Genomic DNA, 178,260 nt, shown 5'->3' with positions numbered 1-178,260 from the left:
CTTCGAGCCACCTGTTGTCGACCCCGAGCCTTTTCGAACGTGTCGAAAAAAGGCCCGGACACTACAACCGAGACAGCGACGTAGACTTTAACGAAGAGGTAACGAACTATCTTGGACAGCAGTGCGCGAAGGCGGGAATCCAGGTTCTGCGTGCGTTACGTTAGCGCGTATAACTTGGATCCCCGCCTTCGCGGGGACGACGAGCTAACAAAAATGGACCCACCCGGGTCCATTTTTGCATTTGAATCAAAAATCAAATTACTTGGCCGCGTCCTTATGCGCCTCAGCCATGGCCTTGCCGGTCTTCTCGGCAGCCTTGTTCTGGGCCTTGGCCTTGTCGGCATTGGCGTCCACGATCTTCTTCTGGGCCTTCTCGTCGGCCTTGATCATGGTCTCGTGCGCGTCGGCGTTGGCTTCGGCGATTTTCTTCTCGGCCTTGGCCGATGCCTTGGCCTTGTCTTCCGGATCGGCCTTCATCACCTTCTCGTTGGCGTCAGCGATCTTCTTGTCGGCCTTTTGCTGGGCCTTGGCCTTTTTCTCATTGGCCTTTTGCGTAGCCTTCGAGATCTTTTCGTCCTGTTTGGCGATCTCTTTCGCTTCCTTCTGGTTGGCCTTGGCGATGTCCTTGTCGGCATCCGCGTTGCCGGTCGAGCCGGCAGTCTGGCCAGCCATGCCCGAGGTGCCGGTCGACTGGGTGCCGACCACGGTGGTGCCTGCGGCCGGGGTCACGGCGGTGCTGGTGGCCGGGGTCATGCCGGTGGCGGTGCTGGTGGCGGGGGCGCCGGTCGAGCTGGTGCTCTGGGCTTGGGTCTGGGCGTACACCGAGGTGGCGAACAGGCCGGCGATCAGGGTAGCGAGCAGTTTGTTCATGGTTTTCTCCTATTCCGTATATGGTGAGACAGCGCGGGTGCGCCATGACTTTTTATTAATTCGAGTTGCCAGAATAGGCTCTCAGGCTGTATTGACTCTGTTCGCCAGCGCACGCAGCCTGAGGAAGCGTTGTTAAAGTTGTGACAAAACTTTTCAGCGGTTTTCGGTGTCCCCGCCGGCTGCACGGTTGGCTGCCTTGCGCTTCGACTTTTCCTTGACCTCGGCGCGTTTCTCGATACCTTCCTTGGCCGAATGTGTGGTTTTCAAGCGTGCACCAACAGGTTCCGAGACCTTGCTCGTGTTCGACTTGCGCACTTCCTGTTCCGCCTTGGTGCCGGCCTTGCCGCGTCCGCCGGTCGCCTTGGCGTCCGCCGCGGTGCTGTTCGGCGCTGTCGTGTTGGTTGCCTGGGCGTTGACGTTGTCCGCTTTCTGCGGATCGACGCCGACCACCGCGGTGCTCTTGCCGGTGACCTGGCCGGCGCTGTTCACGCCTGCCGCCTGCTGGCCGGTGGCGCCGTGCGCGCTGCCGGTGGTGGCGCTGCCGTCGGTGTGCAGGCCGGTGCCGGAGACGCCGGCGGCGGTCGAGTTGTGGCCCGACACGGCCTGGCCGATCGGCGCCGTGTTGGCGCTGCTGCCGGCCTGCTCGCGCGGCTGGGGTTTGGCTTGCGCCTGGGAGTTGACCTGGGCCTGGGCGGAGACCGCCAGCAGGCCGCCGATGAGGATGGCGAGGAGTTTGTTCATGATGATTCCCGTTGCTTTAGGTAAGCAACGAGCATAGGAGCCGCCGTCCCCGCCATCTGTTCGCCTACGCACACTATTTGGCCGGGCGCGCGTACAAGTCGATGATCTCGCTGATCCCGTCCTGGCAGACCGGGCAGAACTGCTCGCTGCGGTCGAACATGATGCACTGCATGGCAGGACGGTAATAACCGCTGGCCTCGTAGTTCGCGCCTTCGAAGGCGCCGATCGCATTGCGGTACTGCGCCTTCGAGAACAGTTCCCTGGTGTGCACCAGGTCTTCGCGGAACAGCGCGCTCATCTCCGATTCCGGACGATTCGCCGCCCGCAGCGCCGCACGCCGCTTCTGGTATTCGCGCGACCAGGCCTCGTATTCTTCCTTCGGCCAGGGCGTCGGCAGCGGCGTGCCGGCCTGCACGTGCTTCTTCCATTTCAGCTTGCCTGGGTCGCGCAGCGCAGTCGCGTTCGGCTCCCACGGCTCCATGCGCGCGCCGCTGGACTGGTAGGCCACCGGCGAGGTGTAGTACTCGTCGGCCAGGCCGGCGAAATGGTGGCCGAACTCGTGCACGAACAGGTAATTCGCCCAGTCGTTACTGGCTGCGGCCGTACTGAACTGGCCGAAGATGCCGCCGCCGCCATAGGTATCGTTGTTGACCAGGATCTCGATGAATTCGTAGGGCGCGTACTGGGCGATGTCTCGCAGCGCACGGTTGTCCAGGGTCAGCACGTAACGCTCGCTGCCGAAGATGTCGTAGCGGGTTCCCAGTGCCGAGGCGTGGTGCACGCCCGTCGAGGGCCGCGTGATGCCCGATTCCTGGGTCGGCACCGCCATCGCCCAGACATTAAAATCGTTCGCCCGCTCCTTGAACGGCGACACTTCGAACAGGTGCTTCGAGAGCCGCTTCGCGTCCGCTTCGAACTTCGCCATGTCCTTCTGGGTGTAGCCATCGCCGAGGATCAGCAGGTCGACCTTCTGCGGCGACGGCCCGCTGACCTTGATCGGCATCGGCTTCGCGGGCGCCGGCGGCTGGCTGCGCACGACTTCCTGGGCATTGGTATCGACCTCGACGCTCCAGGCCACCGAGAATGCGTTGCGCTCATCGCGCTTCAGGATGCGCACGCGAACCGGGCGCTCCGGCTTCGGAAAGCGCACCGACTCATGGAATCCGCGGCTCAGCTTGTTCGCCTCCTCGGTCGTCTTCCATTCGCCGAACACGGTCGAGAAGTCGCGCGAGTACAGCAGGTCGCCGGTCTTCGCGTCCGCCACTTCCAGGCGGTTATTGCCGCGGTTGCTGTTGTCGAAGGGCTGGGACATATTCCCCGGCCAGGGCAGCGGTTCGATCAGCACGCGTTCGATGGCGTATTGCTCGGTGAGGGCGTTGCCGCTGTGGGTGTAGTCGAGGCGGACGGTGGCGGGTTGTTGGGCGTGGGCGGCGCCCGCGCCGGCACTGCAGGCGATGGCAAACAGTGCGGACAGCAGGCGTTTCGAAGCGAGAGGCATGATCTTCCTTGCGGCTGAGAATCATCGTATTGTAATCCTGGCCACCTTGTCCCTGTCATTTTCCGCAGGATGAGCCGCCATGATTTCCGTGCAAAAATGGCGGCCATCGTCCACCGGAGCACACCATGCCGCGCCACCTCCTTGCAGCCCTGCCCTTCCTGTTCATCCAGCTCCCGGCCCAGGCGCAAGCCCCGGCCTTTGGCCTGCTCCCCGACAGCGTCTGCACCACTGCCAACAATGCGGTCGACGAAAAAGGTTTCGTGCGCATCGGCGGCATGGAGCAATGGGTGCGCATCAAGGGCAGCAGCTGCGCCAACCCCGTGCTCGTGCTGGTTCATGGTGGACCGGGCAATCCGACCACGCCCTGGGCCGACAATGTCTACAAGGCCTGGGAAAAGGACTTCACCATCGTCCAGTGGGACCAGCGCGGCGCCGGCATGACGTATTCGCGCAATCCGCCGGCGGAGGACACCCCGCTGGTGCTCGAACAATTGCGCGACGATGGCGTCGAGGTGGCGCGCTATGCGGCCAGGCGCTTCGGCAAGCGCAAGGTGATCCTGATGGGCGGCTCCTGGTCCTCGGTGCTCGGCATGCACATGGCGAAGTCGAATCCGGCCATGTTTTGCGGCTACGTCAGCACCGCGCAAGTGGTGGGCAACGCGCTCTCGCAGCGCGCCAGTTACGACGCGACCCTGGCGCTGGCGCGCGCGGCCGGCGATGTCGATTCGATCGGCAAGCTGGAAGGGATCGGTCCGCCGCCCTGGACCAATCCGCGCAACCCCGGCATCATCCGCCGGATCATGCGCAAGTACGAGGCGATGAGCACGGCGCCGGCGCCGAAATCCTGGTGGACCATGTCGCCGGAGTACGCGACCGCCAAGTACGATGCCGACTATACGGCGGGCGAGGATTACTCCTGGCTGCAATTCGTCGGCCTGAAGGGCGACGGCATCGCGTCGAAGATCGACCTCTACAAGCTGGGGCCGAAGTTCGAGGTGCCCATCTACATGCTGCAGGGCGAGCAGGATCTGCTGACGATGCCGGCACCGAGCCGGCGCTACTTCGATTTCATTCAGGCGCCGCGCAAGGAATATGTGCTGGTGCCGCGCGCCGGGCACGATCCGAATCCGCCCATGGTCGATGCGCAGTACGCGATGCTGAAGAAGATCGGCGACTGCCGCTGAGATCAGGTCTTCGGCTGGGCGGCGTGGGCGCCGCCGTTTTCGTCCACCACGGTTTGCAGCTGCTTGTTCAGCGATTGCAGGTTACTGTCGAGGTTGTCGTAAGCACTTACCATCTGGGTTGCGAGCCGGTAGATTTCCTGCGGATTCGAAATGCCCATCTGCACATTGCTCATGACCCCCATCAGGTGCGGCATATCGAGCAGCGTCAGCGTGCCGTTATAGGTGAGCCCGCTGGTTTCGCGCATCATGCCGTACGCACCTGCATAACGCTCGAGCTGTTCGCGGGGCATCCAGGTCACAGCCTGGTTGGCAACCGCCGCTTCCCAGGCTTCGCGGCGCAGGCCAGGCGTATCCAGGTCCAGGCGCAAGACTTCCTGCCACTCGCGTTCGAAGCGCTGCATCAATTCGGCATCGCTGGTCTTGGCGCGTATCCCGGCCAGCAACTGTTTGCGCATCTCGTGTATCGCCAGCCGCTTCTTCTCGTTATGCGCGAGCGCCGCGCTGACGTCCTTGATAGTCACGCGTAATTCCGCATTCATCTTGTCCGCCGCTTCATGCGCCAGGTGGCGGTGATGCCAGCTCTGCACGGCGTGCTCGAGCGCCAGCGCGGTCAGGATACTGATGACGATCATCACGTATTCGCCGCCGAACTCCTTGAATTTCTTTGCCTTGGGAACTTCGAAATGCATGACAAGCCAATCTGAGAGATAACAGAACAACAATCTATCTCAGGATTTTCTTTTATGCAATTACTTGTATTGGTAGATCGGCCGCCGGATCAGGATCGGCCGGATGTCGAGCCGCAGGTTGTAGATCGAATAGGCGTCGGTCGAGGCCGACGAGTAGCCGACGCTGTCGGCCGCGCGGGTGAAGCGGAACTCGAAGCCGAGATCGGGCTGGACGCCGTTCGGGCTGCCGAGGGTGATGCCGATGGCTTCCGGCTGGTCGCTGTCGATCAGCTTGCTCATCAGGTCGACCACCGTACTGTTGCCGAGGATGTCGGCGGTGAACAGGGGCTCGCGGTAATACGGCCGTGACGAGTCGAGCTTGCCGTCGGCCTTGTCTTCGGAGGGCGTGAATTCGTGGGTGAGGATGTTGAAGCGGTCGCCATTGTCGAGGTAGCTGACGCGCACGTTGCTGACATTGAAGGCGCCTTCGCGCGCGCTGGCGCCGGCCAGGTCGAGCACCAGCGCGCCCTTGTAGCCGATCACTTCGACGTCGCGGTTGGGCAGCACGACCATGGCGGTGTCCTCGTCGATGCCCAGGCCCAGCTTGTAGCCCTTGGCCAGCATGGCCGGCAGCATGCGTGCGAAGCGGCCGCGCACCAGCAGGTGCTGGTCGATGAAGACGTCGTCGCCGATGAAGCCGAGGCCATCGGTGATTTCCTTGCCGTCCTCGACGCCCAGCTTGAGCGTGGCCAGCACGGTGCGCGGGCGGCCGAACATGGTGCTGCTCATGATGGCGGCGCCGGCGCTGGTGCCGGCGATCACGCCGCCGCGCCGGTACATGTCCCACAGGGCATCGAGCACGCGGGTATTGCTGCCGTCCTCGTGACGCAGGGCGGTGGTGATGCGGCTCTGGTCGCCGCCGGCGAAGAAGGCGCCGCTGGCGGAGCGCACCAGTTCGGCCAGCTTGGGATCGTCGGCCGCGGCGTGGTAATCGCTGCCGGCCAGCTTGACGGCCACCGGCACGAAGAAGGCCTTGGCGCCGTAGGCATTGAGGCGGTCGACCAGGAACTTGCCGGATTTTTCGGGATAGCCCGCGGCGGAGGCGAACACGGCGATACGCGCCTCCTTGCCGCCGGCCAGTTGCAATATGCGTTCCCAGACCGGGGCGTTACCCGGGCGCAGGTTGCCGCCGATGATGACCAGCGATCCTTTGGAAGGCGTCGCGTTGGAGGATGCCGCGCTTGGCGGCGCCGCCAGGGCAAACTGGAAGCTGGCGAGCGCCAGCCAGGCGAGGACGACACGGCGTGCAATCCGGAACATGGGTTCCCTTCCCAATCTTGACCGATGGAACAATCGTAAGCCTGATTGCGAAGGGCTGTCGCCGTGTTGAGCCGAGTCAGGTCAGATAAATGTTCGGGGAGTAACGCTCCATGACGGTTTCCGGACATTTTGGCGGGGTGAATCCGAAGCGCGCGTAGAGGCTATGCGAATCGGTCGTGTTGAGCGTGAAGCGGCGCAAGCCCTGCAGGCTCGGGTGCTCCATGACGACACGGATCAGCTGCTTGGCATAGCCACGCCCGCGGTACTCGGGAATGACGAAAACGTCGCACAGGTTGGCGAAGGTCGAATAGTCCGTGACCACGCGTGCGAAAGCAACCTGGCGGCCGTCGAGGTAACCGCCGAAGCACAGCGAATTTTCGATCGATCGCTCGACCACGGTACGCGAAATGCCCACGGCCCAGGTCGAGTTTTCGCTGAGGTAGCGATATATCATCGGCACGTCCAAGCGCGTGCGATCCGTACTTACCTGGAAATTTGAGTCGTTGGTAGTGTGCATCATGGGCGGCGTGGATCGGTAACTCTGGTAAAAAAACCAATTCTAGCGCCGTTCGCGGCGCCCGGGCCGATTCATCCAATCGTGCGCCGCTCCCTCGCCTCAATGACTGCGCAGGTAACGTTCGGGCAAAGGCAATCCTTGGTCTTCCGCACGCCACAGCACGTTCACGATCCACCAGCGCTTGCCGTCATGGTAGAGCTGGATGCTGTTGATGCCGCGCTGGAAAGGCTTGGCGTCGTTGGCGGCATGGCGCGATTCATAGGTGCTGAACACGTGCACGATCTGGCCGAAGGTCTCGGTGGTACGCGCCGCTTCCCTTTCGAAGAAGCCCATGGTGGCGAAGGCCTTGCTGTTGCGCGAGATATAGTCCTCGACGCTCATGCCGCGCAGCACGAAGTTATTGTCGGGACGGGCGCCCACCGCCATCAGCCGGCCTTCCGGCGCGAACAGCGAACGCATGCGGTCCCAGTCGCGCGGCTTGCCGGCGTCGCCGGAAATCACGTCGTACAGAGCGGCAACGATGCCGTCGACGCTCTGCACGTCGGCGGCGCGAGCCTGGTAATTCGATGCCGGTGCAGCAGGGGCCGCCGGGGCAGCAGCCGTCTGCGCCCGCGCGCTGTAAATGCCGCCGATGGCCACCACAATCGCCACTGCCGCGAGGGTGAAACGCTTCATGCCTGCCTCCTTGTAATTATTAGAACAGACATCATCCCGCATTTCCTCGCAGAAGTCATCGCCCCCGCTTTGGGGGAGCATAGTCAAGCTTAATGCGTGCACAGTTTATAATCAGGGATCCAAGGAACTCCCTCACTCCCTCCTCCATCATGACCGAACAATTCGCCAAAAAAGCGGAGGCCTGGTCGGCCCGCTTCTCCGAACCCGTCTCCGACCTCGTCAAGCGCTACACCGCCTCGGTGTTCTTCGACAAGCGCCTCGCCCTGTTCGACATCCAGGGCTCGCTGGCCCACGCCGAAATGCTGGCCGCGCAAGGCATCATCAGTCTTGAGGACCGCGCCGAGATCGAGCGCGGCATGGCCCAGATCCGCAGCGAAATCGAAGCCGGCCAGTTCGAGTGGCTGCTCGACCTGGAGGACGTGCACCTGAACATCGAAAAGCGCCTGACCGAACTGGTCGGCGACGCCGGCAAGCGCCTGCATACCGGGCGCTCCAGGAACGACCAGGTGGCGACCGATATCCGCCTGTACATGCGCGCCGCCATCGACGACATCCTCGCCCTGCTGAAGGGCCTGCGCGGCGCCCTGACCGACCTGGCCGAGCAGCACGCCGACACCATCATGCCGGGCTTCACCCACCTGCAGGTGGCGCAGCCGGTGACCTTCGGCCACCATTTGCTGGCCTATGTCGAGATGTTCGGCCGCGATGCCGAGCGCATGCAGGACACGCGCCGCCGCGTGAACCGCCTGCCGCTGGGTGCCGCCGCCCTGGCGGGCACCACCTTCCCGATCGACCGCCTGCGCGTGGCAAAGACCCTGGGCTTCGATGACGTCTGCCACAACTCGCTCGATGCTGTGTCTGATCGCGATTTCGCGATCGAGTTCACGGCGGCCGCATCGGTCTTGATGATGCACATCTCGCGCATGTCGGAAGAGCTGGTGACCTGGATGAGCCCGCGCATCGGCTTCATCGACATCGCCGACCGCTTCTGCACCGGCTCGTCGATCATGCCGCAGAAGAAGAACCCGGACGTGCCGGAACTGGCGCGCGGCAAGACCGGCCGCGTCTACGGCCACCTGATGGGCCTGCTGACCCTGATGAAAGGCCAGCCGCTGGCCTACAACAAGGACAACCAGGAAGACAAGGAGCCGCTGTTCGACACCGTCGACACCGTGCTGGACACCCTGCGCATCTTCACCGACATGGCCGCCGGCATCACCGTGAAGGCCGACAACATGCGCGCCGCCGCCCTGCAGGGCTACGCCACCGCCACCGACCTGGCCGACTATCTGGTCAAGAAGGGCCTGCCCTTCCGCGACGCCCACGAAGCCGTGGCGCATGCGGTGCGCGCCTGCGACGTGGCCGGCTGCGACCTGTCGGAAATGGCGCTGGAGCGCCTCAAGGAGTTCTCGCCGCTGATCGAGCAGGACGTGTTTGCCGTGCTGACGCTGGAAGGTTCGGTGGCGGCGCGCGATCACGTGGGCGGCACCGCGCCGAAGCAGGTGCGCAAGGCGATCGAACGCGTGCGCGGGCAGCTGAAGGGATAAGAAGGGATAGGCGCTACCGGCGCCGGACGAAGAAAAACGGCGCTCCAATCGAGCGCCGTTTCTTTTGCTGCGTTTGAACTACACGCTTATGCCTTGTTGCGGCGGCGCAGTCCGAACATGCCGAACAGGCCGAAGCCCAGCAGTGCGAAGGTGCCCGGCTCCGGGACCACGTTCCAGCCGATCGCGTCGTACATCTTCAGGTCCATCGCGCTGATGTACATGTGCTCGCCGTAGGCCGCGGTCGGGTCCAGGATGCCGATGCCCAGGTTGTCCTTCCAGTGGCTGGCCTGGCGGCCGTCACCGTAAGTGACACCGGTCGAGAAGGTCGCGAGGGTGGTATCGCAATTGTCGAACGAGAAGGACTTTTCGCGGCTGTCGGCCGAGAAGTCGATGTCCGCGCCGGCTGCCTTGCTGGCGGTCGAGCAGCGGAACAGGTCGGCCGGGGCGATATAGGTGAACTGCGAGTCCAGGAACTGCGGACCGCGGTTGCCGTCCAGGGTATCGACGCCGCTGACGAAACCGAGCGCATGGCCGATTTCGTGGGTTGCCACGCCGATGAAGTCGAAGGCATTGCTGTCGACGCCGTCGTCCGGGTTGAAGTCCCAATTGAAGGTGCTGCTGAACGAGACCGAGCCGTCGACCGTCGAGTCATGCGCGGCGGTCAGGCCGAGTGCGCGCGCATTCGCCCAGGTCATGCGGATGGTCTGGTTGTTGGCGTCGCAGTCGTTATCCAGGAAGGGGGTGGCGCTGCCGGCGCCGTTCGGATTGCCGGCGGTACCGTTCATGTACACGTTCAGGCATTTGTTGTTCGACAGGTGCGAGATGGCAGCCTGGTCGGTGGCGCCCCATGCGTCCGCCTTCAGGGCCTCGCGGTACTCTTCATAGCTGAGCGTGCCGCGGGTCGAACCGGTCGAGCCGAGGACGCCCGGAGAGAGGACCGAAAAACCGATGTTCAGATTGACGGTGACGTCGTCGTGCAGCACTGCGCTCCAGCGGTTGGCCGCTGCCTGGAAGCCAGCCAGCGCACGGGCGTCCATGTCTGCGGCGTGATTGAAATTGATGGTCAGCGCTTGAGCGGAACCGCCAAAAGCGAGGGCCAGCACGGGTGCAATCTTGAAGATGTTTTTCAGGTTTTTCATGTCTCGTAGGCTCTTAGGCTTGAGTTGTTGTATGTGATCGGTTCGTGTAGAACCGACAATGTTCAATAAGCAAATTTCAGGCCAGAAACTCTAAGTTATTGTTTCAAATAGGAAAATTATTTACGCGAGAAAATTCATCCTGCATTGTGTAAAGTTGTTCGACACGGCAACGCGCCGGCCAGGCGAACGCCCCGGGTGCCGGACCCTACGTAGAATCGTCCGCAGGAATTAATTTGCGGAGGTTTCGACATGCACCGCTACAAGAACCGCAGCGGCGAGTCGGGCGTGGTCGCCTACGACATCGACGCCGGCCAGATCGTCGTCCAGTTCAGGAACGGCGAGCGCTATCTCTACACCGAGGACAGCGCCGGCGCCGCCAACGTCGCGAAGATGCAGGAACTGGCCAGGGCCGGCAGCGGCCTGTCCAGCTTCATCAGCCAGCATGTGCACGACCGCTACGCGCGCAAGGTAAACTCCGGCAGGCTGTATTAACCATCTCAATAAAGAAAGCACCTGGTGACCCGGATTCCCCTGCCCGACCGCTCCTTCTCCGCCTTCCTGTTCGACATGGACGGCACCATCCTCACCTCGATCAAGGCCGCCGAGCGGGTCTGGGGCCAGTGGGCCCGGGGCCACGGCCTGGACGTCGAGGCCTTCCTGCCCACCATCCACGGCAAGCGCACCGAAGAGACCATCCGCGCTTTGGAACTGCCGGGCGTGGATCCGGTGCGCGAAGCCGCCTTCATCACACGCGCCGAGATCGATGACGTGGCCGGCATCGAAGCCATCGCCGGCGCCAGCGCCTTCCTGGCGAGCCTGCCGCGCGGACGCTGGGCCATCGTCACCTCGGCCCCGCGCCTGCTGGCCGAGGCGCGCATCGCCGCCGCCGGCCTGCCATTGCCGGAGGTGCTGGTAGCCGCCGAAGACGTCGAACGCGGCAAGCCTGCGCCCGATCCCTTCCTGCTGGGCGCGCGCAAGCTGGGCGTGGCGCCCGCCGATTGCCTGGTGTTCGAAGATACGCTGGCCGGCCTGCAATCCGCGGCATCCGCGGGCATGGCGAGCATCGTCGTGACCGTGACGCACGCGCATCCACTGGAGACGAATGTCACCGCGATGCTCGACTACGAAGCGCTGCGTGTTGTGCGCACGGCTACCGGACTGCGGGTGGTTTCGGCGCAGTAAGCGGGACGGGGCCCGCACCGGCTCCCGCCTCGAAGCGCCAAATAAGCATCACTAATTATGCAACTTATAGGTGACTTTTTGAGTCACTAAGGTTACATTAGAATTTCTGTGACTTATTAAGGAGCAAACAATGGCCGAGGAACTGAATTCGATCGAGACTGCCGTACGGATGTCGCACCGTCACCTGATGGCGGCTCTGGGACTGGACGCCGTCCGCAAGGACGAACTGCGCCAGGCCGGCCAGTCGCGCGCCTGGCGCAACGGCTTCTTTGCGGTGCTGGGCCTGCAGCCGGTGCTGGCACTCGCCCTGGACGGCAGCGCCAACGCCGCAGCGCTGATGGCCGCCGGCAGCGTCACCATCGGCGCCACCGCCATGCTGGCCAGCCTGCTCTGGTACGACCGCTGATCGCTGAAACGATGACTGCCACGATGACCGAGCACCTGATCACCACGATGAAAGTCCAGCGCGCCCGCCTCGACCTGACCCAGGCCGAGCTGGCCGAGCGCGCCGGCATCACCCGCAAGTCGGTGAATGCGATCGAGGCCGGCCACATGGTCCCCTCCACCATCCTCGCGCTGAAGCTGGCGAAGGTGCTGGGGGTCACGGTGGAAGAGCTGTTCGCTATCGAGGTTCGCCCGGACTGAGGCCGCCATGGCCACTGAGTCCGTCCTGCTCGCCGTGGTCGGCAATGTAGACGCGCGGCGCCAGGGTCTCGGCTTCGATCGGCAGGCTGCCCGCCGGCCGGTTCTTGTCGCGCTTCGGATAGGGCGTGCCGTCGCGGTGGGTGTAGCTGTCGGTGCTGCCGTCGTACATCAGGTCGATGTCCGGATAGGTGGCCTTGTCTTCCTGGAAGCGCGAACCGACCGCCAGGAACAGGGCCGTGCCCCAGCCGCGGTTGACCAGGTGGTGGCCGTTCGGGCGGCCGGCCGGGAAGGCGGCGCAATCGCCGGCGCGCATCAGGGTCTCGCCCTCGTCGGTGATCAGGGTCAGTTCGCCGGACACGACCATCACGAACTCGTCCTCGTGGGTGTGCCAGTGGCGCTGCGAGGATGCGGCGCCGGGCTGGAGTTCCGTCAGGTTGACGCCAAACTGGGTGAGACCGCCGGCGTCTCCCAGCGCCTGGCGGCTGCGCCCGTTGACGGCCTCGGCAAAGGGGTCGGGATAACCGGTGCCGGTCAGCACGGGAATACTGCTCAGGTCTAGCCTCGACATGGACATTCCTCATTGTTGGTTTGGACAAGTGACAGTGTATAGTAGCCAAAAAGCCGAAAGCACCACGCATGTCCACGCAAGCAAACAGCCAGCAGTCCGCCATCCTGCAGTCTCCCCACAAGGTCAAACTCATCGCCGCCGTCGCCGGCGCCGGCAAAACCACGACACTTGCGATGGAAGCGCGCCAGGCGCGCGACGACGGCCTGTCCGAGCGCGGCATCCTGGCCCTCTGCTTCTCGCGCGGCGCGCGCCTGCGCTTCCATGAAAAGCTGAAGGAGGAAGTGGGCGAGGACAGCACCGTGTTCGTGATGACGGTCGAGGATTTCGCGCGCCAGCTGATCGAGGACCTGGCCGAAAAAGGCCGCATCACCAGGCCGGTCGCCCACGCCGACGTCGAAGGCATCCGCGGCGAACTGGTCGCGGCCGCCGCGCGCGTCTGGCAGCGCTACCAGGAACAGGGCGTGCGCAGCGACTTCAATTTCGGCCTCGACGAAAACAACCAGCACCTCGACGACATCGCGCGCCGCCTGGCCCAGCTGAAGGCCGCCCTGGCCACGGCCGAATTTGCGCCGAAGGACAACGAGAACTTCGCCGACGAGAACGACGACGAGGCCGCCTACGACGAGAGCGGCGACGGCGAGCTGGCCGGCCAGGCCGACCCGGTCGCGGACATCATCCGCGAATATGAAACGGCGCGCCATCCCTACCCCGACGACTTCCGCTGGCAGGGCCCGAACGACGCCGTGGCCGATCTGGTCTACCTGCTGCAGCGCCAGCCCGCGCTGGCCCAGGAACTGCGCCGCTGGTCGCTCTACCTGGTCGACGAATGGCATGACGTGAACGCGGCCGAATTCGAGCTCCTGCTGCGCCTGCGCCGTGGCGCGCGCCTGGTGGTGGCCGGCGACAAGGACCAGACCATCAACCGCGACCGCGGCGCCGATCCGGTCTATTCCGGCCAGCGCTTCGAAGACGCCTACCGCACGGACGGCAAGCGCTTCCCGCTGGGGATGTCCTACCGCTTCGGCGCGGACGCCGCCGTGCTGGCGGATACGCTGACCGGCAACGGCTGCGAAGGCCGCCCGGACCGCGACACCCTCGTGCGCCGCGTGGCCTACGATCCCGCGCAGCCGGGCGCCTGCGCGCAGCTGGTGGCCGACACCATTCGCGAAGCCCTGCAAAAGCGCCGCCCAGGATCGGGCAACCGCGCCAGCAACCGCGACTTCGCCGTGGTGCTGCGCGACGTCGACCAGAGCATCGAGATCGAGACCGCGCTGATGGAAGCGAAGATCCCGTACAAGTGCGACGGCTTCGAGACCTTCCTGCTGCTGCCGGAGATCCTGCTTCTGCGCGGGATCCTGCACTACGTCAGCAACGATTATTCGGCCCTGAAAGGCCATCCGGAGACCTGCGTGCAGATGGTGCTGGCGCTGTCCCGCTATTTTTATCTCACGCGCGATCCCAAGCACTGGAACCTCGACTGGGCCGAGCGCCGCTCGGTGCTGGGCTATGCGCAGGACGAGGTCAAGCGCACGCCGGAAGTCCTGAAGAGCTTCTTCGACGGCGCCCTGCTGCGCGAGACGGAATTCGACAGCGCCCAGGCGCGGCAGTCCAAGAACCTGATCCGTCCCGTGATTGCCGAGATGGCGTCGTTGGCGGCAACGGCGAGCGCCCACGAGCTGCTGCTCATGCTGCGCGAGCGGGTCGACCTGCACGATGCCACCAGCCGCGCTTTCGTCAGCCGCGACCGGGTGGCTTCGGCGCGGCGGTCCATCGATGCCTTCCTGCGCTTCGCGTCGACGCACGGCCAAGTGCCGGCGGCGGAATTCCTGTCCCGGCTCACGCAAATGGAAAACGACGTTGCGCTGGTGCGCAAGTCGAAAAGCGCGAACAGCATCGGCACCCGGCGCAGCCTGGTGCGCGTGACCACCATCCAGGCGGCCAAGGGACGCGAGTGGCCCTACGTGCTGGTGCCCTTCCTGGAGCAGGACGAGTTCATCCGCGGCAGGGATGCGGGCAACGAGGTGCGGCACCTGTATGTGGGATTGACGCGGGTGATGAAGGAGCTCGTCTTGTTCGAGCCGGATGAGGGGTCGGCGGGGAAGCGGCTGGCTTATCTTCGTTAACGCGTGAACGTAAGCGCTAGCGTGTAAACGTCGTCCCCGCACAGGCGGGGACCCAAGTTCTGCTTGCGTTACGGTAGCGCCAGCAAACTTGGGTTCCCGCCTGCGCGGGAACGACGATGGTGGTTAGCCCCGCTTCTGCACCAGGGTCAAAATGTCATAACTAGCCACCAGCTCATCGTTCTGGTTGGTCACCTGCACATCCCAGGCCACCACACCCTGCCCGCGTCCCTGCTCGTCGGTACGATTCCGGTCCACCTTGCGCTTGCAGGTCAGGCGCGCGCGGATGGTGTCGCCGATTGCCACCGGCGCCACGAAGCGCAGGTTGTCCAGGCCGTAGTTGGCCAGCACCGGGCCCGGCGCCGGCGAGACGAACAGGCCCGCCGCCGCCGACAGCACGAAGTAGCCGTGGGCGATGCGCTTGCCGAACTGGGTGTCCTTGGCCGCGATCTCGTCGAAGTGCATGTAGAAGTAGTCGCCCGAGACGCCGCCGAAGTTGACGATGTCCGCCTCGCTCACGGTGCGGCGGTGGGTCAGCAGCGAGTGGCCGATTTCGAGGTCTTCGAACCAGCGGCGGAACGGGTGGATATCCGATTCCTTGACCTCGGCGCCGCGCACATATTCTCCGGTCACCGCCGCCAGCATGGTCGGCGAGCCCTGCACCGCGGCGCGCTGCAGGAAGTGCTTGACGGCGCGGATGCCGCCCAGCTCTTCGCCGCCGCCGGCGCGGCCCGGGCCGCCGTGCTTCAGCTGCGGCAGCGGCGAACCGTGGCCGGTCGAATCGACGGCTGAGACGCGGTCGAGGATGTGCACGCGGCCGTGCGAGGCTGCCGCCACCGGCACCGCGTGCGCGGCGATCGCCGGGTCTTTCGTCACCAGGGTCGTCACCAGGCTGCCCTTGCCGCGCGCGGCGAGAATCAGGGCTTCGTCGATGTCGCGGTAGGTCATCATGGTGCTGACCGGACCGAAGGCTTCGACGTCGTGCACGGCGTCGTTGCTCATCCCATTGCGGCACAGGATCAGGGTCGGCGAGAAGAAGGCGCCGTTGCCGCAGCCTTCGCCCACCGGATTGAAGCCGTCGCGCGCACTGAACAGGACCTCGTTGCCGCGTGCGAGCATCTCGACGCGCTCCGATACGTCGCGGTGCTGGTCCATCGAGGCCAGCGCGCCCATGCGCACGCCCTCGACCTTCGGATTGCCGACCACGACCTTGGCCAGGCGCGCGCGCAAGCGCTCGCCCAGCGCATCGACGTGCTGTTCCGGCACGATGATGCGGCGGATCGCCGTGCACTTCTGGCCGGCCTTGCCCGTCATCTCGCGCGCGACTTCCTTCACGAAAAGGTCGAATTCCTCGTCGTCCGGGCCCACGTCCGGCGCCAGGATGGCGCAATTGAGCGAGTCGGCTTCCGCCGTGAAGGGCACGGCTTCGCGGATCAGGTTCGGGTTCGCGCGCAGCCTGGCGGCGGTGTCGGCCGAGCCGGTGAAGGTGACGGCGTCGAAGCCCGTCATGCGGTCCAGCAGGTCGCCTGTGGAGCCGATCACCAGCTGCAGCGAGCCTTCCGGCACCAGGCCCGACTCCATCATCATCTTCACGGTGGCGTGGGTCAGGTAGCTGGTGGCGGTGGCCGGCTTGACGATGCAGGGCATGGCGGCCAGGAAGCTGGGCGCGAATTTTTCCAGCATGCCCCAGATCGGGAAGTTGAAGGCATTGATGTGCACCGCCACGCCGCCGCGCGGCACCAGGATGTGGGTGCCGGCAAAGCCGCCGCGCTTGCCCAGCGCCATGGCCGGACCTTCGTGCAGCACGTTCGACGAAGGCAGCTCGCGCCCGCCCATGCTGGCATACGCGAACAGGGTGCCGATGCCGCCTTCGACGTCGACCCAGCTGTCCGGGCGGGTGGCGCCGGTCAGGTGCGAGATCTCGTACAGCTCTTCCTTGCGCTCCATGAGATACAGGGCCAGGGCTTTCAGGCGCTGGGCGCGCTTCTGGAAGTCCATCTGCATCAGCGCGGGGACGCCCTGCTTGCGGGCGTAGGTCAGGGCTTCGTCGAAGTCGATTTTTTCGGCGTGCGTATGGTAGATCAGCTGGTTGTCCAGCGCGCTGTGCAGGGGCTGGTGGGCGGATTCGCCTTGCCAGCGGCCGGCGATGAAGCTTTGCAGGGTTGTTGGGGTCATTTGGATTGTCTCCTTCGGTCAGTTTGGTCTAACGTCAGTTTTTCGAATTCGGATGATTACCTTGGGTCCCCGCCTTCGCGGGGACGACGTATTTGCGCCGTCGTTCCCGCGCAGGCGGGAACCCAAGTTGCACGTATGTCACGCGGCTATTTTTTAGGACGATGGGGTTCGTCGAACACCATCCGTCCACGCCCAGCCTCCACCTCGGTCAGCGCCTCCACCTCACGCAGCGACTTCATCGACCGCAGCGCCAGATCGTGATACTGCCGCGTCCCGTAACTCTTCCACGCGATCTCGTCATCGCTTACAGGGCGGATCACCTTGGCCGGCGCTCCCAGCACCAGGCTGCGCGGCGGGATCGCCATCCCGGCTTTCACGAAGGCGGCGGCGCCGACGATGGATTCCGCGCCGACAACCGCCTTGTCCATTACCACCGCATTCATGCCGACCATGGCATTGCGCCCGACCCGGCAGCCGTGCAGCACGGCGCCGTGGCCGATGTGGCCGTCGACTTCGACCACGGTGTCATCTTCCGGAAAACCGTGCATCACGCAGGTGTCCTGGATATTCGCGCCCTCTTCCAGGATCAGGCGGCCGAAGTCGCCGCGCAGCGAGGCGAGCGGGCCGACGTAGCAGCGCGGACCGACGATGACGTCGCCGATCAGCACCGCGGTCGGGTGCACGTAGGCGGTCGGGTGCACCACCGGGCGGATGCCGTCGATTTCGTAGATGGGCATCTCAGACCCGCTCGACGATGAGGGCGATCCCTTGCCCAACGCCGATGCACATGGTGCACAGCGCATAGCGTCCGCCGGTGCGGTGCAGCTGGTTGACGGCTGCCGTCACCAGGCGCGCGCCCGAGGCGCCCAGCGGATGGCCCAGCGCGATCGCGCCGCCGTTCGGGTTCACGCGCGGGTCGTCGTCGCGCAGGCCGAGGTCGCGCAGCACCGCCAGGCCTTGCGAGGCGAAGGCTTCGTTCAGCTCGATCACGTCCATCTGCTCGATGGTCAGGCCGGTCATTTGGAGCAGCTTTTTCGTGGCCGGCGCCGGGCCGAAGCCCATGATGCGCGGCTCCAGGCCGACCGTGGTCATGCCGACCACGCGGGCGCGCGGGGTCAGCTTGTACTGGTCGACGGCGGCGGAAGACGCCAGCAGCAGCGCGCAGGCGCCGTCGTTCACGCCCGAGGCGTTACCGGCGGTGACCGAACCGTCCGGCGTGACCACGCCCTTCAGCCTGGCCAGGCCTTCCAGGCTCACGTCCGGACGCGGATGCTCGTCGGTGTCGAAGACGCGCGACTCGCCTTTCTTTCCGTGCAGCGTGACCGGGACGATTTCTTCTTTGAAGACACCCGCTGCATGCGAAGCGGCCCAGCGCTGCTGGCTGCGCAGCGCAAACGCATCCTGGTCCGCACGCGAGACATTGAAATCCTTCGCCACGTTCTCGGCCGTCTCCGGCATCGAGTCGATCCCATACTCCGCCTTCATCTTCGGGTTCACGAAGCGCCAGCCGATGGTGGTGTCCTCAATTTTCGCGCTGCGCGAGAAGGCGCTGTCCGCCTTGGCCATCACGAAGGGCGCGCGGGTCATGCTCTCGACGCCGCCGGCGATGATGAGATGAGCCTCGCCGGTTTTGATCGCGCGCGCGGCCAGTCCGACCGCGTCCAGGCTGGAGCCGCACAGGCGGTTGATGGTGCTGCCCGGGACACTGGGCGGCAGGCCGGCCAGCAGGGCCGCCATGCGCGCCACGTTGCGGTTGTCCTCGCCGGCCTGGTTGGCGCAGCCGTAGTAGACGTCGTCGACCTTGGCCCAGTCCACGCTGGGGTTACGGGCCATCAGCGCCGCGATCGGCAGCGCGCCCAGGTCGTCCGCGCGCACATTGGCGAGCGAGCCGCCGAAGCGGCCGAAGGGGGTGCGGATGGCGTCGACGATGAATGCGTCAGTCATGAAATGATCTCCTCAGTTTTGTTTGTTGCGCTGGTCGACCACGCGCCGGGCCTTGCCCGTCATCGAACGCTCGATGCCCTGGCTGGGCAGCAGGTTCACGCTGGTGGTCACGCCGATATAGGTCTTGATGCGATGCTTCAGCTCCTGCGACAGGGTCTGCACCTGATCTGCCGTGAACTCGCCTTCGCGCAGTTCGCAGCGCACTTCCAGCTTGTCCAGATGGCCGTCCTTGCTGACCACCAGCTGGTAGTGCGGGGCCAGGGCCGGCATCTGCAGCACTTGCTCCTCGACCTGGCTGGGGAAGACGTTCACGCCGCGGATGATCAGCATGTCGTCCGAGCGACCGGTAATGCGGCCCATGCGGCGCATCGAGCGCGAGGTCGGCGGCAAAAGCCTGGTGAGGTCGCGCGTGCGGTAGCGGATGATGGGCAGCGCCTCTTTCGACAGCGAGGTGAAGACCAGCTCGCCCTCTTCGCCGTCGGGCAGCACTTCGCCGGTATCCGGGTCGATGATTTCGGGGTAAAAATGGTCTTCCCAGATCACCGGGCCATCCTTGCTCTCGATGCACTCGCTGGCCACGCCCGGGCCCATCACTTCGGACAGGCCGTAGATGTCGACCGCGTCGATGCCGGCGCCCTCTTCGATCTCGCGGCGCATGGCGTCGGTCCAGGGCTCGGCGCCGAAGATGCCGACCTTCAGCGAGGACGTCGCCGGATCGATCCCCTGGCGCTTGAATTCCTCGACGATGTTCAGCATGTACGAAGGCGTCACCATGATGATCGAGGGCTGGAAATCCTGGATCAGCTGGACCTGCTTCTCGGTCTGCCCGCCGGACATCGGCACCACGGTGCAGCCCAGGCGCTCGGCGCCGTAGTGCGCGCCCAGGCCGCCGGTGAACAGGCCGTAGCCGTAGGCGATGTGGACCATGTCGCCGGGGCGTCCGCCCGCCGCGCGGATCGAGCGCGCCACCAGGTCGGCCCAGGTGTCGATGTCGCGCCTGGTGTAGCCGACCACGGTCGGCTTGCCGGTGGTGCCGCTCGAGGCGTGCACGCGCACCACCTGCTCCCTCGGCACCGCGAACAGCCCGAAGGGATAGTTGTCGCGCAAGGTCTTCTTGGTGGTGAAGGGGAACTTCGCCAGGTCGGCCAGCGATGTCAGGTCGTCCGGGTGCACGCCCGCCTCGTCGAAGCTGCGGCGGTAATGGGCCACGTTCTCGTAGGCGTGCCGCAGCGTCTGTTTCAGGCGCGCCAGCTGCAGGGCCTGCAGCTCGTCGCGGCTGGCGCGCTCGATGGGTTCGAGATCGCCGGGTTGAGGAATGCGTTGCACCATGCTCCTGCTCCTTGATTACTTGGTATTGCTGACTTCCGCCACCATGCCGTTCACACGGTGGGACTTGCCGCGGAAGAGCGCGAGCTTGCGCCCTTCCTGGTTGGTGACGACGATGTCGTAGACGCCGGTCTTGCCGGACAGCGCCTGCTCGACCGCTTCCGCGGTCAGGAGGTCGCCCTCGCGGCCCGGCGCCAGGTAATCGATGCTGCAGCCCGCGCCGACGGTGTTGAAGTTGTGCGAATTGCAGGCGAAGGCGAAGGCGCTGTCGGCCAGCATGAAGATATAGCCGCCGTGGCAGGTGCCGTGGCCGTTCAGCATGTCCTCGCGCACGCGCATGCGCATAAGCGCGTAGCCGGGGCGGATTGCATCGAGCGTCATGCCCTGCTTCTGGCTGGCCGGATCGCGTTCGTACATGGTCTTGCCGGCCAATTCGGCCAGCTGTTGCGCATCAAATTGCATGGAAGCGTGCTCCTGCCGCATTCGCGGCCAGCTTGCGCCGCAGCAGCGGCGACATGCGGTAGCGGTCCTCGCCATAGGCCTGGCCCAGGTTGTGCAGCACCGCGGCGATGTGGCGCAGGCCGACCTGGTCCGCCCAGGCCAGCGGGCCGCGCGGGTAGTTCACACCCTTCTGCATCGCGATGTCGACGGCGCGCGCATTGCAGACGCCCTGGTTGACGGCGTCCGCCGCCTCGTTGGCCAGCATGGCGACGGTGCGCATCACGGCCATGCCGGGCACGTCGTCCAGGCGCGTGACCGTGAAGCCGGCCGCCTGGAACAGGCCGACTGCGCCCTGCCAGGCTTCTTCGCTGCACTGGTCCGCGCGCGCCAGCGCGATGCGCGGCGACTTGGCCGGGTCCAGCATCAGGTCGAACAGCACCGTGTTCGGGTGGTTGTCGTCCGCCGCGCGCTGGGTCGCGCTGCGGCCGTCGGTCAGGTAGATGGCGGCGCCGTGGACGTGGAAGGCCGGTTCTTCCTTGGTATCGCTGCCGTCGAACAGGGAGGGGTGGCTCGGCGTGACGCCGTGTTCCGCCAGGCGCTCGGTGACGACCGCCAGCAGCGGATCGAATGCCGGGTCAGCCACGTCGCGCTTGCGCGTGATGCGCACGGTGGACGGGCGCTCCGCCAGCGGCTCGGCCTGGGCAGCAGGCGCCGTCACGCCTTCGCCGTAGCGATAGAAACCGCGGCCCGATTTGCGGCCCAGGAAGCCGGCATTCACCAGCTCCTGCTGGACGACCGACGGCGTGAAGCGCGGGTCGTTGAAATAGGCTTTGAAGACCGACTGCGTGACCGAGAAATTGACGTCGTGGCCGATCAGGTCCATCAGCTCGAAAGGCCCCATGCGAAAAGCCCCGCAGTCGCGCATCACGGCGTCTAGGGTCGCCGCGTCAGCCGCCTGTTCCTGCAGCAGGCGCAGGCCTTCCGCGTAATAGGGACGCGCGACACGGTTGACGATGAAGCCCGGCGTCGACTTCGCATGCACCGGATTCTTGCCCCAGGCTTCGGCGGTGGCGTAGACGGTGTCGGCAACGCCCTGATCGGTGGCGACGCCGCTGATCACTTCGACCAGCGCCATCAGCGGCACCGGGTTAAAGAAGTGCATGCCGACCAGGCGCTCCGGCCGCTGCAATTGGGCGGCGATGGCCGTGACGGAAATCGAGGAGGTGTTGGTGGCCAGGATGCAGTCCGGGCCGACGATGCCTTCCAGTTCCGCGAACAGCGCGCGCTTGACGTCCAGGTCTTCGACGATGGCTTCGACCACCAGCGCGGCATCCTTCAGTTCCGCCGTCGATGCAGCCGGGCGCAGGCGCTCGCGCGCGAGGTCCGCTTCCGCCGCGCCCATGCGGCCCTTTTCGACCAGCTTGTCGTAGGCCTTGCCGATACCGGCGATCGCCTTCGTCACCGCTTCGGGGCGGGTGTCGTAGACCAGCACCTGGTGCCCGGCGCTGGCCGCCACCTGGGCGATGCCGGCACCCATGGCGCCGCTGCCGACCACGGCGATGACGCTGCCCTTGTCCAATGCGTGTGCCATCGTCTTACTCTCCCTTGAAGTGCGGCTGGCGCTTTTCGATGAAGGCGGCCACGCCCTCGCGGTAGTCGTGGCTGTAGCCCAGCTCGCGCATCATGCCGGCTTCCAGCTGCAGCTGTTCTTCCAGGGTATTGGTCCAGCTGGCCAGCATCGCCTTCTTGGTGAAGGCCAGGCCCTTGGTCGGCGCGGCGGCAAAGTGCTCGGCCATCGCCATCGCCTCGTCCATCAGGGCTTCGTCCGGCACGCAGCGCCAGATCAGGCCCCACTGCTCGGCCTTCTCGGCCGGCAGCTTGTCGCCCAGCAGGGCCAGGCCCATCGCGCGCGCCGGCCCGACCAGGCGCGGCAGCGCCCAGGTGCCGCCGGTATCCGGGATCAGGCCCAGCTTGCAGAAGGCTTCGATGAAGCTGGCGGATTTCGCGGCCAGCACGATGTCGCAGGCCAGCGCCAGGTTGGCGCCGGCGCCGGCGGCCACGCCGTTCACCGCGCAGATCACCGGCATCGGCAGGCTGCGCAGGGTCGTGACCAGCGGCGCATAGAATTTTTCGACCGATTCACCCAGGTCCACGCCTTTTCCGCCCGGCTCGACGGCGCGGTCGTTCAGGTCCTGGCCGGCGCAAAAGCCGCGGCCGGCGCCGGTCAGGACCAGCACGCGGGCGGTTTTATCGGCCTGCAGCTTGTCCAGGGCATCGCGGACTTCGCCGTGCATGGCCTGGGTGAAGCTGTTCAGGCGGTCGGGGCGATTGAGGGTGAGGACGGCGATGCCGTGGGCGAGGGTGAATTTGATGGATTCGTAGGTCATTGGGTGTCTCCTTTCTTATTACGTCGTTCCCGCGAAGGCGGGAACCCAAGTTATACGCGGTTCGCTAGCAAACTTGGGTCCCCGCCTTCGCGGGGACGACGAGGTGGGGGTACTTATTCATGCACGTCGAAATCAACCACAATCCTGTCCGTCACCGGAAAACTCTGGCAGCTCAGCACGAACCCGCGCGCCACTTCGTAGTCTTCCAGCGCGTAGTTCACGTCCATCTCCACCTGCCCTTCCAGCACCTTGCAGCGGCAGGTCGAGCACACGCCGCCCTTGCAGGAGTAACGCATGTCGATGCCGGCGCGCAGGCCGGCGTCCAGCAGGGATTCCTTGTCCTTGTCCATCGTGAAGCTGGCGTGGACGCCATCCATCACCACGGTCACTTCGGTCTGGTGGCGCGCTTCCGCCGTCACGGGGCGCGGCTTGCGCTCGCTCTTGCCGGTGCTGGCCGCGAACAGCTCGATGCGGATGCGCTCCTTCGGCATGCCCGCTTCCTGCAGCGCATTCGAGACACCATGCATCATGTCTTCCGGACCGCAGATGAAGGCGTAGTCGACGTTCTCCACGCGCAGCCAGTGCTGGAACAGCTGGCGGCACTTGTCTTCGGTGATGCGGCCGTGGAACAGCTCGATGTCCTGCGGCTCGCGGCTCATGATGTAGACCAGGTTCAGGCGCTCCAGGTACTGGTCCTTCAGGTCGGTCAACTCGTCGCGGAAGATCACGCTTGATGAGGCGCGGTTCCCGTACAGGAGCGTAAAACGGCTGTTCGGCTCGGCCAGCAGCGTGGTCTTGATGATCGAGAGGATGGGCGTGATGCCGCTGCCGGCCGCGAAGGCCAGGTAGTGGCGGCTGCTCTCCGGTGCCAGCGGCAGGTTGAAACGGCCTTCCGGCGGCATCACGTCGATGGTGACGCCGGGACGGAGGCTTTCGTTGGCCCAGGTCGAGAACAGGCCGCCGTTGACGCGCTTGATGGCCACGCGCAGGCGATTGTCCTGCACCGCCGAGCAGATCGAATAGGAGCGGCGCACGTCCTCGCCGTCGATCATCGCGCGCAGGGTCAGGTGCTGGCCCTGCTGGTACTGGAAGGCGTCCTGCAGGTTGGCGGGCACGTCGAAGGTGACGGCGATCGCGTCGCGGGTTTCATGCTTCACCTGGGCGACAGTCAGGGGATGGAATTTGCTCATCGTCTTAATGACACTTGAAGTAGTCGAAAGGCTCGCGGCAGTCGAGGCACTGGTACAGGGCCTTGCATGGCGTCGAGCCGAACTGGCTGGTGAGGCGGGTGTGGTGCGAACCGCAGTGCGGGCAGGCGACGTCGGGCTGCTGGATCGCATGGCGTTTCACGCCGTGTTTCAGGCCGCTGATGTCGATCACCTGCTGCACCGGCGGGGCGATGCCGTAGCCTTTCAGCGCGGCCTTGCCGGCTTCGCTCATCCAGTCGGTGGTCCAGGCCGGCGACAGGCGCGTTTCGATGCGCAGCTTGTCGACGCCGCGCGCATGCAGGGCCGCTTCCACGTCCTCGGCGATCACCTGCATCGCCGGACAGCCGGAATAGGTCGGGGTGATGGTGACCACGCACTCGTCATCGATGAACTCGACGTCGCGCACGATGCCCAGGTCGACCACCGAGATCACCGGGATCTCGGGATCGGGCACCTCGCCCAGCCAGGCCCAGACTTGTGCGGTATCAGTCACCATCGCCTCGGCCATTACCACTCGACGCCGGGATAGGCGCGCTGCAGGAACTGCATCTCGGCGAGGATGTAGCCGAGGCGCTCGCTGTGCCGGCCCTGCTTGCCGCCGCGCTGCATGTAGGCGTCGGGCGAAGGCATGTTCAGGGTGGCTTCCTCGAACACCTCGGCCACGTGCTGCAGGAAGGCGGCGCGCAGGATCTCCGCGGCCGGGGCCACGCCCTGCTCCACCATGGCCAGGTCGAACTCGTCGTAGATGAAGGCTTCGCCGGTATAGGTCCACAGCTCGTCGACGGCGGCCTGCATCTTCGCGTGGCTGATGCCGGTGCCGTCGCCCAGGCGCACCACCAGGTCGCCGCTGCGGCGCAGGTGGTAGGTCACTTCCTTGATCGACTTTTCCGCGATCTCGGTGATGCGCTGGTCGGTCGACTTCAGCAGCTCGCGCATCAGGAAGAAGTGCCAGGTATCGAAGAAGAACTGGCGCACCATGACCATCGCGTAGTCGCCGTTCGGCTGCTCGGTCAACAGCACGTTGCGGAATTCGCGGTTGTCGCGCAGGTAGGCCAGGCGGTCTTCGTCGCGCCCCACGCCTTCGAGTTCGCCGGCATAGGTCAGCCACATGCGGGTCTGGCCCAGCAGGTCGAGCGCGACGTTGGTGAGCGCCATGTCCTCTTCCAGCGCCGGGCCCTTGCCGCACAACTGCGAAAGCTGCTGCGACAGGATCAGGGCGTTGTCGCCCTGGCGCAGGAGGTATTCGAACTTTGCCTTGTCCATGGAGTTGTCCACTGCGGACCTCACAGGTTTTTCACTTCTTCCGGCATCGGGAAGAAGGTCGGGTGGCGGTAGACCTTGCTGTTCGAAGGTTCGAACAGCGCGTCCTTGTCGCTCGGGCTGGAGGCGACGATGTCGGCCGCCTTCACGACCCAGATCGAGACGCCTTCGTTACGGCGTGTGTAGACGTCACGTGCGTTGTTGATCGCCATCTCGGCATCCGGTGCGTGCAGGCTGCCGACGTGCTTGTGGGCGAGTCCGTGCTGGCTGCGGATGAAGACTTCCCATAGGGGCCATTCTTTGCTCATTTATGTGTCTCCTTCAAATCCCGTCACCCCCGCGAAGGCGGGGGTCCAAGTTTGTTTGCAGGCTGCTCGCCGAACTTGGATTCCCGCCTTCGCGGGAATGACGATGTTGGTGTTCTTACGCCGCGTCTTTCTTCCCGGCCTGCTTGTCCGCATACGCCACCAGCGCATCGCGGAACCACTCGCCGTCTTCCCAGGCCTGGACGCGGGTGCGCAGGCGCTCCTTGTTGCAGGGGCCGTTGCCCTTCAGGACGTTCTGGAATTCGGTCCAGTCGATTTCGCCGAAGTCGTAGTGGCCAGTCTCCTCGTTCCACTTCAGGTCCGGATCGGGGACGGTGAGGCCGAGGAATTCGGCCTGCGGCACGGTCTGGTCGACCATGCGCTGGCGCAGCTCGTCGTTCGAGAACAGCTTGATCCGCCACTGGCTCGACTGCGCACTGTTGACCGACTCCGCATCGGAGGGGCCGAACATCATCAGCGAGGGCCACCACCAGCGGTTCAGCGCATCCTGGGCCATCGCCTTCTGCTCGGGCGAGCCCTGGGCCAGCTTCATCATGATGTCGTAGCCCTGGCGCGCGTGGAAGGACTCTTCCTTGCAGACGCGGATCATGGCGCGCGCATACGGGCCGTAGGAGCAGCGGCAGAGCGGGATCTGGTTGATGATCGCCGAGCCGTCGACCAGCCAGCCGATGGCGCCGATGTCGGCCCAGGTCAGGGTCGGGTAATTGAAGATGCTCGAGTACTTGGCTTTGCCGGAATGCAGGGCATCCAGCAGCTCGTCACGCGAGACGCCTAAGGTCTCGGCCGCGCTGTACAGGTACAGGCCGTGCCCGGCCTCGTCCTGAATTTTCGCTAACAGGATCGATTTGCGCTTCAGCGTCGGCGCGCGCGTGACCCAGTTCCCTTCCGGCAGCTGGCCGACGATCTCGGAGTGGGCGTGCTGGGAAATCTGACGGACCAGGGTCTTGCGGTAAGCCTCGGGCATCCAGTCCTTCGGCTCGATCTTGACGCCGGCGTCGATGCGGGCCTGGAAGGCTTGCTCTTCCGCGCTCATGTCGTCGCGGGTCTGCACCTTCTTGAGGCCGGTTTCTACCAGTTGGGCGTACATGGAAGTCTCCGTTTGTGTTCTGACTGAATCCATAATACGATACAAAAAACACGATGTACACCAAAATTTTGAATCATATCGAGAAGCAACAAGCCGCTTCTATGCCTATTCGTATGCATCGTGATTGCGGTAAAGTAATCATATGAAAATGCTCACCAGCAACGAGTGGATAAGCCGCTTCCTTACTACCGATCCGCCGCGCTCGAAGTCGCTGGTGATGACGATCTTCGGCGACGCCATCGCCCCACACGGCGCGCGCCTGTGGCTGGGCAGCCTGATCGAGCTGGTGGCGCCGATGGGGGCGACCGACCGCCTGGTGCGCACCAGCGTGTTCCGCCTGGTGCAGGAAGGCTGGCTGGTCGCCAGCCGTGAAGGCCGGCGCAGCAGTTATGCGCTGCTGCCGGAAGCGCGTCCGCGTTTCGAACGCGCCAACCGCCGCATCTACGCGCCCCCCGGACTGGACTGGGACGGCCGCTGGACCGTCGTCATGGCGCCCAACGGCAGCATCGCTGCGCCCCTGCGCGCGGCCGTGCGCAAGGAGCTCGAGTGGGAGGGCTATGCGATGCTGGCGCCGGGCCTGCTGGCCCATCCGGCGGCCGATGCCCCCACCCTGGCCGACATCCTCGAGCGCGTCAAAGGGACGGGAAAAATCTTCGTCTGCAGCGCGGCCGAGTTGCCGAATTCCGGTTCGCGTCCGCTGGGCGAGCTGGTGCGCGAGGGCTGGGATTTATCGGGCGTGGTGGCCGACTACCGCCGTTTCATCGCCGAATTCACGCCGCTGCTGGCGACCCTGGTCGAGGAGTCTGAACTCACGAACCAGGACGCCTTCGTGGTGCGCAGCCTGCTGATCCACGCCTACCGCCGCGTCCAGCTGCACGACCCGATGCTGCCGCTGGAGCTGCTGCCCCAGCCCTGGCCGGGCTCGGAAGCGTATGCGCTGGCGCAGGCGATCTACCGCCTGACCTGGGAAAAGGCCGAGCAGCACCTGATGGCCGTGCTGGGACGCGAGGATGCGGACGCGCCGGCGGCGGATGCCGGCTTCTACGACAGGTTCGGCGGATTGCGCTGAGGCCTGGCCATCGACAGGCGGATGTTGTCGATGCCCAGTTCCAGGTCCAGCCCCGGCCAGTACAGGCAGGTATCGCCGAAGCATTCGACCCGGCACAGCTGCGCCACGGTGGCGTGCTCGAACCAGGGGAACATGGCGAACGGCAGATACAGCTCTTCACGACGGCAACGCAGCCAGAAGCCTTGCCCGTCGATGCTGGTGATCTCGGCGCGCGCCACGCGGATTTCGTTTTTCATTGTTTGTATTCCTCCCAAACGAGCACCTTAGCAAAAGCCAGGCGTCCGTCATTTGAGCGGCAGCAGATGAGCGGATTTGCACGTCGAATCGGGGAATGGGTATCATGCATGCCTTACCACCCGAATAACAGGGCCCAGGTCCCATCTACAGGACGCACAATGTCTATCAAGATCAGTAGCCAGTTCGATGCTGGCGCCATCGATATCGTCAACGCCACGAGCGCCGGCGCCATCGACCTGAACATCCGCAAGGATTCGCACGCCGACATCACCCAGTGGTTCTACTTCCGCCTGCAGGGCGCGCAGGCCCAGCCCTGCACGATCCGCCTGCTCAACGCCGGCCAGTCGGCCTACCCGAAGGGCTGGGAAGACTACAACGCGATGGCGAGCTACGACCGCATCAACTGGTTCCGCGTGCCGACCAGCTTCGACGGCCAGGTGCTGACCATCGAGCACACCCCGGCCATGGACAGCGTCTACTACGCCTACTTCGAGCCGTATTCGTGGGAGCGCCACCTGGAGCTGCTGGACCGCGCCCAGCTGTCCGAGCAGGTGCGCATGGTCGACCTGGGTTCGACCGTCGACGGCCGCGACCTGAACATGCTCATCATCGGCGAACCGGCCGAGGGCAAGAAGAAGGTGTGGGTGATCGCACGCCAGCACCCGGGCGAGACCATGGCCGAATGGTTCGTCGAGGGCATGCTGGACGCCCTGCTCGACCCGGCCCATCCGTTCGGGCGTCAGCTGTTGAAAGAGACCGTGTTCTACGTGGTGCCGAACATGAACCCGGACGGCTCGGTGCGCGGCAACCTGCGCACGAATGCCGCCGGCGCCAACCTGAACCGCGAGTGGCTGAACCCGACCATGGAGCGCAGCCCGGAGGTCTTCCTGGTCAAGCAGAAGATGCATGAAACCGGCGTCGACATGTGCCTGGACGTGCACGGCGACGAAGGCCTGCCCTACGTGTTCGTGGCCGGCAGCGAATCCCTGCCGAACTTCACGGCGGAACAGGCCGCGGCCCAAAAGGCTTTCTCGGATGCCTTCATGATCGCCAGCCCGGACTTCCAGGACGTGCACGGCTACGGCGAAACGCCCTACAGCGAAGAAACGCTGACCATGGGCTCGCCGCACATCACCCACGCCTTCGGCTGCCTGTCGCTGACCCTCGAACTGCCGTTCAAGGACAACGCCAACGATCCGGATCCGCAGGTCGGCTGGGACGGCGCCCGCAGCGCCCGCCTTGGCGCCGCCGTGCTGCAGCCGGTGCTGCAAGCGGTCCGGGCGATCAAGTAAGCATCGGTATGCAATAAGCCCGTCCGGGAACAGTCTGCGCCGCCCCATGTCAAAAGCATGAGTGGCAGCCAGAAGCGGGGAACGGTATGGGCATTGTCTATCGGCCAGGTGAAAATCCGGAACGGGGAGCGCCTGCTCCCGCCGGACTGGCGCTGGGCGACTCCTGGTTCTGGCACGCCGAGCAGACCTTGCTGCAGGCGCTGGTCGAGCATCCGCGGGTAGCGCCCGAGCATGCGGCCATCCGCCTGCTCGGCTTCAACGGCGCGCGCCTGAACCAGTACATCGGCGATGGCCCGTATGCCGGCGTGATCCACATGGACCTGGCGCCGAACGCCCACTTCACCGAGTTCTATCTCGGCGGCTTCGCCAACGACGCGCTCGAGCACAGGCTGGCCCTGCGCGACGACTGCACCTCCGCGCCCGATCCGGCAGCTTGCTTTTCGCCCACCCGCCTCGACCTGATGCTGTACCACATCAGCGAAGGCCTGAACGGCATCATCCGCGCCATCCGCTGGGCCTATCGCAAGACGCACTGGCAGCAGCCGATCTTCCTGAACGGCTACGACTACCCGGTGCCCGACGGCCGCGGCTTCGTCGACAGCCATGGCGGCTGGATCACGACGGTGATGGACGACGCCAACGTCGACCCCGACCCGGCCTTCCGCACGCAAGTCATGAAGCACATGATCGACGCCGTCAACGACGAGGTGCTGGCGGAATTCCACTCGCCCCTCGAGCGTGTGTTCCACGTCGACAGCCGCGGCGTGCTGGCCACGGCCGCGCCGCAGTACATGGAGGATTGGGAAAACGAGGGCTATCCGACGCGCGAAGGTTTTGCCAAGATCCTCGAGCGGGCATGGTTTCCCATGCTTGCTCCGTTCGGCATCGTGAACCCGGCGTGCCTTACAGGAAGGTGAAGACCTGTTCCTCGGCCAGGCGCGACTTCGGCAGGCCGGCATTGAAATCGGTCTCGGCGTGGTAGCCGAAGCTCAGCATGACCAGGCTGGTCAGGCCGCGCTCGTGCAGGCCGAACTCGGCGTCCAGCACGGGCACGTCGATGCCTTCCATCGGCGTGGTGTCGACGCCCAGCCTGGCGGCGCCCAGCATGGCAGTGCCGAGGGCGATGTAGACCTGCTTTTCCAGCCACTGCGGCAGGTCTTTCTGGGTGTAGCGGTGCAGGTTGACGTAGCCCAGGCGGCCCTTGGCCTGGCCGGCTTTCGCGGCTTCGTCCTTGAAACGGCCGTCGCGCTGTTCCTGCTCGAGGATATTGTCCAGGTGCTGCTGGTCGGCGTCGGCGCGCACGCAGAACAGGATCACGTGCGAGGCATTGAGGATCTTCGGCTCGTTGTACGAGAAGCCGCCCTGCGCGCCCTTGGCCATGCGGGCCTTGGCTTCGGGCGTGCTGGCGACGATGAAGTGCCAGGGCTGCGAGTTGACCGAGGACGGGCTGTTGCGCAGCAGGCCGTAGATCTGCTGCATCAACTCGTCGGGGACGGTGCGGGTCGGGTCGTAGGCTTTGACGGTGTGGCGCTTGGTCGCGGCGGCAAGAATGTCCATGGATTCCTTTTATGTGCGATGCATAGATCGCACATTATTGCAGGAACCGGATTCAGCTGCCGGCGATGACCATCTTCTCGATCAGGATCGAACCGGTCGACTTGTTGCCACGCGTCAGCACATCACTACCGATCCCGACGATGGACTGGAACATGTCCTTCATGTTGCCGGCGATGGTGATCTCTTCGACCGGATACTGGATGACGCCGTTCTCGACCCAGTAGCCGGACGCGCCACGCGAATAGTCGCCGGTGACGTAGTTGGTGCCCTGCCCCATCAGTTCCGTCACCAAGAGGCCGGTGCCCATCTTGCGCAGCATGCCTTCGAAGTCGTCGGCGCGCCTGGTGTCCTTCGAGCTCATGGTCAGGTTGTGCGAACCGCCGGCGTTGCCGGTGGTCTGCATGCCCAGCTTGCGCGCCGTGTACGAGGACAGGAAATAGCCCTGCAGTACGCCATCGCTGACGACCTTGCGGGTCTGGGTGCGCACGCCTTCCTCGTCGAAGGGCGAGGAGCCGACCGCGCCGACGATGTGCGGGTCTTCCACGATATTGATGTGCGACGGGAAGATAGCCTGGCCGAGAGAATCCAGCAGGAAAGTCGACTTGCGGTAGAGCGCGCCGCCCGAGGTTGCCTGGACGAACGAACCGAGCAGGCCGGCGGCCAGCGGGGCTTCGAACAGCACCGGGCAGGTGCGGGTGTCGAGCTTGCGCGCGTTCAGGCGGGCCAGCGCGCGCTCGGCGGCATAGCGGCCGACTTTTTCGGGATCGGCCAGCTTGTTCGGGTCGCGCGCCGAGCTGTACCAGTCGTCGCGCTGCATCTTGTTGCCCTTGCCGGCGATCGGCGCCACCGACAGGGTGTGGCGCGAGAACGGGTAGCCGGCGCAGAAACCGAGGCTGTTGGCGGCCACGAAGTGCGACTGCTGCACGTAGACGCTGGCGCCTTCGCTGTTGGTGATGCGCTTGTCGACGCCGAAGGCGGCCGCTTCGCAGCGCTGGGCCAGCTGCACCGCGCCCGCGGCGTCGATGTCCCATGGGTAGCACAGGCGCAGGTCGCGCGGGTTCATTTCCAGCAGCTCGGCGTCCGGCAGGCCGGCGGCCGGGTCTTCGGCCGTGAAGCGGGCGATGTTGTAGGCCGCTTCCACGGTGGCGCGCAGCGAGGCGCTGGAGAAATCGGAGGTATTGGCATGGCCGCGGCGCTGGCCGCAGTAGACGGTCACGCCGATGCCCTTGTCCTTGTTCTGCTCGATGGTCTCGACCTGGCCCTTGCGCACCGTCACCGCCAGCCCGCTACCCTCGCTGATCTCGACCGCCGCATCGCTGGCGCCGGTTTCCTTGGCAATCGCCAGCACGTCCTGCGCGAGCTGCTTGAGCTGATCCTGGGAGTGGGTGAAGACGGTGTCGTTCATGTGCGTTTTTCGTAGCGAGCCCTAAAACAGTTATCATAGCAGCCGTTTACTGTTTTTACCGTCCAGACGTGCGTCTGACGAATCTAGATCATCATGCCAAATGCAAACCGCGGCGCTGTCGGCTTCCGCTCCGACGAGTTCGAACCCGAATACGATCGTCCCTCCAAGTCCGAACTGAAACGGCAGAGTAACGAGTTGCAGAAGCTCGGCGAAACGCTCATCGAAGCGCCGCGCGACCGCGTCAAGCGCGTGCCGATGCCGGACGAAGTCAAGGACGCGATCCTGATGGCCCAGACCATCAGCAACCACGAAGGCCGGCGCCGCCAGCTGCAATTCGTCGGCAAGCTGATGCGCACGCTGGACGAAGAGGAAGTCGCCGTCATCCAGCGCACCATCGAGAGCTGGAAGGGTACGTCGAAGGCCGAAGCCGCCGCCCTGCACGCGCTGGAGCGCCGCCGCGAGAAGCTGCTGGCCGACGACAAGGCCCTCACCCAGCTGCTGGAAGAACACCCGCAGCTGGACGTGCAGCACCTGCGCACCCTGATCCGCAACGCGCGCAAGGAGCAGGCCGAGAACAAGCCGCCCAAGGCTTACCGCGAGATCTTCCAGATCCTGAAGGACCTGGCCAAGCCGGTCAAAGCGGCGCCATCGGAAGACGAGGAAGGCGAGGACGCCGGCGATGAGTCTGGAGAATAAGGTGGATGAGCTGGTCGTCGGCCTGGTCTCGGTCTCGGACCGCGCCAGCGGCGGCGTCTATGAAGACAAAGGCATCCCGGCTTTACAGGAGTGGCTGCAAAAGACGCTGACCACCCCGTTCCGCGTCGAGACCCGCCTGATTCCCGATGACCGCGACGAGATCGAGAGCACGCTGATCGAGCTGGTCGACGATGTCCGCTGCCACCTGGTGCTGACCACCGGCGGCACCGGCCCGGCGCGGCGCGACGTCACGCCCGAGGCCACGCTGGCCATCGGCACGAAAGAGATGCCCGGCTTCGGCGAGCAGATGCGCCAGGTCAGCCTGCACTTCGTGCCGACCGCGATCCTGTCGCGCCAGGTCGCCGTGATCCGCGAAACGCCGGACCCCGCTTCTAATCATGCGGCCCTGGTCCTGAACCTGCCGGGCCAGCCGAAATCGATCAAGGAAACCCTCGAGGGCCTGAAGGATGCGGACGGCAAGACCGTCGTCGGCGGCATCTTCGCCGCGGTCCCCTACTGCATCGACCTGATCGGCGGCCCGTTCAGCGACACCAACCCGGACGTCTGCGTCGCCTGGCGTCCCAAAAAGAAGTAAGCCTCCAAGGATAAACGCATGAGCGAACTGCTCGACCACGTCACGATCGACACCGGCGACAACCCGGAAATCTCCGTCATCTGGCTGCACGGCCTGGGCGCCGACGGCAATGACTTCGTCCCCATCGTGCGCGAGCTGGACCTGGCCGGCCTGCCCGGCATCCGCTTCATCTTCCCGCATGCGCGCACCATCCCGGTCACCGTCAACGGCGGCTACGTGATGCGCGCCTGGTACGACATCACCGGCGCCGAACTCACGCGCCGCGAAGACGAGAACGGCCTGCGCGCCTCACAGAAGGAAGTCGAAGCCTTCATCGAACGCGAAAAGGCGCGCGGCATTCCGGCTTCGCGCATCGTGCTGGCCGGCTTCTCGCAGGGCTGCGCGATGACCATCCAGGCCGGCCTGCGCCACCCGGAACCGCTGGCCGGCATGCTCTGCCTGTCGGGCTACGTGCCGCTCTCAAGCAAGCTGGCGACGGAACGCACCCAGGAAAGCCTCAACACGCCGATCTTCATGGCCCACGGCCGCCACGACAACGTGGTGCCCTTCAACCGCGCGGAAGCATCGCGCGACCTGCTGATGTCGCTGGGCTACCAGGTCGAGTGGCACGAGTACACCATGCAGCACTCGGTGTGCCTGGAAGAGGTGCAGCACATGTCGGCATTCTTCAAACGTATTTTGGGGTAAGTTGCGATGGCAAAGAAGGAAGAACTCGACGAAGAGACGATGGCGCTGATTAACTGGTGCATCGAAGTCGAAAAACACCTGGTGGCCGGCGGCGCCACCCAGAAGCAGGCGCAGGAACACATCGAAGAGAACGTGGAGTGGTTCACCGACATGTTCTACGATGAGTTGACGCCGGAGCAGGCGGCCAAGGAAGCGCTGGCCTGATCCGGCTTGCAAGGCCTACCGGCTACGCGGCCGGCGGCGCCTTGGCCGCGCATTGCGGCGAATTGGCCGCCGCCCATTCTGCGGCCGTCTTCACCGCGTCCTCGACCGGCGCGTCCTGCGCTGCCGGATGCATCGCCGGGATACCTCCCTGATAGACCGGACCATCGCCCAGCGCATAGCGCGAGGTGGTCAGCACCAGCATCGACCCATCCGCCAACGGATAACTGCCGTTCGCCGTCGACTTGCCGAACGAGGTGCTGCCGAAGGTCTGCACCCGCTCCTCGCCCAGCAGCGCCACCAGCAGCATCTCGCCGGCGCTGGCCGCGCGTTTACCCACCACCACTGCCAGCGGGCCGCTGCCGAAGCGGGCCAGCGGATTGACGCGCTCCGGCGCATATTGCCGGTCCATTTCCTGCAGCCTGGCGGGGCTGACGAAGGACGTGCGCTTGCCGTCGCGGTCCACCCATTTCGCCGTGTTGGCGGCGCCGAACAGCGGATACATGGCCACGAAGGGCGGCCAGGCGTTGCCGCCCGTCTGTTCGCTCAGATCGACCACGAGGGCGCAGGCGCCGGCGATGTCGGGACGTGCGGCCGCCTCGTCGTAGAAGCGTTTCAGGTACGGCGCCATGACGCCCATGCCGCCGCCGACCATGGCCGGCGGCGTCCAGCGCAACACCGTGCCCTGCCTGGTCGTGAGCAGCTTGAAGGTGGGCGGCGGCAGGTCTGCCAGTGCGCCCGCCGAACGCGGCGCATGCAGGCTCTGGCCCGCAGGGATGATGAAGGAATGCCTGTTCGTGTCCAGGGTGCCGAGCAGCTTGCCGATGCGCCCGTACAGGTCCTTCCGGACGATCTCGGCGGGCTGGCCATCGAATGCCGCCAGCAGCTCGGCCTTGGCCTGCGCGTACTCGGACTGCTGGCGCGGGTACAGGCCGCGGCTCTCGACCAGTTCGACGGTCTTGTCCACGACCTGGTGCGCCAGTGCGGCAGGCATCGTATCGGCCGGCTTGTCGACTGCCTCCTTATCCTCGGCGTAGGCGACGGCGCCAGCGGTAAACGATGCGGCGCAACCGGCCGCGATCAAGACCTTGCGGATCATGCCTGACTCCTTGCTATGGCGACGCCACCCGGCGACACCAGCAAGTCTGACAAAAAACCTTTCAGGAAAATGCGCGCATTCTCACCGCAGGCGCCCTACGCCGGCAGCGGAACCGCGCTCGACGCCGGCGCCTCCGTCTGCGCCGTATTCATCACCATCGCCAGGAAGGTGTAGTAGCCGTTCACGCCCATCAAATCGACCACACCCTGCTCGCCGAACAGCGCCAGGGCGTCGTTGTAGACGCGGTCGGAGACGCGTTTGTCGCGGTGCAGCTCGAGGCAGAAATCGTAGACCACGGATTCGTCGACCAGCATCGCGGCCGGGCGCTGACGCCGCGCGATGGCGCCGATCACGTCGGCGGTGATGCCGACCTGCTGCGCAATCGGGACGTGGATCGCCCACTCGACCTGCTGGTCCCATTCGCGCGCGGTGACGAGAATGGCCAGCTCGGACAGCCGTACGCCGATGGCGCTGCGGTAGCGCAGATATTCGCCGAGGCGCTGCGCATAGCCCATCAGCTCGGGACTGCGCAGCAGCGGCACGAAGGGGCCATACAGGGCGCCGCGCGGCCCGTTGACGATCTCCTGGGCCGCTTCGCGCTGGGCGGCGGTCCATTCGGCTTCGGGAATCGGGCGTAGGCGGTCGGTCATGGCGGTTCAAATAATGTCCAGAAAGAAAATATTCGCACGGCTCCCGGCAAAAATCAAAAGAATCCTGGCGCTAAGCGTTTATTGTCAATCGTCAACTTTTCGAAGGAGATTCTCCATGAGCTGCATCCTTCACCGCAGCCTGCGCCAGACGCCGCCCGTGGCGGTTGGCGGCGACGGCATCTGCCTGCGCGACAGCCAGGGCAAGACTTATATCGACGCGAGCGGCGGCGCGGCCGTGTCTTCGCTCGGGCATGGCCACCCGGACGTGATCGCCGCCATGCACGCGCAGATCGACCGCTGCGCCTATGCGCACACGGCCTTCTTCACCACCGAGGTGGCGGAGCAGTTGGCCGACCGCCTGGTGGCGCGCGCACCGGCGGGCATCGGCGGGGTCTACCTGGTGTCGGGCGGCTCGGAAGCGATGGAGACCGCGCTCAAGCTGGCGCGCCAGTACTTCGTCGAAGGCGGCGAGGAGCAGCGCTCGCTGTTCATCGCGCGCCGCCAGAGCTACCACGGCAACACGCTGGGCGCGCTGGCGGTAGGCGGCAACGAATGGCGCCGCAAGCCCTTCGCGCCGCTGCTGATGGACGTGCCGCGCGTGGCGCCCTGCTACGAATACCGCGACCGCCTGGAAGGCCAGACCACGGCCAAGTACACCGCCATGCTACTGGACGAGCTGGAAGCGACGATCCTGCTGGCCGGACCGGAGCGCGTGATCGGCTTCTGCGCGGAGCCGGTGGTGGGCGCCACCGGCGGCGCGATCCCGCCGACGCCGGACTACTTCCGCGGCGTGCGCGCGCTGTGCGACAAATACGGCATCCTGTTCATCGCCGACGAAGTCATGTGCGGCATGGGACGCACCGGCACCATGTTCGCGATCGAGCAGGACGGCGTGGCGCCGGACCTGATTGCAGTGGCCAAGGGGCTGGGCGCGGGCTATGCGCCGATCGGCGCGGTGCTGGCCAACGGCGCCATCATCGAGCGCCTGCGCAGCGGCAGCGGGACCTTCCTGCATGGGCACACCTACATCGGCCATCCAGTGGCGGCGGCCGCCGCGCTGGCGGTGCAGGACGTGATCGAGCGCGACGATCTGCTGGTGCAGGTGCAGAAGCGCGGCGCCACCCTGCGGCGCATGCTGGGCGACGTCTTCGCCAGCCATCCGCATGTGGGCGACATCCGCGGCCGCGGTCTGTTCCTGGCGCTGGAACTGGTGCGCGACCGCGCCACCAAAGAGCCCTTCGCCCCGGAGCTGAAGCTGCACGCGGCGATCAAGGCGAAAGCGATGGAATGCGGTCTGATGGTGTACCCGATGGGCGGTACCATCGACGGCCGCAGTGGCGACCACGTGCTGCTGGCGCCGCCCTTCATCGTCAGCGCGGCGCAGTTGTCGGAGATCGTGACGCGGCTGGATGATGCTCTCAAGGCCGCGCTGAAGGGCCTCTGACGTCATTCCCGCGCAGGCGGGAATCCAAGTGCGCAGGTCATGCGTAAAACTTGGGTTCCCGCCTGCGCGGGAACGACGAGCCGTTACTTCGAAAACGCCACCACTTCCTGCTGCTGCTCACCCAAACCGGCAATCCCCAAACGCAGCTTGTCCCCCTTCTTCAGGAAACGCTGCGGCGTGCGCCCCAGGCCCACGCCCGGCGGGGTGCCGGTGCTGATGATGTCGCCCGGCTCGAGGGTCATAAAGCGCGACAGGTAGCTGACGATCTGCGCCACCGTGAAGATCATATTCGAGGTGTTCCCGGTCTGCATGCGCTTGCCGTTCAGTTCCAGGTAGAGGTCGAGGTCCTGCACGTCGAAGATCTCGTCCTTCGTCACCAGGAAGGGGCCGACCGGGCCGAAGGTGTCGCAGCCCTTGCCCTTGTCCCACTGCGAACCCATCTCGAACTGGAAGGCGCGCTCGGAGACGTCGTTGACCACGCAGTAGCCGGCCACGTACTTCATGGCATCCGCTTCGCTGACGTATTGCGCGCGTTCGCCGATGACGACGCCCAGCTCGACTTCCCAGTCGGTCTTCTTCGAGCCTTGCGGCAGGCGGATGCCGTCGTCCGGACCGGTCAGGCAACTGGTGGCCTTCATGAACATGATCGGCTCCTTCGGAATCGGCGCGCCCACCTCGGCCGCGTGGTCCGAGTAGTTCATGCCGATGCCGATGAATTTGCCGACGCCCTTGACCGGCACGCCGAAGCGCGGCTCGCCGCGCACGATGGGCAGGGTCTTCCAGTCGACCTTGGCCAGCTTGCGCAGCGCCTTTTCCGACAGCACCGAGGCGTCGATATCGTCGACGATGCCGGCCAGCGAGCGCAGGCGGCCTTCTTCGTCGAACAGGCCGGGCTTTTCCTTACCGGGGCGACCGTAACGTACCAATCTCATATTCTTCCTTCTGTGCGAGTAAAGCGATCCCGCATTTTACCGGACGCCGCCGGCGAAGGAAGTCGAGGTAGTAACGGATCAGGCCAGGCACCTGCAGCAGCACCAGCACGCCGAAGGCCACGCGGTAGGCCTGCGCCGGGTAGTGGCCGGCCAGGTCGGGACGCCAGAGCCCGACCACCTGGCCGAAGCCGGCCTGCACCAGGAAGGCGCCGATGAAGATCAGCAGGTTCAGGCAGGTCGCGGCGCGCCCGGTCAGCTCGCGCGGCAGGCTTTGCGCCACGATCGCGTATTCGATGCCGGTGATGGTGCCCACCAGCGTGAACAGCACCGACAGGGTCTGCAGGCTGGGCTTGTAGCCGATCACGAGGAGTGACTGCACGATCACGAACAGCGCCACGCCGACCGCCGCCACGTCCAGCGCCCGGATCCCGCGCCGCCCCGCCCACTCGGTGATCATGCCGACCGCGATCGCGCCGAAGATCACCGAGGCCATGCCCATGTAGAGCAGGTAGGCCACCGCGCTTTCGGGAAAGCGCGCGACGTCGGACAGCCAGCGGCCTATCCACAGGCCCTGGATGCCGAAGAAGACCGCATGCGGCAGCAGCACCAGCGAGATCGTGGTGCGGAAAGCCGGCGTGCGGTAGACGTCGAGCACCGAGCGCACGGTCGGCGTCTTGCCGCCCAACGGCTTCGAACGCGGACTCACCAGCCAGATCAACAGGCCCGAGCAGGCCGACAGGACGGCCAGCAGGATGAACAGGCCGCGCCAGTCGGTGTGCTGCAGCAGCGCGCGCACCGGCATGGTGCTCGATGCCGCGCCCAGCCCACCGACCGCGATCAGGTAACCCTGCACCGAGGGCAGCTTCTTCGGCGAGATCCAGGTCGAAATCGCCTTCACCGCGGACATGAAACAGCCGCCCAGGCCGAAGCCGATGATAGCGCGCGCCACCACCAGCTGGGTGAAGCTCTGGCCGTAGGCGAACAGCAGCGCGCCGCAGGCCGCCATCAGCATCAGGTAGAGCTGCACCTTGCGCGGGCCGTAGCGGTCGAGCGCGATCCCGACCGGCAGCTGGACCAGCGCGAACGCGAAGAAGAAGGCGCTGGTGAGCAATCCGAGCTGGCCGGGCGTGAGCGCCAGCGCGCCGACCAGCTGCGGGGCCAGCACGGCGTTCACGTTGCGCAGCAGGGAAGACAGGTAGTGTCCCAGCGCGAACGGCAGGAACACGTAGAAAAAAACCGCCACGCCGGAGAGGCGTGGCGCGCTTTGGTCAGCATCCATCGTCGGCGTCCATGATAGTGAGCGCTCAGCCAAAGCTCATGCGGCGTCGGGCTGCGAATCGCTGGCGCGGCGGTCGCGCGGCGCCTGGACGATCGGGATCACGCGCCCGGCCGGTACATGGAAATCGGCGTCCCCACTGTCGGCGTCGGCCTCGAAGAAGAATTTCTTGCGGCCGAAGGCGGGCTTCAGGTGATCCAGCCAGGTGGCGTCCGGGTCGTACTTTGCAAAGAAGGGACGGCGCACCCATTCCGGATTGCGGGCCTGCAGGAACTGCAGCGCGAACAGCTTTTCGCCGTTGATGGTGACCACGCCGTCGATCACGACCTTGCCCGGGAAGGCGCTCATCGACGGTCCGCGCACGGTGCGCGACAGACCGGACACCATGCTGTAGGCGGACTGGAAGATCTCGTGGGCGCGCGCCAGCGGCAGCGAGAAGTACTCGCGCGGCCCGGTGTCGCGCTCGACGAACATATAGTACGGGATCGCCCCCAGGCGCACGCCGGTGGTCCACAGCTCGGCCCAGCTGTGCGGGTCTTCGTTGATGTGGCGGATCAGCGGGCCCTGCATGCGCAGCGTGGCGCCGGTGCCGACGATGCGCTTGACGGCCTGCTGGGCGATGCCGCTGCGCAGTTCGACCGCATGGTTGTAGTGGCCCATGATGGCCAGGTTCTTGCCGGCCTTGACCACTCTCTCGAAGAGGCGCAGCAGGTCGTCGCTGTCCTTGTCCGACACGTAGCGCTGCGGCCAGTAGGCCACCGACTTGGTGCCGATGCGGATGTTCTGGATATGGGCCAGCTCCGGCGCCAGCAGAGGCTCGATGAATTCGGTCAGCGAGCGCGTATTCATGATCATCGGATCGCCGCCGGTGATCAGGACGTCGGTCACGTCCGGGTGGGTCGCCAGGTAGGACACCAGCTCGGTGCATTCGCGGGCGTCGAACTTCATGTCGTCCATGCCGACGAATTGCGGCCAGCGGAAGCAGAAGGTGCAATAGGCGTGGCAGGTCTGGCCCGCACTCGGGAAGAACAGCACCGTCTCCTTGTACTTGTGCTGCAGGCCCTTGAGCGGTGCGTCGTTCACGCGCGGCACGTTGTGGGTCATCTGGCCGGCCGGGTGCGGGTTCATGCGCATGCGGATCTCGTGCACCAGCTTCGCGATCGCGGCGTCGTCTTTCTTGTACAGCACCAGGTCGCGCAGCTGCTCGTACTCCTTGGCCGGCAGCATGTCGCGGTGCGGGAAGGTCAGGCGGTAGATCGGATCGTCCGGGATGCGGTTCCAGTCGATCAGTTGTTCCATCACGTATTCGTTGGTGCGGAAAGGCAGGACATGCGATACCACCTGGACCGCTTCCTGCAGGTCCGGGCTCATCCATTGCCACTGGCGCGCGGTGGCGATCGACTGACGGGTATATGGCTTGAATTTCGCTGGCAGGGCATCTGGCGTGGTCACAGGAGTTCTCCATGGAGAAGAAAGGTTGACGTAGGGAACCGAAATTGCCGGCAGGAACTGATGGTAGACAGTGCCCTGCGACCCTGAGTTGCCACGAATCAAGTCTAATCCGACACCCTGTCGGAATATGGCTAAGCACTGTGGAAAATCAGTCCTCGATTTGCGCCGCCACATCGGCCAGTGCTTGCGTTAAGACAATTCCACAGAGGTAGGCAGGGCGTAGAGTACTAAATGCAATTTGGCAACTTTCAGGCCATTCACTTCGAAAGGACATCCCATGAAGCTGCTCGCTACCGCAACCGCCCTGTGCCTGATCTCCGCCGCCGCACTGGCCAATGAACCGACCGAGAAAGACGCCATCGCCATGGCCGAGCGCGGCGCCGCCATGGTCAAGGCCAAGGGCAAGGAAGAGGTCATGAAACGCATCAGCGCCAAGGACCCGGATTTCGTCCAGGGCTCGCTCTACATCGACATGCGCGACGTCAAGACCGGCATAGTGCTGGCCCATCCCTACAACCCCTCGATCGTCGGCAAGGACCTGACCGACGTCCCCGATGCCAACGGCAAGAAGTACCGTCGCGAGATCATCGAGCTGGCCGCCGCCAAGGGCAAGGGCTGGGTCGACTACCAGTACAAGAACCCGACCAGCGGCAAGATCGAGCCGAAGACCACTTATATCCTCCTGGTCGACGGTGTCGTCCTCGAAGCAGGCCTGTACAAGAAATAACGCGTCCAGATAGCGCCCGACAAGGAGTAGACCATGCTGAAAAAACTGCGGATCGGTCCCAAGCTGCTGCTGGCCCCCGGACTGGTGCTGGTGCTGCTGCTGATGCTGTCGGGCGCTGCGTATTACGGGATGGTGCGCCAGAGCGCATCGCTGGAAAACATGGTGCAGGTGCGGGCGGCGCGCCTGCAGAACACGGCCGACGTGGCCGGCGACGCCAAGTACGTCCACGCCAACGCCTACCAGCTGCTGGCCTGGATCAACGGCAGCTTTGCCAGGAACCGGCTCGACGCCCTGATCGCCGACATCGGCCGCCGCCATGCTTCGCTCAAGACCCAGCTGGGCGAGCTGGCCAAGGTCAGCAGCGGCGCCGAACGCAAGCCGGTCGACGCCTCGCTGGCGGCGCTGGCGGCCTACGTCAAGGCAGTGCAGGAGACCATCGAGATGGCCCAGGTCGACCAGTCGATCGCGACCAACTCGATGCAGAAGGCGGAAAAGGAATTCGGCACCCTGAACCAGCAACTGGGCCAATTGGCCGCGCTGGAAAAGAGCCTCAGCGAAGAGGCTTATGCCGCCGCGCGCGAGGAATTCCACAGCCTGGGCAAGACCATGGCCTTCCTGGTGCTGCTGTCGATCGCCGTGTCGATCGTCGTGACCGTGCGGGTGCGGCGCGCCATGCTGGGCGATATCGGCGCGATCTCCACGGTGGTGGACGAACTGGCCGCCGGCCGCCTCTCGGCCAGCGTCAGGAACGAGGGCCGCGACGAGATCGCCGGCGTCTCGCGCGCGCTCGATCACACCATCGCCACGCTCAACCAGACCCTGCGCAGCGTGCTCGATTCGGTGCGCTCGATCGACACCGCCTCGAAGGAGATCGCCAGCGGCAACCTGGACCTGTCGACCCGCACCGAACTGCAGGCCGGCTCGCTGCAGCAGACCGCCAGCGCCATGGAGACGCTGACCACGGCCGTCAAGGACAACGCCAACAATGCGCGCCTGGCCACCGAGCTGGCGGCCGAGGCGGCGCGGCTGGCGTCCAGCGGCGGCGAATCGGTCGAGCGCGCGGTGGCAACCATGGAATCGATCCGCGCCAGCTCGCGCAAGATCGTCGACATCATCGGCGTCATCGACGGCATCTCCTTCCAGACCAACCTGCTGGCCCTGAACGCGGCGGTGGAAGCGGCGCGCGCCGGCGAACAGGGACGCGGCTTCGCGGTGGTCGCCAGCGAGGTACGCACCCTGGCCCAGCGCTCGGCCTCGGCGGCCAAGGAGATCAAGGCCCTGATTGCCGATTCGGTCGCCATCATCGACAGCGGCAATGCTTCGGTCCACGAGGCCGGCGCCAGCATGGGCAGCGTGGTGGCCTCGGTGCAGCAGGTGAACGACATCATCAACCGCATCAGCGCCGCCAGCACCGAGCAGGCGGACGGCATCGCCGACGTCAACCGCGCGGTCGGCCAGATGGACGACATGACCCAGCAGAACGCGGCCCTGGTCGAGGAAGCCGCGGCGGCGGCGGCCAGCCTGCACGAGCAGACCGTCAACCTGGCGCGCGCGGTATCGGTCTTCAAGATCGAAGGCGTCGAGCAGGCCTGCGACGTTGGCGGCGAAGAGCAGGACGACGAGGAATTCGCGCGGGTCGACCGGCGCGCGCCCGGCAGCGCGATGCGCGGCCAGCGCCCGGTGCTGGAGCATCGCACTCCTTCAAGGAAGCGCGCTTAAGGGAACTTCTTGCTGACGTAGCGGGAATGCTTCAAGCCAAAGCGCCACGGCACATCGATCGCCTTCGAGATGCCGATGCGCGGCCCGGTCACCACCTCGATTCCCTCCGGCGCAGCCACCAGCTCGAACGGCGGCTGCGCCAGCGAAGTGCCGTTCTGCGCCCGCGTCACGCCCAGCGCCTGGGTCAGCTTGCCCGGCCCGGAGCAGAGCAGCCACTCGTCAGTCGTGCCGCGTCGCTCGCGCATCTGCTCCAGCCCGGTGACCGGCTCCAGCGCGCGGAGCAGGACCCCGGCGCCATGCCCCTCTTCGCGGCAGACGAAGTTCAGGCACCAGTGGATGCCGTAGGAGCGGTAGACGTAGGCGTGAGCGGGCGGCCCGAACATCGCGAAGTTGCGGTCGGTGGGGCCGGAATAGCTGTGCGAGGCCGGATCCTCGCCGTCGTAAGCTTCGGTTTCGACGATCCGGCCGCCGACGCCGTTGAACAGCACGGTCACGCCGATCAGCTGGCGCGCCACCAGGTGCGACGGGGCGGAGAAATCGATACCGGCAAGAATGGTAGAAGACATGTAACAATCTTATAACGGCTGCGGCCGGCAAGTCGCACAGTCAGCGCATCGATTGTAAAAAGCACAACTGTCCGATTTGCTACACAAAGTGAATACTTTGGTGCAACTTGATCTGCACTGGTTTATAGTGACGAGCTTTGCACATATTTCCGTGCAGCATTGTTTCCCCTCCCTGCCATGAGTACTGCATCCGCCCTGGCGCGTCCGAGCACCGCCGAGGATCCCGTCGACGCCCTGATGAAGTCGATCCGCATCCCGCCGCGTCCGAGCCTGCTGGCGGACCTGCAGCGCGAACTGTCGTCGGACGATCCGAGCCTCGACGCCATCGGCCGCATCGTTGCCAGCGACGTCGGCATGTCGGGCGCCCTGCTGAAGCTGGCCAATTCGTCCATCTACGGCGGGCGGCGCAAGGCCAAGTCGATCGAGCAGGCCATCCTCTTCCTCGGCATTAACCAGGTCGCTTCGCTGATGACAGGCCTGCTGGCGCGCCAGGCGATCCCGGCCAACAGCGCGGCCCTGGCCAGCTTCTGGGACGTCTCGACGCGCCGCGCGCAAGCGATGGTATTCCTGTCGCGCCGCCTGCGCATCGGCGAGGCGGACGTGGCCCACACTTTCGGCCTGTTCTGCGATACCGGCGTGCCCCTGCTGATGGACCGCTTTGCCGACTACGACGCCACCTACGCCGCCGCCTCGCTCGAAGCGGAACGCCCGTTCACGGCGCTGGAGGAAGAACGCCATTCGACCTCGCACGCGGCGATCGGCTGCCTGCTGGCGCGCAACTGGGGCCTGTCGGACCACGTGGCCTGGGCCATCCTGCACCACCACGACTACACGGTGCTGGAAGACGCCAACACGGCCGGCGCGGTGCGCTCGCTGGTGGCGCTGTCGCTGCTGGCGGAAGCCGCGATCAGCAAGTACCAGGGCCATGGCGAATCGCTCGAATGGAACAAGGGCGGCGCGCGCGCCTGCACCTATCTGGGCCTGTCGGAGGAAGAAACCGCCGAGCTGCTCGACGAGCTGCACGAAGCCTTCCACGAAGAGGATTAAGAGCGTCTTTACATCTCCTCCGCACCGGCAGATACTGAAAGAAAAAGTTCACCGGACACGGAGGAAAAGATGAGACACCTCGTAGCGATCCTGCTGGTCTTGCTGGCCGGCTGCGCCGGCACGCCGAAGCTGCCCCCCACCCCCGACCTGTACAGCGACGCTTCCTTCAAGCCGCCCTCGAAGCCGGTCAGCACGGCCGAGCTGTTCACGCTCAGCCCGGAAATGCGCGATTACCTGCACAGCGCGGCGTTCAATACCTACCTGCGCAACCGGGGCCAGGAATACGGGCTGCTCGAGGCCCTCTACAACGGCGGCAAGACCGGCCTGAAACTCGACTACGACGCCACCTATACCCGCAACGCGGCCGAGACTTACCGCGACCGCGCCGGCAATTGCATGTCGCTGGTGATCATGACGGCCGCCTTCGCCAAGGAACTCGGCATGCGGGTGCAGTACCAGAGCGTCACCCTCGACGAGAGCTGGAGCCGCAACGGCGGCCTGTACCTGCTCAGCGGCCACGTGAACCTGGTGCTGGGCTTCCGCATCCCCAACCAGCCCTATGCCACTGATCCGGAGCGTGCGCTGGTGGTCGACTTCCTGCCCGACCCGCGCGCCGACAAGCGCTACACGCAGCAGCTGGAAGAGGAAGAGATCGTCATGATGTACCAGAACAACCGCGCCGCCGAAGCCCTGGTCGAAGGCAAGATCGACGATGCCTACTGGTGGGCGCGGGCAGCGACGGGCAGCAATCCGCGCACCGCGCTGGCCTACAATACCCTGGGTGTGATCTATGAACGCCATGGCGACCTGTCCATGGCCGAGCGCGCCTACCGCGCCGCCCTGATGCGCGAGCCGGAAAGCGTCATCGCGCTGCGCAACATCGAACCGGTGCTGATGGCGCTGGGTAAAACGGAAGAAGCGAAGACGATCGCGCAGCGCGTCGCCAAGATCGAGCCGGTCGCGCCCTTCCAATATTTCAACAAGGGCGTCACAGCCTACCAGCGGGGGGAGTTCAGCGAGGCGCGGGACTTGTTCGCGCGCGAGGTGAAACGCGCGCCCTACTACGACGAATTCCACTTCTGGCTGGCGGCGAGCCTGATCCAGCTCGGCGAGTTCAAGGAAGCCCGCGAAGAGCTGACCCTTGCCGCGGACACCAGCACAAAGAAAGACACCCGCAACATCTACAACGCCAAGCTGGCCCACCTGCGCCAGCTCGGCATGCGCTGAGCTACCGGGCTTTGTTACGCCCTCTTAGTGGCGGCGCGGCCGCGGCGCCGGTTTCGGCATGCCGTGTTTTTCCAAGTGGCGGAAGGTGATACGCCCCTTGTTCAAATCATACGGCGACATTTCCAGCGTGACGCGGTCGCCGGCGATGATGCGGATGTGATTCCGCTTCATCCGGCCGGAGGTGTACGCGACCAGCTGGTGGCCATTCTCGAGATCCACGCGGAAGCGCATTTCCGGCAGCACTTCAGTCACTTTGCCATGCATTTCAATCAGGTCTTCTTTCATCTCGTGTCCTTTTCATGAATCGTTAACGCCAATGCCCAATCCCAGGCATTGCTGACGCAGCGCCTGGGGCGGTTGACAGGGTCGAAGTCGGGAAAAACGGCTCCGGCTGCAGTGTCGAGCCGTAGGGAGATTGGGGGATGGAACCGATATGGGGACGTTGCGCGAAAAAAAAAGGGCAAATGCCCTTTTCTTCGCTTGCCGTGCTGCTTGCCGTGCGATCAGCGGCGGCCGCGGAAGTTCGAGCGGGGTGCGGGCGCGCCGCGCTTCTCGATGTGACGGAAGGTGATGCGGCCCTTGCTGAGGTCATACGGGGACAGCTCCAGGCTGACCTGGTCGCCGGCGAGGATGCGGATGTGATTCTTTTTCATCTTGCCCGCAGTGTAGGCGATCAGCTTGTGGCCATTTTCGCAGTCCACACGAAAACGCGAATCCGGCAGGACCTCGGAGACAACGCCATTCATTTCGATGAGTTCTTCTTTTGCCATCTGCATACTCCAGTTCGGTAGGATGGTTGAAAAAAAAAGCCCGCTCACTGCGGGCTTCGTTTCAATGTGACGCCAATGCCTTAATCGCCGCTCCAGCCCCTGCTATCTGCAGGGTGCGGAGCCCGGACGCCGAGGCTATCTGCCAGGTGCATCCATCGTGTAAACCGACCAACGTATGTGGAATGACATCCCCGCCCGGTTTGCTCGCTTGCGGCATTACACATGTCGCGCTGCGTACCTTACACAGGGAACGGCAGGACCATCGAGACCTGACCGCATACGCAGTGTAACACGCTTCCTTGTGCGGCGCACAAACAGCTTCAGAACAGTTGCCCGGTGATCACAGGCCTTAGGCTGTGGTCGACGAGCCGGCGCCACACTTCCAGCTTCTGCTCGAAGTTCATCGCCATGTGCGCAGGCGAGGACGAAGGCAGCACCACGCTGCGGTAGCCGGCCTGTTCGAATTGCGGCGCGAACTTGCCCGAGGCCTGGCCGTTGAAGCCGACCGTCTCCAGTTCAGGACACAGGTGGCGCAGGCGCTCGAAATCGTTGGCGGCCGGCTTGCGGATCGAGGAATCGAGGCTGCCTTCGCGCTCGCAGGCGGCCAGCACGTCCCACAGGCCGAAGCGATGTGTAAGTAAGCGCGGCAGGCGTTCGTTGTAGGGCAGGTTGTAGAGGTCTTCGCCAACCAGCTCTCCAACCAGTTTCCAGAACTGATTGCGCGGGTGGGCGTAGTACTGCTGGGCGGCCAGCGATTGGGCGCCGGGGAAGCTGCCGAGGATCAGGATGCGGGTATCGGGGGCGATGACCGGGGCCAGGCCGGTGAGGAGGGAGCTGGGTTCGAGGTCGGAGGTCGGCATGCGGCGATTGTAGCGGCCAGGCGAAAAAAACGGCGGCACGCTCGCACATGCCGCCGCAAAGGGCTTTCCCAAAACTACCCACTCACTTCATTCATTTGCTCGCCAGCGCCACCGCACTTGCGGGCGACGACGAAGGCGCCGCATCCCAGCCGCCGCCCAGCGCGCGGATCAGCGCCACCGTGGTGACCGCACGGTCGCCGCGCAGCTGCACCGCGGTGCGCTCCACGGAAGCCAGGTTGCGCTGCGCATCCAGCAGCTCCAGGTAGCTCGATCGGCCGGCGTCGTACAGCTTCTGCGCCAGGTCGGCCGAGCGCCGCGCCGAGACCACGGCCGCCTCGACTTCCGCACCCTGCTCCGCCAGCACGCGCAGTCCGGCCAGGTTGTCCTCGACTTCGGCAAAGGCCACCAGCACGCTCTGGCGGTAGCTGCCCACCGCTTCTTCCAGCGCGGCTTCGCTGCGCACCACGTTGCTGCGGTTGCGGCCGCCGTCGATCAGCGGCATGGCCAGGGTCGCGCCCAGTAGCCAGGAGCGGCTGCTCCACTTGAAGACGTCGCCGAAGGTGCCGGCCACGCCGCCGCCGTTGGCGCCGATGCTCAGCGCCGGGAACATGGCGGAGCGCGCCACGCCGATGCGGGCATTGGCTGCTTCCATCGTGCGCTGGGCGCCGGCGATGTCGGGGCGGCGCTCCAGCAGGCTCGATGGCAGGCCGGTCGGGATCAGCGGCAGGCTGGCGTTCGCTTCCAGCGGGTCGCTGGCGGCGCCGAAGTTCGAGGCCGGCTGGCCCAGCAGCACAGCCAGCGCGTGTTCCGCAGTGGCGCGCCGGCGCTGCAGGCCGATCGCTTCGGCGCGCGCGGTGGACAGCTCCGTCTTCGCCCGCGACAGGTCGAATTCGCCGATGTCGCCCAGCTCGAAACGGCGACCGGTGACGCGCACGCTCTCTTCGCGCAGGCGCACGGTCTGGTTCACCGTGGCGATTTCGGCATCCAGGGCGCGCAGCCGGAAGTAGGTCTGGGCGACGTCGGCCTGCAGCGACAGCAGCACCGAGCGGTAAGTCGCCTCGACGGCGCCGGCATCGCCGCGCGCCGCCGCCACATTGCTCGACACGCGGCCGAACAGATCGAGCTCGTAGCTGGCGCTGAGGCTGGCCTTGTAGCTCGTCACCGGCGACATGCGCGTCCCCGGTGCCACGCCCGCCTCCAGCGGCGACAACTGCCCGCGCTGGGCGCCGACGCCGGCCCCGATCTGCGGAATGCGGTCCGCTTCGGCGATGCCGGCGATGGCCCGCGCCTGTTTTACACGCGCGGCAGCCACCGTCAGGTTCTGGTTGCTGGCCGTGGCCTGGGCGATCAGGCCGTCCAGGCGGGTGTCGTTGAAGGCTTTCCACCATTCGCCGCGCGGCTGGCTTTCAGCCGGCTGGGCGGTCTTCCAGGTGGTGCCGTCGGCGGCGCTGCGCACGACTTCGGGCGATGCAGCCGGCGTCGCCACCATCGCCTCCTTGAAGGCCGCCGGCGTCGATACCGAAGGCTGGTGGAAGGCCGGCGCCGCGCAGGCGCTCAGCAGCAGGGCCGCCAGCACGGTGGCGAAGCGCGGTGCGAATTTCGCGACGGTCTTCACCACCGGCTGCGCCAGCGTGCGGCGCGACGGCTTCGCCAGGGCTTCATCGAGGGCCCGATCCCAAGCCTGTTCGGCTTGCGGCGTCGGGTGAACCGGATTGACGATCAAAACACTCATTTCAAAGCTCCTTCGAGTTCGGGGGCATGCGGTTCGACATGCGCAAGGCGATGCGAGGGCTTGCCGAAGCGCGCCGCCAGGGTGCGCAGCAGGACGTAGAACACCGGCGTCAGGAACAGGCCGAAGAAGGTCACGCCCAGCATGCCGGCAAACACCGCCACACCCATGGCGTGGCGCATCTCGGCGCCGGCGCCGTGCGAGAACACCAGCGGCAGCACGCCCATGATGAAAGCGATCGAGGTCATCAGGATCGGACGCAGGCGCAGGCGGCAAGCTTCCAGCGCGGCGGCGACGATGCTGCGGCCATGCTGCTCCAGCTCCACCGCGAACTCCACGATCAGGATCGCGTTCTTCGACGCCAGCCCGACCAGCACGAACAGGGCGATCTGCGTGAACACGTTGTTGTCGCCGCCGGTCAGCTTCACGCCGATCAGGGCGCACAGGATCGACATCGGCACGATCAGGATCACGGCCAGCGGCAGCGTCCAGCTTTCGTACTGCGCGGCCAGCACCAGGAAGACCAGCAGCACGCACAGCGGGAACACGTAGATCATGGTGTTACCGGCCAGGATGTCCTGGTAGGTCAGGTCGGTCCATTCGTAGGTAATCCCCTTCGGCAGCACTTCGCGGGCGATTTCCTCCATCGCGGCCTGGGCCTGGCCCGAGGACACGCCTGGGGCCGGGCCGCCGTTCATCTCGGCGGCGACGTAGCCGTTGTAGCGCTGGACGCGGTCCGGGCCATAGGTATCCTTGACCTTCATGATCGAGGACAGCGGGATCATCTCGCCGGTGCCGGAGCGGACCTTCAGCTGCGCGATCTGCTCGCGCTGCGAACGGAAGGGCGCGTCGGCCTGCACACGCACCTGGTAGGTACGGCCGAACTGGTTGAAGTCGTTCACGTACAGCGAGCCGAGGTTGATCTGCAAGGTCTGGTTGATCTCGGCCAGCGACACGCCCAACTGCTTTGCCTTCACGCGGTCGACGTCGGCGAACAGCTGCGGCACGTTGATCTGGTAGCCCGAGAACACGCCTTGCAGGCGCTTGTCGGCCGCGGCCTTGGCCATGAAGGCCTGCACCGCCTTGTTCAGCTCATCGTAGCCGAGGTTGCCGCGGTCTTCGATCATCATCTTGAAGCCGCCCGTGGTGCCCAGGCCGTTCACCGGCGGCGGCGGCAGGACCATCACGAAGGCGTCCTCGATGGCGCCCATGCGCTTGTTGATCTCGCCGGCGATGGCTTCGGCGCTCTGCTCCTTGCCCTTGCGCTGGTCGAAAGGCTTCAGCGTGGTGAACACGATGCCGGCGTTCGGCGCATTGGTGAAGCCGTTGATCGACAGGCCGGGAAGGCGACCGAGGATTCCACGCCCGGGATCTGCTTCGCTACATCCGACATCTTGCGGATCACGGCATCGGTGCGGTCCAGCGAGGCGGCGTCCGGCAGCTGGGCGAAGCCGATCAGGTAAGCCTTGTCCTGCGAGGGGACGAAGCCCGGCGGCACCGCCTTGAACATGAAGATGCCGGCGATCGCGAGCAGCACGTACACGCCCAGCGAGGCGCTCTTGCGCTTCAGGACGCCCTTCACGCCGCCTTCATAAGCGTGCGAGGAGCGGTGGAAGAAGCGGTTGAAGCCTTTGAAGAAGCGGCCGAACACAGCGTCCATGGCGCGGGTCAGCTTGTCCTTCTTGGCGCCATGCGGCTGCAGCAGCACCGCCGACAAAGCCGGGGCCAGGGTCAGCGAGCTGAATGCCGAGATCACGGTCGAAATCGCGATGGTCAGCGCGAACTGGCGGTAGAACTGGCCGGTCAGGCCGGACACGAAGGCGATCGGCACGAACACGGCGCACAGCACCAGGGCGATCGCGATGATCGGACCGGACACCTCTTTCATCGCCTGCACGGTGGCGTCATGCGGGCTCAATCCGTTCTCGATGTTGCGCTCGACGTTCTCCACCACCACGATGGCGTCGTCGACCACGATACCGATCGCCAGCACCAGCCCGAACAGGGACAGCGTGTTGATCGAGAAGCCGAAGCCCAGCATCACGGCAAAAGTACCGACCACCGACACCGGCACCGCCAGCAGCGGAATCACGGAGGCACGCCAGGTCTGCAGGAACACGATCACGACCAGCGCCACCAGCACCACCGCTTCGATCAGGGTGTGGACCACGGAGTCGATCGATTCGCGCACGAACTGGGTCGGGTCATACACGATGCTGTAGCTCATCCCCTGCGGGAAGTCCTTCGACAGCTCTTCCATCTTGTTGCGCACGTCGGTCGAGAGCTGCAGCGCATTCGCGGTCGGCGACTGGAAGATCGGGATCGCGACGGCCGACTTGTTGTCGAGCAGCGAGCGCAGGGCATAGGAGTTCGAGCCCATTTCGAGGCGCGCGACATCCTTCAGCAGGGTGGTCGCGCCATCCTGGCTGGTCTTGACGACGATGTTGCCGAATTCTTCTTCCGACTGCAGGCGGCCCTGGGTATTGACCGTTAGCTGGAACTCGGCGCCCTTCGACGGGCCCTGGCCGATCACGCCGGCCGCGACCTGCACGTTCTGCTCGCGGATCGCATTCACGACATCGCTGGCGGTCAGGTTACGGGCAGCGACCTTCTGCGGATCGAGCCAGACGCGCATCGCGTAGTCGCCCGAACCGAACAGCTGGACGTCGCCCATGCCGGTGATGCGCGCCAGCTGGTCCTTGACGTTCAGGGTCGCGTAGTTGCGCAGGTACAGGTCGTCATAGCGGCCGTCCGGCGAATTCAGGTGGACCACCATGGTGATATTCGGCGAGCTCTTGACCGTGGTGACGCCGATCTGGCGCACCTCTTCCGGCAGGCGCGGCAGCGCGCGCTGGACGCGGTTCTGCACGGCCGTCTCGGCCTGCTCGACATTGGTGCCGATCTTGAAGGTCACGGTCAGCTGCAGCGCGCCGTCCGAGGTGTTCTGCGAGGTCATGTAGAGCATGTCCTCGACGCCGTTGATCTCCTGTTCGATCGGGGTGGCGACGGTTTCAGCGATCACCTTCGGGTTCGCGCCAGGGTACTGGGCGCGCACCACCACGGAGGGCGGCACCACTTCCGGATACTCGGAAATCGGCAGCTGGAAGATCGAGATGAGGCCGGCCACGAAGACGATGACCGACAACACCGCCGCGAAGATCGGCTTGTCGACGAAAAAGCGTGAGATGTTCATGTTATTGATTCCTTATTTTGCATCTGCCATGGCCAGCTGCGCGGACTTGTCCTTCGCTGCGCCGGTGCTGGTGGCAGCGACCATGGGCACGGTCTGCGCAGTGATCGGCGAACCCGGACGCACGCGCTGCAGGCCATTGACGACGATTTTTTCGCCCGGCTTCAGGCCGGTTTTCACCACGCGCAGACCCTCGACCACTGGGCCCAGTTTCACTTCGCGGTACTCGGCCTTGCCATCCTTGTCGACCACGAACACGAACTTGTGGCTCTGGTCGGTGCCGACCGCGCGGTCAGTGATCAGGAGCGCCGGCTTTTCGCTGCCGCCGCCGATCTGCACACGGGCGAACAGGCCGGGCGCCATCACGTCATCCTTGTTGGCGAAGGTGGCGCGCAGGCGCACGCTGCCGGCACGGGTGTCGAGCTGGTTGTCGACAAATTCCAGCTTGCCCTCGTGCGGGAAGCCTTCCTCGTTCGCCAGGCCGACGCGCACCGTTACCGGCTTGCCACTGTGCGCCTGGGAGCGGACGCGCAAATAGGTGTCCTCGTCGCCGTCGAAGCTGGCGTAGATACGGTCCGTCGAGACCACGGAGGTCAGCAGGCTGGAGGCGTCGACCAGGTTGCCCAGGGTGATCTCGGCTTTCGAGACGCGGCCGTCGATCGGCGAGACCACGCGGGTATAAGCCAGGTTCAGCTTCGCGGTCTCGTACTGGGCCTGGGCGGCGCGCGCATTCGCTTCCAGTTCCTTGTGTGCGGAAGCGCTGGCGTCGTATTCGCGCTGGGCGATGGCCTTGTCGCCCAGCAGGCGCTCGGCGCGGCTCAGCTCCAACTTGGCCAGGTCGGCCTTGGCGCGCGCCGAGTTGGCGGCGGCGGCGGCGCGTTCGGCTTCGGCCTGGAAGGGGCGCGCGTCGATCACGAACAGGACCTCGCCCTTTTTCACGGTGGCGCCGGGCTTGAAGTTGACGGCGGTGATGAAGCCGGAGACGCGCGGACGGATCTCGACGTGTTCGACGGCTTCCAGGCGGCCCGAGAATTCCTGGGTGTCGGCGACCTGCTTTTCGACCACGACCGCGGCGGAGACCGGCGGACCTGCTTGCGCCTGGGGCTGGGCTTCGGCGGCCTTGCCGGTGGCATCCGAACAGCCCGCGATCAGTGCGGCGACGCCGGCGGCGCCGAGCGCGAGGACGACGGGACGTACAGCGCTGCGTAATTGATGAATGGATTTCATGGGTAAGCCCTCCGATTCTTGAAAACTTATTAATAAATAGGCGAAAGCGGTCCCTTCCGGTCTCGCGTCGGGGACGCAGACAGAAACGCAGGAAAAGACAGGTCTCCCGTGCTCGGAATGCGGGCACGTTGTTCTGGTTGTGGGTGAAGCTAAGCGTTACCGGCTAGACGTTCCAGCCGGACGATCCGTGACAGATCAGCTGCCGGGCGGGGCGTTGTCGGATTCGAGCCCGGCGATGAAGTTGGCGATTTCGTGTAGCGCATGGCCCGTACAGGCGCATTCGTTACGGGCGTTCGGTTCCTCGATGCGGGCAGGCGCCATGCGCCGCACCGTGGTCTTCACACCCGCGTTGATCAGCTTTGCGCCGTAGGCTTCGGCCTCGTCGCGCAGCGGGTCGTCGTCGGCCGACAGGATCAGTGCCGGCGGCAGGTTCTTCAATCGGCTCGACTGCAGCGGCGAGGCGTAGGGATGGCCGCGGTCGGCGGCGTGCGGCAGGTAGCCGCGGTAGGCGGCCGCGCATTCGTCGAACACCCGGGCCTTGTCCGGGCAGGTCGGCATCTCGCGCATCGAGCAGCTCGACAGGCCCGGATCGAGCATGGGCATGATCAGGATCTGGCCGGAAAGCAGCGGGCCGCCGCGGTCGCGCGACATCATCGCCGCCACCGCCGCCAGGTTGCCGCCGGCCTCGATGCCGGCCACAATCAGGCGCTTGCCGGTCCAGCCGAGCCTGGTCTTGTTCTTCTTGGCCCAGTTGACGACAGCATGCGCATCCTCGGCCGCCGCCGGAAAGGGTTTGACCGGCGCCAGCGTATAGGTCGAGGACAGCACCACCGGGTAGCCGCTCGCGTCGGCGAGACGGCGCAAGAAGCTGTCGGACTCGTCCAGGTCGCCGTCGTCGAAGCCGCCGCCGTGGAAGAACACGATCAGGATGTCGCGCTTGCCGTCCACGGCCGCGCGGTACAGGCGGCCCGCCAGCGGCCCCTCGAAACCGGCGACTTCGAGCTCCTTCACCACCAGTTCGTGCTGGTCCACTACCTGTTCATTGTTCAGAACTGCCGAATTCATTGCTGCACCCTGTTGGTTGCCACGACATGGAAAAGGGCCGAGTAACCGGCGGCTTCGCCAGCCGCGGCATTCGCGTAGACGCCCGTGCCGACCAGCGCGGCCATGAGCGTGACGCTCAGCGCCAGCGCAAGGCTTGCAAGAATTCCATCGCGATTTTTCATGTCCTGCTCCTGTTATGGGTGCCACTTTTATCAGTGACCGTGCCGATACTATAGACATGAACTAGAATCTGATAAATACCGCAATCGCGAATCCATTATTCAGATCCCTGAACAATCCAAATGAACAATAAGCTGCAAGCGATGGAAGTCTTCGTGCAGGTGGTCGACGCCGGCAGCTTCACGCGCGCGGCCGAAACCCTGCAGATGCCCAAGGCCACGGTCTCGACCCTCGTGCAGTCGCTGGAGACCTCGCTGTCGGCCAAGCTGCTGCACCGGACCACGCGCCTGGTAACCGTCACCACCGACGGCGCCGCCTATTACGAACGCTGCGTGCGCATCCTGTCCGACGTGCGCGACGCCGAGGAATCCTTGTCGCGCACCCGCCTTTCGCCGAGCGGGCGCCTGCGCGTGGACGTGCCGACCGGCCTGGCCAGCGAGATCCTGATCCCTGCCCTGCCCGCTTTCTTCGAGCGCTATCCGGACATCATGATGGAACTGGGCAGCACCGACCGTCCGGTCGACCTGATCGAGGAAGGCGTCGACTGCGCGATCCGCGGCGGCGAGCTGGGCGACGACAACCTGATTGCGCGCCGGGTCGGCATCATCAACTTCGTGACCGCCGCCTCCCCTGGCTACCTGGAACGCTACGGCGTGCCCCAGCACCCGCGCGACCTCGAGCGCCACCGCTGCGTGAATTATTTTTCGGCCAAGACCGGCAAGACCTACGACTGGGACTTCCGCCGCGGCGAGGAGCGCATCGACATCGGGATGCGCGGCGTGATCGCGCTGAACGATTCGAACGCCTATGTGCAGGCGGGCCTGTCCGGCCTGGGCGTGATCCAGATGACGGATTACCTGCTGACCCAGCACGTCGCCGCCGGGCGCATGGTGCAGCTGCTGGCCGACTGGACCAGCGAGCCGCTGCCGGTGCACGTCATCTATCCGCAGAACCGCCACCTGTCGGCCAAGGTACGGGTGTTCGTCGAATGGGTGTCGGAACTGTTCGCGAACCACCCCTTCATGCACCTGCGCGCGGTGCCGCGGGTGGGTAGCAATGCGCTGCCGCTGGCGGCGATGGAAACCGTGACCGCCGCCGCAGCGGCTGCTACCATGTCTTCATAATACGAAGGAGACCCCGATGCGCACCATCGACGCCCTGCTGGAACAGTACAGTGAAAGCCACCGCAACCCGACCAATGAGCTGATCCATTTCGTGTGCGTGCCGGTGATCGTGTTCACGCTGCTGGGCATCCTATGGAGCATCCACCCGGCCGTCGCCGTCGCGGCCTGCCTGGCTGCGCTGGTCTATTACTTCAGGCTGTCGCGCCCCTTCGCCTTCGGCATGCTCCTGATGAGCGCCCTGATGCTGGCGGTGCTGGCCCTGATGCCGCCGATGACGGTGCTGCCGCTGTCGATCGCCATCTTCGTGGTGGCCTGGATCGGCCAGTTCATCGGCCACAAGATCGAAGGCAAGAAGCCCTCCTTCTTCGACGATCTGCGCTTCCTGCTGATCGGACCGCTGTTCGTGCTGGGCTTCCTGTACCGCCGGCTGAACTTCGCGTACTGAATCGGGCCTGTTTAGTGCGGTCCTCCTGGCCTATAGTGGTCATAAGGAGGACATCATGAAACTCGTTCCCGCCCTCGCATTTCCCTTTGCCTTCGCCGGCATGCTTGCCGGCTGCGCCACCCCGCAGGAATCGGGCAGCGTCTACGGCAGCTACCAGACCATGACCGAACAGGTGGTGCGCATGGGCACCGTCGAGTCCGTGCGCAACGTGATCATCGCCAGTCCGGAATCCGGCGTCGGCACCGTAACCGGCGCCGCCCTGGGCGGGCTGGGCGGCTCCGAAATCGGCGGCGGCAAGGGCTCGATCGCCACCGGCATCATCGGCGCGGTGGCCGGCGGCCTGGTCGGCCAGCAGGTCGAGCGCGGCGCCGGCCGGCGCAACGGTTTCGAGATCACGGTAAAACTCGACAGCGGCGAACTGCGCGCCATCACCCAGCCGGCAGATGAGATGTTCAGACCCGGCGAACGGGTGCGTCTGCTTAGCAACGGCTACAACACCCGGGTTACGCACTGAGGACAGTTTCCACGTATACTTTCTGGATGCCATCCTATGTCCTCTTCACCATTGCCTCCCTGATCTGGGGTTCCACCTTCTGGGCCATCACCCTGCAGCTGGGGGAGATTCCGCCCGCCGTCTCGGTCGTCTACCGGTTCGCACTGGCGTCCGGCGCCCTGTTCGCCTGGTGCCTGGTGCGCGGCGACAAGCTCTGGCTGCCCTGGCGCACGCAGAAGTGGACTTTGATGCAAGGTTTCTTCACCTTCGGCCTGTCGTATGTGTGCACCTATAACTCGGAGCAGTACGTGGTGTCGGCCCTGGTGGCCGTGCTGTTCGCGCTGATGGTGTTCTGGACGCCGCTGTTGTCACGGATGACTTTCGGCACGGCGATCCCGCGCAAGACCTGGACCGCGGGCGTCGGCGCGATCGCCGGCGTGGTGCTGCTGTTCTGGCATTCGATCCAGGGCGCGCTGCACGACATCTCCCAAGGTGGCCAGGGCCACTTCCTGCTCGGCCTGGGACTCGGCATCGTCGCATCGATCGCCAGCGCAGCCGGCAGCATCGTGGTCGGCAAGGTGCGCGAGCAGTCGACCAACCTCATTTTGACCACTGGCTGGTCGATGTTCTGGGGCACTTGCATGGTCGCGCTGTGGTGCGCGCTCAGCGGCCAAGAATTCATCCTGCCGCACACGACCAGCTACGTGCTGGGCCTGCTGCACCTGGCCATCTTCGGCTCGGTGGTGGCCTTCATCTGCTACTTCACGCTGATCAACCGCATCGGCTCGGCCAAGGCCGTCTACATCGGCGTGATCACGCCGGTGCTGTCGGTGCTCATGTCGATCAAGCTAGAACACTACCGCCCCGGCCTCATCGAATGGCTGGGAATGGCAGTCTGCCTGGGCAGCGTCGCCTGGGCCATGTACACACCCAAGCGCAAGGCGCCTACCATCAACCTTACCGATGCGCTCGACGCACCTCTCGAAACACCATGACTGCTGACACCATGAACACCTTCGCCATCCGTCCCGCCACCCCGGCCGACGTCACCCACATCATGGGCATGATCCACGAGCTCGCCGTGTTCGAAAAACTCGAGCACATGGTGGTGGCGACCGATACCCTGCTGCACGAAGGCCTGTTCGGCGCCAGGCCGTCCTGCGAAGCGATCGTCGGCGAGGAAGACGGCAACGTGGTGTCCTACGCCCTCTTTTTCCACAACTTCTCGACCTTCCTGACCAAGAAGGGCCTGTACCTGGAAGATTTATATGTGCGCCAGGATCGCCGCGGCAAGGGCTATGGCAGCCTGATGCTCAAGCACCTCGCACGCATCGCCGTCGACCGCGACTGCGGCCGCTTCGAGTGGTCGGTGCTGGATTGGAATATGCCGGCGATTAATTTCTACAAGACCATGGGCGCTGAGGTGATGCCGGACTGGCGCATTTGCCGTGTGTCGGGCGAGCCGCTGAGCGCATTGGCTAAAGGCTGAGCTGGAAAAGAAAAACCCACGGGCTGATGAAAGCACCGTGGGTAAACCCATTTGATTGGGAGGGGAGACTTGAATCGAACGGTTTCAATATACGTCCCACCCGCCTGAGCGGGGATGTCCTTTACAAATGCTTACCTCGCCTTAACCAACGCTTAAATTCCACCATTCAACGGTTGACAGCGCACTGCCGCGCCCGATTGAGTGATCACAAATGCAATACGCAGGCGTGTCCGACAATGTGGCCTCAAGACGAGGACACAGACATGAAACTGCTCTTCCAACCGATCACGAGAATCATCTACCGGGCCTGGCTGCGGGCCCGGCTCGACAACTACACACGCAGCCTGCACATCATCGCGGCGCAGCGCGAGAACGATTTCCACGCCGAGCGCATCCTGCACCGCGCCATCTCCGCCACCCGTTCCAAACTGCAATCACTGTGAGCGCTCACTGCGCCTGGTTAAAAAGCGCTCGGCGAATTCAAAACCGGCCTGCGTCAGCAAGGCCAGCAAGGCGGCAGGGATCGCTCCCGCCAGCAGCATGTCGTTATCGTTCAGTGCCAGCCCGGTGGTGATGCGTTCGCCGAAGCCGCCGGCGCCGATGAAGGCGGCGATCGTCGCCGTTCCCACGCTCATCACCGCGGCGGTTTTGACGCCGGCGAGGATCACCGGCGCCGCTAGTGGCAGCTCGACCTTCAGCAGCGCCTGGCGGCGGCTCAGGCCCAGCGCCAGCGCGGCGTTGCGCAGGCCCGCCGGCACCTGCAGCAGCCCGGTGCAGGTATTGCGCACGATGGGGAGCAAGGCATAGGCGCACAAGGCTACCAGCGCGGGCACCATGCCGATGCGGCCCAGCAGCGGGATCAGGATCGCCAGCAGGGCCAGCGAAGGCACGGTCTGCAGCGTGCCCGCCACCGCCAGCACCGGCTGGCGCAGGCGCGGCGCCAGCGCGGCCAGCACGCCGAGCGGGATGCCGGCTACGCAGCCGAGCAGCACCGCGACCAGCACCAGCAGCACATGCTGCGCGGCCAGCTGTCTGAATCCATTGCCGAAGGTTTTGGTCAGCAGACCGTCGCGCGTTACCTTGCTCGTCTTTCGATCGGCGCTGCCGGCCAGCCACTCACGTGCAATCTCGGCAAACGGTCTACGATCCAATTCTGCCTGCGCATTCATCGCAATCATCGCATCCGCGCCGATGCGCCCCTCGAGCCCCTGCAGCGCGCGCCAGGCCGCCGGCATACGCTGCGGCAGGTCGAGCCGGTACAGCAGCACGGCGTCGTAGCGCGGGAAGTAGTGCTTGTCATCGTCAAGCACGCGCAGGCCGTACTGGCGAATCTTCGCATCGGTCGAATAGATGTCGATGACGTCCACCTGCTTCTGCTGCAGGGCTTCGTAGGCGATGCCATGGTCGATGCCGCGCGGCGTCTGCGGCAGGCCGTAGCGCGCGGCGAGACCCGGCCAGCCGTCGCCGCGGCCGATGAATTCGTGCGACAGGCCCAGCTTGAATGCGGGCTTTCGCGCCAGCTCGGACAGGGTCGTGATGCCGCTATCGCCGCGCGTGGCCAGCGCATAGCCGTTCGAGAAGCCCAGCGGCACGCCCACGCCCAGGCCCAGCGGACGCAGTTGTTCGCGCATCGCCTCCAGCGAGGTCGGATTCGGGTTCTTGAGGATCTCGAGATCGATGGTGCCCAGGTATTCCGGATACACGTCGATCGCGCCGGATTGCAGCGCGCTCAAGACGATGGCGGTGTTGCCCAGGCCCTGGCGGTGCTCGGCCTTCGCCACCGGCGCTGCCGTTTGGGTCAGGATCTCGCCGAGGATATAGGATTCGGTGAAGCGCTTGGAGCCGACCTTCAGCACATCCTCTGCCCGGCTCGCAGCCGGCAGCAGGCAAAGGATCCAGGCCAGCGCCAGCAGCGCTAGCCTGAGCATATCCGGGGTTCGCGCAGCACGCCGCCGTTCACCACGGCGCGGCAGGGATTCGCGCCGATCGCATACGCCAGGTCGGCCGGACGCGCGATGTCCCACAGCGCGAAGTCCGCCCGCCTGCCCGCTTCGATGACGCCGACGTCAACGCGGCCCAGCGCGCGCGCCGCGTTGACGGTGCAGCCGCGCAGGGCTTCCAGCGGCGTCATGCGCCACATCGTGCAGGCCATGTTCAGCGCCAGCAGCAGCGAGGTCATGGGCGAGGTGCCGGGATTGCAGTCGGTGGCCACCGCCAGCGGCACCCCGGCCTCGCGCAAGAGCGCCAGCGGCGGCATCATGGTCTCGCGCAGGAAGTAGTAGGCGCCGGGCAGCAGCACCGCCACCGTGCCGGCGCGCGCCATCGCCTCGGCGCCGCGCGGCGACAGGTATTCGAGGTGGTCGGCCGACAGCCCGCCGTATTCCGCCACCAGCGCCGCACCGTCCTGGTCGGACAGCTGCTCGGCGTGCAGCTTGACCGGCAGCCGATACTTTCGCGCCGCCTCGAACACCTGCGCCGTCTGCGCATGCGTAAAACCGATGCGCTCGCAGAAGGCGTCGACGGCGTCGGCCAGCCCCTCTTTCGCCAGCGCCGGCAGCATGCGCTCGCAGACCTCGACGATGTAGTCGCCGGCGCGGCCCGCGAATTCCGGCGGCAGCGCGTGCGCGCCGAGGAAGGTGGTCGTCACGTTCACCGGCAAGGTCGCGCCCACGCGGCGCGCCACGCGCAGCATCTTCGCTTCGGATTCAAGATCGAGGCCGTAGCCGGACTTGATCTCCAGGGTCGTCACGCCCTCGGCCAGCAGGGCCTGGATGCGCGGCGCGCTTTGCCGCAGCAGCTCGTCCTCGCTCGCGGCGCGGGTCGCGCGCACGGTCGACATGATGCCGCCGCCCTGGCGCGCGATGTCCTCGTAGCTGGCGCCGTTCAGGCGCGCCTCCCATTCGTCGCTGCGGTTGCCGGCATGGACGATGTGGGTATGGCAGTCGATCAGGCCAGGCGTGAGCCACAGGCCGCCGCAATCGTGTTCGCGCGCAGCCGCCGGCGCTTCGCTGCGCGGCCCAACCCAGCTGATAAGGCCATCCCGCACCGCCACCGCGCCATCCTCGACGACGCCGTAGCCGCCATCGGCCATCGTGGCCAGGCGCGCGTTGACGAACAGGAGGTCCACCGGTTCACTCATAGTGGCCGTCTTCATCCTCGAGTTCTTCCTCGCTGTCGTAGTAATGGATGTCGGCGATGAAGATCATCCCCTGCCCCGCCTGCAGGGTCCAGGTCGTGCCCTGGTCGAGCAGCACGGCGTCGTAGCGGACCATGTTGATGCGCTGGTCGTCGCTGCACAGCTCAAGGGCATCGCCCTCGGCCAGGAACAGCACGGTCACAGGCGCGCGCGCGACGAAGCGCGATTCGCCGCTCAGCATGCGCCGGCCGAACTGGTGGTAGCAGCGGTCGAGGCGGGTCATGACGTTGAAGTCCGTGCTGGCGCCGCGATTGAGCTTGGCCACCACCCGCGATTCGCCGTCGAAGATGGCCACCGGATCGGCCTTCGACAGCAGCATGGCTTCGCCGTCGATCTCGAGCGTCATGCCATGGCCGTCGACCAGAGCCAGGGTGCGTTCGATGCCCGGGAATTCGGAGAAGGCGCCATCCTCGGCGATGGTCGCGAGGCTGACGCGCCAGTCGAATTCCTCGAAACCGGCGTCGGGCGGGAACACGGCAATCTGCGTCGTGCTGCCTCCGCCGTTCTTCCAGGACACCGGACTCAGGCCGGCATAGGGGATAAGCATCGTCATGGGCTACTCCTCTCACATGCTGCGCAAGGCGCGCACCGCAGCAGTATAGCGCCGGGCAATCGCATCCTGCTCGACGTGGCGTCCGCCGCGCACCACCCAGCGGCCGCCGGCCAGCACGTCGCGCACCAGGTTGTCGTTACCGCAGAACAGGAAGCGGCCGAGCACCTCGTGCGAGTCTACGCCATCGAGATTCGGATGGGCGCTGTCCAGCACCAGCAGGTCCGCGCGCCTTCCCGCCGCCAGGCTGCCGACCGCGCGTCCGGACGCCTGGGCGCCGCCGCGCAGGGCCTGGCGCCACAAATAGGTGCCGACGTCGCGGCAGTCCTCATTTCCTCCGATAGCGACCGCGATGTTGCGCTGCTGCTGCGCCAGGCGCTGGCCGTATTCGAGCCAGCGCAGCTCTTCGACCGCGCTCTGCGACACGTGGCTGTCGCTGCCGATGCCGAACACGCCGCCGGCGGCGATATAGGGCGCCAGCGGGAACAGGCCGTCGCCCAGGTTGGCCTCGGTGGTCGGGCACAGGCCGGCACAAGCGCCGCTGGCCGCCAGCGCGGCGGTCTCGCTCTCCGACAGATGGGTCGCGTGCACTAGGCACCAGCGCCTGTCGACCTCGACCTCGCGCATCAGGTAATCGACCGGACGCATGCCAGTGGCGTCGAGGCACTGCTGCACTTCGAGCTGCTGCTCGGCGATGTGGATGTGCAGCGGGCGCCCCGCCGGCATGCCCGCCACCAGGTCGCGCAGCTGGCCGCCGGATGCCGCGCGCAGCGAATGCGGCGCCGCGCCCACTTCCAGCTGCGGCCCGCGCAGGGCTTCGAGCTTGTCGACGATGCGCAGCACCAGTTCGGGATCGGTGCGGAAGCGCTTCTGCGCAGGCTTCAGGGGTTGTTCGCCGAAGCCCGCATAGCTGTACATCACCGGCAGCAGGGTCAGGCCGATGCCGGACTGGCGCGCCGCCTCGGCAATCCGCAGCGCGGTTTCGGCCGGGTTGGCATACAGCTCGCCGTCCTGGTCGCGCTGCACGTAGTGAAATTCGCAAATGCCGGTGTAGCCGTGACGCAGGCATTCCACATGCAGCTGGCTGGCCACCGCTTCCATCTGCTCGGGCGTGATGCGCCCGGCGAAGCGGTACATCAGTTCGCGCCAGGTCCAGAAGCTGTCCTTCGTGTCGCCGGCCTGTTCGACCAGGCCGGCCATGGCGCGCTGGAAGGCGTGCGAGTGCAGGTTGGTCATGCCGGGGAGGACGTAATCGGCCTGTTCGACGCCGGCGGGCGCCTCCATGCCTGCGAGGGCGGCGCTCAGGTCGCCGCGCTCGTCCCATTCCAGCAGCACGTCCTCGCGCCAGCCTTCGGGTAGCAGCGCGTGGCGCGCAAACAGGGCGCGGTTCGCCAAACTCATGTGCGCACCCACTCCACCGCCGCACCCAGCAGCTCACGCAGCAGCGGCTGCACCTGGCCCGCCACGTCCGGGCGGTATTCGAAGGGCGCGGCTTCGTTCATGTACAGGCACTGCGCCATTTCGAGCTGGATCGCGTGCACGTTTGCGGCCGGGTTGCCGTAGAAGCGGGTGATGTGGCCACCCTTGAAGCGGCCGTTGAAGACGAAGGAGAACTGGTCCTGGCTATCCACCAGCTTGATCACGGCGCCTTCCAGTCCCTGCGAACAGGACTTGCCGTCGGCGGTGCCGAAGTTCAGGTCCGGCAGCCGGCCTTCGAAAAAGCGCGGCACCTGGGACGCGATCGAGTGCGCATCCCACAGCACCACCTTGCCGTGCAGGGCCAGCAGGCGGTCCAGCTCCGCGCGCAGCTGATTGTGGTACGGCCGCCAGTACAGTTCCAGGCGGCGCCGCACCTCAAGCTCGTCCGGCTCCATGCCTTCGCGGTACAGGCGCTCGCGCCCGAAGGTGTCGACGGGGCACAGGCCGGTGGTGTCCTGGCCCGGATACAGGTTGGTGTTCTCGGGAGGCCGGTTCAGGTCGATCAGGTAGCGCGACCAGCGCGCCGACAGCACCGAGGCCCCCATCTCCCTGGCGAAGCCATACAGCTCGGTGAGATGCCAGTCGGTATCGGCGCGCGCCGCCGCGCAGGGCATCAGGCTCGCGGCCACGTCGTCGGGAATGTCGGTGCCCACGTGGGGCATCGATACCAGCAGCGGCAGCTTGCCCGCCTCGAACCTGAAATCCATCATTTTTCCTATCCTGAGAAGATCAAGGATGCAGCGCGGCGAACAGCTCCCGGCATTCGGCGGACAGCTCGCCCTGCATCACCATCCGCTTGGCCGCTTCGATGTCCGGCGCGAAGAAGCGGTCTTCGTCGAAGGCCGCCACGCGCCCGCGCAGCTGGGCGTGTACGTGCTCCAGATGGCCCGAACTGGTGAGCGGACGGTGGAACTCGATCCCCTGCGCCGCCGCCAGCAGCTCGATGCCGACGATGACACCCGTATTGTGCGCCATCTGGTCGAGACGGCGCGCCGCGAAGGTGGCCATGCTGACATGGTCTTCCTGGTTGGCCGAGGTCGGCAGGCTGTCGACGCTGGCCGGATGCGCCAGCGACTTGTTTTCCGAGGCCAGCGCGGCCGCCGTCACGTGGGCGATCATGAAGCCGGAATTCACGCCCGGCTCCTTGACCAGGAAGGGCGGCAGGCCGGACAGGGTCGAATCGATCAGCAGCGCGATGCGGCGCTCCGCCAGCGCGCCGATCTCGGCGATGGCCAGGGCCAGGGTGTCGGCCGCGAAGGCGACAGGTTCCGCGTGGAAATTACCACCCGAGACGATCGTGGCGCCGCCGGCGGCGTCCGCGTCAGGGAAGATCAGCGGGTTGTCGGTGACGGCGTTCGATTCGATCAAGAGGGTGCGGCCGGCCTGGGCGATCAGGTCCATCACGGCGCCCATCACCTGCGGCTGGCAGCGCAGGCTGTAGGGATCCTGCACGCGCTCGTCGCCGACCAGGTGGGAAGCGCGGATCGCGCTGCCGGCCACCAGTTCGCGGTAGATCTTCGCCGCGGCGATCTGGCCCGGCTGGCCGCGCACCGCGTGCACGCGCGGGTCGAAGGGGGCGTCGCTGCCGCGCGCGGCGTCCAGCGACAGCGCGCCGGTCACCATCGCGCCTTCCAGCAGGCGCTCGGCCATGAACAGGCCGTGCAGGGCCAGCGCGGTCGAGACCTGGGTGCCGTTGATCAGGGCCAGGCCCTCCTTCGCCGCCAGGGTCACCGGCTCGATGCCGGCCGCTTCGAGCGCGGCGCCGGCGTCCATCAATTCTCCCTTCATGCGCACCTGGCCGACGCCCAGCATGGCCAGGGTCATGTGGGCCAGCGGCGCCAGGTCGCCGGATGCGCCGACCGAACCCTGCGACGGGATGGCGGGCATGATGCCGGCGTTGTACAGGGCGATGAGCGTGTCGACGATCAGCGGGCGCACGCCGGAATAGCCGCGCGCCAGGCTGCCGATCTTCGTCAGCAGGATGAGGCGCGCGACATGGTCCGGCAGCAGCTCGCCGGTGCCGACCGCATGCGACAGGATCAGGTTCTGCTGCAGCTGTTCGAGCTGGGCTTGCGGGATGTGGCGCTTGGCCAGGATGCCGAAACCGGTGTTAATGCCGTAGGCCGGATCGCCCTTGGCGACGATGGCTTGCACGGTGGCGGCCGAGGCTTCGATGTCGGCGTAGGCTTCCGCAGCGAGAGTCAGGCGTCCGGCGGATTGCCAGACGGTGCGCAGGTCATTCAGGGTAAGAGAGCCGGGTTCGAGAGTCAGGTGGTTCATGGTGCTTATTTAATCATCGGGAGTTTGAGGCCGAAGCGCTTGGCGGCTTCGATCGCGAGTTCGTAGCCGGCGTCGGCATGGCGCATCACGCCGGAGGCGCAGTCGTTCACCAGCACGCGGGCCAGGCGTTTGTCGGCGGCCTCGGTGCCGTCGGCCACGATCACCACGCCGGAGTGCTGCGAGTATCCCATGCCGACCCCGCCGCCGTGATGCAGCGAGACCCAGGTCGCGCCGCCGGCCGTGTTCAGCATGGCGTTCAGCAGCGGCCAGTCGGAGACAGCGTCGGTGCCGTCGCGCATGGCTTCCGTTTCGCGGTTCGGGCTGGCGACGGAGCCGGTGTCGAGGTGGTCGCGGCCGATCACGATCGGCGCTTTCAGTTCGCCCGTGCGGACCATCTCGTTGAAAGCGAGGCCGGCGAGGTGGCGTTCGCCGAGGCCCAGCCAGCAGATGCGCGCCGGCAGGCCCTGGAAGGCGATGCGCTCGCGCGCCATGTCCAGCCAGCGGTGCACCCGTGCGTGCTGCGGGAACAGCTCCTTGATCTTGGCGTCCGTCTTGTAGATGTCTTCCGGGTCGCCGGACAGCGCCACCCAGCGGAAGGGACCGCGGCCTTCGCAGAACTGCGGGCGGATATAGGCCGGCACGAAGCCCGGGAAGTCGAAGGCATTCTTGACGCCTTCGTCCAGCGCGACCTGGCGGATGTTGTTGCCGTAGTCGACGGCCTTGGCGCCCATCGCCTGGAAATCGAGGATGGCCTGGACGTGGACGGCGGCCGATTCGGCTGCTTCCTTCTTCAGGCGCGCATGCTGGGCCGGATCCTGCTGCGCGGCCTTCCACTGCTCGACGGTCCAGCCGCGCGGCAGGTAGCCGTTGATCAGGTCGTGGGCCGAGGTCTGGTCGGTGACCAGGTCCGGCACCAGGCCGGTTTCCTTTGCACGGCGCACCAGCTCCGGCAGGATGTCGGCGGCGTTGCCGAGCAGGCCGATCGAGATCGCGTCCTTGTTCTGCTTGTGCTGGCGGATCATCTCCAGCGCTTCATCGATGCTGTGCGCCTGCTTGTCCAGGTAGCGGGTGCGCAGGCGGAAGTCGATGCTGCTCTGCTGGCACTCGACGGTCAGCGAGACCGCGCCGGCGAAGGTCGCGGCCAGCGGCTGCGCGCCGCCCATGCCGCCCAGGCCCGCGGTCAGGACCCAGCGGCCAGCCAGGTCGCCGCCGAAGTGCTGGCGCCCTGCTTCGGCAAAGGTTTCGTAGGTGCCCTGCACGATGCCCTGGGTGCCGATGTAGATCCAGCTGCCGGCCGTCATCTGGCCGTACATGAACAGGCCCTTGCGATCGAGCTCGTTGAAGTGTTCCCAGTTGGCCCATTTGGGCACCAGGTTCGAGTTCGCCAGCAGCACGCGCGGCGCGTCCGGGTGGGTCTGGAACACGCCGACCGGCTTGCCGGACTGGATCAGCAGGGTCTGGTCGTCGTCGAGATCGCGCAGCGAGGCGAGGATCTGGTCGAAGCAGGCCCAGTCGCGCGCGGCGCGGCCGATGCCGCCGTAGACGACGAGGCTTTGCGGGTTCTCCGCCACCTCGGCGTCCAGGTTGTTCTGCAACATGCGGAAGGCCGCTTCGGTCAGCCAGCTCTTGCAGTGCAGCTGGCTGCCGCGCGGGGCGCGGATGTCGCGGGTCGGATCGAAGCGGGGGTCTTGCATCGGCGAAGCGTTGGTCATGGCTGGCTCCTGGGAATGTCAAGAAAGTCTAGGTTGTCTATACAACCTCGTCAACCCCCTCCTCTGTTATTTCTTCTGGTAGACCTGGCGGCCGCCGACCCAGGTTTCGAGCACGGTGGTCTTGTAGATGTCGTAGGGCGACATCTTGAACAGGTCGCGGTCGATGACGATGAAGTCGGCGTATTTACCGGCTTCGAGCGAGCCTAGCGTCTTTTCCTGGTGGCCGGCATACGCCGCATCAAGCGTGAAGCAGCGGAAGGCTTCCTTGAGCGACATCTCCTGCTCCGGATACCAGCCGGCGATCGGCGCGCCGTCCTTGTCCTGGCGCGTGACGGCGGCGTGCATGCCGAAGAAGGGATTCGGCGCCTCGACCGGGAAGTCGGAGCCGCAGGCGATGCGCGAGCCCTGCGCTAGGTAACTGCGCCAGGCGTAGGCGCCCTTCATGCGGTCCGCGCCGATGCGGGTCTCGGCCATGTTCTTGTCCGAGGTGGCGTGGGTCGGCTGCATCGACGGGATGATGCCGATGCTTTTGAAACGCGGGATGTCGCTCAGGGTCACTACCTGGGCGTGCTCGATGCGGTGGCGCTTGTCTGCGGCTTTATTTGCCGGGATCTCTTTCGCGAAGGTATCGAGGATCTGCTTGTTGCCGGCGTCGCCGATCGCGTGCACGTTGACCTGGTAGCCCTTCTTGATGGCCTTGGTGATCATCGCGTCGATCTCCCTGTTCGTGTGGAACAGCAGGCCGTGCGAGTGCGGATCGTCGCTGTAGGGCGCCAGCAGGGCCGCGCCGCGGCTGCCCAGGGCGCCATCGGCGTACAGTTTTACCGCGCGCAGTGCGTACATGTCGTGGCCGTAATTCAGGAGCGGGCCATTTTTTGCCAACTGGTCAAAATCCGGGCCGGTGCCGCCGATCATGGCGTAGATGCGGGCCGTCAGCTTGTCGTGGTCGGCGTAGTCGCGGTAGAGCTTGTCCTCGCCGACGGTGATGCCGGCATCGTGCACGCTGGTCAGGCCGACGCTGGCCATGTTTTCCAGGGCGCGGTCGAGCATCACGCGGCCTTCCTGCTCGGTCTCGTGCGGCAGCACCTTGGTGACCAGTTGCTGGGCAGCGTCGACCAGCACGCCGGTGGCGACGCCGTTCGCATCGCGCACGATCTTGCCGCCGACCGGGTCCGGGGTCTTGTCGGTGATGCCGGCCAGCGCCAGCACGCGGCTGTTGGCCCAGCCGGCATGGCCGTCGACGCGCTCGAGCCAGACCGGACGGTCGCTGACTGCGCCATCGAGCTCCTTGGCGGTCGGGAAGCGGCCCAGCTTCCAGATCTCCTGGTTCCAGCCGCGCCCGCGCACCCAGGCCTGCTGCGGATTGGCGCGCGCGTAATCGCCGATGGCCTTCAGGGCGCCGTCCAGCGAGGTCGAGGTCGACAGGTCGAGCTGGGTCAGCATCGCGCCCAGGCCGAACACGTGGCCGTGCGCATCGATCAGTCCCGGCAGCACGGTGCGGCCCTGCAGGTCGACATGCTTCGCATTCGGCGCCTTCGCCGCCACCTCCTTCGCACCGCCCACCGCGATGATCCTGCCCTTGTCATCGAAGGCCAGCGACGCGAACTGGACGATGTCGCCCCTGGCGTTGAGCGTGTAGCCGTTGGCGTTGTCGATCACGGTGTCGGCGTGGGCCGCAGCCATGGCGCCGGCGGCGATCAGGATGGACAGGGCAGACTGCAAGGGTTTGAGGCGCATCGCGAGGCTCTCCATATTCTTGTAAAGGAGGAGAGTGTATAGAAAATTGCGCAACGGTCAATCTGCATCAAACCGGGGTCAGAGCCCGATTTTTGGCAATTACCCAGCAGAAGTCCCTAGGCCTCAAAAAAGCATACGACCTCAACAGTCTTACGCAGGATTGATGTCGGTCGGAAGTTCAGCGGCAAACATATCTACGCTTATGCTTCCTTCAACTTTCGCCTTCCCCATGCCACGTCCTCGCCGCGTCGTCTCCCCTTCGATTCCGCTGCATGTCATCCAGCGGGGCAATAACCGATCCCCCTGCTTCCATCTGCAGAATGACTACCTGATTTACCTCGACGCACTGCGCGAGTGTGCTTTCGATGCAGGCTGCGCCGTGCATGCCTATGTCCTCATGAGCAACCATGTCCATCTTCTGCTCTCGCCAGACACGACCGATAGTGTGAGCACGATGATGCAGCGGCTGGGCCAACGCTACGTGCAATATTTCAATCGCCGTCATGCGCGCACAGGCACATTATGGGAGGGGCGGTTTCGCTCGAGTCCGGTGCAGGACGAGCGTTATTTCCTGATCTGCCAACGCTACATCGAACTCAATCCCGTGCGGGCAAATATGGTGGATGTGCCTGCTGACTATCCGTGGTCCAGCCATCGGACGAATGCTTTCGGTCGGGAGAGCGCCCTGATTACACCGCATTCCGTGTATTTAAGCTTGGGCAAGGTCGAGGCGGCACGCCATGCGGCATACCGCCATTTGTTCAACGACGCCTTGCCGGAAGAGTTGCTCGACGAGGTCAGAAAAGCTGGCAACAGCAATCGTCCGCTAGGCCCTACCCAAAACGCGATGGACACTGGCATGCTCTAACCGCAGAGATATTTCCAAAAATCGGGCTCTGACCCCGGTTTAACTTTGCTCAAGCTCGCGTTCAAGCAAGGTCTTCTTGCGCTCCACACCCCAGCGATAACCCGAAATCGACCCATCGTTGCGCACCACGCGATGACAGGGAACGGCGATCGCAATGGGATTGGCGGCACAAGCCCCGGCCACCGCACGCGCGCCCTGCGGCATGCCCAGTTGCGCGGCCAGCTCCGCATAGCCCACCGTGCGCCCGGCAGGAATCGCGCGCAGCGCCTGCCAGACCCGCTGCTGGAAAGCGGTGCCACGCAAATCCAGCGGCAACTCGAGCCCGATGCGCGGCGCCTCGACAAAGGCCACTACCTGCGCCACCGTGGCTTCGAACGACGGCTCGGCGCCGATCAGCTCCGCCCTCGGGAAGCGGTCCTGCAGGTCGCGCACCAGCGCGTCGGGATCGTCGCCCAGAAGGATCGAGCAGATGCCCTTGTCGGTAGCCGCCACCAGCAAGGCGCCGAGCGAACAGGCCGCCACCGCAAAGCGGATCGCTTCACCGCCGCCGCCGGAACGGTAGCGCACCGGCGTCATGCCCAGCACGCCGGACGACGCCGCGTAAAAGCGGCCGCTCGAATTGAAGCCGGCGTCATACGCGGCCGCGGTCACGCTCGGCGCCTGCACGAGTCCCTGCTGCAGGCGTTCCGCTCGCCGCGCAGCCGCATAGGCCTTGGGCGTGATCCCGGTATGCGCCTTGAACACGCGATGAAAATGGAAGCGGCTCATGCCGCAGGCTTCGGCCAGGCTGGCCAGGTCGGGCTCCTCGGGCGACGAATCGATCAGCCGGCAAGCCTGCGCCACGGCAGCAGCCTGGCGTTCGGCCAGCGGCGGCTGGTCCGGCTTGCAGCGCAGGCAGGGCCGGAAGCCGGCCGCTTCGGCGTCTTCGCGCGACGCATGAAAGGCGACGTTGACGCGCCGCGCGCCGCGCGAAGGACACGAAGGCTGGCAGTACACGCCGGTGGTGCGCACCGAGTAATAGAAGATGCCGTCGGCTTCGCGCGCACGCTGCTGCACCGCGGCCCAGCGCTCGTCGTCGGTATTGAAAGCGGGTTTGTCCATGATAGTCTCCATGCTCCACGAGTCGAATGCAGCCATCGTATCGGCGTGACGGCGGCAGCGTCATCCCGGGTCTTGCTTTCAAATCCACGATGCTAGAATGTTGCGTCACATAAGGCCATTCCTGACCCCGGAGAGTAGTTTGGACGAACAGTTCGCGCAAGACGCCACGCCCATTTTTCAGCGCATCAAGGATTACCTGCTGGGCGAGATCGCCTCCGGGCGCTGGAAGGAAGGCGACCTGGTCCCGTCCGAGCAGGCGCTGGTGCGCCAGTTCGGCGTCTCGCGCATGACCGTCAACCGCGCCGTGCGCGAGCTGACGGCGGAACAGGTGCTGACGCGGCGCCAGGGCGCGGGCACTTTCGTCGCGCCGCAAAAATACCAGGCCACGCTGGTCGAGATCCGCAATATCGCCGACGAGGTGCGCGCCCGCGGACACGCCCACAGCAGCCGCCCGCTGCTGCTGGAGCAGGCCCCTGCCGGCGAGGCGCTGGCCCTGCAGTTCGCGCTGGCGCCGGGCGCACCCCTGTTCCACTCGGTGATCGTGCACCACGAAAACGACCAGCCGATCCAGATCGAAGACCGCTGGGTCAACCCGGCCTGCGCCCCCGCCTACCTGGACCAGGACTACACCCGCGTCACCCCGAACGAGCACCTGATGGCGGCAGCGCCCCTGCAGGACGCCACCTATAGCATCGAAGCCCTGCCGGCGCCGCGCGAGGTGGCGGAGATGCTGGCCATCGCTCCAGGTGCCGCCTGCCTGGTGCTGCGCCGCCGCACCACCTCACAGGGCAAGGTGGCGACGGTGGCGACCATGTGGCATCCGGGACAGTTGTATAAATTCACCGGCAACGTTGCTTGAAAATCGCTTGCCGTAACAACCACGCAGCAAAATAAATCCGGCGATAAATGTGCACACGGCACTGTCGTCGGCAATAATGGAAGCAGGTCAAACCGGCACCGCAGCCCGGGCGCAATGCGAGTTGCGCTAACGTGTTAAGATTTTGTACAAAGCTTGCGAACACGTTTCAGGAAAATCGGTTATTATTTCAGCTAACCCCCGCCTGACACCTCCTTGCAGCTCTTCCACTATTGAATATTGCACACAGTGTCTCCACCATTGTGCGTTTCAGGCGTTAATTGACCTACCTCTCACTGAGGAAAACATGAGCGAAAACATCAAACACATTAGCGATGCATCCTTCGAAACCGACGTGCTGAAGTCCGAGCGCCCGGTCCTGGTCGACTTCTGGGCCGAGTGGTGCGGTCCCTGCAAGATGATCGCCCCGATCCTCGAAGAAGTCGCTAAGGAATATGACGGCAAGCTCCTGATCGCGAAGATGGACGTCGATGCGAACCAGGCCGTGCCGGCCAAGTTCGGCATCCGTGGCATCCCGACCCTGATCCTGTTCAAGAATGGCGTTGCAGCCGCGCAGAAAGTCGGCGCGATGGCAAAAGGCCAACTGACTGCTTTCATCGATAGCAACATCTGATACCATAGCCGGCGGCAGCGCGCCCGCGTTGCCGCCATTCCGGGAAGGCCATCGACTCCGATCCTTCCCCATAATTAACCCACGTAGTTCCCTCCCCTACCTTTACTTTCCCGTCACGGGACACCCGACACATGCACTTATCTGAACTGAAGGCAATGCACGTCTCCGCCCTTCTGGAGATGGCGATCAGCCTGGACATCGACAACGCAGCCCGCCTGCGCAAACAAGAACTGATGTTCGCGATCCTCAAGAAGCGCGCGAAACAAGGCGAGCAGATTTTCGGCGACGGCGCACTCGAAGTGCTGCCGGACGGCTTCGGCTTCCTGCGTTCGCCGGATGCCAGCTACATGGCCTCGACCGACGACATCTACATCTCGCCGTCGCAGATCCGCCGCTTCAACCTGCATACGGGTGACTCGATCGAAGGGGAAGTGCGTACGCCGAAGGATGGCGAGCGTTACTTCGCGCTGGTCAAGGTGGACAAGGTCAACGGCGAATCGCCGGAAGCCTCGAAGCACCGCATCCTGTTCGAGAACCTGACCCCGCTGCACCCGCAAGTGCCGCTGCGCCTCGAGCGCGACATGAACGGCGCCGAGAACATCACCGGCCGCATCGTCGACCTGATCTCGCCGATCGGCAAGGGCCAGCGCGGCCTGCTGGTGGCCTCGCCGAAGTCCGGCAAGTCGGTCATGCTGCAGCACATCGCCCACGCGATCACCGCGAACCACCCGGACGTCACCCTGATCGTCCTGCTGATCGACGAACGTCCCGAGGAAGTGACCGAGATGCAGCGTTCGGTGCGCGGCGAAGTGGTTGCCTCGACCTTCGACGAACCGGCCACCCGCCACGTGCAGGTCGCCGAGATGGTGCTGGAAAAGGCCAAGCGCCTGGTCGAAATGAAGAAGGACGTCGTGATCCTGCTGGACTCGATCACCCGCCTGGCACGCGCCTACAACACCGTGATCCCGGCCTCGGGCAAGGTGCTGACCGGCGGTGTCGACGCCAACGCGCTGCAGCGTCCGAAGCGTTTCTTCGGCGCCGCCCGTAACGTCGAAGAAGGCGGTTCGCTGACCATCGTCGCCACCGCGCTGATCGAAACCGGCTCGCGCATGGACGACGTGATCTACGAAGAATTCAAGGGTACCGGCAACATGGAGGTGCACCTGGAGCGCCGCCTGGCCGAGAAGCGCGTCTACCCGGCGATCAACCTGAACAAGTCGGGCACCCGCCGCGAAGAGCTGCTGATCAAGCCTGACCAGCTGCAGAAGATCTGGATCCTGCGCAAGCTGCTGTACTCGATGGACGAGATCGAAGCGATGGAGTTCATCCTCGACAAGATGCGCGCGACCAAGAACAACGTCGAGTTCTTCGACATGATGCGTCGCGGCGGTTAAGCGCCGTCGCTGCAATCGCACGCACAAGGCGGCCGTGAGGTCGCCTTTTTGCTTTCTGCGCCACGTTCCTGCGGCTGCAAAGTTGCCTTGCAGCCCTGCGTGGCATATAATCTCCGGTTCATTACCACCCCTGGCAAGTGATCGGCAATCGGGTCGAGAAGCAGCATGACCGACGAAGTGCCTTTTGGCTACCAACCTAACCGAGGCAAAACCATGAAAACCGATACCCATCCGGATTACCGCGAAGTCGTCTTCCACGACCTGTCCTGCGACTTCAAATTCATCACCCGTTCGACCATCAACACCCGCGAAACCATCGATTTCGAAGGCAAGCAGTACCCGCTGGTCAAGATCGAGGTGAGCGCTGAATCGCACCCGTTCTTCACCGGTAAGCACAAGATCGTCGACACCGCTGGCCGCGTTGAGAAATTCCGCCAGAAGTTCGGTTCGGTCGGCTCGAAGACCAGCGTCGCCAACGGCTAATTCCGAGCGAACGCACTGGGGGCCTTCGGGCCTTCAAGAAGGAAGCCTCGGGCTTCCTTTTTTTTTGTCGCTATACTACGCGACATTATTTTGAATCACGCAACAGGATCGATGAAACCAGTCCGCCTCCCCGCCGCCGCCACACTCGCGCTGCCACGATGGGCCTTGTACGCACTTGGCCTGTTGTACATCCTGCCGGGCCTGATCGGCCGCGACCCGTGGAAGGACGATGCCGCCAGCTTCGGCATCATGTGGACCATGGCCCACGGCGGGGTCAAGGACTGGCTGCTGCCGAACATCGCCGGCCTGCCCTCGCCCGAGGAAGGGCCGCTGGCCTTCTGGCTGGGCGCGCTGTGCATCAAGCTGTTCGGCTGGCTGCTGGGGGACGTGCTGGCGGCGCGCATATCGACCATCGCCATCTTCGTGCTGGGCACCGTGTCGCTGTGGCAGACCGCGTTCCGGCTGGGCCGGCGCGCGGAAGCCCAGCCCCTGCGCTTGGCCTTCGGCGGCCAGCCCGAACCCGACGACTACGGCCGTACCCTGGCCGACACCGCCGTCCTGATCTACCTGGGCTGCCTGGGCCTGCTGCTGCAAAGCCATGAGACCCTGGCCGTGACCCTGCAGGGCTCGCTGCTGGCCTGGTTCCTGTACCGCTCGGTGCGCTATCTCGAAGAAGCTTCCCGGCGCAACGCGGCGCTGCTCGGCCTGGTGCTGGGCGCGCTGGCGCTGACCCGCGGCGTCGCCTCCCCCATCGTGCTGCTGGGCGCGCTGTTCCTGTGCACCCGCTTCCTGAAGCTGCCTCCGCGCCCCGTGCTGCGCGACCTGGGCGTGGCGGCCGGCTCGGCTGTCCTGGTGATGCTGGTCTGGATCCTGCCCGCGCTGCTGGCCCATCCCTACAACCAGGCGCCGGTGGGCGAATGGCTGGCCTGGAACGCCAGCCAGCTGAGCATCCCGAGCTGGCATTCGATCGCGGCCTTCTTCCGTGTCGGCATCTGGTTCTGCTGGCCGGCCTGGCCCTTCGCCGCCTGGGCCGTCTGGGCTTGGCGCCGCCAGCACGGCATGCTGCACATCATCCTGCCGACCTGCTTCGTCGGCCTGCTGGTGCTGCTGGTGCTGTGCGATCCGGTGCCGGAAAACGGCGACCTGCTCAAGCTGCTGCCGCCGATGGCGCTGATGGCGGCCTTCGGCCTGCCGACCATGAAGCGCGGCACCATCAACGCGATCGACTGGTTCTCGGTGATGGTCCTGACCCTGCTGGGCGCATTGCTGTGGCTGTTCTGGATCGCCAAGCTGACCGGCTGGCCGGCGCAGCTGGCCAAGAACGCGCTCAAGCAGGTGCCCGGCTTCCACCCCGAATTCGGCATCGTCGCCTTCATCGTCGCCGCAGCCGCCACGGCCGGCTGGTTCGTGCTGGTGCACTGGCGCCTGTCGCGCCAGCCCTCGGTGCTGTGGCGCGCCGTGGTGCTGTCGTCCGGCGGCCTGATCCTGCTGTGGGTGCTGCTGATGACCCTGTTCCTGCCGGACCTGAACTATGCCCGCAGCTATGCCTCGGTGGCCCAGCAGATCGCGGCGCGCCTGCCGGCCGGCGCCGACTGCATCGAGACCAATGTCGGCCCGGCCCAGCGCGCCTCCTTCGCCTACTTCGGCCACCTGCCCTTCGCCGGTGTCGAAGGCGGCAAATGCAGCTTCCTGCTGCTGCAGGAAAGCCTCAAGAAGACCGCCGACGGCACGCACACCGACACCAGCCGCCAGAGCGTGATCCAGTCCGGCGACGGTCCGCGCGGCGGCCAGGTGGTGCTGGACGACTTCCGCCCGCGCGACTGGAACCTGCTGTGGGAAGGCCGCCGCCCCTCCGACCGCCTCGAGCGCTTCCGCCTGTACCAGCGACGCTGACCGACCGGCGCCGCAATGAAGAAGCCACCCATGCGGGTGGCTTTTTTACGTCCGGGATCCCTGCGCAGGGTCAGATCTTCTGCAACACCAGCTTGCGGCGCTTCATCATCCCGACCATGCCCAGGCCCAGGCCGGCCAGCAGCATGCTCCAGGTCTGCGGTTCCGGCACCGCCGACACGACCAGGTCGCCGCCAAAGGCGCCGCCGCCCGCCCCCAGCACCTGGCCGTCGACCTTCAGTGCGTAATAGCCGCTGACCAGGTCATAGGCCGACAGCGACCACGAATCGGTCGGATGCGAGCCGAAGCCGGTTTCGTTGATGCCGGCGATCGCCGTGCCGAGCATCGTCATCGTCGACGGGTCGTAGCGATACAGGCTGAAGCCGGTGATCAGGAGGTCCTTGGTCTGCGGTGTGTTGAGATAGGACGAGGTCACCGAGGCTGCGGCGTCGAAGGGCGAGCCGATGTTGAAGGTGAAGATGTCGCTGAAGGTCCTGACGACGGTCGAGGCCGCAAAGGTATCGCCGAAATGCGCGTTGAAGCCGCCCACGCCGTCGCCCGCTGTCACTAGCGGAACGGTGCGCTCGATCGCCTGGGCGGCGGCGCCCTGGGAGGCGACCGCCGCGCCCGCGATGAGGGCGCTTAAAACGAGAGATTTCAGTTTCATGATAGTTCCTGAGATAAGTTATCGGGACTTACACTCCGACGGAGCGGCGTATTGACACCGATCGGAAATAACAGCATAAGTTCGCGCCCACCCCTCAACTGTTAGATTGCGCACAAATCTCAGCCGTTTTTCCACGAAAAGTGGCATTTTTGAGCCATTAATTTCCAAAGCGAAAACACTTCATTCTCGGCAAGGGCTCGCTTGAGAAAGATCAATTCCTCGGGTTCCTGAATTATCAGAATGATGGATGTGCCCGCTATCCGGCGGCATCGCCAGCCAAGGAGCCCATCATGAAAAGCGTGACGTTTTCCGATATCGAGCGCGTCCCGGAACAGGCGCGCCGCCCCTCTCCTCTCGGTTCGCCGCAACGCCTGGCCATGCTGGCGCTGGCGCTGGCGCTGGGCCTGTCGGCACTGATGATCGCTTTCCGCCAGATGGATCCGGGCGCACCGCTGGCGTATATTGTGCTGCCGGTACTGGCCGGCGGCCTGCTGCCGATGATGACCATGATGCCGGGCCGCTTCCAGGTGACGACCCGCTTCGACGCCTGCCACCTGGTCGTCACGCTGGACGATGCGCTGGGCCGCCTGGGCTATGCGCCGGCAGAACGCGCGCCGGGCGCCGTGCGTTACCGCGCGCGCGGCGGCAAGGAGATCGCCGTGACCGTGCGCGCCCATGTGCTCGAGGTCAGGGGCCCGGTGCCGGCGCTGCGGGCCCTGCGCCGGCAGATGGCGGGCTGACTTTTATACTTTCATCGGAAGGATGACCATTTGTAGTCCTTCCAGGTGCAGGCGGCGCTGCACGGCGAGCGCCGCCTGGTTGTGCAGCAGCCGGGTGAACCAGTTATCCGATGCGAAGATCAGTTTACTGGTGAAGAAAATCGAATTCGGATACTCGCTGTTGATCTGCTCGCACATGCGGGTCACCTCCTCCACCGCATCGGTACCGAAGCCGATATAAGACGCCGACGCCATCCCGTGGCTCTGGCAGAAGTCGACGAAGAATTCCAGCGTCTCCGCCGCATTCTCCCGCATCTTTTCCAGCGCGCCCTCGCCGCCATAGGCATGCGCATCCACCGTGCGCGCGTTCACGAACAGGAAATTCTTGAAGTGGCCCGGGAACATGCGCAGCACCCACAGCAGCGCATGCAGGCCGCCGCCGCGCGAGGTGCCGACGATGAACACCGCTGTCTGCGCCTCCCGCTCCGGATCGACCGACTCCTTGACCGGGCCGAAGGGCTGGTCCTCGAACACCTGGTCGACCGACTGGATGGCGCGCTTGGTCTCGCGGTAGTGGTTGCGGATGAAGATGCACAGGCCGGCAATCGCCGCGATGATCAGCGCGGTGGCCCAGCCCCCCTGCGTGAAGCGTTCGACCAGCAGGATCGCCAGGATGCCGGCGCAGATCACGAAGCCGGTCAGCGACAGCAGGAAGCGCCGCACCCAGCGCTCGTCCTTGCGGTGGCGCCACCAGTACAGGCACAGGCCGAACAGGGAGATGGCGAAGGTCAGGAACACCGAGATCGAATACAGCACCACCAGCAGCGTGACCTGGCCGCCGGTCCAGAACAGGATCGCCAGCGCGGCGACGCCCATCACCAGGATGCCATTCTGGGTCACCAGGCGCGTCGACAGGTAGCGGAACTGGTGCGGCACCCAGGAATCGGACGCCATGTTCGACAGCACCGATGGACCGCCCAGGAAGCCGGTATTCGCGGCCACGAACAGCAGGCCGGCCTCGAAGGCCAGTACCACGGCCAGCACCACGTGGTTCAGCACCTCGCCGCCCAGCCCCATGCTGGCGATAATGCTGCGGAAGGTGGTGGCGTTCAGGGTTTCGCCGGCCACCGGCTGCGCATTCCACAGCAGGTAGAGCAGGATGATGCCGCCGGCGGTGATCGCCAGCGACAGCGCCATGTAGAACATCGTCATCTTCCCGGTCCGCACGCGCGGCTCGGCCAGCAGGTTGACGTTGTTCGATACCGCCTCCAGGCCCGTATAGGTGCCGCCGCCCTGCGAATACGCCAGCAGCAGCATCCCGGCCACACCGGCCCAGCCGATGTGCTGCGCCAGCTCTTTGGTTTCAGTGATGGTGCTGGGGACAAGCTGCGGCAAATTGGACGCGTGCGCGACGATGCCGTACACGATCAGCACCAGGTGGGTGGCGACGAAGCCGAGGAAGATCGGCAGCAGGATCTGGATCGCTTCCTTCAGGCCGCGCAGGTTCATCACGATCAGCAGCGCGATGAAGAAGGCCTCGGCCCATAATTTATAGGGCTGGAACCCAAGCGGCAGGAAGGACGCCAGCGCGTCGACCCCGGACGCGATCGAGATCGCGATGGTCAGCACGTAGTCGAGGATCAGGGCGCAGCCCGAGACCAGCCCCAGATAGGGTCCCACCAGTTTGGTGGCGACGCGGTAGCCCCCGCCCCCGGTCGGGAACAGCTCGATCACCTGGTTGTAGGCGAGCGCGATGATGAACACGGTGACCGCGGTGGCGAGCGCCATGTACAGGCCAAGGTGGGTATGCGCGCCCAGCGCACGGAAGGTCTCTTCGGGGCCGTAAGCCGACGAGGACAGGCCGTCCGCGCCCAGCCCGACCCAGGCCAGGAAGGCGACCAGCGCCATCGAGTGGCGGGTCTCGCTCTGCATCGGATCGAGCGCTTTGCCCAGGATGATTTCGCGTATTTTCTTGTTCTTCATCGTGCGCGCCGCCCTGCGGGCGGCTGATTCTCGAGGTAGGCGAGATCATACGCTGGAACGGGGCGCACACGCACTGGTCTTTTTGGCATCGCATGTGCTAAGATGCGCGCCTGCGCTTGCAGCCTCTGTGGCGGAATTGGTAGACGCACTTGACTCAAAATCAAGCGCCGAAAGGCGTGCCGGTTCGATTCCGGCCGGAGGCACCACTTGCAAGCATCCCCCGCGCTGACTTCAGCGCGTCTGCTCTTCCCGCTCCACCAACGCAATACACACCCCGCTCGGATCGATGATCGAGAACTCGCGCGTGCCCCAGGGCTTCGAACCGAGCACTCCATTCGGATGCACGCAGCCGACCTCGCCGCAGCGCGCGTAAAGAGCATCGATACCGTCGACCTCGATCCGCAAGCTGGTCCAGTCGGCCAGATGCTTGTCCTGGCTCGCGAACAGGTGCAGCTTGGCGCCTTCGCTGCCGACGATCGCGAACTGGGCCGGTTCGGCGTCGCGGTACAGCAGTTCGAAGCCGAAGGCGCGCTGGTAGAAGGCGATGCCTTCCTCGACGTCGCGGGCGGGGATCAGGGGAGAAACAGCCAGGAAACGGGGCGACATCGGATCCTTATGGGAAGCGCCGGACGGGATGCCGGCCGAGCGCCCACGATACCCTCGCGTTATCTGAAGGTCAACGCTTCGCCGGCACCCCATAATCGTCATACCGGTGCAGAATCCGCTGCAAGCTCCCATCGTGCTCCATGCTCTCGAGCGCCACGCTCATGCGCGCCGTCAGCTCGTCGGGCACGGCGTGGTTGCAGGCCAGGTAGACGCGGATATTGTTGAACACCAGGACCGGCACGATCTTGTCGGCGTAGCCCATGCGCGACAGGGTGGCGCTGCCGCGGCGGATGCTGGCGGCCCAGAGGTCGATGCGGTTCGCCATCAGCTTGCGCGGATTGAGCAGGTCGTTCGGCGCCGGATCGACGTCGAAGCCGCGCGCGCGCAGGTAGAGGTCGCGCGCGTCGCCGTTGTAGGTGCCGATGCGGTAGCGGCGCGCGTCGTCCAGGCTGTTCAGGCGCAGCTTGCGGTCGGCGCGCGCCATCAGGACCCAGTCGGCCTCGCCGATCGGGCCGACCCATTTGAACAGGGCTTCGCGTTCGGGCGTGCGGGTGGTGGAGAACACGCAAGTGTCATGGCGCTCGAGCGCCGCGGTGTAGGCGCGCTTCCATGGCAGCAGCTCGATCGTGTGGGCGATGTGGGCGCGGACCATGATCTCGCGCACGGTGTCGGCGCCAATGCCGACCACGCGCTTCCCTTCCAGCATGCTGTGCGGCGCCGCAGCCTCGGTGGTGAGGTACAGGCGCGGCTCGGGCTGTGCCTGTGCGGCGGCGCAGCCGAGGGCAAGCATTGCGGCAACAATCACGGTGTTCATTCGCATAGCGCACCCAGTGCCAAGGCTGCCAGACGGCAGCGACCTTGCGTCCAGCATACCAGCAACATATAACGCGCGGCAATCCGTAGCAACTCGACAATTTTCGTCAATTTGGTGGCGCTCACGCGACAGCATGTTGCATTCGGTCCAGCCAATCTGCCTGTGCGACAACATTTTCCTCTGAGAAAGTGACATACTTGCGTGCCAAGGGCTCAAAAATCCGTCATTTTCCTCAAATTTATGCTGTTTTCATTATTTAACGTGCCCGACGACCCATCCCTGCTCAGCTACGGGATGTATACGCCAGGCCTGGTGATCCTGTCGGTGCTGGTGGCGATCTTCGCCTCCTGGATGGCGCTGCTGATCGCCGGCCAGGCCGCCGTCAACCGCAGCCAGCGCTGGATCGTGCTCGGCAGCGGCAGCCTGGCGCTGGGCACGGGCGTGTGGTCCATGCACTTCATCGGCATGCTGGCCTTCGACCTCTGCACCGACGTCGACTACGACCCGGTCGCGACCATCATCTCGGGCGTGCCGAGCATTGCCGCCTCCTTCGTCGCGCTGTGGCTGATCGCGCGCGAGCGCCTGGGCGGCTGGAGCCTGCTGGCGGGCGGCGTGGTGGTCGGCGCCGGCATCGGCGTGATGCACTACGCCGGCATGGCGGGCATGCAGATGGGCCTCGAACTGCACTACGACCTTCGCATATTCCTGCTGTCGATCGTGGTCGCGGTGGTGCTGGCGACGCTGGCGCTGTGGGTGCGCTTCGGCCTCTCCAGCCTCTCGCACCGCCTGAGCGAAGGACGCCGCATCTTCCTGGCGGCCGTCGTCATGGGCTGCGCCATCGCCGGCATGCACTACACCGGCATGGAAGCCGCGCGCTTCGTCGGCCAGGCCACGCTGACCGCGCAAAAGGCGCGTTCGGATACTTTCCTGGCGCTGGCGATCACCCTGATCACGGTAGCCTTCGCCGTCTTCGTCCTCGGCGCCAACGGCCTGCTGCGCTACCGCCAGCTGTTCCAGGAGCTGTCGCGCAGCGAAGCCTGGATGCGCGCCCTGCTGACCACCACCGTGGACGGCGTCATCACCGTGGCTGCCGACGGCACTATCCTCGAATTCAACGCCTCGGCCGAGCGCATCTACGGCTGGAAGCGCGACGAGATCGTGGGCCAACACATCCGCACCATCATCGGCGACCAGGAAGGCTCGACGCGCGGCGGCCTGCTGCGCGCGCTGGAGACCGGCGAGATCACGGCCGCCGCCAGGAGCGCCGACGTCAGCGGCCGCCGCAAGGACGGCAGCATCGTGCCGGTCCGCCGCGCGGTCGGCCATGCGCGCCTGGACGGCCAGGACCTGTTCGTCTGCTTCATCACCGACATCAGCGAGCGCCGCGCGATGGAACAGGCGATGCGCGCCAGCGAGCAGCAGTTCCGTTCGCTGATCGGCAACATCCCCGGTATCTCCTACCGCAGCCTGCTCGAAGGCGACCGGCCGCTGGTGTTCATCAGCGACGCCGTCGAGCGCATCACCGGCTACCCGGGCAGCGACTTCGTGTCCCGCCAGCGCGGCGTCCCGGCGCGCCGCAGCTTCGACGGCCTGATCCACGCCGCCGACCGCGTGCAGGTGCTGGACACGATCTCCACGGCCCTGCGCGAAGACCGTCCCTACCTGATCGAGTACCGCCTGCTGAACGCCGACGGCAGCGTGCGCTGGCTGTGGGAAAACGGCACCGGCGTGCGCAACGACGACGGCCAGCTGCAGTGGCTGGACGGCGTCATCCTCGACATCACCGAACGCCGCGAGATGGAAGACGCGCTGCGCGAAGCGAAGGAAACCGCCGAGCAGGCCGCCGCCGCGCGCGCCAGCTTCGTGGCCAACATGAGCCACGAGATCCGCACGCCGATGAACTCGATCCTCGGCTTCACCGACGTGCTGCTGGACGGCGAACTGGCGCCCGAACAGCGGCGTCACCTCGATACGATTCGCAGCGCCGGCCGTGCGCTGCTGCGCCTGCTGAACGAAATCCTCGACACCGCCAAGCTGGAAAAGGGCGCGGTCGAACTCGAGCAGAACGACTACAACCTGCTGTCGTTGATCGACGAGCTGTCGTCGACCCTGGCGGCAAACGCGCGCGCCAAGGGCTTGCACGTCGACATCCACTACGACCCGGCGCTGCCGACCTGCCTGCGCGGCGACGAGCTGCGTGTGCGCCAGGTGCTGACCAACCTGCTCGACAACGCCATCAAGTTCACCGAAAAGGGCAGCGTCACCCTGCGCGCCGAGTTGCAGGGCGAGCAGTTGCACTTCGAGGTGAAGGACACCGGCATCGGCATCGCGCCGGAACGCCTGCAGGCGATCTTCGATCCCTTCACCCAGGCCGACGCCTCGATGACGCGCCGCTTCGGCGGCACCGGCCTGGGCACCACGATCAGCAAGCAGCTGGTCGAGCTGATGGGCGGCCGCATCTGGGCCGAGAGCGAACCTGGCCGGGGCACCACCTTCCACGTGGTGCTGCCGCTGATCCTGGCGCGCTTCGCGCCGCAGCAGCCGCGCGTGCGCACCCCGGCCGCCCTGCCGCCGCTGCGCGTGCTGGTGGCGGACGACGTGCCGCAGAACCAGGAACTGCTGCAGCTGCTGCTGGCGCGCCGCGGCCACACCATGACCGCGGCGGTCGACGGCGCCCAGGTGGTCGAGCTGGCCGGACGCGAAGACTTCGACGTGATCCTGATGGACTTCCACATGCCGGTGATCGACGGCCTATCCGCCTCGCGCCTGATCCGCCAGCAGGCGGAAAGCGCCGGCCGCAAGCGCGTGCCGATCATCGCAACCACCGCCAGCGTGCTGGCCGAGCACCGCCGCGCCAGCGTCGACGCCGGCATGGACGGCTTTGCCGGCAAGCCGGTCGACTGGTTCTCGCTGTCGCACGAGATCGCGCGCGTGCTGGGCCTGGGCAGCGCGCAACTTGACCCGGACCTGCCGGCCCAGGAACGCATGGCGCTGAACCGCCAGGCCGGCGTGCGCCGCTGGAGCGGCAAGGAAAACGCCTGGCTGGAGGCGCTGGTGCATTTCGAAGCCCAGCACGCTGGCGTGGCGCAGCTGCTTTCCGCCCAGGCCGCCCAGGCCGACTACCGCGCCATGCGCATGCTGGCGCATAAGGTGCGCGGCGTGGCCGCCAACCTCGGCCTGGAGCTGCTGGCCGATGCCCTCGGCAAGCTCGAAGGCCTGGTCGACGGCGACAGCGGCAAGCTGTATCCGGGCGCTGAAGAAGCGCTGCAGGATACGCTGGCCCAGCTGCGCGTGCTGGTGGACGGCGCGCTGGCGGAAATCCGCGCGGCCCAGCCGGCGCCTTCCGCCAAGGCCGTGCAGGCCGTGCGCCCGGGCGTCGACCTGGAGCGCGCCAAGCGCGCCGGCGGCGTCCTGCGCGAAGCGCTGCGTCGCGGTGGCCTGGACGATGCCGCCTCGGCCGGCCTGGCGGCCGCGCTGACCGGCCATCCGCTGGCGGCGCGTGCGGCGCAAGTCCACGCGGCGATCGCCGATTTCGATTTTGACTTGGCCCTGCAACAGCTCGACGCTGTGCTGGGCGCCATTGACGACGACATGGCACAGGAGATGACCGAATGAGTACCGTCAACCTTCCGCTGATCCTCGCGGTCGACGACGAAGCAAGCAACCTGCAGCTGCTGCGCCAGATCCTGCAGGACCACTACCGCCTGCGTTTCGCCAAGGACGGCCCGCGCGCGCTGGAACTGGTGCGCGAGGAAGCCCCCGACCTGATCCTGCTGGACGTCATGATGCCGGGCATGAGCGGCTACGAAGTCTGCGCCGCGCTCAAGGCCGATCCGCGCACCGCGGGCATCCCGGTGATCTTCGTGACCGCCCTGACCGACACCGAAGACGAGCTGGAAGGCTTCGAGGCCGGCGCGGTCGACTACATCACCAAGCCGGTCAGCCCGCCCATCGTGCGCGCGCGCGTGCGCACCCACCTGTCGCTGGTGCGCATGGAAGAACTGCGCGCGACGCGCCTGGAGATCGTCCAGCGCCTCGGCCTGGCGGCGGAATACAAGGACAACGAGACCGGCCTGCACGTGATCCGCATGAGCCATTTTTCGCGCATCCTCGGCCTGGCCGCCGGCATGACGGAAAACGAAGCGGACGACCTGCTGCACGCGGCGCCGATGCACGACGTCGGCAAGATCGGCATCCCCGACCGCATCCTGCAGAAACCCGGACCGCTCGATCCGGACGAATGGAAGATCATGCAGAGCCACGCCACCATCGGCGCCGAGATCATCGGCGACCACCCGGGCGGCATGCTGGCGCTGGCGCGCAACATCGCCCTCACCCACCACGAGAAGTGGGACGGCAGCGGCTATCCGAAAGGTTTGAAGGGCGAAGACATTCCGCTCGAAGGCCGGATCACCGCGATCGCGGACGTGTTCGACGCCCTGACCTCGGTGCGGCCATACAAGAAAGCGTGGACGGAAGAAGAAGCGCTGGAATTCCTGGTCAAGCAGAAGGGCCTGCATTTCGACCCGGCGCTGGTGGAGCTGTTCATTGCGCAGATGCCGGCGATCCGGGCGATCCGGCAGCGGTGGGCGGAGGATGCGCAAGAGTTAAAAGCAGCATAAGGTCGTTCCCGCACCTCACCAACGTCATCCCCGCGAAGGCGGGGATCCAAGTTTGCACGCGCTAACGTAACGCAAACAGAACTTGGATTCCCGCCTTCGCGGGAACGACGGTTATCCCATCCGCGTAGCCGGCGTCAACCCAACCTGCTCCCGCCGCGCCACCAGCTCCTGGTACAAACTCGCATACCCATCCGCCATCTGCTCGGCCGTGAACAGCTGCCAGTAGCGCGCCTCGGCGCGGCGGCCCATTTCCTGGGCCATGGCCGGGTCGTCCCACAGGGTGCGCATCGCCTCGCGCAGGGCTTCGTGGTCCGAAGGCGGCACCACCAGGCCGGTCTGGCGGTCGATGTTGATGTAGGTGGTGCCGGTGCCGATCTCGCTCGAGATCATCGGCTTGCCGAACATCGCGCCTTCCAGCAGCGAGATGCCGAAGGCTTCCGAGCGCAGATGCGAGGGGAAGGCCACCGCGTAGCACAGCTTGAGCAGCGCGACCTTGTCGAGCTCGTCCACCTTCCCGACGAACATCACGTTCTTCAGGCCGAGGCGCTCGGCGTGGGTCTTCAGCTCCTGCTCGATCGGGCCGGCGCCGACGATCACCACCGGGTAGTCCGTGCCCGCCACCGCATCCAGCAGGATGTGCAGGCCCTTGTAATAACGCAGCACGCCCACGAACAGGAAGAACTTCGGCCCGACCTTTTGCCGCCACTGGTCCAGGCGCGCCAGGTCCGGCTCCGGATAGCTGGTTTTATCCAGGCCGAAGGTGATCACGCGGGTCTTGTCGCGGTAGCGGTCCAGCACCGTCGACGAGCCCAGGTAGTTGGGCGAGGTGGCGACGATCGCGTCGACGCTCTGTAGGAAACGGTGCTGCAGCGGCTGGTAAAAGCGCAGCAGAGCCTTCTGGCGCACGATGTCCGAATGGTAGGTCACCACGCTGGGCTTGTTCACGCGCGCCATGAAGTGAGCCAGGTCCATGAAGGGCCAGGGGAAGTGGTAGTGCACGACGTCGGCATCGCGCGCCATGCGCGCCAGTTCCGAAATGGCCTGCACCGACACCGCGTTCGACGCCAGTTCGAAGTTCTGCGGCACCCGATGCACCATGTGCCCCTCGAATTCGAAAGGCTGCAGATCGGGCTTGCGCGACAGCGACAGGACCTGGTTGGTCACTCCCAGCCGCCCGGTCCCGACGCACATCTGGCGGATGACCTGTTCGATCCCGCCCACCGAGTCGGGATAATAGGTCTTGTAGAAGTGAAGGATACGCATGGCTTGATTAAATAAGTGAGCGGTAGACGGCAGCGGTCTGGCGCGCCGTCGCCTTCCAGGTCAGCTGGGCCGCACGCGCGCGTCCGGCGGCGATGCAGCGGGCCCGCAACGCCGGTTCGCGCACCAGCGCCAGCATGGCCGCTTGAATCGCCCCCACATCGAGCGGATCGACTTCCAGCGCAGCCCCGCCCGACACCTCGGGCAGCGAAGTCACATTCGAGGTCACCACCGGCACGCCGGAGGCGAAGGCCTCGAGCACGGGAATCCCGAAGCCTTCGTACAGCGAGGCGAACAGGAACACGCCGGCGCCGGCATACACGTGGCGCAGCTGGGCGCTGTCGGTCAGGCGGTTCAGCCACAGCACGCCGGCGCCGTCCTGGCTGGCGGCGGCGATGCGGCGCAGCAGCTCTTCCGAGCGCGCGCCGGCGTTGCCGACGATGACCAGCTGGCGTTCGTCGCGCACCGCCCGCGGCAGCCCCAGCCAGGCTTCCAGCAGGCGTTCGACGTTCTTGCGCGGCTGCAGCGTACCGACGAACAGGAAATAGCCCGGCCGCAGCCCGTACGTGTCCAGCGTCGCCGCGACCTCGCGCGGCGCCGGCGCTTCCAGCCATTCCTCGTCGACGCCGTTCGGCACCACCGAGATGCGGCGCTCGTCGACGCCGAAGCAGTCGACCAGTTCCTCGACCGCATACTGCGATACGGCGATCACGTGGTCGGCCTTCTGCGCCGCCTTGCGCTGCAGCCAGTTCTTCAGTCCGCGCAGGCGCGGGTTGCACCACTCGGGATGCTTGATCGGCAGCGCGTCGTGCAGGGTCGCCACCACCGGGCAGTCCATCCGCACCACGCGGTAATCGGTGGCGTGGAAGACGTCGACCGGCATGTGGATCCGATGCGCGCCCGGCGTCAGCAAATCGACCAGGGTCGCGCGCCCGAAGGATTGCGGCAGCGCCGCGCCCTCGCTGGGAGGCGTCTGCCCTTCTGGCCAGGACCAGGGCTGCACCTCGCAATCAGCACTCGGCAGGTGGCGCAGCAGGGCCCGGGTATAGACCCCGATGCCGTCCAGCCGTCCGCCAGTGAAGCCCGGTTCGATCATGGTCGTTCCCAGGCCGACTCGCACTCCACTCACGCCGAATACATCCAGCGCAGCGTGTCCAGCAGCGGGGTCGCCTCGATCTTGCCGATGACCCCAGCCAGTTTGGCGTTGCTGCCGGTGAGCGTGAGCACTTCATTGGCGCGCACGAACGCCGGATTGACGTGCACTTCGATACGGTAGCCGGCGATCTCGCTCATCATGTCGATCAGGCTTTCCAGCGAATGCGGCTGGCCCGAGCAGACATTGAAGGCCTGGCCGGCGGGCGCCGCAGCCAGCAGGTGGCGGTAGCATTTCGCCACCATGCGCACGTCGGAAAAATCGCGCGCGATCGCCAGGTTGCCCAGCTCGATGCGGCGCGCCTCCTTGCGGAAGTGCGACACGATCTTCGGCAGCAGGAAGTTCTCGGTCTGGCCGACGCCGGTGTAGTTGAACGGACGCGCGATGGTGATCGGCAGCTTGTCCATCCACAGGCGCGCCATGTATTCCATGGCCAGCTTGCTGACCGCATAGTCGTTGGCCGGATTCGGCGCCACGCTTTCGTCGATGACGGCGACGTCGGCATTGCCGTAGATATTGGCGGAAGAAGCCAGCAGCACGCTGGACGGCTTGTGCGAGCCGGCCGCCAGCGCTTCCAGCAGGTTGCGGGTGCCGACCACGTTGACCCGGTACATCTGGTCGGCATCGTTATGGGCCACGAAAGCGATGGCGGCCAGGTGCACGACCACGTCCGGCCGCACCTGTTCGATGGCCGCGGCCACCGAGGCGCGGTCGAGCAGGTCGACGGCGAAGATGTCGGGTCCGGTGGGCTCGCCCGGCAGGACGGTGCCGTGGACGTGATAGCCGGCCTCGCTCAGCTCGCGCGCCATGTAGTAGCCGGTGAAGCCGCGCAGCCCGGTGATCAGGGCGCGCTTTCCCTCGCCTTCGCGCGGCTCGGTCAGGCGAACGATCTCTTCCGTGACCATGCGGTTCATGTCAGAACGAGAATCCCAGTTCGTTGCGACGCAGGTCGGCGTCGACCATCATCTGGCACAACTGTTCGAGCGTGGTGGTGGCCTGCCAGCCCAGTTCGCGCTGGGCCTTGGTCGGGTCGCCGATCAGCAGGTCGACCTCGGCCGGACGGTAGAACTTCGGCGACACGCGCACCAGTTCCTTGCCGGTGCGGCCGCAGTGGCCGGTCTCGGCCTCGCCCTGGCCCTTCCATTCGATATCGACGTTGGCGCCCTTGAAGGCCATGGTCACGAAGTCGCGCACGGTCTCGGTGCGGTTGGTCGCCAGGACGAAGGTGTCCGGCTGATCGGCCTGCAGCATGCGCCACATGCCTTCGACGTATTCACGCGCATAGCCCCAGTCGCGCTTGGCGTCCAGGTTGCCCAGCTCGAGCACCTCGAGCTTGTTCAGCACGATCTTGGCCACCGAGTCGGTGATCTTGCGGGTCACGAATTCACGGCCGCGCAGCGGCGACTCGTGGTTGAACAGGATGCCGGAGCTGCCGAAGATGCCGTAGGACTCGCGGTAGTTGACGGTCATCCAGTGCGCGTACAACTTGGCCACGCCGTAAGGGCTGCGCGGATAGAACGGAGTGCTCTCGACTTGCGGCACTTCCTGCACCTTGCCGAACATTTCGGAAGTCGAGGCCTGGTAGAAGCGCGCCTTCGGATGCACGATGCGGATGGCTTCCAGCAGGTTGACGGCGCCCAGGCCGGTGATCGAGGCGGTGGTGACCGGCTGCTCGAAGGAGACGCCGACGAAGCTCTGCGCCGCCAGGTTGTAGACTTCGTCCGGACGCGTGGATTCCATCAGGCGGATGCTGGAGGACAGGTCGGTCAGGTCGTATTCCACCAGCGACAGGTTCGGGTGGTTTTCGATGCCCAGTTCCGCGATGCGCCAGAAGTTGACCGAACTCGACCGGCGGAAGGTGCCGGTCACGTGATACCCTTTTTCCAGGAGCAGCTGCGCAAGATAAGCGCCATCCTGGCCCGTAATGCCGGTAATCAGGGCTCGTTTTATTGTTTGCATGTTCTAGGTATTTCCAGGTGCTGGTCGAGGATGCCGCTGCGGCAGGCAGCAGGCGTTAGGGAGAGTCCGGACCAGATAATTCCGACAAACCCCGCATTGTAACAGAGCCAATGCCAGAAGCTTTGCACAGGAGAAACCGTGCAAAAGATACAACAGATGCTTGACTATTATCACCTGAAACAGATGAATAACGTCGCGTGATTACGCATTGTTACGTCTGCCTCAAGGATTATTACAAGTTCTTCAAATGTAGGGAACTTCTACATTTTTCCGACACCCATAGAGCGAAAACGCATGAAAAAAGAGACCGCAAGCGGCCTCTTTTAATGGGTCAATTGTTAAATATTAGCGCGCCGAAACCGCGTCCACCACGCACAGCGCCGTCATGTTGACGATCCGTCGCACCGTCGCCGACGGCGTCAGGATGTGCACCGGACGCGCGCAGCCCAGCAGCACCGGGCCGACGGCGATGCCGTTACCGGCCGCGGTCTTGAGCAGGTTATAGGCGATGTTGGCGGCATCGATGTTCGGCATGACCACCAGGTTGGCGTCGCCCTTCAGCGTCGACTGCGGCATGATCTTCGCGCGCAGCTTCGAATCCAGGGCGGCGTCGCCGTGCATCTCGCCGTCGACTTCCAGGTTCGGCGCCTTCTTCTGCACCAGGGCCAGCGCGGCGCGCATCTTCTGCGCCGATTCGCTGTTCGAGGTGCCGAAGTTCGAGTGCGACAGCAGCGCCGCGCGCGGGGTGATGCCGAAGCGCTCCAGCTCCTCGGCGGCCATGATCGTGATCTCGGCCAGTTCTTCCGCGGTCGGGTTCTCGTTGACGTGGGTGTCGACCATCGCCAGCTGGCGTTCCTCGGTGATCACGAAGTTCATCGCCGCGTACACGTTGGCGCCCGGACGCAGGCCCAGCACCTTGTCGATGAATTCCAGGTGGGCGTGGGTGGTGCCGTAGGTGCCGCAGATCATGCCGTCGGCGTCGCCCTTGTGGACCATCATCGCGCCGATGAGGGTATGGCGGCGGCGCATCGCTAGCTTGGCCATGTCCACGGTCACGCCCTTGCGCATCACCATCTGGTGGTAGGTCTGCCAGTAGTCGCGGTAGCGCTCGTCGAAGTCCGGGTTGATGACGTCGAAGTGCTGGCCGGCCTTCAGGCGCAGGCCGAACTTCTCGATGCGTTTTTCCAGCACCGCCGGGCGGCCGACCAGGATCGGGCGCGCCAGCTTTTCGTCGACCACCACCTGCACCGCGCGCAGCACGCGCTCGTCCTCGCCTTCCGCGTAGACGATGCGCTTGAGCTCCGGCGGGGTGCTCTTGGCGACCTGGAACAGCGGCTTCATGAAGGAACCGCTGCGGTACACGAACTGCTCCAGGCTCTCGGCGTAGGCGGCCAGGTCCGGGATCGGACGGGTGGCAACGCCGCCTTCCATCGCGGCCTTCGCCACCGCCGGCGCGATGTGGGTCAGCAGGCGCGGGTCGAAGGGCATCGGGATCAGGTATTCCGGCCCGAAGGACAGGTTCGCGATGCCATAGGCCGAAGCCACGATGTCCGACTGCTCGGCGTGCGCCAGGTCGGCGATCGCATGCACCACCGCGATTTCCATCTCGCGCGTGATGGTGCTCGCGCCGCAGTCCAGCGCGCCGCGGAACATGTAGGGGAAGCAGAGGACGTTGTTGACCTGGTTCGGGTAATCCGAACGGCCGGTGGCGATGATCACGTCGCTGCGCACGGCCTTGGCGTCTTCCGGCAGGATTTCCGGATTCGGGTTGGCCAGCGCCAGGATCAGCGGATTCGCGGCCATGGTCGCGACCATTTCCGGCTTCAGCACGCCGCCGGCGGACAGGCCCAGGAAGATGTCGGCGCCGGGGATGATGTCAGACAGGCTGCGGTGCGGCGTGTCCTGTGCGAAGCGCTCCTTGTCCGGGTCCATCAGCTCGGTGCGGCCCTTGTAGACCACGCCGGCCAGGTCGGTGACGTAAATATTCTCGATCGGGAAGCCGAGGTCGACGATCAGGTCGAGGCAGGCCAGCGCCGCGGCGCCCGCGCCCGACACCACCAGCTTGCACTGTTTGAGGTCCTTGCCGACCACCTTCAGGCCGTTCAGGATGGCGGCGCCGACGATGATCGCGGTGCCGTGCTGGTCGTCGTGGAAGACCGGGATCTTCATCCGCTCGCGGAGTTTACGCTCGATGTAGAAGCACTCCGGCGCCTTGATGTCCTCGAGGTTGACGCCGCCGAAGGTCGGTTCCAGCGCAGCGATCACGTCGATCAGCTTGTCGGGGTCGTTCTCGTTGATCTCGATGTCGAAGACGTCGATACCGGCGAACTTCTTGAACAGCACACCCTTGCCTTCCATGACCGGCTTCGAGGCCAGCGGGCCGATATTGCCCAGGCCGAGGACGGCGGTGCCGTTCGAGATGACGGCGACCAGGTTGCCGCGCGCCGTGTATTTATAGGAGTTGGCCGGATCCTTGACGATCTCTTCGCAGGGAGCCGCCACGCCCGGCGAATACGCCAGCGCCAGGTCGCGCTGGTTCAGCAGCTGCTTGGTGGCGGTGACGGAAATCTTGCCGGGGCGGGGAATCTGGTGGTATTCAAGCGCTGCAGCACGCAGTTGTTGGCGTAGTTCTTCTTTTTTGTCGATTGACGAATCCATGCTATGCAGGCCTTCCTGTACTGAACTGACTGGGGGCTTACGATTTTATCAGAGTGAATACTCTAATCGTGTACGTATTTTTACCAACAGCAGTACGGACAGGCCGGCGCCCGCTGCCGGGGCCGGCCTTTATCCCCTTCAGCGAGGGGCCGCCGGGAAGTCGACGGCGGTGTCGTGCACCCGATTGACTAGGTTGGTAAACGTGATGCTGGTGATCGCGAACAGGGTGTCGATCACCTGGGCGTCGCTGAAACCGGCGCCGCGGAAAGCATCCACCACTTCCTGCGCAACCGTGCCGCGGGTCGTGACCACCGAGTGCACGAAGCCGGCCAGGGCGTCCAGGCGCGCGTCAGGCGTGGCGCCGCCCTTGCGTGCCGCCAGCATCGCTTCCGGCGACAGGCCCGCCATTTTCCCTATCAGGGTATGCGCCGCCAGGCAGTAATCGCAGCCGGCGGCTTCGCTGACGGCCAGCTTGATTACCTCGATCTCCTTTTTCGCCAGGCTGCTCGCGGCCAGGGCAGCGTCGAAATTCAGGATCGCTTCCAGCGCCACCGGGCTGTTGCTGCCGATGGCGTCATAGGCGTTCGGGACCTTGCCCAGCTTGGCCTTGAGGCCGGCGAAGAGTTCGGCGCTGCGGCCGCTGGCATTGGCGCCCAGGGTGGTCAGACGGTTCATGCTGTGTTCCTTTCTTTCGTGGTTGGTATGGAACACAGTCTAGGCCGATAGCACCAGACAATGAATGCGCGAATGCTGCGATAATTTGCTCATTCGTCTCATTCACACAAGCCCCATGGATACGCTCAGCCGCCTGCTCTCGCTGTACACGGTACGCACCTCGCTCGATATCCGCTGCGAACTGGGCGCGCCCTGGATTCTCGAGGAACCGGCTGCCCTGCCCGGGGAAGCGTCCTTCCATTTGATTGCCGAAGGCAGCGCGCGGGTCGAAGCGTCCGGCATCGACGCCCTCGAACTCGGCGCCGGCGACGTGGTCGTCTTCCCCGGCGGCAGCGCGCACCGCCTGCTGGCCGGCGCGCCGGACGATGCCGTCCCGGTGATCGACCTGCCGTCCGCCGGCAGCTTGCGCCTGAAGGGCAATCCCGGCGCCGGCACTGCAGGCGCCGCCATCCTGTGCGGCCGCTTCCTGTTCGACGATGGCGCGCGGCGGGCCTTGTTGCCAGCCCTGCCGCCGGTGATGGTGGTGCGCGGCCGAAACGGCGATGCAGCCGGCCTGCCGGCGCTGGTCCGGATCCTGCAGCAGGAAACCGCGGCGGCGCGGCCCGGCGCCCAGGCCGTGGTGGCGCAGCTGTCCGGCGCCCTGTTCGCGCTGCTGATGCGGGCCTGGCTGGAACAGAACGCCACCACACCCGGGCTGTTCGCGGTGCTGGCCGACCGCCGCCTGGGCAAGGCCATGCAGCGCATGCTCGACACACCGGAGCAGCCGTGGCGGGTCGAAGACCTGGCGCGCGACTGCCATATGTCGCGCGCCACCTTCGCGCGCCTGTTCTCGCAGCTGTGCGGCATGGCGCCGCTGGAGGCCCTGACCCGGCTGCGCATGGCCGGCGCGGCGCGCGCCCTGGCGCGGGATGGACGCGCGGTCGGCGACATCGCCCTGGCTGCCGGCTATCAGTCCGAGGCCGCCTTCCACCGCGTCTTCAAGCGCCACTACGGCGTTGGCCCCGGCGCATGGCGGCGCGCGCAAGGCGAACGGCCGGATTAGAATCGCGGGATGCTCTCCGAATTCGACCTCATCAAACAATACTTCACCCGCCCCGGCCACAGCGATCCGTCCGGCCGCACCGTGCTCGGCGTCGGCGACGATTGCGCCCTGCTGGCGCCCACGCCCGGCCTGCAGCTGGCCGTCTCGTCGGACATGCTGGTCGAGGGCCGGCACTTCCTGGCCGGCGCCGACCCCTTCGCTCTCGGCCATAAATCCCTGGCCGTCAACCTGTCCGACCTGGCGGCCATGGGCGCCGCGCCGCTCGGCTTCACCCTGGCGCTGGCCCTGCCTGCCGCCGACGCGGCCTGGCTGGAGGGCTTTTCGCGCGGCCTGTTCGCGCTGGCCGATGCGCACGGCTGCGAACTGGTAGGCGGCGACACCACCAGGGGCCCGCTGAACATCTGCATCACCATCTTCGGCGAGCTGGCGCCCGGCAGCGCGCTGCGGCGCGATGCGGCGCAGGTTGGCGACGACATCTGGATTTCCGGGACGCTGGGCGATGCCCGTCTGGCGCTGGCCTCCTGCCTGAGCGAACTCAAGCTCGATCCGGAAGATGCAGCGCTTGCGGCGCCGCGCCTGCATGCGCCTTCGCCGCGCGTGGCCCTGGGCCGGCTGCTGGCCGAGGGACGGCTGGCGCACGCGGCGCTGGACATCTCGGACGGCCTGGTGGGTGACCTTGGGCACATCCTGGCGGCGTCGAAAGTGGGCGCGGTGCTTGACGTCGATGCGCTGCCGGCGGGGCCGGCGCTGGCGCGCCAGTCCCTCGAGCTGCGGCGGCGCTTCATGGCGGCGGGTGGGGATGATTATGAGTTGTGCTTTACGGCGCCGGCCACAAACCGGGAGGCGATCGTGGCGGCTGGGGAGCAGTCAGGGACAGCCGTGACGCGGGTGGGCCGGATCGAGGCGGAGCCGGGATTGCGCTTGGTCGATGGCGGTGGCGCTGCGCTTGCATTGCGCCTGCGGGGCTGGGACCACTTCGTCTAACCCGTCATTCCCGCGCAGGCGGGAATCCAAGCTTGCATGAGCTAACGCTACGCAAGCAGAACTTGGGGAAAAAAGCGCCAATGGCGCTTTTTTCGCCTGCGCGGGAACGACGGGGTTCGCGGGAACGACGTGGAAGTTACGCCGCCCTTTCATCCCGCGGCTTCTTCCGGTCATCGAACGGCCCATGCGTCAGCCAGTACTGCCGGAACGCCAGCCGCACATTGTCGCGCAACTCGTTGTCGTTCCAGGGCTTGGTATAGAAGCGGTAGATGGCGCCGCGGTTGATCGAGTCGAGCACCGTGTCCACGCCGGTATAGCCGGACAGGATGATGCGGATGGTGTCCGGGTACATCTCCTTCACCTTGCTCAGGAACTCGATGCCGCTCATGACCGGCATGCGCTGGTCGCACAGGATCACCTGCACGTGGTACAGCGCCAGCAGCTCGAAGCCCTCGGCCGGCGTGGCCGCCGTCAGCACCCGGTAGTTATCGCGCCGGAACAGGCGGTGCAGGGCCGCCAGCACGTCGACGTCGTCGTCCACCACCAGCATGGTCTGGACGTTGCGGTCGTCGGCCGCCGGGCGGGTCGGCTGCGAGCGGTTCTCCAGCACGAAGGCGCCCAGCTCCACGGGCGGCAGCGCGCGCGAGAAGTGGAAGCCCTGGATCTCGTCGCAGAAGTGGCGGCGCAGCAGGGCCATCTGGGCGCGCGACTCGACGCCCTCGGCAATCACCTGCATGTGCAGGCTGTGCGCCATGCTGATGATCGCCAGCGCGATCGCGGCATCGTCCGGGTTGGTCGTGATGTCGCGCACGAAGGCGATGTCGATCTTCAGCTTGTCGATCGGGAAGCGCTTCAGGTAAGCCAGGCTCGAATAGCCGGTGCCGAAGTCGTCGATCGCGATGCGGATGCCGAGCGCCTTCAGGCTTTCCAGCACCTGGATCGTGTGCTCGAAGTTCGACATCAGCGCGCTCTCGGTCAGCTCCAGCTCCAGCAGGCCCGGCTCGACATGGTGCCTGGCCAGCGCCCTGCGGATGTCGCCTTCCAGGTCGCCCTCGACGAACTGGCGGCTGGAGACATTCACCGCGATCCGCACGTCGCGCACGCCCTGCTTGTTCCAGGCGGCGATCTGGCGGCAGGCCTCGTCGATGATCCAGGCGCCGGCCCGCACCACCATGCCGTTTTCCTCCATGACCGGCACGAACTCGGCCGGGTAGACCAGGCCGAAGCCGGGACGGCGCCAGCGCAGCAGAGCCTCGACCCCGCTGACGCGCCCCGTGTTCAGGTCCAGCTTGGGCTGGTAGTGCAGCTCGAACTGGTTGCCGTCGATGGCGCCGCGCAGCGCCAGCTCGAGGTCCAGGCGCGCCAGCACCTGCACGTTCATGCCCTGGGTGAAGAAGCGGTAGCCGTCGCGCCCGGCCTCGCGGGCGCGCACCATCGCCACGTCGGCGTACTTGACCAGGGTGCCCGGATCGACGGCGTCGTCCGGGTACATGGCGATGCCGATGCTGGCCGTCAGCGCGGCCTGTTGTCCATTTAAGTCGAACGGTGGGCGCAGCGCCTCGCGGACTTCGTTGGCGACGCTCGCCGCCTCCTCTTCCTTGTCCTCGGGCTTGGTGGTGAGGATCAGCGCGAACTCGTCGCCGCCCAGGCGTCCAAGGCTGTCGCGGTGGTGCAGCGAGCGCACCAGGCGCGTGCTGAACTGGCGCAGCAGCTCGTCGCCCAGCGCCGGGCCGAGCGAATCGTTGATGACCTTGAAGCGGTCGAGGGTGATGAACAGCACAGCGATGCGCCAGTTCTTGTCCTGGGCCAGTTCGATGGTGTCGCGCAGGGTCTGGAAGAACAGGGTGCGGTTCGGCAGGCCGGTCAGGCTGTCGTAATTCGAGATGTGCTTCAGGCGCTGGGCCGCGTGAATGCGCTCGCTGATGTCGCGCGCCACGGCGATCAGCATGCGCATGTGGTCCAGCTGCTGCAGCTGCCAGCTGATCTCGACCGGCACCGCGCCCTGCCCGTCGGCGCGCAGCAGCTCGGTCTCGACGATGTCGTGCTCGCGCGGCAGGGACGCATCGTCGGTATAGCGCTCGAGCTGGGCCCGTTCGGCCAGGCCCAGCGCCACCGGGTCGATGCGCAGCAGCGCCTCGCGCGAAAATCCCAGCATGCGGCAGGCGCCGTCGCTGACGTCGAGCATCGCCATGTTGCGCGCGTCGACCAGGAAGATGGCGTCGGCGGTGGCGTCCATCGCGCCGCGGAAGCGCTGCAGCTCGGCGGTGCGCTCCCTCACCTTGCGCTCCATGCGCACGCCGTAGTCGCGCGACTCCTGGTGGAACAGGCGGACTTCCAGCAGGTTGCGGATGCGGGTCAGCACCTCGACCGTGTCGAAAGGCTTGCCGATGAAGTCGCGCGCCCCGGCCTCGAGGGCGGCCAGCTTCTTGTCCGGCTCGGCCGTCACCACCAGCACCGGCAGCCAGGATTCGAGTTCCATCGGCTTCAATGCCTCCATGACCTGGAAGCCGTCCATGTGCGGCATCTGCAGGTCGAGGATGATCAGGTCGTAGCGGTGCTGCAGGTGCAGCGATGCCACCTGGCGCGGGTCGGTGGTACTCGAGACGTTTTCGTAGCCGGTGGTCTTGAGCAGGAATTCAAGCAGTTGCACGTTCACCGGTTCGTCGTCGACGACGAGGATGCGCGCACGCCGGATATCCGAGGGCGAAATCATATGGCTGACCTCATGGGGCTGTCCTTTCTTCCGCGGCGCGCTGGGCCAGCACGCCGTCGATGGCCTCATTGAATTGTTCGATGTCGATGGGCTTGGTGAGATAGCGGTTGAAGCCTGCCGACAGGCCGCGCTCGATATCGCGCGGCATGGCGTTGGCGGTCAGGGCGAGCACCGGAATGTGCGCCGTGTCCGGGTCGCGCCGCAGCTGGGCCAGCACCTCGAAGCCGCTCATGCCGGGCAGGTTCAGGTCCAGCAGGATGATGGCCGGGCGCTCCATGTGCGCCAGCGCCAGCCCGGCATGGCCGTCCGGCGCGCTCAGGAGGCGCAGGTCGGTGCGGAAGGAAAGGATCTCCTGCACCAGCCGCAGGTTGGCCGGATTGTCCTCGATGTACAGGATGGTGCGCGGGGCGTCGCCGCTGGGCGCGGCCGCGGCCTGGCCGCCATCGCTTTCCGCCGGCGCCGCCAGCTGCACCAGCGGCGCGGCAGCCGACAGCTCGATCCAGAAGGTACTGCCCACGCCCGGGGTGCTGGTGACGCCGATCTCGCCCTTCATCATTTCGACCAGGCGCCGGGTGAAGACCAGGCCGATGCCGGTGCCCTCCTGCGTGCCGTTTTCCTGCCCGAGCCGGTTGAAAGGCTGGAACAGCGCTGCCACCTGGTCCGGGCGCAGGCCCATGCCGGAGTCAACCACCGCCAGGCGCAGCCGGTCCGGCCCGCACGCCGTGCATTCCACCACGACTTCCCCGCCCTCGCGGTTGTACTTGACCGCATTCGACAGGAGATTCAGCAGCACCTGCTTCAGGCGCGTGCGGTCGGCCTGCACCAGGGCCGCGGCGTTGTCGGGGAAGCGCACGCGGATGCCGCGCGCGGCCGCCTGCGGCGCGATCATGGTCTGGCATTCCGCCAGCACCTCGGCCAGGCCCACCGGCTCCATCGACAGGGTCAGCGCGCCCGCCTCGACCTTGGCCAGGTCGAGGATCTCGTTGATGAGCGTGAGCAGGTGGCGGCCCGATTTCAGGATGTGGCCGGAGAACTCCTTCTTCTGCTCCGGCGTGGTGGGCAGGTTGTCGGCGGCCAGGATCTGGGCGAAGCCGAGGATGGCGTTGAGCGGCGTGCGCAGCTCGTGACTCATCGAGGACAGGAAGGCCGACTTGGCCTGGTTGGCGTTGCGCGCCTCCTCGATCGCCAGCTCCAGCTCGGAGTTGGCCAGCTCGAGCTGCATGGTGCGCTCGTGCACGCGCTCCTCGAGTTCGGAATTCAGGCGCATCACTTCCTGCTGCGCGAGGGCGCGCTCGAGAGCCTCGCGCGCGATCTCGCGGTTCGAGCCTTCCAGCGCCAGGGTACGCTGCTCGATCTCGGTCAGCATCGCATTGAAGGAATCGACCAGGGCCGCCGCTTCGTCTTCGCTGATGCGCGGCGCGCGGCGCGAATAGTCGCGTTTCTCCACCACCTCGCGCGCGATGGTGGTGATGGCGTCGATCGGGGTCGTGATCGTGTGGCCCAGGCGGCGCACCAGCAGCCAGGCGACCAGCAATGCCAGCAGGGTGGTGCCGATGCAGATCAAGAGGTAGTCGCGCACCCGGCCCATGAGCTGGTTGGTGGAGCGCAGGTAGACGGTGCCCAGCTTGTCTTCGTTCTCGACGATGGGTTTATAGAGCACCAGTTCGTCGCCGTCCCTGATATAGCTTTTACCGGAATGGCCGATCTTGCCGGGATGCGCCGGGAAGGCGCTGTCCTCGCCCGGCGCCAGGTAGGACGCGAACAGGGCGCCGTTGGCGTCGTAGATGGCGGCCGCGCGCACGGTCGGTCGCGAGCGCAGCATGGCCAGGTTCTCGCGCGCCAGGCGCGGGTCGTCGAACGACAGCGCGGCCGAGGTCATGTGGCCAACCAGCTCGGCCTGGGTCGAGAGGTCGTTCAGCAATGCACGCTGGTAGCCGCGCAGGTCGTAGGCAACCACGGTGCCGACCGACACCGCCAGTGCCGCCAGCGTGGTCGACATCACGATCGTGACCAGCTTGGTGCGGATCGAGCGCTGGCCGATCATGCCGCCTCGGCCATGCGCGAACATTCGAACGGCATGTCATTCCTACATCGGTAAAAAGAGACTACCGGAGAGCTGCCCGGCAGGCGTGCAGAATAGCAGCAGGTTTTCGAATGATGTCGCACGGCACGACATCGGTAATTACATCATGTCCGTTGCGTGTTTTTTGGTTAAGGTTTTTAGCGCACACGGACCGAGGCGCGCTAGAATGGTCCGGCGCAGCATCAACATAAGGGAGTGGAGCGATGGAGAACGATATTCTTGAACTTGCGGCCAAAGTCGGCAAGCTGCTCGAAACGAAAAACCTGCTGCTGGCCACCGCCGAGTCCTGTACCGGCGGCGGCGTATCCCAGGCCATCACCGAGATCCCCGGCTCGACCGGCTGGTTCGAGTGCGGCTTCGTCACCTATTCGAACGCTTCCAAGACCGAGATGCTGGACGTGCCGGCCGCGCTGATCGCGCAGTTCGGCTCCGTCAGCGTGGAAGTGGCCGGCGCAATGGCCGAGGGCGCGGTCGCCAACAGCAATGCCGACGTCGCCGTGTCCACCACCGGCATCGCCGGCCCGACCGGCGCGGTGCCGGGCAAGCCGGTCGGCACCGTCTGCTTCGCCTGGTCGAAAGGCAGCACCACTTATACCGAGCGCCTGGTGTTCCAGGGCGACCGCCGCGCCGTGCGCGAGCAGACGGTGGCGCACGCGCTGAGCGGGCTGCTGCGCTTCCTCGAGTAAGGAGGATGCCGGCGCTTGCGACACGCCTGGCCGTGGCGGCCGGCGGCCTGCTGCTGGCCGCATCCGCCTTCGCCGGCGCCGGCAATGGCATCACCGTCTACGCGGCCGGCGACATCGCCCGCTGCGCCTACAAGGACCCGGCATATTCGGGCGCGGCCGACACCGCGCGCACCGTCGCCGCCGGCCTTGCCGCCGACCCGGCAGCGGTGGTCCTGATGCTGGGCGACGCGACCTACCCGCACGGCAGGACGAAGGAATTCACCGACTGCTACGACCCGACCTGGGGCAAATTCAAGGACCGCACCTGGCCGGCGCCCGGCAACCACGAGTACTACACGCCGCAAGCCGCGCCCTATTTCGCATACTTTGGCGAGCGCGCCGGGCGCGGTTACTACAGTCTCGACTTGAAAGGCTGGCACCTCGTTTCCCTCGACAGCAACCTGGCCCCGATCGAGCACGCCGCCCAGATCGAATGGCTGCGCGCCGACCTGGCGGCGCACCCGTCGCGCTGCACGCTGGCCTTCTGGCACCACCCGCTGTACAGCTCCGGCGGGCATGGCAGCATCCCCAAGATGCGTGAGGCATGGCGCCTGCTGCAGGAGGCCGGCGCGGAGCTGGTGCTGTCCGGCCACGACCACGACTACGAGCGCTTCGCGCCGCAGGACGCCGACAACCATCTCGACAAGGCGCGCGGCATGCGCCAGTTCGTGGTCGGCACCGGCGGCGCCTATCCGACGCCCTTCCTGCTCACGGTGCGCAACAGCGAGATGCGCGACAGCGGCCGCACCGGCGTGCTGAAATTGCGCCTGCTGGACGGCCGCTACGAATGGGAATTCCTGGAATCCGCCCGCCTCACGCCGCTCGGGCTGCCCGAGCCCGACCGCGGCGCCGATACCTGTCACTGAACGCTTCATACGGAGTCCACATGATTGTCCGTCTGCCCTTGTTGACTTCCCTGATGCTGGCGCTGGCCCTCGCCGCCGGTTCCGCGCCCGCCCAGAACCCGCTGCCGGCGCCCGCCCTGCCCCAGGTCGCGTTCGAAAAAACCACGCTGCCCAACGGCTTGGAACTGATCCTGATCGAGGACCACCGCCTGCCCATCGTCGCCGTGAACATCTGGTACCACGTGGGCCCGGCCAACGAGGCGCCGGGGCTGACCGGCTTCGCCCACCTGTTCGAGCACATGATGTTCGCCGGCACCCGGCACCTGCCGCGCGGCCTGGCCGACCGCCTGCTGGAAGGCGCCGGCGCCACCGACAGCAACGGCAGCACCGACTACGACCGCACCAATTACTACGACACCGTACCCACCAACCAGCTGGAGCTGGCGCTGTGGGTGCATGCCGACCGCATGGGCTACCTGCTCGACGTGCTCGACCAGACCTCGCTGTCGAACCAGCAGGACGTGGTGCGCAACGAGCGCCGCCAGAGCGTCGAGAACCGCCCCTACGGCATCGTCGAAGAGGCGATGAACCACGCGCTGTTCCCGAAGACCCACCCGTACTACGCCTCGGTGATCGGCTCGCACGCGGATATTCAGAACGCGAAACTGGCCGACGTGCGCGACTTTTTCACCCGCTACTACGGCCCGAACAACGCCAGCATCGTGATCGCCGGCGACATCGACAAGGCGAAAACACGCGCCCTGGTGGCGAAGTACTTCGGCACCTTCAAGCGCAGTGCGCCGGTGGCCAAACCGGCCGTGGAGACGCCGCCGATCACACGCGAGCGCCGCCTGACGGTGGCCGACCGCATCGAACTGCCGCGCGTCTACATGGCCTGGCTGACGCCGCCCGCCTACCAGCCGGGCGACGCCGAGCTGGCGGTGACGGCCCAGATCCTCGCCGGCGGCAAGGCCGGGCGTTTATATAAATCGCTGGTCTACGAGCGCCAGATCGCCCAGGACACGGCGGCGGCGCAGAACTCGAACGCCCTGACGTCCACCTTCGTGATCGACGTCACCGCGCGCCCCGGCCATGAAGCGGACGAACTGGCCGGCGCCGTCGACGCCGAGCTGAAGGCGCTGCGCGACAGCGGCCCGCTTGAGGCGGAAGTCGAACGCGCCCGCAACACCATCGAGACCGCGATGCTGACCTCGATCGAGAAGCTGGGCGGCGCGGGCCTGGCCAACCAGGTCAACCAGTACAACCAGTACACCGGCGACCCGGGCTTCCTCCCGAAGGACATTGCGCGCCTGCGCCGCGTGAGCGCCGCCGACGTGCAACGCGTGGCGCGCAGCTACCTGCAGCCGAATGCGCGCGTGGTGGTGGCGGCCGTGCCGGGCAAGCCGGAGCTGGGCCCGGACCCGAAGGCGTTGCCGGTGAAAGCCCTCAGGACGGCTGCAGCCGCCGGCATCAACCGCGATGAAGCCTGGCGCCGCCAGCCGCCGAAGCCCGGACCGGCGCCGAAGTTCACGCTGCCGCAAGGCGAAAGCTTCCAGCTGCCGAACGGCCTGCGCGTGATCCACCATTACAACCCTGCGCTGCCGCTGGTGGCCGCCGAGCTGGTGGTGAAAAGCGGCTCCGACGCCAACCCGGACGATGCGCCCGGCCTGTCCGGCTTCACCGCCCAGATGCTGCAGGAAGGGACGGCCACCCGCAGCGCGCCGCAAATCGCCGACGAGATCGCGCAGCTGGGCGCCTTCCTCGGCAGCGGCAGCAGCACGGATGCGTCGACGGTCTCGCTGCTGTCGCTGAAGTCGACCTTCGCGCAGGCGCTGGACGTGCTGGCCGACGTGGTCCAGCACCCGGCCTTCCCCACCGCCGAAGTCGAGCGCCAGCGCGCCGCGCGCATGGGCGCCCTGACCCAGCAGCGCGACAACCCGGAGCAGGTGGCGGCCGTCGCCAGTGCCGGCGCACTGTACGGCCCCAGGCACCCCTACGGCTATGGCCAGCTCGGCACCGAGCAGGCGATCCGCGCCGTCACCCGCGACGACCTCTATCAGTTCTGGCGCCGCCACTACGTGCCGGCCAACGCGGCGCTGATCGTCTCCGGCGACATCACCCTCGATGACTTGCGCGCGCTGGCGACGGCCCGCTTCGGCGGCTGGCCGCGGGTCCTGCCGTCGCCGGTGCTGGTGGGCGACGCCGAGGGCACGAAAGCGCGCCTGGTCACGGTCGACAAGCCGGGCGCCCCGCAAACCGCGCTGCGCGTGACCCAGCTGGCGGCCAACCGCAAGACCCCGGACTATCCGGCGCTGCAGGTGATGAACGCGGCGCTCGGCGGGCTGTTCTCCAGCCGCATCAACCTCAACCTGCGCGAGGACAAGGGCTACAGCTACGGCGTGTTCTCGGGCTTCCGCTACGACCGCACGCCGGGGCCTTTCGTCATCGCCGGCAGCGTGCGCACCGATGTCACTGGGGCGTCTATCTCCGAGATATTCAGGGAGCTGCGTGGCGTTCGCACGCAGCCGCTGCCGGCCGCCGAGCTGGCGGGCGCGCGCGATTCGCAGGTGTATTCGCTGCCGGGGCAGTTCGAGACCAACTCCACCATCGTCGCGAGCCTGGCCGAACCGTATCTGTTCGACCTGCCGGCCGACTACTGGCAGACCCTGCCCGAGCAGTTCCGGCGCGTGAGTGCGGCGCAGGTGCAGGCGGCGGCGAACAAATATCTGGCGCCGGAGCGGATGAAAGTGATTGCCGTCGGCGACAAGGCGAAGGTGCTGCCGCAGTTGAAGAATCTCGGGCTGGGGATGGCGGAGGTTCGGGATGCGGATGGTCAGCTGCCTTAAGGTGTACACATGGTTACGCTCCCAATGCTCGAGGAATTTTTTGCGGAAACCCGGCGCACCCATGCTTCCGGGCGCGCCAACTGGAACATCGGCGACGAGTGCCGATGGTCCTACTTTTTCATCGACCGCGATCGTGAGAAGCTGCTGCCGATTGCAGCGCATCTAGCGCCGTCGGGTTACGAATTTATCGGCACGCTCGATCCGGATGAAGCCGCCGACAATCCGGTTTTTTATTTGCGCATGGATCGTGTCGAAACCCATACGCCGGCCTCCCTGGACGAGCGCAATCAGCTGCTCTACGCTATTGCGGCGCGGTTTGGCGTCCTGAACTACGACGGTTTCGACGTCGGCGCGGTTGACGGACCTTGACGCTGAACGATGGGAGTGAACATGTCGAAAACGCTTGCCCGCGCCACCTTCAAAGTCATCCTGCCCGGCCTGGCCGCAGGCGGGCTTTGCGGCGCGGCCGCCGGCGCCGGTCTGGTCGATCGCGGCTGGGCAGTAGCCGCTGCGATCGGCGTCGCACTCTTCACGGGACTGTCCGTGCTGCGCATCCGACGCCGATTCAAGGCAGGCATGACTGCCGCGCCGGCACAGAGCGATATCTAAGCGCGCAGCCAGCCACAACACAAGAACTTGCACCGCCCGGCGCTTTGCGCTTAACATGTGAACAGTTCTTCACATGTTAAGCATGAGCACCCCACACGACTTCGACTACCTGGTCGACGAACTTGCCGACCTCTTTCACCTGCTGGGCGACCCGACCCGGCTGCGCATCGTGCTGGCCTGCCTGGCGCAGCCGATCGCGGTGGGCGACATCGCGGCCAGTTTGGAACTGTCCAGCTCCCTGGTGAGCCACCATCTGCGCCTGCTGCGTGCGGCGCGCATCGTCAAGGCCGAGCGCCAGGGCAAGCAGGTGTTCTACACCGCCGCCGACGCCCACATCAGCGGGCTGCTCGCCAACATGTTCGAACACCTCGCAGAACCTGACTCACCCAACGGAATAGACGCATGAGCCTTCACCACCATCACGACCACGGACATGGCCATGGCCACGGACATCACCACCCCGCCCCGGCCGACGCCGGCCGCGCCTTCGTGCTGGCCATCGTCCTGAATGCGGCCTTCGTCGCCATCGAATTCGTCTACGGCTTCATCGCCAATTCGACCGCGCTGATGGCCGACGCCGGCCACAACCTGTCCGACGTGCTGGGCCTGGTGCTGGCCTGGGGTGCCGCCCTGCTGGCGAAGACCGCGCCGACGCGCCGCTTCACCTATGGCTTGCGCGGGACCTCGATCCTGGCGGCGCTGTTCAACGCCCTGCTGCTGATGGTGGCTTGCGGCGCCATCGCCTGGGAGGCGGTGCTGCGCTTCGCCCATCCGCAGGAAGTGGCCGGCACCACGGTGTCGATCGTGGCCGGCATCGGCGTGCTGATCAACGGTTTCTCGGCCTGGCTGTTCATGGCCGGCAGCAAGGACGACATCAACGTGCGCGGCGCCTACCTGCACATGGCGGCCGACGCCGCGCTGTCGCTGGGTGTGGTGATCGCCGGCCTGGTGGTGATGTCGACCGGCTGGACCTGGCTCGACCCGGCGGTCAGCCTGGTGATCGTGGTGATCATCGTGGCCGGCACCTGGTCGCTCATGAAAGAGTCGCTGCAGATGGTGCTGGCGGGCGTGCCGGCCAGCGTCGATGCGACCCAGGTCACGGCCTTCCTGGCCGCGCAGACCGGCGTCACCGAGGTGCACGACGTCCACATCTGGGCGATGAGCACCACCGAGACCGCGCTCACCGCCCACCTGGTGATGCCGGGCGGGTATCCGGGCGATGCCGTCATCGACGACATCGTCGGACACCTGCGCGAGGATTTTGCGATCCACCATTGCACGCTGCAGGTGGAACAGGGGACGACGAAGCACAGCAGCTGTGCGCTGCATGGGGCGCATGAGCACGATCACGATCATGACCACGGCCATGATCATGGCCACAGCCAAGATCACGGCCACGCCCATCCGGGCCACGCACATTGAACGTTGATTCGTGGGCACGTTCGTGTTGAGGCCCCCGGCCTCAACACCCCACGCAAAGATCAGCCGGCCAAGTTGGCGTACAAGGCCGTACTGAGATACCGCTCCCCAAACGACGGAATGATCGTCACGATCATCTTCCCCGCATTCTCCGGCCGCTTCGCCACCTGCACCGCGGCCCACAACGCCGCTCCCGACGAAATCCCGACCAGCAGGCCCTCCTCCCGCGCGGCCGCGCGCGCGAACTCGAAGGCATCCTCGTTCTTCACGGTGATGACCTCGTCGTAGCTTTTCGTATTCAGCACTGCCGGGATGAAGCCGGCGCCGAGGCCCTGGATCGGGTGCGGGCCCTTGGTGCCCTTCGAAAGCATCGGCGAGGCTTCCGGCTCCACGGCGATCGCCTGGAAGCCGGGCTTGCGTTCCTTGATGACTTCGGCCACGCCGGTAATGGTGCCGCCGGTGCCGACGCCGGCCACGAGGATGTCGACCTTGCCGTCGGTGTCGCGCCAGATTTCCTCGGCCGTCGTGCGGCGGTGGACTTCCGGGTTGGCGGGATTGTTGAACTGCTGCGGCATGAAGCACTTCGGATCCGAGGCGACGATTTCCTCGGCGCGGCGGATCGCGCCCAGCATGCCTTCGGGGCCGGGCGTCAGGACCAGCTCGGCGCCGTAGGCGCGCAGCAGCATGCGGCGCTCGCTGCTCATGGTCTCGGGCATGATGAGGCGGCAGCGGTAGCCGCGCGCCGCGCAGACCATCGCCAGCGCGATGCCGGTGTTGCCGCTGGTGGGTTCGACGATGATGGTGTCGGGGCCGATCTTGCCGGCCTGCTCGGCGGCCTCGATCATGGCCCAGCCGATCCGGTCCTTGACGCTGTGGGCCGGGTTGTAGAACTCGAGCTTGGCGAGAATGTCCGCGCCGGCGCCCTGTGACAGGCGCCGGATGCGCACCAGTGGAGTATTACCGATCAGTTCAGTAACGTCGTTCGCGATGCGCATTGAGAACCCCCGCCTTGTTAAGTTGTCATTTGACCCGTAAGCGCCCAAAACCTGCTGCGCGTCGCATTTCGGGGCTGCGATGCTCGATGTACGATTGTACATCTGCGCTTCTCGCCCCGAACTGCTTCCGCTCGCGACGGTTTTGGACGCTTACTTTACTTTACGTCCAGCAGTTCCACGTCGAAGATGAGATCGGAATCCGGCGGAATGCCGCCCGGTCCGGGCGAGCCGCGCTTGCCATAGGCCAGGTCGCTCGGGATGATCAGGGTGCGCTTGCCACCCACCTTCATGCCGACCACGCCCTGCTCCCAGCCCTTGATGACGCGGCCGGCGCCGAGTTGGAAATCGAGCGGGCTGCGGCCGGCGTCCAGCGAGGAATCGAACTTGCGGCCGCGCTGCTTTTTGGCCATGGGTTTGTAGAACCAGCCCGTGTAGTTGACGAAGACGGTGCTGCCGACCGTGGCTTCCTTGCCCTTGCCGACGACGGTGTCGATGACCTGGATCTGTGGGGCGGTGGACTGGACGGCCGGCTGGGCCGCCTGCTCGGTGGTCTGCTGGGCGCTGTCCGGGGTGACGGCCGCGGTCTGGGCCGGGGTCTGGGTGGAGTCCTGGGCGCCGGCGGTGGTGGCCGCCAGCAGCAGGCTCAGAAAGGCGATGCGACGAATCATTGGGCCTCTTTCATGGATCAGTAAAAACTGAACCTATGATAACAAGGCCACCTCTGCTTGCCCAGCATCGTTGGCGGCAGGCGCCGCGATATGCACGGGTGCCACGACCGGCGCGACGACGGCATGCGCCGCCTCCGCCATCTTGCGCAGCATATGCCCCGCGGCGACCATGCCGAAAGTCGCGGTCACCACCATGCTCGAGCCGAAGCCCGCGCAATTCAGGCCGGTGATGCTGTTGGCATCGATCTCGCAGGCATCGCCCGCTTCCGGATAGCGCAGCGGCTCCATCGAGAACACGGCGTCGATGTGGTACTTGTGCTTTTCGCCCTTGGCAAAACCGTATTGGGCGCGCAGGATCTTGCGCACCTTCTTCAGCAGCGGCTCCTGCTCGGTGCGGGCGAGGTCGCGCACCTCGATTTTCGTGGGATCTAGCTGGCCGCCGGCGCCGCCGATCACGATCAGCGGAATCGCATGGTCGCGGCAGTGGGCGATCAGGGCCGCCTTGGCCTTGACGCTGTCGATGGCGTCGAACACGTAGTCGTATTTGCCGGGCGCGACCATCTGCGGGATGTTGTCCAGGTCGATGAACTCCTCGATCAGCTCGACTTCGCAGTACGGATTGATCAGCGCGATGCGCTGTTTCAGCGCCTCGATCTTGGGCATGCCGATGGTCGTCGACAGCGCCTGGATCTGACGGTTGATGTTGGATTCGGCCACGTTGTCGAGGTCGATCAGCGTGAGTTTGCCGATCGCGCTGCGGGCCAGGGCCTCGACGATCCAGGAGCCGACGCCGCCCACGCCGATGACGCAAACGTGCGCCTTGCGGAAGCGTTCCAGTGCACGCTCGCCGTAGAGACGGGCGATGCCGCCGAAGCGGCGTTCGAAGTCGACTTCGTCATCGAAGTCCGCGCCAGCCGGCGCAAGCAAGGAAGAAGGAAGTGTCGTCATGATCCCGCCATTTTACCGGACGGAATCCCCGTCCTTGCTCTAAAATAACTTTCAGTCAATCAAATTTTGCGGTCGATTCCCTCGTCCGCAACAGCCACCATGAACGAGCTTCTTCCCGACACCGCCCCCGATTTCGACCAGCCGGTCGCCGTGCTCAAGCATTGCCACGGCCGCATCCGCAAGCAGCTGGCGACCCTGGAAAAACTGCTGGCCCACCTGCCAGAACATGGCGCCGACCAGCAGGCGCGCCAGGCCGCCGCTGCCGTGCTGCGCTACTTCGAAAAGGCCGCCCACCTGCACCACGAGGACGAGGAGCAGGACCTGATCCCGATGCTGCGCGCCGTCGCCCGGGGCGAGGACGCCGCCACCCTGCAGGCGCTGGCGCCGGTGATCCTGCAGGACCACAAGGACATGGACGCGATGTGGCAAGACCTGCACGAGCAGCTGGCGGCCATCGCGGATGGTTCTGGCGCCCAGCTCTCCAGCAGCACGGTGCAGCGCTTCAGCCAGCGTTATCTCAACCATATGGAGCGCGAAGAAAGCACGATGGCCCCAATGGCGCTGCGCCTGTTTGATGCACAGCAGATGAAGCAGCTGGGCCGGGCCATGCAGCGCCGCCGCGGCATCGAGCCGGCGGCTTCGGCAGGCGTGCCGGATGTGGCGATGCCGGGCGGCAGTGTGGCCGCAACGCCGACCACTGTCTCGGTAGGCGAACGCGTGGCTGACCTGCGCAAGGACTATGGCCAGGCCAGCCTCGACGAAAAAGACGTCGCCGACGACCCGGTCCAGCAGTTCACCCGCTGGTTCGAGGAAGCCCTGAAGGCCGAGGTCAACGAGCCGAATGCGATGGGCGTGTCGACCGTCGACGAGCGCGGCCGGCCGAGCTCGCGCATCGTGCTGATCAAGCAGTTCGACGAGCGCGGTTTCACCTGGTACACGAACTATGATAGCCAGAAGGGAAAACAATTGAACGGCAATGCATTTGCATCTCTGCTATTCTTTTGGAGTGAACTTGAACGGCAAGTGCGAATCGAAGGAAAGGTCGAGCGTACCTCAGCCGAGGAAAGCGATAAATACTTCAACAGCCGGCCGCTGAAGAGCCGGCTGTCGGCGATTGCGTCCCAACAGAGCGCGCCGATCGCCAGCCGCGCAGATCTCGAACACAACTACGAGGACGTTGCGCGACAGGTTGGAGAAACGCCCCAGCGGCCAGACAACTGGGGCGGGTTTCGACTGGTGCCGGAACGGATCGAGTTCTGGCAGGGGCGGCGTTCACGCTTCCACGACCGTGTCGTGTACACGCGTCAGGATGACGGCAGCTGGACGCGGCAGCGTTTGCAACCGTAAGGGGCTTCACGGCCGCGAAGGTCGGCGATGCCCCGTCAGCCGGAGGGGTATCGCGTGTTCGACCAGATCAAGTTATCCGCCTGGACCGCAGGCATTCGTGACAAATACAAGCTGCCGCTGCGCGTGGAACTATGGAACGGCGAGCAGGTCGACCTCTCATCCGAGCAACCGCGCGTCACCATCCGCGTGCCGGGCCCCGGCAGCCTGCACTACCTGCTGTCGCCGACCCTCGGCAACCTGGGCGAAGCCTATGTCGAAGGCGCGCTCGAGATCGAGGGTAGCGCGGCCGACATGATCCAGATCGGCAATTCCCTGGCCGAATCGACCGGCAAGCCGGCCCGTCACAGCCGGATGGCCAGCGCCCTGCGCATGGTCTCGCCGCACACGCGCGAAAAGGACGCCGAGGCGATCCGCTACCACTACGACGTCTCCAACGCCTTCTACAAGGAATTCCTCGATCCGGGCATGGTGTATTCGTGCGCCTACTTCGAGACCGGCGACGAAGACCTTGCCACCGCGCAGACCAAAAAGATCGACCACATCCTCACCAAGATCGGCGTGCAGCCGGGCCATACCCTGCTCGACATCGGCTGCGGCTGGGGCGCGCTGGTGCTGCGGGCGGCGCAGAAATTCGGCGCCCGTTGCGTCGGCGTGACGCTGTCGCAGAACCAGTTCGAACTGGCGCGCGAACGGGTGGCGCGGGCCGGGCTGCAGGACCGCATCGAGATTCGCTTGCAGGATTACCGCGACGTCGCCGGCGAATTCGATCGCATCACCAGCGTCGGCATGTTCGAGCACGTGGGCGTGCAGCACCTGTCCGAGTACTTCGGCCGCATCAACCAACTGCTGGCGCCGGGCGGCGTGGCGATGAACCACGGCATCACGACCACCGACGTCGAACAGCGCGCCAGCCCCTGGGGCGGCGGCGAATTCATTGACCGCTACGTGTTCCCGCACGGCGAACTGGCCCACCTGTCCACCGTGATCCGCACCATGCAGGAAGGCGGGCTCGAAGTGCGCGACGTCGAAAACCTGCGCCGCCACTATGCGCGCACCTGCGCGATCTGGACCGACAATTTCGAGACCAACGCCGCGCGCATCCGCCAGCTGGCCGACCCCAAGACCTTCCGCATCTGGCACGTGTACCTGGCCGGCTGCGCCTATGCCTTCGCGCACGACTGGATCAGCCTGTACCAGATCGTGTGCGGGAAGGCGGGGCAGGATCCGGCGCAGATGCCGTGGTCGCGGCGGTACATGTATGACGGCAGCGGTGCGGTCGATTTGTTATCGACGCGACATTGAAATGATCATTTCATCCGGTCCGCAAACATCTTGCGAAACTTCGCCACCTTCGGCGCCACCACGAAAGCGCAGTAACCCTGCAGCGGATGCTGCGCAAAATAGTTCTGGTGGTAGTCCTCGGCCTTGTGCCAGGTTTCTTCCGGCAGCACCTGGGTGACGATGGGCGCGTCCCACACCGCCGCCATCTCCGCCATCACCTTGCGCGCCATCGCATCCTGTTCCGGCGACGTGGTGAAGATGACGGAGCGGTACTGGGTGCCGACGTCGTTGCCCTGTCGGTTCAGGGTGGTCGGGTCGTGGATGGTGAAGAAGATCTCGAGGATGTCGCGGTAGGAAATGACGCTCGGATCGAACTCCAGGCGCACGACTTCCGCGTGTCCGGTAGTGCCGGCGCACACTTGTTCATAGGTCGGGTTGGCGGCGGCGCCGCCCATGTAGCCGGATTCGACGCGGGTCACGCCGCGCGCTTCCAGGTACACCGCTTCCAGGCACCAGAAACAGCCGCCGCCCAGGATTGCCACGTCGCTTGCCGATTGCTGGCTCATACGATGTCCTTGGGAGGGTTGTTATCGATTCCTTCACTGTAACCGAAAGCGCACGCCCATGCATTTCCCAGGTGAAGCGGCTCCAGGCAGCCGGGCCGTTGGTGGCATAATGGCGTAGATGAACACCAGCTCTCCCCGCTCCATCGAGCGCGGTTTCGATTCCGCGCATTTCCGCCAGGCCCTGTCCCAGTTTGCGACGGGCGTCACCGTCATTACCACCCGCCTGGCCGACGGCAGTTTCCGCGGGTTGACCGCCAGTTCCTTCAACTCCGTCTCACTGGAACCGCCGCTGGTGCTGTGGAGCCTTTCCGACAAGGCCAACAGCCTGCCCATCTTCACCGGCAACTCGCATTACGTGATCAACGTGCTGTCCGCCGGCCAGGAAGAACTGGCGCGCCGCTTCTCCCGCCGCGGCGCCGATCCCTTCGCCAGCACCGACTACGAACTCTCGCGCACCGGCCAGCCCATCCTGAAGGGCGTGACCGCCTGGTTCGAATGCCACAACCGCAGCCGCTACCCGGAAGGCGACCATGTGATCTTCGTCGGCGAAGTCGAAGAATGCGCCGTGCATCCGCAGCCGGCCCTGATCTTCCACGGCGGCCAGTTCGGTATAACAGGGGTCAGACCCCGGTCTTGATTGCCTGGGGTCTGACCCCGGTGCTCAGTGGCGGCGCTAGGGGTCAGAGCCCGGTGTTGATTGCTTGGGCTCTGACCCCGGTTTTCAGCCCGCTGCCCAAACCGCAGTGACGAAAATGAAAATAACTGTCGCCATTTCAAAAGCCGCCAGCACCCGCGATTCCTATAATGCCTAGACTCGGGCGGCGCCAGACCGCCCCACGTCCAACAAGATTCTTCTGAGACAGGAGTCCCGTGCATGAGCCGTTCCGATTCGCCCCGCAAAGCCCAATTTCACTGGGATGACCCGCTGCTGCTGAACCAGCAGCTGACTGATGAAGAGCGCATGGTGCGCGACGCCGCCGCGGCGTATTGCCAGGACAAGCTCAGGCCCCGCGTCCTCGAAGCCTTCCGCCACGAGACCATGGACGTGTCCATCTTCCGCGAAATGGGCGAACTCGGCCTGCTGGGCCCGACCATTCCGGAACAGTACGGCGGCCCCGGCCTGAATTACGTCAGCTACGGCCTGATCGCGCGCGAAGTCGAGCGCGTCGATTCCGGCTACCGCTCGATGATGAGCGTGCAGTCCTCGCTGGTGATGGTGCCGATCCATGAATTCGGCAATGAAGAGACCAAGCAGAAATACCTGCCGAAACTGGCCACCGGCGAATGGATCGGCTGCTTCGGCCTGACCGAGCCGAACCACGGCTCCGACCCGGCGTCGATGGTCACCCGCGCGCGCAAGGTCGACGGCGGCTACTCGCTGAGCGGCTCGAAGATGTGGATCACCAACTCGCCGGTCGCCGACGTGTTCGTGGTCTGGGCCAAGGACGACGAAGGCGCGATCCGCGGCTTCGTGCTCGAGAAGGGCTGGAAAGGCCTGTCCGCTCCCGCCATCCACGGCAAGTTCGGCCTGCGCGCCTCGGTCACCGGCGAAATCGTCATGGACGAAGTGTTCTGCCCGGAAGAAAACGCCTTCCCGGAGGTGCGCGGCCTGAAGGGCCCGTTCACCTGCCTGAACTCGGCCCGCTACGGCATCGCCTGGGGTGCGCTGGGCGCGGCGGAAGACTGCTGGCACACCGCGCGCCAGTATGTGCTGGACCGCAAGCAGTTCGGCAAGCCGCTCGCCGCGAATCAGCTGGTGCAAAAGAAACTGGCCGACATGCAGACCGAGATCACGCTGGGCCTGCAGGGCTGCCTGCGCCTGGGCCGCATGAAAGACGAAGGCACGGCGGCGGTCGAGATCACCTCGATCATGAAGCGCAATTCCTGCGGCAAGTCGCTGGACATCGCCCGCACCGCGCGCGATATGCTCGGCGGTAACGGCATCTCGGACGAGTTCGGCATCATCCGTCACATGGTCAACCTCGAGGTGGTCAACACCTACGAAGGCACGCACGACATCCACGCCCTGATCCTGGGCCGTGCGCAAACCGGCATCGCGGCCTTCTAAGCCAGGCTGCCCCACGAAAACCCGCCGCCGTGCGGGTTTTTTTATGCCCGCATGTCGCGATCGTTCTATATTGCAGGGAATGACAATTCCACAATACTAGCCATGAACGCTCCGTCTTCCCTGCGATCGCCCAGCGCCCGCCTCTACCAGCCCTCGGTGGAAGTGGCGCCCTTCGTGCGCGCCTTCATGCTGCGCGACACGCGGCATTGCGCACTGCAGGGCGAACAGCTGCTGAACCGCTTTCCGGCCAGCGCGCATTGCGTGATGACCTGGTTCCTGGAGGGCGAGGCCGAGCTGCTGAGCGATGCCGGCGGCCAGCAAGGCCTGGTGCTGTCGGGCTGCATGGTCAGCGGTTGCCAGACCCAGCCCATCGTCTCGCGCAACCGCGGCGATACCCATGGCTTCATGGCGATGTTTTACCCGGATGCCTTCCAGTCCCTGTTCGATGTCGACCTGGCGCAACTGCAGAACAAATTCCTGCCCGCGAACGACGTGCTGCCGGCGCGCGGCCGCGAACTGGCCGAGGCCGTATTCGCGGCCGCGTCGCACAGCGTGCGCCAGGCCCTGGTCGAAGACTGCGTCACCGAACACGCCCGGCACCACAAGCTGCCGGCCTGGCTGCGCATCCGCCGCATGGGCAGCCGCATCACCCTGGGCATGGCCGCCGGCCTGCTCGGGATCGGCCCGCGCCAGCTGCAGCGCCTGGCCCTGCGCGAAGCAGGCGCCAATCTGCAGACCCTGAACCGCCTGCGCCGCGGCGAGCGCAGTTTCCTGGCCGCCCAGCGGCGCCACCTGGCCGGCCAGCAGATCGACTGGGCCGATCATGCGCTGGACTGCGACTACGCCGACCAGTCGCACATGGCGCGCGAGTGCAAGGCGCAGACCGGACGCACCCCTGCCCAACTGGCGCGCGACGCCATGCGCGAAGAAGCTGACTGGGTTTACCGGCTGACCTTTTCCGATGCCTTCACCAAAGACGATGACGACGATCCTCCGCCCGCCCGGTCCACGTGACCGCGCCTTCGGCCTGCGCCTGCTGGCCGACATGCAACGCGACTACCTCGGCTTCTGGCGCGAAGCCCAGCGCCAGTTTGGCGACACGGTCTACATGCGCCAGGGCTGGTTTCATCATTACGCCTTCATGCACCCGGACCAGGTGCGCGAAGCGCTGGTCGACAAGGCGCGCTCCTTCGTCCGCTACGAGCAGCACATCGCCGTCATGCGCCAGCTGCACGGGCAAAGCCTGATGATCACCGAAGGCGCCACCTGGCAGCGCCAGCGCCGCACCCTGCTGCCCGCCTTCAGCCCGAAGCGCTTCGAGGCCTACGCGGACCAGGTGACGGCTGCCGCCGAACATGCCTTCGCCAGCCTGCCGCCCGACGGCGCCACGACGGTCGACGCCGAGCACACGATGAACATGCTGGCCATGGACATCATCCTGCGCACCATGTTCGGCAGCCGGGTCGAAGAAGACACGGCGCGCATCGAGCAGGCGATCCGCAATCTGTCCGCGATCGGCTACGCCGAGATGTTCCTCCCCTTCGCGATTCCCGCCTGGGCGCCGCTGCCGCGCCAGGGCATGAAACGCCGCGAGCTGCGCCTGCTCGACGGCCTGGTGCGCTCGCATATCGGGAAGCGCCGCGCAGCGATGAAGGCCGGCGCCAGCGCGGGGGAGGACCTGCTCGGCATGCTGCTCACGGCGCGCGACGAGGAAGGCGATGGCGCCGCGCTGCCCGACGACGAAATCCGCGACCAGCTGATGACCATCTTCCTGGCCGGCCACGAGACCACCGCCACCGCGCTGGCCTGGGCCGCCTGGGCGCTGGCCGCCGATCCTGCCCTGGCCGCGCGCGTGGCCGCCGAAGCCGACGGCGTGCTCGGCGCGCGTGCGCCCACGATGGACGATGTGCCGCGCCTGCCCCTGCTGGCGGCCGTGGTCAAGGAAACCCTGCGCCGCTATCCGCCGGTGCCGGGGGTAATCATGCGGCGCGCGGTCGAGGACGTGCGCATCGGCGACTGGCTGGTGACCAAAGGCAGCTTGGTCACGATCCCCTTCTTCGTCCCGCAAGGCGATGCGCGCTGGTTCCCTCGGCCCGAAGGCTTCGACCCCGGGCGCTTCCTGGGCGATGCGGCGCGCGAGCTGCCGCGCGGCGCCTATGTTCCCTTCGGCGCCGGGCCGCGCGTCTGCATCGGCAACGGTTTTGCCATGATGGAGATGACGCTGGCGCTGGCCATGCTGGTGCAGCGCTTCACGCTGGCGCCGGCGCCCGGCCAGGGTGTGCCCGAAGCGAAGATGCAGGTGACCTTGCGGCCCGCGGGCGGCTTGCGGCTGCTGTTGACGGCGCGCGTGCCCGGGCCCGCGCGGGCCGCGCCGGCGCCCTCGCCTGCCGGCCTGCATGCCTGCCCCTTCCATGGATAGGCGCATCGATCTCGCGCGCCGCCTGCACCGCATCGCCGCCGCCCTTACCGGCCTCTACGTGCTGGTGCACCTCGTGAACCATCTGATGGCCTTGAAAGGCATCGCCGCGCACATCGCCTTCATGCAGGGCGTGCGGACGATGACGCGCGTGCCGGCGGTCGAGGCGCTGCTGCTGGCCGCCGTCGCGCTGCAGGCGGGGTCGGGGCTGCGGCTGCTGTGGCGCCGCCGCGGGCAGCGCCGCCTGCCGTTCGACCGGCTGCAGGCGCTGTCGGGTGCCTATCTCGCCTTCTTCCTGCTCGTGCACGTGGCCTCGGTGCTGCTTGGCCGCATGCTGCTGCGGCTGGACACGAACTTCTACTATGCCGCGGCCGGCCTGCAGGTCCGGCCCTGGCCGCTGTTCTTCGTGCCCTACTACGGCCTGGCGGTGGCGGCGCTGTTCGTTCATCTGGCCTGCGCGCTGCGGCGCCTGCCGGCGGCGCGCATGCCGCTGGCCGCGCGAGCGCGCCTGGCCTGGGGCGGCATCGCATTCGGCGCGGTCATGGCGGTGCTGATCGTGGCGGCCTTCAGCGACGTCTTCTACGACATCGCCCTGCCGCCCGCCTACCGCGCCACCTTTTCGTGAGCGGCCATGAAAAAACCCCGCCGAAGCGGGGTTTTCAAGGCGTGGAACCGGCTCAGAACTTGTAGCCGACCGACACGATGTACGAGTCCGGATCCAGCTTCATGTGCTGGTACTGGCCGGTCGAGAAGTGCACGTCGGTGCTCAGCTTGGTCTTGATGTAGGACACGTTGGCGAACCACTTCGGCGTGACGTTGACCTGCAGGCCCAGCTGGCCCGAGTAGGTCCACTTGTTGTCGATGCTGAAGGTGGTCGGGGTGCCGCCGCCCGGGTTGGTCAGGGCGGTCATCGCGAACGAACCGCGCTCCTTCTGGAACATCGCATAGGTCACGCCCAGGCCGATGAACGGACGGATCATCGCATCCGGCGAGAAGAAGCGGTACTGCACCAGGGCGATCGCCGGCAGGGCTTGCACGGTGCCCAGCTGGCCGGTGCCGGTAATCGCGCCGGCGCCGTAGATCTTGTGCTTGTACGGGGTGCCGATCGCCGACTCGACCGAGATGTTGTCGGTCAGGCCATAGGTGATGACGGCCACCGGCTGGGTGTCCTTCGAGACATCGCCCTGCGAGTTCGGCAGCGCCGGCGCCGAGATCACGCCGCTGGTCACGTTCGGCTTCAGCATGTTGGCGCCCACCGACACGGTGAACTGGCCCTGCGACTGCGCCATGGCGCCGTTCGCGGCTGCCAGGATGCCCGCCGCGGCCAGCATCTTCACGACATTTTTATTTACTTTCATATTTTCTCCTGATTCCTGTTCGCGAAAATTACAGCCAGCCCTTGACGGTCATCTGCTCCAGCACGTAGCGCGCGAGCAGCGCGTACTCGAACGGGGTCGGGTGCACGGCGTCGGCGAACATGTAGTGGCTGACATCGCCAGCGATCAGGTTGTTCTTGTTGCAGACCAGCGCGGAACCGAGCGGATTCTTGGCGGGGCTCAGGTCGCAAGCCGGGGTGGTGGTATTGGTCAGGCCGTAAGGTCCCGGGTTGACGGCCTGGTCGTGGCTGACGGCGGCAACGTCGACGTACAGCACTTTCGGCTCGGCGCCGACGGCTGCCTTCAGCTGCGAGTTGAAGGCGTCGACCATGGCGGCGATCAGCTTCTGTGTGTCGGCCGACTGCGCCTTGGCCGACGGCGAAATCGACACGTCCGGCAGGTTGTTCACGATCACATAACCTGCGCCATTGGCCAGGATCTGGGTCTTGACCAGTGCGCCCAGCTCGGCGCCGGCAGTGGCCATGTTCTTGACCACGTCCGCACCGTGGTCGGCCGAGTACTTCAGGCCGGCGGCTTGCGCGGCGGCGCCGGCGGTGGCGCCGATGGTGGCTGCCTTGGCGGGAGCGGTGGTGTTGCCGTTCATGGCGGCGGCGGTGATTGCTGCGCCGATGATGCTCTGCGCAGTCGCGGTCGGCTTGACGGCTTCGGCCTGAATCGCTGCACCGATGGCGGCGGCGCCGGTTGCCGGGTTGGCGGTGCCCGGTGCCAGCTGGGTCACCAGGCTTTGCGCCAGGGCCTGGCCGCCGGCAGCAGTGGCCGCGGTCGACAGGTCGTCGAGCTGTTGCAGCGCGTCGTTGCCGCCTGCCATGACGATGACCAGTTCATCGCCCTTGAACTTGCCGCCGACCTTTTTCAGGTGATTAGCGATCTGGGTCACGACCGGGACGGTCAGTGCGCCGAACGACACCGCGCCCGGCTTGTCGAGCGCCTTGTTGCGCGGGCCGATCGGATTCGTTACGCGGGCGCCGCCCATGGCGTAGCCGAAGCATTCCGGATGGTCGGTCACCGGGACCGAGAAGCCTGCGGCCGCACTGCCCAGCAAGCCGGTCTGGGCCGCGCACGGGGCCGGCAGGCCAAGCTGGGCTGCGATAAGCTGGGTAAAGTTCTTGCCGGTCAATTCAGGGGCGACCGCGGTATTGTTGCCATTGATGTTGAACTGGCCACCGCCAAGGGCTGCGACGGTGCCGACGGCGTAGCTGCCAACGTCGGCAAGGCTATCGCCAAAGGTGATCTGGTTGCTGAACTTGGTCTTGGGCGTCTGGTCGCCAGCACTTGGGCCGTTGCCACCGCAGGCGGTCAGAACGGCTGCGGTCAGCAGCGCGAGCGCGAAAGAGGTCTTACGCATTGTGTCTCCTAGATGAGGTTTTTCTTTGCTTTTGAAACGAACGCCCGTGCTATTCGTATCACAACTAATATGCCAGTGTTCAGCTTGGTTGTATAGGGAAAGCCTTCCGTATCGCGTTCAGGAAACTAAATTTGCAACACAGTACGGACGAAGCCCGGCAGCGCTGGGGATTATAGCAACGCCGCTGAGCTTGTCATACGGGAAAAATGTATTGGCGCTCAACCCTTCACGGCCAGGACGGACTCGAAATAATCCCGTGTGGCAGCCATGCAAAACGGCGCCACCAGGCCGGCGTGGTAGCTCGATGCGACGGCGCCGTCGCCGTTGGCCGCCCGCAGGATGGTGCGGGCGGCGACGAAGCCGGACTTGGCGCTGCGGAAGGGGTCGTTCAGGCTGGGCGTATCGTCGATGTCGAGCTCGGTGACCGCGGCGCCGCGGGCACGGAAATAGGCCGCTGCCGCCGTCGTATTGAAATAGGGCACGGTCGGATCGTCATGGCCGCCGCACAGCAGGGTCGGCGCCATCGGCAGATAGCTGCGCAGATCGTTGCGCAGCAGCCACTTGCGCAGGCTGTGCGCCGGCGCGCAGTTGAGCGGGGCGCCGGCGCTCTGCTCGCAGGGATGCGCCGCCAGGTCGGCCAGATAGGCGGCACGGTAATCGCTGCGGATCAGGTTGCCGGCGCCGAAATACTGGGTATAGCCCGGCGTTTGCGGCATCGAGTCGGCCGCGAACAGCGCCGTGGCCGGCAGCCTGCCCAGGCTGACCAGCTCGCTGCTGCCCAAGGAGCCCGGCACCAGGTCGGTAATGGTGGCGGCGTACTGCGCCTCGTACACGTCCGCCGGTTTGCCATAGATGGCTGCGCTGGCGTGCTGGGCCGCGTTGATGATGGTCGGCACGATCACGGTCGCGCCATCACGCGGCGCGCCGCCGAACAGCTCGTCGCCGAAGCGCGAGAGCGCATACGGCCCCGACATGCCGGCCGCGGCTGTCAGCGTGAACTCGGCGTTGTTCAGGTCCTGCATCGCGCGCTGGGCCGCCAGCGCCACATAGCCGCCCTGCGAATAACCCGTCACCAGCAGCTTGCCCGAATCGCGCACGCCGATGGCCGTGAAGCTGCTGCGCGCCGCACGCAGGGCGTCGATCATGTCCGCCCCTTCCTGCACACGGTCGAGGTAGGGGTGGTAGCCCAGCGACGAGCCGCCATAGCCGGCGTAATTCGGCGCGACGACGATGAAGCCCTGGGCCGCGAACACGGCGGCGGCCAGGCGCGCTTCCGTGTTGTTGGCGATGTCGGCCATGTCGTAGGACTTCTGCAGCGAGGTGCCGTGAGCGTACAGCAGCACAGGACGCGAATTGCCGCAGGAACTGCCGCTGCCGGTCGGCACGAAGATGGCCGCGCTGGCATCGGTCGGTTCGCCGGCGCCGCCGATGGTGTTGTAGTGCACGCGGTAGACCGAGACCGCGCACTGCGGCTGGCCGGCCACGGCCAGGGTGCCGGTCTGGGCCGATTCGAGGAAGCCGGCCAGCACGCTCGGCGACAGGGTGGTCAGGCTGGCGCCGGCGATATTCACGGCGACCGATGCGGCCTGGCCGACCAGGCTGCCGCGGATGGGCACGGGAAGCGGTGCGGGATTGGTGACGCCGGCCGGCGTGCCGCCGGTGGTGGTGCCGCCGCTGCAAGCGGCAAGCAGCATGCCCAGGCCGAGGCTGAGGGCCAGGGTTTGGAACGAACGCATGGATTGTCCTTCTGATAAAACGGGGCTATAAAACACGTCGTCCCCGCGAAAGCGGGGACCCAAGTTCTGTTCGCGTATCGTTAGCGCAAGCAAACTTGGGTCCCCGCCTGCGCGGGGACGACGGGACAACTAAATTTCCGACAAGCATGCCTTCTGCATGCGTTTTTGAGAAGCCCAGCTTTGTATCAGAAGGTAGGAGTGTTGTTTATCAGTCCGTGCACAATCCCGCTCGACCCATGCGCGGCCCTGCGCAGGCGGTCGTTGACGCCCAGCCAGGCGCCGTCCTGCGGTGGCGCTTCGACCAGGATCAGGTCGGCGCCCACGCCGTCCATCGCGCGCAGCGCGGCGTACAGCGCGTGGGCAAAGCCTTCCGGCGTGGCCGGCAGTGCGACTTCCGCGTGCACGGCGGGCAGCGGCGAGTAATGGATCAGCGCAACCTTGCGCCCTGCCCCATGCAGGCGCGCCAATGTGGAGGCCAGGGTGGCGGTGTCCTGCATCGCCACCGGCGTGTGCGGGGCGTAATGCGATTCCAGCGTGCCGGAAGCGCGCGGGGCCGAGGGGTCTGCCCCGAGGGCGTCCGGTCGTGCCGGCATCTGGTCGATCACGGCGGCAATGCTTTCTGCCGAAATATGGCCGGGACGCAGCAGCACCGGACCGTGGGTAGCCAAACGCGACAGGTCGACGATGGTCGATTCGATCCCGACCTCGCTCTGGCCGCCGTCCAGCACCGCGGCAATCCGCGGGTCTGCACCGAATTCATCGCGCACATGCTGGGCCGTGGTCGGGCTGACGTGGCCGAACTTGTTGGCGGAAGGCGCGGCAACGCCGCCCTGCCCGCCCTTGAAGGCTTGCAGCAGGCGGATCGCTACCGGGTGCGAGGGGCAACGGATGCCGACCGTGTCCTGGCCGCCGGAGACGGCGTCGGGAATATTCGGCGCGCGCTTCAGGATCATGGTCAGCGGGCCGGGCCAGAAAGCGTCGGCCAGCTGGCGCGCTTCGGAGGGAATGTCGGCGCACCAGTAATCGAGCGAAGCGCCCGGCGCCACGTGGACGATCACCGGATGATCCTGGGGACGGCCCTTGGCGGCATAGATGGCGGCGACGGCCGCCGGATTCTCGGCGTCGGCGCCGAGGCCGTACACGGTCTCGGTCGGAAAGGCGACCAGGCTGCCGGCTTCGAGCGCGCGTGCGCCCGCGTCGATGGCGGCCTGGCCGGCTTCCATTGTTTGCTGCTGCTGGGTCACGGCGCGGGTCACAGCTCGATGCCCAGCACGGCGCAGGCGGCTTCGAACTGGCGCTGCGCCTCCTCCAGGGTCGGCGCGACGAAGCTCACGTGGCCCATCTTGCGGCCGCGGCGCGGGTCGTCCTTGCCGTACAGGTGCAGGTTGGCGCCCGGCAGGGCCAGCACTTTATCCCAGGCCGGCTCGCGCGCCACATTGCTGTCGCCGTCGAACCAGACATCGCCCAGGATATTCAGCATCACGGCCGGCGAATGCTGACGACAATCGCCCAGCGGCAACCGCGCCATCGCCCGCACCTGCTGCGCGAACTGGCTGGTGACGCAGGCGTCGATGGTGTAGTGGCCGCTGTTGTGCGGGCGCGGCGCCATCTCGTTGACGACCAGCGAACCGTCGGCCAGCACGAAGAACTCGATGCACAGCACGCCCACGTAACCGAGTTCGGCGACGATCGCGCGCGCCGCATCCTGCGCCTTGTGCGCGCAATCCGCAGACACGTTCGGGCCCGGCACGGTGGTGGTGAACAGGATGCCGTCGCGGTGCACGTTTTCGGCGATCGGGTACACGACCGAGGCGCCGTCATGGCCGCGCGCGGTCAGCACCGAGACCTCGTAGGCCAGCGGCAGCATCTTCTCCAGCAGGCAAGTCACCTTTCCCATGGATTCGAAGGCGGCGCGCACATCCTCGCGCGAGCGCACGCGCACCTGGCCCTTGCCGTCGTAGCCCATGCGCACCGTTTTCAGGATGCCGGGCAGCAGATCGTCCGGGATGGCATCGACGTCTTCCGTTGAGGCGATCACCTTGTGCGGCGCCGGCATCACGCCGGATTTACCGGCGCAGGACACGAAGAAGGATTTCTCGGCGACGCGGTCCTGGGCCACCGACACGCCATGCGCGTCCGGCGCGACAAACACGTGCTGCGCCAGGCGCGACAGGCTGTCGGCCGGCACGTTCTCGAATTCGGTGGTGACGGCCGCGCACCGGCTTGCGAGCGCATCGAGGCCGGCGGCGTCGGTATACGCCGCTTCGACCAGATGCTCGGCAACCTGCCCGGCCGGGCAATCCTTGGCCGGCTCCAGCACGGCCACCTTGAAGCCCATGGCCTGCGCGGCCTGGGCGAACATGCGGCCCAGCTGGCCGCCGCCCATCACGCCCAGCCAGGTGGACGGGTTGGCGGCGGGCAGCAGCGGCTTCAATTCTTCTTTACTCATCATTCGAGGGGAAGGGTCATGGCCTTGGCGGCGGCGGTCTGCTTGGCGCGGAAGTCTTCCAGCTGCGCAGCCAGTGCATCATCCAGCGCGGCCAGGATCGCGACCGCGGTCAGGGCCGCGTTGGCGGCGCCGGCCTCGCCGATGGCGAAGGTGGACACCGGCACGCCCTTCGGCATCTGCACGATGGACAGCAGCGAATCCTCGCCGCGCAGGTAGCGCGAAGGCACCGGCACGCCCAGCACCGGCACGATGGTCTTGGCGGCCACCATGCCCGGCAGGTGGGCCGCGCCGCCGGCGCCGGCGATGATGGCGCGCAGGCCGCGGCCACGCGCGCTTTCGGCGTAGGCGAACATCTCGTCCGGCATGCGGTGGGCCGAGATCACCTGGGCTTCATGCGGCACCCCGAACTGCTTGAGGATGGCGACCGCATGCTGCATCACGTCCCAATCGGAATTGGAACCCATGATCACCCCGACCAGCGGCTTATTGTTATCTGCCATTGCTCAGACCTTCAGCTTCTCGCCCGTCAGGCGCTCGATGGCTTCGAAGTACTTGGCCTGGGTCTTGTCGATCACGTCCTGCGGCAGCGGCGGCGCGGGCGGGGACTTTTTCCATTCGGTCAAAGTTTCGAGGTAGTCGCGCACGAACTGCTTGTCGAAGGACGGCGGCGACATGTCCGGGGCATACGAATCCGCCGGCCAGAAACGCGAGGAATCGGCGGTCAGGACTTCGTCCATCAGGTGCAGCACGCCATTGTCGTCGAGGCCGAATTCGAACTTGGTGTCGGCGATGATGATGCCGCGCTCGGCCGCGTACTGCGATGCGGCGTTGTACAGCTTGATGCTGACATCGCGGATCTTCTCGGCCAGCTCGATGCCGATACGGTGTTCCATCTCCTCAAAGCTGATGTTCTCGTCGTGCTCGCCCAGGTCGGCCTTGGCGGCCGGGGTGAACAGCGGCTCGGGCAGCTTGTCGGCCTGGCGCAGTCCGGCCGGCAGGTGGATGCCGCAGATGGCGCCGTTGGCCTGGTAATCCTTCCAGCCGGAACCGATGATGTAGCCGCGGACGACGGCCTCGACCATGATCGGCTTGAGGCGCTTGGCAACCACGGCGCGCCCCTTGACCTGATCCACTTCCTCAGGCGCTACCACGGATTCCGGCGCCACGCCGGTCAGGTGATTCGGCACGATGTGGCCAAGCTTGTCGAACCAGAAATCGCTCATCTGGTTCAGCACCATGCCCTTGCCGGGAATCGGCTCGTTCATCACGACGTCGAAGGCTGACAGGCGGTCGGTGGTGACGATCAGGATCTTGTCATCGCCGACGGCATAGTTGTCGCGGACCTTGCCGCGGCCGAGCAGTGGCAGGGAGGAAATAGTGGATTCGTAGAGGCTTTTCATAGAGGGGATATCTTGATAAAGCGAAACCGGCGGGGGGCTGCCGGTGAGGAAGTGCGTAATTTTACGTCAATTCTTGATGCGGTGCCGCATTGGGCCCGTCATCACGCAAACTACCGTCGTTCCCGCGAAGGCGGGAACCCAAGTTTGGTGGATATGCCACGAACTTGGGCCCCCGCCTGCGCGGGGGCGACGGGGGTGTTTCTTACTGAACGATCTGCGCCAGCTCACCAGCCTTGTAACGCTCGGCCATCTTATCCAGCGGCACCGGCTTGATCTTCGAGGCCATGCCTTCGCAGCCGAAGGAGATGTAGCGCGCCTTGCAGATCTGGGTGGCGGCTTCGCGGGCCGGCTTCAGGTAGTCGCGCGGGTCGAACTTCGACGGATTCTCGAACAGGTACTTGCGGATCGCGGCCGTCATCGCCAGGCGGATGTCGGTGTCGATGTTGATCTTGCGGACGCCGTGCTTGATGCCTTCCTGGATCTCTTCGACCGGCACGCCATAGGTCTCTTTCATGTCGCCGCCGAATTCGCGGATGATCGCCAGCAGGTCCTGCGGCACCGACGAGGAACCGTGCATCACCAGGTGGGTATTCGGGATGCGGGCGTGGATTTCCTTGATGCGGTCGATGGCCAGGATGTCACCGGTCGGCTGGCGCGTGAATTTATACGCGCCGTGCGAGGTGCCGATCGCGATCGCCAGCGCGTCGCACTGGGTTTTCGCGACGAAGTCGGCGGCCTGGGCGACGTCGGTCAGCAGCTCTTCGCGGGTCATGGTGCGGTCCGCGCCGTGGCCGTCTTCCTTGTCGCCCTTCATGGTTTCCAGCGAACCGAGCACGCCCAGTTCGGCTTCGACGGTCACGCCGATCGAGTGCGCGAATTTCACGACTTCGCGCGACACTTCGACGTTGTACTCATAGGAAGCAACCGACTTGCCGTCGGCTTCCAGCGAGCCGTCCATCATGACGGACGAGAAGCCCGAACGGATCGCGGCCATGCAGACGGCCGGCGACTGCCCGTGGTCCTGGTGCATGACAACCGGGATGTGCGGGTAGGCTTCGACGGCGGCGTCGATCAGGTGGCGCAGGAAGGCTTCGCCGGCATATTTGCGGGCGCCGGCCGAAGCCTGCATGATCACCGGGCTGTTGGTGGCATCGGCCGCGGCCATGATGGCCTGGACCTGCTCCAGGTTGTTGACGTTAAAAGCCGGCAAGCCGTAGCCGTTTTCGGCGGCGTGGTCCAGCAGTTGACGCATTGATACGAGTGCCATGATGTAGCTCCATACAATAAAAAAAATCGGTACGGAACCTCGTTAGCGCCTGCACGTCACCCGCAAGTGATGACCGTCGTCCCCGCGAAGGCGGGGACCCAAGTTTGTCGGCGTATCGTCAGCTCAAGCAGAACTTGGGCCCCCGCCTTCGCGGGGGCGACGCGTTAGTCGCGGGAATGACGGTGATGGTTTTACGAGGATTCCTTCAAAAAATTCTCTGCATCGCCCACACGCACGATCTTCAGCGCATTGGTACCGCCGGCCTGGCCCATCGGCGAGCCCCAGGTCACAACGATCAGATCGCCCTTGCGTACGACGCCTTCGCGCATGAGGAGTTCCTCAGCCTTGCGCAGCACGGCGTGGCTGCCGCCTTCCTGCATCAGATGGAAGGAACGCACATTGCGGTACAGCGAAGCCTTGCGCTGCGTAGTCTGCGACGGGGTCAAGGCGAAGATCGGCGTATCGATCGAGTGGCGCGACATCCACAGCGCGGTCGAGCCCGATTCGGTCAGCGCCACGATGGCCTTCACGCCCAGGTGATGGGCGGTGAACAGGGTGCCGTAGGCGATCGACTGGTCGATGCGGGTGAACTTCACGTTCAGGAAGTCGGCTTCGAGCTTGTTGTACTCGGACTGCTCGGCTTCCACGCAGATCGCCGACATCATCTCGACGGTTTCGATCGGGTACTTGCCCGAGGCGGTCTCGGCCGAGGTCATGACGGCATCGGTGCCGTCCAGCACGGCGTTCGCCACGTCCGAGACTTCGGCGCGGGTCGGCACGGCGTTGACGATCATCGACTCCATCATCTGGGTCGCGGTGATCGCCAGCTTGTTCGATTCGCGGGCCATGCGGATCATGCGCTTCTGCAGCGCCGGCACGGCCGCGTTGCCGACTTCGACCGCCAGGTCGCCGCGGGCGACCATGATGCCGTCGGAGGCGTCCAGGATTTCCTGCAGCACCGGAATCGCTTCGGCGCGCTCGATCTTCGCGATCATCATCGGCTTGTGGCCGAAGGGTTCGCCGGCGATGTTGGCCAGCTGGCGCGCCATTTCCATGTCGGTGGCGCTCTTCGGGAAGGAGATCGCCAGGTAGTCGGCCTGGAAGCTCATCGCGGTCTTGATGTCTTCCATGTCCTTCGAGGTCAGGGCCGGCGCGGTCAGGCCGCCGCCCTGGCGGTTGATACCCTTGTTGTTCGACAGTTCGCCGCCGACCTTGGTCGTGGTGTAGATCTCGCTGCCGACGACCTTGTCGACGATCAGGACAATAAGGCCGTCGTTCAGCAGCAGCTTGTCGCCCGGCTTGACGTCGCGCGGCAGGGCTTTATAGTCCAAGCCGACCCGTTCCTGGTTGCCCAGTTCGCCGTTTTCGCCCCACTTGGCGTCCAGGATGAAGGCATCGCCATTGTTCAGGAAGATCTTGCCTTCCTCGAATTTACCGACGCGGATCTTCGGACCCTGCATGTCGGCCATGATCGCCACTTCGCGGCCGCACTCGGCGGCGGCGCGGCGTACCAGGGCAGCGCGATCGATGTGGTCTTGCGCCCGGCCATGCGAGAAGTTCAGGCGGACGACGTCGACGCCGGCGCGAATCATCTTGACGAGAATATCGAAATCGGTCGATGCAGGGCCGATGGTTGCTACGATCTTGGTGCCACGGTACATGGTAATCCTTCAATGAAAAGCGCAGCCTGGGGCTGCGCTGGTGTCTCACTCAGTTTTTGCTGGCGCTGCGTTGCAGCAGGATCTCCACCGCCGGCAGCGTCTTCCCTTCGAGGAACTCAAGGAAGGCGCCGCCGCCGGTCGAGATATAGCCGATCTGGTCGGCAATATTGTATTTTGCGATGGCAGCCAGGGTGTCGCCGCCGCCGGCGATCGAGAAAGCCCTGGACTGCGCGATGGCCGTGGCCAAAGTCTTGGTGCCCTCGGCGAACTGGTCGAACTCGAACACGCCCACCGGGCCGTTCCAGACGATGGTGCCGGCCTTGGAAATCTGCTCGGCCAGCTGGGCCGCGGTCTTCGGGCCGATGTCCAGGATCATGTCGTCGTCGGCAACGTCTTTGACATCCTTGACGGTGGCGGCGGCGGTCGGCGAAAACTCTTTCGCGCACACCACGTCCACCGGAATCGGCACGGTCGCGCCGCGTGCGGACATTTTTTCGATGATGGTTTTCGCTTCGCCCACCAGGTCGGCTTCCATCAGCGACTTGCCGACGTTCAGGCCGACAGCCTTCATGAAGGTGTTGGCGATGCCGCCGCCGACGATCAGGTTGTCGACCTTGTCGGCCAGGCTCTGCAGGATGGTCAGCTTGCTCGACACCTTCGAACCGGCGACGATGGCCAGCAGCGGACGCTGCGGTGCGTGCAGCGCCTTGCCCAGCGCATCCAGCTCGGCGGCCAGCAGCGGGCCGGCGGCCACCACCGGCGCGAATTTCGCGATGCCGTGGGTGGTCGCTTCCGCGCGGTGGGCGGTGCCGAAGGCGTCGTTCACGTACACGTCGCACAGCTTGGCCATCTTCTGGGCCAGCTCATCCGAATTCTTCTTTTCGCCCTTGTTGACGCGGCAGTTTTCCAGCAGCACGACCTGGCCTGGCGCGACTTCGACGCCATCGACCCAGTTCTGCTTCAGCTCGACCGGCTGGCCCAGCAGCTCGGACAGGCGCCTGGCGACCGGCGCCAGGCTGTCTTCCGGCTTGAATTCGCCCTCGGTCGGACGGCCCAGGTGGGAAGTCACCATCACGGCCGCGCCTGCCTGCAGGGCGTCGCGGATCGCGGGCACCGAGGCGCGCACGCGGGTATCTTCGGTGATGTTGCCGGCGTCGTCCTGTGGAACGTTCAGGTCGGCACGGATGAAGACGCGTTTGCCTTTCAGCGCGCCCTGGTCGATCAGGTCTTGCAAGCGGGTGAAATTGAGGACAGCCATGTCAGCGTGGATCCGGTGGGGGATAAGTGAAAAAACGTTATTTTACCTTAGCCGATGTTGCCGAAAACATGAAACACACGCAACAGTGTCAGCACCAGCATGCCGAAGATGATGGTCTGCAGCATGGCGCGCCGCCACAGGTAGAACAGCAGCGCGGCAATGCCGGCGATCAGTTTCGGGTTCGACAGCGCCAGCTGCAGCTCGCCCTGCGGCCCCAGCACCATGTCCGGGAACACGATCGCGGCCAGCGCGCAGGCCGGCGCATAGCGCAGCATTTCCTGGACCCGCGGCGGGATCGTCACCTTGTGGCCGACCAGCCAGAAAGTGCTGCGGGTACAGGCGGTGGCCACGCCCAGCACCAGGATCACGACCCAGATTTCCCAGTCAGCCATGGCCGGTTCCGCCCCTTCGATGTCGCTTTTCCATGGTTTCCTGGCAGACCATGGCGGTGAGCATGCCGGCCAGTACCGCCGCCAGCAGGCCCAGTTTATACGGCAGCCCGTGCGCCAGCACCGCCGTCACGCCGGCCACCAGCACGCCGCAGAGGGCCGCGCTATTGATAATCAGGGGCACCGTGATGCACAGGATGGCCAGCGTGCCGGCAAAGCCGAGCTGCCATTCGCTGGGGACGGCGCTGCCGAGGAAGATGCCGATCAAGGAACCGATCTGCCAGGCGAACCAGTTCGGGTACATCAGGCCCTTCAGGAAGGCCAGCTTGCCGGGCTCGGGCGCCGGGTTCGGATAACGCTGCAGGAACAGGGCGATCGACACGTCGCCGGAGATATAACCGAGGTAGAAGCGCTGCCACAGCGGCAGGCGCGAGAAATGCGGGCCCAGCAGGGCGGAAAAGATCACGAAGCGCAGGTTGACGACCAGCGCCGTCAGGAAGATCACCCAGATCGGCGCGCCGGCGGCGATCAACGGCAGGGATGCCAGCTGGGCCGAACCCGCGAACGCAACCAGGGTCATACCGCTGGCCTGGGCCACCGTCAGGCCGCTCTTGACCATCGCCACCCCGACCACCATGCCCCAGGCGCCGATGCCGAACAGGGTAGGCAAACCGGTCTGGAAGCCTTCACGCCAGCCGCGCGCATCCGCCTGCGGGTCGACCGGCAGCGCCGGATGCGGCTGGTTCATGTCGCTTTCCTGCAACATTGAACGGAGATTAAGAACGCAGCAGACGGGGAACGGTCGGGCATCGAACGGGATCTACAATCTACTCGGCAGTAATCGGCCCGTTATTCTACCGGACCATTCCGGCATTCAGTGTGAATCCGTTAAAATCATGGCTTCGCATATTTCGCAATGACGGAGAAGTCAAACATGAACGAGAAGACCATTCCTGTGGTGGAACTGGAAGCCAAGGACCTGCCGGCCTACTGCCCGAACCCGGCGATGCCGCTGTGGTCGTCCCACCCGCGCGTCTTCCTGGATTTCGACCACCACGGCCACGCCAAATGCCCCTACTGCGGCACCCAGTACCAGGTAGCGCCGGGCGCCCTGAAACACCACTGATCCCTGGGTCAGGCCGGCCATGAGCCGCTATTGCACCGATTGCAGCGGCCTGTTCGAGAACATGGACAGCTATCGCGCACCGTTCTGGCTTCCCGGCGGCGACTTGCAGACGATCTGGCCGGCCGTCTGCGTCCGCAAACCTGAAGTGGCGTTCCGGCGCGAGCGCTGGGACACGCCCTGCGGCCAGGATTTCATCGACGTCGATTTCGTCGACGGCTCCCGGCCTGATGCCCCGTTCGTCATGCTCTTCCACGGACTGGAAGGCTCGTCGAACAGCCATTACGCACGCGGTTTGATGGCGGCGGTACAGGCGCGCGGCTGGCACGGTGCGATCCCCCACTTCCGCGGCTGCTCCGGCGAAGCCAACCTGGCGCCGCGCTTCTACCACTCGGGCGACGCCCAGGAACTCGACTGGATCATCCGCCGCCTGCGTCCACGCTTTACGGGTCCCTTCTATGTGGCCGGCGTCTCGCTGGGCGGCAATGCCCTGCTGCGCTGGCTGGGGGAGCAGCAGCATGGCGCCGGGATCGTCGATGCCGCCGTGTCCGTTTCCGCGCCTCTGGATCTGGCGGCCGGCGGCGCAGCCTTGTCAAGCGGCTTCAACCGCCTCTACACGCGCATGTTCCTCGAAACGCTCAAGCCCAAGGCCCTGGCCAAGCTGGAGCGTTTCCCGGGCCTGTTCGACCGCGCCGCCCTGCTCGCTTCCCGCGACTTGTACGCCTTCGACAACGTCGTCACGGCGCCGCTGCACGGCTACCGCGACACCGACGACTACTGGCACCGCGCCAGCGCCAAGCACGTGCTGCACGACATCACCGTGCCGACCCTGGTGCTGAACGCCCGCAACGATCCATTTTTGCCGGGCAAGCACCTGCCTGAATCGGCATCGAGCGCCGTCACGCTGGAATACCCGGCCACCGGCGGCCATGTCGGCTTCCCGGCCGGCCCCTTCCCCGGCCGCATCGACTGGCTGCCGCGCCGTATCCTGCATTTCTTCGATCAAGCAGCCGGACAAGCCCGCACGCGCGCGCCAACGGCTGCCCAACTATGTCAGGCTTGAACCCATGGACGACATTGTAAAACAGGCCATGGCCAAGTGGCCGAACGTGCCCCATTGCTATGGCTGGCTGGCGCTCGACGCCCGCGGCGCCTGGCGCATGCGCGACGAAGCGGCCCAGCGCGCCCACGCGCCCGGCGACAAGCTCAACAACACTACCCTGGTCGGCTTCATCAACCGCAATTACGCGCGCGACGAGCGCGGCTGCTGGTATTTCCAGAACGGCCCGCAGCGCGTCTATGTGAATCTGGAGGCCACGCCTTTCATCGCGCGCACCGATCCCGCCCATGGATTCGTCCTGCACACAGGCGAAACGATGCCGGCGCCGGAACAGGTGTTCATGCTGGAAGCCGGCAGCATCCTCCTGCGCGCGGGAGAAAAGCTGGCGCAAGTGGACGACCGCGACGTGGCCCAGTTGCTGCAGGCGATGGAAGTGGATGGCCGGAAGGTAGAGGACGAAGGCTTGCTGGCCTGGCTGGAAGGCGGCTCGGGCCGGCTGGCGCTGCGCTGGCAGGGCCGGGAAATCGCTGTGGAACGCCTGGCGGCGAACGAGGCGCCGCAGCGTTTCGGCTTCGTGCAGCGTCCCGATCAGTTAGCAGCCCAGAAATAATCTTTCATCCAGCGCCGTCAGATGAAAGATTCTTTCACTGGCTGCGCTTCTGCAGGCGCTTGTCGAAGGAATCGAAGGCGTCGAAGCCCGAGCGGGTATCGTTGCCGAAGCCCGGCGCAGTGCCGAAGCGGGAACTGGGCAGGGTCTCGGTGCTGGTCTCGACCTTGAACTTCGCTCCGCCATTCGGGCCGGCCGCCCAGTTGTCGCCCCTGTCCTTCTTCTCCTGCTTCTCGTCCTTCTGGCGCTGCTGCAGCTCGCGTTCGCGGGCGTCGATCACGGCCTGGTCGTAGAAGGACACGTCCTGGGCCTTGCGCGCCAGGTTCAGCTGATCGACCGCGGCCGGCACCGCGCCGCTCAAGACATAGGATTCGGCCAGCGCCATGTGCTGCAGTGCGATCTTGCCCTGCGCCGCATAGGTCTTGGCAAGCTGGTCGTAGAGCTTGGGCTCTTCGCGGTACTGCTGGACCTGGTCGCGCAGGAAAGTCGCCGCCTGGTCCAGCTTGCCGGAAGCGATCATCGCATCGGCGTACTGGCGCGCCAGCATGCGCGACAGCGGGAACTTCTGGTGCATGTGCTCGGCTTCCTGCACCGCTTGCGCCAGCACTTCCGGCGGCTGTCCCGGCGCCAGCTTGATCTCGACGCCGAGGCTGGCGAACATGGCCGAGCCATCGGAACCGGTGCGCTCGGCCGACAGCACACCGGGTTTCGGCTTCATCGATCCCCTCGCCTTGTCGAGCCAGCTCTGCGCCAGCTTGAGGTCGCCCTGCTTGAGCGCGAGGAAGGACAGGCCGTACATGGCGGCGGTCTGCTGCTGGGTATTGTCCTGCTTCAGCTGGGTCTCGAAGGCCGCCTTGGTGTCCTCGTGCCCCTTGGCGCTTGGATCCTGCAGCACGCGGGCGCGCGCACGCACCAGGTGGAACTCGATCGCATCCGGCTTGATGTGCCCGGGCTTGGGCGCCTCGCGGATCCGGTTCTGGATGTCGGCAATGCGCTCGCCGGTCAGCGGGTGGCTGGACAGCCAGGCCGGCGCCTCGCCGTACAGGCGGGTGGTGCCCTGCAGGCGCTTGAAGAAGGACACCATGCCGGAGGTATCGTAGCCGGCCGCGCGCATGGTCTGGAAGCCGACCCGGTCAGCCTCGCGCTCGGCGTCGCGGCTGAAATTCAGCTGGCGCTGGATGGCCAGGCCCTGCCCGCCCATCACCACGCCCATCGCCGCATCGGCGCCGCCGCCGGCCTTGCCGACCAGCGCCGCCAGGATCAGCGCCGCCAGCGGCAGCAGCGCATCCTGCTTCTGCTGCCCCAGCATGCGCGCGATATGGCGCTGCTGCACGTGGCCGATCTCGTGCGACAGCACCGAGGCCAGTTCGGACTCGTTCTGCGCCGCGATCAAGAGCTGCGAGTGCACGCCGATGAAACCGCCCGGCAGCGCGAACGCATTGATCATCGGATCGCGCACGGCAAAGAAGAAGAAATCGGCATTGGTCTCGCCGCGCGCGCCCGGCGCATAGGAGACGAGGTTCTCGCCGAAGTTGTTCAGGTACTCGATGATGGCGTCGTCGTCGAGGTAATCGCGGTCGCGCCGGATGTCGTTCATGATCTCCTCGCCGAGCTTGCGCTCGATGACGGGAGACAGGTCGGCGCGCGCGGCGTCGCCCAGCGTCGGCAGGGTGGCGTCGGGCGTGCGCAGCACCGGCGTGGTCGGCGTGGTGGGCGCCGCCAGAGCGCAGGTCGCGGCCGCGCCGAGGGCGATGGCCGTGAGCAGGGAGCGCAAACGACGGCTGTTTCTGGATGGTGAAAGCTGCAACATCGCTGGATTTGGGTTCGATTTCACGGTGATATCATACCTCCTTCCTTGGCCTTGTCACCGCTGGGCTATAAGTCAGTTAACCTTCTTTTAAGACGCCATGAGTAACCAGGATTCGCCATTGACCCACTTCGACGCCACCGGCCAGGCCCACATGGTCGACGTCGGCGCCAAGAAGGACACCCACCGCATCGCCGTCGCCGCCGGCACCATCCGCATGAAGCCGGAGACCCTGGCGCTGATCCAGTCCGGCTCGGCCAAGAAGGGGGATGTGCTGGGCATTGCGCGGATTGCGGCGATCATGGGGGCGAAGCGGACCAGCGATCTGGTGCCGCTGTGCCATCCGCTGCCTATCACCCGCGTTGCTGTCGATTTCCAGGTGGATGCGGCTGGGAACAGCGTGCACTGCCGGGCGCAGGTGGAGACCGTTGGCAAGACCGGGGTCGAGATGGAGGCGCTGACTGCGGTGCAGGTTGGGTTGTTGACTATTTATGACATGTGCAAGGCGGCGGACCGTGGCATGGTGATGAGCAATGTGCGGGTGCTGGAGAAGCATGGGGGCAAGTCGGGGGATTGGACCGCCACTGAAGCTGGGTAAACTGTCGAGAATATTTACACGCCATTGCCCACATTTAAAAAAGGCTTTCCTTTTCAATAACTTAAAACAATGGCACGCTCTTTGCTTCAAGGCCGATAACAAAAATTATTCCACTAGGCAAAGAAAGAGAAACCATGAAAATCCTTTTAGCATCCCTCGCACTCGCCTTTGCCAGCTCGGCCAACGCGGCAGTGATCACTTCGACCAGCGATGCAGCACTGGCTGGCGCAAGCATCCAAACCTTCGACAACGTTGCTGAAGGCTACTACGCTTCACTGTCGCTGCCTGGTGTCACCGTCGTCGGCAACGGCGGCCCCATGCACATCGATAGCGAAAATAGTGCATATGGCATGGGTGGCCGGAGCTTGAACAACTACTTTGGCTCGCCGTCCAGCTTTGATTTGATCTTCGACGCGCCAGTCACGGCTTTCGGCATCTATGGCGGTGCTGTCAACTCGCCTTGGGTTTATACCGCTTATGACGCGGCAGGCGGCGTGCTCGAGACCTACACGACGCCGGGCACCTGTTGCGACCCGATGTTCTACGGATTTGCCAACAACGCTGGCATCGCACGCGTCAATCTCAGCTCGGATGGTGACTGGGTTTTATTCGATAATCTTTACATGGCGACCGCAGTGCAAGCCGATGTCCCCGAACCGGCATCGTTGGCACTGTTTGGCGCCGCGTTCGCCGGCATCGCCAGCGTGCGCCGCAAGCGTACTCGCGGCTGATCCCCGCTGAAACCGGAGCTGCATCGTGCAGCTCCGCCCCTTTCATCCTTTCCACATGTTAAATTGCTTCTTTTTACCGAAGCACGAGGACAGGATGAAAGTACGTACGCTAGCCCTGGCAACCGCGATCGCCGCCACCTTCACCGCAGCGATGCCGATGACGGCCCTGGCCGCAACCACCGGACGCGGTTTCACGGTCGAAGACCTGGTGACGATGGAACGCATCGGCACCCCGGCGGTCTCGCCGGACGGCAGCCGCGTCGTCTACACGGTGCGCAGCACCGACATGGCGAAGAACAAGGGCCACACCGATCTCTACCTGATCGACCTGCGCGCCGCCAACGCCAAGCCGCAGCGCCTGACCTCGGACGCCGCCAGCAGCACCGATCCGGAATGGTCGGCCAGCGGCGACGCCATCTATTACCTGTCCGCGCGCTCGGGTTCCTCGCAGGTCTGGCGCGTGCCGGCCGAGGGCGGCGACGCCACCCAGGTAACGAACATGCCGGTCGACGTCGACGCCTACCGCGTCTCGCCCACCAGTGACCGCATCGCGCTCGGCATGTCGGTGTTCCGCGATTGCGCGGACCTGGCCTGCACCAAGGCCAGGTCCGATGCGAAGGAAAAGGACAAGGCCACCGGCATGGTCTACGACCGCCTGTTCGTGCGCCATTGGGACACCTGGGCCGACGGCCGCAACGCCGTGCTGTATTCGGCCCCCATCGACACCAATGGCCGCGTGACGGCCGCCCCGGTCAGCCTGTCGGGCTCGCTGGACGGCGACGTGCCCTCGAAGCCCTTCGGCGACCGCGAGGAATTCCGCTTCAGCCCGGACGGCAAGACTGTCGTGTTCTCGGTGCGCATCGCCGGCAAGACCGAAGCCTGGTCGACCAACTTCGACCTGTACTCGGTGCCGGCCAGCGGCGGCACGCCGCGCAACCTGACCGCGGATAACAAGGCCTGGGACACCAAGGGCGTGTTCTCGCCGGACGGCCGCACCCTCGCCTACCTGTCGATGACGCGTCCGGGCTTCGAGGCCGACCGCTACCACATCGTGCTGCTCGACCTGGCGACGGGCAAGAAGCGCAAGCTCGCCGAAAGCTGGGACCGCTCGCCGGGCAGCATCCAGTGGACGCGCGACGGCAAGGCCCTGATCGCGGATGCCGAAGACATTGGCCAGCATAAACTGTTCAGCATCGACGTCGCCAGCGGCAAGGTCGCGGCGCTGACCAACAAGGGCTCGATCGGCGGCTTCGACGTGCGCGGCGACACGGTCGCCTTCACCCAGGCCAGCCTGGCCTCGAGCGCCCAGCTGTACGCGATGAAACTGGGCGCCGACAACCCGGTCAAGCTGACCGACGTGAACACGGACAAGCTGGGCGACGTCCGCTTTGGCGAGTACGAGCAGTTCTCGTTCAAGGGCGCGAACGGCGACACCGTCCATGGCTACGTGATGAAGCCCTGGAACTATGAGCCGGGCAAGAAATACCCGATCGCCTTCCTGGTGCACGGCGGCCCGCAGGGCAGCTTCGGCAATGGCTGGAGCTACCGCTGGAATCCGCAGGTGTATGCCGGCGCCGGCTATGCATCCGTGTTCATCGACTTCCACGGTTCGACCGGCTACGGCCAGAAATTCACCGACGCCATCAGCGGCGACTGGGGCGGCAAGCCGCTCGAAGACCTGAAAAAAGGCATGGCCGCGGCCGTGGCGAAATACCCGTGGCTGGACCGCTCGAAAGCCTGCGCGCTGGGCGCGTCCTACGGCGGCTACATGATGAACTGGATCGAGGGTAACTGGCCGGATGGCTTCAAGTGCATCGTCAACCACGATGGCGTGTTCGACACCCGCGGCATGGCTTACTCGACCGAGGAGCAGTGGTTCACCGACTGGGAAAACGGCGGCCCCTACTTCTCGGTGCCGGAAAAGCACGAGCGCTTCAACCCGGTCCTGCACGTGAACAAGTGGAAGACGCCGATGCTGGTGGTGCAAGGCGATAAAGATTTCCGCATCCCGACCGCCCAGGGCCTGTCGACCTTCACGGCCCTGCAGCGCCGCGGCATCGAGAGCAAGCTGCTGGTGTTCCCGGACGAGAACCACTGGGTGCTGAAGCCGGCCAATTCGCTGCTGTGGCACCACACCGTCATCGACTGGCTCGACCAGCACATCAAGCCCTGATTCGATGTGTGTGTGACACAATGCCCGCCGCTGAGCGGGCATTTTTTTGCATGCAGGCTGCGTAAAAATTGCCCCAGTGCTATGATTCTGACTTACCGGCGTTCCTGAATGTTACTGTGTCCGTCGGATGTGAAAGCGGAACCACGGAAAACAACATGAGCGGTATGCAGACGGAGCGGGAACTCGCGCCCAAGGAATTTACATTCGAGTCAATGAACCTGCAGGTCGGCGTACGACTGCAGTTCATTACCTATCGTCGCATCAAGCCAGTGCAGTATTTTTCGACGCTCATCGGCTATGCCAAGGATGAGTACCTGATCGTCAAGGTCCCGCTGGAGAACGGCGTTCCGGTCGGACTGGTCGAAGGCGAACGAATCACCATCCGCGTCTTTTCCGGCATGAACGTGTGTTCCTTTGCCTGCACGGTCCAGCGTGTCTTCGACCGCCCCCTGCTCTACGTCCACCTGTCCTTCCCAGACACCATCCAGGGCACCAGCCTGCGCACGGCGATGCGGGTCAAGGTCGACATCCCGGCCCAGGTCCTGCCGCCGCAGGCCGGCGCCGCGGTCGACTGCACGCTCACCAACCTCAGCGTCAGCGGCGCGCGCATCGAGTCGGCCCGCACCCTGCCGGAAGACGGCGGCGAGATCACACTGGAATTCGGCTTGCCCTCACCGCTCGGCGACGGCGAAATGCGGGTGCGGACGCAGGCGGCTGTCCGCAACGTCAACGCGCTGCGCAAGGAAGCCGACGGCAGCGAGATGTTCGCCTACGGCGTCCAGTTCCTCGATCTCGACCCTGTCCATCACACGATGATTCAGAACCTCACTTATGAGGTGCTGCTGGCGGACCGGCAGAATATCGTCTAGAAGTAGCCGGCTTCCCATAGGCGGGGCCAGTTTCCCTTGTGATTGATGGCCTTTTCGGCAGGCGTCGGCGCCTCACCGCGGGCATGGCGCACGAAGTCGGGCGCCACCGACCATATCAGACCGCATAAGGCTACCACTGCAAGCATGGCGGTGACGATGCGCGTCGCCGGCGATGGCGCCGGTTGAACCATACCTGCATCGAGCGAACGCAGCCAGCCGCCGGCGCAGCCGATGACGAGTGCGATGGCAAGCTGACTCTGTGGCATCACGAGCACGCCCGAAAACAGGCCATCCACAAAGATGGCTGCGCAGGCCATCAGCAAGGTGGCCAGGATCTGCTGGTTGTGCACATCCTCCGCCGCAATTCGTTTACCGCTGCCGGCCAATGCGCGCACGCCCAGAACGACCGCGCTGAACAGGCACAGCAGGGCCGGAACGCCCCACTCGACGCCTATCTGGAACAGCCAGTCGTGAGGGTGGGCGCCAATATAGAGCTTTGCACCTTCATGCGCGAAGTGCTGCGGGCCGACGCCCAGCCAGGGATGGGCAGCAATCAGCTGCAGCGCCAGTTTCCACAGCAGCGTGCGGCCCGAAGACGGGTCGGCCGCAGTGCGCGCCACGACGTTCGATGGCACGCCGATCGACCCCAGGCCGGCGAGCGTGGGCAACAGGATAAATCCGAGCACATAGACGACGACGCCGGCAAGGGCAGTCAGCGCCATCATTTGCAGCAGTGCGCGTGCATGCGAGCGGCGCAGAACGAGGACGGCAAGGCCGGCGGCGCCGAACGCCAGTATAGTGGCGCGCGCTTCGCTGACAAAGAGCAGCGCCCACCAGAACGCGGCCAGGGCAAACCAGGTGCGGCGTATGGTGGTCCTTTTCGGCGCCTGCAGGCACAGTAGGACGATCAGGGGCAGCAGCGCGGTCTGGGTATGGTTCAGGAAGCGGACATTGCTGAAGCCGACGGCCAGCGCATGCATGTCGATCCGCACACCGCTCGCGAGTGCTGCGGCGTACATGAGCACGACGCGCAGGGAATAAAGCAGGCAGGCCACTCCCATGCAGACCAGGACAGTTTGCAGGCCGCCTTTGCCGGTGCGGGCCAGTTCGGCGGCGAGGAGCGCTGCGGCCAGCAGCAGGAGCAGCAGGATCGACCACTCGTAGATCGCATGGCGCAGCGAGAAGGCCATCGACGCCGAGATCGCGCCAAGCATGAAGAAAGTTGCCAGGCACATTCGGGCGGGACGCATGCCGCTAATGGCTTGCGCCGCATCGCGCCCTGCAATGACCGCGCCGGCGAGGATCGCCAGCAGCACGATCTGGACACAGCGCTGCTCATCGTGGCCGGAGCACCACAGGAACGCCACTGCCATGGCGGCGATGAAAAGCAGGGAGAACCAGGGCCGGTCCGAAAATGCGGGAAGAGACAAGCGCGAAACCGGATGTGCGGAGCTGGACATGGATTACCTCATAAAAAAAGCCGCCCGAGGGCGGCTTTCTTGTACTGCGGTCAGATTACGAACCGGACGGAGCATCAACGCTGTTCTTGGTCAGGGTCTGCACTGCGGTCTCGTTGCTCAGACCGGTGCCGGCTGCGATGGTCCAGGTGACGGTGGTGTCGTTCGGGTTCGCGGTCAGGGAGAACTCGCCATCGTCGACGTTTTTACCGATACCGCTAGCAGCGAACTTGGCGGTGATCACGCCGTCGGCGACCGATGCGCTTTGCAGTTCTTTAGTAGCGGTAAAGACCGGGATACCGGTCGGGGTGGCAGCGGTAGTCGTAGTGCAGCCATCTTTTTTACCGCCTTGTTCCTGGATGCAGTTAGCAACTGCGGTTTGCAGGGACGATACCGAGCTCAGAGCCGCGCCAACCTTGGCCTTGATGGTGTAGTTCGAGTAAGCCGGGATAGCGACAGCTGCCAGGATGCCGATGATGGCAACAACGATCATCAGTTCGATCAGGGTGAAGCCGGCTTCGGCTTTCTTCATCATTTTCGGTGCTTTCATGGTATTTCTCCAGTTTTGGTACGACGTTTAAGGGTCACTGCTTGTCCGGGTTACTGCTTGCTTCTGCCCTCTACTATATGCAACCGCCGTGCCAGGTCGTTTCCAGGCAGAATCGTTAGCACCGAGATATCAAAATGCCGTGCCAGCGCCATTTTTTGTCAGTACTACCCTTGCCGTATGACAATTTTTGTCAGCCGGGTATGTCAAAAATTGTCCTGTTGTCGAAAAATGTCACCATGCCGGTAAAAAAAAACGGGGAGCCGAAGCTCCCCGTTTGCATTACTTATTAGAACTGGTCGATTACAGCATGGCCTTCAGCAGGCGAGCCATTTCCGACGGGTTCTTGGTGACCTTGATGCCGCAGGCTTCCATGATTTCCAGCTTGGCTTGCGCGGTGTCGGCGCCGCCCGAGATCAGCGCGCCGGCGTGGCCCATGCGCTTGCCCGGAGGCGCGGTGACGCCAGCGATGAAGCCGACGACCGGCTTCTTCATGTTGTCCTTGATCCAGTGAGCAGCGTTCGCCTCGTCCGGGCCGCCGATCTCGCCGATCATGATGACAGCGTCGGTATCCGGATCGTCGTTGAACATGCGCATCACGTCGATGTGCTTCAGACCGTTGATCGGGTCGCCGCCGATGCCGACTGCCGACGACTGGCCCAGGCCCAGTGCGGTCAGCTGGCCGACTGCTTCATAGGTCAGGGTGCCCGAGCGCGAGACGACGCCGATGCGGCCCTTCTTGTGGATGTGACCCGGCATGATGCCGATCTTGATCTCGTCCGGGGTGATCAGACCCGGGCAGTTCGGGCCCAGCAGCAGGGTCTTCGAACCGGCCTTGGCCATGCGGTCCTTGACTTCCATCATGTCACGGACCGGGATGCCTTCGGTAATGCAGATTGCCAGGTCGAGTTCGGCTTCGACGGCTTCCCAGATCGCGGCGGCGGCGCCTGCCGGCGGCACGTAGATCACGGACACGGTTGCGCCGGTGTTCTGCTTGGCTTCCTTGACCGATGCGAAGATCGGGATCCCTTCGAAGTCTTCGCCAGCTTTCTTCGGGTTCACACCGGCGACGAAGGCTTCACGGCCATTCGCGTAATCGCGGCACATACGGGTGTGGAACTGGCCGGTCTTGCCGGTGATACCTTGGGTGATGACTTTGGTGTCTTTGTTAATCAGAATCGACATGTTATTTCCTTTGCGAATTAGGCTTGGCCAGCAGCTGCGGCGACGACCGACTTCGCTGCGTCTTCCATCGTGTCTGCGGCGATGATCGGCAGGCCCGAATCGGCCAGCATCTTCTTGCCCAGGTCTTCGTTGGTGCCCTTCATGCGGACGACCAGCGGCACCTTCAGCGAGACGGCCTTGGATGCGGTGATCACGCCTTCGGCGATCACGTCGCAGCGCATGATGCCGCCGAAGATGTTGACCAGGATGGCTTTCAGGCCCGGGTTCTTCAGCATGATCTTGAATGCTTCGGTGACCTTCTCGGCAGTTGCGCCGCCGCCCACGTCCAGGAAGTTGGCCGGCTCGCCGCCGAACAGCTTGATGGTGTCCATGGTGGCCATGGCCAGGCCGGCGCCGTTCACCAGGCAGCCGATGTTGCCGTCCAGGGAGATGTAGGCCAGGTCGAATTTCGATGCTTCGACTTCAGCCGGATCTTCTTCGTCCAGGTCGCGGTAGGCGACGATTTCCGGGTGGCGGAACAGGGCGTTCGGGTCGAAGTTGAACTTGGCGTCCAGGGCGATGACTTTACCGTCGCCGGTCACGATCATCGGGTTGATTTCGGCCAGCGAGCAGTCGGTTTCCCAGTAGGCTTTGTACAGGCCTTGCAGGTTGGCGCGGGCAGCGGCGATCGAGCCTTCCGGCACGCCGATCTTGCGGGCGACGTCGTCAGCCTGCGCGTCGGTCAGGCCGATCGACGGCTCGATGACGACGTTGTGGATTTTTTCCGGGTTGCTGTGCGCGACTTCTTCGATGTCCATGCCGCCTTCCGACGAGGCCATCATGACGATCTTCTGGGTCACGCGGTCGGTGACCAGCGAGACGTACAGTTCCTGCTTGATGTCCGCGCCTTCTTCGATCAGCAGGCGGTTCACTTTCTGGCCTTCCGGGCCGGTCTGGTGGGTGATCAGCTGCATGCCCATGATCTGGTTCGCGTACTCGCGCACCTGGTCGATCGACTTGGCGACTTTCACGCCGCCGCCCTTGCCGCGGCCGCCAGCATGGATCTGCGCCTTGACTACCCAGACCGGGCCGCCCAGCTCTTCAGCTGCCTTGACGGCTTCGTCCACGGACATGCACGGAATGCCGCGCGGAACGGTCACTCCGAACTTTCGGAGGATCTCTTTGCCTTGATACTCATGGATTTTCATGCTGGCTTCCCTTCTTCGTTTACTGATGTGAATACGGTTGGATAAATAAAAATACTACCCCGATACCACCTTCAAGGCCCAGCGCGGGTAGTACTTCGCGACGGCGGGGCCGTCGGTGCGCAGCGCATGGCAGCGGTCGAGTTCATATGGACGCTCGGCCGATTGCGCGGCCTCGCGATTTTCCATGGCGTCGTCGGCAAAGGCCTGGATTGCCGCGGTGGGCAGGACCTGTGCCAGCTCGGTCAAGTGGGTGCATCCGAGGACGCCCGACAGGCGGTCCTTCAGGTGCAGCCGGAAATGTTTCATCAGCGACAAGCCGATCAGTTTCTTGTAAGCGGGCGCAATGGTGTCGCAATAACCGGGATAGGGTACGGCATCTGACGAAGCTTCGGCGTCCGCGATGACCATGTCGCGGTCGATCGTGATGCGCAGCTTGAGGTCGTGCACGGGCAGCCCACCCGGACGCTGGCCGGAAGGCAGTTCGATATCGTGGGTCTTGATGTCGCGGATGCAGGCGTCGAGGTCCCACAGCCCATCGTCGCGCGCGTACGCTTCGACGGTAATGGCGCGCGTGTGCCTTAGCTTACGCGGAGCGGGGGATGACAGGGGCATAAACACCAATGCCGGAATGCGGCGAAAAAAGTATGCAGCCGTTGTGCCTGATGCACGTTGCCGCAGCTTCTACGGCAACAACCGCTCTTGCGGCGCTGCTTAAACCATGAAAGTTTAGCACAGGGCGGTGGCGGATGCACCCGGCTGCCATTTCTGTAGGCAGTTTTACAAGGAAGATGGAGAGAATTGTTGCGTTCCAAGCGCACAGCGTCATTCCGCCGTTGAGGAGGTGTGCCTCGCGGTACACCGGCAGATGGCGCTGTGCGCTTGGGCCTCAGCGTTGAAGCATTTTGAGCGGTCAGGACTCGTCCTCGTCGTCCCGTCCCTGCATGGCGCTGCGGATCGCGCCCTGCGAAAAACCACGCGCCATCAGGAAGCGCATTTGTTTACTACGTTCTTCGGCGTCCTGCGGGACCCGGTCGAACTTGCGGCGCCATACTTCGCGGGCGCGGGCAACTTCGGTTTCTTTCAGGCCGGACTTGAGCTCGTCGAGATCCTCGCCCTTCACCCCATGCTGCTGGAGTTCGGCCAGCACGCGGCTGTTGCCGTAGCGTCCGGCACGGCGGTGCACCAGGGATTCGGCGAAGCGTTCCTGCGACAGCCAGTTGTTCTTTTCAAGGAAATCGAGGAGGGCTTCGACATCGTCACCCTCCTCGGCATAGCGAGACAGCTTGCGCCCCAGCTCGAGCCGGCTGTGCTCGCGCATCGAAAGGTATTTCAATGCGCGAGCTTTCAAGCTCAGTACTTGCCTCACCGGAGCGCCAGCATGGCAGATTACTCTTCGCTGGCTGCCGCTGCGACCGGCGCTTCACCGGCAGCCACCGGCGCCAGTTCACGCACGCCCAGGGCGGCACGGACCTTGTTTTCGATCTCGCGCGCCAGGGCCGGGCGATCTTTCAGGAACTGACGTGCATTGTCCTTGCCCTGACCGATACGCTCGCCGCCGTAGCTGTACCACGAGCCCGCCTTCTCGACGATCTTGTTGTCCACGCCCAGGTCGATGATCTCGCCTTCGCGGGAAGTGCCTTCGCCATACAGGATGTCGAAGTGGGCTTCCTTGAACGGCGGCGCGATCTTGTTCTTAACGACCTTGACCTTGGTTTCGTTACCGATCACCTCGTCGCCGGACTTGATCGAACCGGTACGGCGGATGTCCATGCGCACGGAGGCGTAGAACTTCAGCGCGTTACCGCCGGTGGTGGTTTCCGGGCTGCCGAACATGACGCCGATCTTCATACGGATCTGGTTAATGAAGATCACCAGGGTGTTCGTACGGTTGATCGAGCCGGTCAGCTTGCGCAGGGCCTGCGACATCAGGCGGGCTTGCAGGCCCGGCAGGGAGTCGCCCATGTCGCCTTCGATCTCGGCGCGCGGGGTCAGTGCCGCCACCGAGTCGATGACCACCAGGTCCACGCTGCCCGAGCGCACCAGCGCGTCGGTGATTTCGAGGGCCTGCTCGCCGGTGTCCGGCTGCGAGATCAGCAGCTCGTCCAGCTTGATGCCCAGCTTCTGCGCATAGGTGACGTCCAGCGCGTGCTCGGCGTCGATGAAGGCGCAGGTGCCGCCCAGCTTTTGCATCTGGGCGATGGTTTGCAGGGTCAGCGTGGTTTTACCCGAGGATTCCGGACCGTAGATCTCGACGATACGGCCGCGCGGCAGGCCGCCGACGCCCAGGGCGATGTCCAGGCCCAGCGAGCCGGTGGACACGGTCTGCACTTCCTCGACCGGCGCATTGGCATCCATGCGCATGACCGAGCCCTTGCCGAATTGCTTTTCGATCTGCGCGAGGGCTGCTGCCAGCGCCTTGCCCTTCTCTGCTGCGTTTACTGCGGATTTTTTGTCGTCCATAACTTTCTTTCTGTCCTAGAGTGAACCAAGATAAGGGCCGCTCGCGCGATTTCAATAGGAAGTACTGTATAAAATCCCAGTGGTTTTGGCAAGCGATATTTACCGATGTTTGAGGCAATCGACACGTTGCGAAAGATCACACACAATATGCAAGTACATAAAGTCTAACGAGCAACCGAGGGGACACCATGCGTATTTTACTAGCCGAGGATGATAGCGTACTCGCCGATGGCCTGACGCGCTCCCTGCGCCAGTCCGGCTATGCCATCGATTGCGTCAAGAACGGCCAGGATGCCGACACCGCACTCTCGACCCAGGAGTTCGACCTCCTGATCCTCGACCTCGGCCTGCCGAAGCTGTCCGGGCTCGACGTGCTGCGCCGCCTGCGCGCGCGCGGTTCCCTGCTGCCGGTGCTGATCCTGACGGCCGCCGACTCGATCGAGCAGCGCGTGGGCGGCCTCGACGCCGGCGCCGACGACTACATGGCCAAGCCCTTCGCTCTGTCGGAACTGGAAGCGCGGGTGCGCGCCCTCACCCGGCGCGGCCAGGGCGGCGGCTCGACCGTGATCCGCCACGGCCCGCTGGCCTACGACCAGGTCGGCCGCAGCGCCTACATCGACGACCAGATGCTGGACCTGTCGGCGCGCGAACTCGGCCTGCTCGAGATCCTGCTGGCGCGCACCGGGCGCCTGGTGTCCAAGGAACAGCTGGTCGATCACCTGTGCGAATGGGGCGAGGAAGTGTCGAACAACGCCATCGAGGTCTACGTGCACCGCCTGCGCAAGAAGATCGAAACCGGCGGCATCCGCATCGCCACCGTGCGCGGCCTGGGCTACTGCCTCGAGCGCTATTCCGACGGCGCGCGCAAGACCGCCCAGTGAAATCCCTGAAGCGGCGCCGCGCACCCGAGCCCGTCGCCGGCTACGACACGGCGCTCGAGCCCGCGCTCGAGCCCGTCTATGTGCCGCCGCCTCCCGAGGCCGAAGAAAGCATCCAGCACTCGCTGTTCGGCGAGATCCTCGACTGGATGCTGGCTCCGCTGCTGCTGCTGTGGCCGATGAGCATCGCCATTACTTACCTGGTGGCGAAATCGATCGCCAACCAACCCTTCGACCATGCGCTGGAAGACAGCGTCACGGTGCTGGCCCAGCAGGTCAAGGAAGTGAACGGCAAGGTGGTGGCGCGCCTGCCCGGCAGCGCGCGCGACATCCTGCGCGCCGACGACGTCGACAGCGTCTACTTCCAGATCACCGGACCGCGCAACGAAGCCATCGACGGCGACCGCGAACTGCCTCTGCCGCCGCTCGAGGACGCCGAGCGCAGCGGCCGCGTCCACTTCCGTAACGAGAGCCTGCACGGCACGCCGGTGCGGGTCGCCTATGCCTGGGTCAAGCTGCAGCCGCTGGCCGAGGCGGGCCCGGCCAGCCCTGAACCGCGCCTGGCCCTGGTGCAGGTGGCGGAAACGCTGGAAAAGCGCGCCCAGCTGGCCAACGAGATCATCAAGGGCGTGATCCTGCCCCAGTTCATCATCCTGCCCGTGATCCTGGCCCTGGTGTGGTTCGCGCTGTCGCGGGGACTGTCGCCGCTGGCCCAGCTGCAGGAGCGGATCCGCGCGCGGCCGCCGGACGATCTGTCGCCGATCGATTCGCGCCAGGTGCCGGAAGAGATCTCACCGCTGGTGGGGTCGCTGAACGACATGCTGGCGCGCCTGGCGCACACCATCGACGCCCAGAAGCGTTTTATTGCCGACGCCGCGCACCAGATGAAGACCCCGCTGGCCGGCATGCGCATGCAGTCGGAACTGGCGCTGCGCCAGGTCGATCCGGACGAGATCCACCGCTCGCTGGAGCAGCTGGCGAAGAGTTCGGAATCGGCGACGCGCCTGGTGAACCAGTTATTGGCGCTGGCGCGCGCCGAGAACCAGCCGCATGCCGGCCTGGCGCTGGAGCCGCTCGACCTGGCGGCGCTCGCGCGCAGCGTGGTGCAGGACTGGGTGACGGCGTCCTTCGTCCACGAGATCGATCTCGGCTACGAAGACCCGGACGGCGCGGTGGAAATCGCTGGCAGCAGCATGATGCTGCGCGAGCTGCTGTCGAACCTGATCGACAACGCGCTGCGCTATACGCCGGCGGGCGGCAGCGTCACCGTGCGCGTGCGCAGCGATGGCGAGCTGGCCCTGCTCGAGGTCGAGGACACCGGCCCCGGCATTGCACCGGGCGAGCGTCCGCGCGTGTTCGAGCGCTTCTACCGCATCCTCGGCTCCAGCGCCTCCGGCTCCGGCCTCGGGCTGGCGATCGTGCGCGAAATCGCGCAGCAGCACGGCGCCGAGATCGAGATCTTCAACAACCCGCGCAGCATCCAGAAAAAATACCCGGGCAGCCTGTTCCGCCTGACCTTCCCGCCACCGCCCGCACCACCTGATACCGATGCCGACTGACAGCGCCTCCACACCTCCCTCGCCGCCGCGCGAACGCATCCTCGCCGCCCGCGCCAGGCACTGGCAGCGCACGCGCCGCCTGGTTCTGGTCCTGCTCGCGCTATGGCTGGCGACCGGCTTCGGCACCGTGTTCTTCGCGCGCGACCTGGCCCATTTGTCGGTGTTCGGCTGGCAGCTGTCCTTCTACCTGGCGGCCCAGGGCGCCTCGCTGATCTACCTGGCCATCCTCGGCGTCTACGCCTGGCGCATGCGGATGCTCGACCGCGAATTCGTGCGCATGCTGAGGGACGGCGCGTGAACACGAACAAGAGCAAGAACCGCAGCTACTTCCGCCGCCTGTCGCGCTACTACCTGTGGTTCACGGCCTGCCTGGCCCTGTTCCTGGTGGCGCTCACCATCCTCGAAAACGAGGGCATGCCGCGCCAGTGGATCGGCCACCTGTACATGTTCGCCACCATCGTGCTGTACGCGATCATCGGCGTGGTGGCGCGCACCTCGAACGTGTCCGAATACTACGTGGCGGGGCGGCGGGTGCCGGCCCTGTTCAACGGCATGGCGACGGCGGCCGACTGGATCTCGGCGGCCAGCTTCATCAGCCTGGCCGGCACACTGTATCTGCACGGCTTCGACGCGCTGGCCTATGTGATGGGCTGGACCGGCGGCTACTGCCTGGTGGCGCTCCTGATCGCGCCCTATTTGCGCAAGTTCGCGCAGTACACGGTGCCGGACTTCCTGGCGGCGCGCTACGGCGGCAGCGGGGGTGGCGCCGGCGGCGGCAACGTGGTGCGGGCGCTGGCGGTGAGCGCCACCATCGTGGTCTCCTTCACCTACGTGGTGGCGCAGATCTACGCGGTCGGCCTGATCGCCTCGCGCTTCACCGGCGTCGATTTCTCGGTCGGGATCTTCCTCGGTCTGGCTTCCATCCTCGTTTGCTCCTTCCTGGGCGGAATGCGCGCGATTACCTGGACCCAGGTGGCGCAATACATCATCATCCTGGTCGCCTTTTCGATTCCGACCGTGTGGCTGTCCATGAAGTTTGCCGGCAATCCGGTGCCGCAGGTGGCCTACGGCTCGGTGCTGCCCAAGCTGGCCAAGCGCGAAGCCCAGCTGGCGCAGGATCCGCGCGAACTGGAAGTGCGTGCGCGCTTCCAGGCCAGGGCCGACGAATACGCAACGAAGCTGGCCACGCTGCCGCAATCCTGGGAAGCCGGCCGCATCGAAGTCCAGCGCCGTCTCGACAAGGCGCGCGCCCGCAATGCCTCGCTGGGCGAGGTGCGCAACGCCGAGCGCGAGCTGATCGCCTATCCGCGCACCGCCGACGAAGCCGCGCGCATCTGGGTTGAACAGCGCGCGGCCAACCTCGCGCGCGCCCAGCCGCCCGAGCCGCACGCCGAGCCCTTCCCCGGCAAGACCAGCGAGGAGTCAAGCCAGCGCCGCAACAACTTCCTGGCGCTGGTGTTCTGCCTGATGTTCGGCACCGCCGCCCTGCCCCACATCCTGATGCGCGCCTACACCACGCCCTCGGTGCACGAGACGCGGGTGTCGGTGTTCTGGACCCTGTTCTTCATCCTGCTGATCTATCTGACCATGCCGGCATTGGCCGTGCTGGCCAAGTACGACATCTACACCGCGCTGGTCGGCAGCGACTTTGCCAAGCTGCCGACCTGGGTCTCCTACTGGGCCAACGTCGACAAGGCGAATCCCCTGATCAGCATCGCCGACATCAATGGCGACGGCATCGTGCAGCTGGCCGAGATCGCGATCGACGGCGACGTGCTGACCCTGGCCACGCCGGAGATCGGCGGCCTGCCCTACGTGATCTCGGGCCTGGTGGCGGCCGGCGGCCTGGCGGCGGCGCTGTCCACCGCCGACGGCCTGCTGCTGGCGATCTCGAACGCGCTCTCGCACGACATCTACTTCAAGATGGTCGACCCGGGCGCCTCGACCCAGAAGCGGGTCACGATCTCGAAACTCCTGCTGCTGGCGGTGGCCTTCATTGCCGCCTACGTGGCCTCGCAGAAGCCGGCCGACATCCTGTCGCTGGTCGGCGCCGCCTTCTCGCTAGCGGGTTCAACCTTATTTCCGGCGCTGGTGGCGGGCGTGTTCTGGAAGCGCGCCAACCAGGAGGGCGCGATCGCCGGCATGCTGGCCGGCTTCTTGGTGTGCGTCTACTACATGCTGCACACGAACCCGATCCTGGGCGGGAACGCGGACAGCGCCTGGTTCCATATCGCGCCGATCTCGGCCGGGGTGTTCGGGGTGCCGGCGGGCCTGGCCGTGCTGGCCGTGGTCAGCCTGCTGACGCCCGCGCCGCCGCGCGAGACCATCGGGCTGGTCGACCATATCCGGGCGCCGGAGGAAGTGTAAAAATGTATCATCGCGGTGGCGAACAAGCATATCGGCAAGGACGCGCCGATCCGCTGAGCGCCGGCTTCAGGAAAACAGGATCTCGTACTGCGGGCGGCCGGGCGGCGCGCCGGCCTGGGCCAGCACCGGCACGATGTTCAGCAGATGCTCGCCGATGGCCGGATGCGCAAGGAGGTAGTTGTCCTGTGCCAGCGTGACCTCGGTGGGGCCGTCGAAGACCAGCGACAGCGGCGTGCGCAAATGGTCCGGCAAGCCGCGGCGCGGGCGCTCCACGGCCTGCGCCAGGGTCAGGACAAAGGGGCCGTGCGAAGTGTGGACGGTGAAGCCGGCGCCGATCAGCGCTTCGAACTGTGCGAGAGAAAATTGCATGAACTATTCCTCGAATGACGACGTGACTATGCTACCGCCTTCCATGCTGTTGCGGCCAGCGCTGGATGCCGACGCCGCCTTCCTGCAGGCCTTGTACGCCTCCACCCGCGAGGACCTGCGCCTGCTGCCGCTGCCGCCCGCCCAGGTCGGGCAGCTGATCGCCATGCAGCAGCGCATCCACGAAGACGGGCGCCGCGCCGCCTGGCCGCATGCCGAGGTGATGATCCTGGAGCAGGACGGCGTCGCGGCCGGCAAGGCCGTGCTGGACACCATGGGAAGCGACTGGCGGCTGGTCGAACTGGCGCTGCTGCCGGCACTGCGCGGCCGCGGCCTCGGCGCCGCGCTGCTGGCCGCTTTGCAGGCGCGCGCCCGCGCGCACGGCGCCAGCATCGGCCTGGCGGTCCTGCGCAGCAACGCGCCCGCGCTGCGCCTGTACCAGCGCGCCGGCTTCGTCATCACCGGCGGCAACGAGCTGCAACACCAGATGGTCTGGCCGGCGCCATGAGCGAAGCCACCCGCTGGCTGCGCCTGCCGCCCGTGTTCGAGCTTGCACGCCTGCAGGCGGATCTCGATACCGCCCTGGCCTCGCACTGGCAGGCGCACTACAACGACCGCGCCTACCGCGGCGGCTGGACCAGCATTGCCCTGCGCTCGGCCAGCGGCGGCGCCGGCGACATCGACGCGCGCGAAGACGCGGACTTCAGCGACACCGGCCTGCTCGGCTGCTGCCCGTATTTTCAGGAAGTCCTCGACAGTTTTGACTGCGAAAAGAAGGCGGTGCGCCTGATGGCGCTGGCGGCGGGAGCCGAGATCAAGCCGCACCGCGACCGCGGCGGCTCGCTCGAAGACGGGCTGGCGCGCCTGCACATCCCCATCGTCACCGATCCGGCGGTCGTGTTCACGCTCGACGGCGAAGACGTGCATTTCGGCGCCGGCGCCACCTGGTACATGAACGCCAACTGCCTGCACGCGGTCCGCAACGGCAGCGCGCGCGAACGCGTGCACCTGGTCCTCGACTGCGTCCCCAACGCCTGGCTGCTGGCCCTGTTCGCGCGCAGCGGCTGGCGGGCCGCGCCGGCGCCGAAATACGGCGACCCGAACATCACCGACGCCAACGCCGCCGAGGTGATCGCCCGCCTGCGCGCCACTGCTCTCCCCGCCGCAACAGCCATGGCGGACCGTCTCGAAAAAGTACTTTTTGATGGTGACAAGAAGTAATTTACGGTGCTAGGATGACTTTCCGGTTCACAACCTTAACTTAAAAACGAAGGGGGATGGCATGGAGGCATACATTGGAACGATCATGGCCGTTGGTTTCAACTTTGCGCCGCGCGGCTGGGCCATGTGCAATGGGCAGATCCTGTCGATTGCGCAGAACACGGCCCTGTTCTCGCTGCTCGGCACCACCTATGGCGGCAACGGCCAGACCACCTTCGCCCTGCCGGACCTGCGCGGGCGCACGGTGGTCGGCGCCGGCCAGGGCAACGGTCTCAGCCCCGTCGTGCCGGGCCAGGTCTGGGGCACCGAAAACACCACGGCGATCGTCAACGGCAGCGGCTCGGTGACCATCGACGCCGCCCACCTGCCGAAGCACACCCACCCGGTCAGCATCGCGGCCAGCCAGCTCGGCGCCACTTCCACCCTGAACGTCACCACGACGGTCGGCACCGCCACCCCGATCGAAGGCATGGCCCTGGGTTCGGGCGGCGCCGGCGGCCCCGGTTCGGCCAACATCTACGTCGGCGGCGGCGTCACCCCGAACGTGGCCCTGAACGCGAGCAGCGTCACCACCAAGCTCAACGGCCAGATCGACACCGCGACCGGCGAGAACGCCGGCGGTACTGGCGCGATCCCGGTGCCGTTCACCGCCAGCACCCAGGTCGGCGTGACCCAGCCTTCGCTCGGCATCAACTACGTCATCTGCCTGGAAGGCATCTACCCTTCCCGTAACTGAACGGTAAGGACCCGGTCGTGGCGCGCAGCGGTTCGGCACTGATGGAAAGCGGCTGGCTGCGCGCGCCGGCCCTGGATGCGGCCGGACTGGCCTCGATGCGCGGCTGGTTCCCGGTCGCGCTCGACGGGCAGAGCGTCAGCTGGCGCCACCTGCCCGCGCGCTTTACCGAGCCCTTTTTCGGCGACACGCTGCGCGCCCAGCCACGCGAAGAACGGCGGATCAGCCATACGCCCTACGAACGGCTCGCCGACATTGGCGAGACGCTCGCGCCGCGCCTGTTCATCTTTCACAGTTCGCGCTGCGGCTCCACGCTGCTGGCGCAGATGCTGGCGGCGCTGCCGCAATGCGTGGTGCACTCCGAGCCGCCGGTGCTCGACGACTTCTTCAACCACCACGGCGGGCAGCCGCATGCGCAGGCCGTACCGCTGCTGCGCCGGCTCGTGGGCGCCCTCGGCCAGCGCCGCGCTGCCTCCGAGACCCATTACATCGTCAAGCTCGATTGCTGGCACATCCGCCATCTGCCGCTGCTGCGCGCGGCGTTTCCGGACACGCCTTTCTGGTTCCTGTACCGCGAGCCGGCCGCGATCCTGGCCTCGCACCGCCGCCAGCGCGGACCGCAGATGGTGCCCGACCTGGTGCTGCCGCCCGACATCGGCGCCGGCATCGAAGCATGGGACCTGGAAGGCTATTGCGCCGCCGTGCTGCGCCACATTTTCAGCGAAGCGCTGGCCCATGCCGGGCAGCTGCGCCTGCTGGACTACCGCCAGCTGCCGTCGGTGGTGTGGGAAGAACTGCTGGCGGAACTGGGGCTTGCGCCAACGCCGCAGCAGCGCGAGGCACTGCAGGCGCGTGCAGGCTTCCACGCAAAGGCGGGCGCCCGCGCCTTCAGCGGCGACCCGGCCGCGGCGCAGGACACGCCGCCGCACCTGCCGCAATTGCTGGCCATGCTGGCGCCGCTCTACGCGCAGCTGGAAGCGCGGCGCCTCGCGGGCGCCTGAGAAGGCGCCCGCGCATTTCCGTCAGCCGACGATGAAGTCCCAGTCCGCCGCCGCACGCTGGTGGCCGACCATTTCCGCCGATTCCACGAAGTTCGACGCGACCTGCTCGAGGGTGAGGCCACGGCCCAGCGCCTCGGTCCAGTAGGCCATGCCGCCGGCGTCGGCCTCGCGATCGAAGATCGCCGCGTAGAGCAAAGCGAGATCGTGCGCCGCCACGCCATTGAAGCCCTCGTGGCTGGCCGCGTGCTCGCTCGAAGCGATCATGCTGAGCGCAATCGCGCCCCAGCTGGCGCCGGCCTGGTGGACATTCGCCCAGTACTCGATGCCCATCACGTCGGCCTGGCGGCCCAGCACCGTTTGGTAGATACCGGCCAGCGTGCCCATGTCGGCATTGTTCTGGACCGCGATGCTGGCGTCGCTGAACTGCAGCTGCTCGACATTGACGACCATCGCCTTCACATCCGGCGCGGCCTTGGTGCTGACCATCACATAGCCGTTGTGGAACTCGATGTTGTAGTCGGCGCGCGCACCGCTGAAGGTGGCGGCGTCGTTGGCCGCGCCGCCGTGCAGCAGCGCGACGCCGGCCGCCGGCGCCGGTCCCGCGGTGGCCGGTGCGGCAATGCCGAGGACATCGCTGCCGCCGCCGGCAAACACCGAGCCCGTACCGCCGGCCGCTACCGTGAAGTGCTGGCTGGCGCCGTCGCCGCTCAGGATCGTGTTGCTGCCTGCGGTGACGTTGGCGGCGCCGATCACGGCGGCAAAGTTCACCTGCTGCAGCGCGATCGTCGCCCCCGCGGCCAGGCCGCCGGTGTCGATCACCAGGGCCGTGCTCTGCCCTGCGCCGGGGGCCGGCCCGCTCAGGGTCAGCACGCCCTCCGGCGCCGCGCTGCTGACCGGCTTGACGGTCTCCACCAGCAGCGAGCCGCTTGACCCCAGCCCGGCCAGGAAGCCCTGGCCCTTGCCGGTCAGGTGGCCCTGGTCGGAAGGCGCATGGCTTGGCGTGGCGGCCTTAATCGCGGCGATCAGGAGTTCGCCGGCATTCGCCGCCGGCAGGTTGGCGCCGCTGGCGGACAGGCCGTAGCCCGCCGGCAGCTGGGCCAGCAGGATGGGCGCACCCTGGCCTGATTTGACAAGGGGAATGTCGGCCACGCCGGGCTGGCCACTGGTTTCAGTCCGGCCCGCGCCCACGACCGGGATCGAGACCGCGGTGCCCGGCACATTGCCCGGCAGGCTGATCGGGAAGACCTGGACCGGCATGCCGTCGACCAGGTCGATCGGCATCGGCGGCTCCGCGATGCGCAGCGTGAAGCCCGCGCTGGCCGCGGACTCGTTGCCGGCGGCGTCGGTCTGCGTGGCGCTCAGCAGGTGGGCGCCGGTGGACAGCCCGGTGGTCGCGATGCTCCACTTGCCGCTGCCGTCGGCCATGGCGGCGCCGAGCTTGACCTTGCTGCCGCCGACGGTCTCGTACAGCGTGACCAGCGTGTCGGCCAGCGCCGTTCCTTCGATAACGGGGATGGTGTTCTCGGTCAGGCCGTCGCCGATGTTGCCGGTGTCGCTCGAGGCCTTCAGCGACGGCGCTGCCGGCGCCGCCGGCGCCACGGTATCGACAGTCAGGCTGAAGACCGCGCCGGCGCCGGACGCGTTGCCGGCAAGGTCGACCTGGCGCGCGCTGATCGCATGCACGCCATCCGGCAGCGTGGCGGCGGTGATCTGCCAGGCGCCCTGCGCATCGGCCTGGACGCTGCCGATGACGGTGGCGCCGTCGTACAGCGTGACCTGGGCCAGGGCCTCGGCGCTGCCGCTGAAGGTGGGCGTGGCGGCTTTGGTGATGGCGTTGCCGGGGACGCCGCTGTCGCTTGCGGCAGCCAGCACGGGTGCGGCCAGGGCGGCCGGGCTGCTTGCATCGACAGTCACCGTGATGGCGCCGGACGCGGCGCTGGCGTTGCCGGCGGCGTCAAAGGTCTTGGCCGTGATCGCATGGCTGCCCTCGGCCAGGGCCGAGGTCGTGATCGCCCAGATGCCGCCGGCTGCCGTCGCATGACCGATCTCGGTGCTGCCGTCGCTGTCGTACAGCCTGACCGTGGCGCCGCTCTCGGCGCTGCCGGTGAAGACGAGCGTCGTATCGTGGGTCAGATCGTCGCTGTCGGAAACGCCGCTGTCGCTGTTCTTGTGCAGGTCCGGTGTGGACGGCGCCGCCGGCGCGAGCGTATCGAAGCTCAGAGAGGGCGGCGCGCCGGCGCTGCCCAGGTTACCGGCCGCGTCCTCGTAGCTGTCCGCCTTGATGGCGATGCTGGCAGCACCGCCGTTGGTGTCCGCACTTGGGGTGAACACGGCGGTGCGTACTAGGCCGTTGCCTGCGATGGCGGATAGCGTGCCGCCGCTGACAACGATATCGCCGGCATCGAAGCTTGCCCCCGGATCTTCGCTGAAGGTGAAGGTGATGGCAGCAGTCTGGCCGGCTTTCAGCTGCGCGACGTCGCTGGTGATGCTCACGGCCGGCTTGACGCTGTCGAGCGTATAGGCCTGGATGTGCACCGGGCCGGTGTTGTCGACCGCGTCGATCACGCGCACGCGGATGTCGTGTGCGCCGGCCGCGAGCGTCGTGGCGATCGACCAGGCGTCGCTGCCGGTGCTGCTCGCGGCATCGTTCCAGACGGTCCCGCCGTCGAGCGAAACCTGCACGCGCTCGCCGGTAGCCAGCATGACGTCCAGATGGCCGGAGATGGTCTGCGCCGCCGTGTTGGTGACGAAGTCGCCGGCCGGACCGGAATCCAGCGACAAGGCCATGTCCTTGACGCCCGTGGCAGGTCCGCCGGTAATGATCTGCACAGTCAGTCCGGAAGACGCCGCCCCCGCATTGCCGGCGGCGTCCACTGCTTGCGCGGTGATGCTGTGGGCGCCGGCGGCCAGGGCGCGGTCGCTGGTGATCTGCCAGGCGCCGCCTGCCGCCACGACGCTGCCGATCGTGGTGGCGCCGTCGTACAGGGTGACGGTGGCGCCGCTCTCCGCGGTGCCGCTGAAGGTCGGGGTGGTGTCGGCGGTAAAGTTGTCCGCAGCTGAGCTGCCGGTGTCGCTGGCGGCATCGAGGTCCGGCGTCGAGGGCGCGCCCGGGGCCAGGGTATCGAAGTGCAGCGAAGGTGTGGCACCGGCAGCGCCGTCGTTGCCGGCGGCGTCGCGATAGGAGCCCGCGCTCACGCTGATGCTCGCGGAGCCGCCGTTGGTATTTGCGCTCGGGGTAAAGGTCGCGGTGCGCACCGTGCCGGTGCCACTGATGGCAGACAGGGTGCCGCCGCTCACCGTCACGTCGCCTGCCGTGCCGTCCCATGTAAAGGTGGCGCCCGGATCTTCGCTGAAAGTGAAGGTGATGGTGGCCGTTTCGCCGATCTTCAGCTGGCCGGCGTCGCTGCTGATGGCGAGCATCGGCGCCGCGGTATCGATCGTGACCGTGGTGGCGCTCGATGCGGCGCTGACGTTGCCGGCGGCGTCGAACACCTTGGCGGTGACGCTGTGGCTGCCCGCGCCCAGCGTCGAGGTTGCGATGGTCCAGTTGCCGCCGGTCGCGGTGCCGCTGCCGATCTCGGTGCTGCCGTCGCTGTCGTACAGCTTGACGGTCGCGCCGGCCTCCGCCGTGCCCGTGAATACCAGGCTGGTGGCGTTGGTAAGATTGTCAGTGCTGGAAGTGCCCTTGTCGCTGGCAGCGGCGAGATCGGGCGCGGACGATGCCGCCGGCGCCAGCGTATCGAAGGTGATCGACGGCGAGCTGCCGGCCAGGCCATTGTTGCCGGCGGTGTCCTGGTAGCTGCCGGCACTGATGCCGATGCTGGCCGTGCCGGCGTTGGTATTCGCGGCCGGCGTGAAGGTCGCAGTGCGGGTCAGGCCGCTGCCGCTGATCGCCGACAGCGTACCGCCGCTGACCGTAACGTCGCCGGCGCTGCCGTCCCAACTGAAAGTCGAGCCGGGGTCTTCGCTGAAGGTGAAGGTGATGGTGGCGGTGTCGCCGGCCTTCAGCGTGGCCAGGTTGCTGCTGATGGACACGGTCGGCGCCGTGCTGTCGAGTGTGTAGGCCTGGGTATGGACCGGCCCCGCGTTGTCGACCGCATCGACCACGCGCACCTTGATGTCGTGCGCTCCGCTCAGGAGCGTGGTGGAAATCGACCAGGCATTGCTGCCGGTGGCGCCGGTGGCGGTATTCCAGGTCGCGCCGCCGTCGCGCGACACTTCCACATGCTCGCCCGATCCCAGGTTGGCGCTCAGCGTGCCGCTGATGGTCTGGCTTGCCTGATTAGTGATGAAGTCGCCTGCGGTACCGGAGTCGACGGACAATGCCATGCCGGCGACGCTCGTCGCCGGCCCGGCGGTGCGCACATCCAGCTCCAGCACAGGCGACGTGGCACTATGGTTGCCGGCGAGGTCGATCACTTCGGCCGTGATGTAGTGGACGCGCTGGGTCAAGGGCGTGCTGCTGGTGGTAATGTGCCAGGTGCCATCCGCCGCCACGTCGCTGCCGATCTCGATGCCGCCGTCGTACAGCACGACCTTGGCGCCGACTTCCGCGGTGCCGCTGAAACTCGGCAGGGTCACGCCGGTGATATTGTCCGTGCTCGATGCGCCGCTGTCGCTGCCCGCATCGAGGTCGGGCATGGACGATGCCGCGGGCGCGGACTGGTCGAGGCTATAGGCATGCGCATACGCCGTGCCGCCGTTGCCGGCCAGGTCCTCGACCTTCATTTTCAGGGTGCCGCTGCCGGCGAGCGTCACGCCCGCCAGTTCCCAGGTGTTCGCGCCGGCGCTGGCGCTGGCCGGGGTCCAGGTCGCGCCGTTATCGAGCGAAACCAGGACACGCTCGCCCGCCGCCAGGTTGGCGCTGAGCGTGCCGGAAATGGTCTGCTGCGCGTCCCTGACAACCATGTCGGTGGCCGAGCTGCCGGTGTCGTTGGACATCGCGGCGCTCGCGATCGTGGTCGAGGGCGGCGTGCGGTCGACCGTCACGGCCAGCGCGTCGGAGACCGGCCCGGTATTGCCGGCGGCGTCGACGGCGACCACGGCAAAGGTATGGTTGCCTTCCGCCAGGCCCGCGAGCGTGAAACTGTAATTGCCGCCACTTGCCGTCGTGCTGGCGATCTCGGTGGCGCCGTCGTAGAGCTTGACCGTCGCGCCGCTATCGGCGGTGCCGCTGAAAGTCAGGGGATTCTTGTTGGTGACGTAGTCGCTGTTCGATGCGCCCGAATCGTCGTTGATCGCAAGGCTGGGCACGGATGGTTTCGACGGCGCCAGCGTGTCGTAGTTGAGCGCCAGGTTGTTGCTGGCGACGCCGTCGTTGCCGGCCAAGTCTTTGTAGGTGCCGGTCAGAACACTGATGCTGGCGCTGCCTGCGTCGGTATCCGCGCTCGGCGTGAAGGTCGCCGTGCGGGTGGTGCCGCTGCCGCTGATCGCCGACAGGGTGCCGCCGCTGACGGCGATGCTGCCCGCGCTGCCGTCCCAGCTAAAGCTCGTGCCCGGGTCTTCGCTGAAGGTGAAGGTGATGGTGGCGGTTTCGCCGGCCTTCAGCGTGGACGCGCTGCTGGTAATGGACAGGGTCGGCGGCGTGGTGTCGATCACGACATCCGGTCCGGTAACTAACCCGCTGAAATTGCCGGCGGCGTCGAAGGCCTTGGCCTCGATCGTGTGCATGCCGTTCGCCAGCGTGCCGGTGGTCGTCACCGTGTAGGACGTGCCCGTCATGACGGTGGTGCTGGCGATCTCGGTGACGCCATCGCTTTCATACAGTTTGACTGCGGTGACGCCGGCTTCGGCGGTACCGGTAAAGACCAGCCCTGTGTTCTTGTTCGTCACATTGTCGGTGTTCGAGCTGCCGCTGTCGGCCGAACCGGCGAGGTCGGGCGCCGAGGGAGCGTTTGGCACGACGTTGTCGACGGTAAAGCTCACGCTGCTGGCACCGCTGTTGACGTTGCCGGCTGCGTCCGCGTACTTGCCTGAAGTGACCGCAATGGAGACGGTGCTGCCGTCCATGCCAGGGTTGGCCATGAAGGTCGCAGTGCGCACCAAACCGCTCCCGCTCAGCGAGCTGAGGGCGCCGCCGCTGCCTCCGCTGACGTCGACGTCAGCGAGCGTGAAGCTCGCACCAGGGTCTTCGCTGAAGTTGAATCTGATCGTCGCGGAATCGCCGTCCTTCATCACCGGGTGATCGGTCGTAATCGCCACCGTAGGCGCATCGGTGTCGATGACGATATTCCGGTTCGAGGACAGCGAACCGTCGTTGTTGCCGGGCGTCGGCAGCGTCACGATGGCATTGTTCGTGCTCAAGTACGCTTTGATCGTCCCGCCGTTCAAGTCGATGGCGGTGTCCTTGTAATCAAGGTCCGACGCCTTGTCACCGGCTTGCACCGTGTACCTGAAGATCAGCGCGGTCGATCCGGTGCCGCTAACATAAGTAGCGTACCGGTCCGTCGCGCCGGTTTCCAGCAGCAGCCTTGGCGTGCCGGTGACGTCGACGACGTTGTCGAAGTTGACCCGGATGTCGATCGTTGCCCCGGCTTTGTAGCTGCCGTTCCCTTGTACTGCGTCGACGTAACTCACCATCGCCGGATATGGCATGGCTGTGCCGACGGTGAGGCTGTCGATCATCAGGTAGTCGATCATGTTGCCATTCGTCGTCGCTGTGATCTTCAGCATCTTGACGATCTGCCCGCCGAGGGCTTCGAGGCCGATATCTGTTGCGGTGAAATCGGTTGTGAGCAAATTGACGGTGACAGTCGTTCCGACCTGGTTGTAGTGGGAATCGAAACCCCTGATCTCGAGGGTCTGGTTTGTGTGAGCGGTCGACCAGTTGGACAGTCCGATACGCTGGGGTGTGAATGCCTGGCCTGCGGCAAACGAGATCTTGATTTCGCTTTCAGGGGCCCTTGCCGCCGCGAAGACGCTGCCGACATAGCTGTCGTAGGCGCTCACAGCGGTGTCCTGCCCGTCAATGTGAAGCGCGTAGGAGGAATTATTGTTGACGCGGAAAATGACGTCAGTATCCCTGCTAACCATGTCGTCTGGATCTTTACCGCTGGTGAAGGTCCCGTCTGCGCCGAATTCGATCTTCCCTGGATTGATGTTCAGCACATTCCGATACAGGGCCGCTATCTGGGCATCGACCACTACCGCTGTCTCGACCTGTCCGCTGACCACTTCCAGCTCCCAGTCGCCGCCCAGCGAGGCCGCACCAGTTGCGTCGTTCGACGCCGCCACGTCCGCCCCGGTCGCGATCGCCATCTGCTGCACGAAGCTGGCGCTGTTCCCCGCGCCGATATCGCAGCCATACAGCAGGATGTCGCCGTCTGCGCTCATGCTGTGGCCTATCGCCTGCAGATCATCCTTGTAGGCATCGAGGCTTCCGGCGTCGAGCATCAGCGTACCAAGGCTCATTACCCCCGCGCTGCCGTGCGACACGATGTGGACGGCATCGATGCCGCTGCGCCCGGCCATTACCTCGGCGATCTGGTGCAGGCCATCGCGGCTCGAGTCCAGGATCACGATCTCCTTGCCGCTGCCGATCCCCCTGATCAGGATATCGATATCGGCAACGTTATCCTCGATGAAAACAATCTCCTTGCGCGTCGCAATGACGAGATTGTCGCTGGCGGGGTCGAAGGCAGAAGACATCATGCTTGTTTTCCTTGTTGTGCAGGCGCGATGACATTGGCGGCGCTGCCGGCCTTGTCATTCCAGAAGGACATCTGATTGAATTTCTCGAACAAATCGGGCGGGATGACGGTCGGACGCGGCGTGAACCGCACCTGCCGTTTCACCCGGTGCAGGCCGGGCGCGCCGAGCTGCTGGTCGAATTCCTCGGCGTCGTACTCGACGTTCTCGAAGTCGTGCTCGAAGTGCGGCTCGCCGAGGAAGTCGTAGACCAGCGGCAGCACCTTGGCCGGGGCGCGGGTCAGCAACCCGTAGTCCACCACCAGCAGCGAGGAGGCGTGCTCGCCGTAGAAGGCTTCGCGCAGGGCCGACCAGGCGTAGCCGACGGTCTGTTCATGCTGGGCCAGGCCCTCGAGGCGGCTGTAGACGGTGCCCCGCGCGCCTGCGGCGCCGAACAGGCGCGTGGCTTCGTAGGGATTGGCGCGGTACATGCGCTCGAAGCTGTCCATGATCCAGGCCACGTTGCGCACGCAGGCGATCACCTTCGCCTCCGGGAACAGGTCATGTACCAGCGGCATTTTGGCGGACCAGGCGCGGTTGGTGTCGAACACGACTTCACGGCCGACGTCGGCGTAGTAGGCATCGAACAGGCCGCGCAGCAGGGCCTTGCGCTTGTCGCGGCCGACCACGGCGCCGAACTCGCTGCCGGCGCTGACCTGGCCCAGCACGGCCGTGCACAGGCTGCCGACCGGGCTGGTCATGCCGGCGTGGAAGCGCGGATTCTGCAGCAGGATGCCGGACAATAGGGTGGAACCGGAGCGCGGCAGGCCGGTAATGAAATGGAAGCAGCGGCCCGGGGCCGGGGAACTGGACATCATGTCGGACACGTCTCTCGTCCGCTACAGGCGAACTAATTGGTATCCATCGATGATGAATTAAAAGTAATTCCTGATCAATATCTTGTCGGAATATTTAATTGACATCGGTCAATACGACCGAAAAACCGTCGATCTTGTTGCTCCGATTCGACGGGTGTGAAATTTATTTGTGACTCGAATTCACAAATAATCCTGTCACTATGCCGGAAATAAAAGGGCGTTCCGAAGAACGCCCTGGCATCGCAGTGCGGCGCGACCGCTTTTACAGGATGAAATTCCAGTCGAGCGGCGCGACGTGATGGCCGACCAGCTCGGCCGAATGCATCATGCCGTCGGCGATCTTGTCCAGCGAAGCGCCATTGCGCGCCACGGCCGACCAGTACGCCAGACCTTCGGCATCGGGGCTACGGTCGAACAGGCCGGCATACAACAGGCCGATGTCATGCTCGACATTGCCGTTGAAGCCGTCGTGGGTGGCCGTGCGCTCGGCCGATCCGATCATGCCGATGGCGATCTCGCCCAGGCTCACGCCCCTGTCGGCCACGTCGGCCCAGAACTCGATGCCGTAGACGTCGGCCTGGCGGCCCAGGGCCACCTCGTACAGGGCCGCCAGCGTCGACATGCTTGCGCCGTTGTCGACGTGGATCGTGGCGTCGCTGAACTGGAGCTGCTCGGCATTGACCACGATGGCCTTGGCGCCGGGTGCGGCCTTGCTGTTCACGACCAGATAGCCGTTATGGGCCTCGACGTCGAAGTCGGCGCGGGCGCCATTGAACACGGCGGTGTCGTCCCCGGTCCCGCCATGCAGTACCGTCGTGGCCTGCACCGGCGACGCGGACTGGGCGCGCGCCACGCCGTTCGCGCTCACGGAGGCGGGCAGGCCGAAGCTCATGGTGTCGCTGCCGCCGCCGGCGAACACTTGCGCGCCGCCGCTGGCAGCCACCGTGAAGTGCTGGCTGGCGGCATCGCCGCTCAGTACCGTCGCGCCGCCCTGCGCGACCACGTTCGCCGTGCCGACGATCGCGGCAAAGTCGACGTTCTGCAGCGCGATCGTGCTGCCCTGCGCCAGGCCGGCGGTCTGGATCACCAGCGCGGTGTGCTGCTGGCTGTCACTGCTGCCGGTGAGGGTCAGCATGCCGTCCGGCGCGGTGCTGCTGACCGGCTCGATGGTCTGGACCAGCAGCGAGTCGCCGGTGGCCAGCTTCGACAGGAAGTTCGAGGCATTGGCGGTCAGGTGGACCTGGTCGCTTGCGCTGTTGGCCTGGGTCGCCGCCTGGATTGCCGCGCTCAGCGAGGTGGCTGCACTGCCGACGGCCGCGTTGGCGCCGCCGGTCGCGGTCAGGCCGTAGCCTTCGGCCACCTGGGCTACCAGCAGGTTGCCGCTGCCGGACGTAACCAGCGGGATGTCGGCGGTGCTGACCTGGCCGCTCGTATCGACGCGACCGGCGCTGACGACCGGGACCTGGATCTGGCTGCCCGATGCGCCGCCCGGCAACACGGTCGGCGCGGTCGTCACGCCGACCCCGTCTATCTGCACGGCGCCCGGGCGGAGCGTCAAGGCGAAGTTGGCGCTCGCGGCGGACACGTTGCCGGCCGCGTCGGTCTGGGTTGCATTGATCGCATGCGCGCCGAGCTGCAGGCCGCGCACTTCGAGGCTCCAGTGCCCCTGGGCGTCCGCCCTGGTGCTGCCTACCGCGTTCTGGCCGTCGTACACCGTGACCAGGGCATCCGCCTGCGCGCTGCCTTCCATCAGCGGAATGGCAAAGGTGATGCCGTCGCCGATTCGCCCGGTATCGGTCGTCGCCGACAGCCGGGGAACGCCGGGCGCAGCCGGCGCGACGGTGTCGATCGTCAGCGACAGGGCCGATCCGGCGCTGGAGACGTTGCCGGCGGCATCCACCTGCTTCGCGCTCAGCGCATGCACGCCATCGGCAAGCGCCGACGAAGCGATGCTCCAGCTGCCGTCGGCGCCGGCCTGCGTAGCGCCGAGGACGGTCTGGCCATCAGTGTCGTACAGGGTCACCTGGGCGAGCGCTTCGGCGCTGCCCTTCACGGTCGGCGTGCTCACTTTGGTGATGCCGTCGCCTGCCGCGCCGCTGTCGCTGGCGGCCAGCAGTACCGGCGCCGCCAGCGCAGCCGCGCCGGTATCGATCGTGAGATTCAGCGCGGCGCCCAGTGCCGATGCGTTGCCCGCGGCATCGCTCTGCACGGCGCGCAGGGCATGGCTGCCGTCGGCCAGCGTGGCGCTGGTGATGGTCCAGGCGCCCTGGGCGTTGGCTGTTGCCGTGCCCAGCACGGTGCTGCCGTCGCTGTCGTACAGGGTCACGGCGGCGAGCGCCTCGGCGCTGCCGTGCACGGTGGGCGTGGCGTCGCCGGTGATGCCGTCGCCGGCGACGCCGCTGTCGCTGGCGCCTTCCAGCGCCGGTGCGGCCGGAGCGCCCGGCGCCAGCGTGTCGAAGCGCAGCACCGGCGTCGTGCCGGTGCCGCCGCCGTTGCCGGCCGCGTCGATGTACAGTCCCGCAGCCACGCCGATGGCGGCCACACCGCCATCGAGGCCGGCGGTCGGGGTAAAGGTGGCGGTGCGTACCAGGCCGCTGCCGGACAACGCGTCCAGCGTGCCGCCGCTGACCGTGACGTCGTCCAGCGTGAAGCTGGCGCCCGGGTCTTCGCTGAAGGTGAAGGTGATGGTCGCCTGCTCGCCGATCTTCAGCTGGCTGGCGCTGCCGGTGATCGCCAGCGCTGGTGCGGCGGTGTCGAGCACGTAGTCCTGGCTGGCCACTGGGCCGGTGTTGTCGACCGCATCCGCCACGCGCGCCTGCAGCGTGTGGGCGCCGGCCGCCAGCGTCGCCGGGAGCGACCAGCTGGTGCCGTTGACCTGGGCGGTGGTCCAGTTTGCGCCGCCATCGAAGGAGACCTCGACGCGTTCGCCGGCCGCCAGCGCGGCGCTCAGCGAGCCGCTGACGGTCTGCGCCGCCACGCTGGTGATGAAGTCGGCGCCGGAAGCGCCGCCGTCGTTCGAGAACGCGAGGTTGCCGATCGTGGTCGCCGGCGCGCTGGTGTCGATCCCCACGGTCAAGCCGGACGACATCGCGCCGGCGTTCCCGGCCGCGTCCGTGGCCTGGGCGCTGATCGTGTGGCTGCCCTCGCCCAGCTGGCTGCTGGTGATGCTCCAGCTGCCGTTGTGCGCGACCGCGCTGCCCAGCACCGTCGCGCCCTCGTACAGGGTCACGGTGGCGCCGGCTTCCGCGGTGCCGCTGAAGGTCGGCGTGGTGTCGGCCGTGATGTCGTCGCTGGCCAGGCTGCCGGTGTCGCTGCCCGCATCCAGGTCCGGCGCCGACGGCGCCGCCGGCGCGCTGGTGTCGAAGTGCAGCGACGGCGACGAACCGGTCGCGCCTGCGTTGCCGGCCGCATCGGTGTAGCTGCCGCCGGCGACACTGATGCCGGCGGTCCCATTGTCAATGCCGGCGGCCGGGGTGAAGATCGCGCTGCGCGTCAGGCCGCTGCCCGAGATCGCGCCCAGGCTGCCGCCGCTGACCGTGACGTCGGCCGCGCCGAAGCTGGCGCCCGGATCTTCGCTGAAGGTGAAGGTGATGTTTGCGCTTTCGCCGGCTTTCAGCTGCTGCACGTCGCTGGTGATGGCCAGCGTCGGCGCGGTGCTGTCGATCGTGAGCGTGGCGGCCGCGCTTGCGGCGCCGGTATTGCCGGCGGCGTCGGTGGCCGTGGCGGTGATCGCATGGGTGCCCGCCGCCAGCGTGTTGCCGGTAATGGTCCAGGCGCCGCCGGTGGCGACCGCCGAGCCGATCTCGGTGGCGCCGTCGTACAGCCTGACCGTCGCGCCGTTCTCCGCCGTGCCGGTGAAGGTGGGCGTGGTGTCGTTGGTCAGCGCGTCGCTGCTGGAGAAGCCCTTGTCGCTGCCGGCATCGAGCACGGGGGCCGGCGGCGCCGCCGGCGCCAGGGTGTCGAAGTGCAGCGACGGCGCCAGGCCGGCCGTGCCTGCGTTGCCTGCCTTGTCGGCATAGGAAGCGCCGGCCACGGTAATGGCAGCCACGCCGCCGTCGGTATCGGCCGACGGGGTGAAGGTCGCGCTGCGGGTCAGGCCGCTGCCGGCGATCGGACCGAGCGTGCCGCCGCTGACGCTGACATCGGCGGCGCTGAAGCTTGCGCCCGGATCCTCGCTGAAGGTGAAAGTGATGGTCGCGCTCTGGCCGATCTTCAGCTGGCTGGCATCGCTCGTGATCGTCAGGGCCGGCGCGGCCGTGTCGAGGGTGTAGGACTGGACAGCGGCCGGGCCGCCGTTGTCGACCGCGTTGACCACGCGCGCCTGCAGGTCGTGGGCGCCGTCCAGCAGGGTGAGACTTGCCGACCAGTGGTCGTCCCCGACGCTGGCGCTGGCGGTGATCCAGTTCGCGCCGCCGTCGGCCGACACCTGGACCCGCTCGCCCGCCGCCAGGACCGCGCTCAGCGTGCCGGAGACGGTCTGGGATGCGGCATTGGTAAGGTAGTCGGCAGGCACGCCGCTGTCGTTCGAGATGGCGATGCCGGCCACGGTGGTGGCCGGCGCATCGGTGATGACCTGCACCGTCAGGCCCGTGGACGGCGTGCCCACGTTGCCGGCGGCATCGCTGGCGACGGCGCTGACGATGTGGCTGCCCGCGCCCAGGGTCGTGCTGGTGATGGTCCAGGCGCCGCCGGTGGCGACCGCCGAGCCGATCTCGGTGGCGCCGTCGTACAGCCTGACGGTCGCGCCGCTCTCCGCGGTGCCGGTGAAGGTCGGCATGGTGCTGCCGGTGATGTCGTCGCTGTCGGACACGCCGCTGTCCGAGGCCGCCTTCAGGTCGGGCTGCGACGGCGCCGCCGGGGCGGTGGTGTCGATGGTGAGGTTGAGCGCATCCGACGCGACGCTCGTGTTGCCCGCCGTGTCAGTCGCCTTGACCGTCAGGGTGTGCGCGCCGGGCGACAGGGTCGTGGCCGTGATCGACCAGTGGCCGCTGTTGTCGGCCACGATGGAACCGAGTTCGGTGGTGCCGTTGCTGTCATACAGCTTGACCGTGGCGCCGGCGTCTGCGGTGCCGCTGACGGTGGGGGTAGCGTCGTTCGTGATGCCGTCGCCGGGCAGGCCGCTGTTGCTGCCGGCATCCAGCGCCGGCGTGCCGGGCTTGGCCGGCGCCGTGGTGTCGATCGTGACGGCCAGGGTGGCGGAGAAGCCGCTGGTGTTGTTGGCCGCGTCGGTGGCGGTGACGCTGAGCGCGTGCGAACCGCTGCCCATCGGGTTGGTCGGCGTGATCGACCAGTTGCCGGCGCCGTCGGCCGTGACCGAGCCGAGCACCGTGACCTTGTCGGTGTCGTACAGCTGGACCGTGGAGCCGGCTTCGGCCGTGCCCTTGAAGGTCGGACTCGACAGCTTGGTGATGCCGTCGCTTGCGCTGCTGCCGGTGTCGTTGTCGATGGCAAATGCCGGCGCCGGCGGCACGGCGGGCGGGGTGGTGTCGGCGGCGACGAAAGGATGGACGTTGTTGATCGCCATGTCGTCGAACATGAAGAACGTGAAGGGACTGCCGTCGTTCGACGTCACTCGCAATACCTTGACGTCGGTGAAACCGTTGAAATTGAGGATCAGCCCATCAGTGTTGTAGTTCCAGGTACGTGAGGTAATGACGTTGTTGTCATTGCCCACCGCTTCGAACTTCAACGAGTTATTACCCGTGCCAAATAACCTCAGCGATGACAGGTTGAATAGTTGGCCACCCGTGAACGACACCTCGGTATTCCCGCCGTAGCCATAGGAATTGACGATATGTGTGTCGCCCATTGGCGATGTATCGATCTGTGCCCAATAAGTTCCCGTAACGTGCAGTTCGTAACTCGGATCTTGCGGCAATTTGTAATACAGATCGTGCGACCAGTCGCCCGTGAAATTGCCGAGCGTTTCAAAATCGATGGTGAAGCTCGACGGCAGCGCCAGCGTGCCCTCGAAGGCCGACGCCAGCCCGCCATTGCCGATGCCGGCAGTCTCGATGGCGCCGCTGGTGACTTCGAGGTTCCAGTCGCCGCCCAGCGCCGTATTGCCGGTCAAGTCGTTCGAGGCCGCCACGTCGGCGCCGGTGGCGATCGCCAGGTCGTTCACGAAGCTGCTGCCGCTGCCCGCGCCGACATCGCAGCCGTACAGCAGGATGTCGCCGTTCGGCGCCAGGCTGCGGCCGATGGCCTGCAGTTCGGTGTTGTGTTCGGACAGGGTCGACTGGTCGAGCGTGAGCGCGCCGAAGTTCAGCGAGCCGGCGGCGCCGTGCGACACGATGTGCACGGCGTCGACATTGCTGCGTCCCGCCAGGGCGGACGCGATCTGCTGCAGGCCGTCGGCGCGCGAATCGAGGATGACGACTTCGCGGCCGGCGCCGGCCTGGCTGGCGATGGTCTGGTAATCGGCGATATTGTCTTCGATGAAGACGATCTCGGTGCGCGCCGCGCTGGCGATCGCCAGGTTCGCCGGGGCGATGCCGGTGTCCTGGCCAGCCTGCGTGTTCGTGGTGGACGTGGAGATGGTGAGCGCGCCGAGGTCGGCGCCGTAGCCTGGAGTGGTCATGCGTGATTTTCTTTATGCGGTCGGTGAAACGGGTTGGGCGGTGATGACGTTCGCGGCGCTGCCGGCGGCGTCGGCCCAGAAGGACATCTGGCTGTATTTGTCGAACAGGTCGGGCGGCAGGATGGTGCGGCGGACGCTATGCCGCACCTGCGCCTTGAGCGTGTGCAGGCCCGGCATGCCGAGCTGCTGGTCGAACTCCTCGGCCGAATACTCGACATTGTCGAAGTCGTGCTCGAAGTGCGGCTCGCCCAGGAAGTCATAGACCAGGGACATGACCCTGGCCGGCGCGCGCGTCAGCAGGTCGTAGTCGACCAGCAGCAGCGACTTGGCATGCTCGCCATAAAACGCTTCGCGCAGCGCGGTCCACGCCGAACCGACGGCCTGGTCGTGCTGGGCCAGCAGCTCCACGCGGCTGTAGACGGTGCCGCGCGCGCCCAAGCCGCTGAACATCCTGGTATGTTCGTAGGGGTTGGCGCGGGCCATGCGTTCGAAGCTGTCCATGACCCAGGCCACGTTGCGCACGCAGGCAATGACCTTCGCCTGCGGGAACAGGTCGAACACCATGGGCAGCTTGGCACACCAGGCACGGTTGGTGTCGAACACGACTTCCTTGTCGATGTCGGCGTAATACGAATCGAACAAACCGCGCACGAGGGCACGGCGCTTGTCGCTGGCCACCACAGGGCTGAACTCGCTGCCGGCGCTGAGCTGTCCCAGCACGGCGCTGCACAGCGCGCCCACTGGGCTGGTCATGCCGGCATGGAAGCGGGGATTCTGCAGGAGGATGCCCGACAGCAGGGTCGAACCCGAGCGCGGCAAACCTGAGATGAAATGAAACTGTCGATTGGAGCTGGAGATGGTATGAGACATGTCGACGCATCCGCGCACGGCGGACTGACAGATGAAATCCGGAGCGTCGATAGTGAGGCAAAGGTATCCGCACGGCAATATTCAGCCGTGCTATTTGCCTGGAAATGTTAATGCCCTGCGTCAACTACGTTAAATGTGTCCCCATCTAGCCACAGCTTGCATTCTCATCAATTCCACTTACGGTTACGCATCTTGCATAACCGGAGTCGATACGCCGGTGTCCAGGAATTTAACAATTCAGGCGAGCGCGGAGAGGATTTGCTTCCGCTCGAGGGCATCGAGCAGGCGGGCGACTTCCTCGTCCACCGAGGAAGTCGTACTGTCGACGATGAGTTCCGGAGACGATGGTTCCTCGTAGGGGGAGGAAATGCCGGTGAACTCCGGCAGCAAACCGGCCCGCGCCTTGCGGTACAGGCCCTTGGGATCGCGCTGCTCGCAGACGGCCAGCGGGCAGCGGCAATACACCTCGAGAAAATACGGGGATGGAATCAGGGCGCGCGCCCGTTCGCGGTCGGCTTGCAGCGGGGAGATCGCCGACACCAGCACGATCTGCCCCGCTTCGTAAAACAGGCGGGCGACTTCGCCGATGCGGCGGATGTTTTCGGAGCGCTCCGGCAGCGAGAAGCCGAGGTCGGCGCACAGGCCGTTGCGGACCTTGTCGCCGTCCAGCACGAAGACCCGGCAGCCGCGCTCGAACAGGGCGCGCTCGGCGGCCAGCGCCAGGGTGGTCTTACCCGCGCCGGACAAGCCCGTGATCCAGACCACCGCGCCGCGGTGGCCGGCGCGGCGCAGGCGTTCCTCGTTCGAGACCGGCTGCGTCGCTGTCACGCGCCTGTTTCCAGAGTCAGTTGACGATGGTCTGGGCCTCGCCCTCGGCGCGGGCGCGGATTTCGCCGATGCGGTAGACGGTCTCGCCGGCCGCCTGCAGCTGGGCCATGGCCGCGTCCGCATTCTCTTTCGCCACGATCACGGTCATGCCGATGCCGCAGTTGAACACGCGGTGCATCTCGGCGTCGGCCACGCCGCCATGCTGCTGCAGCCACTGGAACAGCGGCGGCATGGTCCACGATTTGCTGTCCAGCACGGCGGTCAGGCCATCCTGCAGCACGCGCGGGATGTTCTCGACCAGGCCGCCGCCGGTGATGTGCACCAGGCCCTTCACTTCCATAGCCTGCATCAGGGCCAGCAGCGGCTTGACGTAGAGGCGGGTCGGCGCCATCAGGACATCGGCCAGCTTGCGGCCGTGGAAGTCGGCGTCCAGGTCCGGCTTGGCGACTTCGATGATCTTGCGCACCAGCGAATAGCCGTTCGAGTGGATGCCCGAGGATGCCAGGCCCAGCACGACGTCGCCCGGGGTGATTTTAGAGCCGTCGATGATCTGCGATTTTTCCACGGCGCCGACGGCGAAGCCCGCCAGGTCGTATTCGCCGTCCGGGTACATGCCCGGCATTTCGGCGGTTTCGCCGCCCAGCAGGGCGCAGCCGGACTGTTCGCAGCCCAGGGCAATGCCCTTGACGACGGCGGTGGCGGTGGCGACGTCCAGCTTGCCGCAGGCGAAGTAGTCGAGGAAGAACAGCGGCTCGGCGCCCTGCACCAGGATGTCGTTGACGCTCATGGCGACCAGGTCGATGCCGACCGTGTCATGGCGATTCAGCTCGAAAGCCAGGCGCAGCTTGGTGCCGACGCCATCGGTGCCGGACACCAGGACCGGTTCCTTGTACTTCTTGCTGATTTCGAACAGGCCGCCGAAACCACCGATGCCGCCGAGCACTCCTTCGCGCATGGTGCGCTTGGCAAACGGTTTGATCGCTTCGACCAGGGCATCGCCGGCATCGATATCGACACCGGCATCGCGGTAGGAGAGAGAAACATTAGACGGTTGGCTCATGATATTTGGCAGCGGAGGCGGTAAAATAGATAGCGGTGAATCAACTGAACGCACCCGCGTCACTGCCGGGAACGGCCAACTGGTCAATCCGCTATTTTAGCAATAACAAGAAGAAGATGCCTTTTTTCCCTCTGCCCGGATGAGATGCAAGCCATGAAACAGCTGGTGCTCGATTTAGGCGCGGCCGACCCGGCGCAAAGCCTCGACACCTTCCAGATAGGAGCGAATGCCGAAATGGCGCACTTGATGCACCAGTTCGCGCAACGCGCCTCGCGCGAGCATTTCTGCTATTTGTGGGCCGAAACCGGCGCCGGCAAGACCCACATCCTGCACGGCCTGGCCGCCACGCCCGGATCGCGCTACATCGCGTTCGATGCCGGCGCCAAGGCGTTCACTTACGCGCCTGAGGTGAGCCTGTACCTGGTCGACGACATCGACCGCCTGTCGCCCAAGCGCCAGATCGACGCCTTCGCCCTGTTCAACCAGGTGCGCGAGCACGGCGCCTACATGGTCTGCGCGGGCCCGGTGCCGCCGGCCGTGCTGCCGGTGCGCGAAGACCTGCGTACCCGCATGGGGTGGGGCCTGGTGTACCAGATCCACGGCCTGTCGGACGACGAGAAGATCGCCGCCCTCACCCAGGCCGCCGAGGCGCGCGGTTTGACGCTGTCGGCCAGCGTGTTACCCTATTTGCTATCCCATTTCAAGCGCGACATGCGCTCCCTGTCGACCATGCTGGACGCCCTCGACCAGTATTCGCTCGAGACCCAGCGCCCGGTCACGCTGCCCCTGTTGCGTGACCTGCTGCTGCAGGGAAACCCGCAAAACGATGTAAAAGAATGAGCAATCTCGCGCTGTTTGACCTCGACCATACGCTGCTGCCGATCGACTCCGACTTCGAGTGGGGCCAGTTCCTGGTGCGGAACAAGGTCGTCGACTGCGACGCCTACCAGCGCCGCAACGAAGAATTCTTCGCCCAATACCAGGCCGGCACCCTCGACCCGGTCGAGTACCTGGAATTCGCCCTCGGCACCCTGGCCGGCTTCGAGCCCGGCCACTTGCAGGACCTGCACGCGCAGTACATGCGCGACGTGATCGAACCGGCCATCAAGCCGCAGGCGGTGGACCTGCTGAAGCGCCACCTCGACGCCGGCGACCTGGTGGCCATCATCACCGCCACCAACGGCTGGCTGACGGCGCCGATCGCGCGCGCGCTGAAGGTGGAGCACCTGATCGCGGCACGCCCGCACCTGGACGAACGTGGCCACCCGACCGGCAAACTGCTCGGCACCCCGACCCAGGGCCATGGCAAGGTCGTGCACATGCACGCCTGGCTGGAGGGGCTCGGCAAACCCTTCGGCGGCTTCGAGCGTAGTTACTTCTACAGCGATTCGCACAACGATATCCCGCTGCTGTCCGTCGTCTCGCACCCGGTGGCGACCAACCCGAGCGCCAAACTGGCCCAACACGCAAGCACCCACGGCTGGCCTTTACTCCATCTGTTCAATGATTAAAAAATTCATCCGCAAGATCCTTGGCGTGAAAGACGAGCGCGACCCCACCCAGCCCGTGATCCTCGGCGCTGAAGAGCATGGCATCGACCCGAAGCTGCTCTCTCCCAACGCGGTGCGCGTCACCCAGACCCTGCAGGAAGCCGGCTTCAAGGCCTTCGTGGTCGGCGGCGCCGTGCGCGACCTGCTGCTGGGCGTGAAGCCGAAAGACTTCGACATCGCCACCGACGCCACGCCGGAAGAAGTGAAAAAGCTGTTCCGCCGCGCCTTCATCATCGGCCGCCGCTTCCAGATCGTGCACGTGATGTTCGGCCAGGAGCTGCTGGAGGTGACCACCTTCCGCGGCAACGCCGTCAACAACAACGCCCCCAAGGACGAACACGGCCGGGTCCTGCGCGACAATAACTTCGGCCCCCAGCACGAAGACGCCGAGCGGCGCGACTTCACCATCAACGCCATGTACTACGACCCGGCCACGCAGTCGGTGCTCGACTACCACGGCGGCATCGAGGACATCCGCGCCAAAATCCTGCGCATCATCGGCCAGCCGGAAGCGCGCTACCGCGAAGACCCGGTGCGCATGCTGCGCGTGGTGCGCTTTGCGGCCAAGCTGCAGTTCACGATCGAGCCAGCCACTCGCGCCCCGATTCCGGTGATGGCCCCGCTGATCAACAACGTGCCGGCCGCGCGCGTGTTCGACGAGATGCTGAAGCTGCTGCAGTCCGGCCACTCGCTGGCCTGCCTCAAGGAGCTGCGCGCCGCCGGCCTGCACCACGGCCTGCTGCCGCTGCTGGACGTGGTGCTGGAACAGCCGATCGGCATGAAGTTCGTGACCCTGGCGCTGGAATCGACCGACGCCCGCGTCCGCGCCGGCAAGGGCGTCTCGGCCGGCTTCCTGTTCGCCTCCCTGCTGTGGCACCAGGTGCTGGAAAAGTGGAACGCCTACCGCGCCGCCAACGAAGCGCCGATCCCGGCCCTGCACCTGGCCGCCGACGACGTGCTCGACAACCAGACCGACTCGCTGGCCCTGCAGCGCCGCATCGCCACCGACATGCGCGACATCTGGGCCATGCAGCCGCGCTTCGAACGCCGCACCGGCAAGGCACCGTATAAACTGCTGGAGCACCCGCGCTTCCGCGCCGGCTTCGACTTCCTGCTGCTGCGCTGCGAATCGGGCGAGCTCGATGCGGAACTGGGCAACTGGTGGGCCACCTTCTATGCCGGCGACATCGCCGAGCGCGAACGCCTGATCAACAGCGCCCGCGAACCGGCCGGCGCCGACAAGAAGAAGCGCCCGCGCCGCCGCGGTCCGCGCAAGACCGGCGACGAGGGCGCGGGCCAGCTGGATTCGGGCGCGCAGCAAGCCGCATCGGGTCCGGACGGCGAATGAGCGCCTGGGTCGGCATCGGCGCCAACCTGGGCGACGCGCATGCGAACGTCCTCGACGCGCTGGACCGCCTGGCCTGGGTGCCGGGCGTGCGCCTGCTGCGCGCGTCCTCGCTATACCGCACCGCACCCATCGATTCCTCGGGCGACGATTACGTCAACGCGGTGGCCGAAGTCGACACTTCGCTCAGCCCCCGTGGCTTGCTGGCCGCGCTGCACGAAATCGAGCAGGCCCACGGCCGCGAACGCCCCTACCACAATGCCCCGCGCACGCTCGACCTCGACCTGCTGCTGTATGACGATGAGCTCATCGCCGATGCGCCCTCCTTGACTGTCCCTCACCCGCGCATGCACGAGCGCGCCTTCGTGCTGGCGCCGCTGGCCGAGCTGGCGCCGGGGCTGGTGATTCCCGGCCGCGGCCGCGTGGCCGAGCTGCTGCCCGGTGTGGCGGACCAGGCTATCGAAAGAATGTAAGCCATGCAGATTCCCGTCATCCTCCAGACCACCGGCCTGCTGATCCTGTCGAACGTCTTCATGACCTTCGCCTGGTACGGCCACCTGAAGAACCTGTCGAACAAGGCCTGGTATGTGGCGGCCCTCATCAGCTGGGGGATCGCGCTGTTCGAATACCTGCTGCAGGTGCCGGCCAACCGCATCGGCGCCGGCCAGTACAGCCTGGCCCAGCTGAAAATCCTGCAGGAAGTAATCACCCTGTCTGTGTTCGTGCCCTTCGCGATGCTGTACATGGACCAGCCGTTCAAGCTGGACTACGTGTGGGCGGCGCTGTGCATGTGCGGTGCGGTCTACTTCATTTTCCGGGGCTGAGGGCATGCTCTAATCCCCTCCCGGCAGGAATCCTGTCCTGGTATTACACTACGCCGTCGGTGCACACTCCCGACGGCTTTTTCATGAATAGCAAAGGAAAAACGATGAGCGGATATTTGCAGGGCAAGGACATGGCGGCACAGGGCGCGGACAATGGAGCGCAGGCGCCCGTTGCGGCCCCGGCGAAACCAGTCCCGATGGCCGTGACCATTCCGTCGCTGCGCGCGATGCGCGCGGCCGGCCAGAAGATCGCCATGCTCACCTGCTATGACGCCAGCTTCGCTTCGCTGATGGACCGCTGCGGCGTCGAAATCCTGCTGATTGGCGACTCGCTCGGCATGGTCTGCGCAGGCTACGATTCGACCCTGCCGGTGACGGTTGCCGATGTCGCCTACCACACGGCCTCCGTGGTCCGCGGCCGCAAGAATGCGCTGGTGCTGGCCGACCTGCCTTTCGGCAGCTACGGCACCAGGGAGCAGGCCTACGACAGCTGCGCGACCCTGATGCGCGCCGGCGCCCAGATGATCAAGATCGAAGGCGGCGCCTGGCTGGCCGAGACCGTACGCTTCCTGGTCGAGCGCGGCATTCCGGTGTGCGCCCATATCGGCCTGACCCCGCAATTCGTCCACCAGCTGGGCGGCTACAAGGTGCAGGGCAAGACCAGCGAAGGCGCCGACCAGCTCAAGCGCGATGCGCAAGCGCTGCAGGATGCCGGCGCGGCCATCGTGCTGCTGGAAGCGGTGCCGGCGGCGCTGGGCAAGGAAGTGACGGAGATGCTGCAGGTGCCGACCATCGGCATCGGCGCCGGTCCGGATTGCAGCGGCCAGGTGCTGGTGATGCACGACCTGCTGGGCGTTTTCCCGGGCCGCAAGGCGCGCTTCGTGAAGAACTTCATGGAGGGACAAACCAGCATCGACGCCGCGGTGTCGGCCTATGTGACGGCGGTGAAGGACGGCAGCTTCCCGGCGCCGGAACACTGCTTCTGACAGGCGGAGGGTGGCCATGGAGACCGCTTCGTCCACCCGACTCTTCCTGGCCCTGTGGCCTGATGCGGCCGTGCGCGAGCAGCTGCGCGAATGGCGCGACTTGTGGAACTGGCCGCGCGGCGCTTCGCCGGTCCATACCGGCAAGCTGCACATGACTTTGCACTTCCTCGGCAACCAGCCCGGCGATTCACTGCCTGCACTGCTGGATGGCCTGGCCGTACCGATGTCGCCGTTCCAGCTGCAGCTGGGCGTGGCCGCGTTGTGGCATAACGGGATTGCGGTGCTTTCCCCTTCCGTGGTGCCTTCGGCGCTTCTCGATTTGCATGCGGCCTTGTCGGCGGCCTTGCCTGGCGTGGGGCTGCAACCGGAGACGCGGGATTATCGGCCGCATGTGACCATGGCGCGGCGGGCTGGCCGGGTGGAGATTCCTGCGAACGGGCCGGTGATCGATTGGCAGGTCGATCATTACACATTAGTGGAATCGAAGACGGGGGATGGTAGCGGTTATACCGTGTTGCGGGAATACCGGTAGGTTTGCTGCGTGGGCACGGGGTGCCCACGTCCCACATCACCGTTTTACGATCCTGGCATTCGCCGCGATCACAATGCCCGACACCGACAAGATCCCCAGCGCCACCGCGATATTCGTATGCGCCGCCACCGACCCGATCAAGGGCGGCGCCAGCAGCAGCCCCGCATAACCCAGCGTCGCCACCGTCGCCAGCCCGCCGCCGGCCGACATGCCCGGCGTGCGTGCGGCGGCCGAGAAGATCA

162 protein-coding genes, 1 tRNA gene and 1 pseudogene (1 of these 164 running past the window's edge) are annotated in these 178,260 nt (G+C 65.7%); 73 read left to right on the top strand and 91 right to left on the bottom strand.

What is annotated here, in order from left to right; translation table 11 throughout:
* Window positions 1-258 precede the first annotated feature (258 nt).
* From LQV39_RS14405 to LQV39_RS14395, 3 genes are all read right to left on the bottom strand, one after another.
* Window positions 259-870: a hypothetical protein gene (locus LQV39_RS14405; RefSeq protein WP_230026806.1), complete on the bottom strand. Its 612-nt coding sequence runs from the start codon at window positions 868-870 to the stop codon at window positions 259-261.
* Between the two features lie 153 nt (window positions 871-1,023).
* Window positions 1,024-1,611, bottom strand: coding sequence for a hypothetical protein (locus tag LQV39_RS14400; protein WP_230026805.1), 588 nt, complete (start codon window positions 1,609-1,611; stop codon window positions 1,024-1,026).
* 73 nt (window positions 1,612-1,684) lie between these two features.
* Window positions 1,685-3,109: an IgA Peptidase M64 gene (locus LQV39_RS14395; RefSeq protein WP_230026804.1), complete on the bottom strand. Its 1,425-nt coding sequence runs from the start codon at window positions 3,107-3,109 to the stop codon at window positions 1,685-1,687.
* A 125-nt stretch (window positions 3,110-3,234) separates the two neighbouring features.
* Here LQV39_RS14395 and LQV39_RS14390 point away from each other — a divergent pair, with 125 nt between their 5' ends.
* The gene (locus tag LQV39_RS14390) at window positions 3,235-4,293 is read left to right on the top strand and encodes an alpha/beta fold hydrolase (RefSeq protein WP_230026803.1); all 1,059 of its coding nucleotides are present in this window, start codon (window positions 3,235-3,237) and stop codon (window positions 4,291-4,293) included.
* Between the two features lie 2 nt (window positions 4,294-4,295).
* Here LQV39_RS14390 and LQV39_RS14385 read toward each other — a convergent pair whose 3' ends face one another.
* From LQV39_RS14385 to LQV39_RS14370, 4 genes are all read right to left on the bottom strand, one after another.
* Window positions 4,296-4,982 (bottom strand): hypothetical protein, encoded by a 687-nt coding sequence (locus LQV39_RS14385; protein WP_230026802.1) that lies wholly within the window; start codon window positions 4,980-4,982, stop codon window positions 4,296-4,298.
* A gap of 60 nt (window positions 4,983-5,042) precedes the next feature.
* On the bottom strand, window positions 5,043-6,281 hold the full coding sequence (locus LQV39_RS14380; RefSeq protein WP_230026801.1) for a cyanophycinase: 1,239 nt from the start codon (window positions 6,279-6,281) through the stop codon (window positions 5,043-5,045).
* Window positions 6,282-6,357: 76 nt separating this feature from the next.
* Window positions 6,358-6,735 (bottom strand): GNAT family N-acetyltransferase, encoded by a 378-nt coding sequence (locus tag LQV39_RS14375; protein WP_230026800.1) that lies wholly within the window; start codon window positions 6,733-6,735, stop codon window positions 6,358-6,360.
* Window positions 6,736-6,897: 162 nt separating this feature from the next.
* On the bottom strand, window positions 6,898-7,473 hold the full coding sequence (locus tag LQV39_RS14370) for a hypothetical protein (RefSeq protein WP_230026799.1): 576 nt from the start codon (window positions 7,471-7,473) through the stop codon (window positions 6,898-6,900).
* A gap of 149 nt (window positions 7,474-7,622) precedes the next feature.
* On the opposite strand from LQV39_RS14370, the gene argH reads away from it, so the two are divergent.
* Window positions 7,623-9,020 (top strand): argininosuccinate lyase, encoded by a 1,398-nt coding sequence (argH, locus tag LQV39_RS14365; protein ID WP_230026798.1) that lies wholly within the window; start codon window positions 7,623-7,625, stop codon window positions 9,018-9,020.
* An 86-nt stretch (window positions 9,021-9,106) separates the two neighbouring features.
* Here argH and LQV39_RS14360 read toward each other — a convergent pair whose 3' ends face one another.
* Entirely contained in the window at window positions 9,107-10,159 is a 1,053-nt protein-coding gene (locus LQV39_RS14360) for an NF038122 family metalloprotease (protein WP_230026797.1), read from the bottom strand.
* Window positions 10,160-10,408: 249 nt separating this feature from the next.
* Here LQV39_RS14360 and LQV39_RS14355 point away from each other — a divergent pair, with 249 nt between their 5' ends.
* From LQV39_RS14355 to LQV39_RS14340, 4 genes are all read left to right on the top strand, one after another.
* Window positions 10,409-10,651: a hypothetical protein gene (locus tag LQV39_RS14355; RefSeq protein ID WP_230026796.1), complete on the top strand. Its 243-nt coding sequence runs from the start codon at window positions 10,409-10,411 to the stop codon at window positions 10,649-10,651.
* Between the two features lie 24 nt (window positions 10,652-10,675).
* Complete coding sequence (locus LQV39_RS14350) at window positions 10,676-11,341, top strand: HAD-IA family hydrolase (RefSeq protein WP_230026795.1); 666 nt, start codon at window positions 10,676-10,678, stop codon at window positions 11,339-11,341.
* Window positions 11,342-11,471: 130 nt separating this feature from the next.
* On the top strand, window positions 11,472-11,747 hold the full coding sequence (locus LQV39_RS14345; protein WP_230026794.1) for a hypothetical protein: 276 nt from the start codon (window positions 11,472-11,474) through the stop codon (window positions 11,745-11,747).
* Window positions 11,748-11,758: 11 nt separating this feature from the next.
* The gene (locus LQV39_RS14340; RefSeq protein WP_230026793.1) at window positions 11,759-11,986 is read left to right on the top strand and encodes a helix-turn-helix transcriptional regulator; all 228 of its coding nucleotides are present in this window, start codon (window positions 11,759-11,761) and stop codon (window positions 11,984-11,986) included.
* Here the strand turns inward: LQV39_RS14340 and LQV39_RS14335 are convergent.
* On the bottom strand, window positions 11,964-12,554 hold the full coding sequence (locus tag LQV39_RS14335; protein WP_307727852.1) for a cupin domain-containing protein: 591 nt from the start codon (window positions 12,552-12,554) through the stop codon (window positions 11,964-11,966). The two genes, LQV39_RS14340 and LQV39_RS14335, sit on opposite strands and share 23 nt — an antisense overlap.
* A gap of 68 nt (window positions 12,555-12,622) precedes the next feature.
* Between LQV39_RS14335 and LQV39_RS14330 the strand changes: the two genes are divergently transcribed.
* Complete coding sequence (locus tag LQV39_RS14330) at window positions 12,623-14,677, top strand: UvrD-helicase domain-containing protein (protein WP_230026792.1); 2,055 nt, start codon at window positions 12,623-12,625, stop codon at window positions 14,675-14,677.
* Window positions 14,678-14,800: 123 nt separating this feature from the next.
* Here the strand turns inward: LQV39_RS14330 and paaZ are convergent, their stop codons facing one another.
* The 12 genes from paaZ to paaA form a co-directional block, all read right to left on the bottom strand.
* Complete coding sequence (gene paaZ / locus LQV39_RS14325) at window positions 14,801-16,849, bottom strand: phenylacetic acid degradation bifunctional protein PaaZ (protein ID WP_230026791.1); 2,049 nt, start codon at window positions 16,847-16,849, stop codon at window positions 14,801-14,803.
* Between the two features lie 146 nt (window positions 16,850-16,995).
* Entirely contained in the window at window positions 16,996-17,586 is a 591-nt protein-coding gene (gene paaY / locus LQV39_RS14320; RefSeq protein ID WP_230026790.1) for a phenylacetic acid degradation protein PaaY, read from the bottom strand.
* A gap of 1 nt (window position 17,587) precedes the next feature.
* Window positions 17,588-18,793 (bottom strand): 3-oxoadipyl-CoA thiolase, encoded by a 1,206-nt coding sequence (gene pcaF / locus LQV39_RS14315; protein ID WP_230026789.1) that lies wholly within the window; start codon window positions 18,791-18,793, stop codon window positions 17,588-17,590.
* Between the two features lie 12 nt (window positions 18,794-18,805).
* Complete coding sequence (gene paaK / locus LQV39_RS14310) at window positions 18,806-20,122, bottom strand: phenylacetate--CoA ligase PaaK (protein ID WP_230026788.1); 1,317 nt, start codon at window positions 20,120-20,122, stop codon at window positions 18,806-18,808.
* 15 nt (window positions 20,123-20,137) lie between these two features.
* A complete protein-coding gene (gene paaI, locus LQV39_RS14305; protein WP_230026787.1) occupies window positions 20,138-20,581 on the bottom strand; it encodes a hydroxyphenylacetyl-CoA thioesterase PaaI in 444 nt (147 codons plus the stop codon).
* A complete protein-coding gene (gene paaH / locus LQV39_RS14300) occupies window positions 20,571-22,151 on the bottom strand; it encodes a 3-hydroxyacyl-CoA dehydrogenase PaaH (protein WP_230026786.1) in 1,581 nt (526 codons plus the stop codon). The genes paaI and paaH overlap by 11 nt, the downstream gene beginning before the upstream one ends.
* A gap of 4 nt (window positions 22,152-22,155) precedes the next feature.
* On the bottom strand, window positions 22,156-22,947 hold the full coding sequence (gene paaG, locus LQV39_RS14295; protein WP_230026785.1) for a 2-(1,2-epoxy-1,2-dihydrophenyl)acetyl-CoA isomerase PaaG: 792 nt from the start codon (window positions 22,945-22,947) through the stop codon (window positions 22,156-22,158).
* Between the two features lie 113 nt (window positions 22,948-23,060).
* On the bottom strand, window positions 23,061-24,137 hold the full coding sequence (gene paaE / locus LQV39_RS14290; protein WP_230026784.1) for a 1,2-phenylacetyl-CoA epoxidase subunit PaaE: 1,077 nt from the start codon (window positions 24,135-24,137) through the stop codon (window positions 23,061-23,063).
* Window positions 24,138-24,141: 4 nt separating this feature from the next.
* Window positions 24,142-24,651 (bottom strand): 1,2-phenylacetyl-CoA epoxidase subunit PaaD, encoded by a 510-nt coding sequence (gene paaD / locus LQV39_RS14285; RefSeq protein ID WP_230026783.1) that lies wholly within the window; start codon window positions 24,649-24,651, stop codon window positions 24,142-24,144.
* Between the two features lie 11 nt (window positions 24,652-24,662).
* Window positions 24,663-25,418: a 1,2-phenylacetyl-CoA epoxidase subunit PaaC gene (gene paaC, locus LQV39_RS14280; RefSeq protein WP_230026782.1), complete on the bottom strand. Its 756-nt coding sequence runs from the start codon at window positions 25,416-25,418 to the stop codon at window positions 24,663-24,665.
* 20 nt (window positions 25,419-25,438) lie between these two features.
* Window positions 25,439-25,723, bottom strand: a complete 285-nt coding sequence (gene paaB / locus LQV39_RS14275; RefSeq protein ID WP_047821541.1) for a 1,2-phenylacetyl-CoA epoxidase subunit PaaB — start codon at window positions 25,721-25,723, stop codon at window positions 25,439-25,441.
* 115 nt (window positions 25,724-25,838) lie between these two features.
* Window positions 25,839-26,828, bottom strand: a complete 990-nt coding sequence (gene paaA / locus LQV39_RS14270; protein WP_230026781.1) for a 1,2-phenylacetyl-CoA epoxidase subunit PaaA — start codon at window positions 26,826-26,828, stop codon at window positions 25,839-25,841.
* 142 nt (window positions 26,829-26,970) lie between these two features.
* On the opposite strand from paaA, the gene paaX reads away from it, so the two are divergent.
* Window positions 26,971-27,897 (top strand): phenylacetic acid degradation operon negative regulatory protein PaaX, encoded by a 927-nt coding sequence (gene paaX, locus LQV39_RS14265; RefSeq protein WP_230026780.1) that lies wholly within the window; start codon window positions 26,971-26,973, stop codon window positions 27,895-27,897.
* Here paaX and LQV39_RS14260 read toward each other — a convergent pair.
* Complete coding sequence (locus LQV39_RS14260; RefSeq protein WP_230026779.1) at window positions 27,870-28,133, bottom strand: DUF2442 domain-containing protein; 264 nt, start codon at window positions 28,131-28,133, stop codon at window positions 27,870-27,872. The two genes, paaX and LQV39_RS14260, sit on opposite strands and share 28 nt — an antisense overlap.
* A gap of 159 nt (window positions 28,134-28,292) precedes the next feature.
* On the opposite strand from LQV39_RS14260, the gene LQV39_RS14255 reads away from it, so the two are divergent.
* Both LQV39_RS14255 and LQV39_RS14250 read left to right on the top strand, forming a co-directional pair.
* Window positions 28,293-29,426 carry a M14-type cytosolic carboxypeptidase gene (locus LQV39_RS14255; protein WP_230026778.1) on the top strand — a complete coding sequence of 378 codons (1,134 nt, stop codon included), beginning with the start codon at window positions 28,293-28,295 and terminating at the stop codon, window positions 29,424-29,426.
* A gap of 86 nt (window positions 29,427-29,512) precedes the next feature.
* Window positions 29,513-30,343 (top strand): hypothetical protein, encoded by an 831-nt coding sequence (locus LQV39_RS14250; RefSeq protein WP_230026777.1) that lies wholly within the window; start codon window positions 29,513-29,515, stop codon window positions 30,341-30,343.
* Here the strand turns inward: LQV39_RS14250 and nfsB are convergent.
* Both nfsB and pmbA read right to left on the bottom strand, forming a co-directional pair.
* The gene (gene nfsB / locus LQV39_RS14245; RefSeq protein WP_230026776.1) at window positions 30,330-30,983 is read right to left on the bottom strand and encodes an oxygen-insensitive NAD(P)H nitroreductase; all 654 of its coding nucleotides are present in this window, start codon (window positions 30,981-30,983) and stop codon (window positions 30,330-30,332) included. The two genes, LQV39_RS14250 and nfsB, sit on opposite strands and share 14 nt — an antisense overlap.
* A 52-nt stretch (window positions 30,984-31,035) precedes the next feature.
* Complete coding sequence (gene pmbA / locus LQV39_RS14240; RefSeq protein ID WP_230026775.1) at window positions 31,036-32,388, bottom strand: metalloprotease PmbA; 1,353 nt, start codon at window positions 32,386-32,388, stop codon at window positions 31,036-31,038.
* Window positions 32,389-32,481: 93 nt separating this feature from the next.
* Between pmbA and yjgA the strand changes: the two genes are divergently transcribed.
* The 4 genes from yjgA to LQV39_RS14220 are packed head-to-tail and all read left to right on the top strand — an operon-like array spanning window position 32,482 to window position 34,570.
* Window positions 32,482-33,084: a ribosome biogenesis factor YjgA gene (gene yjgA / locus LQV39_RS14235; RefSeq protein WP_230026774.1), complete on the top strand. Its 603-nt coding sequence runs from the start codon at window positions 32,482-32,484 to the stop codon at window positions 33,082-33,084.
* Window positions 33,068-33,679 carry a molybdopterin adenylyltransferase gene (gene mog, locus LQV39_RS14230; RefSeq protein ID WP_230026773.1) on the top strand — a complete coding sequence of 204 codons (612 nt, stop codon included), beginning with the start codon at window positions 33,068-33,070 and terminating at the stop codon, window positions 33,677-33,679. The genes yjgA and mog overlap by 17 nt, the downstream gene beginning before the upstream one ends.
* An 18-nt stretch (window positions 33,680-33,697) precedes the next feature.
* On the top strand, window positions 33,698-34,366 hold the full coding sequence (locus tag LQV39_RS14225; RefSeq protein ID WP_230026772.1) for an alpha/beta hydrolase: 669 nt from the start codon (window positions 33,698-33,700) through the stop codon (window positions 34,364-34,366).
* Between the two features lie 6 nt (window positions 34,367-34,372).
* Entirely contained in the window at window positions 34,373-34,570 is a 198-nt protein-coding gene (locus LQV39_RS14220; RefSeq protein WP_230026771.1) for a hypothetical protein, read from the top strand.
* A 22-nt stretch (window positions 34,571-34,592) separates the two neighbouring features.
* On the opposite strand, the gene LQV39_RS14215 is transcribed toward LQV39_RS14220, so the two are convergent.
* Window positions 34,593-35,666: a S41 family peptidase gene (locus LQV39_RS14215; RefSeq protein WP_230026770.1), complete on the bottom strand. Its 1,074-nt coding sequence runs from the start codon at window positions 35,664-35,666 to the stop codon at window positions 34,593-34,595.
* A gap of 95 nt (window positions 35,667-35,761) precedes the next feature.
* On the bottom strand, window positions 35,762-36,316 hold the full coding sequence (locus tag LQV39_RS14210; protein WP_230026769.1) for a carboxymuconolactone decarboxylase family protein: 555 nt from the start codon (window positions 36,314-36,316) through the stop codon (window positions 35,762-35,764).
* A gap of 115 nt (window positions 36,317-36,431) precedes the next feature.
* Here LQV39_RS14210 and LQV39_RS14205 point away from each other — a divergent pair, with 115 nt between their 5' ends.
* The gene (locus LQV39_RS14205; protein WP_230026768.1) at window positions 36,432-37,760 is read left to right on the top strand and encodes an aspartate aminotransferase family protein; all 1,329 of its coding nucleotides are present in this window, start codon (window positions 36,432-36,434) and stop codon (window positions 37,758-37,760) included.
* Between the two features lie 83 nt (window positions 37,761-37,843).
* Here the strand turns inward: LQV39_RS14205 and LQV39_RS14200 are convergent, their stop codons facing one another.
* From LQV39_RS14200 to LQV39_RS14190, 3 genes are read right to left on the bottom strand one after another with little or no spacing between them, the layout of a single operon-like run.
* Entirely contained in the window at window positions 37,844-38,692 is an 849-nt protein-coding gene (locus tag LQV39_RS14200) for a fumarylacetoacetate hydrolase family protein (protein ID WP_230026767.1), read from the bottom strand.
* Window positions 38,661-39,971, bottom strand: coding sequence for an MFS transporter (locus tag LQV39_RS14195; protein ID WP_230026766.1), 1,311 nt, complete (start codon window positions 39,969-39,971; stop codon window positions 38,661-38,663). Before LQV39_RS14195 ends, LQV39_RS14200 begins: the two co-directional genes overlap by 32 nt.
* 36 nt (window positions 39,972-40,007) lie before the next feature.
* A complete protein-coding gene (locus LQV39_RS14190; RefSeq protein ID WP_230026765.1) occupies window positions 40,008-41,420 on the bottom strand; it encodes a KamA family radical SAM protein in 1,413 nt (470 codons plus the stop codon).
* A gap of 277 nt (window positions 41,421-41,697) precedes the next feature.
* On the opposite strand from LQV39_RS14190, the gene LQV39_RS14185 reads away from it, so the two are divergent.
* Window positions 41,698-42,147 carry a cache domain-containing protein gene (locus LQV39_RS14185; protein WP_230026764.1) on the top strand — a complete coding sequence of 150 codons (450 nt, stop codon included), beginning with the start codon at window positions 41,698-41,700 and terminating at the stop codon, window positions 42,145-42,147.
* A gap of 33 nt (window positions 42,148-42,180) precedes the next feature.
* Window positions 42,181-43,866, top strand: a complete 1,686-nt coding sequence (locus LQV39_RS14180; RefSeq protein WP_230026763.1) for a methyl-accepting chemotaxis protein — start codon at window positions 42,181-42,183, stop codon at window positions 43,864-43,866.
* Here the strand turns inward: LQV39_RS14180 and LQV39_RS14175 are convergent.
* Window positions 43,863-44,432: a DNA-3-methyladenine glycosylase gene (locus tag LQV39_RS14175; RefSeq protein WP_230026762.1), complete on the bottom strand. Its 570-nt coding sequence runs from the start codon at window positions 44,430-44,432 to the stop codon at window positions 43,863-43,865. The genes LQV39_RS14180 and LQV39_RS14175 overlap by 4 nt on opposite strands.
* Before the next feature lie 177 nt (window positions 44,433-44,609).
* Between LQV39_RS14175 and LQV39_RS14170 the strand changes: the two genes are divergently transcribed.
* Together LQV39_RS14170 and LQV39_RS14165 are read left to right on the top strand one after the other, a co-directional pair.
* Window positions 44,610-45,479: an HDOD domain-containing protein gene (locus LQV39_RS14170; RefSeq protein WP_230026761.1), complete on the top strand. Its 870-nt coding sequence runs from the start codon at window positions 44,610-44,612 to the stop codon at window positions 45,477-45,479.
* 69 nt (window positions 45,480-45,548) lie between these two features.
* Window positions 45,549-46,706 carry a tetratricopeptide repeat protein gene (locus LQV39_RS14165; protein WP_230026760.1) on the top strand — a complete coding sequence of 386 codons (1,158 nt, stop codon included), beginning with the start codon at window positions 45,549-45,551 and terminating at the stop codon, window positions 46,704-46,706.
* A 24-nt stretch (window positions 46,707-46,730) separates the two neighbouring features.
* Here the strand turns inward: LQV39_RS14165 and infA (LQV39_RS14160) are convergent, their stop codons facing one another.
* The 8 genes and pseudogenes from infA (LQV39_RS14160) to LQV39_RS14125 form a co-directional block, all read right to left on the bottom strand.
* The gene (gene infA / locus LQV39_RS14160; protein WP_230026759.1) at window positions 46,731-46,991 is read right to left on the bottom strand and encodes a translation initiation factor IF-1; all 261 of its coding nucleotides are present in this window, start codon (window positions 46,989-46,991) and stop codon (window positions 46,731-46,733) included.
* A 218-nt stretch (window positions 46,992-47,209) separates the two neighbouring features.
* Window positions 47,210-47,476, bottom strand: a complete 267-nt coding sequence (infA, locus tag LQV39_RS14155; protein ID WP_230026758.1) for a translation initiation factor IF-1 — start codon at window positions 47,474-47,476, stop codon at window positions 47,210-47,212.
* A gap of 320 nt (window positions 47,477-47,796) precedes the next feature.
* A complete protein-coding gene (locus LQV39_RS14150; protein WP_230026757.1) occupies window positions 47,797-48,336 on the bottom strand; it encodes a DNA-deoxyinosine glycosylase in 540 nt (179 codons plus the stop codon).
* A gap of 91 nt (window positions 48,337-48,427) precedes the next feature.
* On the bottom strand, window positions 48,428-49,951 hold the full coding sequence (locus tag LQV39_RS14145; RefSeq protein WP_374199431.1) for an efflux transporter outer membrane subunit: 1,524 nt from the start codon (window positions 49,949-49,951) through the stop codon (window positions 48,428-48,430).
* A gap of 113 nt (window positions 49,952-50,064) precedes the next feature.
* Window positions 50,065-53,258: pseudogene (locus LQV39_RS14140) on the bottom strand (efflux RND transporter permease subunit).
* Window positions 53,259-53,270: 12 nt separating this feature from the next.
* On the bottom strand, window positions 53,271-54,482 hold the full coding sequence (locus LQV39_RS14135) for an efflux RND transporter periplasmic adaptor subunit (RefSeq protein WP_230026755.1): 1,212 nt from the start codon (window positions 54,480-54,482) through the stop codon (window positions 53,271-53,273).
* Between the two features lie 195 nt (window positions 54,483-54,677).
* Window positions 54,678-55,547, bottom strand: coding sequence for an alpha/beta hydrolase (locus tag LQV39_RS14130; RefSeq protein ID WP_230026754.1), 870 nt, complete (start codon window positions 55,545-55,547; stop codon window positions 54,678-54,680).
* Entirely contained in the window at window positions 55,544-55,708 is a 165-nt protein-coding gene (locus tag LQV39_RS14125) for a hypothetical protein (RefSeq protein ID WP_230026753.1), read from the bottom strand. The genes LQV39_RS14130 and LQV39_RS14125 overlap by 4 nt, the downstream gene beginning before the upstream one ends.
* A gap of 120 nt (window positions 55,709-55,828) precedes the next feature.
* Here LQV39_RS14125 and LQV39_RS14120 point away from each other — a divergent pair, with 120 nt between their 5' ends.
* The 6 genes from LQV39_RS14120 to LQV39_RS14095 all read left to right on the top strand — a co-directional run bounded on the left by LQV39_RS14120 (window position 55,829) and on the right by LQV39_RS14095 (window position 59,700).
* Window positions 55,829-56,830: a LysR family transcriptional regulator gene (locus LQV39_RS14120; protein WP_230026752.1), complete on the top strand. Its 1,002-nt coding sequence runs from the start codon at window positions 55,829-55,831 to the stop codon at window positions 56,828-56,830.
* A gap of 16 nt (window positions 56,831-56,846) precedes the next feature.
* Window positions 56,847-57,275, top strand: coding sequence for a DUF962 domain-containing protein (locus tag LQV39_RS14115; RefSeq protein ID WP_230026751.1), 429 nt, complete (start codon window positions 56,847-56,849; stop codon window positions 57,273-57,275).
* A gap of 55 nt (window positions 57,276-57,330) precedes the next feature.
* Window positions 57,331-57,789 (top strand): glycine zipper 2TM domain-containing protein, encoded by a 459-nt coding sequence (locus LQV39_RS14110; RefSeq protein WP_230026750.1) that lies wholly within the window; start codon window positions 57,331-57,333, stop codon window positions 57,787-57,789.
* Between the two features lie 26 nt (window positions 57,790-57,815).
* Window positions 57,816-58,763 carry a DMT family transporter gene (locus tag LQV39_RS14105; RefSeq protein WP_230026749.1) on the top strand — a complete coding sequence of 316 codons (948 nt, stop codon included), beginning with the start codon at window positions 57,816-57,818 and terminating at the stop codon, window positions 58,761-58,763.
* Entirely contained in the window at window positions 58,760-59,257 is a 498-nt protein-coding gene (locus tag LQV39_RS14100; protein WP_230026748.1) for a GNAT family N-acetyltransferase, read from the top strand. The genes LQV39_RS14105 and LQV39_RS14100 overlap by 4 nt, the downstream gene beginning before the upstream one ends.
* Window positions 59,258-59,520: 263 nt before the next feature.
* The gene (locus LQV39_RS14095; protein WP_230026747.1) at window positions 59,521-59,700 is read left to right on the top strand and encodes a hypothetical protein; all 180 of its coding nucleotides are present in this window, start codon (window positions 59,521-59,523) and stop codon (window positions 59,698-59,700) included.
* Here the strand turns inward: LQV39_RS14095 and LQV39_RS14090 are convergent.
* From LQV39_RS14090 to LQV39_RS14055, 8 genes are all read right to left on the bottom strand, one after another.
* Window positions 59,692-61,185 carry a glycine betaine ABC transporter substrate-binding protein gene (locus tag LQV39_RS14090; protein ID WP_230026746.1) on the bottom strand — a complete coding sequence of 498 codons (1,494 nt, stop codon included), beginning with the start codon at window positions 61,183-61,185 and terminating at the stop codon, window positions 59,692-59,694. The genes LQV39_RS14095 and LQV39_RS14090 overlap by 9 nt on opposite strands.
* Window positions 61,173-62,411, bottom strand: a complete 1,239-nt coding sequence (hutI, locus tag LQV39_RS14085; protein WP_374199429.1) for an imidazolonepropionase — start codon at window positions 62,409-62,411, stop codon at window positions 61,173-61,175. The genes LQV39_RS14090 and hutI overlap by 13 nt, the downstream gene beginning before the upstream one ends.
* The gene (locus LQV39_RS14080) at window positions 62,389-63,006 is read right to left on the bottom strand and encodes a HutD family protein (RefSeq protein ID WP_230026745.1); all 618 of its coding nucleotides are present in this window, start codon (window positions 63,004-63,006) and stop codon (window positions 62,389-62,391) included. The genes hutI and LQV39_RS14080 overlap by 23 nt, the downstream gene beginning before the upstream one ends.
* A 12-nt stretch (window positions 63,007-63,018) precedes the next feature.
* Window positions 63,019-64,404 (bottom strand): formimidoylglutamate deiminase, encoded by a 1,386-nt coding sequence (locus tag LQV39_RS14075; protein ID WP_230026744.1) that lies wholly within the window; start codon window positions 64,402-64,404, stop codon window positions 63,019-63,021.
* Window positions 64,401-65,189, bottom strand: coding sequence for an N-formylglutamate deformylase (hutG, locus tag LQV39_RS14070; protein ID WP_230026820.1), 789 nt, complete (start codon window positions 65,187-65,189; stop codon window positions 64,401-64,403). The genes LQV39_RS14075 and hutG overlap by 4 nt, the downstream gene beginning before the upstream one ends.
* A gap of 22 nt (window positions 65,190-65,211) precedes the next feature.
* Window positions 65,212-66,762, bottom strand: a complete 1,551-nt coding sequence (gene hutH / locus LQV39_RS14065) for a histidine ammonia-lyase (RefSeq protein ID WP_230026743.1) — start codon at window positions 66,760-66,762, stop codon at window positions 65,212-65,214.
* Window positions 66,763-66,767: 5 nt separating this feature from the next.
* Complete coding sequence (gene hutU / locus LQV39_RS14060; protein WP_230026742.1) at window positions 66,768-68,474, bottom strand: urocanate hydratase; 1,707 nt, start codon at window positions 68,472-68,474, stop codon at window positions 66,768-66,770.
* A gap of 66 nt (window positions 68,475-68,540) precedes the next feature.
* Window positions 68,541-70,211: an amidohydrolase gene (locus tag LQV39_RS14055; RefSeq protein WP_230026741.1), complete on the bottom strand. Its 1,671-nt coding sequence runs from the start codon at window positions 70,209-70,211 to the stop codon at window positions 68,541-68,543.
* Between the two features lie 229 nt (window positions 70,212-70,440).
* On the opposite strand from LQV39_RS14055, the gene LQV39_RS14050 reads away from it, so the two are divergent.
* Window positions 70,441-71,079, top strand: coding sequence for a transposase (locus LQV39_RS14050; RefSeq protein WP_230026740.1), 639 nt, complete (start codon window positions 70,441-70,443; stop codon window positions 71,077-71,079).
* A 39-nt stretch (window positions 71,080-71,118) separates the two neighbouring features.
* Here LQV39_RS14050 and ada read toward each other — a convergent pair whose 3' ends face one another.
* Window positions 71,119-72,180, bottom strand: coding sequence for a bifunctional DNA-binding transcriptional regulator/O6-methylguanine-DNA methyltransferase Ada (ada, locus tag LQV39_RS14045; RefSeq protein ID WP_230026739.1), 1,062 nt, complete (start codon window positions 72,178-72,180; stop codon window positions 71,119-71,121).
* Window positions 72,181-72,319: 139 nt separating this feature from the next.
* On the opposite strand from ada, the gene hutC reads away from it, so the two are divergent.
* The 5 genes from hutC (at window position 72,320) to LQV39_RS14020 (ending at window position 77,440) form a co-directional block, all read left to right on the top strand.
* Window positions 72,320-73,039 carry a histidine utilization repressor gene (gene hutC / locus LQV39_RS14040; RefSeq protein ID WP_230026738.1) on the top strand — a complete coding sequence of 240 codons (720 nt, stop codon included), beginning with the start codon at window positions 72,320-72,322 and terminating at the stop codon, window positions 73,037-73,039.
* A gap of 304 nt (window positions 73,040-73,343) precedes the next feature.
* Window positions 73,344-73,670 (top strand): thioredoxin TrxA, encoded by a 327-nt coding sequence (gene trxA, locus LQV39_RS14035; RefSeq protein WP_036236119.1) that lies wholly within the window; start codon window positions 73,344-73,346, stop codon window positions 73,668-73,670.
* 131 nt (window positions 73,671-73,801) lie between these two features.
* Entirely contained in the window at window positions 73,802-75,064 is a 1,263-nt protein-coding gene (gene rho / locus LQV39_RS14030; protein ID WP_047821459.1) for a transcription termination factor Rho, read from the top strand.
* 213 nt (window positions 75,065-75,277) lie between these two features.
* Window positions 75,278-75,547, top strand: a complete 270-nt coding sequence (locus LQV39_RS14025; RefSeq protein WP_036170319.1) for a type B 50S ribosomal protein L31 — start codon at window positions 75,278-75,280, stop codon at window positions 75,545-75,547.
* 111 nt (window positions 75,548-75,658) lie between these two features.
* Window positions 75,659-77,440 (top strand): glycosyltransferase family 39 protein, encoded by a 1,782-nt coding sequence (locus LQV39_RS14020; RefSeq protein WP_230026737.1) that lies wholly within the window; start codon window positions 75,659-75,661, stop codon window positions 77,438-77,440.
* Window positions 77,441-77,510: 70 nt separating this feature from the next.
* Here LQV39_RS14020 and LQV39_RS14015 read toward each other — a convergent pair whose 3' ends face one another.
* Window positions 77,511-78,104, bottom strand: a complete 594-nt coding sequence (locus LQV39_RS14015; protein ID WP_230026736.1) for an FxDxF family PEP-CTERM protein — start codon at window positions 78,102-78,104, stop codon at window positions 77,511-77,513.
* A gap of 290 nt (window positions 78,105-78,394) precedes the next feature.
* Between LQV39_RS14015 and LQV39_RS14010 the strand changes: the two genes are divergently transcribed.
* Complete coding sequence (locus LQV39_RS14010) at window positions 78,395-78,844, top strand: hypothetical protein (RefSeq protein ID WP_230026735.1); 450 nt, start codon at window positions 78,395-78,397, stop codon at window positions 78,842-78,844.
* A gap of 3 nt (window positions 78,845-78,847) precedes the next feature.
* On the opposite strand, the gene LQV39_RS14005 is transcribed toward LQV39_RS14010, so the two are convergent.
* Entirely contained in the window at window positions 78,848-80,806 is a 1,959-nt protein-coding gene (locus LQV39_RS14005; RefSeq protein ID WP_230026734.1) for an APC family permease, read from the bottom strand.
* A 121-nt stretch (window positions 80,807-80,927) separates the two neighbouring features.
* On the opposite strand from LQV39_RS14005, the gene LQV39_RS14000 reads away from it, so the two are divergent.
* Window positions 80,928-81,012, top strand: a tRNA-Leu gene (locus tag LQV39_RS14000).
* 25 nt (window positions 81,013-81,037) lie between these two features.
* Here the strand turns inward: LQV39_RS14000 and LQV39_RS13995 are convergent.
* Together LQV39_RS13995 and LQV39_RS13990 are read right to left on the bottom strand one after the other, a co-directional pair.
* The gene (locus tag LQV39_RS13995; protein WP_230026733.1) at window positions 81,038-81,412 is read right to left on the bottom strand and encodes a VOC family protein; all 375 of its coding nucleotides are present in this window, start codon (window positions 81,410-81,412) and stop codon (window positions 81,038-81,040) included.
* Between the two features lie 70 nt (window positions 81,413-81,482).
* Window positions 81,483-82,226: an ABC transporter substrate-binding protein gene (locus LQV39_RS13990; RefSeq protein WP_230026732.1), complete on the bottom strand. Its 744-nt coding sequence runs from the start codon at window positions 82,224-82,226 to the stop codon at window positions 81,483-81,485.
* A gap of 261 nt (window positions 82,227-82,487) precedes the next feature.
* On the opposite strand from LQV39_RS13990, the gene LQV39_RS13985 reads away from it, so the two are divergent.
* A complete protein-coding gene (locus LQV39_RS13985; RefSeq protein WP_307727851.1) occupies window positions 82,488-85,841 on the top strand; it encodes an MHYT domain-containing protein in 3,354 nt (1,117 codons plus the stop codon).
* A complete protein-coding gene (locus LQV39_RS13980) occupies window positions 85,838-86,848 on the top strand; it encodes a two-component system response regulator (protein ID WP_230026730.1) in 1,011 nt (336 codons plus the stop codon). The genes LQV39_RS13985 and LQV39_RS13980 overlap by 4 nt, the downstream gene beginning before the upstream one ends.
* A gap of 111 nt (window positions 86,849-86,959) precedes the next feature.
* Here the strand turns inward: LQV39_RS13980 and LQV39_RS13975 are convergent, their stop codons facing one another.
* From LQV39_RS13975 to LQV39_RS13950, 6 genes are all read right to left on the bottom strand, one after another.
* Complete coding sequence (locus LQV39_RS13975) at window positions 86,960-88,111, bottom strand: glycosyltransferase family 4 protein (RefSeq protein WP_230026729.1); 1,152 nt, start codon at window positions 88,109-88,111, stop codon at window positions 86,960-86,962.
* A 7-nt stretch (window positions 88,112-88,118) separates the two neighbouring features.
* Complete coding sequence (locus tag LQV39_RS13970; RefSeq protein WP_307727850.1) at window positions 88,119-89,237, bottom strand: glycosyltransferase family 1 protein; 1,119 nt, start codon at window positions 89,235-89,237, stop codon at window positions 88,119-88,121.
* Entirely contained in the window at window positions 89,234-90,175 is a 942-nt protein-coding gene (locus LQV39_RS13965) for a GDP-mannose 4,6-dehydratase (protein WP_374199428.1), read from the bottom strand. Before LQV39_RS13965 ends, LQV39_RS13970 begins: the two co-directional genes overlap by 4 nt.
* A gap of 1 nt (window position 90,176) precedes the next feature.
* Complete coding sequence (gene gmd, locus LQV39_RS13960; RefSeq protein WP_230026728.1) at window positions 90,177-91,220, bottom strand: GDP-mannose 4,6-dehydratase; 1,044 nt, start codon at window positions 91,218-91,220, stop codon at window positions 90,177-90,179.
* A gap of 345 nt (window positions 91,221-91,565) precedes the next feature.
* Window positions 91,566-93,878, bottom strand: coding sequence for an NADP-dependent malic enzyme (locus tag LQV39_RS13955; RefSeq protein WP_230026727.1), 2,313 nt, complete (start codon window positions 93,876-93,878; stop codon window positions 91,566-91,568).
* Between the two features lie 138 nt (window positions 93,879-94,016).
* Window positions 94,017-94,553, bottom strand: coding sequence for a carboxymuconolactone decarboxylase family protein (locus LQV39_RS13950; RefSeq protein ID WP_230026726.1), 537 nt, complete (start codon window positions 94,551-94,553; stop codon window positions 94,017-94,019).
* A gap of 115 nt (window positions 94,554-94,668) precedes the next feature.
* Between LQV39_RS13950 and LQV39_RS13945 the strand changes: the two genes are divergently transcribed.
* Together LQV39_RS13945 and thiL are read left to right on the top strand one after the other, a co-directional pair.
* Window positions 94,669-95,595 (top strand): AraC family transcriptional regulator, encoded by a 927-nt coding sequence (locus LQV39_RS13945; RefSeq protein ID WP_230026725.1) that lies wholly within the window; start codon window positions 94,669-94,671, stop codon window positions 95,593-95,595.
* 9 nt (window positions 95,596-95,604) lie between these two features.
* On the top strand, window positions 95,605-96,579 hold the full coding sequence (gene thiL, locus LQV39_RS13940; protein ID WP_230026724.1) for a thiamine-phosphate kinase: 975 nt from the start codon (window positions 95,605-95,607) through the stop codon (window positions 96,577-96,579).
* Between the two features lie 136 nt (window positions 96,580-96,715).
* Here the strand turns inward: thiL and LQV39_RS13935 are convergent, their stop codons facing one another.
* Entirely contained in the window at window positions 96,716-99,292 is a 2,577-nt protein-coding gene (locus tag LQV39_RS13935) for an EAL domain-containing protein (RefSeq protein WP_230026723.1), read from the bottom strand.
* Between the two features lie 10 nt (window positions 99,293-99,302).
* Window positions 99,303-101,336, bottom strand: a complete 2,034-nt coding sequence (locus LQV39_RS13930; RefSeq protein ID WP_230026722.1) for an ATP-binding protein — start codon at window positions 101,334-101,336, stop codon at window positions 99,303-99,305.
* Between the two features lie 242 nt (window positions 101,337-101,578).
* On the opposite strand from LQV39_RS13930, the gene LQV39_RS13925 reads away from it, so the two are divergent.
* From LQV39_RS13925 to LQV39_RS13895, 7 genes are all read left to right on the top strand, one after another.
* On the top strand, window positions 101,579-102,061 hold the full coding sequence (locus tag LQV39_RS13925; protein WP_230026721.1) for a CinA family protein: 483 nt from the start codon (window positions 101,579-101,581) through the stop codon (window positions 102,059-102,061).
* Between the two features lie 5 nt (window positions 102,062-102,066).
* Window positions 102,067-102,966 carry a metallophosphoesterase gene (locus tag LQV39_RS13920; protein WP_230026720.1) on the top strand — a complete coding sequence of 300 codons (900 nt, stop codon included), beginning with the start codon at window positions 102,067-102,069 and terminating at the stop codon, window positions 102,964-102,966.
* A gap of 20 nt (window positions 102,967-102,986) precedes the next feature.
* On the top strand, window positions 102,987-105,791 hold the full coding sequence (locus LQV39_RS13915; protein ID WP_230026719.1) for a pitrilysin family protein: 2,805 nt from the start codon (window positions 102,987-102,989) through the stop codon (window positions 105,789-105,791).
* A 9-nt stretch (window positions 105,792-105,800) separates the two neighbouring features.
* The gene (locus LQV39_RS13910; protein ID WP_230026718.1) at window positions 105,801-106,160 is read left to right on the top strand and encodes a ribonuclease E inhibitor RraB; all 360 of its coding nucleotides are present in this window, start codon (window positions 105,801-105,803) and stop codon (window positions 106,158-106,160) included.
* Window positions 106,161-106,181: 21 nt separating this feature from the next.
* The gene (locus LQV39_RS13905; RefSeq protein WP_230026717.1) at window positions 106,182-106,400 is read left to right on the top strand and encodes a hypothetical protein; all 219 of its coding nucleotides are present in this window, start codon (window positions 106,182-106,184) and stop codon (window positions 106,398-106,400) included.
* Window positions 106,401-106,482: 82 nt separating this feature from the next.
* Complete coding sequence (locus LQV39_RS13900; RefSeq protein ID WP_230026716.1) at window positions 106,483-106,806, top strand: helix-turn-helix transcriptional regulator; 324 nt, start codon at window positions 106,483-106,485, stop codon at window positions 106,804-106,806.
* The gene (locus tag LQV39_RS13895) at window positions 106,803-107,822 is read left to right on the top strand and encodes a cation diffusion facilitator family transporter (protein ID WP_230026712.1); all 1,020 of its coding nucleotides are present in this window, start codon (window positions 106,803-106,805) and stop codon (window positions 107,820-107,822) included. Before LQV39_RS13900 ends, LQV39_RS13895 begins: the two co-directional genes overlap by 4 nt.
* A gap of 59 nt (window positions 107,823-107,881) precedes the next feature.
* Here the strand turns inward: LQV39_RS13895 and cysK are convergent, their stop codons facing one another.
* From cysK to tcdA, 3 genes are all read right to left on the bottom strand, one after another.
* Window positions 107,882-108,814, bottom strand: a complete 933-nt coding sequence (gene cysK / locus LQV39_RS13890) for a cysteine synthase A (RefSeq protein ID WP_230026710.1) — start codon at window positions 108,812-108,814, stop codon at window positions 107,882-107,884.
* A 155-nt stretch (window positions 108,815-108,969) separates the two neighbouring features.
* On the bottom strand, window positions 108,970-109,482 hold the full coding sequence (locus tag LQV39_RS13885) for an FKBP-type peptidyl-prolyl cis-trans isomerase (protein ID WP_230026708.1): 513 nt from the start codon (window positions 109,480-109,482) through the stop codon (window positions 108,970-108,972).
* Window positions 109,483-109,515: 33 nt separating this feature from the next.
* Window positions 109,516-110,430 (bottom strand): tRNA cyclic N6-threonylcarbamoyladenosine(37) synthase TcdA, encoded by a 915-nt coding sequence (gene tcdA / locus LQV39_RS13880; protein ID WP_230026705.1) that lies wholly within the window; start codon window positions 110,428-110,430, stop codon window positions 109,516-109,518.
* A 99-nt stretch (window positions 110,431-110,529) separates the two neighbouring features.
* On the opposite strand from tcdA, the gene pdxH reads away from it, so the two are divergent.
* Together pdxH and LQV39_RS13870 are read left to right on the top strand one after the other, a co-directional pair.
* The gene (gene pdxH, locus LQV39_RS13875) at window positions 110,530-111,777 is read left to right on the top strand and encodes a pyridoxamine 5'-phosphate oxidase (protein WP_230026703.1); all 1,248 of its coding nucleotides are present in this window, start codon (window positions 110,530-110,532) and stop codon (window positions 111,775-111,777) included.
* 54 nt (window positions 111,778-111,831) lie between these two features.
* Window positions 111,832-113,079, top strand: a complete 1,248-nt coding sequence (locus LQV39_RS13870; RefSeq protein WP_230026817.1) for a cyclopropane-fatty-acyl-phospholipid synthase family protein — start codon at window positions 111,832-111,834, stop codon at window positions 113,077-113,079.
* Window positions 113,080-113,084: 5 nt separating this feature from the next.
* On the opposite strand, the gene msrA is transcribed toward LQV39_RS13870, so the two are convergent.
* Window positions 113,085-113,624 carry a peptide-methionine (S)-S-oxide reductase MsrA gene (gene msrA / locus LQV39_RS13865; RefSeq protein WP_230026701.1) on the bottom strand — a complete coding sequence of 180 codons (540 nt, stop codon included), beginning with the start codon at window positions 113,622-113,624 and terminating at the stop codon, window positions 113,085-113,087.
* A gap of 118 nt (window positions 113,625-113,742) precedes the next feature.
* Here msrA and LQV39_RS13860 point away from each other — a divergent pair, with 118 nt between their 5' ends.
* From LQV39_RS13860 to LQV39_RS13840, 5 genes are all read left to right on the top strand, one after another.
* Entirely contained in the window at window positions 113,743-114,261 is a 519-nt protein-coding gene (locus LQV39_RS13860) for a flavin reductase family protein (protein WP_230026699.1), read from the top strand.
* Between the two features lie 237 nt (window positions 114,262-114,498).
* Window positions 114,499-115,692 carry an acyl-CoA dehydrogenase gene (locus LQV39_RS13855; RefSeq protein WP_230026697.1) on the top strand — a complete coding sequence of 398 codons (1,194 nt, stop codon included), beginning with the start codon at window positions 114,499-114,501 and terminating at the stop codon, window positions 115,690-115,692.
* Window positions 115,693-115,794: 102 nt separating this feature from the next.
* On the top strand, window positions 115,795-116,706 hold the full coding sequence (locus LQV39_RS13850; protein WP_230026695.1) for a helix-turn-helix domain-containing protein: 912 nt from the start codon (window positions 115,795-115,797) through the stop codon (window positions 116,704-116,706).
* Window positions 116,672-118,111 carry a cytochrome P450 gene (locus LQV39_RS13845; protein ID WP_230026693.1) on the top strand — a complete coding sequence of 480 codons (1,440 nt, stop codon included), beginning with the start codon at window positions 116,672-116,674 and terminating at the stop codon, window positions 118,109-118,111. Before LQV39_RS13850 ends, LQV39_RS13845 begins: the two co-directional genes overlap by 35 nt.
* A complete protein-coding gene (locus tag LQV39_RS13840) occupies window positions 118,104-118,733 on the top strand; it encodes a hypothetical protein (protein ID WP_230026691.1) in 630 nt (209 codons plus the stop codon). Before LQV39_RS13845 ends, LQV39_RS13840 begins: the two co-directional genes overlap by 8 nt.
* A gap of 52 nt (window positions 118,734-118,785) precedes the next feature.
* Here LQV39_RS13840 and LQV39_RS13835 read toward each other — a convergent pair whose 3' ends face one another.
* From LQV39_RS13835 to LQV39_RS13780, 12 genes are all read right to left on the bottom strand, one after another.
* On the bottom strand, window positions 118,786-119,466 hold the full coding sequence (locus LQV39_RS13835; protein ID WP_230026689.1) for an OmpW family protein: 681 nt from the start codon (window positions 119,464-119,466) through the stop codon (window positions 118,786-118,788).
* 28 nt (window positions 119,467-119,494) lie between these two features.
* Window positions 119,495-120,850 carry an SGNH/GDSL hydrolase family protein gene (locus tag LQV39_RS13830; protein WP_230026687.1) on the bottom strand — a complete coding sequence of 452 codons (1,356 nt, stop codon included), beginning with the start codon at window positions 120,848-120,850 and terminating at the stop codon, window positions 119,495-119,497.
* A 218-nt stretch (window positions 120,851-121,068) separates the two neighbouring features.
* Entirely contained in the window at window positions 121,069-122,586 is a 1,518-nt protein-coding gene (locus tag LQV39_RS13825) for a S9 family peptidase (protein ID WP_230026685.1), read from the bottom strand.
* Window positions 122,587-122,771: 185 nt separating this feature from the next.
* Window positions 122,772-123,809: an L-threonylcarbamoyladenylate synthase gene (locus LQV39_RS13820; RefSeq protein WP_230026683.1), complete on the bottom strand. Its 1,038-nt coding sequence runs from the start codon at window positions 123,807-123,809 to the stop codon at window positions 122,772-122,774.
* Window positions 123,810-123,838: 29 nt separating this feature from the next.
* Window positions 123,839-125,038, bottom strand: coding sequence for a 5-(carboxyamino)imidazole ribonucleotide synthase (locus LQV39_RS13815; RefSeq protein ID WP_374199427.1), 1,200 nt, complete (start codon window positions 125,036-125,038; stop codon window positions 123,839-123,841).
* The gene (purE, locus tag LQV39_RS13810) at window positions 125,035-125,535 is read right to left on the bottom strand and encodes a 5-(carboxyamino)imidazole ribonucleotide mutase (RefSeq protein ID WP_230026681.1); all 501 of its coding nucleotides are present in this window, start codon (window positions 125,533-125,535) and stop codon (window positions 125,035-125,037) included. The genes LQV39_RS13815 and purE overlap by 4 nt, the downstream gene beginning before the upstream one ends.
* A gap of 3 nt (window positions 125,536-125,538) precedes the next feature.
* Window positions 125,539-126,435: a phosphoribosylaminoimidazolesuccinocarboxamide synthase gene (locus LQV39_RS13805; protein WP_230026679.1), complete on the bottom strand. Its 897-nt coding sequence runs from the start codon at window positions 126,433-126,435 to the stop codon at window positions 125,539-125,541.
* A 202-nt stretch (window positions 126,436-126,637) separates the two neighbouring features.
* Entirely contained in the window at window positions 126,638-127,702 is a 1,065-nt protein-coding gene (fba, locus tag LQV39_RS13800; RefSeq protein WP_230026677.1) for a class II fructose-bisphosphate aldolase, read from the bottom strand.
* A gap of 191 nt (window positions 127,703-127,893) precedes the next feature.
* Complete coding sequence (gene pyk / locus LQV39_RS13795) at window positions 127,894-129,363, bottom strand: pyruvate kinase (RefSeq protein WP_230026675.1); 1,470 nt, start codon at window positions 129,361-129,363, stop codon at window positions 127,894-127,896.
* A gap of 49 nt (window positions 129,364-129,412) precedes the next feature.
* On the bottom strand, window positions 129,413-130,621 hold the full coding sequence (locus tag LQV39_RS13790; protein ID WP_230026674.1) for a phosphoglycerate kinase: 1,209 nt from the start codon (window positions 130,619-130,621) through the stop codon (window positions 129,413-129,415).
* Between the two features lie 47 nt (window positions 130,622-130,668).
* Complete coding sequence (locus LQV39_RS13785) at window positions 130,669-131,013, bottom strand: AzlD domain-containing protein (protein ID WP_230026667.1); 345 nt, start codon at window positions 131,011-131,013, stop codon at window positions 130,669-130,671.
* Window positions 131,006-131,758: an AzlC family ABC transporter permease gene (locus LQV39_RS13780; RefSeq protein WP_230026660.1), complete on the bottom strand. Its 753-nt coding sequence runs from the start codon at window positions 131,756-131,758 to the stop codon at window positions 131,006-131,008. The genes LQV39_RS13785 and LQV39_RS13780 overlap by 8 nt, the downstream gene beginning before the upstream one ends.
* Window positions 131,759-131,944: 186 nt before the next feature.
* Between LQV39_RS13780 and LQV39_RS13775 the strand changes: the two genes are divergently transcribed.
* From LQV39_RS13775 to LQV39_RS13765, 3 genes are read left to right on the top strand one after another with little or no spacing between them, the layout of a single operon-like run.
* Window positions 131,945-132,136, top strand: coding sequence for a zinc-finger domain-containing protein (locus LQV39_RS13775; protein WP_230026653.1), 192 nt, complete (start codon window positions 131,945-131,947; stop codon window positions 132,134-132,136).
* Between the two features lie 19 nt (window positions 132,137-132,155).
* On the top strand, window positions 132,156-133,196 hold the full coding sequence (locus LQV39_RS13770) for a YheT family hydrolase (protein ID WP_230026647.1): 1,041 nt from the start codon (window positions 132,156-132,158) through the stop codon (window positions 133,194-133,196).
* 4 nt (window positions 133,197-133,200) lie between these two features.
* Window positions 133,201-133,803, top strand: coding sequence for a DUF2946 family protein (locus LQV39_RS13765; RefSeq protein ID WP_230026640.1), 603 nt, complete (start codon window positions 133,201-133,203; stop codon window positions 133,801-133,803).
* Between the two features lie 34 nt (window positions 133,804-133,837).
* Here the strand turns inward: LQV39_RS13765 and LQV39_RS13760 are convergent, their stop codons facing one another.
* Window positions 133,838-135,610, bottom strand: coding sequence for a M48 family metalloprotease (locus LQV39_RS13760; RefSeq protein ID WP_230026815.1), 1,773 nt, complete (start codon window positions 135,608-135,610; stop codon window positions 133,838-133,840).
* A 97-nt stretch (window positions 135,611-135,707) separates the two neighbouring features.
* Between LQV39_RS13760 and moaC the strand changes: the two genes are divergently transcribed.
* The 4 genes from moaC (at window position 135,708) to LQV39_RS13740 (ending at window position 139,978) form a co-directional block, all read left to right on the top strand.
* Window positions 135,708-136,205, top strand: a complete 498-nt coding sequence (gene moaC, locus LQV39_RS13755) for a cyclic pyranopterin monophosphate synthase MoaC (protein ID WP_230026633.1) — start codon at window positions 135,708-135,710, stop codon at window positions 136,203-136,205.
* A 134-nt stretch (window positions 136,206-136,339) separates the two neighbouring features.
* Window positions 136,340-136,936 carry a PEP-CTERM sorting domain-containing protein gene (locus tag LQV39_RS13750; RefSeq protein WP_230026626.1) on the top strand — a complete coding sequence of 199 codons (597 nt, stop codon included), beginning with the start codon at window positions 136,340-136,342 and terminating at the stop codon, window positions 136,934-136,936.
* A gap of 94 nt (window positions 136,937-137,030) precedes the next feature.
* A complete protein-coding gene (locus tag LQV39_RS13745; RefSeq protein ID WP_230026620.1) occupies window positions 137,031-139,109 on the top strand; it encodes a S9 family peptidase in 2,079 nt (692 codons plus the stop codon).
* A gap of 155 nt (window positions 139,110-139,264) precedes the next feature.
* Window positions 139,265-139,978: a flagellar brake protein gene (locus LQV39_RS13740; protein ID WP_230026615.1), complete on the top strand. Its 714-nt coding sequence runs from the start codon at window positions 139,265-139,267 to the stop codon at window positions 139,976-139,978.
* Here the strand turns inward: LQV39_RS13740 and LQV39_RS13735 are convergent.
* From LQV39_RS13735 to recA, 7 genes are all read right to left on the bottom strand, one after another.
* The gene (locus LQV39_RS13735) at window positions 139,975-141,438 is read right to left on the bottom strand and encodes an O-antigen ligase (protein ID WP_230026608.1); all 1,464 of its coding nucleotides are present in this window, start codon (window positions 141,436-141,438) and stop codon (window positions 139,975-139,977) included. The two genes, LQV39_RS13740 and LQV39_RS13735, sit on opposite strands and share 4 nt — an antisense overlap.
* Window positions 141,439-141,493: 55 nt before the next feature.
* Entirely contained in the window at window positions 141,494-141,985 is a 492-nt protein-coding gene (locus LQV39_RS13730; protein WP_290368588.1) for a prepilin-type N-terminal cleavage/methylation domain-containing protein, read from the bottom strand.
* Between the two features lie 300 nt (window positions 141,986-142,285).
* On the bottom strand, window positions 142,286-143,167 hold the full coding sequence (gene sucD, locus LQV39_RS13720) for a succinate--CoA ligase subunit alpha (RefSeq protein ID WP_230026602.1): 882 nt from the start codon (window positions 143,165-143,167) through the stop codon (window positions 142,286-142,288).
* A gap of 17 nt (window positions 143,168-143,184) precedes the next feature.
* Window positions 143,185-144,354, bottom strand: coding sequence for an ADP-forming succinate--CoA ligase subunit beta (gene sucC / locus LQV39_RS13715; protein WP_230026600.1), 1,170 nt, complete (start codon window positions 144,352-144,354; stop codon window positions 143,185-143,187).
* Window positions 144,355-144,408: 54 nt separating this feature from the next.
* Complete coding sequence (locus tag LQV39_RS13710) at window positions 144,409-144,966, bottom strand: DUF2889 domain-containing protein (RefSeq protein WP_230026598.1); 558 nt, start codon at window positions 144,964-144,966, stop codon at window positions 144,409-144,411.
* Between the two features lie 298 nt (window positions 144,967-145,264).
* Complete coding sequence (recX, locus tag LQV39_RS13705) at window positions 145,265-145,720, bottom strand: recombination regulator RecX (protein ID WP_290368587.1); 456 nt, start codon at window positions 145,718-145,720, stop codon at window positions 145,265-145,267.
* Between the two features lie 20 nt (window positions 145,721-145,740).
* Complete coding sequence (gene recA, locus LQV39_RS13700) at window positions 145,741-146,814, bottom strand: recombinase RecA (protein WP_230026596.1); 1,074 nt, start codon at window positions 146,812-146,814, stop codon at window positions 145,741-145,743.
* A gap of 188 nt (window positions 146,815-147,002) precedes the next feature.
* Between recA and LQV39_RS13695 the strand changes: the two genes are divergently transcribed.
* Genes LQV39_RS13695 through LQV39_RS13680 form a run of 4 tightly spaced genes read left to right on the top strand, consistent with a single transcriptional unit; the run spans window position 147,003 to window position 151,618 of the window.
* On the top strand, window positions 147,003-147,695 hold the full coding sequence (locus LQV39_RS13695; protein ID WP_230026594.1) for a response regulator transcription factor: 693 nt from the start codon (window positions 147,003-147,005) through the stop codon (window positions 147,693-147,695).
* Entirely contained in the window at window positions 147,692-149,251 is a 1,560-nt protein-coding gene (locus tag LQV39_RS13690; protein WP_230026592.1) for a sensor histidine kinase, read from the top strand. The genes LQV39_RS13695 and LQV39_RS13690 overlap by 4 nt, the downstream gene beginning before the upstream one ends.
* The gene (locus LQV39_RS13685; RefSeq protein ID WP_230026590.1) at window positions 149,241-149,549 is read left to right on the top strand and encodes a DUF4212 domain-containing protein; all 309 of its coding nucleotides are present in this window, start codon (window positions 149,241-149,243) and stop codon (window positions 149,547-149,549) included. The genes LQV39_RS13690 and LQV39_RS13685 overlap by 11 nt, the downstream gene beginning before the upstream one ends.
* Complete coding sequence (locus tag LQV39_RS13680; RefSeq protein WP_230026587.1) at window positions 149,546-151,618, top strand: sodium:solute symporter family protein; 2,073 nt, start codon at window positions 149,546-149,548, stop codon at window positions 151,616-151,618. The genes LQV39_RS13685 and LQV39_RS13680 overlap by 4 nt, the downstream gene beginning before the upstream one ends.
* A gap of 66 nt (window positions 151,619-151,684) precedes the next feature.
* Here LQV39_RS13680 and LQV39_RS13675 read toward each other — a convergent pair whose 3' ends face one another.
* Window positions 151,685-151,987: a hypothetical protein gene (locus LQV39_RS13675; RefSeq protein WP_230026585.1), complete on the bottom strand. Its 303-nt coding sequence runs from the start codon at window positions 151,985-151,987 to the stop codon at window positions 151,685-151,687.
* A 28-nt stretch (window positions 151,988-152,015) separates the two neighbouring features.
* Here LQV39_RS13675 and LQV39_RS13670 point away from each other — a divergent pair, with 28 nt between their 5' ends.
* From LQV39_RS13670 to LQV39_RS13655, 4 genes are all read left to right on the top strand, one after another.
* Entirely contained in the window at window positions 152,016-152,492 is a 477-nt protein-coding gene (locus LQV39_RS13670; protein WP_230026583.1) for a GNAT family N-acetyltransferase, read from the top strand.
* Entirely contained in the window at window positions 152,489-153,205 is a 717-nt protein-coding gene (locus tag LQV39_RS13665; RefSeq protein WP_230026581.1) for an aspartyl/asparaginyl beta-hydroxylase domain-containing protein, read from the top strand. The genes LQV39_RS13670 and LQV39_RS13665 overlap by 4 nt, the downstream gene beginning before the upstream one ends.
* Before the next feature lie 85 nt (window positions 153,206-153,290).
* On the top strand, window positions 153,291-153,941 hold the full coding sequence (locus LQV39_RS13660) for a phage tail protein (protein ID WP_230026579.1): 651 nt from the start codon (window positions 153,291-153,293) through the stop codon (window positions 153,939-153,941).
* A gap of 17 nt (window positions 153,942-153,958) precedes the next feature.
* Window positions 153,959-154,939 carry a sulfotransferase gene (locus LQV39_RS13655; protein WP_230026577.1) on the top strand — a complete coding sequence of 327 codons (981 nt, stop codon included), beginning with the start codon at window positions 153,959-153,961 and terminating at the stop codon, window positions 154,937-154,939.
* Window positions 154,940-154,960: 21 nt separating this feature from the next.
* Here the strand turns inward: LQV39_RS13655 and LQV39_RS13650 are convergent, their stop codons facing one another.
* The 6 genes from LQV39_RS13650 to purM form a co-directional block, all read right to left on the bottom strand.
* Window positions 154,961-162,589 (bottom strand): Ig-like domain-containing protein, encoded by a 7,629-nt coding sequence (locus LQV39_RS13650; protein ID WP_230026575.1) that lies wholly within the window; start codon window positions 162,587-162,589, stop codon window positions 154,961-154,963.
* A complete protein-coding gene (locus tag LQV39_RS13645; RefSeq protein WP_230026573.1) occupies window positions 162,586-163,443 on the bottom strand; it encodes a sulfotransferase in 858 nt (285 codons plus the stop codon). The genes LQV39_RS13650 and LQV39_RS13645 overlap by 4 nt, the downstream gene beginning before the upstream one ends.
* Window positions 163,444-163,705: 262 nt before the next feature.
* Entirely contained in the window at window positions 163,706-170,023 is a 6,318-nt protein-coding gene (locus LQV39_RS13640) for an Ig-like domain-containing protein (RefSeq protein ID WP_230026571.1), read from the bottom strand.
* A 12-nt stretch (window positions 170,024-170,035) separates the two neighbouring features.
* Window positions 170,036-170,893, bottom strand: a complete 858-nt coding sequence (locus LQV39_RS13635) for a sulfotransferase (protein WP_230026569.1) — start codon at window positions 170,891-170,893, stop codon at window positions 170,036-170,038.
* A 237-nt stretch (window positions 170,894-171,130) separates the two neighbouring features.
* Complete coding sequence (gene cysC / locus LQV39_RS13630; protein ID WP_230026567.1) at window positions 171,131-171,721, bottom strand: adenylyl-sulfate kinase; 591 nt, start codon at window positions 171,719-171,721, stop codon at window positions 171,131-171,133.
* A 16-nt stretch (window positions 171,722-171,737) separates the two neighbouring features.
* Window positions 171,738-172,781 carry a phosphoribosylformylglycinamidine cyclo-ligase gene (gene purM, locus LQV39_RS13625; RefSeq protein WP_230026565.1) on the bottom strand — a complete coding sequence of 348 codons (1,044 nt, stop codon included), beginning with the start codon at window positions 172,779-172,781 and terminating at the stop codon, window positions 171,738-171,740.
* A gap of 153 nt (window positions 172,782-172,934) precedes the next feature.
* Between purM and hda the strand changes: the two genes are divergently transcribed.
* The 7 genes from hda to thpR all read left to right on the top strand — a co-directional run bounded on the left by hda (window position 172,935) and on the right by thpR (window position 178,018).
* Window positions 172,935-173,621 carry a DnaA regulatory inactivator Hda gene (gene hda, locus LQV39_RS13620; protein ID WP_230026563.1) on the top strand — a complete coding sequence of 229 codons (687 nt, stop codon included), beginning with the start codon at window positions 172,935-172,937 and terminating at the stop codon, window positions 173,619-173,621.
* The gene (locus LQV39_RS13615; RefSeq protein WP_230026561.1) at window positions 173,618-174,292 is read left to right on the top strand and encodes an HAD family phosphatase; all 675 of its coding nucleotides are present in this window, start codon (window positions 173,618-173,620) and stop codon (window positions 174,290-174,292) included. Before hda ends, LQV39_RS13615 begins: the two co-directional genes overlap by 4 nt.
* A complete protein-coding gene (gene pcnB, locus LQV39_RS13610; protein ID WP_230026559.1) occupies window positions 174,285-175,679 on the top strand; it encodes a polynucleotide adenylyltransferase PcnB in 1,395 nt (464 codons plus the stop codon). Before LQV39_RS13615 ends, pcnB begins: the two co-directional genes overlap by 8 nt.
* Window positions 175,676-176,149, top strand: coding sequence for a 2-amino-4-hydroxy-6-hydroxymethyldihydropteridine diphosphokinase (folK, locus tag LQV39_RS13605; RefSeq protein ID WP_230026556.1), 474 nt, complete (start codon window positions 175,676-175,678; stop codon window positions 176,147-176,149). The genes pcnB and folK overlap by 4 nt, the downstream gene beginning before the upstream one ends.
* Before the next feature lie 3 nt (window positions 176,150-176,152).
* A complete protein-coding gene (locus LQV39_RS13600; RefSeq protein ID WP_230026554.1) occupies window positions 176,153-176,500 on the top strand; it encodes a DMT family protein in 348 nt (115 codons plus the stop codon).
* Window positions 176,501-176,604: 104 nt separating this feature from the next.
* Window positions 176,605-177,486, top strand: coding sequence for a 3-methyl-2-oxobutanoate hydroxymethyltransferase (panB, locus tag LQV39_RS13595; protein WP_230026552.1), 882 nt, complete (start codon window positions 176,605-176,607; stop codon window positions 177,484-177,486).
* Window positions 177,487-177,502: 16 nt separating this feature from the next.
* The gene (gene thpR / locus LQV39_RS13590; RefSeq protein ID WP_230026548.1) at window positions 177,503-178,018 is read left to right on the top strand and encodes an RNA 2',3'-cyclic phosphodiesterase; all 516 of its coding nucleotides are present in this window, start codon (window positions 177,503-177,505) and stop codon (window positions 178,016-178,018) included.
* A gap of 36 nt (window positions 178,019-178,054) precedes the next feature.
* Here thpR and LQV39_RS13585 read toward each other — a convergent pair whose 3' ends face one another.
* On the bottom strand, window positions 178,055-178,260 hold the 3' portion of the coding sequence (locus LQV39_RS13585; protein ID WP_230026541.1) for an MFS transporter. Its footprint extends 964 nt past the window's final position; only the last 206 of its 1,170 coding nucleotides appear in the window; the start codon falls outside the window, past its right edge; it ends in the stop codon at window positions 178,055-178,057.

It is taken from the genome of Massilia sp. Bi118, assembly GCF_918697865.1.
In the GTDB taxonomy this organism is placed as follows: Bacteria; Pseudomonadota; Gammaproteobacteria; order Burkholderiales; family Burkholderiaceae_D; genus Telluria.
This window is presented reverse-complemented; position numbering and strand designations above follow the sequence as displayed.

Bases quoted from the DNA above. Each gene is read 5' to 3' on its own strand.
- LQV39_RS13825 (WP_230026685.1), bottom strand. From the start codon at position 122,586: ATGCGTTCGTTCCAAACCCTGGCCCTCAGCCTCGGCCTGGGCATGCTG.
- pcaF (WP_230026789.1), bottom strand. From the start codon at position 18,793: ATGACTGACGCATTCATCGTCGACGCCATCCGCACCCCCTTCGGCCGC.
- LQV39_RS14390 (WP_230026803.1), top strand. From the start codon at position 3,235: ATGCCGCGCCACCTCCTTGCAGCCCTGCCCTTCCTGTTCATCCAGCTC.
- LQV39_RS13965 (WP_374199428.1), bottom strand. From the start codon at position 90,175: ATGAACCGCATGGTCACGGAAGAGATCGTTCGCCTGACCGAGCCGCGC.
- hutH (WP_230026743.1), bottom strand. From the start codon at position 66,762: ATGAACCACCTGACTCTCGAACCCGGCTCTCTTACCCTGAATGACCTG.
- msrA (WP_230026701.1), bottom strand. From the start codon at position 113,624: ATGAGCCAGCAATCGGCAAGCGACGTGGCAATCCTGGGCGGCGGCTGT.
- LQV39_RS14250 (WP_230026777.1), top strand. From the start codon at position 29,513: ATGGGCATTGTCTATCGGCCAGGTGAAAATCCGGAACGGGGAGCGCCT.
- LQV39_RS13710 (WP_230026598.1), bottom strand. From the start codon at position 144,966: ATGCCCCTGTCATCCCCCGCTCCGCGTAAGCTAAGGCACACGCGCGCC.
- LQV39_RS14115 (WP_230026751.1), top strand. From the start codon at position 56,847: ATGCGCACCATCGACGCCCTGCTGGAACAGTACAGTGAAAGCCACCGC.
- LQV39_RS13685 (WP_230026590.1), top strand. From the start codon at position 149,241: ATGCCGACTGACAGCGCCTCCACACCTCCCTCGCCGCCGCGCGAACGC.
- LQV39_RS13670 (WP_230026583.1), top strand. From the start codon at position 152,016: ATGCTACCGCCTTCCATGCTGTTGCGGCCAGCGCTGGATGCCGACGCC.
- LQV39_RS13915 (WP_230026719.1), top strand. From the start codon at position 102,987: ATGATTGTCCGTCTGCCCTTGTTGACTTCCCTGATGCTGGCGCTGGCC.
- LQV39_RS13780 (WP_230026660.1), bottom strand. From the start codon at position 131,758: ATGAACCAGCCGCATCCGGCGCTGCCGGTCGACCCGCAGGCGGATGCG.
- LQV39_RS14050 (WP_230026740.1), top strand. From the start codon at position 70,441: ATGCCACGTCCTCGCCGCGTCGTCTCCCCTTCGATTCCGCTGCATGTC.
- hutI (WP_374199429.1), bottom strand. From the start codon at position 62,411: ATGAAGACGGCCACTATGAGTGAACCGGTGGACCTCCTGTTCGTCAAC.
- LQV39_RS14255 (WP_230026778.1), top strand. From the start codon at position 28,293: ATGTCTATCAAGATCAGTAGCCAGTTCGATGCTGGCGCCATCGATATC.
- LQV39_RS13815 (WP_374199427.1), bottom strand. From the start codon at position 125,038: ATGATGAGTAAAGAAGAATTGAAGCCGCTGCTGCCCGCCGCCAACCCG.
- LQV39_RS14260 (WP_230026779.1), bottom strand. From the start codon at position 28,133: ATGAAAAACGAAATCCGCGTGGCGCGCGCCGAGATCACCAGCATCGAC.
- trxA (WP_036236119.1), top strand. From the start codon at position 73,344: ATGAGCGAAAACATCAAACACATTAGCGATGCATCCTTCGAAACCGAC.
- LQV39_RS13765 (WP_230026640.1), top strand. From the start codon at position 133,201: ATGGACGACATTGTAAAACAGGCCATGGCCAAGTGGCCGAACGTGCCC.
- LQV39_RS13855 (WP_230026697.1), top strand. From the start codon at position 114,499: ATGAGCCGTTCCGATTCGCCCCGCAAAGCCCAATTTCACTGGGATGAC.
- LQV39_RS13770 (WP_230026647.1), top strand. From the start codon at position 132,156: ATGAGCCGCTATTGCACCGATTGCAGCGGCCTGTTCGAGAACATGGAC.
- LQV39_RS13665 (WP_230026581.1), top strand. From the start codon at position 152,489: ATGAGCGAAGCCACCCGCTGGCTGCGCCTGCCGCCCGTGTTCGAGCTT.
- LQV39_RS13600 (WP_230026554.1), top strand. From the start codon at position 176,153: ATGCAGATTCCCGTCATCCTCCAGACCACCGGCCTGCTGATCCTGTCG.
- folK (WP_230026556.1), top strand. From the start codon at position 175,676: ATGAGCGCCTGGGTCGGCATCGGCGCCAACCTGGGCGACGCGCATGCG.
- LQV39_RS13760 (WP_230026815.1), bottom strand. From the start codon at position 135,610: ATGTTGCAGCTTTCACCATCCAGAAACAGCCGTCGTTTGCGCTCCCTG.
- LQV39_RS13640 (WP_230026571.1), bottom strand. From the start codon at position 170,023: ATGACCACTCCAGGCTACGGCGCCGACCTCGGCGCGCTCACCATCTCC.
- LQV39_RS13950 (WP_230026726.1), bottom strand. From the start codon at position 94,553: ATGAACCGTCTGACCACCCTGGGCGCCAATGCCAGCGGCCGCAGCGCC.
- LQV39_RS14200 (WP_230026767.1), bottom strand. From the start codon at position 38,692: ATGAGATTGGTACGTTACGGTCGCCCCGGTAAGGAAAAGCCCGGCCTG.
- LQV39_RS13955 (WP_230026727.1), bottom strand. From the start codon at position 93,878: ATGGATTCGTCAATCGACAAAAAAGAAGAACTACGCCAACAACTGCGT.
- gmd (WP_230026728.1), bottom strand. From the start codon at position 91,220: ATGCAAACAATAAAACGAGCCCTGATTACCGGCATTACGGGCCAGGAT.
- sucD (WP_230026602.1), bottom strand. From the start codon at position 143,167: ATGTCGATTCTGATTAACAAAGACACCAAAGTCATCACCCAAGGTATC.
- LQV39_RS13830 (WP_230026687.1), bottom strand. From the start codon at position 120,850: ATGCGTAAGACCTCTTTCGCGCTCGCGCTGCTGACCGCAGCCGTTCTG.
- LQV39_RS14090 (WP_230026746.1), bottom strand. From the start codon at position 61,185: ATGCTCAGGCTAGCGCTGCTGGCGCTGGCCTGGATCCTTTGCCTGCTG.
- paaD (WP_230026783.1), bottom strand. From the start codon at position 24,651: ATGGTGACTGATACCGCACAAGTCTGGGCCTGGCTGGGCGAGGTGCCC.
- LQV39_RS14120 (WP_230026752.1), top strand. From the start codon at position 55,829: ATGAACAATAAGCTGCAAGCGATGGAAGTCTTCGTGCAGGTGGTCGAC.
- LQV39_RS13860 (WP_230026699.1), top strand. From the start codon at position 113,743: ATGAACACCAGCTCTCCCCGCTCCATCGAGCGCGGTTTCGATTCCGCG.
- LQV39_RS14405 (WP_230026806.1), bottom strand. From the start codon at position 870: ATGAACAAACTGCTCGCTACCCTGATCGCCGGCCTGTTCGCCACCTCG.
- LQV39_RS13650 (WP_230026575.1), bottom strand. From the start codon at position 162,589: ATGATGTCTTCTGCCTTCGACCCCGCCAGCGACAATCTCGTCATTGCG.
- LQV39_RS13900 (WP_230026716.1), top strand. From the start codon at position 106,483: ATGAGCACCCCACACGACTTCGACTACCTGGTCGACGAACTTGCCGAC.
- LQV39_RS14185 (WP_230026764.1), top strand. From the start codon at position 41,698: ATGAAGCTGCTCGCTACCGCAACCGCCCTGTGCCTGATCTCCGCCGCC.
- LQV39_RS14055 (WP_230026741.1), bottom strand. From the start codon at position 70,211: ATGCGCCTCAAACCCTTGCAGTCTGCCCTGTCCATCCTGATCGCCGCC.
- LQV39_RS13635 (WP_230026569.1), bottom strand. From the start codon at position 170,893: ATGTCTCATACCATCTCCAGCTCCAATCGACAGTTTCATTTCATCTCA.
- thpR (WP_230026548.1), top strand. From the start codon at position 177,503: ATGGAGACCGCTTCGTCCACCCGACTCTTCCTGGCCCTGTGGCCTGAT.
- LQV39_RS13905 (WP_230026717.1), top strand. From the start codon at position 106,182: ATGTCGAAAACGCTTGCCCGCGCCACCTTCAAAGTCATCCTGCCCGGC.
- LQV39_RS13695 (WP_230026594.1), top strand. From the start codon at position 147,003: ATGCGTATTTTACTAGCCGAGGATGATAGCGTACTCGCCGATGGCCTG.
- LQV39_RS13675 (WP_230026585.1), bottom strand. From the start codon at position 151,987: ATGCAATTTTCTCTCGCACAGTTCGAAGCGCTGATCGGCGCCGGCTTC.
- LQV39_RS14165 (WP_230026760.1), top strand. From the start codon at position 45,549: ATGAGACACCTCGTAGCGATCCTGCTGGTCTTGCTGGCCGGCTGCGCC.
- LQV39_RS13645 (WP_230026573.1), bottom strand. From the start codon at position 163,443: ATGATGTCCAGTTCCCCGGCCCCGGGCCGCTGCTTCCATTTCATTACC.
- LQV39_RS14020 (WP_230026737.1), top strand. From the start codon at position 75,659: ATGAAACCAGTCCGCCTCCCCGCCGCCGCCACACTCGCGCTGCCACGA.
- LQV39_RS14205 (WP_230026768.1), top strand. From the start codon at position 36,432: ATGAGCTGCATCCTTCACCGCAGCCTGCGCCAGACGCCGCCCGTGGCG.
- paaA (WP_230026781.1), bottom strand. From the start codon at position 26,828: ATGTACGCCCAACTGGTAGAAACCGGCCTCAAGAAGGTGCAGACCCGC.
- LQV39_RS14385 (WP_230026802.1), bottom strand. From the start codon at position 4,982: ATGCATTTCGAAGTTCCCAAGGCAAAGAAATTCAAGGAGTTCGGCGGC.
- LQV39_RS13735 (WP_230026608.1), bottom strand. From the start codon at position 141,438: ATGTCCAGCTCCGCACATCCGGTTTCGCGCTTGTCTCTTCCCGCATTT.
- thiL (WP_230026724.1), top strand. From the start codon at position 95,605: ATGCTCTCCGAATTCGACCTCATCAAACAATACTTCACCCGCCCCGGC.
- LQV39_RS14010 (WP_230026735.1), top strand. From the start codon at position 78,395: ATGAAAAGCGTGACGTTTTCCGATATCGAGCGCGTCCCGGAACAGGCG.
- LQV39_RS13995 (WP_230026733.1), bottom strand. From the start codon at position 81,412: ATGTCGCCCCGTTTCCTGGCTGTTTCTCCCCTGATCCCCGCCCGCGAC.
- LQV39_RS13945 (WP_230026725.1), top strand. From the start codon at position 94,669: ATGGATACGCTCAGCCGCCTGCTCTCGCTGTACACGGTACGCACCTCG.
- cysK (WP_230026710.1), bottom strand. From the start codon at position 108,814: ATGCGCATCGCGAACGACGTTACTGAACTGATCGGTAATACTCCACTG.
- LQV39_RS14130 (WP_230026754.1), bottom strand. From the start codon at position 55,547: ATGAATTCGGCAGTTCTGAACAATGAACAGGTAGTGGACCAGCACGAA.
- LQV39_RS14225 (WP_230026772.1), top strand. From the start codon at position 33,698: ATGAGCGAACTGCTCGACCACGTCACGATCGACACCGGCGACAACCCG.
- recA (WP_230026596.1), bottom strand. From the start codon at position 146,814: ATGGACGACAAAAAATCCGCAGTAAACGCAGCAGAGAAGGGCAAGGCG.
- hda (WP_230026563.1), top strand. From the start codon at position 172,935: ATGAAACAGCTGGTGCTCGATTTAGGCGCGGCCGACCCGGCGCAAAGC.
- pyk (WP_230026675.1), bottom strand. From the start codon at position 129,363: ATGTACCGTGGCACCAAGATCGTAGCAACCATCGGCCCTGCATCGACC.
- LQV39_RS14375 (WP_230026800.1), bottom strand. From the start codon at position 6,735: ATGATATATCGCTACCTCAGCGAAAACTCGACCTGGGCCGTGGGCATT.
- infA (WP_230026759.1), bottom strand. From the start codon at position 46,991: ATGAAAGAAGACCTGATTGAAATGCATGGCAAAGTGACTGAAGTGCTG.
- LQV39_RS13845 (WP_230026693.1), top strand. From the start codon at position 116,672: ATGACGACGATCCTCCGCCCGCCCGGTCCACGTGACCGCGCCTTCGGC.
- LQV39_RS13785 (WP_230026667.1), bottom strand. From the start codon at position 131,013: ATGGCTGACTGGGAAATCTGGGTCGTGATCCTGGTGCTGGGCGTGGCC.
- paaB (WP_047821541.1), bottom strand. From the start codon at position 25,723: ATGAGCAAAGAATGGCCCCTATGGGAAGTCTTCATCCGCAGCCAGCAC.
- LQV39_RS13930 (WP_230026722.1), bottom strand. From the start codon at position 101,336: ATGATCGGCCAGCGCTCGATCCGCACCAAGCTGGTCACGATCGTGATG.
- LQV39_RS13615 (WP_230026561.1), top strand. From the start codon at position 173,618: ATGAGCAATCTCGCGCTGTTTGACCTCGACCATACGCTGCTGCCGATC.
- LQV39_RS14355 (WP_230026796.1), top strand. From the start codon at position 10,409: ATGCACCGCTACAAGAACCGCAGCGGCGAGTCGGGCGTGGTCGCCTAC.
- fba (WP_230026677.1), bottom strand. From the start codon at position 127,702: ATGGCACTCGTATCAATGCGTCAACTGCTGGACCACGCCGCCGAAAAC.
- panB (WP_230026552.1), top strand. From the start codon at position 176,605: ATGAGCGGATATTTGCAGGGCAAGGACATGGCGGCACAGGGCGCGGAC.
- LQV39_RS13730 (WP_290368588.1), bottom strand. From the start codon at position 141,985: ATGAAAGCACCGAAAATGATGAAGAAAGCCGAAGCCGGCTTCACCCTG.
- LQV39_RS14195 (WP_230026766.1), bottom strand. From the start codon at position 39,971: ATGGATGCTGACCAAAGCGCGCCACGCCTCTCCGGCGTGGCGGTTTTT.
- sucC (WP_230026600.1), bottom strand. From the start codon at position 144,354: ATGAAAATCCATGAGTATCAAGGCAAAGAGATCCTCCGAAAGTTCGGA.
- paaZ (WP_230026791.1), bottom strand. From the start codon at position 16,849: ATGACCCCAACAACCCTGCAAAGCTTCATCGCCGGCCGCTGGCAAGGC.
- LQV39_RS13975 (WP_230026729.1), bottom strand. From the start codon at position 88,111: ATGCGTATCCTTCACTTCTACAAGACCTATTATCCCGACTCGGTGGGC.
- rho (WP_047821459.1), top strand. From the start codon at position 73,802: ATGCACTTATCTGAACTGAAGGCAATGCACGTCTCCGCCCTTCTGGAG.
- LQV39_RS14105 (WP_230026749.1), top strand. From the start codon at position 57,816: ATGCCATCCTATGTCCTCTTCACCATTGCCTCCCTGATCTGGGGTTCC.
- LQV39_RS14370 (WP_230026799.1), bottom strand. From the start codon at position 7,473: ATGAAGCGTTTCACCCTCGCGGCAGTGGCGATTGTGGTGGCCATCGGC.
- LQV39_RS14330 (WP_230026792.1), top strand. From the start codon at position 12,623: ATGTCCACGCAAGCAAACAGCCAGCAGTCCGCCATCCTGCAGTCTCCC.
- LQV39_RS13980 (WP_230026730.1), top strand. From the start codon at position 85,838: ATGAGTACCGTCAACCTTCCGCTGATCCTCGCGGTCGACGACGAAGCA.
- purM (WP_230026565.1), bottom strand. From the start codon at position 172,781: ATGAGCCAACCGTCTAATGTTTCTCTCTCCTACCGCGATGCCGGTGTC.
- LQV39_RS14400 (WP_230026805.1), bottom strand. From the start codon at position 1,611: ATGAACAAACTCCTCGCCATCCTCATCGGCGGCCTGCTGGCGGTCTCC.
- infA (WP_230026758.1), bottom strand. From the start codon at position 47,476: ATGGCAAAAGAAGAACTCATCGAAATGAATGGCGTTGTCTCCGAGGTC.
- LQV39_RS13990 (WP_230026732.1), bottom strand. From the start codon at position 82,226: ATGAACACCGTGATTGTTGCCGCAATGCTTGCCCTCGGCTGCGCCGCC.
- LQV39_RS14150 (WP_230026757.1), bottom strand. From the start codon at position 48,336: ATGCCGACCTCCGACCTCGAACCCAGCTCCCTCCTCACCGGCCTGGCC.
- LQV39_RS13820 (WP_230026683.1), bottom strand. From the start codon at position 123,809: ATGGAAGCCGGCCAGGCCGCCATCGACGCGGGCGCACGCGCGCTCGAA.
- LQV39_RS13925 (WP_230026721.1), top strand. From the start codon at position 101,579: ATGGAGAACGATATTCTTGAACTTGCGGCCAAAGTCGGCAAGCTGCTC.
- LQV39_RS13745 (WP_230026620.1), top strand. From the start codon at position 137,031: ATGAAAGTACGTACGCTAGCCCTGGCAACCGCGATCGCCGCCACCTTC.
- LQV39_RS14345 (WP_230026794.1), top strand. From the start codon at position 11,472: ATGGCCGAGGAACTGAATTCGATCGAGACTGCCGTACGGATGTCGCAC.
- LQV39_RS14395 (WP_230026804.1), bottom strand. From the start codon at position 3,109: ATGCCTCTCGCTTCGAAACGCCTGCTGTCCGCACTGTTTGCCATCGCC.
- LQV39_RS13660 (WP_230026579.1), top strand. From the start codon at position 153,291: ATGGCCGTTGGTTTCAACTTTGCGCCGCGCGGCTGGGCCATGTGCAAT.
- yjgA (WP_230026774.1), top strand. From the start codon at position 32,482: ATGCCAAATGCAAACCGCGGCGCTGTCGGCTTCCGCTCCGACGAGTTC.
- LQV39_RS14175 (WP_230026762.1), bottom strand. From the start codon at position 44,432: ATGTCTTCTACCATTCTTGCCGGTATCGATTTCTCCGCCCCGTCGCAC.
- LQV39_RS13935 (WP_230026723.1), bottom strand. From the start codon at position 99,292: ATGATTTCGCCCTCGGATATCCGGCGTGCGCGCATCCTCGTCGTCGAC.
- LQV39_RS13885 (WP_230026708.1), bottom strand. From the start codon at position 109,482: ATGATTCGTCGCATCGCCTTTCTGAGCCTGCTGCTGGCGGCCACCACC.
- LQV39_RS14360 (WP_230026797.1), bottom strand. From the start codon at position 10,159: ATGAAAAACCTGAAAAACATCTTCAAGATTGCACCCGTGCTGGCCCTC.
- LQV39_RS14110 (WP_230026750.1), top strand. From the start codon at position 57,331: ATGAAACTCGTTCCCGCCCTCGCATTTCCCTTTGCCTTCGCCGGCATG.
- LQV39_RS14075 (WP_230026744.1), bottom strand. From the start codon at position 64,404: ATGAGTTTGGCGAACCGCGCCCTGTTTGCGCGCCACGCGCTGCTACCC.
- moaC (WP_230026633.1), top strand. From the start codon at position 135,708: ATGAGTAACCAGGATTCGCCATTGACCCACTTCGACGCCACCGGCCAG.
- paaC (WP_230026782.1), bottom strand. From the start codon at position 25,418: ATGGACAAGGCAAAGTTCGAATACCTCCTGCGCCAGGGCGACAACGCC.
- LQV39_RS14335 (WP_307727852.1), bottom strand. From the start codon at position 12,554: ATGTCGAGGCTAGACCTGAGCAGTATTCCCGTGCTGACCGGCACCGGT.
- hutG (WP_230026820.1), bottom strand. From the start codon at position 65,189: ATGGATTTCAGGTTCGAGGCGGGCAAGCTGCCGCTGCTGGTATCGATG.
- LQV39_RS13850 (WP_230026695.1), top strand. From the start codon at position 115,795: ATGAACGCTCCGTCTTCCCTGCGATCGCCCAGCGCCCGCCTCTACCAG.
- LQV39_RS13750 (WP_230026626.1), top strand. From the start codon at position 136,340: ATGAAAATCCTTTTAGCATCCCTCGCACTCGCCTTTGCCAGCTCGGCC.
- LQV39_RS13790 (WP_230026674.1), bottom strand. From the start codon at position 130,621: ATGGCTGTCCTCAATTTCACCCGCTTGCAAGACCTGATCGACCAGGGC.
- paaX (WP_230026780.1), top strand. From the start codon at position 26,971: ATGAAAATGCTCACCAGCAACGAGTGGATAAGCCGCTTCCTTACTACC.
- LQV39_RS13895 (WP_230026712.1), top strand. From the start codon at position 106,803: ATGAGCCTTCACCACCATCACGACCACGGACATGGCCATGGCCACGGA.
- paaY (WP_230026790.1), bottom strand. From the start codon at position 17,586: ATGCCCATCTACGAAATCGACGGCATCCGCCCGGTGGTGCACCCGACC.
- LQV39_RS14135 (WP_230026755.1), bottom strand. From the start codon at position 54,482: ATGAAATCCATTCATCAATTACGCAGCGCTGTACGTCCCGTCGTCCTC.
- LQV39_RS14180 (WP_230026763.1), top strand. From the start codon at position 42,181: ATGCTGAAAAAACTGCGGATCGGTCCCAAGCTGCTGCTGGCCCCCGGA.
- LQV39_RS14025 (WP_036170319.1), top strand. From the start codon at position 75,278: ATGAAAACCGATACCCATCCGGATTACCGCGAAGTCGTCTTCCACGAC.
- pcnB (WP_230026559.1), top strand. From the start codon at position 174,285: ATGATTAAAAAATTCATCCGCAAGATCCTTGGCGTGAAAGACGAGCGC.
- paaI (WP_230026787.1), bottom strand. From the start codon at position 20,581: ATGCAATTTGATGCGCAACAGCTGGCCGAATTGGCCGGCAAGACCATG.
- LQV39_RS13840 (WP_230026691.1), top strand. From the start codon at position 118,104: ATGGATAGGCGCATCGATCTCGCGCGCCGCCTGCACCGCATCGCCGCC.
- nfsB (WP_230026776.1), bottom strand. From the start codon at position 30,983: ATGGACATTCTTGCCGCCGCGACCAAGCGCCACACCGTCAAAGCCTAC.
- LQV39_RS14100 (WP_230026748.1), top strand. From the start codon at position 58,760: ATGACTGCTGACACCATGAACACCTTCGCCATCCGTCCCGCCACCCCG.
- LQV39_RS14380 (WP_230026801.1), bottom strand. From the start codon at position 6,281: ATGTTCCGGATTGCACGCCGTGTCGTCCTCGCCTGGCTGGCGCTCGCC.
- argH (WP_230026798.1), top strand. From the start codon at position 7,623: ATGACCGAACAATTCGCCAAAAAAGCGGAGGCCTGGTCGGCCCGCTTC.
- LQV39_RS14095 (WP_230026747.1), top strand. From the start codon at position 59,521: ATGAAACTGCTCTTCCAACCGATCACGAGAATCATCTACCGGGCCTGG.
- paaE (WP_230026784.1), bottom strand. From the start codon at position 24,137: ATGAGCAAATTCCATCCCCTGACTGTCGCCCAGGTGAAGCATGAAACC.
- hutU (WP_230026742.1), bottom strand. From the start codon at position 68,474: ATGACCAACGCTTCGCCGATGCAAGACCCCCGCTTCGATCCGACCCGC.
- pdxH (WP_230026703.1), top strand. From the start codon at position 110,530: ATGAACGAGCTTCTTCCCGACACCGCCCCCGATTTCGACCAGCCGGTC.
- tcdA (WP_230026705.1), bottom strand. From the start codon at position 110,430: ATGACGACACTTCCTTCTTCCTTGCTTGCGCCGGCTGGCGCGGACTTC.
- LQV39_RS14220 (WP_230026771.1), top strand. From the start codon at position 34,373: ATGGCAAAGAAGGAAGAACTCGACGAAGAGACGATGGCGCTGATTAAC.
- LQV39_RS14005 (WP_230026734.1), bottom strand. From the start codon at position 80,806: ATGAAGAACAAGAAAATACGCGAAATCATCCTGGGCAAAGCGCTCGAT.
- paaK (WP_230026788.1), bottom strand. From the start codon at position 20,122: ATGGTGCAACGCATTCCTCAACCCGGCGATCTCGAACCCATCGAGCGC.
- LQV39_RS14215 (WP_230026770.1), bottom strand. From the start codon at position 35,666: ATGATCCGCAAGGTCTTGATCGCGGCCGGTTGCGCCGCATCGTTTACC.
- LQV39_RS14210 (WP_230026769.1), bottom strand. From the start codon at position 36,316: ATGACCGACCGCCTACGCCCGATTCCCGAAGCCGAATGGACCGCCGCC.
- LQV39_RS14125 (WP_230026753.1), bottom strand. From the start codon at position 55,708: ATGAAAAATCGCGATGGAATTCTTGCAAGCCTTGCGCTGGCGCTGAGC.
- LQV39_RS13910 (WP_230026718.1), top strand. From the start codon at position 105,801: ATGGTTACGCTCCCAATGCTCGAGGAATTTTTTGCGGAAACCCGGCGC.
- LQV39_RS14170 (WP_230026761.1), top strand. From the start codon at position 44,610: ATGAGTACTGCATCCGCCCTGGCGCGTCCGAGCACCGCCGAGGATCCC.
- LQV39_RS13835 (WP_230026689.1), bottom strand. From the start codon at position 119,466: ATGAAAGTAAATAAAAATGTCGTGAAGATGCTGGCCGCGGCGGGCATC.
- paaH (WP_230026786.1), bottom strand. From the start codon at position 22,151: ATGGCACACGCATTGGACAAGGGCAGCGTCATCGCCGTGGTCGGCAGC.
- LQV39_RS14080 (WP_230026745.1), bottom strand. From the start codon at position 63,006: ATGACGATGCTTATCCCCTATGCCGGCCTGAGTCCGGTGTCCTGGAAG.
- LQV39_RS13775 (WP_230026653.1), top strand. From the start codon at position 131,945: ATGAACGAGAAGACCATTCCTGTGGTGGAACTGGAAGCCAAGGACCTG.
- LQV39_RS13920 (WP_230026720.1), top strand. From the start codon at position 102,067: ATGCCGGCGCTTGCGACACGCCTGGCCGTGGCGGCCGGCGGCCTGCTG.
- purE (WP_230026681.1), bottom strand. From the start codon at position 125,535: ATGGCAGATAACAATAAGCCGCTGGTCGGGGTGATCATGGGTTCCAAT.
- LQV39_RS14015 (WP_230026736.1), bottom strand. From the start codon at position 78,104: ATGAAACTGAAATCTCTCGTTTTAAGCGCCCTCATCGCGGGCGCGGCG.
- LQV39_RS13740 (WP_230026615.1), top strand. From the start codon at position 139,265: ATGAGCGGTATGCAGACGGAGCGGGAACTCGCGCCCAAGGAATTTACA.
- ada (WP_230026739.1), bottom strand. From the start codon at position 72,180: ATGGACAAACCCGCTTTCAATACCGACGACGAGCGCTGGGCCGCGGTG.
- pmbA (WP_230026775.1), bottom strand. From the start codon at position 32,388: ATGAACGACACCGTCTTCACCCACTCCCAGGATCAGCTCAAGCAGCTC.
- LQV39_RS14340 (WP_230026793.1), top strand. From the start codon at position 11,759: ATGACTGCCACGATGACCGAGCACCTGATCACCACGATGAAAGTCCAG.
- mog (WP_230026773.1), top strand. From the start codon at position 33,068: ATGAGTCTGGAGAATAAGGTGGATGAGCTGGTCGTCGGCCTGGTCTCG.
- LQV39_RS13805 (WP_230026679.1), bottom strand. From the start codon at position 126,435: ATGAAAAGCCTCTACGAATCCACTATTTCCTCCCTGCCACTGCTCGGC.
- paaG (WP_230026785.1), bottom strand. From the start codon at position 22,947: ATGACCTACGAATCCATCAAATTCACCCTCGCCCACGGCATCGCCGTC.